Source organism: Kitasatospora sp. NPDC086791, assembly GCF_040685975.1.
Taxonomy (GTDB): Bacteria; Actinomycetota; Actinomycetes; order Streptomycetales; family Streptomycetaceae; genus Kitasatospora.
On record NZ_JBFBOC010000011.1, the window covers coordinates 1 to 225,182 of the forward strand.

203 protein-coding genes and 10 pseudogenes (1 of these 213 running past the window's edge) are annotated in these 225,182 nt (G+C 74.5%); 114 read left to right on the plus strand and 99 right to left on the minus strand.

Features of this window, described 5'->3' with window-relative positions; translation table 11 throughout:
* Both AB0Q99_RS17160 and AB0Q99_RS17165 read right to left on the minus strand, forming a co-directional pair.
* Positions 1-105, minus strand: a pseudogene (locus AB0Q99_RS17160) (ABC transporter ATP-binding protein); the annotation flags it as partial.
* Positions 106-319: 214 nt separating this feature from the next.
* Positions 320-2,470 carry a restriction endonuclease gene (locus AB0Q99_RS17165; protein WP_363572509.1) on the minus strand — a complete coding sequence of 717 codons (2,151 nt, stop codon included), beginning with the start codon at positions 2,468-2,470 and terminating at the stop codon, positions 320-322.
* A 326-nt stretch (positions 2,471-2,796) separates the two neighbouring features.
* On the opposite strand from AB0Q99_RS17165, the gene AB0Q99_RS17170 reads away from it, so the two are divergent.
* A complete protein-coding gene (locus tag AB0Q99_RS17170; protein ID WP_363572511.1) occupies positions 2,797-3,735 on the plus strand; it encodes a DUF2797 domain-containing protein in 939 nt (312 codons plus the stop codon).
* Between the two features lie 205 nt (positions 3,736-3,940).
* Here the strand turns inward: AB0Q99_RS17170 and AB0Q99_RS17175 are convergent, their stop codons facing one another.
* From AB0Q99_RS17175 to AB0Q99_RS17190, 4 genes are all read right to left on the minus strand, one after another.
* Positions 3,941-4,246 carry a hypothetical protein gene (locus AB0Q99_RS17175; RefSeq protein ID WP_363572513.1) on the minus strand — a complete coding sequence of 102 codons (306 nt, stop codon included), beginning with the start codon at positions 4,244-4,246 and terminating at the stop codon, positions 3,941-3,943.
* A 354-nt stretch (positions 4,247-4,600) separates the two neighbouring features.
* Positions 4,601-5,338 (minus strand): succinate dehydrogenase/fumarate reductase iron-sulfur subunit, encoded by a 738-nt coding sequence (locus AB0Q99_RS17180; RefSeq protein WP_363572515.1) that lies wholly within the window; start codon positions 5,336-5,338, stop codon positions 4,601-4,603.
* Entirely contained in the window at positions 5,335-7,278 is a 1,944-nt protein-coding gene (locus AB0Q99_RS17185; protein WP_363572517.1) for a fumarate reductase/succinate dehydrogenase flavoprotein subunit, read from the minus strand. Before AB0Q99_RS17185 ends, AB0Q99_RS17180 begins: the two co-directional genes overlap by 4 nt.
* Complete coding sequence (locus AB0Q99_RS17190) at positions 7,275-7,979, minus strand: succinate dehydrogenase cytochrome b subunit (protein WP_363572519.1); 705 nt, start codon at positions 7,977-7,979, stop codon at positions 7,275-7,277. Before AB0Q99_RS17190 ends, AB0Q99_RS17185 begins: the two co-directional genes overlap by 4 nt.
* Before the next feature lie 96 nt (positions 7,980-8,075).
* Between AB0Q99_RS17190 and AB0Q99_RS17195 the strand changes: the two genes are divergently transcribed.
* Positions 8,076-8,999, plus strand: a complete 924-nt coding sequence (locus AB0Q99_RS17195) for a LysR substrate-binding domain-containing protein (RefSeq protein ID WP_363572520.1) — start codon at positions 8,076-8,078, stop codon at positions 8,997-8,999.
* A gap of 43 nt (positions 9,000-9,042) precedes the next feature.
* On the opposite strand, the gene AB0Q99_RS17200 is transcribed toward AB0Q99_RS17195, so the two are convergent.
* Complete coding sequence (locus AB0Q99_RS17200) at positions 9,043-9,531, minus strand: glutathione peroxidase (protein ID WP_363572522.1); 489 nt, start codon at positions 9,529-9,531, stop codon at positions 9,043-9,045.
* A gap of 824 nt (positions 9,532-10,355) precedes the next feature.
* Here AB0Q99_RS17200 and AB0Q99_RS17205 point away from each other — a divergent pair.
* Both AB0Q99_RS17205 and AB0Q99_RS17210 read left to right on the plus strand, forming a co-directional pair.
* Complete coding sequence (locus AB0Q99_RS17205) at positions 10,356-11,846, plus strand: SulP family inorganic anion transporter (protein ID WP_363572890.1); 1,491 nt, start codon at positions 10,356-10,358, stop codon at positions 11,844-11,846.
* Between the two features lie 82 nt (positions 11,847-11,928).
* Positions 11,929-12,225: an MTH1187 family thiamine-binding protein gene (locus tag AB0Q99_RS17210; RefSeq protein ID WP_363572524.1), complete on the plus strand. Its 297-nt coding sequence runs from the start codon at positions 11,929-11,931 to the stop codon at positions 12,223-12,225.
* 67 nt (positions 12,226-12,292) lie between these two features.
* Here AB0Q99_RS17210 and AB0Q99_RS17215 read toward each other — a convergent pair whose 3' ends face one another.
* Positions 12,293-12,766: a DoxX family protein gene (locus tag AB0Q99_RS17215; RefSeq protein ID WP_363572526.1), complete on the minus strand. Its 474-nt coding sequence runs from the start codon at positions 12,764-12,766 to the stop codon at positions 12,293-12,295.
* A 151-nt stretch (positions 12,767-12,917) separates the two neighbouring features.
* Here AB0Q99_RS17215 and AB0Q99_RS17220 point away from each other — a divergent pair, with 151 nt between their 5' ends.
* Positions 12,918-13,505 (plus strand): helix-turn-helix domain-containing protein, encoded by a 588-nt coding sequence (locus AB0Q99_RS17220; protein WP_363572528.1) that lies wholly within the window; start codon positions 12,918-12,920, stop codon positions 13,503-13,505.
* Between the two features lie 183 nt (positions 13,506-13,688).
* Positions 13,689-14,450 carry a glucose 1-dehydrogenase gene (locus tag AB0Q99_RS17225; protein WP_363572530.1) on the plus strand — a complete coding sequence of 254 codons (762 nt, stop codon included), beginning with the start codon at positions 13,689-13,691 and terminating at the stop codon, positions 14,448-14,450.
* Between the two features lie 123 nt (positions 14,451-14,573).
* Here AB0Q99_RS17225 and AB0Q99_RS17230 read toward each other — a convergent pair whose 3' ends face one another.
* Positions 14,574-15,275 carry an SMI1/KNR4 family protein gene (locus AB0Q99_RS17230; protein WP_363572532.1) on the minus strand — a complete coding sequence of 234 codons (702 nt, stop codon included), beginning with the start codon at positions 15,273-15,275 and terminating at the stop codon, positions 14,574-14,576.
* A gap of 205 nt (positions 15,276-15,480) precedes the next feature.
* On the opposite strand from AB0Q99_RS17230, the gene AB0Q99_RS17235 reads away from it, so the two are divergent.
* The 3 genes from AB0Q99_RS17235 (at position 15,481) to AB0Q99_RS17245 (ending at position 18,810) form a co-directional block, all read left to right on the plus strand.
* Positions 15,481-16,401 (plus strand): sugar ABC transporter permease, encoded by a 921-nt coding sequence (locus tag AB0Q99_RS17235; RefSeq protein WP_363572534.1) that lies wholly within the window; start codon positions 15,481-15,483, stop codon positions 16,399-16,401.
* Positions 16,398-17,324 carry a carbohydrate ABC transporter permease gene (locus AB0Q99_RS17240; protein ID WP_363572536.1) on the plus strand — a complete coding sequence of 309 codons (927 nt, stop codon included), beginning with the start codon at positions 16,398-16,400 and terminating at the stop codon, positions 17,322-17,324. Before AB0Q99_RS17235 ends, AB0Q99_RS17240 begins: the two co-directional genes overlap by 4 nt.
* An 85-nt stretch (positions 17,325-17,409) precedes the next feature.
* Positions 17,410-18,810, plus strand: a complete 1,401-nt coding sequence (locus tag AB0Q99_RS17245; protein WP_363572538.1) for an ABC transporter substrate-binding protein — start codon at positions 17,410-17,412, stop codon at positions 18,808-18,810.
* A 60-nt stretch (positions 18,811-18,870) separates the two neighbouring features.
* Here the strand turns inward: AB0Q99_RS17245 and AB0Q99_RS17250 are convergent, their stop codons facing one another.
* Both AB0Q99_RS17250 and AB0Q99_RS17255 read right to left on the minus strand, forming a co-directional pair.
* A complete protein-coding gene (locus AB0Q99_RS17250) occupies positions 18,871-19,158 on the minus strand; it encodes a helix-turn-helix transcriptional regulator (RefSeq protein WP_363572540.1) in 288 nt (95 codons plus the stop codon).
* Positions 19,159-19,200: 42 nt separating this feature from the next.
* Positions 19,201-19,707, minus strand: a complete 507-nt coding sequence (locus AB0Q99_RS17255) for a hypothetical protein (protein WP_363572542.1) — start codon at positions 19,705-19,707, stop codon at positions 19,201-19,203.
* Between the two features lie 214 nt (positions 19,708-19,921).
* Between AB0Q99_RS17255 and map the strand changes: the two genes are divergently transcribed.
* From map to AB0Q99_RS17275, 4 genes are all read left to right on the plus strand, one after another.
* The gene (map, locus tag AB0Q99_RS17260; RefSeq protein WP_363572544.1) at positions 19,922-20,689 is read left to right on the plus strand and encodes a type I methionyl aminopeptidase; all 768 of its coding nucleotides are present in this window, start codon (positions 19,922-19,924) and stop codon (positions 20,687-20,689) included.
* 94 nt (positions 20,690-20,783) lie between these two features.
* Positions 20,784-21,476 (plus strand): HAD-IA family hydrolase, encoded by a 693-nt coding sequence (locus AB0Q99_RS17265; protein ID WP_363572546.1) that lies wholly within the window; start codon positions 20,784-20,786, stop codon positions 21,474-21,476.
* Between the two features lie 62 nt (positions 21,477-21,538).
* Complete coding sequence (locus tag AB0Q99_RS17270) at positions 21,539-21,964, plus strand: acyl-CoA thioesterase (RefSeq protein WP_363572548.1); 426 nt, start codon at positions 21,539-21,541, stop codon at positions 21,962-21,964.
* A 335-nt stretch (positions 21,965-22,299) separates the two neighbouring features.
* Positions 22,300-24,627 (plus strand): transglycosylase domain-containing protein, encoded by a 2,328-nt coding sequence (locus tag AB0Q99_RS17275; RefSeq protein WP_363572550.1) that lies wholly within the window; start codon positions 22,300-22,302, stop codon positions 24,625-24,627.
* 109 nt (positions 24,628-24,736) lie between these two features.
* On the opposite strand, the gene AB0Q99_RS17280 is transcribed toward AB0Q99_RS17275, so the two are convergent.
* Both AB0Q99_RS17280 and AB0Q99_RS17285 read right to left on the minus strand, forming a co-directional pair.
* Positions 24,737-25,336 carry a hypothetical protein gene (locus AB0Q99_RS17280; RefSeq protein ID WP_363572552.1) on the minus strand — a complete coding sequence of 200 codons (600 nt, stop codon included), beginning with the start codon at positions 25,334-25,336 and terminating at the stop codon, positions 24,737-24,739.
* Positions 25,337-25,355: 19 nt separating this feature from the next.
* The gene (locus AB0Q99_RS17285) at positions 25,356-25,904 is read right to left on the minus strand and encodes an alpha/beta fold hydrolase (RefSeq protein ID WP_363572554.1); all 549 of its coding nucleotides are present in this window, start codon (positions 25,902-25,904) and stop codon (positions 25,356-25,358) included.
* Positions 25,905-26,171: 267 nt separating this feature from the next.
* Here AB0Q99_RS17285 and AB0Q99_RS17290 point away from each other — a divergent pair, with 267 nt between their 5' ends.
* Both AB0Q99_RS17290 and AB0Q99_RS17295 read left to right on the plus strand, forming a co-directional pair.
* Complete coding sequence (locus AB0Q99_RS17290) at positions 26,172-26,738, plus strand: DJ-1/PfpI family protein (protein ID WP_363572556.1); 567 nt, start codon at positions 26,172-26,174, stop codon at positions 26,736-26,738.
* A 207-nt stretch (positions 26,739-26,945) separates the two neighbouring features.
* Positions 26,946-27,473, plus strand: coding sequence for a gamma carbonic anhydrase family protein (locus tag AB0Q99_RS17295; protein ID WP_363572558.1), 528 nt, complete (start codon positions 26,946-26,948; stop codon positions 27,471-27,473).
* Positions 27,474-27,479: 6 nt separating this feature from the next.
* Here AB0Q99_RS17295 and AB0Q99_RS17300 read toward each other — a convergent pair whose 3' ends face one another.
* Complete coding sequence (locus AB0Q99_RS17300; protein ID WP_363572560.1) at positions 27,480-28,676, minus strand: MFS transporter; 1,197 nt, start codon at positions 28,674-28,676, stop codon at positions 27,480-27,482.
* 152 nt (positions 28,677-28,828) lie between these two features.
* Here AB0Q99_RS17300 and AB0Q99_RS17305 point away from each other — a divergent pair, with 152 nt between their 5' ends.
* The 4 genes and pseudogenes from AB0Q99_RS17305 to AB0Q99_RS17320 all read left to right on the plus strand — a co-directional run bounded on the left by AB0Q99_RS17305 (position 28,829) and on the right by AB0Q99_RS17320 (position 30,711).
* Positions 28,829-29,068, plus strand: coding sequence for a DUF2277 domain-containing protein (locus tag AB0Q99_RS17305; protein ID WP_363572562.1), 240 nt, complete (start codon positions 28,829-28,831; stop codon positions 29,066-29,068).
* Positions 29,069-29,155: 87 nt separating this feature from the next.
* Complete coding sequence (locus AB0Q99_RS17310; protein WP_363572563.1) at positions 29,156-29,392, plus strand: DUF6296 family protein; 237 nt, start codon at positions 29,156-29,158, stop codon at positions 29,390-29,392.
* A gap of 94 nt (positions 29,393-29,486) precedes the next feature.
* Positions 29,487-29,678 (plus strand): annotated as a pseudogene (locus AB0Q99_RS17315) (DUF427 domain-containing protein); the annotation flags it as partial.
* A 121-nt stretch (positions 29,679-29,799) separates the two neighbouring features.
* Positions 29,800-30,711: a hypothetical protein gene (locus AB0Q99_RS17320; RefSeq protein ID WP_363572565.1), complete on the plus strand. Its 912-nt coding sequence runs from the start codon at positions 29,800-29,802 to the stop codon at positions 30,709-30,711.
* Between the two features lie 132 nt (positions 30,712-30,843).
* On the opposite strand, the gene AB0Q99_RS17325 is transcribed toward AB0Q99_RS17320, so the two are convergent.
* The 5 genes and pseudogenes from AB0Q99_RS17325 to AB0Q99_RS17345 all read right to left on the minus strand — a co-directional run bounded on the left by AB0Q99_RS17325 (position 30,844) and on the right by AB0Q99_RS17345 (position 34,840).
* Positions 30,844-31,182: a hypothetical protein gene (locus AB0Q99_RS17325; protein ID WP_363572567.1), complete on the minus strand. Its 339-nt coding sequence runs from the start codon at positions 31,180-31,182 to the stop codon at positions 30,844-30,846.
* 103 nt (positions 31,183-31,285) lie between these two features.
* Positions 31,286-31,450 (minus strand): hypothetical protein, encoded by a 165-nt coding sequence (locus tag AB0Q99_RS17330; protein ID WP_360491410.1) that lies wholly within the window; start codon positions 31,448-31,450, stop codon positions 31,286-31,288.
* 137 nt (positions 31,451-31,587) lie between these two features.
* Positions 31,588-32,789, minus strand: a pseudogene (locus AB0Q99_RS17335) (cytochrome P450).
* Positions 32,790-32,830: 41 nt separating this feature from the next.
* Positions 32,831-33,049, minus strand: coding sequence for a ferredoxin (locus AB0Q99_RS17340; RefSeq protein ID WP_363572568.1), 219 nt, complete (start codon positions 33,047-33,049; stop codon positions 32,831-32,833).
* Between the two features lie 240 nt (positions 33,050-33,289).
* Complete coding sequence (locus AB0Q99_RS17345; protein WP_363572570.1) at positions 33,290-34,840, minus strand: ATP-dependent DNA ligase; 1,551 nt, start codon at positions 34,838-34,840, stop codon at positions 33,290-33,292.
* Between the two features lie 391 nt (positions 34,841-35,231).
* Between AB0Q99_RS17345 and AB0Q99_RS17350 the strand changes: the two genes are divergently transcribed.
* The 3 genes from AB0Q99_RS17350 to AB0Q99_RS17360 all read left to right on the plus strand — a co-directional run bounded on the left by AB0Q99_RS17350 (position 35,232) and on the right by AB0Q99_RS17360 (position 38,674).
* Complete coding sequence (locus AB0Q99_RS17350; protein WP_363572572.1) at positions 35,232-35,711, plus strand: GNAT family N-acetyltransferase; 480 nt, start codon at positions 35,232-35,234, stop codon at positions 35,709-35,711.
* Between the two features lie 115 nt (positions 35,712-35,826).
* Entirely contained in the window at positions 35,827-36,813 is a 987-nt protein-coding gene (locus tag AB0Q99_RS17355; protein WP_363572574.1) for a CAP domain-containing protein, read from the plus strand.
* Positions 36,814-37,105: 292 nt separating this feature from the next.
* Positions 37,106-38,674 carry a sigma-70 family RNA polymerase sigma factor gene (locus AB0Q99_RS17360; protein ID WP_363572576.1) on the plus strand — a complete coding sequence of 523 codons (1,569 nt, stop codon included), beginning with the start codon at positions 37,106-37,108 and terminating at the stop codon, positions 38,672-38,674.
* A gap of 42 nt (positions 38,675-38,716) precedes the next feature.
* Here AB0Q99_RS17360 and AB0Q99_RS17365 read toward each other — a convergent pair whose 3' ends face one another.
* Entirely contained in the window at positions 38,717-38,956 is a 240-nt protein-coding gene (locus tag AB0Q99_RS17365; RefSeq protein ID WP_363572578.1) for a hypothetical protein, read from the minus strand.
* Between the two features lie 250 nt (positions 38,957-39,206).
* Complete coding sequence (locus AB0Q99_RS17370; RefSeq protein WP_363572892.1) at positions 39,207-40,727, minus strand: M1 family metallopeptidase; 1,521 nt, start codon at positions 40,725-40,727, stop codon at positions 39,207-39,209.
* Positions 40,728-41,098: 371 nt separating this feature from the next.
* On the opposite strand from AB0Q99_RS17370, the gene AB0Q99_RS17375 reads away from it, so the two are divergent.
* On the plus strand, positions 41,099-42,109 hold the full coding sequence (locus AB0Q99_RS17375) for a carbohydrate kinase (protein ID WP_363572580.1): 1,011 nt from the start codon (positions 41,099-41,101) through the stop codon (positions 42,107-42,109).
* Between the two features lie 24 nt (positions 42,110-42,133).
* Here the strand turns inward: AB0Q99_RS17375 and AB0Q99_RS17380 are convergent, their stop codons facing one another.
* A complete protein-coding gene (locus tag AB0Q99_RS17380; RefSeq protein ID WP_363572582.1) occupies positions 42,134-42,673 on the minus strand; it encodes a GNAT family N-acetyltransferase in 540 nt (179 codons plus the stop codon).
* 247 nt (positions 42,674-42,920) lie between these two features.
* On the opposite strand from AB0Q99_RS17380, the gene AB0Q99_RS17385 reads away from it, so the two are divergent.
* On the plus strand, positions 42,921-43,988 hold the full coding sequence (locus AB0Q99_RS17385) for a polysaccharide deacetylase family protein (RefSeq protein ID WP_363572584.1): 1,068 nt from the start codon (positions 42,921-42,923) through the stop codon (positions 43,986-43,988).
* Between the two features lie 15 nt (positions 43,989-44,003).
* Here AB0Q99_RS17385 and AB0Q99_RS17390 read toward each other — a convergent pair whose 3' ends face one another.
* The 3 genes from AB0Q99_RS17390 to AB0Q99_RS17400 form a co-directional block, all read right to left on the minus strand.
* Positions 44,004-44,435 carry a YchJ family metal-binding protein gene (locus AB0Q99_RS17390; protein ID WP_363572586.1) on the minus strand — a complete coding sequence of 144 codons (432 nt, stop codon included), beginning with the start codon at positions 44,433-44,435 and terminating at the stop codon, positions 44,004-44,006.
* Positions 44,436-44,533: 98 nt separating this feature from the next.
* A complete protein-coding gene (locus tag AB0Q99_RS17395) occupies positions 44,534-45,190 on the minus strand; it encodes an NAD(P)-binding domain-containing protein (RefSeq protein ID WP_363572588.1) in 657 nt (218 codons plus the stop codon).
* 72 nt (positions 45,191-45,262) lie between these two features.
* Positions 45,263-45,580, minus strand: a complete 318-nt coding sequence (locus tag AB0Q99_RS17400) for a hypothetical protein (RefSeq protein ID WP_363572590.1) — start codon at positions 45,578-45,580, stop codon at positions 45,263-45,265.
* Positions 45,581-45,671: 91 nt separating this feature from the next.
* Between AB0Q99_RS17400 and AB0Q99_RS17405 the strand changes: the two genes are divergently transcribed.
* Complete coding sequence (locus AB0Q99_RS17405; RefSeq protein WP_363572592.1) at positions 45,672-46,073, plus strand: cytochrome C oxidase subunit I; 402 nt, start codon at positions 45,672-45,674, stop codon at positions 46,071-46,073.
* 89 nt (positions 46,074-46,162) lie between these two features.
* Here AB0Q99_RS17405 and AB0Q99_RS17410 read toward each other — a convergent pair whose 3' ends face one another.
* Complete coding sequence (locus AB0Q99_RS17410; protein ID WP_363572894.1) at positions 46,163-47,785, minus strand: ubiquinol-cytochrome c reductase cytochrome b subunit; 1,623 nt, start codon at positions 47,783-47,785, stop codon at positions 46,163-46,165.
* Between the two features lie 409 nt (positions 47,786-48,194).
* Between AB0Q99_RS17410 and AB0Q99_RS17415 the strand changes: the two genes are divergently transcribed.
* The 3 genes from AB0Q99_RS17415 to efeB all read left to right on the plus strand — a co-directional run bounded on the left by AB0Q99_RS17415 (position 48,195) and on the right by efeB (position 52,211).
* Positions 48,195-48,515 carry a hypothetical protein gene (locus AB0Q99_RS17415; RefSeq protein WP_363572594.1) on the plus strand — a complete coding sequence of 107 codons (321 nt, stop codon included), beginning with the start codon at positions 48,195-48,197 and terminating at the stop codon, positions 48,513-48,515.
* Between the two features lie 262 nt (positions 48,516-48,777).
* On the plus strand, positions 48,778-50,859 hold the full coding sequence (gene efeU / locus AB0Q99_RS17420; RefSeq protein WP_363572596.1) for an iron uptake transporter permease EfeU: 2,082 nt from the start codon (positions 48,778-48,780) through the stop codon (positions 50,857-50,859).
* Positions 50,859-52,211 (plus strand): iron uptake transporter deferrochelatase/peroxidase subunit, encoded by a 1,353-nt coding sequence (efeB, locus tag AB0Q99_RS17425; protein WP_363572598.1) that lies wholly within the window; start codon positions 50,859-50,861, stop codon positions 52,209-52,211. Before efeU ends, efeB begins: the two co-directional genes overlap by 1 nt.
* Positions 52,212-52,248: 37 nt before the next feature.
* Here efeB and AB0Q99_RS17430 read toward each other — a convergent pair whose 3' ends face one another.
* Together AB0Q99_RS17430 and AB0Q99_RS17435 are read right to left on the minus strand one after the other, a co-directional pair.
* Entirely contained in the window at positions 52,249-53,634 is a 1,386-nt protein-coding gene (locus AB0Q99_RS17430; protein WP_363572600.1) for an ATP-binding protein, read from the minus strand.
* Complete coding sequence (locus tag AB0Q99_RS17435; RefSeq protein ID WP_363572601.1) at positions 53,631-54,329, minus strand: response regulator transcription factor; 699 nt, start codon at positions 54,327-54,329, stop codon at positions 53,631-53,633. The genes AB0Q99_RS17430 and AB0Q99_RS17435 overlap by 4 nt, the downstream gene beginning before the upstream one ends.
* Positions 54,330-54,506: 177 nt before the next feature.
* Here AB0Q99_RS17435 and AB0Q99_RS17440 point away from each other — a divergent pair, with 177 nt between their 5' ends.
* Positions 54,507-55,988 carry a glutamate synthase subunit beta gene (locus tag AB0Q99_RS17440; protein ID WP_363572603.1) on the plus strand — a complete coding sequence of 494 codons (1,482 nt, stop codon included), beginning with the start codon at positions 54,507-54,509 and terminating at the stop codon, positions 55,986-55,988.
* 146 nt (positions 55,989-56,134) lie between these two features.
* On the opposite strand, the gene AB0Q99_RS17445 is transcribed toward AB0Q99_RS17440, so the two are convergent.
* Together AB0Q99_RS17445 and AB0Q99_RS17450 are read right to left on the minus strand one after the other, a co-directional pair.
* A complete protein-coding gene (locus AB0Q99_RS17445; RefSeq protein WP_363572605.1) occupies positions 56,135-57,664 on the minus strand; it encodes a hypothetical protein in 1,530 nt (509 codons plus the stop codon).
* Between the two features lie 309 nt (positions 57,665-57,973).
* Positions 57,974-58,711: an MFS transporter gene (locus AB0Q99_RS17450; protein ID WP_363572607.1), complete on the minus strand. Its 738-nt coding sequence runs from the start codon at positions 58,709-58,711 to the stop codon at positions 57,974-57,976.
* A gap of 155 nt (positions 58,712-58,866) precedes the next feature.
* On the opposite strand from AB0Q99_RS17450, the gene AB0Q99_RS17455 reads away from it, so the two are divergent.
* Positions 58,867-59,589, plus strand: coding sequence for a hypothetical protein (locus AB0Q99_RS17455; RefSeq protein ID WP_363572609.1), 723 nt, complete (start codon positions 58,867-58,869; stop codon positions 59,587-59,589).
* Positions 59,590-59,641: 52 nt separating this feature from the next.
* Here the strand turns inward: AB0Q99_RS17455 and murQ are convergent, their stop codons facing one another.
* Positions 59,642-60,637 carry an N-acetylmuramic acid 6-phosphate etherase gene (murQ, locus tag AB0Q99_RS17460; protein WP_363572611.1) on the minus strand — a complete coding sequence of 332 codons (996 nt, stop codon included), beginning with the start codon at positions 60,635-60,637 and terminating at the stop codon, positions 59,642-59,644.
* 66 nt (positions 60,638-60,703) lie between these two features.
* Here murQ and AB0Q99_RS17465 point away from each other — a divergent pair, with 66 nt between their 5' ends.
* Complete coding sequence (locus AB0Q99_RS17465; protein WP_363572613.1) at positions 60,704-61,321, plus strand: endonuclease; 618 nt, start codon at positions 60,704-60,706, stop codon at positions 61,319-61,321.
* Between the two features lie 58 nt (positions 61,322-61,379).
* On the opposite strand, the gene AB0Q99_RS17470 is transcribed toward AB0Q99_RS17465, so the two are convergent.
* Positions 61,380-62,060, minus strand: coding sequence for a DUF6445 family protein (locus AB0Q99_RS17470; protein ID WP_363572615.1), 681 nt, complete (start codon positions 62,058-62,060; stop codon positions 61,380-61,382).
* Between the two features lie 99 nt (positions 62,061-62,159).
* Positions 62,160-62,813, minus strand: coding sequence for a TetR/AcrR family transcriptional regulator (locus AB0Q99_RS17475; protein WP_363572617.1), 654 nt, complete (start codon positions 62,811-62,813; stop codon positions 62,160-62,162).
* A 164-nt stretch (positions 62,814-62,977) separates the two neighbouring features.
* Here AB0Q99_RS17475 and AB0Q99_RS17480 point away from each other — a divergent pair, with 164 nt between their 5' ends.
* The 3 genes from AB0Q99_RS17480 to AB0Q99_RS17490 all read left to right on the plus strand — a co-directional run bounded on the left by AB0Q99_RS17480 (position 62,978) and on the right by AB0Q99_RS17490 (position 66,103).
* Complete coding sequence (locus tag AB0Q99_RS17480) at positions 62,978-64,432, plus strand: MDR family MFS transporter (RefSeq protein WP_363572619.1); 1,455 nt, start codon at positions 62,978-62,980, stop codon at positions 64,430-64,432.
* A gap of 63 nt (positions 64,433-64,495) precedes the next feature.
* Entirely contained in the window at positions 64,496-65,437 is a 942-nt protein-coding gene (mca, locus tag AB0Q99_RS17485) for a mycothiol conjugate amidase Mca (protein WP_363572621.1), read from the plus strand.
* 117 nt (positions 65,438-65,554) lie between these two features.
* Positions 65,555-66,103: a PaaI family thioesterase gene (locus AB0Q99_RS17490; RefSeq protein ID WP_363572623.1), complete on the plus strand. Its 549-nt coding sequence runs from the start codon at positions 65,555-65,557 to the stop codon at positions 66,101-66,103.
* A gap of 98 nt (positions 66,104-66,201) precedes the next feature.
* Here the strand turns inward: AB0Q99_RS17490 and AB0Q99_RS17495 are convergent, their stop codons facing one another.
* The 3 genes from AB0Q99_RS17495 to AB0Q99_RS17505 all read right to left on the minus strand — a co-directional run bounded on the left by AB0Q99_RS17495 (position 66,202) and on the right by AB0Q99_RS17505 (position 69,137).
* Entirely contained in the window at positions 66,202-67,200 is a 999-nt protein-coding gene (locus AB0Q99_RS17495; RefSeq protein WP_363572625.1) for a YdcF family protein, read from the minus strand.
* A 114-nt stretch (positions 67,201-67,314) separates the two neighbouring features.
* Positions 67,315-68,268 carry a prolyl aminopeptidase gene (gene pip / locus AB0Q99_RS17500; protein ID WP_363572627.1) on the minus strand — a complete coding sequence of 318 codons (954 nt, stop codon included), beginning with the start codon at positions 68,266-68,268 and terminating at the stop codon, positions 67,315-67,317.
* Positions 68,269-68,351: 83 nt separating this feature from the next.
* A complete protein-coding gene (locus AB0Q99_RS17505) occupies positions 68,352-69,137 on the minus strand; it encodes a TetR/AcrR family transcriptional regulator C-terminal domain-containing protein (protein WP_363572629.1) in 786 nt (261 codons plus the stop codon).
* Between the two features lie 123 nt (positions 69,138-69,260).
* Here AB0Q99_RS17505 and AB0Q99_RS17510 point away from each other — a divergent pair, with 123 nt between their 5' ends.
* On the plus strand, positions 69,261-70,841 hold the full coding sequence (locus AB0Q99_RS17510) for an MFS transporter (protein ID WP_363572631.1): 1,581 nt from the start codon (positions 69,261-69,263) through the stop codon (positions 70,839-70,841).
* A 133-nt stretch (positions 70,842-70,974) separates the two neighbouring features.
* Here the strand turns inward: AB0Q99_RS17510 and AB0Q99_RS17515 are convergent, their stop codons facing one another.
* From AB0Q99_RS17515 to AB0Q99_RS17550, 8 genes are all read right to left on the minus strand, one after another.
* On the minus strand, positions 70,975-71,796 hold the full coding sequence (locus AB0Q99_RS17515) for a lysophospholipid acyltransferase family protein (RefSeq protein WP_363572632.1): 822 nt from the start codon (positions 71,794-71,796) through the stop codon (positions 70,975-70,977).
* A complete protein-coding gene (locus tag AB0Q99_RS17520; RefSeq protein WP_363572634.1) occupies positions 71,793-72,662 on the minus strand; it encodes a GNAT family N-acyltransferase in 870 nt (289 codons plus the stop codon). The genes AB0Q99_RS17515 and AB0Q99_RS17520 overlap by 4 nt, the downstream gene beginning before the upstream one ends.
* 357 nt (positions 72,663-73,019) lie before the next feature.
* Complete coding sequence (locus AB0Q99_RS17525) at positions 73,020-74,396, minus strand: serine hydrolase domain-containing protein (protein ID WP_363572896.1); 1,377 nt, start codon at positions 74,394-74,396, stop codon at positions 73,020-73,022.
* Positions 74,397-74,497: 101 nt separating this feature from the next.
* Positions 74,498-75,823 carry a M1 family metallopeptidase gene (locus tag AB0Q99_RS17530; protein ID WP_363572898.1) on the minus strand — a complete coding sequence of 442 codons (1,326 nt, stop codon included), beginning with the start codon at positions 75,821-75,823 and terminating at the stop codon, positions 74,498-74,500.
* A gap of 47 nt (positions 75,824-75,870) precedes the next feature.
* Positions 75,871-79,800, minus strand: coding sequence for a Pls/PosA family non-ribosomal peptide synthetase (locus AB0Q99_RS17535; protein ID WP_363572636.1), 3,930 nt, complete (start codon positions 79,798-79,800; stop codon positions 75,871-75,873).
* 412 nt (positions 79,801-80,212) lie between these two features.
* Positions 80,213-81,079: an NmrA family NAD(P)-binding protein gene (locus AB0Q99_RS17540; RefSeq protein WP_363572638.1), complete on the minus strand. Its 867-nt coding sequence runs from the start codon at positions 81,077-81,079 to the stop codon at positions 80,213-80,215.
* Positions 81,076-81,564, minus strand: a complete 489-nt coding sequence (locus AB0Q99_RS17545; protein ID WP_363572640.1) for a hypothetical protein — start codon at positions 81,562-81,564, stop codon at positions 81,076-81,078. Before AB0Q99_RS17545 ends, AB0Q99_RS17540 begins: the two co-directional genes overlap by 4 nt.
* A 149-nt stretch (positions 81,565-81,713) precedes the next feature.
* Entirely contained in the window at positions 81,714-82,268 is a 555-nt protein-coding gene (locus AB0Q99_RS17550; RefSeq protein WP_363572642.1) for a MarR family transcriptional regulator, read from the minus strand.
* A gap of 395 nt (positions 82,269-82,663) precedes the next feature.
* Here AB0Q99_RS17550 and AB0Q99_RS17555 point away from each other — a divergent pair, with 395 nt between their 5' ends.
* Positions 82,664-84,280 (plus strand): alpha/beta hydrolase, encoded by a 1,617-nt coding sequence (locus AB0Q99_RS17555; protein ID WP_363572644.1) that lies wholly within the window; start codon positions 82,664-82,666, stop codon positions 84,278-84,280.
* A gap of 339 nt (positions 84,281-84,619) precedes the next feature.
* On the opposite strand, the gene AB0Q99_RS17560 is transcribed toward AB0Q99_RS17555, so the two are convergent.
* Positions 84,620-85,363 carry an ABC transporter ATP-binding protein gene (locus tag AB0Q99_RS17560; RefSeq protein ID WP_363572646.1) on the minus strand — a complete coding sequence of 248 codons (744 nt, stop codon included), beginning with the start codon at positions 85,361-85,363 and terminating at the stop codon, positions 84,620-84,622.
* Positions 85,364-85,769: 406 nt separating this feature from the next.
* Between AB0Q99_RS17560 and AB0Q99_RS17565 the strand changes: the two genes are divergently transcribed.
* The 3 genes from AB0Q99_RS17565 (at position 85,770) to AB0Q99_RS17575 (ending at position 92,993) form a co-directional block, all read left to right on the plus strand.
* Complete coding sequence (locus tag AB0Q99_RS17565) at positions 85,770-89,090, plus strand: FtsX-like permease family protein (protein WP_363572648.1); 3,321 nt, start codon at positions 85,770-85,772, stop codon at positions 89,088-89,090.
* The gene (locus AB0Q99_RS17570) at positions 89,087-91,897 is read left to right on the plus strand and encodes an ABC transporter permease (RefSeq protein ID WP_363572650.1); all 2,811 of its coding nucleotides are present in this window, start codon (positions 89,087-89,089) and stop codon (positions 91,895-91,897) included. Before AB0Q99_RS17565 ends, AB0Q99_RS17570 begins: the two co-directional genes overlap by 4 nt.
* Positions 91,898-92,000: 103 nt before the next feature.
* On the plus strand, positions 92,001-92,993 hold the full coding sequence (locus AB0Q99_RS17575; RefSeq protein WP_363572652.1) for an ABC transporter ATP-binding protein: 993 nt from the start codon (positions 92,001-92,003) through the stop codon (positions 92,991-92,993).
* A gap of 101 nt (positions 92,994-93,094) precedes the next feature.
* Here AB0Q99_RS17575 and AB0Q99_RS17580 read toward each other — a convergent pair whose 3' ends face one another.
* Together AB0Q99_RS17580 and AB0Q99_RS17585 are read right to left on the minus strand one after the other, a co-directional pair.
* A complete protein-coding gene (locus AB0Q99_RS17580; protein ID WP_363572654.1) occupies positions 93,095-93,277 on the minus strand; it encodes a hypothetical protein in 183 nt (60 codons plus the stop codon).
* Positions 93,278-93,429: 152 nt separating this feature from the next.
* Positions 93,430-95,061, minus strand: coding sequence for an AMP-binding protein (locus AB0Q99_RS17585; RefSeq protein WP_363572656.1), 1,632 nt, complete (start codon positions 95,059-95,061; stop codon positions 93,430-93,432).
* 288 nt (positions 95,062-95,349) lie between these two features.
* Between AB0Q99_RS17585 and AB0Q99_RS17590 the strand changes: the two genes are divergently transcribed.
* The 8 genes from AB0Q99_RS17590 (at position 95,350) to AB0Q99_RS17625 (ending at position 103,282) form a co-directional block, all read left to right on the plus strand.
* Positions 95,350-95,976, plus strand: a complete 627-nt coding sequence (locus AB0Q99_RS17590; RefSeq protein WP_363572658.1) for an AAA family ATPase — start codon at positions 95,350-95,352, stop codon at positions 95,974-95,976.
* Positions 95,977-96,129: 153 nt separating this feature from the next.
* The gene (locus tag AB0Q99_RS17595) at positions 96,130-96,882 is read left to right on the plus strand and encodes an alpha/beta fold hydrolase (protein ID WP_363572660.1); all 753 of its coding nucleotides are present in this window, start codon (positions 96,130-96,132) and stop codon (positions 96,880-96,882) included.
* 110 nt (positions 96,883-96,992) lie between these two features.
* Complete coding sequence (locus tag AB0Q99_RS17600; RefSeq protein WP_363572662.1) at positions 96,993-98,237, plus strand: styrene monooxygenase/indole monooxygenase family protein; 1,245 nt, start codon at positions 96,993-96,995, stop codon at positions 98,235-98,237.
* Positions 98,238-98,361: 124 nt separating this feature from the next.
* Positions 98,362-98,817, plus strand: a complete 456-nt coding sequence (locus AB0Q99_RS17605; RefSeq protein WP_363572664.1) for an archease — start codon at positions 98,362-98,364, stop codon at positions 98,815-98,817.
* A 114-nt stretch (positions 98,818-98,931) separates the two neighbouring features.
* Positions 98,932-100,359 carry an RtcB family protein gene (locus AB0Q99_RS17610; RefSeq protein ID WP_363572666.1) on the plus strand — a complete coding sequence of 476 codons (1,428 nt, stop codon included), beginning with the start codon at positions 98,932-98,934 and terminating at the stop codon, positions 100,357-100,359.
* Positions 100,360-100,548: 189 nt separating this feature from the next.
* On the plus strand, positions 100,549-101,583 hold the full coding sequence (locus AB0Q99_RS17615; protein ID WP_363572668.1) for an ABC transporter ATP-binding protein: 1,035 nt from the start codon (positions 100,549-100,551) through the stop codon (positions 101,581-101,583).
* On the plus strand, positions 101,580-102,416 hold the full coding sequence (locus AB0Q99_RS17620; protein WP_363572670.1) for an ABC transporter permease subunit: 837 nt from the start codon (positions 101,580-101,582) through the stop codon (positions 102,414-102,416). Before AB0Q99_RS17615 ends, AB0Q99_RS17620 begins: the two co-directional genes overlap by 4 nt.
* Before the next feature lie 269 nt (positions 102,417-102,685).
* Positions 102,686-103,282 (plus strand): hypothetical protein, encoded by a 597-nt coding sequence (locus AB0Q99_RS17625; protein WP_363572672.1) that lies wholly within the window; start codon positions 102,686-102,688, stop codon positions 103,280-103,282.
* On the opposite strand, the gene AB0Q99_RS17630 is transcribed toward AB0Q99_RS17625, so the two are convergent.
* Positions 103,195-104,115: a LysR family transcriptional regulator gene (locus AB0Q99_RS17630; RefSeq protein WP_363572674.1), complete on the minus strand. Its 921-nt coding sequence runs from the start codon at positions 104,113-104,115 to the stop codon at positions 103,195-103,197. The genes AB0Q99_RS17625 and AB0Q99_RS17630 overlap by 88 nt on opposite strands.
* 176 nt (positions 104,116-104,291) lie before the next feature.
* Between AB0Q99_RS17630 and AB0Q99_RS17635 the strand changes: the two genes are divergently transcribed.
* From AB0Q99_RS17635 to AB0Q99_RS17660, 6 genes are all read left to right on the plus strand, one after another.
* Positions 104,292-104,963, plus strand: coding sequence for a type 1 glutamine amidotransferase domain-containing protein (locus AB0Q99_RS17635; RefSeq protein WP_363572675.1), 672 nt, complete (start codon positions 104,292-104,294; stop codon positions 104,961-104,963).
* 202 nt (positions 104,964-105,165) lie between these two features.
* Positions 105,166-106,212: a TIGR03617 family F420-dependent LLM class oxidoreductase gene (locus AB0Q99_RS17640; RefSeq protein WP_363572677.1), complete on the plus strand. Its 1,047-nt coding sequence runs from the start codon at positions 105,166-105,168 to the stop codon at positions 106,210-106,212.
* 306 nt (positions 106,213-106,518) lie between these two features.
* Positions 106,519-106,920: a hypothetical protein gene (locus tag AB0Q99_RS17645; RefSeq protein WP_363572679.1), complete on the plus strand. Its 402-nt coding sequence runs from the start codon at positions 106,519-106,521 to the stop codon at positions 106,918-106,920.
* A complete protein-coding gene (locus AB0Q99_RS17650; protein ID WP_363572681.1) occupies positions 106,917-108,833 on the plus strand; it encodes a GMC family oxidoreductase in 1,917 nt (638 codons plus the stop codon). Before AB0Q99_RS17645 ends, AB0Q99_RS17650 begins: the two co-directional genes overlap by 4 nt.
* Entirely contained in the window at positions 108,830-109,672 is an 843-nt protein-coding gene (locus AB0Q99_RS17655) for a hypothetical protein (RefSeq protein ID WP_363572683.1), read from the plus strand. Before AB0Q99_RS17650 ends, AB0Q99_RS17655 begins: the two co-directional genes overlap by 4 nt.
* The gene (locus AB0Q99_RS17660; RefSeq protein ID WP_363572912.1) at positions 109,669-110,391 is read left to right on the plus strand and encodes a hypothetical protein; all 723 of its coding nucleotides are present in this window, start codon (positions 109,669-109,671) and stop codon (positions 110,389-110,391) included. The genes AB0Q99_RS17655 and AB0Q99_RS17660 overlap by 4 nt, the downstream gene beginning before the upstream one ends.
* 39 nt (positions 110,392-110,430) lie before the next feature.
* On the opposite strand, the pseudogene AB0Q99_RS17665 reads toward AB0Q99_RS17660, so the two are convergent.
* From AB0Q99_RS17665 to AB0Q99_RS17675, 3 genes and pseudogenes are all read right to left on the minus strand, one after another.
* A pseudogene (locus AB0Q99_RS17665) lies at positions 110,431-110,728 on the minus strand (bile acid:sodium symporter); the annotation flags it as partial.
* Positions 110,729-111,153: 425 nt separating this feature from the next.
* The gene (locus tag AB0Q99_RS17670) at positions 111,154-112,023 is read right to left on the minus strand and encodes a class I SAM-dependent methyltransferase (RefSeq protein WP_363572685.1); all 870 of its coding nucleotides are present in this window, start codon (positions 112,021-112,023) and stop codon (positions 111,154-111,156) included.
* Positions 112,024-112,193: 170 nt separating this feature from the next.
* Entirely contained in the window at positions 112,194-112,736 is a 543-nt protein-coding gene (locus AB0Q99_RS17675; RefSeq protein ID WP_363572900.1) for a PadR family transcriptional regulator, read from the minus strand.
* Between the two features lie 153 nt (positions 112,737-112,889).
* Here AB0Q99_RS17675 and AB0Q99_RS17680 point away from each other — a divergent pair, with 153 nt between their 5' ends.
* Positions 112,890-114,287 carry an MATE family efflux transporter gene (locus AB0Q99_RS17680; RefSeq protein WP_363572686.1) on the plus strand — a complete coding sequence of 466 codons (1,398 nt, stop codon included), beginning with the start codon at positions 112,890-112,892 and terminating at the stop codon, positions 114,285-114,287.
* 23 nt (positions 114,288-114,310) lie between these two features.
* Here the strand turns inward: AB0Q99_RS17680 and AB0Q99_RS17685 are convergent, their stop codons facing one another.
* Both AB0Q99_RS17685 and AB0Q99_RS17690 read right to left on the minus strand, forming a co-directional pair.
* On the minus strand, positions 114,311-114,697 hold the full coding sequence (locus AB0Q99_RS17685) for an MFS transporter (protein WP_363572902.1): 387 nt from the start codon (positions 114,695-114,697) through the stop codon (positions 114,311-114,313).
* 40 nt (positions 114,698-114,737) lie between these two features.
* Positions 114,738-115,328: a TetR/AcrR family transcriptional regulator gene (locus AB0Q99_RS17690; protein WP_363572688.1), complete on the minus strand. Its 591-nt coding sequence runs from the start codon at positions 115,326-115,328 to the stop codon at positions 114,738-114,740.
* 73 nt (positions 115,329-115,401) lie between these two features.
* On the opposite strand from AB0Q99_RS17690, the gene AB0Q99_RS17695 reads away from it, so the two are divergent.
* Entirely contained in the window at positions 115,402-115,560 is a 159-nt protein-coding gene (locus tag AB0Q99_RS17695) for a hypothetical protein (protein WP_363572690.1), read from the plus strand.
* Between the two features lie 94 nt (positions 115,561-115,654).
* On the opposite strand, the gene AB0Q99_RS17700 is transcribed toward AB0Q99_RS17695, so the two are convergent.
* Positions 115,655-115,834, minus strand: coding sequence for an antitoxin (locus AB0Q99_RS17700; protein WP_363572692.1), 180 nt, complete (start codon positions 115,832-115,834; stop codon positions 115,655-115,657).
* A gap of 151 nt (positions 115,835-115,985) precedes the next feature.
* Here AB0Q99_RS17700 and AB0Q99_RS17705 point away from each other — a divergent pair, with 151 nt between their 5' ends.
* Positions 115,986-117,662 (plus strand): M28 family metallopeptidase, encoded by a 1,677-nt coding sequence (locus AB0Q99_RS17705; RefSeq protein WP_363572694.1) that lies wholly within the window; start codon positions 115,986-115,988, stop codon positions 117,660-117,662.
* Between the two features lie 295 nt (positions 117,663-117,957).
* Positions 117,958-119,364 carry a dihydrolipoyl dehydrogenase gene (gene lpdA, locus AB0Q99_RS17710; RefSeq protein WP_363572696.1) on the plus strand — a complete coding sequence of 469 codons (1,407 nt, stop codon included), beginning with the start codon at positions 117,958-117,960 and terminating at the stop codon, positions 119,362-119,364.
* Between the two features lie 118 nt (positions 119,365-119,482).
* On the opposite strand, the gene AB0Q99_RS17715 is transcribed toward lpdA, so the two are convergent.
* The 4 genes from AB0Q99_RS17715 to AB0Q99_RS17730 all read right to left on the minus strand — a co-directional run bounded on the left by AB0Q99_RS17715 (position 119,483) and on the right by AB0Q99_RS17730 (position 122,695).
* Positions 119,483-120,343, minus strand: a complete 861-nt coding sequence (locus AB0Q99_RS17715) for a sigma 54 modulation/S30EA ribosomal C-terminal domain-containing protein (protein ID WP_363572698.1) — start codon at positions 120,341-120,343, stop codon at positions 119,483-119,485.
* A gap of 122 nt (positions 120,344-120,465) precedes the next feature.
* Complete coding sequence (locus tag AB0Q99_RS17720; RefSeq protein ID WP_363572700.1) at positions 120,466-120,801, minus strand: GNAT family N-acetyltransferase; 336 nt, start codon at positions 120,799-120,801, stop codon at positions 120,466-120,468.
* A 168-nt stretch (positions 120,802-120,969) separates the two neighbouring features.
* On the minus strand, positions 120,970-122,061 hold the full coding sequence (locus AB0Q99_RS17725) for an AI-2E family transporter (RefSeq protein ID WP_363572702.1): 1,092 nt from the start codon (positions 122,059-122,061) through the stop codon (positions 120,970-120,972).
* A 409-nt stretch (positions 122,062-122,470) separates the two neighbouring features.
* Positions 122,471-122,695, minus strand: coding sequence for a hypothetical protein (locus AB0Q99_RS17730; RefSeq protein WP_363572704.1), 225 nt, complete (start codon positions 122,693-122,695; stop codon positions 122,471-122,473).
* 394 nt (positions 122,696-123,089) lie between these two features.
* Here AB0Q99_RS17730 and AB0Q99_RS17735 point away from each other — a divergent pair, with 394 nt between their 5' ends.
* Positions 123,090-125,120, plus strand: coding sequence for a LamG-like jellyroll fold domain-containing protein (locus tag AB0Q99_RS17735; RefSeq protein WP_363572706.1), 2,031 nt, complete (start codon positions 123,090-123,092; stop codon positions 125,118-125,120).
* A gap of 146 nt (positions 125,121-125,266) precedes the next feature.
* Here AB0Q99_RS17735 and AB0Q99_RS17740 read toward each other — a convergent pair whose 3' ends face one another.
* Positions 125,267-127,120 (minus strand): alkaline phosphatase family protein, encoded by a 1,854-nt coding sequence (locus AB0Q99_RS17740; RefSeq protein ID WP_363572708.1) that lies wholly within the window; start codon positions 127,118-127,120, stop codon positions 125,267-125,269.
* 238 nt (positions 127,121-127,358) lie between these two features.
* Complete coding sequence (locus AB0Q99_RS17745) at positions 127,359-128,024, minus strand: TetR/AcrR family transcriptional regulator C-terminal domain-containing protein (protein ID WP_363572710.1); 666 nt, start codon at positions 128,022-128,024, stop codon at positions 127,359-127,361.
* Between the two features lie 70 nt (positions 128,025-128,094).
* Between AB0Q99_RS17745 and AB0Q99_RS17750 the strand changes: the two genes are divergently transcribed.
* Positions 128,095-129,513 carry an FAD-dependent monooxygenase gene (locus AB0Q99_RS17750; RefSeq protein ID WP_363572711.1) on the plus strand — a complete coding sequence of 473 codons (1,419 nt, stop codon included), beginning with the start codon at positions 128,095-128,097 and terminating at the stop codon, positions 129,511-129,513.
* Positions 129,514-129,606: 93 nt separating this feature from the next.
* Here the strand turns inward: AB0Q99_RS17750 and AB0Q99_RS17755 are convergent.
* A pseudogene (locus tag AB0Q99_RS17755) lies at positions 129,607-130,104 on the minus strand (polyketide cyclase /reductase); the annotation flags it as partial.
* Positions 130,105-130,116: 12 nt separating this feature from the next.
* Between AB0Q99_RS17755 and AB0Q99_RS17760 the strand changes: the two are divergent.
* Complete coding sequence (locus AB0Q99_RS17760; RefSeq protein WP_363572713.1) at positions 130,117-130,248, plus strand: hypothetical protein; 132 nt, start codon at positions 130,117-130,119, stop codon at positions 130,246-130,248.
* A gap of 221 nt (positions 130,249-130,469) precedes the next feature.
* Complete coding sequence (locus tag AB0Q99_RS17765; RefSeq protein WP_363572715.1) at positions 130,470-132,050, plus strand: threonine/serine exporter family protein; 1,581 nt, start codon at positions 130,470-130,472, stop codon at positions 132,048-132,050.
* Positions 132,051-132,149: 99 nt separating this feature from the next.
* On the opposite strand, the gene AB0Q99_RS17770 is transcribed toward AB0Q99_RS17765, so the two are convergent.
* A complete protein-coding gene (locus tag AB0Q99_RS17770) occupies positions 132,150-132,491 on the minus strand; it encodes a hypothetical protein (protein ID WP_363572717.1) in 342 nt (113 codons plus the stop codon).
* Positions 132,492-132,729: 238 nt separating this feature from the next.
* On the opposite strand from AB0Q99_RS17770, the gene AB0Q99_RS17775 reads away from it, so the two are divergent.
* Entirely contained in the window at positions 132,730-133,371 is a 642-nt protein-coding gene (locus tag AB0Q99_RS17775) for an L-threonylcarbamoyladenylate synthase (protein ID WP_363572719.1), read from the plus strand.
* A 46-nt stretch (positions 133,372-133,417) separates the two neighbouring features.
* On the opposite strand, the gene AB0Q99_RS17780 is transcribed toward AB0Q99_RS17775, so the two are convergent.
* Positions 133,418-133,921 carry an N-acetyltransferase gene (locus AB0Q99_RS17780; RefSeq protein WP_363572721.1) on the minus strand — a complete coding sequence of 168 codons (504 nt, stop codon included), beginning with the start codon at positions 133,919-133,921 and terminating at the stop codon, positions 133,418-133,420.
* A gap of 492 nt (positions 133,922-134,413) precedes the next feature.
* On the opposite strand from AB0Q99_RS17780, the gene AB0Q99_RS17785 reads away from it, so the two are divergent.
* The 14 genes from AB0Q99_RS17785 to hypE all read left to right on the plus strand — a co-directional run bounded on the left by AB0Q99_RS17785 (position 134,414) and on the right by hypE (position 149,243).
* On the plus strand, positions 134,414-136,108 hold the full coding sequence (locus AB0Q99_RS17785; RefSeq protein ID WP_363572723.1) for an enoyl-CoA hydratase-related protein: 1,695 nt from the start codon (positions 134,414-134,416) through the stop codon (positions 136,106-136,108).
* Positions 136,109-136,240: 132 nt separating this feature from the next.
* Positions 136,241-137,287: a hydrogenase expression protein HypE gene (locus AB0Q99_RS17790; protein WP_363572725.1), complete on the plus strand. Its 1,047-nt coding sequence runs from the start codon at positions 136,241-136,243 to the stop codon at positions 137,285-137,287.
* A gap of 86 nt (positions 137,288-137,373) precedes the next feature.
* On the plus strand, positions 137,374-139,161 hold the full coding sequence (locus AB0Q99_RS17795) for a nickel-dependent hydrogenase large subunit (protein WP_363572727.1): 1,788 nt from the start codon (positions 137,374-137,376) through the stop codon (positions 139,159-139,161).
* A complete protein-coding gene (locus AB0Q99_RS17800; RefSeq protein ID WP_363572729.1) occupies positions 139,158-139,625 on the plus strand; it encodes a thioredoxin in 468 nt (155 codons plus the stop codon). The genes AB0Q99_RS17795 and AB0Q99_RS17800 overlap by 4 nt, the downstream gene beginning before the upstream one ends.
* Positions 139,622-140,269: a DUF5947 family protein gene (locus tag AB0Q99_RS17805; RefSeq protein WP_363572731.1), complete on the plus strand. Its 648-nt coding sequence runs from the start codon at positions 139,622-139,624 to the stop codon at positions 140,267-140,269. Before AB0Q99_RS17800 ends, AB0Q99_RS17805 begins: the two co-directional genes overlap by 4 nt.
* Positions 140,266-140,910, plus strand: a complete 645-nt coding sequence (locus AB0Q99_RS17810; protein WP_363572733.1) for a DUF6084 family protein — start codon at positions 140,266-140,268, stop codon at positions 140,908-140,910. The genes AB0Q99_RS17805 and AB0Q99_RS17810 overlap by 4 nt, the downstream gene beginning before the upstream one ends.
* Positions 140,907-142,349 carry a hypothetical protein gene (locus tag AB0Q99_RS17815; protein ID WP_363572735.1) on the plus strand — a complete coding sequence of 481 codons (1,443 nt, stop codon included), beginning with the start codon at positions 140,907-140,909 and terminating at the stop codon, positions 142,347-142,349. Before AB0Q99_RS17810 ends, AB0Q99_RS17815 begins: the two co-directional genes overlap by 4 nt.
* Positions 142,346-142,852, plus strand: a complete 507-nt coding sequence (locus tag AB0Q99_RS17820) for a hydrogenase maturation protease (RefSeq protein WP_363572737.1) — start codon at positions 142,346-142,348, stop codon at positions 142,850-142,852. Before AB0Q99_RS17815 ends, AB0Q99_RS17820 begins: the two co-directional genes overlap by 4 nt.
* A gap of 231 nt (positions 142,853-143,083) precedes the next feature.
* Entirely contained in the window at positions 143,084-143,461 is a 378-nt protein-coding gene (gene hypA / locus AB0Q99_RS17825; protein WP_363572739.1) for a hydrogenase maturation nickel metallochaperone HypA, read from the plus strand.
* A 5-nt stretch (positions 143,462-143,466) separates the two neighbouring features.
* Positions 143,467-144,291, plus strand: coding sequence for a hydrogenase nickel incorporation protein HypB (gene hypB / locus AB0Q99_RS17830; protein ID WP_363572741.1), 825 nt, complete (start codon positions 143,467-143,469; stop codon positions 144,289-144,291).
* On the plus strand, positions 144,288-146,630 hold the full coding sequence (gene hypF / locus AB0Q99_RS17835; RefSeq protein WP_363572743.1) for a carbamoyltransferase HypF: 2,343 nt from the start codon (positions 144,288-144,290) through the stop codon (positions 146,628-146,630). The genes hypB and hypF overlap by 4 nt, the downstream gene beginning before the upstream one ends.
* 6 nt (positions 146,631-146,636) lie before the next feature.
* Positions 146,637-147,023 carry a HypC/HybG/HupF family hydrogenase formation chaperone gene (locus AB0Q99_RS17840; protein ID WP_363572745.1) on the plus strand — a complete coding sequence of 129 codons (387 nt, stop codon included), beginning with the start codon at positions 146,637-146,639 and terminating at the stop codon, positions 147,021-147,023.
* Complete coding sequence (hypD, locus tag AB0Q99_RS17845; RefSeq protein ID WP_363572747.1) at positions 147,020-148,153, plus strand: hydrogenase formation protein HypD; 1,134 nt, start codon at positions 147,020-147,022, stop codon at positions 148,151-148,153. Before AB0Q99_RS17840 ends, hypD begins: the two co-directional genes overlap by 4 nt.
* Before the next feature lie 100 nt (positions 148,154-148,253).
* A complete protein-coding gene (gene hypE / locus AB0Q99_RS17850) occupies positions 148,254-149,243 on the plus strand; it encodes a hydrogenase expression/formation protein HypE (RefSeq protein ID WP_363572904.1) in 990 nt (329 codons plus the stop codon).
* Between the two features lie 94 nt (positions 149,244-149,337).
* Here the strand turns inward: hypE and AB0Q99_RS17855 are convergent, their stop codons facing one another.
* A complete protein-coding gene (locus tag AB0Q99_RS17855; protein WP_363572749.1) occupies positions 149,338-149,505 on the minus strand; it encodes a hypothetical protein in 168 nt (55 codons plus the stop codon).
* Positions 149,506-149,843: 338 nt separating this feature from the next.
* Between AB0Q99_RS17855 and AB0Q99_RS17860 the strand changes: the two genes are divergently transcribed.
* The gene (locus AB0Q99_RS17860) at positions 149,844-150,572 is read left to right on the plus strand and encodes a hypothetical protein (protein ID WP_363572751.1); all 729 of its coding nucleotides are present in this window, start codon (positions 149,844-149,846) and stop codon (positions 150,570-150,572) included.
* Between the two features lie 34 nt (positions 150,573-150,606).
* Here the strand turns inward: AB0Q99_RS17860 and AB0Q99_RS17865 are convergent, their stop codons facing one another.
* Entirely contained in the window at positions 150,607-151,428 is an 822-nt protein-coding gene (locus AB0Q99_RS17865; RefSeq protein WP_363572753.1) for a hypothetical protein, read from the minus strand.
* Positions 151,429-151,535: 107 nt separating this feature from the next.
* Positions 151,536-151,838, minus strand: coding sequence for a hypothetical protein (locus AB0Q99_RS17870; RefSeq protein ID WP_363572755.1), 303 nt, complete (start codon positions 151,836-151,838; stop codon positions 151,536-151,538).
* Between the two features lie 239 nt (positions 151,839-152,077).
* Here AB0Q99_RS17870 and AB0Q99_RS17875 point away from each other — a divergent pair, with 239 nt between their 5' ends.
* Positions 152,078-152,569, plus strand: coding sequence for a signal peptide protein (locus tag AB0Q99_RS17875; protein WP_363572757.1), 492 nt, complete (start codon positions 152,078-152,080; stop codon positions 152,567-152,569).
* Between the two features lie 21 nt (positions 152,570-152,590).
* On the opposite strand, the gene AB0Q99_RS17880 is transcribed toward AB0Q99_RS17875, so the two are convergent.
* The 7 genes from AB0Q99_RS17880 to AB0Q99_RS17910 form a co-directional block, all read right to left on the minus strand.
* Positions 152,591-153,682, minus strand: a complete 1,092-nt coding sequence (locus AB0Q99_RS17880; protein ID WP_363572759.1) for an LLM class flavin-dependent oxidoreductase — start codon at positions 153,680-153,682, stop codon at positions 152,591-152,593.
* A 91-nt stretch (positions 153,683-153,773) separates the two neighbouring features.
* A complete protein-coding gene (locus AB0Q99_RS17885; RefSeq protein ID WP_363572761.1) occupies positions 153,774-154,799 on the minus strand; it encodes an LLM class F420-dependent oxidoreductase in 1,026 nt (341 codons plus the stop codon).
* A 122-nt stretch (positions 154,800-154,921) separates the two neighbouring features.
* Complete coding sequence (locus tag AB0Q99_RS17890; protein ID WP_363572763.1) at positions 154,922-156,538, minus strand: ABC transporter substrate-binding protein; 1,617 nt, start codon at positions 156,536-156,538, stop codon at positions 154,922-154,924.
* A 65-nt stretch (positions 156,539-156,603) separates the two neighbouring features.
* Positions 156,604-157,467, minus strand: coding sequence for an ABC transporter ATP-binding protein (locus AB0Q99_RS17895; RefSeq protein ID WP_363572765.1), 864 nt, complete (start codon positions 157,465-157,467; stop codon positions 156,604-156,606).
* The gene (locus AB0Q99_RS17900) at positions 157,464-158,294 is read right to left on the minus strand and encodes an ABC transporter ATP-binding protein (protein ID WP_363572767.1); all 831 of its coding nucleotides are present in this window, start codon (positions 158,292-158,294) and stop codon (positions 157,464-157,466) included. Before AB0Q99_RS17900 ends, AB0Q99_RS17895 begins: the two co-directional genes overlap by 4 nt.
* Positions 158,291-159,175, minus strand: a complete 885-nt coding sequence (locus AB0Q99_RS17905) for an ABC transporter permease (protein WP_363572769.1) — start codon at positions 159,173-159,175, stop codon at positions 158,291-158,293. The genes AB0Q99_RS17900 and AB0Q99_RS17905 overlap by 4 nt, the downstream gene beginning before the upstream one ends.
* Before the next feature lies 1 nt (position 159,176).
* Entirely contained in the window at positions 159,177-160,121 is a 945-nt protein-coding gene (locus AB0Q99_RS17910; RefSeq protein WP_363572771.1) for an ABC transporter permease, read from the minus strand.
* 640 nt (positions 160,122-160,761) lie between these two features.
* Here AB0Q99_RS17910 and AB0Q99_RS17915 point away from each other — a divergent pair.
* From AB0Q99_RS17915 to AB0Q99_RS17945, 7 genes are all read left to right on the plus strand, one after another.
* Positions 160,762-161,697, plus strand: coding sequence for a response regulator transcription factor (locus AB0Q99_RS17915; protein WP_363572773.1), 936 nt, complete (start codon positions 160,762-160,764; stop codon positions 161,695-161,697).
* Between the two features lie 292 nt (positions 161,698-161,989).
* A complete protein-coding gene (locus tag AB0Q99_RS17920) occupies positions 161,990-162,853 on the plus strand; it encodes a hypothetical protein (protein WP_363572775.1) in 864 nt (287 codons plus the stop codon).
* A 1-nt stretch (position 162,854) separates the two neighbouring features.
* Positions 162,855-164,690: an asparagine synthase (glutamine-hydrolyzing) gene (gene asnB / locus AB0Q99_RS17925; RefSeq protein WP_363572777.1), complete on the plus strand. Its 1,836-nt coding sequence runs from the start codon at positions 162,855-162,857 to the stop codon at positions 164,688-164,690.
* Positions 164,687-165,250 (plus strand): flavin reductase family protein, encoded by a 564-nt coding sequence (locus tag AB0Q99_RS17930; RefSeq protein WP_363572779.1) that lies wholly within the window; start codon positions 164,687-164,689, stop codon positions 165,248-165,250. The genes asnB and AB0Q99_RS17930 overlap by 4 nt, the downstream gene beginning before the upstream one ends.
* On the plus strand, positions 165,247-166,746 hold the full coding sequence (locus AB0Q99_RS17935) for a 4-hydroxyphenylacetate 3-hydroxylase N-terminal domain-containing protein (protein WP_363572781.1): 1,500 nt from the start codon (positions 165,247-165,249) through the stop codon (positions 166,744-166,746). Before AB0Q99_RS17930 ends, AB0Q99_RS17935 begins: the two co-directional genes overlap by 4 nt.
* On the plus strand, positions 166,743-167,585 hold the full coding sequence (locus tag AB0Q99_RS17940; RefSeq protein ID WP_363572783.1) for a class I SAM-dependent methyltransferase: 843 nt from the start codon (positions 166,743-166,745) through the stop codon (positions 167,583-167,585). The genes AB0Q99_RS17935 and AB0Q99_RS17940 overlap by 4 nt, the downstream gene beginning before the upstream one ends.
* 172 nt (positions 167,586-167,757) lie before the next feature.
* On the plus strand, positions 167,758-168,633 hold the full coding sequence (locus tag AB0Q99_RS17945) for a helix-turn-helix transcriptional regulator (protein ID WP_363572785.1): 876 nt from the start codon (positions 167,758-167,760) through the stop codon (positions 168,631-168,633).
* Positions 168,634-168,640: 7 nt separating this feature from the next.
* Here the strand turns inward: AB0Q99_RS17945 and AB0Q99_RS17950 are convergent, their stop codons facing one another.
* The 3 genes from AB0Q99_RS17950 to AB0Q99_RS17960 form a co-directional block, all read right to left on the minus strand.
* On the minus strand, positions 168,641-169,927 hold the full coding sequence (locus AB0Q99_RS17950) for an MFS transporter (protein ID WP_363572787.1): 1,287 nt from the start codon (positions 169,925-169,927) through the stop codon (positions 168,641-168,643).
* A gap of 253 nt (positions 169,928-170,180) precedes the next feature.
* Positions 170,181-171,125, minus strand: coding sequence for a hypothetical protein (locus AB0Q99_RS17955; protein ID WP_363572789.1), 945 nt, complete (start codon positions 171,123-171,125; stop codon positions 170,181-170,183).
* A 328-nt stretch (positions 171,126-171,453) separates the two neighbouring features.
* The gene (locus tag AB0Q99_RS17960) at positions 171,454-172,911 is read right to left on the minus strand and encodes a beta-glucosidase (RefSeq protein WP_363572791.1); all 1,458 of its coding nucleotides are present in this window, start codon (positions 172,909-172,911) and stop codon (positions 171,454-171,456) included.
* Positions 172,912-173,358: 447 nt separating this feature from the next.
* Between AB0Q99_RS17960 and AB0Q99_RS17965 the strand changes: the two genes are divergently transcribed.
* A complete protein-coding gene (locus tag AB0Q99_RS17965; RefSeq protein ID WP_363572792.1) occupies positions 173,359-174,000 on the plus strand; it encodes a DUF4360 domain-containing protein in 642 nt (213 codons plus the stop codon).
* Between the two features lie 66 nt (positions 174,001-174,066).
* On the opposite strand, the gene dacB is transcribed toward AB0Q99_RS17965, so the two are convergent.
* Positions 174,067-175,680, minus strand: a complete 1,614-nt coding sequence (gene dacB, locus AB0Q99_RS17970; protein WP_363572794.1) for a D-alanyl-D-alanine carboxypeptidase/D-alanyl-D-alanine-endopeptidase — start codon at positions 175,678-175,680, stop codon at positions 174,067-174,069.
* Between the two features lie 404 nt (positions 175,681-176,084).
* Between dacB and AB0Q99_RS17975 the strand changes: the two genes are divergently transcribed.
* From AB0Q99_RS17975 to AB0Q99_RS17995, 5 genes are all read left to right on the plus strand, one after another.
* Positions 176,085-177,326, plus strand: coding sequence for an NAD(P)/FAD-dependent oxidoreductase (locus AB0Q99_RS17975; protein ID WP_363572796.1), 1,242 nt, complete (start codon positions 176,085-176,087; stop codon positions 177,324-177,326).
* Between the two features lie 299 nt (positions 177,327-177,625).
* The gene (locus tag AB0Q99_RS17980; RefSeq protein ID WP_363572798.1) at positions 177,626-179,005 is read left to right on the plus strand and encodes an FAD-dependent oxidoreductase; all 1,380 of its coding nucleotides are present in this window, start codon (positions 177,626-177,628) and stop codon (positions 179,003-179,005) included.
* A 5-nt stretch (positions 179,006-179,010) separates the two neighbouring features.
* The gene (locus tag AB0Q99_RS17985; RefSeq protein ID WP_363572906.1) at positions 179,011-179,841 is read left to right on the plus strand and encodes a DUF1365 domain-containing protein; all 831 of its coding nucleotides are present in this window, start codon (positions 179,011-179,013) and stop codon (positions 179,839-179,841) included.
* Entirely contained in the window at positions 179,838-181,127 is a 1,290-nt protein-coding gene (locus AB0Q99_RS17990) for a class I SAM-dependent methyltransferase (protein WP_363572800.1), read from the plus strand. The genes AB0Q99_RS17985 and AB0Q99_RS17990 overlap by 4 nt, the downstream gene beginning before the upstream one ends.
* Before the next feature lie 76 nt (positions 181,128-181,203).
* Entirely contained in the window at positions 181,204-182,043 is an 840-nt protein-coding gene (locus AB0Q99_RS17995) for a DUF1295 domain-containing protein (RefSeq protein WP_363572802.1), read from the plus strand.
* Between the two features lie 95 nt (positions 182,044-182,138).
* On the opposite strand, the gene AB0Q99_RS18000 is transcribed toward AB0Q99_RS17995, so the two are convergent.
* The 3 genes from AB0Q99_RS18000 to AB0Q99_RS18010 form a co-directional block, all read right to left on the minus strand.
* Positions 182,139-184,937 carry a SpaA isopeptide-forming pilin-related protein gene (locus AB0Q99_RS18000; RefSeq protein ID WP_363572804.1) on the minus strand — a complete coding sequence of 933 codons (2,799 nt, stop codon included), beginning with the start codon at positions 184,935-184,937 and terminating at the stop codon, positions 182,139-182,141.
* 246 nt (positions 184,938-185,183) lie between these two features.
* A complete protein-coding gene (locus AB0Q99_RS18005; RefSeq protein ID WP_363572806.1) occupies positions 185,184-186,095 on the minus strand; it encodes a TIR domain-containing protein in 912 nt (303 codons plus the stop codon).
* A 7-nt stretch (positions 186,096-186,102) separates the two neighbouring features.
* Positions 186,103-187,617, minus strand: a complete 1,515-nt coding sequence (locus AB0Q99_RS18010) for a DUF4157 domain-containing protein (protein ID WP_363572908.1) — start codon at positions 187,615-187,617, stop codon at positions 186,103-186,105.
* A gap of 343 nt (positions 187,618-187,960) precedes the next feature.
* Here AB0Q99_RS18010 and AB0Q99_RS18015 point away from each other — a divergent pair, with 343 nt between their 5' ends.
* A complete protein-coding gene (locus AB0Q99_RS18015; RefSeq protein ID WP_363572808.1) occupies positions 187,961-188,206 on the plus strand; it encodes a hypothetical protein in 246 nt (81 codons plus the stop codon).
* A 381-nt stretch (positions 188,207-188,587) separates the two neighbouring features.
* Here the strand turns inward: AB0Q99_RS18015 and AB0Q99_RS18020 are convergent, their stop codons facing one another.
* Complete coding sequence (locus AB0Q99_RS18020; RefSeq protein WP_363572810.1) at positions 188,588-189,127, minus strand: TetR/AcrR family transcriptional regulator; 540 nt, start codon at positions 189,125-189,127, stop codon at positions 188,588-188,590.
* Positions 189,128-189,436: 309 nt separating this feature from the next.
* On the opposite strand from AB0Q99_RS18020, the gene AB0Q99_RS18025 reads away from it, so the two are divergent.
* Both AB0Q99_RS18025 and AB0Q99_RS18030 read left to right on the plus strand, forming a co-directional pair.
* Positions 189,437-190,861, plus strand: a complete 1,425-nt coding sequence (locus tag AB0Q99_RS18025) for an NAD(P)/FAD-dependent oxidoreductase (protein WP_363572812.1) — start codon at positions 189,437-189,439, stop codon at positions 190,859-190,861.
* A gap of 329 nt (positions 190,862-191,190) precedes the next feature.
* Positions 191,191-192,843, plus strand: a complete 1,653-nt coding sequence (locus AB0Q99_RS18030) for a serine/threonine-protein kinase (protein WP_363572814.1) — start codon at positions 191,191-191,193, stop codon at positions 192,841-192,843.
* 482 nt (positions 192,844-193,325) lie between these two features.
* On the opposite strand, the gene AB0Q99_RS18035 is transcribed toward AB0Q99_RS18030, so the two are convergent.
* The 4 genes and pseudogenes from AB0Q99_RS18035 to AB0Q99_RS18050 form a co-directional block, all read right to left on the minus strand.
* On the minus strand, positions 193,326-193,943 hold the full coding sequence (locus tag AB0Q99_RS18035; RefSeq protein ID WP_363572816.1) for an aldo/keto reductase: 618 nt from the start codon (positions 193,941-193,943) through the stop codon (positions 193,326-193,328).
* Positions 193,944-193,971: 28 nt separating this feature from the next.
* Positions 193,972-194,790: pseudogene (locus AB0Q99_RS18040) on the minus strand (FAD-dependent oxidoreductase); the annotation flags it as partial.
* A complete protein-coding gene (locus AB0Q99_RS18045) occupies positions 194,787-195,713 on the minus strand; it encodes an adenosine kinase (RefSeq protein WP_363572818.1) in 927 nt (308 codons plus the stop codon). The pseudogene AB0Q99_RS18040 and the gene AB0Q99_RS18045, both read right to left, overlap by 4 nt.
* Positions 195,714-195,849: 136 nt before the next feature.
* Positions 195,850-196,395: pseudogene (locus AB0Q99_RS18050) on the minus strand (4-alpha-glucanotransferase); the annotation flags it as partial.
* Positions 196,396-196,616: 221 nt separating this feature from the next.
* On the opposite strand from AB0Q99_RS18050, the pseudogene AB0Q99_RS18055 reads away from it, so the two are divergent.
* Together AB0Q99_RS18055 and AB0Q99_RS18060 are read left to right on the plus strand one after the other, a co-directional pair.
* A pseudogene (locus AB0Q99_RS18055) lies at positions 196,617-196,865 on the plus strand (Tn3 family transposase); the annotation flags it as partial.
* Positions 196,866-196,890: 25 nt separating this feature from the next.
* Positions 196,891-197,388, plus strand: a pseudogene (locus AB0Q99_RS18060) (Tn3 family transposase); the annotation flags it as partial.
* Between the two features lie 215 nt (positions 197,389-197,603).
* Here the strand turns inward: AB0Q99_RS18060 and AB0Q99_RS18065 are convergent.
* Complete coding sequence (locus AB0Q99_RS18065; protein WP_363572820.1) at positions 197,604-198,605, minus strand: ABC transporter permease subunit; 1,002 nt, start codon at positions 198,603-198,605, stop codon at positions 197,604-197,606.
* Complete coding sequence (locus AB0Q99_RS18070) at positions 198,602-199,498, minus strand: ABC transporter ATP-binding protein (protein ID WP_363572822.1); 897 nt, start codon at positions 199,496-199,498, stop codon at positions 198,602-198,604. Before AB0Q99_RS18070 ends, AB0Q99_RS18065 begins: the two co-directional genes overlap by 4 nt.
* Positions 199,499-199,855: 357 nt before the next feature.
* Between AB0Q99_RS18070 and AB0Q99_RS18075 the strand changes: the two genes are divergently transcribed.
* Positions 199,856-201,361 carry a hypothetical protein gene (locus tag AB0Q99_RS18075; RefSeq protein WP_363572824.1) on the plus strand — a complete coding sequence of 502 codons (1,506 nt, stop codon included), beginning with the start codon at positions 199,856-199,858 and terminating at the stop codon, positions 201,359-201,361.
* Positions 201,362-201,660: 299 nt separating this feature from the next.
* Here AB0Q99_RS18075 and AB0Q99_RS18080 read toward each other — a convergent pair whose 3' ends face one another.
* Positions 201,661-202,134 carry an IclR family transcriptional regulator C-terminal domain-containing protein gene (locus AB0Q99_RS18080; protein WP_363572826.1) on the minus strand — a complete coding sequence of 158 codons (474 nt, stop codon included), beginning with the start codon at positions 202,132-202,134 and terminating at the stop codon, positions 201,661-201,663.
* Between AB0Q99_RS18080 and AB0Q99_RS18085 the strand changes: the two genes are divergently transcribed.
* Positions 202,135-202,578, plus strand: coding sequence for a hypothetical protein (locus tag AB0Q99_RS18085; RefSeq protein WP_363572828.1), 444 nt, complete (start codon positions 202,135-202,137; stop codon positions 202,576-202,578).
* A gap of 221 nt (positions 202,579-202,799) precedes the next feature.
* Positions 202,800-203,069, plus strand: a complete 270-nt coding sequence (locus tag AB0Q99_RS18090) for a hypothetical protein (RefSeq protein ID WP_363572830.1) — start codon at positions 202,800-202,802, stop codon at positions 203,067-203,069.
* An 83-nt stretch (positions 203,070-203,152) separates the two neighbouring features.
* On the opposite strand, the gene AB0Q99_RS18095 is transcribed toward AB0Q99_RS18090, so the two are convergent.
* The gene (locus AB0Q99_RS18095) at positions 203,153-203,560 is read right to left on the minus strand and encodes a MarR family transcriptional regulator (RefSeq protein WP_363572832.1); all 408 of its coding nucleotides are present in this window, start codon (positions 203,558-203,560) and stop codon (positions 203,153-203,155) included.
* A gap of 100 nt (positions 203,561-203,660) precedes the next feature.
* Here AB0Q99_RS18095 and AB0Q99_RS18100 point away from each other — a divergent pair, with 100 nt between their 5' ends.
* Positions 203,661-204,449 carry an alpha/beta hydrolase gene (locus AB0Q99_RS18100; protein WP_363572834.1) on the plus strand — a complete coding sequence of 263 codons (789 nt, stop codon included), beginning with the start codon at positions 203,661-203,663 and terminating at the stop codon, positions 204,447-204,449.
* A 310-nt stretch (positions 204,450-204,759) separates the two neighbouring features.
* Here AB0Q99_RS18100 and AB0Q99_RS18105 read toward each other — a convergent pair whose 3' ends face one another.
* Positions 204,760-204,981, minus strand: a complete 222-nt coding sequence (locus AB0Q99_RS18105; RefSeq protein ID WP_363572836.1) for a hypothetical protein — start codon at positions 204,979-204,981, stop codon at positions 204,760-204,762.
* Positions 204,982-205,160: 179 nt separating this feature from the next.
* The gene (locus AB0Q99_RS18110) at positions 205,161-206,063 is read right to left on the minus strand and encodes a pirin family protein (RefSeq protein WP_363572910.1); all 903 of its coding nucleotides are present in this window, start codon (positions 206,061-206,063) and stop codon (positions 205,161-205,163) included.
* 194 nt (positions 206,064-206,257) lie between these two features.
* Here AB0Q99_RS18110 and AB0Q99_RS18115 point away from each other — a divergent pair, with 194 nt between their 5' ends.
* From AB0Q99_RS18115 to AB0Q99_RS18135, 5 genes are all read left to right on the plus strand, one after another.
* Positions 206,258-206,752, plus strand: a complete 495-nt coding sequence (locus tag AB0Q99_RS18115) for a carboxymuconolactone decarboxylase family protein (RefSeq protein WP_363572838.1) — start codon at positions 206,258-206,260, stop codon at positions 206,750-206,752.
* Positions 206,753-207,014: 262 nt separating this feature from the next.
* Positions 207,015-208,256, plus strand: a complete 1,242-nt coding sequence (locus AB0Q99_RS18120) for a serine hydrolase domain-containing protein (RefSeq protein WP_363572840.1) — start codon at positions 207,015-207,017, stop codon at positions 208,254-208,256.
* 278 nt (positions 208,257-208,534) lie between these two features.
* Entirely contained in the window at positions 208,535-209,266 is a 732-nt protein-coding gene (locus AB0Q99_RS18125; protein WP_363572842.1) for a leucine-rich repeat domain-containing protein, read from the plus strand.
* 214 nt (positions 209,267-209,480) lie between these two features.
* A complete protein-coding gene (thrS, locus tag AB0Q99_RS18130) occupies positions 209,481-210,740 on the plus strand; it encodes a threonine--tRNA ligase (RefSeq protein WP_363572844.1) in 1,260 nt (419 codons plus the stop codon).
* A 162-nt stretch (positions 210,741-210,902) separates the two neighbouring features.
* Positions 210,903-211,181 carry a hypothetical protein gene (locus AB0Q99_RS18135; protein ID WP_363572846.1) on the plus strand — a complete coding sequence of 93 codons (279 nt, stop codon included), beginning with the start codon at positions 210,903-210,905 and terminating at the stop codon, positions 211,179-211,181.
* 139 nt (positions 211,182-211,320) lie between these two features.
* Here AB0Q99_RS18135 and AB0Q99_RS18140 read toward each other — a convergent pair whose 3' ends face one another.
* Both AB0Q99_RS18140 and AB0Q99_RS18145 read right to left on the minus strand, forming a co-directional pair.
* Positions 211,321-211,908 carry a hypothetical protein gene (locus AB0Q99_RS18140; RefSeq protein ID WP_363572848.1) on the minus strand — a complete coding sequence of 196 codons (588 nt, stop codon included), beginning with the start codon at positions 211,906-211,908 and terminating at the stop codon, positions 211,321-211,323.
* A gap of 200 nt (positions 211,909-212,108) precedes the next feature.
* On the minus strand, positions 212,109-212,519 hold the full coding sequence (locus AB0Q99_RS18145; protein ID WP_363572850.1) for a VOC family protein: 411 nt from the start codon (positions 212,517-212,519) through the stop codon (positions 212,109-212,111).
* Positions 212,520-212,620: 101 nt separating this feature from the next.
* Between AB0Q99_RS18145 and AB0Q99_RS18150 the strand changes: the two genes are divergently transcribed.
* Entirely contained in the window at positions 212,621-213,100 is a 480-nt protein-coding gene (locus AB0Q99_RS18150; protein ID WP_363572852.1) for a MarR family winged helix-turn-helix transcriptional regulator, read from the plus strand.
* A 61-nt stretch (positions 213,101-213,161) separates the two neighbouring features.
* Here the strand turns inward: AB0Q99_RS18150 and AB0Q99_RS18155 are convergent, their stop codons facing one another.
* Positions 213,162-213,848 carry a C40 family peptidase gene (locus AB0Q99_RS18155; protein WP_363572854.1) on the minus strand — a complete coding sequence of 229 codons (687 nt, stop codon included), beginning with the start codon at positions 213,846-213,848 and terminating at the stop codon, positions 213,162-213,164.
* A gap of 216 nt (positions 213,849-214,064) precedes the next feature.
* Between AB0Q99_RS18155 and AB0Q99_RS18160 the strand changes: the two genes are divergently transcribed.
* A complete protein-coding gene (locus AB0Q99_RS18160) occupies positions 214,065-214,469 on the plus strand; it encodes a RidA family protein (RefSeq protein ID WP_363572856.1) in 405 nt (134 codons plus the stop codon).
* Positions 214,470-214,589: 120 nt separating this feature from the next.
* Here AB0Q99_RS18160 and AB0Q99_RS18165 read toward each other — a convergent pair whose 3' ends face one another.
* Positions 214,590-214,961, minus strand: coding sequence for a hypothetical protein (locus tag AB0Q99_RS18165; RefSeq protein ID WP_363572914.1), 372 nt, complete (start codon positions 214,959-214,961; stop codon positions 214,590-214,592).
* A gap of 12 nt (positions 214,962-214,973) precedes the next feature.
* On the opposite strand from AB0Q99_RS18165, the pseudogene AB0Q99_RS18170 reads away from it, so the two are divergent.
* The 5 genes and pseudogenes from AB0Q99_RS18170 to AB0Q99_RS18190 form a co-directional block, all read left to right on the plus strand.
* Positions 214,974-215,425: pseudogene (locus AB0Q99_RS18170) on the plus strand (EamA family transporter); the annotation flags it as partial.
* The gene (locus tag AB0Q99_RS18175) at positions 215,422-216,462 is read left to right on the plus strand and encodes a ScbR family autoregulator-binding transcription factor (protein ID WP_363572858.1); all 1,041 of its coding nucleotides are present in this window, start codon (positions 215,422-215,424) and stop codon (positions 216,460-216,462) included. The pseudogene AB0Q99_RS18170 and the gene AB0Q99_RS18175, both read left to right, overlap by 4 nt.
* Before the next feature lie 300 nt (positions 216,463-216,762).
* Positions 216,763-217,662, plus strand: a complete 900-nt coding sequence (locus AB0Q99_RS18180) for an AfsR/SARP family transcriptional regulator (RefSeq protein ID WP_363572860.1) — start codon at positions 216,763-216,765, stop codon at positions 217,660-217,662.
* 89 nt (positions 217,663-217,751) lie between these two features.
* The gene (locus AB0Q99_RS18185) at positions 217,752-218,537 is read left to right on the plus strand and encodes a TetR/AcrR family transcriptional regulator (protein WP_363572862.1); all 786 of its coding nucleotides are present in this window, start codon (positions 217,752-217,754) and stop codon (positions 218,535-218,537) included.
* A gap of 350 nt (positions 218,538-218,887) precedes the next feature.
* A complete protein-coding gene (locus tag AB0Q99_RS18190) occupies positions 218,888-219,691 on the plus strand; it encodes a putative protein N(5)-glutamine methyltransferase (RefSeq protein ID WP_363572864.1) in 804 nt (267 codons plus the stop codon).
* A 59-nt stretch (positions 219,692-219,750) separates the two neighbouring features.
* Here AB0Q99_RS18190 and AB0Q99_RS18195 read toward each other — a convergent pair whose 3' ends face one another.
* Positions 219,751-220,179, minus strand: a complete 429-nt coding sequence (locus AB0Q99_RS18195) for a PPOX class F420-dependent oxidoreductase (RefSeq protein ID WP_363572866.1) — start codon at positions 220,177-220,179, stop codon at positions 219,751-219,753.
* Between the two features lie 143 nt (positions 220,180-220,322).
* Here AB0Q99_RS18195 and AB0Q99_RS18200 point away from each other — a divergent pair, with 143 nt between their 5' ends.
* Positions 220,323-220,826, plus strand: a complete 504-nt coding sequence (locus tag AB0Q99_RS18200) for a DinB family protein (RefSeq protein ID WP_363572868.1) — start codon at positions 220,323-220,325, stop codon at positions 220,824-220,826.
* A gap of 99 nt (positions 220,827-220,925) precedes the next feature.
* Here the strand turns inward: AB0Q99_RS18200 and AB0Q99_RS18205 are convergent, their stop codons facing one another.
* Positions 220,926-222,413 (minus strand): pyridoxal-dependent decarboxylase, encoded by a 1,488-nt coding sequence (locus AB0Q99_RS18205; RefSeq protein WP_363572870.1) that lies wholly within the window; start codon positions 222,411-222,413, stop codon positions 220,926-220,928.
* Positions 222,414-222,658: 245 nt separating this feature from the next.
* Here AB0Q99_RS18205 and AB0Q99_RS18210 point away from each other — a divergent pair, with 245 nt between their 5' ends.
* Positions 222,659-223,003, plus strand: a complete 345-nt coding sequence (locus AB0Q99_RS18210) for a hypothetical protein (RefSeq protein WP_363572872.1) — start codon at positions 222,659-222,661, stop codon at positions 223,001-223,003.
* Between the two features lie 309 nt (positions 223,004-223,312).
* Here AB0Q99_RS18210 and AB0Q99_RS18215 read toward each other — a convergent pair whose 3' ends face one another.
* Positions 223,313-224,266 carry a transglutaminase-like domain-containing protein gene (locus tag AB0Q99_RS18215; RefSeq protein ID WP_363572874.1) on the minus strand — a complete coding sequence of 318 codons (954 nt, stop codon included), beginning with the start codon at positions 224,264-224,266 and terminating at the stop codon, positions 223,313-223,315.
* 111 nt (positions 224,267-224,377) lie between these two features.
* Positions 224,378-225,182: the end of an RNA repair domain-containing protein gene (locus AB0Q99_RS18220; protein WP_363572876.1), read on the minus strand. 2,129 nt of this gene lie beyond the right edge of the window; 805 of the gene's 2,934 nt are visible here — the last part of the coding sequence; the start codon falls outside the window, past its right edge; the stop codon is at positions 224,378-224,380.

A 225,182-nucleotide genomic window follows, 5' to 3' on the forward strand; every position in this document is an offset into this window, starting at 1 on the left:
GTCGAGGGCGACGACGCGGGTCTCCCCCTCCCCGTAGACCTTGTTCAGGCCGGTGGCGCGGGCGGCCGCCCGGCCGGTGCGGACGGCGGTTGCGGGGAACGTCACGTGGACTCACTCCTGGGGGACGGAAAAACGGAAAATCTGACTCCAGTCCATCCTGTCAAGAGGTTCTTGTGCGACGTGTATGCCGAGGGGACGGTCGGCCCCCGCCGACCCGGCGGGGCGGCGGGGGAGTTCTCCTCCTCAGGTATGACGGGGACCCCTGCGGGGCGAGGTCCCGTCAGGGCCGGGACCGGGCGCTCCGTCCCGGCGCGGCCCGCTACTCGACCGCGACCCCGAACGCCGTCGCCAGCCCGGCCAGACCGTTGGTCACCGACCGGCCGGACGGACTGAACTCCCAGCCGCCGTCGGCCCGTCGGAAGGCGCCGACCAGCATCGCGCTGTCCGGCACCCCGCCGGTGGGGCCCGCCCAGTCCGCCGGACCGGCCGCGCCCGGCCCGTACGCGGCGGCGACGGCCAGCCCGTGCACGTACCCGAGCGGCAGGGCCGGGTGCTCCTCCTCCTCGGTGGAGACCGCGACCACCACCTCCTCGACCACGGCGGGCAGCCGGTGCAGGTCCAGGGTCAGCCGGGCCGCCCGGGTCGGCTCGCCCGGCACCGAGCGGGTCGGGTGCAGGCGGACCGCGCCGTCCGGGTCCTGCGGGCTGTTGAAGAACACGAAGTGCTCGTCGCTCAGCACCCGGCCACCGGCGCACAGGAAGGCGGTCACGTCCAGCTCCACCGCGTCCCCGCCGGCCGTCCGGCTCTGCCAGCTCACCGTGAGGGCGCTCTCCCGCCCGGCCGGCCCGGCCTCCTCCGGCCCGGCGTCCGGGGCGTCCGCCGTGCCCGCGGCGTCCGCGCCGGCCCGGGCGCCGCCGCCGAGCCGGCCGCGCAGGCCCTGCTCGGCCAGCAGGGCGACCAGCTCCGGGCCGCTCACCAGGGTCAGCGGCTTGCCCTCGATGTAGCTGTACGAGCCGCGGCCGAAGCCCGCGGTGGTGACCAGGATGCCCTTGATCGCGCCGTGGTGGCGGACGGTGGACTCCAGGTCGCGCACCGCCGTCGGCGGGACGGTCTTCCTGTAGCGCTTCGCCTGGATCACGATCGTGCCGCCGGTCACCGGGTCCAGGTCCTCGGCGACCACGTCCACCCCGACGTCGCCGCTGCGGGCCGTGGTCATCACCCGGAAACCGCGCAGCCGGAACAGCTCGGCGATCAGGTCCTCGAACTCCAGCGGATCCATCTCGAACAGGTCCGGCTCGTCCTCGCCGCCGTGCCCGGCCAGGCTCCCGCCGACCGTCTGCGGCCGCCGGTCCGGCCGCACCTCGTCCAGCCGCTCCGGGCGCGCCGACAGCCGGCCGCCCAGGCCCTGGAAGCACTCCACCGCGTCCACCCGGTCCAGCGCCAGCCCGGCGAACCCGGCCCGGGGCGCGGTCAGCGTCGACACGAAGCGCTCCGCCTCCCGGCCCGTCGCCGGATCGATGCCGAGGACGAAACCGTTCAGCACCACCGAGTCCAGCAGCCCGTCCCGGTCGGCCCGGAACAGCTCCGCCACCACCCGCAGCGCCGACTGCGCCAGTACCTGCCGGTACAGCGCCTTGCGCTCCGTCGCCGGGCGGGCCACCTCGGCCTCGCGGTCGTCCGACTTCACGTACCGCACCCGGGCCGCCGCCGGCACCACGTCCGGCCCCGGCAGCTCCCAGTCCACCACCAGCTGCCGGCCCGCCGCGTCGAAGGCCGCCGCCAGCCGGTGCGGGAAGCCCTCCGGCCAGGCCGCCGAGGCGTACAGGCCCGCCGTGAAGTACTCCTGCACCGCCTCCGGCTCACCCGCCCGCAACCGCCGCAGCAGTTCCTCGGTCCGGGCGCCGCGCTCCTCGTCCTGCAGCCGGAACCGCTCCGCCCACGCCAGGTACTCCCGGTGGTGCGCGGCCAGCCGCTGCTGCCGGTCCGCCTCCCGGGCCTGCGCGGCGTACCAGTCCTGCTCGAACCGGGCCCGGGCCTGCGCGAGGTACTGCTCGTACTGCCGCCGCACCCCGGGATTGCGGGCCTGCACCGGATCCGGCGGCGGCACGAAGTAGCCGGCGGAGGCTTGGTCCGGCATCTCCACCGGCACGCCCAGCGGCCCCGGATCGAACGGCGGCACCGCGCTCGGCGCCAGCAGCGCCTGCGGACCGAACGCCGGCGCGGCCAGCCCGGCGGCCAGCAAGCCCTTCAACTCCGCGACCCGGGCGTCCAGTTCGCCCGTCCGCCGGACCGCCTCCGCCTCCCGCGACTGCTGGTACGCCCGCTGCGCCTCCCGCTCGGTGCGGGCGGTGGCCCGCTGCGCCTCGCGCTGCTCACGCTCCCGCCGACGCTCCTCCGCCGCCTCGGCGCGCCACCGGGCCTCCTCCCGGCGCTGCTGCTGCCGCTGCGCCTCCGCCCAGATCGCCAGCACCCCGCTGCTCCGCCGCCCCGACACCGTCCGTCCACCCCATTCACCTCGTCGCCGACCCCGGCCGGCCCCGCGCCGCCACCCGGCCGCGCCGCCAACCGCGCCCGCCACAATAGAACGTGGACACCCCGCCCGGCCAAGCCCCCGCGACCTGCGGACCTTTCCCGCGCCGGGCCCTGACGCCCCGGCGGACCGACCGCCGCCGGGCCGCCCCGCTGCCGACCGCGGGGCGGATCCTCCGGCGGCCGGGGCCGGCAGGCCGCGGAACCACCGTTGTCGGTGGCGGCGGGTAGCCTCGCCTGGTCGAGTACCCACAGGGAGGGATGCCCGTGACGATCCCCGCACCGCAGCACCAGGACCGCCCCGGCGGCTGGATCTCCACCGGCCTGAGCTGGCAGGACGGTCGCGCCCTGCTCGGGGCCGTGCGGGCCGCCCGGGTGCACGAGCGCGCGGTGGCGCCGGGCGCGGAGGTCGGCTGGCTGCTCGGCGGCCCGCGCCGCTGCACCGGGGCCTGGCTGGCCGGGGCGACGGAGCGCACCCCCTGCCCGCACCACGCGGTGATCGATCCGGACGGCGGCGCGACGCAGTGCCCGGCCTGCCAGAGCGTGGACCGCGGCCTGGCCCTCGCGCGGGACCAGATCCTCGACGACGGCCGCACCTACCTGCTGTACCTGGCCTGGTTCGGCGAGGGCCTGCTGAAGGTCGGCCTGACCGCCGAGCAGCGCGGCGACGCCCGGCTGCTCGAACAGGGCGCGCTGGCCTACGCGTTCACCGCCAGGGGCGGCCTGCCCGCGGTGCGCCGCGCCGAACTCACCGTCGCCGCCTCGGGTCTGGCCCGGGAGCGGTACAAGTCCCGGCTCAAGGCGGACCACTGGTGGTCGCCCGGCGACGCCGCGCACCGCCGGGCGGTGCTCACCGACGCGCGCGCCCGGGCGCACCGGCTGCTGGACGGCCACGCGGTGGAGCTCTTCGCGGACCGCCCGGTGGTGGACCAGGTGGAGCGCTACGGCCTCGCCGACGGTGCCCCGGAGACCTACCGGGAGATCGCCGGACTGGCCGACGGCGCGGTGGTCGCGGGCCGGCTCCGGCCGCCGATCGGCAAGCACCTCTTCCTCGACCAGGCGGACGGCTCCGGCCCGCTGCTGCTGGACACCCGCCGCCTGACGGGCTGGACGCTCACCCCGGTGGCCGGCCGCCCGTCCGAGGGGCTGACCCTGCGGGAGCGGGTCCGGCCGCCGGAGCCGGACACCCAGGAGGCGCTGTTCTGACCCCGGTGGGCGGCCGCAGTGGCCGGCTGCGGGCGACCGGAGCCGTCCCTGACCAGCGTGGTTGCGTATCAAAACCGCAGGGTCTAGTCTCGACGTGCCGGTTCCGACCTGCCACCGGCCGGGGAGCGAGTCCGAGCATGAGCACCGCGCACCAGACCGACGACGGCGCCGTCCGGTACCGGCCGCGGGAGACCGCCCCGGGCGGTCAGCCCAGCTTGCTGCGCACCCCGCCCGGGCCCGAGCGGGCCCGGCGGGACAGCGGCGGCCGGGACGGCCGGACGTCGTGGCGCGCGGCCGGCTCGGCGGCCTCGGCGGCCCGCCGGGCGAGCGCGGCCCGGGCGGCGGCCAGCGCGACACGGGCGAGCAGCGGGTCCTCCCGGACCCCGGCTGCGCGCTTGGCGCTCTGGCAGCCGGTGCACCAGACCGGCGAGGCCGGCCCGTCGGGGTACACCATGCCCTCGGGCGGCAGGTAGTGCCCACCGCACTCGACGCACTCGAAGACCAACCTCATCCGACGATCACCGTCCCGGATCCGTGGCACCGACCGCACGGCGACCAGAATTCGTGGACCCTGGGCACCATGCTCCCTTCCTCGTCCAGTTCGACCGTTGCCTCGGTCTTCTGGGTCCCCCCGGACCCGCCGCAGCCGGAACAGGACTGAACCTCGGGCATATGCCGTCCCTCCGTAGCGGAGCACCACCGTAGCGCGATTTTCCGCGCGGCAGGACCGCTCGCGGCGATCCACCACCCGTACGGGGAGCGTGAACTGCCTTCGCACGCCCCGCCGGACGGACGGCGGCCCCTCGCGCGAGCACCGGCGCGAGGGGCCGACGGTCGGTGGGCCCGACCGGCAGGTGGGCGGCTGTCAGCCGCGGGCGGCGCGCAGGAACTCCCGGTTCATCGCCGCGATGCTGGGCAGCGGGATGCCCTTGGGGCAGGCGGTGGCGCACTCGCCGGTGTTGGTGCAGCCGCCGAAGCCCTCGGCGTCCATGGCCGTGACCATGTTCCGCACCCGGGACGCCCGTTCCGGCGCGCCCTGCGGGAGCACGTTGAGGTGGACGACCTTGGCGGAGGTGAAGAGCATCGCCGAGCCGTTCGGGCAGGCCGCCACGCAGGCGCCGCACCCGATGCACTCGGCGTGCTCGAAGGCGGTGTCGGCGGCGTCCTTGGGGACGGGCGTGGCGTGCGCCTCGGGGGCGCTGCCGGTGGGGGCGGTGATGTAACCGCCGGAGCCGATGATCCGGTCGAAGGCCGAGCGGTCCACCACCAGGTCCTTGACCACGGGGAAGGCCGCCGCCCGCCAGGGCTCGACGTCGATGGTGTCGCCGTCCCGGAAGTGGCGCATGTGCAGCTGGCAGGTGGTGGTCCGCTCGGGGCCGTGCGCCTGGCCGTTGATGACCATGCCGCAGGCGCCGCAGATGCCCTCGCGGCAGTCGTGGTCGAAGGCGACCGGCTGGTCGCCGCGGGTGATCAGTTCCTCGTTGAGGGTGTCGAGCATCTCCAGGAAGGACATGTCCGGGCTGATCCCGCGGACCTGGTAGGTGGTCATCGACCCGGGCGCGTCCGGGCCCGCCTGGCGCCAGATGCGCAGGGTGAGGTTCATGCGTAGCTCCGCTGGGTGGGGTGGACGTGGTCGAAGTCGAGCGCCTCGCGGTGCAGGACGGGCGCCATGCCGGTGCCGGTGAACTCCCAGGCGGCGGCGTAGCCGAACTCCTCGTCGCGCCGGGCGGCCTCGCCGTCCGGGGTCTGGCTCTCGGTGCGGAAGTGGCCGCCGCAGGATTCGGCGCGGTGCAGGGCGTCCAGGCACATCAGTTCGGCCAGCTCGAAGTAGTCGACGAGCCGGTTGGCCTTCTCCAGCGACTGGTTGAGCTCCCGGCCGGTGCCGGGCACCTTGATCCGGCGCCAGAACTCCTCGCGCAGCCGCGGGATCCGCGCCAGCGCCCGCTTCAGCCCGGCCTCGTCGCGGGCCATGCCGCACTCGTCCCAGAGCAGTTCGCCGAGTTCGCGGTGGAAGGAGTCCGGGGTGCGGTCGCCGTCCACCGCGAGGATCAGGTTGAGCCGGTCCTCGACCTCGGCCTCGGTCTCGGTGAGCACCGGGTGGTCGGCGGGCACGGCGGGCAGCGGGTGCCGGGCCAGGTAGTCGTTGAGCGTGGGCGGCAGCACGAAGTAGCCGTCGGCGAGGCCCTGCATCAGGGCGCTGGCGCCGAGCCGGTTGGCGCCGTGGTCGGAGAAGTTGGCCTCCCCGATCGCGAACAGGCCCGGGACGGTGGTCTGCAGGTCGTAGTCGACCCAGAGCCCGCCCATCGTGTAGTGGATCGCCGGGTAGATCCGCATCGGCACCCGGTACGGGTCCTCGGCGGTGATCCGCTCGTACATCTCGAAGAGGTTGCCGTACTTGGCCTCGACGGCGTCCCGGCCCAGCCGGCGGATCGCGTCGGCGAAGTCCAGGTAGACGCCCTGGCCGCCGGGGCCGACGCCGCGGCCCTCGTCGCAGACGTTCTTGGCGGCCCGGGAGGCGATGTCGCGCGGCACCAGGTTGCCGAAGGAGGGGTAGATCCGCTCCAGGTAGTAGTCCCGCTCCTCCTCGGGGATCTCGGCCGGAGGCCGGGTGTCGCCCTCGGCCTTGGGGACCCAGATCCGGCCGTCGTTGCGCAGCGACTCGCTCATCAGGGTGAGCTTGGACTGGTGGTCGCCGGAGCGCGGGATGCAGGTCGGGTGGATCTGGGTGAAGCACGGGTTGGCGAAGTACGCGCCGCGCCGGTGGGCCCGCCAGATCGCGGTGGCGTTGGAGTTCTTGGCGTTGGTGGAGAGGTAGAAGACGTTGCCGTAACCGCCGCTGGCGAGCACGACGGCGTCCGCGGTGTGGGAGCGGATCTCGCCGGTGACCAGGTCGCGGGCGACGATGCCGCGGGCCCGGCCGTCGACGACCAGCAGGTCCAGCATCTCGGTGCGCGGGTGGAGCTCCACGTTCCCGGCGGCGATCTGCCGGGACAGCGCCTGGTAGGCGCCGAGCAGCAGCTGCTGGCCGGTCTGGCCGCGGGCGTAGAAGGTCCGGGAGACCTGGACGCCGCCGAAGGAGCGGGTGTCCAGCAGGCCGCCGTACTCGCGGGCGAAGGGCACGCCCTGGGCCACGCACTGGTCGATGATCTCCACCGACACCTGGGCGAGCCGGTGCACGTTGGACTCGCGGGCCCGGAAGTCGCCGCCCTTGACGGTGTCGTAGAACAGCCGGCGGACCGAGTCGCCGTCGTTGCGGTAGTTCTTGGCCGCGTTGATGCCGCCCTGGGCGGCGATCGAGTGGGCCCGCCGGGGGGAGTCCTGGAAGCAGAACTGGACGACGTGGTAGCCCTGTTCGGCCAGCGTGGCACCGGCCGCGCCACCGGCCAGGCCGGTGCCGACGACGATCACGGTGTGCTTGCGCCGGTTGGCCGGGTTGACCAGCTTGGCGTCGAACCGCCGCTGGTCCCAGCGCTGTTCGATCGGCCCGGCCGGGGCCTTGGTGTCGGCGACGGGCTCGCCGAGGGTGTAGTCCAGGTAGGTCACTTCACGACTCCGGTCATCACGGCCACGGGGACGGACAGGAAGCCGGCCGTCAGCACGAGCGCCAGGCCGTCGGCGGTCAGCTTGAGCGCGCGGTCCCGGCGGGCGTTGTTGGCGCCGAGGGTCTGCGCGGCGCTCCAGAAGCCGTGCCGGACGTGCAGGCCGACGGCCAGCATCGCGACCACGTAGACCAGGCAGGAGTACCAGTTCCCGAAGGAGGCCACGATGTTCTGGTACGGGTGCCCCTCCTCGGCGGCCGGGTTCACGGTCAGCGTGGTCAGGTCGAGGATGTGCCAGACGATGAACAGCGCCAGGATCACCCCGCCCCAGCGCATGGTGCGGGTCGCGTAGCTCGCCCGGCGGCGCTTGTGGGCGTACGTGCTCGGCCGGGCGGCGAGGTCGCGGCGGCTGAGCTGGTAGGCGGAGACGCCGTGCAGCACGACGGAGGCCAGCAGTGCGAGCCGGGCGATCCAGAGGAACCACGCGTGGCCGAGGAACGGCTGCCCGATGGTGCGCAGCCAGGCCGCGTAGCCGTTGATGTCCTCGGGGCCGAAGAACACCTTGAGGTTGCCCAGCATGTGCGCGACCAGGTACAGCAGCATGACCAGTCCGGTGACGGCCATGACCGCCTTCTTGCCGATGGTCGACCGCCACAGTGTCGCCAGGGTGGACGGATGCCGGCCCGTCCGAGTCGCGGTTGTCATGGCTGCAACGGTAGGGAGGGCGGCCGGGGTGCGTCCAAGACAGGCTGCGGCTCACGACGATAGGCAGCGGCTATCGATGCGGCCTATCCTGGCCGGGTGCAGCTCCAGCAACTCCGCTACTTCCTGGCCGTGGCCGACACCCGCCACTTCACCCGGGCGGCCGAGGCCGCACACGTCGCACAGCCGTCCCTCTCGCAACAGATCCGCGCGCTGGAAAGGGAGTTGGGTGCCGAGCTGTTCCACCGCACCCGGGGCAACATCGCCCTGACCGACGCCGGGGACGCCCTGCTGCCGCTGGCCCGGCGCATCCTCGCGGACACCGAGAGCGCCCGGCTGGCCGTCCAGGAGACGGTGCAGCTGCGCCGCGGCCGGGTCCGGCTGGGCGCGCCGCCGAGCCTGTGCACCAGCCTGGTGCCGGACGTGCTGCGGGTCTTCCGGGACCGCTACCCGGGCGTGGCCCTGGTGGTCCGCGAGGGCGGCTCGCGGGACCTGGTCCGCTGGCTGGCGGCGGGGGAGCTGGACCTCGCGCTGATCATCACCCCGCCGAGCGGGGAGCAGGCGCCCGCCCTGGCCGTCACCGAGCTGCTGCACGAGGAGCTGGTGCTGGTCTCCGCCGGGCGGCGGGCCCGGCGCAGGGTGCGGGTGGCGGAGCTGCGGGAGCGGCCGCTGGTGATGTTCCGGGAGGGCTACGACGTGCGGGAGGCGACCCTGGCGGCCTGCCGGGCGGCCGGGTTCGAGCCGGAGTTCGCGGTGGAGGGCGGCGAGATGGACGCGGTGCTGGGCTTCGTCCGGGCCGGCCTCGGGCCCGCCGTCGTCCCCGGCATGGTGGCGGCCCGCTCGGGCCTGGTGGTGACTCCGTTCGCCGGGCCGGGCCTGGGCCGCACCATCGCCGTCGCGCACGGCCACGAGGTGCCGCCGACCCGGGCGGCGGAGGCGCTGCGCACGACCCTGCTGGCGCATCTGCGCGACGCCGAGCGGGCGGGCGAACTCCCGCCCGGCACCCGGTTGTTGTTGCCGTGAGGAGGGGGCCGCCGACGACGGTGGCGGCCCCCTCCGGGCGGTGTCAGGCCGGCAGCACGGCCTCGATCGCGGCGATCAGCTCGTCCGCCTCCGGCTCGACGCGCGGCCGGATCCGGGCGGCGACGGTGCCGTCCGGCGAGATCAGGAACTTCTCGAAGTTCCAGGTGACGTCCCCGGCCTCGCCCTCGGCGTCGGCCGCCTGGGTCAGCTGCCGGTAGAGCGGGTGGCGGTCGTCGCCGTTGACGTCGATCTTCTCGAACAGCGGGAAGGTCACGCCGTAGGTGGTGGAGCAGAACGTCCGGATGTCCTCGGCGCTGCCCGGCTCCTGCCCGGCGAACTGGTTGCACGGGAAGCCCAGCACGGTGAACCCGCGCCCGGCGTAACGCTCCTGGAGGCGCTCCAGTCCGGCGTACTGCGGGGTCAGGCCGCACTTGGAGGCGACGTTGACGATCAGCAGCGCCTTGCCCTTGTGGTCGGCGAGCGAGGCGGGCTCACCGGCGAGGGTGCGCAGTGGGATGTCGTACAGGCTCACGGTGGTGGTCCTTTCGGCGGGTCGGCGGCGGGGTTCCGCCCGGGCACACGGTAGCGGCCCCGGACGGCTCAACCGTGCCGGCGCCGCCGGTGTTCCGGGTACGGGGGGTGTACGGAGCGGCTCGTGCGCCCCCGCGCGGCCGCTCAGCCGGAGAGCGGCCTGATCGCGGGGTGCGGGGTGCGGGGTGTGCGGGGTGGTTGGTCGGGATCCGTGGGCCCGGAATCCGCGTGACCGGGATTCGCACGCCCGGTCGGCGACCGCGCTGGTGTGCGCGGGGAAGCGGACGTTCCGTGCCGGGAAGCGCACCCGGTGTGCAGTGCCCGTGAAGGGACGGTGTCCGAGGTGGGCCCGGCGCGCCGTCCTGGGTACCGTCGGTGGCACGCCGGGCCCGTGACGTCCAACTGAGGCCGCGGCAGGGGGATTCGGGAGCGCCGGGGAGCGGGGGAACTCCGTCGGCGGCCCCCGTCCAGGACCAGCGTGCCCGGTCCGCCGCACCCGAGCGAGGGACGCACCCCCTGACCGCGCCGACCCGACACCCGCCGCCGCCCTCCGGTCCGTCCGGCGCCGCGGTCGCACCACCACCGTCGCCGCCGTCCCGTGCTTCCCCGCCCCTCCTGCCCTCGCCCCATGAGCTCCCGCACCGCCTTGTCCCGCACCGCAACGGCGTGCCCGCAGCGGCGGGCGCGCGGAAGGAGCGCCCCCATGCGCTGCTGTACCCCTGCCCGCACCCCGGTGGTGACCGGGTGAACCGGCCGCCCCACCGCAGCGAGAGCCCGCCGGGCCGCCCCCGGAAGGACTCCCCGCCGGGCCGGACCAGGGCCCCGATCGCCGCGCTGCGCGCCGTGCCCTGGCGCCGCGACCTGCCCGCCTCGCTGGTGGTCTTCCTGGTCGCCCTCCCGCTCTGCGTCGGCGTGGCCGTCGCCTCCGGCGTACCGGCCGAACTCGGCCTGGTCACCGGCATCGTCGGCGGCCTGGTGGTCGGCGCCCTGCCCGGCAGCAGCCTCCAGGTCAGCGGCCCCGCCGCCGGGCTCACCGTCCTGGTCGCCGACGCCGTCCGCGAGTTCGGCGTCGGCGCGCTCGGCCTGCTGGTGCTCGGCACCGGCCTGCTCCAGCTCGCGATGGGCGCCCTGCGGCTCGGACGCTGGTTCCGGGCGATGTCCGCCTCGGTGGTGCACGGCATGCTGGCCGGCATCGGGCTGACCCTGGTGTTCGGCCAGCTCTACGCGCTCGCCGACCGCCGCGCCCCCGCCACCGGGCCGGAGAAGATCGCCGGACTGCCCGCCCTGCTGAAGGACGTCCTCACCACCGCGGCCGACCCCGGCGCGGTCGCGCTCGGCCTCGGCACCCTGTTCGTCCTGGTCGGCTGGAAGTACCTGCCGGAGCGGGCCGCCCGCGCCGTCCCCGCGCCGCTGGCCGCCGTCGGCCTGGCCGCCGCCGTCACCGCCGCGGCCGACCTCCCCGTCGCCCGGGTCCGGGTGGCCGGCCTGCTCGACGTCGTCCAGCTGCCCGACCGCGCCTCGCTCGGCGCCCTGGCCGGCACCGCCGGGATCGGCACGCTCGTCGCCTTCACCCTGATCGCCTCCGCCGAGACGCTGTTCAGCGCCGCCGCCGTGGACCGGATGCACCACGGCCCGCGCACCGACTACGACCGCGAGCTCACCGCCCAGGGCGTCGGCAACACCGTCTGCGGGCTGCTCGGCGCGCTGCCGATGACCGCGGTGATCGTCCGCAGCGCCACCAACGTCCAGGCCGGCGCGAAGACCAAGGCCTCCCGCTTCCTGCACGGGTTCTGGCTGCTGCTGTTCACCGCGCTGCTGCCCGGTGTGCTCGGGCTCGTCCCGCTCACCGCGCTGGCCGCCGTGCTGGTGCACGCCGGTGCCAAGCTCGTGCCGCTGCGCCGGATCGCCGCGCTCTGCCGCGGGCACCAGGGCGAGGCGCTGGTGCTCGTGGTGACGGCGGCCGCGATCATCGCCACCGACCTGTTCGAGGGAGTGCTGATCGGCGTCGGGCTGGCGGTCGCCAAGTCCGCGTGGCAGACCTCGCACCTGCAGATCGCGACGGAGGAGGCGGTGCTCCCGTCCGGGGAGCCGCTGCACCGGGTCCGGCTGAGCGGCAACGCCACCTTCCTGCGGCTGCCCCGGCTGCTGGACACCCTGGAACGGCTGCCGGACGACCGGCCGGTCGAGCTGGACTGGTCCGGCCTGCGCCACCTGGACCACGCCTGCACGGTCGCCCTCGCTTCCTGGGCGGCCCAGCACCGGGCGCGGTCCACCGCGCCGCTGGCCGTCGAACCGCCGCTGCCTTCGGTGGCCTGACGAGGTGTCCGGTTAGCCTGGTCGCCGGTCCGGGACGACCCGGACCGGCGACCAGTGCCGTCGACCCGAGGAGCGCAGAGCCGTGATCGCAGCCTTTTCCGTGACCCCGCTGGGGATCGGCGAAGACGTGGGCGAGGCGGTGGCCGCCGCCGTCCGGGTGGTCCGCGCGAGCGGGCTCCCGAACCGTACGGACGCGATGTTCACCAGCATCGAGGGGGAGTGGGACGAGGTGATGCCGGTGATCCGGGACGCGATCGAGGCGGTGAAGGCCCACAGCAACCGGGTGAGCACGGTCATCAAGATCGACGACCGGGCCGGGGTCACCGACGGCCTCACCGCCAAGATCGCCTCGGTGGAACGGCACCTCGCGGAGGGCTGAGCCCGTCCGGTCCGGCCGGTCGAGCTCAGCCCGTCGCGCTCAGTGCCTCGGGCTCAGTGCCTCGGGCTCAGCCCGTCGAGCTGGGCGCGGCGGCCGGCTCGGCCGCCGCGCCCACCGGCCGGCGGGCGATCAGCCGGTCCAGGGCGTACGGACCGGCGCCGAGCACGGCGATGGTCAGGAACGACCAGCAGAACATGACCGAGGCCTCGCCGCCGTTCTGCAGGGGCAGCAGCGCGTGCTCCTGGTGGACGGTGAAGTAGGCGTAGGCCATCGAGCCGGAGCAGAGCAGGGCGGCCGGCCTGGTGCCGGCGCCGAGCAGCACCAGGATGCCGCCGACCAGCTGGATCAGCGCGGCCCACCAGCCGGGCCACTGGCCGATCGGGAGGGTGCCGCCGCCCTTGGCGCCGCCCAGGACGCCGAAGAGCGAGGCGAGGCCGTGGCAGGCGAAGAGCAGGCCGACGACGATCCGAAACGCCGTCAGGACCAGCGGCCGGGCGGCCTCGGCCGCCTGGCGGGGGGTGGTGGGGACATGTGCGGACATGCGGAGACGCCTCCTGTGGGGGAAGGAGGGATGGGGCGGTAAGGGTAGCTGTGGTCTAGTCCAATTGGCAATGCTCCGTCAGATGGTTCGATCCGGGTCGATGGTCGACATTTCTTGACCGATCGTTCTGGAAAGGGCTACCGTGTGGGGCATGGCGCGAACGAAGGAATTCGACCCGGACGCGGCGCTGCAGGCGGCCCTGGAGCTGTTCTGGCAGCGCGGCTACGAGGCCACCTCGATGGCCGACCTGGTCGAGCGGCTCGGCATCGCCCGGGCCAGCGTCTACGCCACCTTCGGCAGCAAGCACGAGCTGTACCTGCGCGCGCTGGAGCGGTACGCCGAGCAGACCGACCCGGTGCTGCTGGCGGAGCTGTCCCAGCCCGGCCCGGTGCTGCCGGCCGTGCGGGCGGTGGTGCGCCGGTACGCGGCGGAGTCGGCCGGGCGCGGGCGGGAGCGCGGCTGCTTCGTCACCAACACCGCCGTCGAACTCGCCCCGCACGACTCCTCGGCGGCCCGCCGGGTGAGTGCCAGCCTCGCCCACCTGGAGGCGGTGCTGACCGCCGCCCTGGTACGGGCCGGGGCGCAGGGCGAACTGCCCGCCGGGCGGGAGCCGCGGGTGCTCGCCCGGATGCTGATGGTGCTGATGCAGGGCATGCGGGTGATGGGCAAGACCGCCGACGGCGCGGCCCGGGTGGGGGACGCCGCCGAGCAGGCGCTGACGCTGCTGGACCGGGACTGACCTCGCCGGACCGGGGTCGGCGCCGTGACCTCGCGGGTCGGTGTCGTTTGCTGTCGTTATTTTGGACCGAACGGTCTGTATAGGGGAGGGCTCATGGGGGGCACAAGGGGGCGCATGGACGCCGCCGCGCCGCTTCCGCACCACCGCCGGATCAGGACGCACCACTCGGATTGAGGAGTTCACATGACCACGCGTTTCGCCGACAAGTCCGTCCTGGTCACCGGTGCCGGCAGCGGCATCGGCCGGGCCATCGCCCTCGCGTTCGCCCGGGAAGGGGCCAGGGTCGCGGTCGCCGGCCGGAGTGCCGCCCCGCTGGCCGAGACCGTCGAGCTGATCGAGCGGGCCGGCGGCAAGGCGGTCGCGCTGACCGGCGACGTGACGAACGGCGAGGACGCCGCCCGGCTGGTCCGCGAGACCGTCGAGCAGTTCGGCGGGCTGGACGTCGCCGTCAACAACGCCGGGGTGCTCGGCGCGATCGGCCCGGTCGCCGACATCGACGAGGCCGAGTGGCGGCGGGTGATCGACGTCAACCTCACCGGCACCATGCTCGCGATGAAGCACCAGATCGGTCACCTGCGGGCCCACGGCGGTGGCGCGATCGTCAACGTCTCGTCCAACCTCGGCGCCCACCGGCGGATCCCGAACCTCGCGGCGTACGCGGCCGGCAAGGCCGCCGTCACCGCGCTGACCCGCACCGCCGCCCTGGACCACATCGCCGACGGCGTGCGGATCAACTCGGTGAGCCCGGGCGCGGTGGACACCCCCATGTCGGGCCGGCCCGGTGAGAGCGCCGCCGCGAAGGCCGCGCGGATGAAGGCGGAGATCCCGGTCGGCCGGGCCGGCGCGGTCGAGGAGGTGGCCGCCGCGGTGCTGTACCTGGCCTCGGGGGAGGCCGGCTACACCGTCGGCAGCGACCTGGTGCTCGACGGCGGCTCCAGCGCCTGACCGCGACGTGCCTGACCGTCGACGCGCGTTTGACCGTCGGCGCTCCTGACCGGCGAGGTCAGCCCCGCCCGGGGACGTCAGTCCCGCCCGGCCGTGAACGGGGGTCACGGCCGGGCGGGGCGCTCACTCGCCCAGCCAGTCCCCGGGCACCGCCGCGTACAGCGCCTCCAGCGCCTCCGGGGTGCGCGCCCGGGCCGTCATCCACGCCTCCTCGACCACCGAGACCAGCACGTCCGGCCCCTGGTACCAGCGGCAGCCCCGGCCGAGCGCGGGCAACTCCCGGAAACCGTCCGGCAGTTCGTTCTCCGACTCGATGACGTCGGTCAGCTCGTGGTCCTCCAGCAGCTTCTCCGTCATCGCCATCACCGCGGCGGCCGTCGAGAAGCGGTCCTCCCATGGCTCCCACCGCTCCTGCGACGGGTCCGCCAGGTCCAGCCGCATCACCGTCGGCGGGTCCTCGCGGTCGACGCCGTCCCGCGCGAGGTCGGCCGTCAGCACCCCCCAGTGCGCGCAGCCCTGGTTCTCCGTCCGGTAGACCAGCGCGCCGTCCAGCACGAACAGCTCGTCCGGCGTCAGCAGCACGTCGTGGTTGCTGGTGAGGTCCGCCCGGCGGCCGAACAACCGGTACGCCTCGCGCAGCGCCACCGGCAGCCGCAGGCCGAGCCGCCCCTCGGCGGCGTCGAGTTCGGCGTCCGGGAAGCCGTCGTCCGGCCCGAGCGGCTCGCCCCAGTACGCGGCGAAGCCGCTGACGAGTGCCCAGGAGCCCGCGCGGCCGCGCAGACTTTCGGCCATTGCGGCCCGCATGTCGAGTTCCGTTTCGTCCACCCGCGCACCGTACGGCACCCCTCCGACACCGCGGTGAACCGCTCGGCAGCGGTGCGGTAGCCCGTCCGGGCACGACCGGCCGAAACCTGACGCGAACGCGTAATCCCGGTGACATCCCCTGATCACCACGGGGTTTCCGCCGCGTCGTGTGGGCAGGACACGGTTTCGGCCGGAACCGACATCACGAAAGGCGGACGCGCACCGCATGCCGACCGCACCGCACACCGCGCCCCGACCGGGCCGCCGAAGCCGCTGGGGCGAACACGGGCTCGCCTGGGCCTTCCTGCTGCCCTCCCTGGTGGTCTTCGTCCTCTTCATCGGCTACCCGCTGGGGCGGACGGTCTACCTGAGCGGGCACGCCAACGACCTCTTCGGCGCGCCCTCCCGCTTCGTCGGGACCAAGCACTACACCGACCTGCTGACCTCGGCGGACTTCCGCCGCACCCTCGTCACCACCGGGCTGTTCACGCTGCTCACCGTGGTGCCCGGGGTGCTCGGCGCGCTGGTGCTGGTGCTGCTCCTGGAGAACCGGATCCGCGGCGTGCGGCTGCTGCGCTCCGCCTTCGCGCTGCCCTTCGCCTTCTCGGTGGCGAGCGCGTCGGTGGTCTTCGCGGTGTTCTTCAACCCGGCCAGCGGGGTGCTCAACGGCCTGCTCTCGCAGGTCGGCCTCGGGCCGGTCGGCTGGCTGACCGACTCCCGGTACGCGCTGGTCTCGGTGGCCGTCACCACGGTCTGGATGAACCTCGGCTACAACGTGCTGGTGCTCTCCGCCGGGATCGGCTCGATCCCGCAGGAGGTCGTGGAGGCGGCCCGGATCGACGGCGCGGCCGGGCTGCGGCTGGCCCGCTCGATCACCGTCCCGATGCTCGGCCCGAACCTGTTCTTCCTGACCGTGGTCTCCACCGTCCACGCGCTGCAGAGCTTCGGCCAGATCCACATCCTCACCAAGGGCGGGCCGGACGGCTCCACCCGGACCCTCGTCTACTCCGTCTACGAGAAGGCCTTCGCCTACGGCTCCAGCGACTTCGGCACCGCGAGCGCCCAGGCCGTGGTGCTGCTCGTGGTCGTCCTCGCCTGCACGGCCGTCCAGTTCGGCGTCCTGGAGCGGAAGGTGCACTACGCATGACCTCGATCGCCACCACCGACGCCGGGACGCCCGAGACGCCCGGAACCCCCGAGGCGCCCCGCCCGCGCACCCGCGCCGGCGCCCGAGCCCTCGCCGGGCGCTCCCCGCGCGACCTGCTCGGCCGCGCCGCCGTCCACCTGCTGCTCGCCGTCGCCCTCGTCACCGTGGCCTTCCCGGTGTACTACGCGATTGCCGGCGCCTTCATGGGCCCGTCCGAACTCTCCTCCTACCCGCCCGCGTTGGTGCCGCACTCGGTCACCGGCCGGAACTTCGCCGGCGCCGTGGACGCGATCCCGCTGGCCCGCCAGTACGCCAACTCGGCGGTCACGGCCACCGCGATCACCCTCGCCCAGCTGTTCACCTCGATCCTGGCCGCGTACGCCTTCGTCTTCCTGCCGCTGAAGGCCCGGGCCGAGGTGTTCGGGGTGTTCCTGGCGACGCTGATGGTCCCGTGGGAGGCCATCATCATCCCCAACTACCTGACGCTGTCGGGCTGGGGGCTCGGCAACACCTACTTCGGCCTGGTGCTGCCCTTCCTGGCCTCCGGTTTCGGCACGTTCATGCTGCGCCAGGCCTTCCGCCAGCTGCCCGGCGAACTGCGCGACGCCGCCCGGATCGACGGCGCCGGCCACTGGCGCTTCCTGTGGCGGATCGTCGTCCCGCTCAACAAGCCCGCGCTCGCGGCGCTGTCGATCTACGTCTTCCTGTCCGCCTGGAACCAGTACTTCTGGCCGCTGATCATCACCCGCACGGCGGAGATGCAGACCCTGCAGATCGGTCTCACCTCGCTGCGCGACTCCGAGATGGCCGACCCCGGACTGATCCTGGCCGGCGTCGTGCTCTCGCTGCTGCCCACGCTCGCCCTGGTGGTCTTCGGCCAGCGCTTCATCGTCCGCGGCCTCACCGCGGGCGCGGTGCGCTGACCCGCTCCCCGCCCGTCCCTCGTCAGCCCCCGCCCGTTCCCGTCCGTCCCTCGCCAGTCCATCGCGTTCGAGAGAGAGAACCCTCGTGAAGAAGAGTGCACGCGCGCTCGCGGCCCTGCTGGTGGCCGGCCTGTCCCTGACCGCCTGCAGCTCCTCCGGTGACTCCGGCTCCGGCTCCGGCGCCTCCAACGACGCCGCCGCCGCGCCCGGCGCCCAGGCGCTCGACCAGGCCTCCGGCGTCACCAACGTCGAGTTCTGGCACTCGATGACCGGCAAGAACGCCGAGGTGCTCACCGGGCTGGTCGACCAGTTCAACGCCGCGCACCAGGGCAAGATCGCGGTCAAGCCGCAGTTCCAGGGCAAGTACGACGAGCTGGTCACCAAGTACAAGGCCGCGGTGCAGCAGAAGGGCACCCCCGCCCTGGTGCAGGTCTACGACATCGGCACCCGGTTCATGATCGACTCCAAGCAGACCGTCCCCGCCCAGGCCTTCGCGGACAAGGACGGCTACGCGCTGGGCGACCTGGACGCCAACATCCGCAACTACTACTCGGTCGGCGGCAAGCTCCAGTCGATGCCGTTCAACTCCTCGATGCCGCTGCTCTACCTGAACACCGACGCCTTCAAGGAGGCCGGCCTCGACCCGGCGCAGGCGCCCAAGGACCTCAACGAGCTGGGCGAGCTGGCGAAGAAGCTGACCAAGAAGGACGCCGACGGCAAGACCGTCCGGTACGGCTTCGGCGCGGCCATCTACGGCTGGTTCGTGGAGCAGCTGCTGGCCGAGTCCGGTGCCATGTACTGCGACAACGACAACGGTCGCGGCAACAAGGCCGGCAAGGTCGTGTTCGACTCGGCCCAGGGCGCGCAGATCGTCCAGTGGTGGGCCGACCTGGTCAAGGGCGGCTACGCGGCCAACACCGGCCGTACCACCGACGACGCCCAGGCCGCCTTCAAGGCCGGTACGGTCGCGATGCACCTGGAGTCCACCGGCGTGCTGCGCGGCTACACCGAGGCGGCGAAGTTCGGGGTCGGCACCGCGGCCTTCCCGAAGGTCACCGCCGCCGACCAGGGTGGCCCGGTGATCGGCGGCGCCTCGCTGTGGATCAGCGGCCCCGGCCACTCGGACGCCGAGAAGCGCGCCGCCTGGGAGTTCGAGAAGTTCGTCACGGCCCCCGAGCAGCAGGCCGTCTGGCACACCGGCACCGGCTACTTCCCGGTCAACACGAAGTCCCTGGACGACCCCAAGGACAAGGAGTGGGTGGCCAAGTACCCGCAGTTCCAGACCGCGATCGACCAGCTGAAGGGCACCAAGCCCACCCCGGCCACGGCCGGCTGTCTGCTCGGCGTGATGCCGCAGGCCCGCAAGGGCGTGGAGACCGCGATCGAGCAGACCATCGCGGGCAGCAAGCCGGCCCAGCAGGCGCTGGCCGACGCCGCCAAGGAGTTGCAGCCGGCGATCGAGAGCTACAACAGCTCGGTCGGCTGAGCCCCGGTCATGCCGACGGCCCGCACCGCGCACCTCGCGCAGGAGCGGGCCGTCGGTCGTTCACGCCGAGAGCGCGGCGCCCTGCTCACCGTGCTCGCCGTCCCCGGGCGGCGCGCAGGCGGCGGCGAGCTCGTCCAGGGACAGGTCGAGCGCGAAGGCCAGCGCCACGACGGTGAAGAAGGACGGCGTCGGGGCTCGTCCGGTCTCGATCTTGCGCAGCGTCTCCGCCGAGACGCCGGCCACCGCCGCCACCTCGACCATGCTGCGCTCGCCACGCGCCTCGCGCAGCAGCGCCCCGAAGCGCTCCCCGCGCTCGCGCTCCCACGGGGTCAGCGGAGTCCTCACCATGGCGTCGAGTCTAGTGCCGCGCGGGCCCGTCCTCCCGCGCGCCTACTGCGCGGGCCAGCTGGGCAGGTCGGCCGGGCCGCCCGGCCGCTCGGGGTTCAGGGCGAGGCAGAGGATGACGATGCTGCTCCGGCGCTCCTCGCTGTAGGAGCCGAAGACGTCCTCCGGCTCCGTGTCGCAGGCGTGCTTGGCCTCGCCGTCGTGGACGACCTTGGTGACCTTGTAGTCCGCGGTGGGCTTGCTGCAGCCCACGAGCTCCATCTTCGGCTTGCCGCCGCCGCCGAGGTCGTGCACGCAGCTGCCGACCTGCGCGGCCTCGGGCTCGGACTTGCCGGCCTGGCCGGCGATGACCAGACCGCCGGTGATCAGCGCGACCAGCAGCAGCGGTCCGCCGACGCGGCGGCCGAGCCGGCGCAGCCGCGAGGGCTCGGCCGGGGCGGGGTGTCCGTTTCCCCAGGGCTGATGGGCGGTCGGCTCGGCGGGCTCGGCGGGCTCGGCGGGCTGGGCGGGCTGGGGGGTCTCGTCGACGGGGGCGGTCGGCGGGGTCGTCACGTGGGTTCCTCATGTTCAGATCATCGGATTGCGCCGCCGAACACTAGCGGATCATCGGCCGCCCGCGTGCCACATATTCCCTGGCAGGAGGCCTGCGGCCACCTGGGCGCACCCTGTCGCGGGCTCCCCGCAGCACTGCCGGGTGACGGTCAACCACTCTCGACCGTGATACAAATACCGGTATAAGAATTGGATCCAGAGGAGTGATGTCACCATGGTCGAACTCAAGTCGGACGCCGCCCTCGACGCGATGCGCGAGGCCGGGCGGGTGGTGGCGGACGCGCTCGCCGCCGTGCGGGAGGCGGCGGCGGTCGGCGTCAGCCTGGCGGAGCTGGACGAGGTGGCACGGGGCGTGCTGAACGCGGCCGGGGCGAGCTCGCCGTTCCTCGGCTACCGCCCGTCCTTCGCGCCGGTCCCGTTTCCCGCCGTCATCTGCGCCTCCGTCAACGACGCCGTCGTGCACGGCATCCCGGACGACTACCGGCTGCGCGACGGCGACCTGCTGAGCATCGACTGCGGTGCGGTGCTGGACGGTTGGGCCGGTGACGCCGCCGTGAGCTTCACCGTCGGCGCCGCCCGGCCCGAGGACACGGCGCTGATCGAGGCCAACCGGCGGGCCCTGGAGGCCGGCATCGCCGCCGCCGTGGTCGGCAACCGGATCGGCGACATCTCCCACGCCATCGGCCGGGTCGTCCGCGCCGGGCGGTACGGGACGCCGGAGGGCTTCGGGGGGCATGGCATCGGGCGCCGGATGCACGAGGACCCGCACCTGCCCAACCTCGGCCGCCCGGGCCGGGGTTACCCGCTGCGGCCGGGCCTGGTGCTGGCCATCGAACCGATGCTGATGGCCGGCGGTCGGGACGACTACCGCACCGATCCGGACGGCTGGACGCTGCGCACCACCGACGGCTCGCGCGCCAGCCACATCGAGCACACCGTCGCCGTCACCGAGGACGGTCCGCGTATCCTCACCCTCCGCTGAACCCGCTGAGCCCGCTGAGCCCGCTGAGCCCCGGCGTCGGGCGCCTCCGCCGGGCCGAACGCGTCCGGCCGAGCGCGCGGTTAGGCTCGACGCCATGACCAAAGGCGTGATGTTCGATTTCTCCGGCACCCTCTTCCGGGTCGTCTCCACCGCCGAGTGGCTGGCGGCCTTCACCGCCGCCGGCCTCGGCCTGCCCGCCCACGAGCAGGCCGAACTGGTGCACCGGCTGGAGGAGTTCGGCGCGCTGCCCGGTGGCGTGCCGCCGCGCCGGATCCCGCCCGATATCCAGCAGGCCTGGGACACCCGGGACTTGACCCCAGAGCTGCACCGCGGCGCGTACACCGCGCTCACCCGCGCCGCCGCGCCGCCCGCCGGCCTCGACGTGGACGCCCTGTACGAGAGCCACAGGGCGCCCGCGAGTTGGCGCCCCTACCCGGACACCGCCCCCGTGCTGCGCGAGCTGCGCCGCCGGGGCGTTCCGGTCGCCGTGGTGAGCAACATCGGCTGGGACCTGCGCCCGGTGTTCCGCGCCCACGGACTGGACGAACTGGTCGACAGCTACGTCCTGTCCTACGAGGTCGGCGCCCAGAAGCCCGACCCGGTGATCTTCGAGACCGCCTGCGCCGGGCTCGGCCTCGCCCCGGCCGACGTGCTGATGGTCGGCGACGACCGGACCTGCGACGGCGGCGCGACCGCGCTCGGCTGCGGCTTCCACCCGGTCGAGCACCTGCCGGTCGACCGGCGCCCGGACGCCCTGCTGCCGCTGCTGGCCGGGCTGCCCGGCTGACCAGCGGAGGGGTGACGGAGGACACGCGGTCGCGCCGCGCCGCCGGGAGTAGCGTGCGGGGCATGACCGATCAGGACTTCACCACCCGCATCACCGTCCGCGGGTACGAGACCGACACCCAGGGCCACCTCAACCAGGCGGTGTACCTCCAGTACGCCGAGCACGCCCGCTGGGAGTACCTGCAGGCGGCCGGGATCCGCCAGGCCGACCTGGTCGCCAAGGGCGTCGGCCCGGTCGTCCTGGAAACCACCATCAAGTACCTGCGGGAGTTGCGCGCGGGCGACTCGGTGGACGTGAGCTGCTCGTTCGCCTGGCGGGACGGCAAGACCTTCCAGGTGGTGCAGCGGCTGGTCCGCGAGGACGGCGTGCTGGCCGCCGAGATCACCGGCGTCGGCGGCATCCTCGACCTGGCCGAGCGCAAGCTGGTCGCCGATCCGCGCGAGCCGCTGCGCGCCCTGGCCTCCGACCCGGCCCTGCTCGGCCTCTGACGCCCTCTCCCGGGCACCCGACACCACTGCGCCCACCCCGCCCGCCGGGGACCGCGCCCGGCCGCGGTCCCCGGCGGGCGGGCGCGGTGAGCGCGGTGAGCACGGTCCGGTCGAACACCCCCGCACCGGAAGCCGGGTGCACGTTGGGAGTTGCCGGGCGGATGCCGAGAGGCCCGGAGCGGCGCCGGGATCAACGGGCCGTGGGCGAACGGCCCTTGTCCCTGCGTGTACGTCCGTTCGGTCCTCGGCCATGAGTCGAATCTGTCGCGATTTTGTGACAATCCTTCGCCGACACCCCGCCCACGAGGCGTGTTCACGGCCTTAATGTTCGAACTATGTCACCGAAGAGCCCTCGTCGCATACCTGCCCCGGACCCGGGCGACACCTGGGTGCCGCGCCCGAGCCGTCGTGAGACCCCGCTCGGAATCCTGGGCCACGCGGCCAAGTTCCTCGGTGCCAGTGTCCTCGGCGGTGTGCTGCTGGCCGGCCTGATCCTCCCGGCGGCCGGTGCGGTGGGGCTCGGGGCGAAGAGCGGTGCCGAGGGGTTCCAGAACATCCCCGACGACTTCAAGACCCCGCCGCTCACCCAGGCCACCCAGATCTTCGACGCCAACGGCGGTCTGATCGCCAAGGTCTACGAGCGCGACCGCACCGTCATCACCGCCGACCAGATGTCCCCGCTGATCCGCCAGGCGCAGGTGGACATCGAGGACTCCCGCTTCTACGAGCACGGCGCGGTGGACCTCAAGGGCATCCTGCGGGCCGTCACCAAGAACGCCGAGAGCGGCGCCACCGTGCAGGGCGCCTCCACACTGACCCAGCAGTACGTGAAGAACGTCAACGTGGAGAAGGCCGGGGACGATCCGGAGGCGGTGCGCGAGGCGCAGCGCAAGACGCTCGGCCGCAAGATCCAGGAACTCCGGTACGCCATCAAGCTGGAGGAGGACCTGAGCAAGGAGCAGATCCTCACCAACTACCTGAACATCACCTTCTACGGCCATCAGGCGTACGGCATCCAGGCCGCCGCGCAGCGTTACTTCAGCAAGGACGCCAAGGACCTGAGCCTGCCCGAGGCGGCGATGCTCGCCGGGCTGGTGCAGAACCCGTCCCAGTACGACCCGAAGCTGCACCCGGTGGCCGCGCAGCGGCGCCGTGACACCGTCATCGACAAGATGGTGGAGAACAAGCACATCACCGCGGAGCAGGCCAAGGAGGCGAAGGCCGCGCCGCTCGGCCTCGCCTACAAGGACCCGCAGAACGGCTGCATCACCGCGCAGGCCGGGATGGGCTTCTTCTGCGACTACGTGCGCCACGTGGTCAAGCAGGACCCGGCGTTCGGCAAGAGCGCGGCCGAGCGCAAGAACCTGTGGGACACCGGCGGTCTGAACATCTACACCACGCTGGACCCGCAGAAGCAGGCCGCCGCCCAGAACGCCGTCTCCACCAAGGTGTTCGTCACCGACCCGGTCTCGGCCGCGATGACGATGGTCGAGCCCGGTACCGGCAAGATCCTGGCGATGGCGCAGACCCGTCCGTACGGCCTGGCCAAGGAGAAGAACGAGACCGTCGTCAACTACAACGTGGACGCGGCGATGGGCGGGGGCATCGGCTTCCAGCCCGGCTCCAACTTCAAGCCGATCGTGGCCGCCGCCGCCCTGGAGGCCGGCCTGTCGCCGACCCAGCGGTACGACTCCCCGAACCGGATGGACTGGCCGACGATGAAGACCTGCGACGGCACCTGGAAGAACCTCAGCAAGGGCAAGAAGGAGGGGACGATCCCCAACGAGTCCGAGTCCGAGAAGGGCCCGTACGAGCTCAAGCAGGCCATGGCGCTCTCGGTGAACACCTACTTCGTGCAGATGGAGCAGGAGATCGGCCTCTGCGCGGTCAAGCAGATGGCCGACAAGCTGGGCGTGGCGGGCAAGGCGGACGGGTCGCCGCTGCAGGAGGTGCCCGCGCTCGGCCTCGGCACCCAGGAGGTCAGCCCGCTGACCATGGCCAACGTCTACGCGACCTTCGCCGCCCGGGGCGACTACTGCGCGCCGATGGCGATCAACCGGATCACCACGGTGGACGGCAAGGACGTGCCGGTGCCGGCCGCCCGGTGCAGCCGGGCGATGTCCGAGGACACCGCCGACGTGATCAACAGCGTGCTGCTCGGGGTGACCGAGAAGGGCGGCACCGCGCGGGACCTCGGCCTGGACGACGGCCGCCAGATCGCGGGCAAGACCGGCACCACGGACGAGAAGAAGTCGGCCTGGTTCACCGGCTACACGGGCAACCTGGCGGGCTCGGTCTGGCTGGGCAGCCCGGGCACCAAGGTGCCGATGCGCAACATCCGGATCGGCGGCAAGTACCAGGCCGAGGTGTTCGGCGCGACCGGCCCGGGGCCGATCTGGCAGAAGGCGATGAGCGACGCGGTCCGGAGCATGCCGGAGAAGGAGTTCACCACCGTCTACATCCCGGACCCGGTCAGGCGCGACCCGAGCTGCTCCACCTCCAGCGGCTCGCCGAGCTCGGTCACCTGCACCGGCGCCCCCGCCCCGGGCGGCCCGGGGAACTACGGCAACAACGGGAACAACGGGAACCAGGGCAAGCCGCGCGGCACCAACCCGACCGGCCGCTCCACGCCGTCCACCCCGGTGGACCCCGAGGACCAGTAACCGAGCCCGATCCCGAGCCCTACGCGGCCCCGCCCGAGTACCCGTACGTGGGCGGGGCCGCCCCGGCCGCCCTGTCTGCCCTCGCCGCGCGCTGTCCGTCCTCGCCGTGCTACCTCGCCTCGACCGGCTCGCCGCTGTCCTGGTCGAGGTTGAACACCCGTCGGTAGGAGTCCGTCACCACGGTGATCTGTTCCCGCCCGGTCCAACTCGCCTCCACCAGCCGGGCGTCGTCCGGGCCTCCACCGATGTCGGCCAGCGCCCAGCGCCGCGCCTGCCACCCGTCGCCGGACTCCAGGAGCACCTGCCAGCGCTCGCCCGCCGCCGACCCGGTGGCGTACGAGCGGTGCACCACCACCAGCGCCCGCTCCGCCCCCGCCGGGGCGGCCTCCCTGCTGCGGGTCTCGGCCGCCGACACCTTGTGCGCGGCCAGCACGCCGAGCAGGAACACCACCCCGGCGGTGACCGTGACCGTCCGGGTGGCCGTCCGCAGGGCGGCGGCCCGCAGGTCGCCGAGCCAGGCCGCCGCGATCAGCGCGGCCAGTGCCGAACCGAGCAGCAGCTCGGGCCGGTTGAGCAGGTCGGCGACCAGCATCCGGCCGCCCGAGCGGCTCTCCCACTGCCCCTCGGTGTACAGCAGTACGGCGACCAGCCCGCCGGTCGCCAGCAGCCGGACCAGGACGCGCCTGGTCCGGGACGTCCGCTTGTCCATCGTCCCCCCGTTCACGGTGTCAGAGCTCGGCGAGCAGCTCGCGGCCCTCCGGCCAGTCGCCCAGTCCGGAGTCGGCGTTGAGGTGCCCGAACGCGCCCGGCTCGACGTACCGGGCGCCCCAGGCCGCGGCGAAGGCCCGGGCCCGCTCGGGGGAGACCCACGGGTCGTCGGTCGAGGAGACCACCACGGCCGGGAACGGGAACGGCTCCAGCGCCACCGGCCGGAAGCCCACCAGCTCCGGCACCTCCGCGGTGTCGATGTCGGCCGGGGCGACCAGCAGTGCGCCCCGGACGGCCGCGGTCCGCCCGGCGGGCGCGGTGGCCACCCAGCGGGCCGCCGTGACGCAGCCGAGGCTGTGGGCGACCAGCACCACCGGGCCCGCGGCGGCGGCGACCGCGACCGCCGCGTCCACCCGGGCCACCCAGTCCGCCCGCTCCGGGTGGTCCCAGTCCGCCTGCTCGACCCGGTGGAAGGACTCCGGTTCGGCGGCCTCCCAGCGGCTCTGCCAGTGCTCGGGGCCCGAGTTCCCGTAGCCGGGGAGGACGAGGTAGGTGGTGCGGTCCGGCATGGGTTCCTCCGGAGAAGGACGGTCATGGGCAGGTCGTGGGCAGCAGGATTCTAGGGCGCGGGGCGTCGGGCGCCGCAGCCGGGCGGGTGACCCGGCGCGCACTCCCCGCAACCGGCGCGCGCACCTCCGTATGCGCCGCCGTACGCCCGGTGCGCCCCGTTGCCAACGACGTGAGGGGTGCGGAAGTTTTGGACCGGGCCCGACCGGCCGTCACGGCCGGTCACCCGTACCGAAGCTGAGGCTCGACCACGTGGAGGGATGTCGGCGATGACATCGAAGATCCTGCTCGTCACCGGGGACGCCGCCGAATCGCTGGAGGTGTTCTACCCGTACCAGCGGCTGCGCGAGGAGGGCTACCAGGTCGACATCGCGGCCCCGACCAAGAAGCGCCTGCAGTTCGTGGTGCACGACTTCGTCGAGGGCTACGACACCTACACCGAGAAGCCCGGCTACACCTGGCCCGCCGACCTCGCGCTCGCCGACGTCGACCCGGCCGACTACGTGGCCCTGGTCATCCCCGGCGGCCGGGCCCCCGAGTACCTGCGCAACGACCCGGACGTGCAGCGGATCGCCCGGCACTTCTTCACCGGGGACAAGCCCGTCGCACAGATCTGCCACGGCCCGCTGATCACCGCCGCCGCCGGGGTCCTGGACGGCCGCCGCACCTCCGCCTACCCGGCACTCGCCCCGGACATCAGGGCGGCGGGCGCCGAGTTCGTCGAGGGCGAGGCGGTGGTGGACGGCGTGGTCGTCTCGGCCCGGGCCTGGCCGGACCACCCGGCGTGGCTGCGGGCCTTCATCGAGGTCCTGCGCAAGCACGCCCCGCTCGCCTGACCGGCCGGCCGGCCCGGCTCGCTCGCCTGACCGGCCTGCCCGGCTGACCGCCCCGCTGCTCACCCCGGAGCCGTACCCCGACCCGCCGCGGGGTACGGCTCCGGCCCGTTCCCGGCCCGCCGTCGCCCCTCGCCCGCACGGCGCCGCGACCGACCCCCTACGCTGACCGGCGACAACCACGGCCCACCGTCACCAGGAGGACGAGACATGGCAGAGCCGCTGATCGCCGCGGTCGGGGGCCGGGCGCCCGCCGTCGACCCGAGCGCCTTCGTCGCGCCGAACGCCGTCGTGGTCGGGGACGTGACGGTCGGCCCGGGCGCGAGCGTCTGGTACGGCGCGGTGCTGCGCGGCGACGCCGAGTCGATCAGCGTCGGCGCCGGCAGCAACATCCAGGACAACTGCACCCTGCACGCCGACCCCGGCTTCCCGCTGGTGGTCGGTGAGCGGATCTCGGTCGGCCACAACGCGGTGCTGCACGGCTGCACGGTCGAGGACGACGTCCTGGTGGGTATGAACGCCACGGTGCTGAACGGCGCCCGGATCGGCACCGGCTCGCTGGTCGCGGCCGGCGCGGTCGTCCCCCAGGGCATGGTGGTCCCGCCCGGCTCGCTGGTCGCGGGCGTCCCGGCGAAGGTCCGCCGGGAGCTGAGCGAGGAGGAGCGGACGGGCATCGAGGCCAACGGCGAGGGCTACCGGCTGCTCGCCGGGGCCCACCGGGACATCGAGGTCCGGTAGGCCCCGCTAGACCCCGGTCGCCACGGCCGGGGCGGCGGTCGGCTCGGGCGCCACGGGGGCGGGCCGCCGGTCGGCCGTCCAGGCGAGCACCGCGACCAGCGCGCCCGAGGCGGCCAGGCCCGCGCCCACCAGGGTCGGCGAGGTCCAGCCGAGTCCGGCGTCCAGCGCCAGCCCGCCGAAGTAGGCGCCCTGGGCGTTGGCCAGGTTGAAGGCGCCCTGCACCGTCGCCGAGGCCAGCGTCGGCGCGCTGCGCGCCTTCTGCATCACCAGGGTCTGCACCGCCGGCACGATCGCGAAGCCGAACAGTCCGATCAGCACCACCGTCACGGCCGCCGACCACCGGGCGTGCGCGGTCACCGCGAACAGCGCCAGGGCGGCGGAGAGCAGCACGAAGGCCGCGCAGACGGTCGGCCGCAGCGCCCGGTCGGCGGCGAACCCGCCGAGCACGTTGCCGATCGTCATCCCGACCCCGAACAGCGCCAGCACCAGGGTCACCGAGCCGGTGGCGTACCCGGAGACCTCGGTGAGCAGCGGCGCGATGTAGCTGTAGCAGGCGAAGAAGCCGCCGCAGCCGAACACCACGGTGGCCAGTGCCAGCCACAGTTGCCCGCTGCGGAAGGCACGCAGCTCGTGCCGGAGCCCGGACTGCGCGGGGGAGGGCAGCGCGGGCACCAGCCTGGCGATGGCGAGCGTCCCGGCAGCGGCGATCAGCACCACCACCAGCATGGTCGCCCGCCAGCCCAGGTGCTGCCCGAGCAGGGTCGCCGCCGGGACGCCGACGATGTTGGCGACGGTCAGCCCGGAGAACATCACGGCCACCGCCCGGGCCCGCCGGTCGGGCGCCACCAACTCGGCCGCGGCGACCGCGCCCGCTCCGAAGAAGGCCCCGTGCGGCAGCCCGGTGACCAGCCGCGCGGCGGCCAGCGTCCAGAAGTCCGGCGCCAGCGCGCACAGCAGGTTGCCGGTCGCGAACAGCCCGGCCAGTGCCACCAGCACCGCCTTGCGCGGCCGTCCGGCGGCCAGCGCGGTGAGCAGCGGCGCGCCGACCACGACGCCCAGCGCGTACGCCGAGATCAGCCAGCCCGCCTGCGGAATGGAGACGTGGAGGCTGTCGGCGACCTGGGGGAGCAGCCCCATGGCGGCGAATTCGGTGGTGCCGATGGCGAACGCGGTGACGGCCAGCGCGAGCAGCGCGAGAGGCAAGGGGTGACTCCGGGGTGACGCCGACGACCGGGGGAGCGCGCGGCGGACGAATTCGTTCGTCCGGCATCCTAATCCGGCCGGATGACGCCCTCGTGAGCCGTGCGTGACGAACGGGAGTCGCCAGTACGGCCCGCGCGCGCGAGACTGGGGTCATGTGCCGGAACATCAAGACGCTGCGACCGCCCGTGACGCCCGACGCCGACGAGGACGACTTCCGGGCCGCCGCGCTGCAGTACGTCCGCAAGGTCTCCGGCTTCCGTGCCCCGGCGGCGCACAACCGGGAGGCCTTCGACCGGGCCGTGGACGCGGTGGCGGAGGCCACCGCCCGGCTGCTCGGTGAGCTGGAGGTCCGCGGCTCGCACGCCCGGGCCGCCGAGGCCGTCGCCGGGTGACGGGTGACGGGTGACGGGACAGACGCTGAGAGCAGCGGACGCCGACGGCGCTCCGCGACATCCGCCGACAGGGAGCAGGAGCCGGTGATGAACCCCGCCAAGCGTTACGCCCTCACCTTTCCCGGCACCCCCGGCACCCAGGCCCCGCAGGACGTCGTCGTGGTCACCCGCACCAGCGCGACCGGACCGGGCGGCCATCCGGTGTACGAGGACGAGAGCGGCATCGTCCGGGCCGAGATCAGCGACGCCGGAGAGGTCCGGATGCTCGCCAGCGGCGGCCACCAGACCCCGCACCTGCCGGTCCACGCCCACCCGCTGTCCTGAACCGTCCGCCGCGCTGACCACCGGGCTCGCCGGAACGCCGTCCGGTTCGCCGGAAGGCCGCCCGGGATGATCGTCCGTGGGGCACGACCGCCGCATGACCACGGCGAGTTGGCAGGGCGTCGTGATCGCCGAGAGCGCGGACACCGTCGTCGTCGAGGGCAACCACTACTTCCCGGTCGAATCGGTCCGCACCGAGTACCTGCGGCCCTCCGGGACCACCACGGTGTGCGGCGGGAAGGGCACCGCCGGCTACTTCACCCTGGAGGTGGACGGGCGGTCCAACCCCGACGCCGCCTGGTTCTCCACCGATCCGAAGCCCGAGGCCGAGCAGGTACGCGGCCGGATGGGTTCTGGCGCGGGGTCGAGGTCACCGCGTAGCGCCCGGGCCGCGCGGGTACGTGATCTCCATGGCAGTTTTCCGCAGGCCGAGGCGCCCGGCGCCGACCCCCGAGCCGATCCCCGAGCCGACCCTCGGCGAGGAACTCACGGAACTGGTCGAGGAGGCCGAGCAGCCGGTCGGCAAGGGGCCGGTCGCCGCCTACGCGGCCCGGCAGCGCGGTCGCGGCCGGGCCGTGGTCGCGCACACCGCCAGGCTGCTCGGCAGCGGCGGGCTGGCCGCCAAGGGTGCGGCCCGGGGCGCCGCGTACGGCGGCAAGGCCCTCACCGAGCAGCTGGTGCGGGCCGCGCCGCGGATCCCGGTGCGCGATCTGGCCACCCTGCGGGCGCAGCACCCGGGCGCGGCCTTCCCGGAGCAGTTGGCCGACCTGCTGGTCACCGGCGCCGTCCGGGCCTCGGGGGCGCTCGGCGCGGGGGTCGGCGCGGCGGCGATGATGCCGGTGCCGCCCGCGATGGCGGTGGAGATCGCGGCCGAGACGCTCGCGGTGGCGGCCGTGGAGATCAAGCTGATCGCCGAGCTGCACGAGGTCTACGGCGTCCCGGCCCGGGGCACCGTCACCCAGCGGGCCGGTGCCTACCTGGGCGCCTGGGCCAACCGCCGCGGGATCGACGCGACGCTGCTGGTCCGGCCCGCCGGCTTCGCCGCGCTGGCGATCGGCGCGGAGGTGCGCCAGCAGGTGCGCCGCCGGCTGACCCGCAGCTCGCTGCGCCATCTGCCCTCGGTGACCCCGCTGCTGGTCGGCGCGGGCATCGGCGCGACCATGAACCGCCGGGAGACCCGCCGGCTCGCCGACGAGGTGCGGGTGGACCTGCGCGAGCGCCGGCCGGAGGACCGGGCCTACTGGACCGCGGCCGGGCCGGTGCTGCGGGGCGGGACGGTGCCGACGGGCGGAGCGGTGCCGGAGGGTGAGCAGGCCCCGTAGGGCCGGCAACCCCCGGCACCTCCTGATCGGGCGGTCGGACGATCGGACGGTCGGGTCGTCGGGCTCGGATTCGGGCTGAGGTCCGGGCTGGGGCTCGGCCTCAGGTTCGGGTGCGGACTCGGGTCGGCTCGGTCAGGACGCCATCGGCGGCGGGGCACCCGCGCCCCGGCCCGCCTTCACGCCGTTCACCATCGCCTGGTGTATCGCCCGCGCGGTGATCTCGTCGGCCGCCGGCACCGGACTGCCGGACACCGTGTACCAGTCCAGCGCACCGGTGTACTGGACGGTCAGCCGCGCCTCGCCGTCCACCCAGGTGGTGTGCACGGTGAGGTCACCGGAGATCGGGCCGACCTCGGCGGTGGTGACCCCGCCGGGGCCGCTGATGATCGATTGAGTGGTCCAGGTCGCCCACGACGCGCGCGGGTCCGCGGGCGGCCTGGCCGGCCGATGGCCTTGGTCGTGTTCGGTCATGCGCCTATCCTCCCCCGCCGGTGAGTCGCCACCCGGGCAGCGACACCTGCGGTCGCGGCGACCGCCCGGTCCCACCGGGCGGTCGAGTCGGTACGGCGGACGGTCAGTCGAGCCGGCCGGATTCGTCCAGCATCGCGTCGCCCTCCGCCTGCGAGGTGTCCTGCGCGTGCAGGTTCTGCATCGAGGTGATGCCCTCCTCGGGGTCGGCGGCGCGGACGTCCTCGTCGCGGTCGGTGCTCACCTCGGACCGTTCGCTCATGTCGGTCATCGCGGGCTCCGTCTCCTCGGCCGGTCCGGCGGGCCGGGTGTCTGTTTCGCCCTTCCAGCCTGCCCCCGCCCCGGCGCCAGGGCCAGCCGGGTGAACGGAATGCCGTGCTCCGGCGCCCGGTTCCCGACCGGGCGGGGTCACCAGGTCACGGGCAGTGACCGCATGCCGTAGACGAACGAGTCGGTACGGAAAGCGGGTCCGCCCCGCGACACCGCCGGCCGCAGCCCGGGCAGCCGCCGGAACAGGGTGGCCAGGGCGATCTGCAGCTCGGCGCGGGCCAGCGGCTGGCCGAGGCACTGGTGCACGCCGAAGCCGAAGGCCAGGTGCCGCCGGGCGTCCCGGTCCAGGTCCAGCTCGTCGGCCGGCTGCCGGCCGTCGCCGTCGAACACCGTCCCGTCCCGGTTGGCGGTGGAGAGCATCGCGATCACGCCCTCCCCGGCCCCGATCGTCCGGCCCCCCAGCTCCACGTCCTCCAGGGCCACCCGGTGTGCACGATGGTGAGGAGACGCAGCAGCTCCTCCACCGCGCCGGGCACCGCGGCCGGGTCGGCCAGCTTGGCGGCCTGCTCGGGCCGGTCCAGGAGCAGGGCGGTGGCGAGCGAGATCATGTTCGCCGTGGTCTCGTGCCCGGCGATCAGCAGCAGGAGGCCGGTGCCGGCGGCGTCGCGCGGGGTGAGGTCGTCCCGGGCGGCGAGCCGGCTGAGGATGTCGTCCGCCGGCTGTTCCCGCTTGCGGGCCGCCAGGCCGCTCAGGTAGTCCAGCAGCTCGTCCTGGGCCGTGGCGAGCTGCTCCGGGGTGCTGGTGTTGGCGAGCAGGGTCCGGCTGACGCTCTGGAAGAACTCGCGGTCCCGGTACGGGACGCCGAGCAGCAGGCAGATCACCAGGGAGGGGACCGGCAGGGCGAAGTCGGCGACCAGATCGGCCTCGGTGCGGCCCTCGGTCATCCGGTCCAGGGCCTCGTCCACGATCCGCTGGACGGCCGGGCGCATCGCCTCGACCCGCTTGACCAGGAAGTCCCCGGTGACCATCCGGCGCAGCCGGGCGTGCTCGGGGTCGTCCAGGCGCAGGAAGCTCGGGCTCTCGGTGATCAGCTCCCGGACGCCGGGGACCAGGAACGGGAAGTTCGGGTGCCGGGCGTCCGCGCTGAACCGGCGGTCGGACAGGACGGTGCGGACCTCGGCGTAGCCGGTGGCCAGCCAGCAGGACCGGCCCCCGGGCAGGTCGGCACGGGTGACGGTCGCGGTGGCGGCGGCCGCGGTGTAGGCGGGCGGCGGGCCGAACGGGCAGCCGGCGTCGTGCGGGGCCGGTACCGGGACGGCGGTGGTGGGTGTGCTCGTCAAGGTGGGATCTCCTTGCCTCGCGGTGTTCTCCGGTGGGGGCGTCAGCGGTCGGTCCCGGCGGGTCCGTCCTCGGTGACGGTGATGGCGCCGCCCGGGCAGAGTTGGGCGGCCAGCCGCAGGTCGTCGAACTGATCCGGTCGGAAGACCGTCTGACGAAGTGTCACCAAACTGTCCTGGTCGTCCTGGTCGAACACCTCGGGCACGTTCATGACGCACATCCCGGAGCTGCAGCAGCGGTCCCGGTCGACGTTCACCCGCATGGTCGGGCACCTCTCGCCAGTGTGCCGCCGACTGCCCGGCGGCCGCCTCTCGTTGTCATTGCCAACCTAACCGCCGCTGCTCCGCCCACGGAGGGTGCGGTGCGGGATCGTCGAGAATGGCCGATTCGGCGCTCGTATCACCATCCTTGTCTCGCAGAAGGTTTGAAGTGCCGTCAGCTCTCCAGGTGCGGTGCGGTGCGGTGCGGTGCAAGTGCGGTGCCGAGCGGAGCGGAGCGAGGATCAGGACGGCAGCCCCTCGGCGGCGGCGATCTCCCGCACGGTCGCGACGGTGTCGGCCTCTGCAGCGCTCTTGTCCGGCCGGTAGCGCACCACCCGGGCGAACCGCAGGGCTAGGCCGGCCGGGTAGCGGGAGCTGCGCTGCAGACCGTCGAAGGCGATCTCGACCACCAGCTCCGGACGGACCCGCACCGTCCAGGCGTCCCGCTCGGTCTCCCGGGCCAGCAGCTCGGTGGTCTGCCAGGCGAGCGTCTCGTCGGTGAGGCCCTTGAAGGTCTTGCCCAGCATCACCCACGGGCCGAGCCCGGGATCGCCCGCCGCCCGGGCGCCCAGATGCAGGTTGCTGAGGAACCCGCGCCGTCGCCCGCTGCCCCACTCGGCGGCCAGCACGACCAGGTCGAGGGTGTGCCGGGGCTTCACCTTCACCCAGCCGCTGCCGCGCCGCCCGGCCGCGTACGGGGCCGCCGGGTCCTTGACCAGGACGCCCTCGTGGCCCAGGGCCAGCGTGTCGCGGAAGAAGGCCAGTGCCCGCTCACGGTCCCCGGTCTCGGTGCGCGCCACCCGCAGCTCCGGTGGCGCCGCCCCGGCCAGCGCTGCCCAGCGCTCCCGGCCCGGACGGTCCACCAGGTCCTCGCCGTCCCGGTGCAGCAGGTCGAAGTAGTAGACGCTGAGCGGGACTTCGGCACGAAGCCGGTCCGGGTCCCGCCGGGCCGCGGTGCGCGCCGCGGTCTCCTGGAACGGGCGCGGCCGTCCGTCCGGGCCGAGCGCGATCGCCTCGCCGTCCAGCACCGCCGAGCGCAGCGGAAGCGAGAGCGCGCCCTGCACCACCTCGGGGACGCGCGCGGTGATGTCGTCCAGGCTCCGGGTGAACACCGCGACCTCGTCGCCGTCCCGGTGCACCTGCACCCGGATCCCGTCCAGCTTCCACTCCAGCGCGGCCGGGCCGGTGCGCTCCAGCGCCGCGGCCACGTCCGGCGCGGAGGCGGCCAGCATCGGGCGCACCGCCCGTCCGACCTCCAGCCGGAACCCCGCCAGGGCGTCCGCCCCGCCGGTCAGTGCCGCCTGCGCCACCGCGCGGGCCGAGCCCCGGAACATCAGTGCCCGCCGCACCGCCGCGGCCGGGACCCCCGCCGCCTGCGCCACGGCGTCCCCGACCACCGCGTCCAGCGCCCCCTGCCGCAGGTCCCCGACCAGCACCGCCCGCAGGAAACCCTGTTCCACCTCGGTCGCCCGGGCGAACAACCCGTGCAGCAACCGGTGCCGCTCCGCCTGCGCCCCGGTGCCGTGCACCCCCGCGATCCGCTCCAGCTCCCGCTCCACCTCCCGCACCCCGAGCGAGGCCTCCCCGGCCGGCCCCGGCAGCCCCCGCAGAGCCGCCGGCCCGACCCCGGTCCGCAGCCGCTGCGACTCCCCGGACAGCAGCGCCACCGCCGCCGGCGCCTCCACCGGCCCCAACTCCCGCAGGCACCCGGCCAACAAGGCCGTCTTCGCCCGCCGCCCGGGCTCCGCCGCTACCGCCCGGGACACCTCCGCCAGCCGCCGCAACCCCGCCACACCGCCACCTCCTCGTCCACCCCAGCATCCGCGCCCCCGGCGGCTCGCGCCTCGGCAGCGCCGCGGGCGCGGCCCTCTGCCGTGCCGACGAACGGCGGAGGGCCGTCCGGACGGAACCCCGGACCGGAGCCGCGACCCCGGGCTATGGCCTCGGACCGCGGCCTCGGACCGGGGTCCGGCCGGGGCCCGAGCGGGGCCGTCCCAGCGCGGGACCGGAGGCTGATCCGCACGGGTGAGGACGTCCCGCGCCGCAGGGCCGACCGCGTCCGGCAGCATCAGGGCCGGAGTGGAGTGCGCGGGCGCCGGTCTTGGCCGGGACGGTGATCGGATCCCGAGCGACGGGGCGTCATGCTGATGGCGACCGACCGATCGTGACCCCGAGGAGACCGAGATGAGCGACACCCCCGCCGCCCGCTGGAGCGTGGGCGCACCCGAGGCCGGCGAGTTCGACGCCTGGCGCGAACTCTTCCGCGGCTACTGCGAGTTCTACCGGGTGCCGTGCCCGGAGGAGAAGGTCGGGCTGGTCTGGTCCTGGCTCACCGACGAGGAGCACGAGCTGGACGGGCTGCTGGTGCGCGACGCCGACGGGCGGCCGGTCGGGCTCGCCCACTACCGGCCGTTCGCCCGGCCGCTGCACGGGGCCGTCGGAGGTTTCCTGGACGACCTCTTCGTCGCGCCGGACGTGCGGGGCGGCGGGGCGGCGGACCAGCTGCTGGCCCGGTTGCGGGAGATCGCCGCCGAGCGCGGCTGGAACACCGTCCGCTGGATTACCTCGGAGACCAACTACCGGGCCCGCGCCAAGTACGACCGGGTCGCCGTCCGGACCCAGTTCCTCACCTACGACATGGCCCCGGACACCCCGGTGCGCTGACGCCGGGACCAGACCGCCGGACATCCGTTCGGACTTTCTGTTATCGGCGCGCCGCCGGGGGGTCTCCCAGGTGTCGGCACCCGACCAGCCGACCCGGAACAGAAAGCGTGACCACGTGAACAGCGACGACAGGACGACCATCCTCCCGGCCACCGGCGGCGACGGCGGCGCGGGTGGCGCCCACGGCCGGTCCGGTGGCCGAGCCGCGCGGCGGGCCGCCCAGCGCCACTCCGGTCAGGGCCGCCGGGGCCGACGGCGCGGTGGGTTCGTGCCGGTCACCGCGGTGGTCGCGGCCGTGGCGGGGACCGGGCTGATCGCCGCGCTGGCCGGCGCCGGGTACGCCGCGTACGGCGGCAAGCAGTCCGACCGGGACATGATGGGCCAGGCGATGGCCGCCGACGCGCTGATCGCCGCGGAGATCGGCACCCACGAGGGCATCCAGGTCCCCGGTACCGGGGGAGCGATCCCGGCTGCTTCGGTCTCGCCGACCGGCCCGTCGGCGACCGACCCGGCGGCCACTCCGAGTGCCACGGCCTCGCCGACCGCCACCGCCCCGGCCACCCCGACGGCTTCGGCCACCACCCCGGCCCCCACCTCCTCCGCCGCCGCCACCGCCGCCAAGGCGACCGCGAGCGAGACCCGCAGCACCCCCGCCGCGCCGACCTCCGCCCGACGGACCGCGACCACGCCCGCGACCCCGGTCGGCGGCGGCGCGGCCCCGTCGGACGCCCAGGCGGTCGTGGACCTGGTCAACGCCGAGCGCGCCAAGGCCGGTTGCGGTCCGGTCACCGCCGAACCCCGGCTGGCCACCGCGGCCCAGTCGCACAGCGACGACATGGCCGACCGCAACTACTTCGACCACGCGAGCCCCGAGGGCTACCACGCCGACCACCGGATCGAGGCCACCGGCTACCGGTGGAGCACCTGGGGCGAGAACATCGCCCGGGGCCAGAAGGACCCGGCCGCCGTGATGGACGCCTGGATGAACAGCCCCGGCCACCGGGCCAACATCCTGAACTGCGCGTTCAAGCAGCTCGGCGTGGGTGTGCGGACCGGGTCCGGCGGCCCGTGGTGGACCCAGGTGTTCGCCGCCCCGGCCTGACCCGAACGGAACTCCGTCCCGAACCGGCCGCCGTCCCGAACCGGCCGCCGTCCCGAACCCAGCGCCGCTCGGAACCCGCTCGGAACCCGCTCGGAACCCGCTCGGAACCCGCTCGGAACCCGACCCGAACCCAGCCCCGAACCCAGCCCCGAACCCCGAGCCCTGGCCCGATCCGGGCCCCGGGGCCGGGCCGATTTTCCGATTCCGCGCACATTGTTGTTATCTGATCACTCCCCACAGGTCTCCGAGGAGGCAGCGGCGGACGGAAACACGGCAAGACGGAGTGCGGACCATGAACGCTGATGTGCAGAACAGGACCGGGAGCACCCTGGTGCTCGCGGCGCAGGCCGGCGACCGGCAGGCCCAGGAGGCGCTGGTCGCCACCTGGCTGCCGCTCGTCTACAACGTGGCCGGCCGTGCCCTCGGCGGCCACGCCGACGTGGACGACGTCGCGCAGGAGACCATGATCCGGGCCCTGGACGGTCTGGACGGGCTCCGCGATCCGGACTCGTTCCGCTCCTGGCTGGTCGCCATCACCATGAACCAGGTCCGTCGCCGGCACGCCGCCGGGCAGCAGCAGGCCATCGGCGGGCTGGACGAGACCTGGGAGGTCGCCGACCCCAGGGCCGACTTCACCGACCTCACCATCCTGCGGCTGGGCCTCTCCGGCCAGCGCCGCGAGGTCGCCGAAGCGACCCGCTGGCTCGACCCCGACGACCGCGAACTGCTCTCCCTGTGGTGGCTGGAGGCCGCGGGCGACCTCACCCGCGCCGAACTCGCCGAGGCCCTCGACCTGAGCACCGCGCACACCGCCGTCCGCGTCCAGCGGATGAAGAAGCAGCTGGAAGCCGGCCGGGTCGTGGTCCGGGCCCTCAGCGCCTACCCCCGCTGCCCCGAACTGACCGAGCTCACCGCCGGTTTCGACGGCACCCCGAACTCGGTCTGGCGCAAGCGCATCGCCCGCCACATCCGCGGCTGCGGGTCCTGCGACGGCCTCGGCCGCGACCTCTTCCCCGCCGAAGGACTGCTGGCCGGCCTGGCCCTGGTGCCGATCCCGCACGGCTCGCCCGTCCTGCTGCACTTCCAGCACACCGCGGCCGCCGCCGCCCAGACCGCCGCCACCGGAGCCGGTTCGGGCGCCGGCCTGGGCACCGGTTCCGGCGCCGGCTCGGGTGCGGGAACCGGCGCGGGAGGGCACGGCGGCTGGGCCGGCACCGCCGCCCGCAAGGCCGTCCTGGCCGGCGGCACGGCCGCGGCGGTGGCCGTCACCACCCTCGCGCTGGTCTGGCCGCAGCAGAGCGAGCCGCCGGTGGCGACCGCCCCGGAGCCGACCGCTCCGGCCGCCGCCCAGGACACCCCGACCGTCGCCGCACCCGTGGCGGTGGTCCCGACCCCCGTGCCGACGCCGACCCCCACCTCGACGCCGACCCCCACGCCGACCCCGACCCGCACGGTCACTGCCGCACCGACGTCGAGCCCGGAACGCCAGCTGGTGGACCTGGTCAACGCCGAACGGGGCAAGGTGGGTTGCGCCCCCCTGCGGATCGACCCCCGGCTGCACTCCGCCGCCCAGAAGCACACGGACGACATGGCCACCCGCGGCTTCTTCGACCACGTCAACCCGGACGGCGTCCGCACCGACACCCGGATCACCGCCGCCGGCTACCGCTGGTCCCAGTGGGGCGAGAACCTCGACCGGGGCCCGACCAGCCCGGCCACGGTCCTCGCCCACTGGATGGACGGTGGCATCCACCAGTCCAACATGCTGGACTGCGGCTTCAAGGACATCGGCGTCGGCTTCGCCACCAGCCAGGCCGGAACCGCCTACTGGACCGAGGACCTCGGCGCGCCGATGTCCTGACCGGACCGGACGGTCCGCGCCGGAGCCGAGGCGACGGGCGGGCTAGGAGGGGACGACCCCGACCAGCCCGTCCGCCGACCCGGTCACGAAGCCCGTGGCGGCGTGCCCGACGACCCCGCCCGCGTCCCCGACCTGGCCGGGCACCACGTCCGGCGCGCTGCTCAGCGGCCCGGGCAGTCCCTCCTGGCCGCCCACGGCGCTGGCGTGCGCACTCGGCGCGGTGAGGGAGGCCACGACGCCCACGGCGAGCGAGGCGACGGCGAGCATGCTGCGCTTCTTCATGGCCGGTCCAACGACGCTGCGCCGGAAGGGTTACGGAGGGCGGAGCGCGGCCGGGGCCCGCGCCGGGACCTCGGACGGCCCGCGCGGGAACCGTTGGACGGCCCGCGCGCCGACCGGGACTCAGGCCGGGCGGCGGGCGGGCCGTGGCAACCACCATGGCCCCACCAGCCCCGGCCGGTCAGGGCGTGTACGCGGCGAGCGGGTGCGAACCGTCGCGCCGGGGCGTGCACCAGCAGCCCCAGCGGCGCCGTCAGAGCGTCCCGGAGCCCCGGGGCACCCCCGCCCCTCCCGTCCCCGCGCTCCCGTCCGGCCGGGTGACCGCCCCCGCCGCGCCCGAGGCCGCGGCACCGTCCGGCGCCGCGCCCACCGGTCCCACCGTCCAGTCCGGATGCCCCGGCATCGGGGGCGTGCGCAGCCCGTACAGCCAGTCGTCCAGGAAGCCGCCCAGGTCCTCCCCGGCGACCTCGGAGGCGGTGCGGACGTAGTCCTCGGTGGTCGCGTTGCCGTACCGGTACCGGCTCAGGAAGGTGCGCTCGATCCGGTCGAAGGCGTCCGCGCCGACCTTCTCGCGCAGCGCGAACAGCACCAGGGCGCCGCCGGTGTACCGCTGGCTGTCGAAGAGGTTCGCGGCGGTGGGGGAGGCGACCGCCCCGGAGTCGTGCCGCCACTGGTCGCCGAGGCCGTAGACGGCGCGCATCCGGTCGGCCAGGGTGGTGTGGCCCGCGGTGTCCGGCCAGCCGCGCTCGTAGCGGTACAGCAGGCCGTAGAAGTCGGCGTGACCCTCGTTCAGCCAGAGGTCGGACCACCTGGCCGGGGAGACGCTGTCGCCGAACCAGGAGTGCACCAGCTCGTGCATCATGTGCGAGCCGATCTCCGGCTCCGGCCGGCGCAGGAAGCCCGGCTTGTAGAGGGTCAGGGTCTGGGTCTCCAGACCGGTGAAGGCGAAGGCGTCGGGGTCGTCGGTGTCGGCGGGCAGGATGCCGTAGGCCTCGAACGGGAAGGGCCCCAGGTGCGCCTCGGCCCAGGTGAGTTGATCGGCGGTGAGGGCCAGCGCGGGTTCCAGCTCGGCGGCCCGGGCGGTCGGGACGACGTCGCGCACGGGCAGGCCGTGCGGGCCGGTGCGCTCGCGGACGGTGTAGTCGCCGACCGAGACCTGGACCAGCTCGGTGGCCATCGGCTCGCGGGAGACGTACCGGCGGGTGGTGCGGCCGTCGCCGTGCCGCTCGGTCTGCGTCAACTCGCCGCCGGCGACGCCCAGGAGAGCGTCCGGCGCGGTGACGGCGATGGTGAACCGGGCCTTGTCGCCCGGGTGGTCGTTGCACGGGAACACGGTGTGCGCGCCGTCCGGCTGTCCGGCCACCGCGAAGCCGTCGGGGGTGGGGACCCAGCCGGTGTGCGGCAGCCGGGCCCGCGGATCGGCGGTGTACTCGACCGTCAACTCGGTGGCGACGTCCGGGCGGAACGGGCTGGTGGGGGTGACGGTCAGCTTCTCGTCGTGCGTGGCGAAGGCCGCCGGCCGCCCGTCCACCCGGACGGCGCGCACCGTCAGCCCGAGCGCGTCCAGCTCCAGGCGGGCGAGCGTGCGGTCGGGCCGGGCGGTGATCACGGCGGTGCCGGCCACGGTGCGGGTGTCGGCCCGGTAGTCGAAGGCCAGGTCGTACGCGAGCGCCCGGTACCCGGTGTTCCCGAGCGAGGGGAAGACCGGATCGCCCAGCCCGGCGACGGCACCGGCCGACGGAACGCTCGCCGACAGCAGCGCCGCGCTGAGCACGAGCGACAGGAGGAGACCGGCACGGGGCCTGGGCAAGGTGATCACCGCACTTCACGAGCGGGAGCGGGCGCGGGAGCCGCCGGGACAGGAAAACCGCGCACGGATGCTAGTGGACCGCCGGGCCCGAGCAGGCGCGATCCGGCGGACCCGACGACACACGGTCGTCCCCCGGACGGCCCTCGGTGATGGCGCGGCCCCCGGCGGCCGTCTAACGTCGGCAGTGCTTCGTCCCCTGACGGACGGGGCCACGGCCGCCGGAGTTCCTGGACCAGGTCCGGCGGCCGTACTTTCACGCCCTGGCGCTCCCCGCGCGACCGCACCCCGTAGGCTGACGGCCGAGACGAGCCCCGCCCCGGACGCCAGGAGCCGCCGTGACCAGCCCAGCTTCGTACGTCCTGGTGATCGGCGAGTGCGTCGCGGACATCGTCCGGACGGATGGTGCCCCGGACCGGGTGCACCCCGGCGGCAGCCCCGCCAACGTCGCGTACGGCCTGGCCCGCCTGGGCCGCCCGGCCACCCTGCTCACCGAGCTCGGGCCGGACGCCGACGGCCGGCTGATCCGGGCCCACCTGGAGTCGGCGGGCGTGCGGGTGCGGGCCGCCGAGGTCGCCCGGACGCCCTCGGCGGTGGTCCGGCTGGACGCCCTGGGCCGGGCGCAGTACACCTTCGACATCGGCTGGACGCTCCCGCTCACCGAGGCGACCGCGCTGACCGGTGCGGCTGAGCCGACCGGTGGGACCGAGCCGACCGGGCCGACCGGCCTCGCCGAGCCGCCCGCCGCGATCCACCTCGGCTCGATCGGCGCGGTCACCGAGCCGGGCGCGGCCGCCGTGCTGGCGCTGGTGGAGCGGTGGCGCGGGCGGACGCGGATCAGCTACGACCCCAATGTCCGCCCCGCGCTGATGGGCGAGCGGGCCGAGGCCGTCCGCCGGGTCGAGCGCTGCGTGGCGCTGAGCGACCTGGTGAAGGCGAGCGACGAGGACCTGGCCTGGCTCTACCCGGGCGAGCGGCCCGACGCGGTCGCCGAGCGCTGGCTGGCCCTCGGCCCCGCCGTGGTCGCGGTGACCCTCGGCGCCGAGGGCGCCTTCGCCCGCACCGCCGAGGGCGTCCGGGCCGAGGCGCCGGCCGTTCCGGTACCGGTCGCGGACACCGTCGGCGCCGGGGACTCCTTCACGGCCGCCTTCCTGCACGCCCGGGCGAGCGGCGCCGACCTGCCGACCTGCCTCACCCACGGGGTGACGGCCGCCGCGCTGACCGTCGCCCGCCCGGGCGCCAACCCGCCCTCGGCGGAGGAGCTGGCGGCCGCCCTGGCGGACGGTCGGCAGTCCCGCTCCGACGCGGGCGCGGTCGCCGGGCGGCGTCCGAACCCGCTGGTCCGGTAGCCGGTAGCCGGTAGCCGGTGGCGCTCAACGCCCCTGCTGCTCGGGGGCGGTGAGCTCCTTGCCGTACCAGACCTCGGCGTACGGGCCGCTCTTGTAGGCCGGGATCTCCTGGTAGCCGTTCCGGAGGTAGAGCGCGCGGGCCTCGACCAGGTCGAGGCGGGTGTCGAGGACGATCCGGTCGGCGCCCAGGGCGCGGGCGGCCTCGTCGACGGCGGCGAGCAGACGGGCGCCGCCGCCGGTGCCGCGCAGGGCGGGGCGGACGTAGACGCGGGTGAGTTCGACGGTGGTGGCGTCGAGGCGCCGCAGCCCGGCGCAGGCGTGGGCGACGCCGTCGTGACGGCCGATCAGGAACACGCCGTCCGGGGCGACGAGGTCGTCGCTGGGGGTGTCGGCCAGCGCGGGCTCCAGCTCCTCGGGCGTGCCCTCCCGGCCGAAGTGCAGGCGGAAGTAGCGGTTGGCCACGTCGTAGAAGTACTCGCGCAGCAGCTCCAGGGACTCGGGGGTGGTCACGTCGGCCGTGGCGACGGACCAGAGGTCGGAGCGGAGGGGCGCGGTGTTCGTCATGCGCGCATGATCCACTTCGCGTTCCCGCCGTCGCAATCGGTTTTCGGGCGGAACCGGGCCCCGCCGGCGCGGCCGGGTCCGCGCGGTGCGGCTCGGTTCGCTCGGTGCGGTCGGCGGACGGCAAAGGAACGGCAAGGCCCACGGCGCGCCGTTGCCCCGCACGGGTGACGAGGGGATTGACGGGGGTGCGCGGCGGGGGAGCAGTGCAGCTATGGATAGACCATCAGATTGTCGGATTAACGCTGGTTTGAGGGGGCGTCAGAGCCGGGGCGGTGTGCGGACCGGGCTGCTGGCCACCGTCTGTCTCTCCGCCGTCCTCGCCGGCTGCGCCGGTCCGGCCGGCCCCGCCGCACCGAAGGCCGCCCCGGCCGCGGCGGACCCGGCGAAGGCGAACGCGGCCAAGGCAGAAGAACCGGCCAAGCCGGACCCGGCCCCCGCCGTCGAGACCGCCGCGGCACCCGGGGGCGCCGCCGGTGCAGCCGCGGTCGCCGACGCCGCCGACCGCGGCGCGGCCCGCCCGCCCGCGGCGCCGCCGATGCTGCCCGGCCTGGCCCGCCTGGAGGAGGAGACCAGCAGTGAGGCGGCCGCCCGCCAGGAAGCGGCCGCCCGGACCGCGCTGCAGACCGCGCGGCGCTGGGGCCTGGACAGCCCGCCGCTGAAGGCCCCGCCGCGCCCGGCGACCAGGGCCCGGCTCGCCCCGGTCCAGGGCGTCAAGCTCGCGGAGGGCCGCCCGCCGGTGGTCTACCGGGTGCCGACCGACGACAAGGTGGTCTTCCTGACCGTCGACGACGGAGCGGAGAAGGACCCCGCGTTCTCCCGGATGGCCGAGGAGCTGGGGATCCCGCTCAGCGCCTTCGTCTCCGACTACCTCGCCCGCGAGAACTACGGCTACTTCCGCGACCTGCACACCCAGGGCGTGGAGATCAACAACCACACGATCAACCACCGCAACCTGAAGGTCCTGGACTACGAGACCCAGCGCCAGGAGATCTGCGACCAGCAGGACCAGCTGGAGCAGCAGATCGGCGCCCGCCCCCGGCTGTTCCGGCCGCCGTACGGCGAGTACAACGACGACACGCTGCGCGCGGCGGCCTCCTGCGGGGTGCAGGCGGTGCCGATGTGGAACGAGGAGGCGTTCCCGGACCACATGGAGTGGCGCTACGACGACCGCGCGCTGCACCCCGGGGACATCATCCTCACCCACTTCCGGGGGCCCGACATCTGGAAGGCCACCATGCCGGACCTGCTGCGCAAGGTCGTCAACGACGTCACCGCGGCCGGCTTCGCGCTGGGGCGCCTGGACGACTACCTGTAGGGCCGGCGGCGCACCTCAGCCGAGCGAGAGGGCGTCGACGTACACCCAGGCGCCCTCGTGCCGCACGAAGCGGCTGTGCTCGGTGAGCACGCCCTCCTCGCCGCCCTCGGTCCAGTGCGCGCGGAACGCGACGGTGCCCTCCGCGTGGAACGCGCCGCCCTCGGTGGCGGAGACCACCTCCAGCCGGGTCCAGCACAGCGCCGGGTCGAAGTCGACCTCGGCGGGCCGGGTGTCCGGGTGCCAGGTCCGCAGCAGGTACGCCTCGTCCTGCGCGGCGAAGGCGCTGAACCGGGAGCGCATCAGCGACTCGGCGGTGGTCGCCGCCGCCCGGCCGCGGTGCAGCCGCCCGCAGCAGTCGCCGTAGGCGGCGGGCAGGCCGCACGGGCAGGGGGAGGAGGGCAGCAGCCGCGGGGCGGCGGTGCGGGGCGCGGAACGGCGTCTGGACATGCGGTCCATTCTCCCCCACCCCGGGTGCCCCCGGCCGCCCGGGACCGGACGGGTGGAGGGCCTGCCGCCCCGGTGCGCCGGGGGGCAGGCCCTCCGCGTCACGCGGGGCGGCGGAACGCGTAGTTGAACTCGGCGCTGCCGAAGTGCCCCATCATCCGGAGCCACAGGGGCATCAGCATCTCCGTCGCCCGGGCGGCCGTGATGTCCCCGAGGTCGATGATCCACTCGGCCGGCCAGCCGAAGCCGCCGAGCAGCGCGACGGTCTCGGCCTTGGCCGCCGCGTCGTCGCCGGCGATGAACAGGTTGTGCTCACCGGCCAGCCGGCCCGGCGCCACCATCACCGCGCAGTTGACGGTGTTGAGCGCCTTCACCACCCGGGCCTCGGGGAACTCGCGCTGGATCTGCTCCCCGACGCTGTCGGTGTTCACCGGGTCGAGCGTCACCTCGCCCCCGGGGCCGAAGACCAGCGGGTTGGAGACGTCGATCAGCAGCTTCCCCGCGAGGTGCTCCGCGCCGGCGGCCCGCAGCGCTGCCAGGGCGACCGTCCCGCCGGTGGCGTTCACCACCACCTCGCCGAAGGCGGCCGCGTCGGCGAAGGTCCCGCTCCGGGCGTCGGGTCCGGCCTGCGCGGCCCAGGCCAGCCCCTTCTCGTTGTCCTTGCTCCGGGAGCCCAGCGTCACCTGGTGGCCGAGCGAGACCAACTCGCTCCCCAGCGTCTGTCCGACCATGCCCGTGCCGATGATTCCGATGCGCACTGTTTCCCCGTCTCATCAGGAAGCGGCCCGTCCCGGTCGGACGTGCCGGCGACGACCATAGTTGACCGGGCGTCAGGACAGCGGGACCGTCCGGATCGCGTTCCGGATCCGCGTTCCGGATCCGCGTTGGGGGTTCGCGTTCGGGGTGCGCGTCCCGGGGCACGCCCCCACCTCGATGGTGAGCATCGCGACCACGGCGACCGCCAGGGCCGCCGCGGGGAGGAGGGTGACCAGCACCCGTCCCCGGCGGACCGGGTAGACGAGGGGCCGCTGGAGGACGATCAGGGCCGGGCTCGTGAGCAGCCCGTAGTCCACCCCGGCCAGGTGGGCGCGGGTGGGGTCGCATTGCGCGGAGGCCCGGCGAGTCGTCGGATGCCCTCCGGTGGTCACTGGTAGTAGTTGCCTGCTTGCGGAGCGATCCGCCGCAGAACCAACTCCCGCGCGGCCGACCAGGCGGGACGACTCGACACGAGGAGCGGTCATGGGTGGCAGACAGCGTCCGCCGGGAGCGCGGAACCCTCGCCGGGGCAGGTCCGCCGGCAGCGGCGGCCGGGCGGACCGCCGGGTGGAGTTCGCCCGGATCGAGGGGTTCCTGGCCTGGGAGGCGGAGGTCGCGGCGGCCGAGCGGGACGCCCGCGCCTTCGCCGGGCAGTTCCCCTGGCTCCCGGCCGCGGAGCGGGAGAACCTCGAACTGGCCTACACCGCCGACCGGTTGCGCTACGCCGAGGAAGTCGTGGACCGCGCCGTCGAGCGCTGCCGCCGGCTGGCCGCCCGTTACCGCGCCGAATGCCGCCGGATCTGCACCCGCTGGGCGGCGCTCTGCGTCTCCGTGACCCTGGCGGCGGCGCTGTTCGCCGTCGTCCCGGCGGCCCTGCGGGGCTGAGCCCGCCGGGGCCGCCCGGCCCGTCCGCACGACGAGGGCCCGCCGCGCCGACAACGGCGCCGCGGGCCCTCGTGCGGTCCGGAGCGGGATCAGTGGTGGCCGTGGCCGCTGGTGACCTCCGCGTGCTCCTCGGCGGTGGGCTTGGCGATCTGACTGCCCTGGCCGTAGAGGCCGCGGGACAGCTTCACCCGGGCGCGGGTGAACAGGCCGGCCTTGCGGACCACCCCGTTCTCGTCCACCTCCGGCGGCAGGACCGACGGCTGCGGCTGGTCGTGCGCCGTGAGGGTGAAGAGCCGGCCCGGCGGCAGTGGGGCGTGGATCTCGACGTACTCGCCGTGCTGGAGGCGCTTGATGACGCCGGTCTCCCGGCCGTGCAGCACCTTCTCCCGGTCCCGCCGCTGCAGGCCCAGGCACCACCGCTTGGTGATCACGAAGACGACCACCGGTACGGCGAAGAAGCCGATCCGCACCGCGTAGGTGATCGTGTTGATCGAGAGGTGGAAGTGGGTGGCCAGCAGGTCGTTGCCGCCGCCGGCCAGCAGGCTCAGGTAGAGGCCCATCCAGGCCGCGCCGAAGGCGGTGCGGACCGGGGCGTTGCGCGGCCGGTCCGCGATGTGGTGCTCGCCGCGGTCCCCGGTGACCCACGCCTCCAGGAACGGCCAGCTCCAGATGGCCAGCAGCACCATCGGGAAGACCACCAACGGGATGAACACCCCGAGGTTCAGCGTGTGGCCGCCCCAGACGCTGACCTCCCAGCCGGGCATCACCCGGACCAGGCCCTCGGAGAAGCCCATGTACCAGTCCGGCTGGGCGTCCGTGGACACCTGGTCGGGCCGGTACGGGCCGTACGCCCAGATCGGGTTGACCGTGGCGATCGCCGACATGAACGAGACCGCGCCGAAGACCAGGAAGAAGAAGCCGCCCGCCTTGGCCGTGTAGACCGGCAGCAGCGGCATGCCGACCACGTTGTCGTTGGTCCGGCCGGGCCCGGCGAACTGGGTGTGCTTGTGGTAGAAGACCAGGATCAGGTGCGCCGCGAGCAGGCCCACCATGATCCCCGGGATCAGCAGGATGTGGACGGTGAACAGCCGCGGGATGATGACGAAGCCGGGGAACTGCCCGCCGAAGATGAAGAACTGCAGGTAGGTGCCGACGATCGGGACGGACAGGATCGCGCCCTCCATGAACCGGATGCCGGTGCCGGAGAGCAGGTCGTCCGGCAGCGAGTAGCCCATGAAGCCGTCGAACATGCCGAGGAACAGCAGCAGCGCGCCGAAGATCCAGTTGATCTCGCGCGGCTTGCGGAACGCGCCGGTGAAGAAGACGCGCATCATGTGCGTCAGCATCGCGGCGACGAAGACGATCGCCGCCCAGTGGTGGATCTGGCGGATCAGCAGGCCGCCGCGGATGTCGAAGCTGATGCCGAGCGTCGAGGCGTAGGCCTCCGACATCTGGACGCCCTTGAGCGGCACGTACGAGCCCTCGTAGATGACCTCGCTCATGCTCGGCTGGAAGAACATGGTCAGCCAGACACCCGTGATGATGATGATCACGAACGTGTAGAGCGCGATCTCGCCCAGCATGAAGGACCAGTGGTCCGGGAAGATCTTGCGCAGGTTGGACTTGGCCAGGGCGTAGATGCCGAGTCGGCCGTCGGTCCAGTCGGCCAGGGCCTCGGCCTTGTTCGCGGGCTTGGCGCGCGTGCTGGTCACCGGTCCCGGCTGCGACTGCTGGTCGGCTCTCACGACGGGCTCCCCGGCGTCCTCGGCGTGCCGTGCTGGAGCCCCGTCGGCGGGAACGCCGGCCGGCGAAGTGTTGTGATCATGGGACCTCTCGATACGGGCCCGCCGGTCGGACCGGCGCGCGGACCGGACCGGCCCGCCGGACTCGTTGCTCAGGGTGATGGATCGCTTACTCTGACATGCTGTCGGCAGGGGGCCGACTGTGCACGTCCATCGGTCCGTCCGGCCGCTCGTGTCGGGCCGGACGGGGGGCCCTGACGCCCGATCGGTCGGCCGCCGGTCGGGCCAACGGGTGTCGATGCTGCGGTCGGGTGCCGTTGGAGCGGTCCGGCGCGCGCCGCGTCCGGGGGTCGCGCGGTCCACGGCCTACGCTGCGCCAATGGTGGATCACCGTGAACTCTTCGAGGACGTCACCGAGGCCCTGGCCCGTGCCGGGTTCGACACCGTGCCGGGTTCCTCGCCGCTGTGGATCGACCGCCGCCCCGAGGGCGTGGCGGTCGGCTGGACACCGGGTGCGGAGCCGGACGGGCCGCCCACCCGGGAGGCGTGCGCGGCACTGAGCGGCGCGGCCGCGCTCGTGCTGCGCGAGTGCGGCTACCTGGTCGCCGAGACGGAGGCGGGCGACCTGCTGGTGCGCTCCGCCGAACCGGTGACGGTCCCGGCCGAGCCGGAGCCGGTGCCCGAGCAGTGGTGGGGGTGACGGCGCGGGCGGGGCGCGCCGTGACGCGCCCGGCCCGTCGACCGCTCCGACGTGCGGATTTGGGGGACGCACGGGTGTACCCATACCGAACCCTTACCTGAAGCGGGGGTGCAGTTGACCGGCGCGGCTCTAAGGTTTGCCTAAGCTAAGTCGAAGCGCCCTGGACCACGACGTCCGGGGCGTTCGGCGTGCCGCTCCACCGCCACCGCGGCGGGGCGAGACAGGTGACGGCCCGGGCTTGCCCGGGGGAGGAGCCCGCGGCATGTGGGATGAGGCGTTTCCCAGCTTCCTGATCGGGTTGCGCGAGGGCCTGGAAGCCGGACTGATCGTGTCGATCCTGATCGCCACGTTGGTCCGGGCGGACCGGAAGCCCCGGCTGCCCCAGGTGTGGACGGGCGTCGCGGCGGCCGTCGCGCTCAGCCTGAGCTTCGGCGCGGTGCTCACCTTCACCGCCGCCAACCTCTCCGGCCACGCCCAGGAGGCCTTCGGCGGGGTGCTCAGCCTGATCGCGGTCGGCTTCGTCACCGCGATGGTGTTCTGGATGCGCCGCTCGGCCCGCACCCTCTCCGCCGAACTGAAGGAGAAGGTCCAGGCCTCGCTGGCGATGGGCGCCGGCGCGCTGGTCCTCACCAGCTTCCTCGCGGTCGCCCGCGAGGGCCTGGAGACCTCGCTCTTCCTCTGGACCAACGTGCGCACCGCCGGGGAGTCCACGGGCCCGCTGCTCGGCGCGGCCGTCGGCCTGGTGCTCTCCACCGGGCTGTGCTGGGGGCTGTACCGGCGGGCGTTGAAGATGAACCTCACCCGGTTCTTCACCGTCACGGGCGCCGGTCTGATCGTCGTCGCGGCGGGTGTGCTCGGCTACGGCCTGCGCGACCTGCAGGAGTCCGGTCTGGTCGGCGGCGGCAGCGCGTACGCCTTCGACCTGAGCGGGCACCTGGACGCCTCGTCCTGGTACGCCACGCTCGTCCAGGGCACGCTCAACCTGACCGTCACCATGACGGTCCTGCAGGTCGTCGGCTACGTCGCCTACCTGGGCGTGGTCATGACGATGTTCGTCGAGGGCGTCCGGGGCGGCGCGGGGGCTCCGGCTGCCGCGAAGCCCGGCGGGGCTGCGGCGTCCGGTGCGTCCGGTGCGTCCGGCGCGTCCGGCGCGACCGTCGGGGAGGAGGCCGGGTCGGGGCGCCCCGGACGTCCGCGCTGGGTGCTGCCGACCGCCCTGGTCGCCGTCCCGGTGGTGGTGGCCGGCGCCGTGATCGCGATCAGCGACGGCAAGCAGGGCGGCTCCGCCACCGTCACCGTCTCCGAGCAGGACTGCGGCAGGGGCTTCGGCACCCCGCAGGCCGGCCAGCAGGTGTTCCAGCTGCACAACGCCGGCGACAAGGTCTCCGAGGTGTACCTGGTCGACCCCGGCACCGGTGCGGTCTACGGCGAGGTCGAGGGCCTGGCCCCCGGCACCACCCGGGCCCTGACCGCCACCATCGGGGCGGGCGACTACGCCTGGCGCTGCGTGCCGACCGGCGGAAAGGCCGTCACCTCCGCCGCCGTGCACCTCGCCGGCGGCGGCGCGGTCAAGGCCGTCAAGCCGGTCTCCGAGGACGACCTCAAGGGCCCGCTCGACAGCTACCAGGCGTACGTCGTCCAGGGCCTCGCGACCCTCATGACGCAGACCCAGCAGCTCCAGGCCGACGTGCACTCCGGCGACCTCGCCACCGCCGAGGCCGACTGGCTCACCGCGCACCTGCAGTACGCCTCGCTCGGCGCCGCCTACGGCACCTTCGCCGACCTCGACGGCAAGATCGACGGGCGCCCGGACGGCCTCGCCGACAAGTACCGGGACCCGGGCTTCACCGGCTTCCTGCGCCTGGAGTACGGCCTCTGGCACGGCCAGTCCGCCGCCGAACTGACGCCCGTCGCGGACGAGCTGGCGCAGAACGTCGCCAAGCTGGCGCACGACTTCCCGGCCCAGGACTTCGACCCGGCCGACCTGCCGCTGCGCGCCCACGAGATCCTGGAGAACACCCTCCAGTTCGAGCTGACCGGCGACACCGACATGGGCAGCGGCAGCAACCTGGCCACCGTCCGGGCCAACCTGGCCGGCACCCAGGAGCTGCTGACCCTGCTGCAGCCGCTGCTCGACGAGCGGGACCCGCAGCTGCTGGTCCGGGTGAACGCCGGGATGAAGCGGGTCGGTGACCTTGTCGCCGCCGCGCACCGGCCCGAGGGCTGGACCCCGGTCGACCGGTTGCCCGCCGACGCCCGCCGTCAGCTCAACGGCGCCACCGGCCAGCTGCTCGAAGACCTCGCCCCCATCCCCGCCCTGCTCGAGATCCGGAAGGCCGCCTGATGACCGACCACACCGCAGCCGCCGGCTCCTGCCCGTTCCCGCACGCCGACACCTCGGCAGCCCTTCCGGCCGTCGCCGACGGGGCCTCGGCGCAGAGCGGCTGTCCGGCCGGCCCGGCCCGGCGCAGCTTCGTCCGGGCCGCGCTCGGCGCGGGGGCCGGCGCGGCCGTGCTCGCGGGCGGCGCCCTCACCCTCGCCGCCGGTCCGGCCGCCGCCGGGGACGGCCGGCCGGCGAAGGGCGGGGCGGTCCCGTTCCACGGCGCCCACCAGGCCGGGATCACCACCCCGGTCCCCGGCTACGCGGCCTTCGTCTCGTGCCAGGTGATCGCCCAGGACCGTACGGGCCTCGAAGGCCTCCTCAGGACCCTGACCGAGCGGATCCGCTTCCTCACCGCCGGCGGCACCCCGCCCGACCTCGGCGTCGGCGCGCCGCCCGCGGACAGCGGCATCCTGGGCCCGACCGTCCCCACCGACAACCTGACCGTCACCGTCGGCGTCGGCGCCTCGCTCTTCGACGACCGCTACGGGCTGGCCGGGGCCAAGCCGCTCAAGCTGACGCCGATGAAGACCTTCCCCAACGACAACCTGCAGGCCGCCGAACTGCACGGCGACCTCTCGCTGCAGATCTGCGCCGACCGTCAGGACACCGTGCTGCACGCGCTGCGCGACATCACCCGGCACACCCGCGGCGCGATGCAGATCCTCTGGCGCATCGACGGCTTCCAGAACCAGTCCCGCCCGGACGGCGCCCAGCGCAACCTGCTCGGCTTCAAGGACGGGATCGTCAACCCGGACACCGGCTCGTCCCGGGAGATGGACCGGCTGATCTGGGTGAACGGCGCGACGGGCGAGCCCGCCTGGGCCGTCGGCGGCAGCTACCAGGTGATCCGGATCATCCGGATGCTGATCGAGTTCTGGGACCGGGTCACCCTCACCGAGCAGGAGAAGATGTTCGGCCGTCGGCGCGACACCGGCGCGCCGCTCGACGGCCACCGGGAGACCGACGCGCCGGACTACGCCAAGGACCCGGACGGCAAGGCGATACCGCTCGACGCGCACATCCGCCTGGCCAACCCGCGCACCGCCGACACCGACGACTCGCGCATCCTGCGCCGCGGGTTCAACTACGACCGGGGCGTCGACGCGGCCGGGAACCTGGACATGGGCCTGGTGTTCTGCTGCTACCAGCAGGACGTGGCGCGGCAGTTCGAGGCCACCCAGACCCGGCTGATCGGCGAGCCGCTGGTGGACTACATCTCGCCGACCGGCGGCGGGTACTTCTTCGTGCTGCCGGGCGTGAAGGACGAAGCCGACTGGCTCGGGCGGGGGTTGCTGACGTCCGTCCCGGCGTGAGGTTCGCCCGTGTCGGTCCTTCGTCAGCCGTCAGCCGTCAGCCGTCGAGGGTGAAGCCGATCACCGCGCCGCCGCCCTCCCGGTTGGCGGCGAAGGCGGCGCCGCCGTGCGAGCGGGCCACCTCGTGCACGATCGCCAGGCCCAGCCCCGAACCGGGCAGGCTGCGGGCGGCGGTGGCGCGGTAGAAGCGGTCGAAGACCCGGTCGAGGTCGGCCTCGTCGATGCCCGGGCCGCGGTCGCGCACCTCCACCCGGCGGCCGCGCACCACCACCTCGATCGGGCCCGCGCCCGCCGGGTCGAACTTGGCGGCGTTGTCGAGCAGGTTGCCCACCGCACGGGCCAGCGCGTCGGGCCGGGCGGTGACCACGGTGTCGTCCGCGTCCACCAGGATCTCCCGGTCGCTGCGCCGCCGGGCCTGGGCGGCGGCCGCGCGGACCACCTCGGCCAGGGCCACCTCGGTCGGCAGCTCGTCCGCCCTGCGGTCCGCGGCGAGCGCCACCAGCTCCTCCACCAGCTGGGTCAACTCCCGTGCCTCCTCGGCCAGATCGGCCATCAGCGCGGCGCGCTCGGCGGGCGGCAGCCGGTCCAGGGCGGGGAGCACGGCGAGGTTGGTGCGCAGGCTGGTCAGCGGGGTGCGCAGTTCGTGTCCGGCGTCCTGGACGAGGCGGCGCTGGTTCTCCTTGACCGTGGCGAGCCGGACCAGCATCCGGTCGAAGGCGCGGCCGAGCCGGCCCACCTCGTCCGTCCCGGAGGCGGGCACCGGGACGTCCAACCGGCCGCTGGTGGCGACCAGTTCGGCCGCGGCGGTGAGCCGGACCAGCCGGCCGGAGATCCCCCGGGCGAGCAGCCAGCCGGCCCCGCCCGCGAGCACCGCGACGACCGCCACCAGGGTGGCGGTGCGGGCCCGCAGCGCGGCCAGCAGGTGCTCGATGGGCCCGACCTGCTGGATGATCTGGACCGCGCCGCGGCGGCCGCCGAGCGAGACCACGCCCACCCGCAGCGCGTCGCCGTGCAGCCGGCGCATCCCGGTCGCGGTGCGGCCCGGCTCCTCGGCCCGGGCGAGTTCGCGGTCGGCCGGGGTCGACGGCAGGTCGAGCCGTGCGGTGCCGGGGAGCACCCGGGCCTCCGGGTCGAGCGCCTGGGAACTGGCCCGGATCGGGCGCAGCAGGTCGGCGCTCAGACCGCTGGGGCCGGCGAAGTCGCCCGGGAACAGGGCCTCCCGACCGACCTGCTGTTCCACGGAGGCGACGGCCGCGTTGAAGTCGGCGCTCTCGTCGTCCCGGATCAGCCGGGCGGCGGCGTGGTAGCCGAGGGCGCCGATCAGCACGGCGACCAGGGCGGCGATCGCGGCGAAGGCGAGCGAGAGGGTGGCGTGCAGGCCCGGGCGCGGCAGGCGCGGGCGGCGGCGCGCCGGGCCGGTCACGGCTCGCGCAGCGTGTAGCCGACGCCGCGGACGGTGTGGATCAACGGGGTCAGGCCGGGTCGGTCGAGCTTGCGGCGCAGGTAGCCGATGAAGACGGCGAGGTTCTTCGAGCCGGGGCCGAAGTCGTAGCCCCAGATCTGCTCGTACAGGGTGGCCTGGTCGAGGACGGCCCCGCTGTGCCGGGCCAGCAGCTCCAGCAGGTCGAACTCGGTGCGGGACAGCTCCAGTTCCTCGCCGGCCCGCCAGGCCCGCCGGGCGGGCGGCTCGATCCGCAGGTCGGCGACGGTCAGGACCTCGGCGACGGCCGTGCTCCCGGAGGCCGGGGCCGGTTCGTTGCGGCGCAGCAGGGCGCGCAGACGGGCGAACAGCTCGTGCACGTCGAAGGGTTTGACCAGGTAGTCGTCGGCCCCGGCGTCGAGCCCGGCGATCCGGTCCGGGACCTCGACCCGGGCGGTGAGCATCAGCACCGGGGTGCGGTCGCCGTCGGCCCGCAGCCGGCGGCAGACCTCCAGGCCGTCCGGCTCGGGCATCATCACGTCGAGCAGCAGGACGTCCGGGCGCTGTTCGGCGAGGACAGCCAGGGTCTGGGTGCCGTTGGCGGCGATCCGCACCCGGTAGCCCTCCAGCATCAGCGCGCGGACGAGCGAGTCGCGGATGGCCCGGTCGTCCTCGGCGATCAGCACGGTGTGGGTCATGGCGAGGATTCTCCCTGGCGTGCTCACGGCGGTTTCGCGCGGGTCGGTGGCGGTGGTCGGGCGGGTGCGTCCGGTCGCGCTTTCGCCCGCTGCTTCGCAGGCGTACGGTGGCCACACGGTGGCGTGCCGCCGGGCGGGCCGCCGGGTCAGTGTCGGCACGCCCTGCCGGAGGCCGCGATGGCAGACCGGATGGCCTTCCTCAACACCGCGCGCGCGGAGCGGGCGCGGCGGGACGCGCGGGAACGGCTGGGGGACTGGCGGGAGGTGTACCGGCCGGGGGCGCTGCTGCCGGTGGTGGGCGGACAGGCGGAGCGGTGCATGGACTGCGGACTGCCGTTCTGCCACAGCGCCTGCCCGCTGGGGAACCTGGTGCCGGACTGGAACCGGCTGGTGGCGGCGGCCGACTGGCGGGCCGCGGCGGCCCGGCTGCTGGCCACGAACAACTTCCCGGAGTTCACCGGGCGGCTCTGCCCGGCGCCCTGCGAGAGCGCCTGCGTGCTGGCGATCGACGGGGCCGCGGTGACGATCAAGAACGTGGAGCTGGCGATCGCCGACCGGGCCTGGGAGGAGGGCTGGGACGGGCCCCGGCCGCCCGGGCGGGACGGCGGGCGGGAGAGCGGGTGGCGGGTCGCGGTGATCGGTTCGGGGCCGGCCGGGCTGGCCGCCGCCCAGCAGCTGACCCGGGCCGGGCACGCCACCACGGTGTACGAGCGGGCCGACCGCCCGGGCGGGCTGCTGCGGTACGGCATCCCGCCGTTCCGGCTGGAGAAGCACCGGCTGGAGCGTCGGCTGGACCAGCTGCGGGCCGAGGGGACCGCGTTCCGCACCGGAGTCTGGGCCGGTCGGGACGTGCCGGGCGAGGAACTGCGGGCCGGGTACGACGCGCTGGTCGTCGCGGTGGGGGCGACCGCCTGCCGGGAGCTGCCGGTGCCCGGCCGCGACCTGCCCGGCGTGCACCAGGCGATGGAGTACCTGACCTGGGCGAACCGGACGGACGAGGGCGACTGCCCGGCCTCGCCGGTCTCCGCCGAGGGCCGCCACGTGGTGATCGTCGGTGGCGGGGACACCGCGGCCGACTGTCTGGGCACGGCGCTGCGCCAGGGCGCCGCCTCGGTCACCCAGTTGGACATCAACGCGCGTCCGCCGGGGCGCCGGGCGGCCGGGCAGCCCTGGCCGGTCCACCCCAAGGTGTACCGGGAGACCACCTCGCACGAGGAGTCCGGGGCCGCCGCGGCCGGGCCCAGGGTGTTCGCGGCGGTCACCGTGGGCTTCGAGCCGGGCGCGGACCAGCGGCTCGGCGCCGTCCGCTTCGCCGAGACCGAGCCCGCCGACCGCAGCCCGCGGGCCGGCACCGAGCGGACCCTTCCGGCGCAGCTCGCGCTGCTCGCCCTGGGTTTCAGCGGGCCCGAGCCGGACCAGCGGCTGTTCGCCCAACTCGGCCTCGCCATCGGACCGGAGGGCGCGTTGACCAGGGACGAGGGTTTCGGCACCGCGGCGGAGGGCGTGTTCGTCGCGGGTGACGCCGGGCGCGGGCAGTCGCTCGTGGTGTGGGCGATCGCCGAGGGGCGGGCGGCCGCCGCGGCGGTGGACCGCTACCTGCGGGGGCGGACCGAACTCCCCTCGCCGATCCGGGCCTCGGAGCGGCCGCTCACGTTGTGAGGGCGCTCCGAGGGGCGTTCTGCCGGTGGTGCGGAGGATCGTTCTGCGGGTCGTTCTGCGCGTCGTTCTGCGCGTCGCTTCGCTGGTTGTGCGGAGGGTCGTTCCGGTCGGGGTCGGGAGTGCGGTCGGAGCCGCCGGGTGGGGTGTCAGAACAGCGGCAGGCGGCGGAGGAAGACGTCCGGGACGTGGTTGGTGTCGCCGGGGACGAGGGCGCCGTCGGGCGAGGTGAACACCACCGCGGTGCCGAAGGCGTCGACGAACGGGCCGTCCGAGCCGGCGCCCTGGGAGCCGTCGTCCGCCAGGTCGACCCGCTCGGTGCGGCCGGTCCACAGGTCGTGGCGGAAGATGTCCGAGGCCTGGTTGGTGTCGCCGGGAACGAGGTTGTCCGCCCAGGAGGAGAAGAAGACCCAGCGGTCGTCCGCCGTCATCCGGGCGGCGAGGGAGTCGGCGGTGGTCTTGGTGCCGGGCAGGCCGGTGCTGATCAGGGTCTCGGTGCCCAGCTTGAGGTCGCGGGCGTAGACCTCGAAGTGGCGGTCGAACTGGCTGTCGCCGTGCAGCACCCAGGAGGAGTAGACGGCGTAGCGGCCGTCCGGGCTCATCGAGGGGTTGACCGCGCCCCGGTAGCCGCCGTTGCCGTCCGGGCTGGCCAGCTGGGTCCGCCCGGCGCGCAGGTCGCGGACGTACAGCGGGTAGGTGCGCGGCTTGAGGATGGCTGCCCGGGCGCCGGCCCGGAGGGAGTCGGTGCGGGGGGAGTCGGTGCGGAGGGAGCTGGTGGGGCGCGGGCCGGGGCGGAGGGAGTCGGTGGTGAACTCCTCGTCGGAGCCGGCGGCGAGGCGGGCGACCGCGTTCGGGGAGAGGGCGTCGGGCCGGTTCGGGGCGATGAGGTTGGTGGCCTTGGAGATGAAGACGACGGTGGTGCCGTCGGCGCTGATCTCGGGGTCGGTGGAGGAGGCGTCCGCCTCCTTGCCGTCGGCGCCGACGCTGACCAGGGTGGTCTCGCCGGTGCGGAGGTCGGAGACGTAGATGTTGCCGCCGAACCAGGTGACCGTGCCGGGGGCGAGGTCGCTGCGGTTGGACTGGTAGACGACGGAGCGGCCGTCCGAGCTGATCGACGGCTGGGCGGACACCTTGTTCGTCTGCGGTGCCCCCGGGGTCCGGGGGGCGGAGACCAGGCTGGTCCGGCCGGTCCAGCGGTCGTGGACGTAGACGTCCGCGGAGCCGAGGACGGCGCCGGGCGCGAGGTTGGTGGCGTAGGAACTGAACGCCACGTAGCGGCCGTTGCCGCTGATGGTGGCCTCGTAGGAATCGCCGTCGGCCTGCACGCCGTCCGGTCCGGTGTCGACCCGCTCGGTGCGGCCGGTCCAGAGGTCGCGGACGAAGACGTCGGACTTGCCGTTGGTGTCACCGGGGACCAGGTTGGTGGCGTCCGAGGTGAAGACGGCGTAGCGGCCGTCGGCGCTCAGGCCGCCGGCCTGCGAGGCGCCGTCGGGCTGGGCGTGGCCGAGGCCGACGGACACCCGCTCGGTCCGGGCGGTCGGCCGGGCGGACTCGGACGGGGTTCCGTGCGACGGGGTTCCGTGCGACGGAGTCGCTTGGGCGGGTGCGGCGACGGCGACGGCCAGTGCGGCGGCCGCGAGGGTGCAGGCTGCGCGCAGTGGGCGGCGGATACGGGTCATCTGGTCCCCTCCCCTGGGATCGGCCGTGCCGCGTCGGCGGTGGCGCCGAACTCCCCTGCGGCCGGCTCGGGGTGAGCCAACCGCCAGGAGGGGCGGATGGTCAACGGTTGTGCACCGGGAGTGGCGCATTCATGCCAGGGCGCCGCAGACGCGGTCGGGTCGAGTACGTACGGACCTTGCGGCGATCCGGCGACGGGGGTGTCAGGAGATGTGCGTACGGTGACCGGACGGGTGGGGGTGCGCGGGGGCGTCGGGCGTAGGGGCGTCGGGGCGTGCTGACGCCGGGGTGTGGTGATGTCCGGGTGTACGTCATGGGGTGGGCTCCACGGAGGGTTCGGCAGCGGGTTCGGTGGTCGGCTCGACCCGGTGCGCGCGCTGGTCGTAGCGCCAGAGCGCGGGGATCGCGGCGGACAGCGCGGCGGCGCTGCCGAAGCAGAGCAGGCCGCCGGTGCGCAGGGCGGCGCGGATGCCCTGCCGGGCGGCGAGGCCACCGGCCCGCAGGTCGCCCAGGGCCGGCCCGGCGGAGCCGATCAGCATCTCCAACCCGGCGGAGCGGCCCCGGAATTCGTCCGGTATGGACCGGTTCCAGATCGCGCTGCGGAAGGTGTCGCCGATCCAGTGCGCGCCGCCGGCGACGACCAGGCAGAGCAGCACGGTCCACAGGCCCGGGGCGAAGGCGGCCGCGGCCGTCGCCGCGCCGACCAGTGCGGTGGAGAGCACGACCGGCCGGCCGTGCCGGTGCACCCGCTCGGTCCAGCCGCCGGTCGCGGCGGCGATCAGGCTGCCCGCGGCACCGGCCGAGTAGGGCAGGCCGAGCGCCCAGGTCGCGTCCAGGCCTTCGGCCAGGAACGGGAACAGCGCGGTGGGCAGGGCGAAGACGGTGGCCGCGAGGTCGGCCAGGTAGCTGCCGATCAGGTCGGGCCGCCGCGCGGCGTACCGGGCGCCCTCGACGAACTCGCCCGGCCGTGGCCTCTCGGCGTCCCGTTCCGAGGGGACGGGCCGGATCCGGGCGAGCAGGGCGATCGCCTGGGCGGCCGTTTCGAACACGTCACCCGGAGGAGTGATTCGGCACGATGCGCCGGACCTCGTCCGGTCGGGCGCCTACACTCGGGAACGCCGGACCCACCCGGCTGGTCGGGAAGGAGTCCTGTGCCGTCCTGCGGCCCCGAACGCGCTCCCGTCGGCGATGCGCGGCTCCGCTGGTGATCGACTCCCGGCTCAGAGCCGTCGACGACGGCAAGGCCCAGCGGGACCCGGAACGGCGGCGGATGGCCGACGAGGTCGCCGCGTCCTTCAGCCCTTCTCCCGTCGACCGCGACCGCGGTGACCATCCCTTCTCCGTGATCGGCGATCCCGTCCTGGCCGTCGCCGACAAGCGCCGCGGCCTGCTCGCGGTGGCCGGTGCGGACGAGTACGACGAGGCGCGGACGATCGGCGTCTTCCACGTCACCGACCGGGCCCGGCTCCGTCGGCTGCTGCGGTCGGAGTTCCCCGTCCACGCGATGGCCTTCCACCCGACGCGCCCCCTGCTCGCGGTGGGAACGGGCGAGTACGACGGCGGCTACTTCTTCGAGGGGGAGCTCCTGCTCGTGGACCTGGAGACCGGCACCACGCGGTCGTTGATCGAGCACGCCCTCGGCCGACTGGTCCTCGGGGTGGACTGGCTGGACGACCGGGACCTGCGCGTCCTGATGGCGCCTCCCGACGACTGGAAGGACCCGAAGGCCCACGCGGAGGGTCACGTCGCGGTGGTGAGCCGCGCTGACTGGACCGCCGTCGGTGCCGGGTCGCTCACCGGCCGGGACCTGGCGGGCCCACGGGTGCCGGCCCCGCGCCCCGACGGTCGTGCGGCCGCCCGGAAGGTGGTCGCCGGGCTGATGGCACCGCAGAGCCGGCGACACCATGCGAAGGGGAAGCGCGGATGAGCTGAGGTGAGCTGAGCTCAGGTGAGGGAGCGGACGGCCTGCCCGGCCCGGATCAGCCGGTGCGGGCGGCCCTCAGGGCCTCGCGCAGTCGGCCGTCCGCGGCGGTGAGGAGTCGGGCGGCGGTGGGGGCGTCCAGGTCGGCGAGCAGGAGCAGGATCGCGTCCTTGGCCCGTCCGCCGGTCGCGGTGAGGGCGTGGCGGACGGCCTCCTCGTCGGCGCCGGTGGCCTCGGCGACGATCCGCCGGGCGCGCTCGCGCAGCTTGGCGTTGGTGACCCGGACGTCGACCATCAGATTTCCGTACGTCCGGCCGAGGCGGACCATGACCGCCGTCGACAGCATGTTCAGCACCAGCTTCTGCGCGGTGCCCGCCTTGAGCCGGGTCGAGCCGGCCAGCACCTCGGGGCCCACCTCCACCTCGACGGCCAACTCGGCGGCGGCCACCAGTGCCGAACCGCGGTTGCAGGCCAGCCCGACGGTCAGCGCGCCGGCGGCCCGGGCGGCGCGTACGGCCGCCACCGCGTACGGCGTGCGGCCGGAGGCGGAGACACCGACCAGGGTGTCGGCGGGGGTGAGGGCGAGTGCGGCCACGTCGGCCCCGGCGAGTTCGGGGCGGTCCTCGGCACCCTCGGCGGCCTCCGTCACGGCCGGCCGACCGCCGGCGATGAGGGCCACCACGAGTGCCGGATCGGTGCCGAAGGTCGGCGGGCACTCGGCGGCGTCCAGCACTCCGAGCCGGCCGGCCGTACCCGCCCCGGCGTAGACCAGCCGTCCGCCGCGCGCCATCCGGCCGGCCACCGCGTCGACCACGGTGGCGATCCGCTCCAACTGCCCGGCGACGGCGGCGGGGACGGTGCGGTCCTCGGTGTTCATCAGGCGGAGCAGGTCGGCGGTGGGCAACTCGTCGATGGCGGCCCAGTCGGGGTGGACGGTCTCGGTGAGCGGTGCGGCCGGGCGGTTCGTGCGGTCGGGGTCCGTGGGGTCGAGGTCCGTTCGGTCGTGGCCCGTGGGGTTCCGGTCCGGGGCGGGGGCCGTGGGGTTCTGGTCCATGCGGCGAGCGTCCCCTGGTGCGGGCGGCGCGAATCCGGGCAAGCGTGGAGTGAGGAGGTGATCGTCGTGGAAGCGACCGTTCCCGAGCTGCTGGACCGGTTCGGCCGCACCTATGCGGAGGAAGCCGGGATCACGCTGCGTGACAAGCCCTCGCCGCTCTACCGGCTGCTCGTGCTGACCGTGCTGTGTTCGGTGCGGATCAGCGCCGGCACCGCCACGGCGGCGGCCCGCGAGCTGTCGGCCGCCGGTCTGCGGACGCCCCGGGCGATGGCCGACGCCCGGCGCGGCACACTCATCGCCGCGCTCGGCCGGGCCCACTACGTGCGCTACGACGAGAGCACGGCCACCGCACTCGGCCGGGGCGCCGAGCTGCTGCTCGACCGCTGGCACGGCGATCTGCGGCGGCTGCGGGAGGAGGCCGGCGGCGAGTCGGAGCGGATCGGCGGGCTGCTGCGGGAGTTTCCCCGGATCGGGCCGGTCGGGGCCGGGATCTTCCGGCGCGAGGTGCAGGCGGTCTGGCCGTCGCTGCGGCCGTACTTCGACGAGCGGGTGTTGGCGGAGGCCCGCACGCTCGGGTTGCCGGGGAGCCCGACGGAGCTGGCGAAGCTGGTCTCGGCGCCGGACCTGGCCCGGCTGGCGGCGGCGCTGACCCGGGCGAGTCTGGCGCACGTCGGGGCTGCCTGAGCGCTATTGCCTGAGCGGGGCGGCGGACCCGCCGCCCGGGCCGGGGCGTCCTGCGGCGTCAGGCCATCCAGAAGAACACCGCCGTCATCCGGCGCTCCGCCAGCTCGTCGCCGTAGTAGGTGGTGGCGCTGTGGATCAGATTGGCGTGGTACAGCAGCAGTTGGTTGTAGCGGTTGGGGACGCGGACGTCCTCGACGAAGTGGTCGGCGGGCACCCGGCGGGTGCCGAGTGCCTCGACCAGGTTGTTGTGCGGGGCGTCGACCAGGTTGCCGCCGAGGCGTCCGCCGGGGAACTGCTGGCGGTAGAAGCTGGTGCCGGCGTCCTTGGGCGCGCCGGGGCTGAGGTAGAGCACGGCGGCGTAGCGGCAGAGCGCGCGGGAGTCGGTGTGCGGGCGGGACTCGGACTCGCCGGCGCCGACGACCTGGACGCAGTTGTGGTTGAGCGTGCCGCCGCCCGGGGTGCTCTGCACCCAGAGCCGGGAGGCGCCGGTGGCCTTGCGGACCAGGGCCTCGACCCGGGACAGCTCCGCGGGCTCCAGACCCGGCATGGTGCGCAGGCCGGGCCAGGTCTCGGGGCGGTGCGGGTAGCCCTCGGTCCACTCGTCGCGGGTCAGGCAGCGCTCGCGGACGGCGTCCGGGTCGGCCAGGACGTCGTTCAGGACCCAGTAGTCCCGGCCCCGGGTGGGCTTGCGGTACGGCAGGACCGGCAGCGTGGTGGGCCTGATGGGCTGTGAGGGCATGGGCCGACGATAGAGGCGGCGATCGCCAACCTTCTGCCGTGAGCAGGTCAACCTTTCGTCAAGGGTGGTCGGGCCCGGGCGGATCGTCCGCCCGCCCGGTCACCGCTGGGCCTCCCGCACGGCGAAGCCGCCCAGTGCGCCCTCCAGGCGACCGTAGGCCCGGACGGCGGAGGGCCGGACCGCGGCGGCGATCGCGGCCTGGTCCTCGCCGGCCAGGGTGCGGCGGAGGACCTCGCCGAACACCGCCCGGTCGACGGCGGCGAGCAGCGCGGCGGCGACCCGGCTCTCGAAGCCGACGGGTCTCTCGTGCACGGCCTCGGCGAGCGCCTCGGCGAGCGCCGTCTCGCTCTGCTCGTGCACCTCGCGCAGCCGGGCGACCAGGGCCGGGCTGTCGAAGACCGTGCGGGCGAAGGACTGGCCGGAGAAGCCGAGCCGGGGGTCGTGCCGGTCGAGCCGGGCCAGGCAGTCGCGGCGCAGCGCGGCGAGGGCGGACTCGCCCGGCGCGCGCTCGGCGACGGCCCGGGCGAGCCGGGCGACGAGCTCCTCGTGCAGGTCGAAGAAGAGGTCCTCCTTCCGCGGGAAGTGGTTGGTGACGGTCATCTTGGCGACGCCCGCGGCGGCCGCGACCTCGGCGATCGTCGTCCGGTCGAAGCCCTGCTCGACGAAGAGCCTGGTGGCGGCCTGCGAGATCGCCTCGCGGGTGCGGCGCTTGTTGAGTTCGCGGAGGTTCGGCGTGGTCCCGGTCTCGGTCATGGCGGGAGCCTAGCGCAGCTCGCTGGGTCGAGCACAGTACTTGGGCTTGACCCAGTGAATGGGTCCGTCCTAAGTTCTTCTCGGGCGGCCGAGGGAGGTCGCCGGGTGGCCGCCGGAGAGCGCGGGGGCGACCCGTTCCGAGGGACGTCTCAGGGGAGGGGCGCATGGCCACATCCGTCACCGCGAAGGGCCGGCAAGGGGGAGTCCGGGGGCAGGGGGAGGAGCCGGCGTCGATTCCGCCGGGTCTGTGGAAGATGGGCGCGGTGCTCGCGCTGGGGCCGGTCCTGGCGCTGCTGGACACGACGATCGTCAACGTCGGCATCGACGCCGTGGGCCGCGATCTGCACAGCTCGATCGCGGCGGTGCAGTGGGTGGCCACGGGGTACCTGTTGGCGATCTCGCTGACCATGCCGCTCTCCGGCTGGGCCGCCGGCCGCTTCGGGGCCCGGCGGGCGTGGCTCGCCTCGGTCGTCCTGTTCGTCCTCGGCTCGGCGCTGTGCGGTCTGGCCTGGTCGACGGGCAGTCTGATCGCCTTCCGGGTGCTGCAGGGCATCGGCGGCGGGATGATTCAACCGCTCGGCCAAACGATCATCATCCAAGCGGCCGGGCCCTCCCGGATCGGGCGGGTGATGGGCACGCTGATGCTCCCGATCAGCCTGGCCCCGGTCCTGGGGCCGATCCTCGGCGGGCTGGTGCTGGAGCACCTCGACTGGCGCTGGATGTTCCTGCTGAACGTGCCGGTCGGGCTGCTGACCCTGCTGCTGGCCGCCCGCTGGCTGCCGTCCGACGAGGCCTCGGAGGCGCCGAAGCCCCGGCTGGACGTGACCGGCCTGCTGCTGCTCTCACCCGGCCTGACCGGTCTGCTCTACGGGCTCGCGACGATCGGTGACGGCGGAACGGCCGGTTGGGCCGCCCTGGTGGCGGGCGCGGTGCTGGTGGCGGCCTACGGCGGGTACGCGCTGCGGGTCGGGCGCGGCGGTGTCCGGACGCCGCTGATCGACCTGCGGCTGTTCGCCCGCCGGGGCTTCAGCGTGGCGACGGCGAACAGCTTCCTGCAGGGAGCCGCGCTCTACAGCTCGATGTTCCTGGTCCCGCTGTACTACCAGCAGGTGCGGCACGCCGGGGCGGTGGAGGCCGGTCTGCTGCTGGCGCCGCAGGCCCTCGGCACGGCGGTCACCGCGATGCTGGCGGCCCGAATAACGGACCGGGTCGCGCCGCGTCCGCTCATCATGATCGGCATCGCCTGCTCGCTGGTCGGCACGCTCGCGTTCACCCGGCTGGGCAGCGGCTCCGAACCGGCCGACTGGCTGATCGCCGGCTCGCTGGCACTGCGCGGCGCGGGTATGGGGATCATCGCGATCCCCGGCCTGGCGGCGGTGTACGGGAGCGTCGAGAAGGCCCAGGTGCCGGCGGCGGCCGGAGCGGTCAACGTCCTGAACCGGGTCGGCGGGGCGCTCGGCACGGCGGTGCTGACCCTGGCCCTCCAGCAGGCGCAGGGCGGTCACCCGGATCGGCCGGGCGCGGCCTTCGGGGAGACCTTCTGGTGGGTGCTGGCGCTGTCGGCGCTGGCGATCGCACCGGCCTGGCTCTACCCGAACACCCGTCAGAACGCGGCCTGACCGGCCATCAGTCCCGCACCCCACCCCTCATCAGCCACGCGATCGACGCCCACGGAGGTACCCATGACCACCGAGCACCCCGGCGGGCTGCGCCTGCTCACCGTGCACGCGCACCCCGACGACGAGTCCAGCAAGGGCGCGGCCACCCTCGCCCGGTACGTCGCCGAGGGGGTGGACGTCCTGGTGGCCACCTGCACCGGCGGTGAGCGCGGCTCGGTGCTCAACCCGGCGCTGGACCGTCCCGAGATCCGGGCCGACCTCGCCCGGATCCGGCGCGAGGAGATGGCGGCCGCCCGGGAGGTCCTCGGGGTGCGTCAACGGTTCCTCGGCTTCGTCGACTCCGGCCTGCCGGGGCCGGGCGAGCCGCTGCCGGAGGACTGCTTCGCCGTCCAGCCGGTCGAGGTTGCGGCGGCACCGCTGGTCGCGCTGATCCGCGAGTTCCGTCCGCATGTGGTCATCACCTACGACGAGACCGGTGGGTACCCGCACCCGGACCACGTGATGACCCACCGGGTCGCCGTGGCGGCCTTCGAAGCCGCCGCCGACCCGGCGCGCCACCCGGGGGCGGGCGAGCCCTGGCAGGCGTCCAAGCTCTACTACCACCTGGCGCTCTCCCGGGCCTGGTTCCAGACTCTGCACGACGCCATGACGGAGCGCGGCGTTTCGTCGGCCATGGGCGAACTGCTCGCCGGGTGGCCCGACGTCCCGCCCGCCCTGACGACCACCACGCGCATAGCCTGCGCCGAGCAGTTCGCCGTGCGGGACGCGGCGATGCTGGCACACGCCACTCAGGTCGCACCGGGAGTCGCGTTCATGTCCCACCCCCGGGACATCGAGCGGGAGGTCTGGCCGACGGAGGACTACCACCTCGCCCGGAGTCTGGTGCCCGCGGTCGGTGGAGCGGTCGACGGTCGTGCGGCCTACGGTCGGTCAGCCGGCGGTGGGGCGGCTTCGGCGGACGGGATCGAGGACGACCTGTTCGCCGGGCTCCGGGCGGGCGCGTAGGCCGGGCCGTCGCACCGGGCCAGCCGGGCCTGGCCACCGCACCGGGCCCGGGGAGGTTGCCCTGCCGTACACCGGAAGGCACTTGAGACGGATCACCGAACCGGGCAGGTTGATCCCATGACGACTTCCGAGATCGACTCCGACGAACAGCAGCGCCCGGTCGGCCAGGAACCGCGCACCCGGACCCACACCTGGACGGCCGGCCCGCCGATCGCCGAGTACTCCCACCTGACCGGAGAGGAGATTCTGCTGGAGTGGATCGCCGGGCGGATCCCGGAGCCCTCGATCTGCAGCACCATGGGCTTCCACCTGACCGAGGTGAAGCCGGGCACCGCGGTGTTCGACGGGCACTTCGGCGACCACCTCCACAACCCGATGAACACCGTGCACGGCGGCTACCTGGCCACCCTGCTGGACTCGGCGCTCGGCTGCGCCGTGCTGAGCAGGCTGCCGGCCGGCCTCGGGTACACGACCACCCAGCTGAACGTGAACATGCTGCGCCCGCTGTTCGCCGATTCGGCGCCGGTGCGCTGCGAGGCCGAGGTGCTGCACCTGGGCCGGACCATGGCGACTGCCGAGGCCAGAGTGGTCGGCGCGGAGAACGGCAAGCTCTACGCGCACGCCACCACCACCTGCGCGATCCTGACGCCCCGCCCGGCGGCCTGACGGGTCCACGGGTCGAGCCGGTGGAACGGCCGGGCCCCGACCGCCTCGGCGGCCGGGGCCCGGTCCGGACGGCCCCGGCGAAGCCTGGAACCGGGGTGTCAGAGCGCCGCGAGCACCCCGCAGAGCGCGAGGAGTCCGCAGATCCCGAAGTTGACGAGCTTGTGGGAGAGGAACACCGCCGCGAACTCGCGGATGGTCGCGCTCGGCCAGTAGTACCGGGCGGTGGGCGAGCCGAGGACGTGCCCGTTCACACCGGTCTTGCGGGCGAGCAGCGCCGCCCGGAAGGCGTGGAAGTTGTTGGTGACCACGACGCAGCGGTAGTCGGGCTTGGCCCGCTCCATGATGGCCTTGCTGAAGAGCAGGTTCTCCTCGGTGGTGCGCGAGCGGTCCTCCCGCTCCAGGTGCTCGGCCGGGAAGCCGCGTCCGGCCAGGTAGTCGGCCATCGCGTGGGACTCCGGCAGCTTCTCGTCCGGCCCCTGGCCGCCCGAGGTGATCAGCACCGGCGGGTTGCCGCGCGCGGCCTGCTTCTCGTACGCCTCGCGGCCCCGCTCCAGCCGGCTGGCCAGCAGCGGCGGTACGCGTTCGCCGCCGATCAGCCCGGAGCCGAGCACGACCACGAAGTCGACGTTCCGGCGCGGCCGGTGGCGGCTGTACAGGAAGGCGTAGCCGACGAAGCAGACGAACAGGAAGGAGACGTAGAGGACCACCAGGACAGCGGTGCCCGCGAGGACGGCCAGGTGTCGGGAGCCGGTGACGAGGGCGGCGAGCAGCAGCGCGATGACGGCGATGATGCCCAGCCCGGCGAGCAGCGACAACAGGTTGGCGGGCCGGGTGCCCTCCTTGCGGATCATGGTGATGCCGTTGGAGAGCAGGAACCAGACCAGGGCCACCGTGCCGACGGCCGGCAGCAGGATGATCGCCGCCGCGACGATCTCCACCACCAGGGTGGGCGCCTTGCGGAGTTCGGCGAGCAGGGCGATGGACAGGAGCGAGACGGCGATGCCGAGGAGGACGGCGTTGCTGAACTGGCGACGGTCGCGCAGTACCCCGAATCCGAACAACACGAAGAACAGGGCGGCTGGGGCATAGGCGATCATGCGTTGTATCGTAGGGGTTCACTGGAATGGACCAATGGTGACGAACGGTCCGGCCGCCCGCGTGGGCCCCGGCCGTGCGTGTGGATTCCCGGCAGCCCGGGTGAGCCCGGCCGCTCAGGCGAAGCGCTCGATCGCCGCCAGGACCGCCTCGGTCATCCGCGGGCTGCCGGTGTGCCCGGATTCGTCGATGACCGTCAGCCGGGCGTCCGGCCAGGCCTTGGCCAGCTTCCAGGGGATGCCGAGGGGTGCGCCGAGGTCCAGGCGGCCGTGGATCAGCTCGGCCGGGATCCCGGCCAATCGCTCGGCGTCGCGCAGCAGTTGGCCGTCCTCCAGGAAGGCCCGGTGCGAGAAGTAGTGCGCGGTGATCCGGGTGAAGGCCATCAGGGCGTCGGAGGGGCGGTCGCTGTAGGCGTCCGGCTTGCCCAGGGCCTCGTGCGAGATGACCGCGTCCTCCCAGGTGGCCCAGGCGTTGGCGGCGGCCCGCCGGACTGTCTCGTCGGGGCTGTTGAGCAGCCGGCTGTAGGCGGCGAGGAGGTCGCCGTCCCGGTCGGCGGCCGGCAGGAAGTCCCGGAAGTCCTCCCACGGCCCGGGGATCAGCCGCCCGACGCCCCGGTAGAGCCAGTCGAGTTCGTCGGCGTCGGTCATGGTGACCCCGCAGATCACGATCCCGGAGACCCGCTCCGGGTGGGCCTGGGCGTACGCGAGGATCAGTGTGGAGCCCCACGAACCGCCGTACAGCAGCCACTTGTCGATGCCGAGGTGCTCGCGCAGCCGCTCCATGTCGGCGATCAGGTGGCCGGTGGTGTTGTGGTCCATCCCGGTCGACGGGTCGGCGGCGTGCGGCAGGCTCCGACCGCAGCCGCGCTGGTCGAACTGGACGACCCGGTAGCGCTCCGGGTCGAAGTACCGCCGGGCGCCCGGGCTGTGGCCGGAGCCGGGCCCGCCGTGCACCACCGCGGCCGGGGTTCCCGCCGGGTTGCCGGAGGTGTTCCAGTGCATCCGCTGGCCGTCACCGACGTCCAACAGGCCTTGCGCGTAAGGCTCGTAGCCGGGGTACGTGGCGGGCATCGGGGACTCCTCCGTGGCCGTTCGGACGGGGGCGGGGTCCGGCGAGCCTACCCCGCGGCCGGGGAGCCGGTCGGGGTCCCGGGTCAGCGTCGCTCCGGGGGCAGCAGCGTGGCGAGCCCGTCGAGGATGCGCTCGACGCAGAACTCGAACCGGACGTCGAGATCGGGTTCGGTGAGGTCGGCGGCCAGGTCGACCAGATTGGGGAAGGTCTCGACGGGCAGGGCGCGGAAGCGATCGCGGACCGCGCTGACGACCTCCAGCCTGCTGGCGCCGTCGGCCTCGGCGGCCGAGAGCGGTGACTGCTCCTGCAGGACGAAGCCCTGGACGAAGGAGCTCAGCAGGTAGGTGGTCAGGGCGGCGTGGGCGTCGGAGAAACCGGCCTCCCGCAGGCGGTCCAGCTGGTCCTCCAGCAGCCCGAACAGGTGGGGCCCCGGGGCCAGACGACCGGCGACGACCTTCGCGGCATCGCGGTTGTCGCGCAGCAGGCTGCGGTGGCGCCAGCAGTAGCCGCGGAGCTGCTCGCGCCAGTCGCCCTCGCGCGGCGGGGGCTCGGCCGACGCCATGATCGCGTCGTTGAGCAGGTCGAGCAGCTCCTCCTTGTTGCGGACGTGCCAGTACAGCGAGGCCGCCTTGACGCCGACCTCGGCGGCGACCTTGCGCATCGACAGCCCGGCCAGGCCGTCCCGTTCCAGGACCCGCAGCGCTGCCTGGGCGAGCGCCTCCCTGGTCAGGGCGGGGGCCGCGGCGGTGCTCCCCGGCGTGTCCGCAGGCCTCTCCGGTCCGGTACTTCCGGTCCCCGGTCCGGTACTCCTGCTCCCCGGCCCGGCAGTCCCGGTCCCCGGCGTGGTCGTCGTGTCGTTCTCCGGCATGGCGGTGCGGACGCCTCCAGCGATGTCGTGGAATTCCACTTGCAATCTAACACCGTTAGGGGCACTCTGTGGCTGTCGAACCAGCCCCTAACGGTGTTAGGGGCTCATCTCGGGAGGGGATCCATGGACGGGTCGAGTGCCCGCCGCCGGCGGCTCGCGCTGCTCGTGCTCTGCGTCACCATGTTCATGTCCATGCTGGACAACGTCATCGTCAACAACGCCCTGCCCCGCATCGGGCAGGACCTGCACGCCGGGATCAGCGGCCTGCAGTGGATCGCCGAGGGCTACAGCCTGGTCTACGCAGCCCTGGTGCTGACCGGCGGAGCGCTCGGCGACCGCTACGGCCGCACCCGGGTGTTCCGTCTCGGCCTCGCCCTGTTCACGGCGGGCTCCGCCCTCGCCGCCCTCGCCGGGACGCTCGGCGTGCTGGTCGGCGCCCGGATGCTGCAGGGCGTCGGCGCCGCCCTGCTCACCCCCGGCAGCCTGGCCCTGCTGCGGCACGTCTTCACCGACGAGCGCGAGCGGGCCGGGGCCATCGCCACCTGGTCCGGAGTCTCCGCGCTCGGCCTCTCGGTCGGCCCCGTGGTCGGTGGCCCGATGGTCGAGCACCTCGGCTGGGCCAGCGTGTTCTGGATCAACGTGCCGATCGGCGCCGCCGGGCTGCTGCTCGCCGCACGCGTCCTGCCGGACATCCCGCCGCGCCCCCGCCGGATCGATCTCGGCGGCCTCGCGCTGTCCGCGACCGGGCTGGCCCTGCTGGTCTACGCGCTGGTCGAGGGCCCGTCCCGGGGTTGGACGGACGCCCGGGTGCTCGGCTGCGGCGCGGCGGCCGTCGTCCTGCTGCTCGCCTTCCTGGCGCTCGAACTGCGCCTCGCGGAGCCGATGCTGGAGCTGCGGCTGTTCCGTGACGGGGCGCTGGGCGGTGCGCTGCTCAGCGGTTTCATGGTCAGCTTCGGGATGTTCGGCGCGCTGTTCTTCCTGCCGCTGATGATGCAGGGCACCCTCGGGTGGTCCCCGGCCGCCGCCGGTTACGCCGGGCTGCCGATGACCGCGATGCTGGTGGTCGCCGCGCCGCTGTCCGGCCGGCTGACCGCCCGTTACGGCCCGCGGCCGCCCTTGGTGCTCGGCCTGGCGCTGTGCGCGGCGGGCCTCGGCGGGCTGGCGCTGTACGGCGACCACGCCCGCTACCCGGAGTACCTGTGGACGCTGTTCACGATGGGCCTCGGCATGGGGCTGACCTTCACCCCGGTGTCGATCGCCGTGATGATGCGGGTCCCCCCGGCGCAGACCGGGATGGCCTCGGCCGCCATCAACACGCTGCGCGAACTCGGCGGCGTCCTCGGGATCGCCGTGCTGGGCGCCGTGCTGACCGACCGGCTGACCGGTTCCCTGACGGCCGCCCTGCACCGGCTCGGCGTCCCGCCGGACGCGGTCGGCCCGATCGCGGACGCGCCCACCGGCGCGCTGCACGGCGGGGGCCCGGGAGCGGCGGCGGCCCTGCCCGGCCCGGTCCGGGACGCGGTGGACGGTGCGTTCATCGACGGCATCCACCTCGCCGTGCTCTGCGGCGCGGCCGCGCTCGCCGTCACCGCCGTCCTGGTCGCCGTCCTGCTCGGACGGGCCCGACCGGTCGGGCCGGGCGACGCCGACGCCGCCGGGCGGCAGCCGCGCCCGGCAGTGCCGGTCGGGGCCCACCAGGCCTGACCGGCTGTCACCGAGCTCGGCCGGGGCCCACCGGGCCCGACCGGCCGCCACCGAGCCCGGCCGGCCGCCGTCGGGCCTGACCGGCCCCCACCGGACCTGACCGGGCCTGACCGGCCGCCGTGGGGGCGGCCGGTCAGTGGATCCCCTCGACCGCCGCCTGCGCCGCGCGGGCCAGTTCGCGCCGGGCGCCCGCCCGGGTGGCCCGCGGGGCGGGCGGCGGGATCGGCGGCAGGAACGTCACGTCGGCGACCAGCCCGCGCGCCGCGACCACCCGGGCGAGCGAGGTGAGCAGCCCGTCGTCCCCGACGAACGCGGGGACGCTGGTCGGCCGCCCGTCCGCCAGCCGGTAGCGGATGGTCACCGGCTGGACGAAGGCGCCGGCCTCGACCGCGGCCTGGAACAGCGCGGGCCGGAACCGGCCGCTCTCCCGGCCGCACCAGGTCGACCCCTCCGGGAAGACGATCACCGGGTGCCCGGAGCGCAGCTCCTCGGCGACCGTCGCGACGGTGTCGGGCAGCGTCCGCAGCCGGTCGCGGTCCAGGAAGACGGTGCCGCCCCAGGCGACCAGCGGCCCGAGCACCGGCCACCGCCGGACCTCGGTCTTGGCCAGCGAGCGGCCCGGCCGTCCGGCGGCGAGCAGCGGGATGTCCAGCCAGGACACGTGGTTGGCCACCACGAGCACCCCGCCGCCCGCACCGCCGGGCCGGACGCCCGGCCCGGCGAGGTGGACGGTCACTCCGAGGGTGCGCAGCACGACGTGCGCCCAGAGCCGGATCAGCCGGTCCCGGCCGCCGTACGGGAGCAGGCGGGCCGGCAGGCCGAGCACGAGGCCCGCCACCACCGCCGCGAGACAGGCCGTCAGCCGCAGCACCCGCCGGGGGTGGGAGACCTCCGGCGCGGGTTCGGCCAGGCAGGTCTCGGGCCGGCAGGTCGCCGTGGGCAGCCAGACGCTCACGACGCGGAGCCCGCGGAGCCCAGCGCGGGCAGCCCGGAGAGGAAGTGCCGCAGGTAGCGCGGGTCGGTGCGCTCCAGCGAGAGCAGCACGTACAGGTCGGCGCAGTCGAAGTCCGGGTCGTACGCGGGCTCGCCGCAGACCCAGGCGCCGAGCCGCAGGTAGCCGCGGAGCAGCGCGGGCAGCGCGCCCCGCTCGGCGCGCGGCACGCCGGTCGCGTCCCAGCGGCGGTGCGGAGCGACCCGGTACTCGGCGGGGGCCAGGTGCTTGGCGCTGACGGTGTCCCAGACCCGGGCCGCGGTGGCGCCGCCGTCCTCCAGGCCGATCGAGCAGCAGCCGCCGACCCAGGTGTTGCCGGTGTCGGCGAGGTAGCGGGCGATGCCTCCCCACATCAGATTGATGACGGCGCCGTTGCCCCGGTGGTCCGGGTGGATGCAGGAGCGCCCGAGTTCGACCAGGCCGGGGCGGACGGGCGCCAGGGCGGACAGGTCGAACTCGCCCTCGGAGTAGAGCCGTCCGGCCCGCCGGGCGGCTTCGGGGCGCAGCAGCCGGTAGGTGCCGACGACGGTGCCGTGCTCGCCCTCGCGGACCAGGAGGTGGTCGCAGTACTCGTCGAACGGGTCGACGTCCAGGCCCGCGACCGGGCTGTGCAGGACGGCGCCGAGTTCGGCGGCGAACACCTGGTGGCGCAGCCGCTGGGCGGCCCGCACGTCGTCCTCGTCGCGGGCGAGGGAGACCGTGTAGGCGGCCGGGGCGGGCGTGGGCACGGCGGCCGCGGCCGGGGCGGACCGGTGGCGGGGGGCGGGGACCGCCGGGGTGTCGTGGGTGGGGGCGACTGCGGACGGAGCGTACGTGGGGACGGTGGTCATGGCGGACCCTCCAGGGCAGCACGATCGGCGGTGCCGTGGATCGCCAGGGCACCGTCCCGGTCCGCACGTGGTTGGGCATGGACGCGAACCGGTCTCGGTATGTCTCTCCGAGTCGGTTGGCATCCACGTTGCGGCCCGGCGGAGCGCAGATGTGCACCTGTTGAATGGGACCACCCGTGGCCTCCCGGTCATCTGCCGGGCACCGGGCGCTCGTTCGCAGGGGGTGGACAACGGGGGCGTACGGCTGCACCGCACGCCCCCGCCCTCGGGCTCACCCCGTCCGGGCCGCGCGACCCGTGCGACGCGCCCGGCTCACCCGCCTCAGCGGGCCCACCGGCCCTGCCCGGCACACCCGCCTCAGCGGGCCCGCCAGCCCTCCGGGTCGACGCCGCCCGGGACGGCGTCGGCCGGTCCGTACGGTTCGCGGGTGTAGATGAAGGAGCCGATGTCCAGGTGGCCGACCGTGCCGTCGGCCGCACGGACCACCCGCAGCGTCTCGCCCGCGTAGTAGTTGTCCAGGCCGGTCCAGGTGCCGTCCGGCTCGGGCCGGAAGCGCGAGCCGCGGCCGGTCGCGCCGAGCTGGGTGAGCTCCAGGACGCGGTCGGCCCGCAGCCGCAGGACGTTCGGCGCGGCGCCCCAGTACCAGGGCCCGGTGAGCTCCAGCAGGTCCTCGTCCAGCTCGGGCAGCGGGCGCCAGGGCTCGGGCAGCCGGGGCTCGTGCTCGGCGGTGACCGCGATCAGCTGGGCGGCCAGCTGCGCGGCACTGGCACCGCTGGTGGCGTTGGAGAGGGCGAACGCGGCCAGGTCGTCGGCCTCGCTGATCCACAGGCCGGCCGTGAAGCCGGGCATCGAGCCGGTGTGCCCGTACAGCAACCGGCCCTCGTGGCGGCGCAGTTGCAGGCCGAGGCCGTACGCGGTGGTCCAGTCGGCGTCCGGGGCGACGGCGGGGCGGCGCATCTCGGCGAGGGAGTCGGCGGACAGCACCTTGTCGTCGCCGGTGGCGAGGAAGGCGGCCCAGCGGGCCAGGTCGGCACCGGTGGACCAGAGTTGACCGGCCGGCCCCATCAGGCCGGTGTCGGTGAGCGGCTCGGGCCGCATGACGTCGGCCCACGGGTGGACGGCGAAACCCCCGGCGTGCGGGTGTTCGGGCAGCAGCGTGGTGCGGTCCATGCCGAGCGGGGCCAGCACCTCGCGGCGCAGCACCTCGCCCCAGTGCGCGCCGCGCACCGTCTCCACCAGCGCGCCGAGCAGCGCGTAGCCGGGGTTGGAGTAGTGGTGGAGACGCCCGGCCGGGTGCTTGAGCGGGCGTTCGGTCTCCAGGAGGTCGTCGAGGCCGGGCCGCAGCGAGCCCTCGGTCCGCTCCCACCACGGGCCGGGGGTCTCGGCGGCGAGCCCCGAGGAGTGCGCGAGCAGTTGGGCGATCGTCGCGTCGTCGGCCGGGGTGCCCGGCAGGTGGCGGGCGAGCGGGTCGGCGAGGTCGAGCAGGCCCTCGTCGCGCAGCCGCAGCACCAGCACGGCGACGAAGGTCTTGGTGAGCGAGCCGATCCGGTACTGGACGTCCGGGGTCGGGGCGTGTCCGTCGACCATGCTGCGGGCGCCGCTCCACACCGGCCGCCCGGCGCGCACCACGCCGGCCACCACGGAGGGCGTGCGCCCCTCGGACTGGGCGACGGCGAGGCGGTGCAGCAGGGCGCGCCGGGTGCCCGGCAGCAGTTCGTCGGGCAGGTCGGTCATGTGGGCTTCGGAACTCATCGACATGTGGACGGACAGTAGCCCAGCCGCGCCCGGCCCGGCCCGGAATTCCGGCCCGCCCCGGCACCGGCCCGGCCGGAGCCTCAGCCCGGCAGCGGCGGCAGTTCCGGCCGCTCCAGCCAGGCCTCGAAGAGCGGGCCGAGCGGCGCGGAGGTGTACCGGGAGGCGTGCGCCCGCAGGTCGGCGGTGTCGACCACGCCGTGCCGGTTGAGGCTCGCCCAGTCCCGCAGCATCGCGAAGAACGTGTCGTCGCCCAGCGCCCGCCGCAGCGCGTGCACGACCAGGCCGCCGCGCTGGTACAGCCGGTCGTCGAACATCAGCTTCCGGCCCGGGTCGCCGAGGACCAGGTCCTGCGGCTGCCCGGCCAGCAGCGTGTGCGCGGCGTGTGCGTGGGTGGCCGCGGCCGGGCCGCCCGCGTGCTCGGACCAGAGCCACTCCGCGTACTTGGCGAAGCCCTCGTTGAGCCAGATGTGCCGCCAGCCCGCGATCGTGACGCTGTTGCCGAACCACTGGTGGGCCAGCTCGTGCGCGATCAGCCGCTCGTGCTCCCAGTCGCCGCCCAGGTGGTTGGTGCCGAAGGTGGCGACGCCCTGCGCCTCCACCGGGACGTCCAGTTCCTCGTCCGCGAGGACGACCGCGTACTCGCCGAACGGGTACGGTCCGAAGACCTGGCCGAAGTAGGCCGCCATCTCCGGCTGCCGGGCGAAGTCCCGGGCGAACCCGGTGGCCAGCCGCTCCGGCACGTACCCGGTCTGCGGCACGGCCGGCCGGGCGGCCAGCGGCACCGGCCGGTAGTGGCCGATCGACACCGTCACCAGGTACGTCGAGGTCGGCGCGCTCTGCTCGTACACCCAGGTGGTGCTGGACGCCCGGGTGGTGCGGGTCAGCAGCCGGCCGATCGCGACCACGGTGAACGGGGACGGCGTGGTGACCGCGATCTGGTAGGTCGCCTTGTCGGCGGGCCGGTCGTTGCACGGGAACCAGGACGGCGCGCCGACCGGCTGGCTGGCCACCAGCGCGCCCTCGGTCAGCTCCTCCCAGCCCAGGCCGCCCCACGGGCTGCGCACCGGGCGCGGGTTGCCGATGTAGTGCACCTCGACGGTGAACGCCGCGCCCGCCGCGAGCGGCTTCGCCGGGCGGACGCGCAGCTTCCCGGCGCGGTGGGTGTAGCGGGCGGCGCGGCCGTCGACCAGGACCCGTCCGATCCGGAACTCGGCCAGGTCCAGCGCGAACTCCGCCAGTACCGCGTCCGCCACCGCGCTCAGCCGGGCCGAGCCGGTCAGCCGGTTGGGGCCGGGCCGGTAGTCCAGCGCCAGCTCGTAGCGGTGCACCCGGTAGCGGTGGTCGCCGCTGTTCGGGAAGTACGGGTCCGGGGCACCGGCGGGCGCGGGGGCGTGCTTGGACTTCACGGGGACGAGCGCTTCCTGCGGGCCGGGACGGATGGTCGACGAGGTGGTCACGACGTGGTCTGCCAGGCCTCGATGGGGTTGCCCAGCCACCGCGTGTCGGCGGGGACGGACTCGGCGCGCATCACCAGCGAGGCCGGGCCCAGCGTGCTGCGCGCGCCCACCGTGCTGCCGGGCAGCACGATGCCGCCCGGGCCCAGGGTGGCGCCCTCGCGGAGGACCACAGTATCCATCCGCATGATCCGGTCGTGGAAGAGGTGGGTCTGCACGACGCAGCCCCGGTTGATGCTGACCCCGTCGCCCAGGGTGACCAGGTCCGCCTCCGGCAGCCAGTAGCTCTCGCACCAGACGCCGTGCCCGACCTTCGCGCCGAGCGCCCGCAGCCACAGGTTCAGCAGCGGCGTGCCCGGCACCGAGCCGACCAGCCAGGGCACCGCCAGCATCTCCACGAAGGTGTCCGCCAGCTCGTTGCGCCACACGAAGCCGCTCCACAGCGGGTGCTCCACCGCCCGGAAGCGCCCGACCAGCAGCCACTTCGCCGCCACCGCGGCCAGGCAGGCCAGCGCACCGGCACCCAGCAGCACCAGGCCCGACAGCAGCGCGGCGGTCAGCGGCGAACCGGCCGCCAGCCGGCACAGCGCCGCCACCGTCAGCAGGCCCAGCGCTCCCGAGGCCAGCACCGGCACCACCCGGGCCAGCTCGACCAGCCCGCGCGCCCAGAGCAGCCGGGCCGGCGGCTCGTAGGTCAGGCTCTGGTCGGACTGGTCCGCCGCGCGCGGCAACCGCACCGGCGGCATGCCCAGGTACGAGCTGCCCTTCTTCGCCTTCGCCGGGGTCGCCGACAGCACGCCTACCAGGCCGCGCTTGGGCACCGACCGGCCCGGCGCGGTCATCCCGGAGTTCCCGAGGAACGCCCGCTCGCCGACCTTCGCCTCGCCGAGCCGCACCCAGCCGCCGCCCAGCTCGTACGGGGCGATCAGGGTGTCGTCGGCCAGGAACGCGCCGTCGCCGACCGTGGTCAGGCTGGGCAGCGCCAGTACCGTCGACACCTCGGCACCCCGGCCGATCCGCATCCCGAGCGCCCGCAGCCACAGCGGGGTGACCAGCCCGGCGTACAGCGGGAACAGCACCTCCCGGGCCCGGTCCATCAGCTGGGTGACCGTCCACGCCTGCCAGCTGACCCGGCCGTGCAGCGGGTGCACCCCGGGCACCAGGCCGATGCTCAGCAGCCGGACCAGCACCAGCAGCTGCGCCGCGTACACCGCGCCGTACGCGAGGGTCGCGGGCAGCAGGCCGAGCAGTGCGCCGCCGAGGGCCGGGCCGAGCGCGTCGCCCTGGTGGACGAAGCCGGAGAGCACGGCGAGCCCGGCGACCGCGGGCAGCGCCGGGAGCAGGCCGAGCACGGCACCGCTCGCCCCGTACAGCGAGGCCCAGCGGGCCCGGCGCACCGGGCGGTCCTTGGGCCAGGTGCGCTCGGCGCGGCCCAGCTTGACGGCGGGCGCGCCGCCCCAGCGCTGGCCGGTCGGCACCTGGCCGGTGACGCTGGAGCCGGCCACCACCTGGGCGCCCTTGCCGACCCGGGCGCCGGGCAGCAGCGTCGAGCGGGTGCCGACCACCGCGCCGGGGCCGACCTTGACCTGGCCGATCAGCAGCCGGTCGCCGTCCAGCCAGTAGCCGCACAGGTCCACCTCGGCCTCGACCGCGCAGCCGCGGCCCAGCTTCAGCATCCCGGTGACCGGCGGCAGCGAGTGCAGGTCGACCTCGGACGCGACCTTGCAACCCAGCGCACGGGCGTAGCGCACCAGCCAGGCGCCGGACAGCGAGGTCGCGCCGCTGAGCTCGGCGAGCCGCTCGGCGGCCCACAGCCGCAGGTGGACGGCGCCGCCGCGGGGGTGGCTGCCGGGACGCAGCCCGCGCAGCAGCAGCCGGGCGCCGCCCGCCGAGACCGCCAGCCGGCCCGCCGGGGTGTACAGCGCGAGCGCGCCCGCGCCGACCCACCACCAGGAGGCGGTGGGCGCCCACGGGTAGTCCCCGAGGTGCGTGAGCAGGTTGCCGGCGGCCAGCAGGGCGACCGTCCAGCGCAGGCCGACCACGGTGAACAGCGGGATCAGCAGGAGCAGCTGCAGCAGCTTGGCCCTGGTCGGCACCAGGGTGACGGTGCGGGCCTCGGTGCTGTCGGCGGCGGTGCGCTCCAGGTGCCGGGCGAGCTTGCGCAGCGTCGGGTGCTGGTAGATGTCCAGGACGGCCGCGCTCGGGTAGCGGGTGCGCAGCAGGGTGGTCAGCCGGGCGGCGGCCAGGCTGCCGCCGCCGATCGCGAAGAAGTCGTCGCGCGGGCCGCCGACGGTGATGCCGAGGATCTCGGACCACTGCTCGGCCAGCCAGGCCTCGGTGCCGTACAGCTGTTCGCTCGGCCCGGCGGACTCCAGCTCGGGCAGCGGCCAGGGCAGGGCGTTGCGGTCGACCTTGCCGGAGGTCCGGGTGGGCAGGGTCTCGACGGTGGCGAGCAGCGGGACCAGGGCGGCGGGCAGCTCGGCGCGCAGCCGCTCGACGGCCTGCTCGCGCTCGAAGCCGTCCTGGACCACCAGGTAACCGACCAGCAGCTGGTTGCCGCCGCGCGCGGTCCGGACGGCGGCGGCCGCGCCCGCCACGCCGGGCAGGGCCTGCAGCGCCGCGTCGACCTCGCCGAGCTCGATCCGGCGGCCGCCCAGCTTGATCTGCTCGTCGGTGCGGCCGAGGAACAGCAGCCCGGCCGGGTCGGCCTGGACCAGGTCGCCGCTGCGGTAGGCGCGCTCCCAGCCCAGCGAGGCCAGCGGCGCGTACTTCTCGGCGTCCTTCTCCGGGTCCAGGTAGCGGGCCAGGCCGACCCCGCCGATCACCAGCTGGCCGGTGCCGCCGGGGGCGACCGGCTCGCCGGTCTCGTCGACCACGGCGAGGTCCCAGCCGTCCAGCGGGAGGCCGATGCGCACCGGGCCCTCGCCGGTCAGCAGCGCGGCGCAGGCCACCACGGTGGCCTCGGTCGGGCCGTAGGTGTTCCACAGTTCGCGGCCCTCAGTGGCCAGGCGCTGCACCAGCTCGGGCGGGCAGGCCTCGCCGCCGAAGATCAGCAGCCGCACCTCGTTCAGCGCCTCGGCCGGCCACAGGGCGGCCAGGGTGGGGACGGTGGAGACCACGGTGATCTCCTGCTCGGCCAGCCAGGGGCCGAGGTCGGCGCCGCTGCGCACCTGGGAGCGGGGGACGGGCACCAGGCAGGCGCCGTTGCGCCAGGCCAGCCACATCTCCTCGCAGGAGGCGTCGAAGGCCACCGACAGTCCGGCCATCACCCGGTCGCCCGGGCCGATCGGCTCGTCCTGGAGGAAGAGCGCGGCCTCGGCGTCCACGAAGGCGGCGGCGTTGCGGTGGGTGACGGCGACGCCCTTGGGCTTGCCGGTGGAGCCGGAGGTGAAGATGATCCAGGCGTCGTCGGCGGGGGTGGGCCGGCGCTCCGGGGCCTGGGCGCGCCCGGCGGTGGCGGCGGTGCTGTGCTCGGCGGTGCGGTGCTCGGCCGTGCCGGTGAGGGTGCGCTCGGCGCCGAGCACGGCGGCGACCGCGGCCTCGCCGAAGACCAGCTCGGCGCGCTCGTCCGGGTCCTCCGCGTCCACCGGGACGTAGGCGGCCCCGGCGGCGAGCACGGCGAGGATCGAGACGTACAGGTCGTTGGTGCCGGAGGGCACCCGCACGCCCACCCGGTCGCCCGGGCGGATTCCGGCGGCGGCCAGTCGGCGGCGCAGCTGCTCGACCTCGGCGGCCAGCGCGCGGTAGCTCAGCACGGTGCTGCCGTCGTCCAGGGCGGGCTCGTCGGGGTGGGAGCGCACGGTGGCGTCCAGCAGGTCCACCAGGGTGCGCGGCGCGGCGGCCGGGCGGCCCGGGAACAGGGCGCGCGGTGGCGCGGCGGGCTGGTGCTGCAGGCTCGGTTCGTTCGGCTGGCTCGGTTCAGCTGTCATGGCAGCCCGTGCGCTCCTCGTCCTCGCCCCGTTCCGATGGATGCCCGGCCCTTGGGGGCGGTGGGAGCACTCGCCGGACCGGGTGACCCCACTCCGGGGCCGGAGCGGACAACCCGACCCATGGTAGCTCGGCATTTCCGGCGGCGGAGGGGCCGCGCTTGCCCCGGCGTGGCCCAACTCGGCAGAGAGTGGCCGAATCTGACGATTCATCAGTCCACAACTGGGGCTGTGGGGAATCGATGTGACGGTCGATCAGTCGAATTGACGGAGTGTCAGATCGGATTCGGGATCGTGATCCACACCACAGCGAATACTGCTCCCTTCGGGTGGCGGGCCCGGGGTTCCGGCCGTTCGCGGGGCTCTTTCGAGCCGGCGACCGGTGCGGTCCGGGCCCGCCACGGGGCGGGTGCGGTCAGCGGAAGAGGTGCAGGTGCTCCTGGAGGAAGGCCTCCAGCGTGCGCGGGCTGCGCCCGGTGGCGTGGGTGAAGGCGCCGTCCGGCGTCTCCCGGCGGGCCACGGCGAGCTGCTGGATCTCCACCACGTGGGCGGCGAGCCAGTCCGGCATTCCGGCCCGTGCGACCAGGTGGGCCCGCAGTTCGGCCGGGTCGAGGTCGACGTAGTGCACCGGACGGCCGAGCAGCTCGCCCAGCAACGCGGTGAGCTCCGGGTAGCTGTACGCCCGACCGCCGGTGAGCGGGTAGGTGGCGCCCGCCAGCTCCGGACGGGTGAGGACCTCGGCGGCGAGGTCGCCGATGTCCCGGACGTCCACGTAGTTGCAGCGGGCCTGCCCGGTCGAGCCGTGCACCACCCCGGCTGCCGCGATGCCGGGCGCCAGGAGCAGCAGCTTCTGCATGAAGGCGTACGGGCGCAGGACGGTGGTGGTGACGCCGGAGGAGCGCAGGCGCTCCTCGATCAGGTGGTGGCCGCGGGAGACGGCGACCGGGGAGTCGGGCTCGGCGGCGGGGGCGGAGACCTTGACGATGTGCTCCACCCCGCTGTCGAGGGCGGCGTCGATCGCGGCCAGCTCGTACCGGACCTGGTCCGGGCTGTTGGCCATGGTGAGGAAGAGCTGGTGGGCGCCGTGGAAGGCCGCACGCAGGGACGCCGGGTCGGCGGCGTCGGCCGCGAAGGGCTCGGTCAGGGCGAGGGTCTGCCCGTCCAGCGAGGCGGCGAGGCGGGCGGGGTCGCGGCTGAGCGCGCGGCTCGGGGCGCCGAGGGCGGCGAGGCTGCGCAGGGTGGCGCCGCCGGTGGCGCCGGCGGCGCCCATGATGACGATCATGATGTCTGCCTTTCGGGTTGGGGTGCGGAGAGGAGTCGGTGCTGCGGTTCACGGGTGCGGCGGCTGCCGCGCCAGTGCCAGGTGGTGATGGTGGAGGCGATGGCCGAGGAGACCGGCAGGTCGATCGGCAGCCGGCGCGGCCACGGGCTGTCGGCGAGGTGCGGGAGGTGCGGGAGCCAGCGCGCGGCGGCGAGGCCGACGGCGAGGGCGAGCGCGGCGGAGACCAGGCCGAGGGCGGCGGCCGCGAGGGCGCGCGGGGTCCGGGCGGGCCGGGAGCGGACCGGACGCCGACGCAGGACGGCGCCGAGCAGGGCGGCCACCAGGGCCGAGGTGCCGCCGATGGTGGTCAGTGCGGCGACCACCAGCTCGTGCTGTCGGGTGACGACTCCGCCGAGGCCGGCCATCACGGCGGGCATGACGTAGGCGAACAGGACCTCGCGCCACAGGACGAACGGCGGCGGAGCGCCGGGGGCCTTCTTGCTCATGGGGTTGTCCTCACGTTCGGGTTCCGCGGTCCGGTGGATTTGATTAGGCGCCTAAGTATTTGTGCTTAGTTACCTAACTATGTGGGTGAAGTGAAGGCGGGCCGCGTTCGGCGGCCCGCCCGGCGGGGCGTGGTCGTGGTCGGGCGTGGTCAGGTCGAGGTCGGGCCGTGCTCGGACCGCGGTCGGTCCGAGGTCAGCGCGTCGACGCCGGCGACCACCCGGGCCAGCAGGTCGAGGAAGGTGGCGCGCTCCTCGACGGAGAGGCCGCCGACCAGTGCCTGCATCCGGGCGAAGTGCTCGGGTGCCAGCTCGCGCAGCCGGTCGGCGCCGCGCGCGGTGAGGATCACCACGTTGCCCCGCCCGTCCTCGGTGGACGGGCGCCGGGCCACCAGGCCCTCCCGCTCCAGGCCGTCGACCAGGCCGGTCACGGTCGCCCGGGAGACGCCGAGGCTCGCCGCGAGCTGGGAGGGCGACTTCTCGCCGCCGTGGTCCTCCAGGTCGGACAGCAGGCGGTAGCGGCCGGTGGAGAGGCCGAAGCGGCCGAAGTGCACCTCGCCGGCCTGGCCGATCCGGGCGCCCGCCGCCATCAGCCGGGCCGCTACCAGGACCGCCTGCGGGTCGGCCGTGAGGCCGTAGCGGGCGATCTGGCGGCGGGCCTGGTCGAGGCTGGGGGAGCCGGGTTCCGGCTCGGAGTGCTGCGTCACGAGAAGTAATATGGCGCCTAACCAGACTGCTCGTCAAGTGCGGCCGACGATCCGTGCCCGGGAGGCATGGTCCGTGCCGGAGAGGGCGTGCGGGCGGGCGGGCGCTGGGCGGGGCAGGCGCCGGGGGCGGGTGGGTGTGGATGGGGCCCGGGGGTGACGGGGATCGACGGGATCGAGGAGTCGGCGGCGGCCGCCCCGTGCGGGACGGGCGACGGTGCGAGAAACGACGTCAGGTGACTCATCGTCAGGTCAAACAACCGTCAACTTGGTTCATTCACAGAATGCTCCGCCGTTTTCGGCATGATGGCCGGACGATTTCCGCCGCTCCGAGGTCTTCACACGGAGATCTCCGGCTGACAGGCTGGGCCAGCCCTTTTCAGTACCGAGGAGGTTCCTTGTCCCGCATATCCACGATGGCCGGAGCAGTCGCCTGCGCCCTCGCCCTTGTCACCGGTTCCGCCGTCGCCGCCTCGGCCGCGCCGGTCGACCGGGCCCCGGGGCCGGCCGAGGCGAAGGTCGACCCCGTCGCCTGGACCCCGTGCAACCCCGACCCGAGCAAGCCGGACCCGGGCATCTACGACTGCGCCGTCTACCCGGTGCCGCTGGACTACGACAACCCGTCGGGCGAGAAGGTCGGCATCGCGATGCTGCGGCGGCGGGCGAGCGACCCGTCGAAGCGGATCGGCTCGCTGTTCCTCAACCCGGGCGGCCCGGGCGGCAGCGGCTACCTGTGGGCGACGACCAGCCGCTTCGGCCCCGAGGTGCAGGCCAAGTTCGACCTGGTCGGCTTCGACCCCCGCGGCGTGGCCCGGAGCAACCCGCTCAAGTGCTTCAAGACCCAGGAGGACGCCGACGCGGTCAACAACCGCATGGTCGGCGTGCCGGTCACCAAGGCCGAGGTCAACGAGACGCTGGACGCGGACCAGGACTACACGGACGCCTGCAGCAAGAACGCGGGCCCGCTGATCGAGCACATGTCGACCATCAACGTGGTGCGCGACCTCGACCGGATGCGCCGCGCCGTCGGCGACGCCCAGCTCACCTTCGCCGGCTTCTCCTACGGCACCCTGATCGGTTCGACGTACGCGAACATGTACCCGAACAAGGTCCGGGCGATCATCATCGACGGCAACGTCGACCCGAACCTGCGCCTGCACAACGGCCTGGAGTACGACCGCCAGCGCGCGGGCGGCTTCGAGCTCGCCCTGGACGAGTTCCTGAAGCGCTGCCAGGTGGCCGGCGCCCCGCGCTGCGCCTTCGGCGATGGTGACACCCGGGCCAAGTTCGACGCGCTCCGGGACCACCTGCGGACCAGCCCGATCACGCTGCCGAGCGGCTCCAAGGTGACGCTGAGCAGCTTCACCAGCGAGGTCGCCAGCGCCCTGTACTCGCAGGCCAAGCTGGCCCCGCTGGCCAAGTCGCTGCAGGCGACCTACCAGGTGCTGCAGAAGCCGAACGCCGCCACCCTGCTGGCGCCGAAGGCGAACGTCGCGGAGGAGGACGCCAACCTCCTGTCGGTGGAGGTGCCGCGGGCGCTGCGGGAGGCCCCCGCGGACTCCGAGTACACCGCCGACGACTCCTACATGGGCGTCAACTGCCAGGACAAGCCGTACCCGTCGAACGATCGGGTGTTCGCGAACGCGGCCAGGACCTGGGAGCAGGAGTCGCCGACCTTCGGCCGCTACCAGGCCTTCGACGCGCCCGCCTGCGCCAGCTGGCCGGCCCCGGCCCGGGACGCCGAGCGCTTCGCCGGCCCGTGGAACAAGAAGACCTCCAACACCGTGATGGTCATCGGCAACCTCTACGACCCGGCGACCCAGTACAAGTTCGCCCAGCGGATGCAGCAGGAGCTGGGCAACGCGGTGCTGGTCAGCGTCGACTCGATCGAGCACTGCGCCGTCGGCCGCAGCAAGGCGCTGAACGGGCTGGTCACCCGCTACCTGGTGGACGGCGCCGCGCCGCAGCCGGGCCAGCTGCTGAAGCCGGACGCGGAGATCTTCCCGGCGGTCTGACCGGGCGGCCCGCGGGCGCCCGAGGGCCGAGGTGACGGTTGTGGTGGCCGGCGGCGCCGGCCACCACAACCGTGCTTTCCGGCCGAGTTCCAGGACCGCCCGGGAAATGCGACAGAAGATCGTCATCGAACCTCCGTGGAAGCGGGGCGCTTCTTCGATTCGTGGGCGACCATAGTCGATGCCACTGACAATGAGGTCCGTCGCGATCGCGGGCGGCAGGGCCGGTACGGATCAGTGAGAATGACGTGCTGTCACATATTCATGTGTCGCATTCCCGGGTCGACCGCTCGGCCGGCCGATCCCGTGCCCGGCCGGCCTCCGCCATTCGGCGGGCCTCCGCTACGCGGCCTGCTCCGCCGCAGCCTCGACGACCCGCCCGTCGCGGAGCTCGATCACGCGGTCGGCGAGCCCCATCAGCGTCGGGTCGTGGGTGGCGACCAGGACGGTGACGCCCTCGCTGCGCACCACCGCGCGCAGCAGCTCCATGACCGAGCGGCCGGTCTCCGAGTCCAGCTGACCGGTGGGCTCGTCGGCGATGATCAGACCGGGCTCGTTGGCCAGCGCGCGGGCGATGGCGACGCGCTGCTGCTGGCCGCCGGAGAGCTCGCCGGGGCGCTGGTTGGCGTGGTCGGCCAGGCCGACCAGGGCGAGCAGGGCGTGCGCACGCTCCTCGCGCTCGGCGGCCGCCACCTTGCGCAGCCGCATCGGCACGCCGACGTTCTCGGCGGCGGTGAGCATCGGGATCAGCCCGAAGGACTGGAAGACGAAGCCGATCCGCTCCCGCCGCAGGGCGAGCCGGCCGTCCTCGTTCAGGCCGGCGAGGTCGATGCCGTCCAGCGAGATGCTGCCGCCGGTCGGGGAGTCCAGGCCGCCGACCAGGTTGAGCAGGGTGGTCTTGCCGGAGCCGGACCGGCCCTTGAGCGCGGTGAGTTCGCCGCGCCCGACGGCGAAGGAGACGCCGCGCAGGGCGTGCACGGTCCGCTCGCCGGTGCCGAAGCTGCGGCGGAGGTCGGTCACGGTCACCATCGGCTCGGCGGTCGTGGCCGTGGCGGCGGTCGCGGTGGCGGCCTGGTCCTGTGTCATGCGGCGTCCCCCTGTGGGCGTGGCGCCCGGTCCTACCCGGTATCCACGGCCGCGGTGGCCCCGCTGGTTCAGGTGCCCGGAAAGAGAAACCGGGAAGGCGGAGTCCCCGGCCGTGGGAACGCGGTGGAGCCGGAGCTGTGAGGTGTCCATGGTGTTTCAGTGGCGCACCCTCGATCAGGGTGCCGCCAATGAAAGGAATTTGCTCATCGCTTACTTGATTCGCGCAAGTCCCTTCCGTTTCCGGATCGAATCTGACAGCATCGTCCGCTATCCGGTGACCGAATGCCGGTGATCACTGCGCCGGTGTGCCCCCGATGTGTCCATCTGTGACCGATGTGTGTCGGGATCGGGTCGATGGGCGGGGCCGGCGGACGCCAACGGGGACGTCATCCGGGGGAGGAACTCGATGCTCGGCTTCGTCGTGCGCAGACTGCGCGGGCGACTGCCGCTGGCTGCTGCCGTCCTGCTGACGGTGCTGGTCACCACGGCGGTGCTCACCGCCCTGGTGACCTTCAACAGCGGCGTCGGCCAGGCCGGCCTGCGGCAGGCGCTCCAAGGCCCCGGTCACGCCCGGACCACGGTGGTGGTGACCGCCGAACACGGGCTGGACCAGCGGACGAAGGACGAGGAGGCGCTCGGCGCCTACCGGCGGAAGCTGTTCGGCGACCTGCCCGTGCGCACCGACAGCATGCTGCGCAGCCGCTCCTACGGCCTCCCGGCCGGCGGCGCGGCAGGGGCGACCGACGCGGCGGGTGCGACGAACACCGCGGGTGCGACGGACACGCCGGGTGCGACGAACGCCGCAGGGGTGACCTCCGGGGCCAAGGCCGATCTGACGGTCCTCGCCGACGTCGACCGCAACCGCGTCCGTCTGGTGGCCGGGGCGTGGCCGGGCGCAGCCGCCGGGCCCGTCCGGTCCGCCGCCCCGGAGGCCGCCGTGCCGCAGAGCATGCTGGTCCGGCTCGGCCTGGCCGAGCAGGCGCTGCCCGCCGAGGTCCGGCTCACCGACCGGTTCGACGGCAAGCCGCTGACCGTCCGGGTCACCGGTGCCTACCGGGCGGTCGACCCGTTCGACTTGTACTGGCGGATCGACCCGGTCGGTGGCCACGAGGTCGAGGTCGGCGGCTTCACCACCTTCGGTCCGATGATGGTCGATCAGAGCGCCTTCACCGCAGGCGGTCTGCTGCAGAGCAGCCGCGGCTGGCTGCTCGACGCCGACTTCGCGGGCGTCGACCAGGACACCGCCCAGGCCGTCGGCGGGCGCGCCCGCACCCTCGCCGACGACCTGCGGAAGACCGCGTCGCTCAGCGTCAAGACCGAACTGCCGGACGTCATGAGCGAGTTGGCGGACAGCATGATGGTGGCCCGGTCCACCCTGCTGATCGGTGCCCTGCAACTCGCCGTCCTCGCCGGGGCGGCCCTGCTGCTGGTCGTCCGTCTGATCTCGTCCCGCCAGGAGCGGGAGAACGAACTGCTCGCGGCCCGTGGTGCCTCGGGTGTCCGGCTCGGCTCGTTCACCGCCCTGGAACTGGTGCTGCTCGCGGCGCCCGCCGCACTGTTCGCGCCGCTGCTCACGCCGTTCCTGGTCCACGTGCTGGCCGGCCTCGGCCGGGCCCACCAGGTCGCCCTGGACACCGGCATCGGCTGGTCGCTCTGGCCGATCGCCGTGCTCTGCGCCGTCGCCTGCATCGTGCTGGCCACCGTGCCCAGCGTGCTGCGCGGCGCGGGTGCCGCGCTGCGCCGCCGCACGGGCGGCCGCCGCCAGGCCGTGGTCTCCGGCATCGCGCGCAACGGCGGCGACCTCGTCCTGCTCGCCCTGGCCGCCCTCGCCTACCAGCAACTCAGCCAGTACGGCGGCGGGTTGTCCACGGACTCCGCGGGCAAGCTCGGCGTCGACCTGCTGCTGGTCGCCACCCCCACCCTGGCGCTGTGCGCGGGCACCCTGGTGGTGCTGCGCCTGCTGCCGCTCGCCGCCCGGCTGGGCGCCCGGGTGGCGGCCGGCGGGCGCGGCCTCGGCCCGGCCATGGTCGGCTGGCAGTTGGCCCGTCAGCCCGCCCGCGCCACCGGCCCGGTGCTGCTGCTCGTGCTGGCCGTGGCCACCGGGGTGCTCGCCCTCGGCCAGCAGGCCACCTGGACCGCCTCCCAGCGGGACCAGGCCGCCTTCAGCACGCTCGGCGGCCTGCGGGTGTCCGCCTCGCACAGCTCGCTGATGGGCCAGGCCGGCCGGTTCGGCGCGCTGCCCGGCGGCGACCGGCTGGTCCCGGTGGTGCGCGAGGAGCAGCAACTGCCCTCCGGTACCGGACAGGTGCTCGCCGTGGACGCCACCGCCTTCGCCGACCGCGTCCCGGTGCGCGGGGACCTGCTCGGCGGGCGCACCCCGGACGAGCTGTTCCGGCCGCTCGCCCGGCCCGCGTCCGCCGGAGCACAGAACGGAGCGGCGAACGGAGCGGCGAACGGAGCGCAGGACGGAGCACAGATCGGGACGCAGGACGGCGTGCCGGTGCCCGGGCGCCCGTTGCGGATCGACGCCGACGTCCTCACCGACCCGAGCGGGTTCCCGGCCGACGACCGGACCCTGAGGGTGACGCTGCTGCTCCGGGACCGGTTCGGCATCGTCTACAAGGCCCCGCTCACCGGCCTCCCGGCCGACGGGGTCCGCCGCGGCTCGGCCCCGTTGAGCGCGCTGGTCGACGCCCCGCTGGGCTCCGTCGCCGCGCCGCTGACCGTGATCGGGGCGACCGCGGCCGCCAATGGCAAGGCGGACCGTCCGGCCGTGGTCCGGCGGCTGGCCGTGTCCGACACCGCCGACGGGCCCGCGACCGCCGTCCCGGTCCCGTCCGGTGTCTCCTGGGCGGTCTCCCCGCCGCCCGGTGCGAACGGCACCGACCCGCAGCCCGGCGGCGCCCAGTCCGGCAGCGCGCCGACCGTGCCGAGCGGCGCGCCCGCGGTCGTGCCGGGGGTCGCCACTCGCGACTACCTGAAAGCCACCGGTTCCTCGGTCGGCGACACCGTGCGGGTGCCGTTCGGCGGGGCCGTCCTCCCGGTCAAGGTCACCGCGGCCGTCACGGCCCTGCCGGTGGTCGGCCGCACCGCCGTCCTGATCGACCTGCCCACCGCCGCGCGCGCCCTGCTGGCCCAGGGCAGCACGGTGTCCGGCGCCGCCGAGTGGTGGCTGCCCGCCACCGGCCCGGACGACCGCACCCCGGCCGAGGCCGCCGCCGTCGTGCGGTCGGGCCCCGGCTCCCAGGAGGTCCGGCTCTACGACGAGGTCGCCGACGGCCTCCTCGACGACCCGGTCGGCGCCGCCCCGCAGAGCGCGCTGACCGCCATCGCGGTCGTCACCGCGCTGCTCGCGGCGATCGGGTTCGGGGCCGCCGTGGCCGGATCCGCCCGTCAGCGCGCCCAGGACTCCGCCCTGCTGCTCGCCCTGGGCGCGCCCCGCCGACTGGTCTCCCGGACCGGCACGGCCGAGCCGGCCCTGCTGGTCGCCCTCGGCGGGGCGGTCGGGCTCGCACTCGGAGCCCTGCTCGTCCACCTGATCGTGCCGTTCGTCGTGCTGACCTCGGCCGCCCGCCGCCCGGTGCCCGAGGCACTGGTCGAGCTGCCGGTGGGCCGGTCGCTCCTGCTCACGGCCGCGATCGCGGTCATCCCGCTGCTGTCGGCCTTCCTCGTCGGACGCCGCCGCAAGAACGTGGCCGCCCGGCTGCGCCTCGTGGAGGAGATGTGACCACCAAGGCCGGCGCCGTCGTGCCCGCCCCCGACACCGCCCACCGCCCCGCGCGCTGGGTCCGCACCAGGCTGACCGCGAGCCCCTCGGCCGCCCTGCTCATGGCGGCCCTCGCGTTCGTGACCGTTTTCCTGGCGGCGGCCTTCCCCCGCGTCGCCGACCGGGGCGCGGACGCCGCGCTGCGGGACTACGTGGGCCACCAGGGCCTCAACCTGACCAGCGTGCAGGTGACCACCAGGACCCGCCCGGCGGACACCGCCGCCGAGCTGGACAGCATCCAGCGGACGATCACCGAGCGGGTGGGCCGGGAGCTGACGCTGTCCCCGGCAGGTGAGGCCTACGGCACCAAGGCCCAGACCGAGGGCAAGATGTTCAACCCGGGCTACGCCCGGCTCTCCGACAACACACCGCCGTCGATGACGGTCCTCTACCTGCACGGCCTCGCCGACCGGGTGACGCTGACCGCCGGCGCCTGGCCCGGTCCCGCCGCCCCCGGCGGCCCGCTGCCGATCGTGGTGAGCGAGAAGGCCGCCGAGACCATCGGGATCAGGCTCGGCGACACCGTCGACAACGACGGCCCCGGCCCGGCCCCGAAGCGGAGCAGCCTGGTGGCCGGCTTCTACCGCGTCAACGATCCGCTGGACCCGTTCTGGGACGACCTCGGCTGCCCGGCCCGCGCCTGCCTGACCCTCGGCGCCATGGGCGGCGGCAAGTGGCAGACCACCGGCTTCGTCGACGGCGGCAGTGTCGCCGCGCTGGCCCGGTGGGGCTCGGGCGGCGACAACTTCTGGCGGCTGCCGGTCGACCCGGCCTCCCTGCGCGCCGACCGGCTCGACCGCACCCGCGCCACCCTCGCCTCCTACCAGACCGGGTCCGGCGCCACCGCCCTGGTCGACGCGACCAAGCGGATCGACCTGCACGCCACCTCGAACCTGGCCGACCTCCTCACCCGGGCGGACGCCCGCTACCGGGCCGCGATGCCGCTGAGCGCGATCGGCCCGGCCGGGGTCGCGGGTGCGGCGGTGGTGGTGCTGGTCCTGGCCGCCGCGTTGAACACGGACCGGCGCAGGGCCGAGATCGGGCTGCTCCGGGCCCGCGGCGGTTCGCGCGGCGGAGTGCTCCTGCGGCTGCTCGGCGAGGGCGCGGCGACCGTCCTGCCCGCCGCCGTGTTCGGGACCGCCCTCGCGCTGGTGCTCCTGCCCACCCCGCGGTGGGGCTACGCGGTCCTGGCAGCCCTCGCCGCGACCCTGCTCGCCCTGCTGGCCTTCCCGGCCCGGGCGGCCCTGCTGTGGTCGCGCCGCCGGGCACCCGGCGGGTGGCGTCGGGTGATCGGCGAACTGGCCGTCCTGGCCGTCACCGTCGCGGCGGTGGCCGAGGTCCGCCGACGCGGTGTCGGCCACTCCGGCGCAGGGGTGGACCCGCTGCTGGTGGCCGCTCCGCTGCTGCTCGCCGTCACCGGGGGGCTGCTGCTGGCGAGGGTCGAGCCGGTGGTGGTCGGCCGGCTGGCCGCCCTCACCGGCCGGGGCCGGGGCCTGATCGGCTTCCTCGGCCTGGCCCGGGCCTCCCGCGACACCTCGGGCCGGCGCCGGCCCTCCGCGCTGCCGCTGCTGGCCCTGCTGATCGCCGTCACCACGGCCGGTTTCGGCGCCACCGTGCTCGACACCGTGGACCACGTCCGGACGCGGGCCGCGCGGATCACCACCGGCGGCGACGTCGGCGTCGCCATCCCGGACTTCGCCACCCTGCCCGAGTCGTTCACCGGGGCCGCCGGACAGCTGCCGGGCGTCCGGGCCTCGACCGGGGTCCGGGTCGAGCCCGACGCCCGCTTCATCGGGGCCGACACGGAGTACACCGCGGCCTCCCTGGTGGTCGTCGAGCCCACGGCCTACGCCGAGATCGCCCGGACCCTGGGGGTCGGCGAGTTCGACCCGGCGAAGCTGGCCGGTGCCTCCGGCGGTCCGGACACCCCGGTGCCCGCCCTGTTCAGCCGCGACCTGGCCAAGCGCCTGGCCGCCGGCGCCCCCGAGGTGCGGCTGCCCGGCGGGAGCAGGCTGCGCACCACCGTCGCCGGGACGCTCACCGCCACGCCCGCGCTGCCGGACCCGGGCAAGCCGTTCGTCGTGGTGCCCGCCGGCCCCGTCGGGGAACGCCTCCCGGAGCTCAAGCGGGCGAACAAGTGGTTCGCGGTCGGCGACCCCGATCCCGAGCAGGTCCGGGCGGTGCTCCGGGACGGCGGCCTGACCCAGCCGACGGGCCTCGCCAAGCTGATCGCGGACGAGGCCGTGGCCGCCGGCAAGGCCACCCACGGGTTGCCCCCCGGGTACACGGTGCACAGCAGCCGGGAGGCCGCCGCGGCACTCGCCGACGACCCGCTGCAGCTCGCCGCCGGACGGCTGTTCCGGTACGCGGCCGCCGCCGGCGCGGGGTTCGCCCTGCTCGCCGTCCTGCTGACGCTGTTCCGGGCCGCGCCCGAACGCACCGCCGTCCTGGCCCGGCTGCGGACCATGGGCCTGCGTCCCCGGCAGGGGCTGGCGCTGATCATCGCCGAAGCGCTGCCGCAGACCCTGGCGGCGGCCGTCGGGGGCGGCCTGGTCGCCGCCGCGGCGGTCGGACTGCTCGGGCCCGCCTTCGACATCTCCACCCTGGTGGGCGCCGCGGTCGGCGACGCCCTGACCCCCGCACTGATGCCGGTGCTGCTGCCCACGGCCGGTCTGGCGCTGCTGGTCTGCTGCGGGGTGGTGCTGGAGACGCTGGTGGCCGGCCGGCGCCAGATCGCCACCGAACTGCGCGCCGGGGAACAACAGTGACCCGGGCGGCTCCGCCGCGGGTGGTAGTGGCCCGGGTCCTGAGAGCGGCCGGGACGGTGGAGACCGGCGCGATGAAGCACAGAGTCGAGACAGGAGACGAGCGGTGAACAGCACCCCCCAGGGGCAGACGGTCGTCGAGGCCGCCCCCAGCCTGCAGGAGCTCCGGCAGCGGGCCCTCGCCGCCGCTTCGCCCAAGGCCCACGGCGAGGGCGCGGCCATCGTCTGCGACCGGCTGGTCCGGATCTTCAGCTCCGAGGGCGTCGAGGTCCAGGCACTCCAGGGCCTGGAGCTGACCATCCGGCAGGGCGACCTGGTCGCGCTGGTCGGCGCCTCCGGCAGCGGCAAGTCCACCCTGCTCACCATCCTCGCCGGGCTGGACGTGCCGACCGCCGGCACCGCCACCGTGGCCGGCTGCGACCTGCTGGAGATGTCCGCCAAGGAGCGGCTGCGCTACCGGCGCGAGGTGGTCGGCTTCATCTGGCAGCAGACCGCGCGCAACCTGCTGCCCTTCCTCACCGCCGCCGAGAACATCGCCCTGCCCATGCAGCTGCGCGGCCGGCGGTCGGGCGCCGGCGGCGCGAAGCGGCAGGCGGCCCGGGTGGCCGAGTTGATGGAGGCGCTGGAGATCGGGGAGCTCGCCCGGCGGCGCCCCGCCGAGCTCTCCGGCGGCCAGCAGCAGCGGGTGGCGATCGCGGTGGCGATGGCCAACAACCCGCCGGTGCTGCTCGCTGACGAGCCCACCGGTGAGCTGGACTCCGAGACCGCCGGGGTGATCTTCGAGTCCTTCCGCACCGTCAACCGCGAACTCGGCGCCACGGTCGTCATCGTCACCCACGACCCGATGGTCGCGGGCGAGGTGCGCCGCACGGTCGCCATCCGGGACGGGCGGACCAGCAGCGAGGTGCTGCGCCGCACCGTGACGGACGAGCACGGTGAGGAGTCGGTCAACGAGCGCGAGTACGTGATGCTGGACCGCACCGGGCGGGTGCAGCTGCCGGTCAAGTTCCTGGAGGCGCTGGGCATGGAGCACCGGGTCGCGGTCGACCTCGCGGCCGACCACATCGAGGTGCGCCCGGACGACATCGCGGGGCACTGACCGGCTTCCGGCCGGCGACGGGCGGTGGGCGACGGGCGGTGGGCGACGAATGGTGGGCGGTGGACGGCCTCCGGCGGGCAGTGGGCGGCGGCCGGGCGGGGTCAGTCGTCGCCGCCCAGCCGCCGGAACAGGCCGCTGTTCTCGGCGTCGGAGCGGAGGTCGGGCGGTGCCTCCTCCGCGGCGCGCTCGCCGCGGGAGGCGGCGGTGCAGAGGGCGAAGACGAGCAGGGCACTGGCCGCCACGGCGAGGATGCCCAGTGCGGTCAGGACGCGTAGCCAGGTCAAGGTAGTGCCTCCTGGGGGACGGTGCGGGAGAACGCTGCCGGGGAGGTATCGGCAGGCCGGCCCGCACGGTCGAGTGCCCACGGACGGTTCTTCCCGCCGGGTGCCGGACGAGAAGTCGCCCGCCCGGGCGCTCGAAGCACCGGCAGGGCGCGTCACGCCCCCTCGCGCGCCCCTGCGGCGGCGGTCCGGCAGCCGCCGTCGGTCGCTCGGCCATCAGTCGGTCCGCCGTCGGTCGGGTCGTGGCCGGTCGGGTCGGGCTCGCGGCCGGTCGGGCCGTGGTCGCCGGTCAGGGCGCGCAGGAGGCCGAGGTCCGGCTTCCCGAGGCCGTTCAACGGGATGGCGGGCAGCAGGAGGACGGTGTCCGGCGCGCACCGCGCGTCGCCGTGCTCACGGCTCCAGCGCCGCAGTTGCCCGGCCGTCGTCCGGGAGCCGTCCGCGAGGGCCACCGCGGCGTGGACGCGCTCCAGCCGGTCCGGGTCGGTGGTCGTGAACATCACCGCCTCCCGGACGTCCGGGTGGGCGCGCAGCGGCTCCTCGACCTCGCGGGGGAACACATTGTGCCCCTCGACGATCGCCATCGGGTCCCGCCGCCCGGCCACCGTGAGGTAGCCGGCCGCGTCCAGGCTGCCCAGGTCGCCGGTGTGCAGCCAGCCGTCCCGGAGCACCCGGGCGGTCAGCTCCGGGTCGCGCCAGTAGCCGACCATCGCCGTCGGGGTACGGACGCAGATCTCCCCGGTCCGGCCCGGTGGCAGCGCGGCGCCCTCCTCGTCCAGGATCCGCACCCCGGTGTCCGGGTACGGGCGGCCGGCGGTGGTGAGCAGCCGCGGGTCCAGGTGCTCGTCCGGGCCCAGCCGGGCGACCGGCCCGCACTCCGTCAGGCTGTAGGTCTGGTGCAGCACCCGGCCCAGCCGCCGGGTCGCCTCCGCCAGCCGCCGGGGCGAGGGCGGGCAGCCGGTGTAGCCGACCCGGCGCAGGCTGCCGGCGTCGGTCGCGGACAGCCGGGGGTGGTCCAGCAGCCGGTAGAGCAGGTGCGGCGGCAGGTACATCCGGGAGACCCGGAACCGCTCGACCGCCGCCAGCACCGCCCCGGCGTCGAACCCCTCCTGCAGCACCACGGTGCCGCCCGCCGCCAGCGCCAGGTCCGCCGTCGTCCCGCCGCCGTGGCAGAGCGGCGTGCACAGCAGGAACGTCGAGCCGGACAGCAGCGGCGGGCGCGGCGGCCGGGCGAAGCGGCGCAGCACGCCCTTCGGCCGGCCGGTGGTGCCGCCGGTGAAACGCACCGCCATCACGTCCTCGGGCTCGTGCCGGGGTGCGAACGGGGCGGCGGAACAGCGGGCGGCCGACTCCAGGAGGTCCTCGCCGAGCCCGCTCGGCGCGGGGCCGAGGGAGAGCAGGGCGGCCCCGGGCACGGCGCGCGCGACCCCGGCGGCCGCGGCCGAGCAGCGCAGGGGGTCGAAGACCAGCGCGGACGTCCCGGCGAACTCCGCCAGCGCCACCTGCTCCGCGACCGGCCCGTCCGGGCGGGGCATCGCCACCCGGCAACCCAGCAGGTTCGCGGCCAGCCGCACCAGCAGCGCCTCCGGCCGGTTGCCGGCCAGCACCGTCACGCCGTCCCCGCGCCCCAGCCCGATCCGTTCCAGCGCCCGGGCGGCGCGGTGGACCGCGTCCAGGCAGTCCTGCCCGGTCAGCGTGCCGTCGACCCCGTACCGGATCGCCACCCGCCCCCGGTCCCGCGCCAGCCCGTCCAGCACCAGCCCGGTGTACGTCGGCGCCGCTTCTGCCATGGCCCGCCTCCTGTCTGACGGTGCGTCAGCCTAGTGGACGGGCGGCCCGGGAGTGCACGGCGGTCGACCGCGGCCACAGGGGCACCGTCGCCCGGGTGCGGGACGTCCGGCTCGGCCGGAGGCCGGGGCGCGGTCGCCGGGAGGGTGGTCCTCGGTGTGCGGGTGACGGTGCGGGCCGGGGGTTGACGCGGGGCCGCCGGGCCGTGGGGCAGGCGGGCGGGTGGGCGGTCCGCGGGTGCGCCGCGCGGGGTTGTTAGGGTTCCCGGTCGGACGTGAACGGGAGAACCGGTGGGCGGCGGGGTGGAAGCGGTCGTGGTGCCGCGCGGGGTGGTGGACCTGCGGGGCGAGGCCGGGGCGGGGTTCGTCGTGGCGTACCCGGCGGATGCCGTGGTGGTGGTGTCCGGGCTGCCGGGCGCGGGGAAGAGCACGCTGCTGCGCCGGTGGTCCGGGGCGGCGGTGCGCGCGGTGGACCCGCGGACCGTGCACGAGGCCTGCGAGGCGGTGATGCCGGCGGGCCTGCCGTACGCGGTGTACCGGCCGTGGGCGCGGCTGGAGCACCTCCGGCTGCTGCGTTCCTCGGTGCGGCGCGGCGGGCCGCTGCTGGTGCACGACTGCGGCAGCCGCGCCTGGATGCGGCGCTGGCTGGCCCGGGAAGCGGGCCGCCGGGGCCGCGAACTGCACCTGGTGCTGCTGGACGTCGGCGCGGCCACGGCGCTGGACGGCCAGCGGGCCCGCGGCCGGCGCGCCTCCGCCCGGGTGTTCGCCCGCCACCACCGGGGCCTGGAACGGCTGTTGGCCGCTTTCACCCGGCACATGCGGTCGGCCGGGCCGGCACCGACGCCGGAGGCCTCGTCGGTGCTGCTGCTGGACGCCGTGTCCCGCTCCCGCGCGGAGGCGGTGCGGTTCGGGGCGTAGCGGTTGGGCTCAGCGGCGGGCGCCCCCACCGGTGTCGACCCGCCGCGCGTGTCGGCGGAGCGGCGCGCGTGATCACCACAACACCCCGTGGCCACCCCGGCGCTGACAGACTGGGACCAGCACCGTCCGTCCCGGAGAGAGGCCACACCCCGCATGCCCAGCAGCGCCGCCGTCGACAACCCGTGGTTCCGCCGGTTCAACCCGTCCGACTCCGCGCCCGTCCGGGTCGTGATCTTCCCGCACGCCGGCGGCTCCGCCAGCTACTACCTGGAGTACGCCAACGCACTGGCGCCGCACGCCGACGTGCTCCTCGTCCAGTACCCGGGCCGGCAGAACCGCTTCCTGGAACCGGCGATCGGCTCCGTGGACGGACTCGCCGACGAGCTGTACCGCGAGCTGCTGGACTGGACGGACCGGCCGTTCGTCTTCTTCGGCCACAGCATGGGCTCGGCCGTCGCCTTCGAGACCGCCCGGCGCTTCGAGCGCCACGGCGTGAAGGGGCCCGAGCGGCTCTTCGTCTCGGCCGGCCGCGCGCCCTCGCTGCCCCGGGACAGCGAGGTGCACAAGCTGCCGGACGACGAACTGTTCGCCGAGATCGTCCGACTCGGCGGCACCGACACGCGGATCCTCGACGTCCCCGCGCTGAAGGAGCTGATCCTGCCCGCCCTGCGGGCCGACTACACCGCCGTCGAGACGTACCGCTGCGACCCGGACGCGACCGTGTCGGTGCCGATCACCGGCCTGGCGGGGGAGGCCGACCCGAACGCGACGGTGGAGCAGGTCGGCCAGTGGGCCCGGCACACCACCGGCGGCTTCGACCTGCGGGTCTTCCCGGGCGGGCACTTCTACCTCGCCGACCGGACCGCCGAGGTCGTGCAGCTGCTCGTCAGCCGGCTGCCCGGTTGAGCCCGCCCGCCCTCCGGCAGTCGCACGGGTGACCGCACCCCGTCCGCTCGGCTACTGTGCCTGCTTGACGGGCCGTCAGCGGACGGTCGGCAGACCACCGGGAGGCCGTGTTGCGCCGGATCGCCGTCGTCGGAGCGGGCCAGGCGGGCCTGCAGTTCGCGCTCGGGCTGGTGGCGGACGGGTACGAGGTGACGCTGGTCGCGGAGCGCACCCCGGAGCAGGTGCGCGGCGGTCGGGTGCTGTCCACCCAGGCGATGTTCGGGCCGGCACTGCGGCTGGAGGCGGCGGCCGGGCTGGACCTCTGGGCGGACCGGGCGCCGGCCGTCTCCTCGGTCGACGCGGTGCTGGTCGCGCCGCCGGCCGTCCGGGCGCTGGAGTTCACCATGACGCTCGACGAGCCGGCCCAGTCGGTGGACCAGCGGCTCAAGCTGGCCGGCTGGCTGGAGCTGCTGGCCGAGCGCGGTGCCCGGGTCGAGTACCGCGCGCTGGACCGGGAAGGGCTGCGCGAACTGGCCCGCCGGCACGAGCTGACCGTGGTCGCGGCCGGGCGCGGCGAACTGGCCGGGATCTTCGACCGCGACGCCGCCCGCTCGCCCTTCGACCGGCCGCAGCGGCACCTGTCCTGCCTGTACGCGCACGGCGTCGGCGCGCCCGATCCGGCCGCCGGGCCCAGGGCCCGGATGCACGCCCTGCCCGGCCTGGGCGAGCTGTACCTGCAGCCGGCGCTCACCCGCTCCGGCCCCTGCGCGATCCTGCTGTGGGAGGCGCTGCCCGGCAGCCCGCTGGACGCGTTCGGCGACAGCCCGGCACCGGACGTCCAACTGGCCCGGATCCGCGCCCTGTTGGGCGAGTACCTGCCGTGGGAGGCGGAGCTCTGGACGGCCGCCGAGCCGACCGACGCCGGGGCCGGACTGTTCGGCGCGGTCACCCCGACGGTCCGGCGCACGGTGGCCGAACTGGGCTCGGGCGTGGACGCCGTCCACGTGCTGGGCCTCGGCGACGCGGTGGTGGTGAACGACCCGATCACCGGCCAGGGCGCCAACAGCGCGGCCCGGGCGGCGGAGGCCTACCGGCGGGCCGTCGTCGAGCACGGCGACGCCCCGTTCACGGCCGACTGGATGTGCCGCACCGCCGAGCGGTTCTGGCAGCGGCACGCCCGCCACACCGTCGCGTTCACCACCGCGATGCTGACCATGCCGGACCACCTGCAGGGCGTGTTCGCGGCCGCCGTCGAGCACGAGGAGGTCGCCCGCCGCCTCGCCAACACCTACGCCGAGCCGAGCGACCACGCCGCCTGGCTGGCCACGCCGGAGCTGACCGCCGGGTACCTCGCCTCGGTGGGGACCGCGTCGTAACGGCCGCCTCAGGTCCCGCAGGCCCCGCAGGGCTGCCGCACTTGCCCCCGGGCCGTGCGCGGGACGACGCTGGAGGGAGGACGGCAACGGGTTCGGGAGGCACTCGGTTCGGGAGGCGTCACCCGTGGACGGAAACGAGCCCGCAGGCCGGTCCGGCAGCGGTCACCGGAGCGTGCCGCACACGGCGGACCTGCAGGTGGAGGCCTGGGCGCCGACGGCCGAGGGCTGCATCGGCGAGCTGGTGCACGCCGTCGTCACCGGCTTCGCCGACCTGAGCGGCGCGCGGATCGTCGGCGAGCGCGGCTGCAGCGTCCTCGCGGCGAGCGACGCGGACCTGCTCGCGGGCGTCCTGGAGGAGGTCATCTACCGGATGGACGCCGACGGCGAACTGCCCGTCGCGCTGGCGGTCGGCCGCATCGAGGGACTGGACGGCGCCCGGACCGTCGCGGTCCGCTTCCGGATGGCCGACACCGCCACCGCCGCGCTGATCGGAGCCGTGCCGAAGGCCGTCTCGCTGCACGACCTGGAGCTGCGCGCCGGGCCGGACGGCTGGACCTGCCGGGTCACCGTGGACGTCTGATCGCGGGCGCGCCGGAATCGCCGGGATCCCGGGGAGCCCGGGGAGCGCCGGATCACGGGAGCGGCGCGGCGGCGGGACGCGGGCGCACCGGAACGCGGGAACGGGGTGAGCGAGGTGGAGATCGCACTGACCGAGGCGGGCCGGTACCGCTGGCGGATCGAGCCGCACCCGCCGATGCGGGTGCCCGGCATCGTGTTCGCCTCCGCGGCGCTGCTGCCGCAGGCCGCCGGGGACAAGGCGCTCGAACAGGTGGCCAACGTGGCCGCCCTGCCCGGGATCGTCCGCGCCTCCTACGCGATGCCCGACGTGCACTGGGGCTACGGCTTCCCGATCGGCGGGGTCGCGGCCACCGACGTCGACGAGGGCGGGGTGGTCTCGCCCGGCGGCGTGGGCTTCGACATCTCCTGCGGGGTCCGGCTGCTGGCGGCCGGTGTCGACCGGGACGAACTGGACCCGGAACGGATCCGCCGCCTGATGGACCTGCTGGACCGCACCGTCCCGCGCGGCCTCGGCCGGGGCGGCCTGTGGCAGCTGTCCGGACCGGAGGACCTGGACGAGCTCCTGCTCGGCGGTGCCCGCTACGCCGTCGAGCACGGCCACGGCGTGCCACGCGACCTGGAGCGCTGCGAGGACCGCGGGGTGCTGGTCGGCGCGGCCCCCGGCGAGGTGAGCACCCGGGCCGTCGAACGGGGGCTGCAGCAGGTCGGCAGCCTCGGCTCGGCCAACCACTTCCTGGAGGTGCAGGCCGTCGACCGGGTGCACGACCCGGACACCGCGGCCGCCTTCGGACTGCGACCCGGCCAGGTCTGCGTCATGATCCACTGCGGCTCGCGCGGCCTCGGCCACCAGATCTGCACCGACCACGTGCGCGCCATGGACCGCGAGATGCACCGCTACCGGATCGACCTGCCGGACCGTCAACTCGCCTGCACCCCGGTCGACTCGCCGCGCGGCCGCGCCTACCTGGGCGCGATGACCGCCGCAGCCAACTACGGCCGGGCCAACCGGCAGCTGCTCTCCGAGGCGGCCCGCCGCGCCTTCGCCACCGCGCTCGGCGTCGGGCTGGAGCTGGTCTACGACGTCTCGCACAACCTCGCCAAGCTGGAGACCCACGAGGTGGACGGCGCGCCCCGGAACCTGTGCGTCCACCGCAAGGGCGCCACCCGCGCGCTGCCGCCCGGCGACCCCGACCTGCCCGCCGACCTCGCCGCCGCCGGACAGCCGGTGCTGGTGCCCGGCACCATGGGCACCGCCTCGTACGTCATGGTCGGCCTGCCCGACAACGAGGCCTTCCACTCCGCCTGCCACGGCGCCGGGCGGGTGCTCAGCCGGCACCAGGCGCTGCGCACGGTGCGCGGCGAGCAGCTCGGCAGCGACCTGGAGGCGCGGGGCATCGCGGTGCGCCCCGCGTCGTGGCGGGCGCTGGCCGAGGAGACGCCGGAGGCGTACAAGGACGTCGACGCGGTGGCCGCCGTCACCGAGGCCACCGGGCTGGCCCGGCAGGTCGCCCGGCTGGTGCCGCTGGGCGTCTGCAAGGGGTGAGCGCGGCCTGCGGCCTGCCGCCTGCCGCCTGCCGCCTGCCGCCTGCTGCCCGCCGCCTGCTGCCCGCAGCAGGCGGCGGGCAGCCCTTCGTCCAGGGCCGAGCGGCACCCGGTTGTCCCGGCCGGGTCTCTCGACAGGCCCTCCCGCGGGCGCTTTGATGGCCGACACACCCGTCACAGGAGGTGGTTCATGCCAGGCAACGGAACCGGGCCGGTGATCGAGCTGACGTCGCTCACCAAGCGGTACGGCAGCACGGTCGGCATCGAGGGACTGGACGTGTCCGTCGCGGCCGGCGAGGTGTTCGGCCTGCTCGGTCCCAACGGCGCCGGGAAGACCACCACGCTGCGCTGCCTGGTCGGTCTGCTCAGCCCGAGCGACGGACAGGTGCGGGTGCTGGGCTTGGACCCGGTGGCCGACCACCGCCGGCTCGCCCCCTCGATCGGCTACCTGCCCGGCGAACTGCGGCTCTACCCCGAGCTCACCGGGCGGCAGACCCTCGACCTGCTCGCCGCCCTCCAGGGCGCCCCGGTGCCGCGCCAGACCGAGCTGTGCGAGCGGCTGAAGCTCTCCCGGACCGACCTGGCGCGCCCGGTGGGGGAGTACTCGCGCGGTATGAAGCAGAAGCTCGGGCTCGTCCAGTCGCTCCAGCACCGGCCCGCCGTCGTGGTGCTGGACGAGCCGAGCGAGGGGCTGGACCCGCTGATCCAGGAGACCTTCTACGAACTGCTCGCCGAGGAGACCGCCGCCGGGCGGACCGTCCTGCTCTCCAGCCACGTGCTGCCCGAGGTGCAGCGCACCTGCGGGCGGGTCGCCATCGTGCGGCGCGGCCGGCTGGTGACCGTCCGGTCGGTGGCCGAACTGCGCGAGGCCCGGGCCCGGAAGGTCCGGCTGCTCTTCGCGGACGGGCTGGGCGCCCGGCCGCTGGGCGCCGCCGAACGGTGGTCCCCGCGCTGGGCCGGCGAGCGGGTCGAGCTGCTGGTGCCGCCGGACCAGGTGGTCCCGGCCGTGCGCGGCCTGCTGGCCGAACTGCCGGTGGCCGACCTGACGGTGGAGGAGGCGGGTCTGGACGAGGCCTTCCTCGACCTCTACCGCTCCGAAGACGGCTCGGACGGCTCCGACCACACGGACGGCTCCGAGCACTCGGACGGTTCCGACCACACGGGTGGCCCGACCGGCGGCCGCCCGACCGACGGCCAGCTGCCGAAAGCGGAGGAGAAGTCGTGAACCCGGGCACCGTCAGCCGCCGTCTCCCCCTGGTCTGGCTCGCCCTGCACCGGCGGCGCCGGATGCTGCTCTCGCTGCTGCTGGGCATGGTCGTCTTCGAGACCCTGATCGTGGTGATCGCCGGGACCATCCAACCGGGCGACCTGTTCGGCGCCGCCCGCGGCAACCCGCCCAGCGCCTTCAAGGCCTTCAGCGGCTCCAACGGCGACATCTCCATCGCCAGCTACCCCGGACTGCTCGGCGCCGGACTCACCCACCCGTTCTGGATCGCCCTCCAGCTCACCGTGATCGGCTCGCTCGGTGCCGCCGCCGTCGCGGCCGACGTCGAGTCCGGCACCATCGAGCTGCTGATGACCCGCCCGGTCTCCCGGCGCCGGCTGCTCGCCGAACGGGCCGGCGCCATGGTCGCGGCCTCGGTGCTGCTCAACGCCGCCGCCACGCTGACCATCGCGCTCGGGGTGGCGTTCTCCCCGAAGCTGCGCGCCGCCGTCCCGGAGGGCGCCGTGTTCACCGCCGGACTGCTCGGCTGCGCCCTCGCGTTCAGCCTGACCGGGCCGGTGCTGGCGGTGTCCGCGCTCAGTCGGCGGCGGGCGTACGTGGTCGGTGCGGCCGTCGTCCTCGGGGCGGTCGGGTTCGCGCTCAACTTCGTCGCGCTGGCCTGGTCCCCGGCCCGGCCGCTGCGCTACCTGAGCCCGTTCCACTACTACGCCCCGGGCGACGTGCTCGGCCACGGCGGTGTGCCGTGGGCGGCGCTGGGCGTGCTGACCGGCATCGGTCTGCTCGGCCTGCTGGCGGCGTTCCGGCTGCTGGAGCGGCGCGACCTGGCGATCTGAGACCGGGGCCGGTCGACCGCGCCCCGGCGCACCGGTCGGGGCGCGGTCGACCTGACGGGGACCCCGGTGGACCGGCCGGGGTCCCCGTCCGTCATCCTGTACCCCCGCCGACCCGGCGGCGATGATCATTCTGCGCGGACGGACAGATGGACAGCAGCGACCACAGACCCGCCCCACTCGGGGAAACGCGACGCCCGACGGCCGGTCCGGCGTCCCGGCCGGAGTCCCGGCCGGTGCCTCGCCCGGCGCCCCGGCGGGCGCTCCTGACCGTGCCGGCGGCCACCCTGGCGGTCGCGGCGCTGGCCGGCTGGGGCGCCGCCACCGCCTCGGACTGGAACGGGCCGTGCGCCCCGCGCTTCCCCGGGGTGCAGGAACTGCGCGACGCCCTCCCGGCCTTCGCCTGCTTCACCGTGGGCGAGCGGACGGTCGGCGGCTACCGGCTCGACGTCCGGTACTCGGGCCGTGAACACGACCCGGAGGAGGCGAGGTCCTTCGCCCGGTGGGAGGCCGAGGTCTTCTGGCAGCGCTTCCCCTACCCGGTGTCGAGCGTGCACATCGACACCACGGCGGCGTTCGGCGAGTCGGCGGTCAAGCAGGTGACGCTGGACGCGGGCGAGTTGAGGTCCCGGTTCGGCCCGCAGCCGGCCGGGGCGGGCGCGCGCTTCCCCGGGCAGCCCGTCGGGCGCACCGAGATCGTGCTGTGGGCGGTCTGCGGCGCGCTGCTCGCCGTGGCGGCAGGGCTGCTGCTCCGTCGGCGACCGGGTCGGCGGCCCGGGGCTCAGCAGGTCCAGGCCGCCGCCAGCAGGCGCTCGCGGACCAGGGAGACGTGCGGGTTGGCCGAGCCGGCCGGGCGGCGGACCAGATAGGCGGTGTTGATCGGCGGGTCGGCCGGTTCGTGCAGCAACCGCAGTGCCCCGGAGGCGAGTTCGGCCCGGCAGAGGTAGCCGGGCAGCACGCTCCAGCCCGCTCCCGCCGTCACCGCGGCCAGCACCGCCCGCAGGTCCGGCACGGTGAGCGCCGCCCGGTCGTCCAGCCGCCGGTCGAAGACGTGCCGCCAGTAGCGGCGGGCGATCGGCAGGTCCTCGGCGTAGCTGAGCAGCGGCAGCTCGGCCAGAGCCTCGGGCAGCTCCTGGCCGGCCGGGTCCCGGCGCGCCAGCCGGTCGGCCCACACGGGTGCGGCGACCAGGACGAACTCCTCGTCGGCCAGCGGTTCGGCGAGCAGTGTGCGGCCGCGCGGGCGCCGGGTGGCGACCACCAGGTCGTGCCGTCCGGCCCGCAGTTCCGCCAGCAGCGGGTCCGTCAGCCCGCTGGTGATCCGGAGCCGGACGCCCTCGGCGACCAGCGGCGCGAGCTTCGTCAGCAGGACGGTGCCGAGGAATTCGGCCGGCCCGGCCAGGTGGACCGGTTCCGGGACGCCGCCGCGCCCGTCGGCGACGCCTGCCAGCTGGTCCAGCGGGACCGCCAGGCGGGCGGCCAGGTCGTCGGCGTACGGCAGCGGACTGACCCCGCGCGCCCGGCGCTCGAACAGTTCCCGGCCGAGCCGCTGCTCCAGCGCGCGGATCTGGGCGGTCACCGTGGACTGGGACAGGCCCAGCAGGTGCGCGGCCGCCGTGAAGGAGCCCGCGCGGTGCACGGCGAGGAAGGTCCGCAGGTGGTTGAGGTCCAGTGGGCCGGAGCCCGGCAGCAGCCGATCGCTCATGGCCCGAGCCTACGGGATCCCGATGGCTGGGCCGCCCGTGCGAGACATCGGGATTCCGATGCCTCGCATCGCGTGGCCCATTGGTTCCCGTGGGCCCGCCGGGTCTAGCGTCGGCGTCGTGAGCGCCGCGACGGGGGTCGTCGCGGCAGGGAAACACACCACTGGAGGCACCCACCATGGCCGACATCCTGTTCGTCCTGACCGGTTCGGACGTCTGGACGCTGAACGACGGCACCAAGCACCCGACCGGCTTCTGGGCGGAGGAGGCCGTCGTCCCCTACCAGGCCCTGACCGCCGCCGGCCACCGGGTCGCCGTCGCCACCCCGGGCGGCGTCGTCCCGGTCGCCGACCGGGCCAGTCTGACCGACCCGGCGGTCGTCGAGGCGCTGGAGGCGATCGAGGAGTTCCGCCGCCCGCTCGTGCTGGCCGAGACCGACCCGGCCGACTACGACGCCGTCTTCTACCCGGGCGGCCACGGCCCGATGGAGGACCTGGCGGTCGACGCCGACTCCGGCCGGCTGCTGACCGCAGCCCTGGCCTCCGGCCGTCCGCTGGGCGTGGTCTGCCACGGCCCGGCCGCGCTGCTCGCCGCCCGTACCGAGGACGGCGGCTCGCCGTTCGCCGGGTACCGGCTGACCGGCTTCACCAACGCCGAGGAGACCCAGGCGGGCCTGGCGGACCGGGCGCCCTGGCTGCTCCAGGACCGGCTGGTCGCACTCGGCGCGGACTTCCAGGAGGGCGAGCCCTGGGCGCCGCACTCGGTGGTCGACCGCAACCTGGTGACCGGCCAGAACCCGGCCTCCTCCGCGCTGGTGGCCGCCGAGCTGCTGAAGCTGCTGCAGGCGTAGCCGTCGCCGTTGCCGTTGCCCGTCGTGGCGGCTGTGGTGGCTGGGGCTGCTGGGGCTGCTGGGGCCGCCGAGCGGCGGGTCGGGGCGGGGGTGGGGGTGGGGAGGGGTGCGGTAGGTGCGGGGCCGGAGCGGGCTCAGGCCCGGGCCGACGGCGTGGCAGGCTACCCGGGTAGCACCGCAGCCCGCGACCAGGAGCACCGCCATGGACCGATCCGCCGCCCTCCGCCTCGACGCCACCGCCTCCGGTCACCCGGCGGGCATCCTGGACGCCGCCGAGCGGGCCGAACGTCGGGGCATGGACCGGCTGGTGGTCGCCGAGACGGCGTACGACCCCTTTCTCCAGCTCGCCCGCGCCGCCGACCGGACCACGTCGATCGAACTGGCCACCGGCATCGCGGTGGCCTTCGCCCGCACCCCGATGACCCTGGCCTACCAGGCCTGGGGGCTGCACGCGGCCTCCGGCGGACGGGCCGTCATCGGGCTGGGGTCCCAGGTCAAGCCGCACATCGAGAAGCGGTTCGGGATGCCCTGGGACCGTCCGGCCGCCCGGATGCGCGAGTACGTGCACGCGGTGCGGGCGATCTGGCAGAGCTGGCAGACCGGTGAACGGCTACGCTTCCGGGGCGAGTTCTACACCCACACGGTGATGACGCCGGTCTTCTCGCCCGACCCGGTCCCGGCCGGGGTGCCTCGGATCCTGCTGGCGGGCGTCGGGCCGCTGATGACCCGCACCGCCGGGGCGGTGGCCGACGGCTTCCTGAGCCACCCGTTCTCCTCCACCGCGTACCTGGCCGAGCAGGTGCTGCCCGGCGTGGCCGAGGAACGGGCGCGGGCCGAGGCGGAGGGCGCCGCGTGGACGGGGCGGCCGTTCGAGATCGTCGGCAACGTGCTCACCGCCGCCGGCCGCACCGAGGAGGAGCTGGCGGCCAACCGCGCCGCGACGCGCGAGCGGCTCGCGTTCTACGCCTCCACGCCGGCCTACCGCCCGGTGCTGGCGCAGCACGGCTGGGAGGGACTGCAGGAGGAACTGCACACCCACTCGGTGCGCGGGCGCTGGGCGGAGATGGCCGCGCTGATCGACGACGCGGTGTTCGACACCTTCGCGGTGTCCGGTTCGGTCGAGGAGGTGGCGCGGGAGGTCCGGCGCCGGTACGCGGGCCTGGTCACCCGGCTCTCCGTCAGCCTGCCGGAGGCCGCCGACCCGGAGCTGGGCCTGGACGTCCTGGAGGCGGTGCGCGCCCTGGGCTGACCCTTGGCGACAGGCGCGTTGACCAGCGCCGACCAGCGCGGACCAGCGTTGACCAGTGCCGATCAGCGCGGACCAGCGCGGACCAGCGCCGAGCCGAAACGGGCGGGCCGCGACCGCAGCAGGTTGCCGATCGGGCAGCAGATGATCAAGTCGGGGCAGATTCGGGCAACGGGTTTCCGGTGGTGAGGGCGGGAGGGAGGATCGCGGTGGCAGGCCGGGCCGTGCGACGAGGCGCGGCCCTGCGGTCCTGTCATGTCTTGGCCATCCGTTTTCCGGCCATCCGCTGCCGATCGTGGGGGTGCCCGCGTGTCCGTGTCCGACGACCGCCCGGCCGACTACGACCCGTCGGAGTGCTGGGACCCCGTCGAGACCGCCGAGGCCGACGAGTTGGCCGACCCGGACGAGTTCCTGCGGGTCTGCGCCGCGCTGACCGGCTTCGACGTACCCGAGCTGCGCGCCACCGGCATGGCGGACGAGCACCACCGCACCGTGCTGGCCCACCGGGTCCGCGACGAGCACGCCCTCGTCCACCTCTGGTACGTCGGCGCCTGGCCCGGCGAGGCGCCCAGCTCCGCCCGCGCCCACGACCAGGGCCTGGTCTGGCGGACCTTCCGGGCCGCCCCGCCCGGCGCCGCCGCTCCCGGGCACGGCAGTTGGGCCGACCCGCCGCGGGGCGCGGCAGCACCCGGAGAGGACGAGGGCCGGTGACCGCGCGCTGGGACGCCGTCGTGGTCGGCGCGGGCTTCGCCGGAAGCCTGGTCGCCCACCGCCTCGGCGCACAGGGCTGGCGGGTGCTCGTCCTGGAGGCCGGACGGTCCGCACCCACCGGCGCCCAAGCCTCCGCCGCCCACCGCGCGGCCGGCGGTGGACCGCCCACCTCGCCCTACCCGCACAACCCCGAGGCGCCGTCACCCGACGTCACCGACCTCACCGGACTGCCCGACGGCGGCTTCACCGCCACCGGATACCTGCGCCAGTACGGTCCGCTGCCGTACGCCAGCGGCTACCTGCGCGCCAACGGCGGCACCGGCCTGCTCTGGACCGGACTCACCCCGCGCATGCACCCCGAGAACTTCCGCACCGGCGACCTCGGCCACGGCCGCAACTGGCCGATCGGCTACCACGACCTGGAGCCGTACTACCGCGCCGCCGAGCACGAACTCGGCGTCGCGGCCGACGCCGAGGAGCAGCGCCGAGCCGTCGGACTGCCCATGCCGGACGACTACGCCTTCCCGATGCGCGCCATCCCCGCCAGCTTCCTGGACCGGCAGCTGGCCGACGCCCTCGACGGCCGGTCCGTCCGCGACCCCGCCGTACCCGGCCCCGCCCGGCTCGCCGTCACCCCGACCCCGCACGCCCGCAACGGGGTGCCGACCGAGGGGACACGGGTCAACGGGACAGGGGCCAACGGGACACCGGCCGAGGGGACACCGACCCGCCGCCCCGGCTCCGCCGACGGGCCGCTCTGCGCGGGCAGCGCCGGCTGCGTCCCGGCCTGCCCGAGCGGCGCCAAGTACACCCCGCTGCGCACCCAGGCCCGCTGGGCGGCCGGGGTCGAGCTGCAAACCGAAGCCGTGGTCAGCCGGGTGCTCGCCGACCCGCGGACCGGGCGGGCCGGGGGAGTCGAGTACCGGTCCGGCGGCGCGATCCACCGGGTGGCGGCGGACCTGGTGGTGCTCGCCGCGCACGCGATCGAGAACGCCAGGCTGCTGCTCCTCTCCGGCCTCGCCGACCGCAGCGGCCAGCTCGGGCGCAACCTGATGGACCACCCGGCCCTGCTCACCTGGGGCCTGATGCCCCGCCCGGTCGGCCCCTACCGGGGCCCCGCCTCCACCAGCGGCCTGGAAGCCTTCCGCTTCGGCCCGGGCCGCGACCGCCGGGCCCCGTTCCGGATCGAGATCGGCAACTGGGGCTGGTCCTGGGCCGGCGGCGCGCCCGAGGCCGAAACCGCCGCGCTGCTCGCCACCGGACTGCGCGGCAAGGAACTGCGGGAACGCCTCGGCGACCGGCTCGGCCGCCAGTTCTCGCTCCAGTTCGAACTGGAACAGCCCGCCGACCCGGCCAACCGGGTCACCCTCGACCCGGACCGGCGCGACCCGCTCGGCCTCCCCACGCCGGCCATCCGCTACGACCTCTCCGACTACGTGCGCGAGGGCATGGCCTCCGCCCGGGCCGTCTCCGACCAGCTGTTCGCCCTGCTGGGCGCCGAGGACCACACCGCCTACCCGGCGGACGGCTGGCCGGGCCGGCTGGAACACCGGGGCGAGGTCCACGGCTACCGGGGCGCGGGCCACGCCGGCGGCACCCACCTCATGGGCGACTCGCCCGCCACCTCGGTGGTCGACCACTGGCAGCGCTGCTGGGACCACCCCAACCTGTACGCCGTCGGCTGCGGCTCGATGCCCTCGCTCGGCACCTCCAACCCCTCGCTCACCATGGCCGCGCTCGCGCTGCGCAGCGCCGAGCGGATGCACCGTGACCTGCTGGAGCTGCACCGGCCGGCGGCCGTCACGGCCCCAGGGCCGGTGACCTCCCCGGCCACCGCGACGGCGACGGTCACCGCGACCCCCTCGGCCAACTCCCTTCCCCCCGAACCCCCTTCCCCCTCGGAGCCCTCATGACCGGCCTGCCGCTGCCGCCCGTACCGGAGCCCTACCACCTGCCCTTCCACTACGGCGCGCTGCACAACATCGGCGTCGACTACCTGGTCGACCACGAGCGGGCGCGCGAACTGCTCGGCAAGCGCCACCCCGGGCTGAACGCCGCCGCCTTCGACGGCGGGGCCTGCGTGTCGCTGAACTACCAGCTCTACTTCGCCCAGTACCCGAACGGCGGCGGCGTCACCCAGGAGCTGGAGATCAACCTGATCGCCCACCCGCTGTTCGCCGAGGACCGGATCCCGGTGGTCAACTACGGCCAGTACGCCCGGGGGTACGACCAGACCAAGCTGCTCGGCATCGCCCGGCTGCACGTGCTCTGCGACAACCCGCTGGCCATCGACGCCGGGCGCCGACTGTACGCCGAGCCCAAGCACCCGGGGTGGTTCGAGAGCACGCTGCCTTCGCTCAACGCGCCCGCCGTGCGCGAACGCTGGTCCGTCTCCTGCCGCCGTGCCACCCTCGGGCCCGACGGGCTGGACCGCCACGACGAGGAACTCCTCGCCCTGGACGTGAACCTGGTCGGCCTCACCCCCGAACCGGTCACCAACACCCCGATCACCGGCTACGGCACCGACGACGAGGGCAAGCTCCTCGCCGGGCCGCTCACCGTGTACCAGCCCTACCGCTACTACGCCCTGGACGACCGCACCGCCGACCGCGTCCGGCTCGACCTGGGCAATCCGGCCGAGGAGTCCGCCCGCGACCTCGCCCACCTGATCGCCGACGCCCCGGCCGCCGGGGTCTGGACCTACCAGTCCCCGCCGGTCGCCGCCCACAACCGGGCCTACTACGTCCGGTGACGGCCGACCGCTTCGCGGCCGGGAGCACCGCCGTCCGCCGGGACATCGCGCACGGCCGGGTCTGGACGGCCATGCCGTACACCGTCCTCGCCGACGACGGTGCCGGCCTGACCATGACCGCCCGCCCCGGCATCGCGAGCCTGGCGCCGTCGAGCTGGACCACCTCGCAGCGGGCCGGTGACGACGCGGCCCGCAAGCGCGGCATCGCCGACCTCGCCGCCGGGCACTGGGCACTGGACCACTGGGTCTGGCGCGACACCGTGGTGCTCAGCAGCTTCGCGGCCGGAGAGCCGTACAGCGTGCACGACGGCGGGGATTACCGGCGGCTGGCCGAGAGGACCTCGAACCCGGACGTGCTGCGCCGACTGGCCCGGGGCGAGTACCCGTTCGTCTGGCACGCGATCGCCGCGAACGCCGCCGCGCCCACCGACCTGCTGGTCGCGCTGTCCGCCCGGCGCAACACCACCTGGAACGAGAACCACCTGCTCCAGCTGATCGCCGTTCACCCCGCCCTCACCGGCGAGGCGTTGGACGGGTTCGTCGAACTCCTGGCCGTACGGCTGCGGGAGGGCGGGCGCCCCTACGCGGCGGTGCTGCAGCTTGCCGGGCGGCCGGAGCCCACGGCCGAGCGGCTGCACTGGCTGGCGCACCTGCCCGGGGCCTCGGCCCGGCTGCGCCGGGGAGTCACCCGGGCGCTGGTGGCGCGCCCGGACCGGTGAGCGCGGCCGACGCCTGCCCGTGGAGCTGCTGCACCGGGGCAGGACTCGTCGGTGACGGGCCAGGAAACCTCCGATCCACGGCCGCAGCAACTGCCCCAGCAGGAAGGGGGCGAGCAGCTGGAGACCGATCCTCAGCAGTCCGTCGGCGGACAGCTCGGTGTGCGAGCCCAGCAGCCAGGCCCCCCAGCAGCGGGGTGAGGAGCAGCCCCGCCAGACCGGAGTAGGTGCCCGCGCAGATCGCGGCCGGGACGTTGCCCCCGGCGGCGCCGGTGAGTGCCACCGAGGACTGCACCGTCGAGGGCACCAGGCAGAGGAACAGCACCCCGGTCTGCACCTGCCCGACCGACGACGCCGGAGCCAGCAGACCGCCCACCAGCGAACCCGCGCCGTCGTGGTCGCTGGCCGCCGAGCCGCTGCCGTTCTGGAGGTTGGCCGTCCGGTCGACCTCCAGCCACGAGTCGGCGTGGGAGTTGTCCACGACCGTGATCAGAGCACCGCCCGCCGCCGCAGGTGCGGTACCGACGGCGAGCAGGGCGCACGCCCCGGCCAGCCCCAGCGCACCGGACCGCAGCGGGCAGCCGCCCGCCGGAGACCTTCAGCCCGGCCAGCGCCTCCTCCATCGCCCGGTGCGCCGCGAACAGGCAGGGCGTGCTGTGGATGGCGACGTCCACCCCCCCAGCTCCGTCAGCTCCGGCAGCTCCGACAGCGACCGGTGGGGGTGGCGGGTGACCGGTGGGCGGTCGGGCGGGCGGGGAAGGGGGGTCAGGCGCTGGCGACCGGGGGTGTCGCGCGCCGCTCGCGCAGGGTCCGGAGCATCCGGCGGGTGGCCTTGGTGGCCACCGGCGGCAGCAGTTCCAGGGCCAGCCGGCGCGGGCCGGAGCGCAGGGCCGGGGCCTTGACCTGGTAGTTGAGGCGCAGCACGCGCGTCCCGGCGATGGTGTCCTCGTCCACCGTGTAGCCCTCGGCCTGCCAGTCCCGCGCCAGCAGGACCTGCCGGGCGGCCGCGGCGTCGCCCCAGGTGCCGTAGAACTTCATCGGGGTGAGCAGGACCGGGCGGAGCCCGCCGGTGAAGACGGCCTCCCAGACGGCGGCCGAGACGCCCGGGGTGTGCTCGGAGCGGTAGTCGTCCAGGGCGACCAGGCCGTTCGGGGCGAGCGCGGCCCGCGCCACGGCGATGTCCCCGGCGACGTGTTCGTACAGGTGGGAGGCGTCGACGTGGACGAACCGGCAGCTGCCCGCCGGGATCCGGCCGTCGGCCAGCACCGAGGTGGGCGCCTGGACGATCTCGGGCAGCTCGCTGTGGAAGGCCAGGTAGTTGGCCTCGAAGGCGCTGCGGGTCAGCGTCTTCCGGTAGGACATGTCCATCTCGGCGGCGTTGTCCTCGTCGCCCGCCTCGGAGTCGAACAGGTCGCAGACCGTCAGTCGCTCGCCCGGCCGCAGGTGGTCGCCGAGCAGGACGGCGCTGCGGCCGAGGTAGCTGCCGAGCTCCAGGATGTCGCCGGTGACGCCGGCCGTGGTCTGGGTGGTCAGCAGGTGGCCGAAGGCGGCCCGATCGAGACTGAAGAACCAGCCGGGAATGTCGTCCCGCTTCAGCGGTGCGGGACGGGCGGCTGCGGGCTCGGCGGTGGGCACGGCGGCCTCCAGGGGGACGGCGGGGCGCGGTGGCGGATCACGCCGCGGAGGGGGACGCCGAGGACGTGAGGCGGATCATCATAGCCACGCCGGGGCCCGCCGGGGCCAGGTCTGGAAGGACCTGATTCCGGCTGTTCGCTACTCCGCCAAAGCTGTCCGGGATCTTCTGGTCACGCGGGTCGTCCGGGTTGCTCCAGCTCCGCGATGGTCTCCGTCAGCCAGGCCCGCTCGGCCGCCGTGGAGGCCCGGGCGACGAGCAGCATGCCGCGCCGGAAGGGGTTGGGCTCCCGCTCGGCGCTGACCGGCCGGCCGTCCCCGTCGTAGAAGAAGCTGCTCGGCGCGTCCAGGAAGGCCAGCCTGCGGCGCAGGACGGCGGCCTGCCGGGCCGGGTCGGCGAGGTGGTGCAGGAAGGTGGCGAGCGTGAAGAACCGGATCTGGTCGGTGATCTCGACCTGCTCGGGGTCGGCCAGCCGCCGCAGCAGCTCGGCCCGGCCCTCCTCGGTCGGTTCCAGGGTCTGGCGCGGCGCGGCGCCGGTGCCGGGCCCGCTGCGGCGGGACAGCAGACCGGCCTTCTCCAGCCTCGCGATGGCCGGGTAGAGCGCGCCGTCGCTGACCGGGCGGACGTGCCCGGTCAGGCCGGTGATCCGGGACTTGAGCTCGTAGCCGTGCAGCGGCTGGTCGTACAGGAAGCCGAGGATCGCGAGGGTCAGCACGGTCGAAGCCCTTCCGTCGGAGTGCGCCGCTGGAGCGATCATCTTACCTCTTGCCGATGTACCTCGATTCGATGTATCTCTATTCGAGGTTGCCGTCCAGGCCCCGGCCGCGAGGCCCGGGCCGGCTCCGGACGGCGGAACAGGGGAGGAATCATGCGCGGGCATCTGTCCCGGCTCACGGCGCTCGCCGTACCCGTCTACGCGGAACTGCTGTCCGGGGTGGTCGCCTCGGTGATCGGCACGCTCTGGGTGGCCGGCCTCGGCGGGGCCGCGGTCGCCGCCGTCACACTGGCCGGAACCGTCGAGAACCTGCTGCTCGGGCTCGTCCTGGTGGTCGGCTCCGGCACCAGCGTCCGGCTGTCCCACGCGCTCGGCGCCGGCGACCGCGCCGAGGCCGCCCGCACCACCCGCGCCGCCTGGTGGCTCTGCGCCGCGGGCAGCCTCGCGCTCAGCGTCCCCGGCTTCCTGCTGCGCGACCGGCTGGCCGGCACCTTCCTGGACGGCGAGGCCGCCGTCCACGCCGCCGAGTACCTCACCGTCGCCTTCCCGGCCTTCGCGCTGTTCTTCGGCCAGCGCGTCGCCGACGAACTGTTCAAAGGCGCGGGCGACACCCGCACCCCGATGCGGATCGCGCTGCTCTCCAACGCCCTGCTGCTCGCCCTCGACCCCCTGTTCATCCTCGGCGCCGGCCCCGTGCCCGCCCTCGGCGTACCGGGCGCGGCGCTGGCCCTGACGGTCTCGCGGGCGATCGCCTTCGCCGTCACGCTGTGGTTGCGCGGGCGGCTGGAGACCCGGCCGGCTGGGGGAGCCGGAGCGGCTGGGGCGGCCGGGGGAGTGCGTGCGGCGGCGGCCCGGATCGTGCGCGCGGGAGCGCCGTTCAGCCTGGACTTCACCGCCCGGATGGCCGTCGGCACGGCCCAACTCGGGCTGGTCGCGGGCTTCGGCGTCGCGGCGGTGGCCGGGTTCGGGGTCGGCTACCGGGTGCTGCTCGTCGTCACCATGGCCTTCTACGCGCTGCGCCAGGCCGCCGCGATCGAGGCCGCCCGCCTCACCGGGGCGGGGGAGACCGGCGCGCTGCGCACCCTGCAGCGCGCCACCGGACGTCTCGCCGCGCTCACCGGCGCGGTGGCGGCGGTGCTGTCCGCGACGCTCGCCGCCCCGCTGACCGCGCTGTTCACCGACGACCGGGCGGTGGCGGCGCAGTCCGTCGGCTTCCTGCGGATGGCGGCGCTCTACCTGTTCCCGTACGCGCTGGTGGTGGCCCTCGGCGGGTTCCACCAGGCGACGGGCGCCGGCCGCCCGCTGGTGCTCTCCGTCCTGCTCGGCCTCGGCGCCCAACTCGCCACCTCGGCGGCGCTGTCGGGGCCGTGGGGGGTGTCGGGCGTCTGGCTCGGACCGGCGGTGGGTGCGGTCCTGCAACTCGCGCTGCTGGTGGCCCTGGTGGGACGCCGGGCGGGTGCCGGTGCGGGTGCGGATTCACCATCGGGTAGGGCGTCGGCCCCGGCCGCGGTGAGGGTCGACGAGGCGCAGGTGCTGCAGTCCGTCGAGTGACCCTGCGGCAGTTCGGGAAACCGTCAACTCGGCCCCGGGGCACGGCCGGACGGGTGGCCGGGTCCGCCCGCCGCGACGGCTGCGCCGACCCGCTCCGCGCGTGCGCCGACGGCGTCACGGGCGGGCGGCGGACTCCCGCAGCCGATCGCGGATGCGAGGCCGATCCCGGCGGAACTCGCGGCGAAACCCGCCACACCCGCCACGCCGAGGGCGAGGGCGAGCCGGTGCCCGTAGTGGTCGCCGAGCCGGCCCGCGAAGACCGGCAGGGCGGCGACCGTGACGAGGTAGCCGGTGGCGGCCCACTGGACGGCGGCGACCGAGGCGTGCAGGTCGTGCTGGAAGGCCGGCCGGACGACGGTCAGCGCCGTGCCGTCGAGGGCGACCAGGCCGGCACCGGTGCTGCTCGCGATGAGGGCAGCCGTCGGTGGAGTCGCCGGTGGAGCCGCGGTGTCACCGGGTGGCCGGGCCCAGGTGCGCGTCCAACGCGGCGCGCAGCAGCGGCTCGACGTCCTCGCCGCCGGTGATGAGCCGCAGGCTGCCCCAGGTGCGCAGCTGGGCCAGGCCGTGCAGGTTGGACCACAGGGCGGCGGTGGCGGCGGCCGGGTCCTCGGAGTCCGGGTGCACCTCGGCGACCAGACCGACGAAGGTGAGGAACAGCGGCACGGTGGTGCGGCGCAGCTCCGCGCCGCTGCCCTCCAGCAGGTCGTGACGGAACATCAGCTCGAACATGCCGGGGTTGGCGGCCGCGAAGCCGAGGTAGGCGCGGGCGAGCGCGTCGAGGCGGCTGCGGGCGTCGGCGCCGGTGCCGGCGGCGAGGGCGTCGGCACCGGCCAGGGCGTCGGTGAGCCGGCCGAAGCCCTGCTGCGCGATGGCGGCGAGCAGCTCCCGGTGGGTGGGGAAGTAGCGGCGGGGCGCTCCGTGCGAGACCCCGGCGTGGCGGGCGATCTCGCGCAGGCCGAGGGCATGGACGCCCCCGGTGGCCACCAGTTCGACGCCGGCGGCCACGAGACGGGCCCGGAGGTCCCGGTCCTGATCAGTCATGGACACTGTCTACCAGCACGGCGTAGACAGTGTCTACCCGTCTTCGCGGAGGTGTCGGGGCAGAATCTGCGGCATGGACGAAGGCGGCGAGTCGGTCTGCTGGCTGGAGCGGGTCTGCCCGGAGTGCGGGCGGCTGCGCGAGCGGCCCGGGCCGCAACCGTGCGAGAACTGCGGCGCTGCCGAGGACGACCCGCCCCGCGCGGCCGGGCGGCCGGATCCCCGCGAGGGCTGAACCCCGAACGGGCCCGCCCGGGCCCACCGAAGCCGGACCCCGGTCCGGCCGAGCGGCCGGACCGGGGTGGTGTGCGCCTGGAGGGCGACCGGGCCTACTGCGGCGGCGGCTCGTCCCGGAACTGGCTCTTCAGCTGCTCCTGGGTGCTGTCCACCTGGCCGCCGTACTTGCCCTGAGTGCGGTCGTCGACGGCGTCACCCGCCTTGTCGACGGTCTTGTCGGCCTGCTCTTCGTGGCCCTTCAGCAGGCTCTTGAGCTTATCCATCATGGACATGTGGTCACACTCCCGGATGAGACGGCCCCACTCCTCCAATATCACCGCGCATCCCCCCGCGCGCATCCCGCAGGCTGCGCGGCGGGCTTGGCAAGGCGTTTCCGGTCCTGTCAAATCGTGAGTTCACGGCCCGTCGGAAGGAGTCGCCCTGATGCTTCGAACCCGTCGCTCGACCTCCCCGCTCGACCGCTCCACCACGAACGACCACGCGACGAACGACCACGCCACCCGGCCGGACAGCGCCACCCCGTTACCGCGCTCGCGCTCGGCCGCCAGCCGGCGCGGCGCGGGTGCCGCACTGACCGTCGCCGCCCTGGTCACCCCGTTGCTGCTGGCCGGTGCGGGGAGCGCCGCCGCCGATCCGGACCCGGCACGCAAGGGCGCCAAGCTGGCCGCCCGGCTGGTCGAGGCCAGCGACGCCGAGACCGCTCGCGACACCCTGGCCGCGCTGCAGCGGATCGCCGACCGCAACGGCGGTACCCGGGTGGCCGGTTCGAAGGGCCACGAGCAGTCCGCCCAGTACGTCTACGACCGGGCGCGCCGGGCCGGTCTCACGGTGTCCAAGCAGGAGTTCGAGTACACCTTCTTCGAGGCCCGCACCCAGCGCCTCGACGTGGTGTCCCCGAAGGCCGAGTCCGTGCCCGTGATCGCCATGACGTACTCGGTGAGCGGCCCGGACGCGGGCCTGACCGCCGAGTTGGCCGTCGCGCCGGTCAGCGCCACCACCGGCTGCGCGGCCACCGACTACCCGGCGGGCGGGTTCACCGGCAGGATCGCCCTGATCCGCCGCGGCGGGTGCAGCTTCGCCCAGAAGCAGGCCGCCGCGGCGGCAGCGGGCGCGTCCGGCGCGCTGATCTACAACAACGCCGACGGCGACCTCAACGGGACCCTCGGGGACCCGACGGCCGGCAAGGTCCCGACCGGCGGGATCACCAAGGCGGCCGGTGAGGCGCTGGCCACCGCCGCGGCCGCCGGGCCCGTCCGGGTGACCCTCGACATCCGCACCCTGATGGAACCGCGCAAGACCTGGAACGTCATCGCCGAGACCCGCGGCGGCGACCCGGCCGACACCGTGATGGTCGGGGCGCACCTCGACTCCGTCCCGGCCGGGCCCGGCATCAACGACAACGGTTCGGGCTCGGCGGGCATCCTGGAGGTCGCGGAGAACCTCAATGTCCACCCGGTGAAGAACAAGGTGAGATTCGCCTGGTGGTCCGCCGAGGAGTTCGGCCTCAAGGGCTCCGAGGCGTACGTGAAGTCGCTCTCCGAGGCGGACCGGAAGAAGATCCGGCTCTACCTCAACTTCGACATGATCGCATCCCCCAACTACGCGCAGTTCGTCTACAACGGCTCCGGCAGCGCCGGCGGCGGCGCGGGCCCCGAGGGCTCGGCCCAGATCGAACGGGACCTCACCGGCTACCTGGACGGCCTCGGCCTGCCGCACGACCCGACCGCCTTCGACGGCCGCTCCGACTACGGCCCGTTCATCGACGCGGGCATCCCGGCCGGCGGCACCGACACCGGCGCCGAGAAGATCAAGTCCCCGGAGCAGGCGGAGCGTTACGGCGGCGCGGCGGGCACCGCCTACGACTCCTGCTACCACAAGGCCTGCGACAACCTCGGCAACATCGACATGGACGCCTTCGACGTCAACATCGACGTGATCGCCCACGCCGTCGGCACCTACGCCTGGGACCTCTCCTCGCTGCAGCGGCCCGCACCGGCGCCGGCCACGGCCGGGAAGTCGGCGGGCAACCCCGTCGGGAAGCCCGCCGGGGCACCGGCCGCCGCCGGCACGAGCGGCTGCGCCGACGACGTGACGGCCTGACGCCCGGGTGGGCCCGCTGCCGTCCTCGGGCGGCGGGCCCACCCGCCCGCCGTACGCACCGCGAACGCCGCACGCGAATCCGCCATCCGCTCCTCCCCTCCGTCATCCCTCCGCCATCGCCCCTGGTGGGCGCCGGTGCGGTCACCGTAGCGGAGGGTACTGACAATCCGGCCCCGGGGCCTGTACGGTGCCGCGCGGAGCGCATCCGCCGTGACCCGGTGGGTGCGCCGAGCCCGGTCCTGCCACCATGGGACCGAGATCACGACACCGTGGCACCCTCGGAGGAGTCAGCAACATGAGCACGCACTACGACGTCGTCGTCCTCGGCGCGGGCCCCGGCGGTTACACCGCCGCCGTCCGCTCGGCCCAGCTGGGTCTGAAGGTCGCGGTCATCGAGGCCAAGTACTGGGGCGGCGTCTGCCTCAACGTCGGCTGCATCCCCTCCAAGGCCCTGCTGCGCAACGCCGAGCTCGCCCACATCTTCACCAAGGAGGCCAAGACCTTCGGCATCAAGGTCGAGGGCCAGGTGACCTTCGACTTCGGCGAGGCCTTCCGCCGCAGCCGCTCGGTGGCCGACGGCCGGGTCAAGGGCGTCCACTACCTGATGAAGAAGAACGGCATCACCGAGTACGACGGCTGGGGCACCTTCGTCGACGACCGCACCATCCAGGTCGCGCTCAGCGGTGGCGGCTTCGACGTGGTCACCTTCGACCACTGCGTCATCGCCGCCGGTGCCACCACCCGCCTGCTGCCCGGCACCAGCCTGAGCGAGCGCGTGGTCACCTACGAGGAGCAGATCCTCACCGAGCAGCTGCCGGAGAGCATCATCATCGCGGGCGCCGGCGCGATCGGCGTCGAGTTCGCGTACGTGCTGCACAACTACGGCGTGAAGGTCACCATCGTCGAGTTCCTCGACCGGGTGGTGCCGCTGGAGGACGTCGAGGTCTCCACCGAACTCGCCAAGCAGTACCGCAAGCTGGGCATCGAGGTGTTGACCTCCACCCGGGTCGAGTCGATCGACGACAGCGACCCGAACGCCAAGGTCCGCGTCACCGTCACCAAGGGCGGCGAGCAGAAGGTGCTCGAGGCCGACAAGGTGCTCCAGGCGATCGGCTTCGCGCCGCGCGTCAACGGCTACGGCCTGGAGAACACCGGGGTCAAGCTCACCGACCGCAACGCCATCGCGGTGGACGGCCGCGGCCGCACCAGCGTCGAGCACATCTTCGCGATCGGCGACGTCACCGCGAAGCTGATGCTCGCGCACGCCGCCGAGGCCATGGCCGTGATCGCCGCCGAGACCATCGGCGGGGCGGAGACCATGGAGGTCGACTTCGCCATGATCCCGCGCGCCACCTACTGCCAGCCGCAGATCGCCTCCTTCGGCTACACCGAGGCGCAGGCCCGCGAGCTGGGCCACGACGTCAAGGTCGCCAAGTTCCCGTTCACCGCCAACGGCAAGGCGCACGGGCTCGGCCACCCGATCGGCTTCGTCAAGGTCATCAGCGACAACCAGCACGGCGAGCTCCTCGGGGCCCACCTGATCGGCCCCGAGGTGACCGAGCTGCTGCCCGAGCTGACGCTGGCCCAGCAGTGGGACCTGACCGTCCACGAGGTCGCCCGCAACGTGCACGCCCACCCGACCCTCGGCGAGGCGGTCAAGGAGGCCATCCACGGCCTCGCCGGTCACATGATCAACATGTGACGCTCCGGTCCTGACGCCCGGCCGCGTCCCGCGCTGCACCCCGTGCCGAGTCCCGCCCCGCGCCCCGTCGAGCAGGTGCCCGACGGGGCCGGGCGAGGCGGGACGCAGGTGCAGCTGCTCAGGCCCGGCCCGCGATCAGACCGAGCCGGCCGTCGAAGCGCCGGTAGAGTACCCGGCCGCGCCCGCTGGCGGGGTGGGCGAAGAACAGGAACGGCAACTCGGCGGCCTCCAGCCGGTCGACGGCCTGCGCCTCGGTCAGCCGGGGCGCGCCGTACGGGCTGAGCGTGATCGGCGCGGTGCGGCGTCCGGGCGGGCCGGCGGCGACGGTACGGGCCAGGCGGTAGCCGGTCGGCCCGACCCGGTAGACCACGGCGTCGGTCTCGGTCGCCGGATCGGTGAACAGGTGGATGTGGTAGTCCATCGCGTCCATCGTCCGGGCGGCCGCCTCCGGCGAGCACCACACCAGCGCGGGCTCCTTGCGCCGGGCGATCCGGGCGCCCGCACCGGCCACGGCGGGCCGGACGGCGGACGGTACGGCGGGCAGGCCGACGAGCGGACCGCCGGTCGGCACGGTGGCGGCGGACGGTCCGGCCGACAGCACGGCGGGCACGGCGGGCGCGGCGGGCGCGGCGATCCGGTGGCCCGGCCACGGGCGGGGCACCCAGGCGCCGGTGACGGCCCCGATCCTGCCGCGCAGCGCGTCGGCGGCCCGGTCGAGGGAGTCGCCCAGCCCGGCCGCGAGCTCCTGGACGCGGATCCGCCGACCGTCCACCTCGGCGTTCACCTGCGCCAGCACGCCGCCGGCCACGGCCGCCAGCCTGACCCGCAGCGCCTCCACCAGCGTCCCCACCCCGGGCGCCACCGCCGCAGCGGCGATCCGGCCCCGGGCCTCGGCCACGACCTCGCCCGTCAGCCTCTCGAACGCCCCCACTGCGACCAACTCGCCCATCACCAGGCCCTTCCATCCCGTCCGGCGCATTCCGCCGACCAGGATCCCGACCCCCTCGGCCCCCGGCCAGGGCCCAACGGCCCCCACCCGCTGGGCCGACCGGGCCCACCCGGCGGGCGGACGGGCCCGGGCGGTGCCGTGCGGCGGTCCGGTCAGGAGAGCCGGGTGCGGAGCCAGCCCTTGACCTCGGGGGTGACCGGGTCGGTGAGGTCGGTGAACTCCTCGTGCTTGGTGAGGAACGTGGCGACGTAGGGGCAGATCGGCACGATCCGCTTGCCCGCCGCGCGCACGTCGGTCAGCGCCTCCTGGACGAGACGGGCGGCGAGGCCCTGGCCCGCGAAGGCGTCGTCGATCTCGGTGTGGAAGAAGACGCGCTGGTCCTCGTGGTCCCGGTACTCGGTGAAACCGGCGAGCTTGCCGTCCACGAGGATCTCGTACCGGTGCCGCTCGTCCGCGCGCTCGACGACGGTGCTGGTGGGAGTGGTCACGGTGGGGCCCTTCGGTCGTGCGGAGTGTCACGGAAGTCGATCACCGGCATCCTGCCAGGCCGCCCCCGAACGGGCCATCCCCGAACGGGCCATCCCCGAACGGGCCATCCCCGAACTGCCGCACACGCGCTCGCGGTGGGGCCGCTGCCGACCGACGCCACCGCACCCTCAACCCTCGTGCCGCTCGCCCTCGGCCCGGTCCGGGCGCCCGCGCGGGCCGGGGTGGGCCCGCAGCTCCCGGAGTTCGCCGATCACCGCCCAGGCGACCGACACCACCGGCACCGCCACCACCGCGCCCAGGACACCGGCCAGGACGGCGCCGCCGATCACCGACAGGGCGATCACCACCGGATGGATCCGGACGGACCAGCCGAGCACCAGCGGGTGCAGCAGGTGGCCCTCGATCTGGCCGATGACCACGATCAGGGCGAGCACCAGCAGGGCGACCACCGGGCCGCGGGCCGCCAGGGCGACCAGGGAGGCGATGGCCAGCGCGATCGGCGAGCCGATCAGCGGGATGAGCGCCGCCACGAACTCGAGCACCGTCAGCGGCAGGACCAGCGGCACCCCCAGGATCGCCAGGGCGATGCCGACCAGCACGGCGTTGGTCGCCGCCACGATCAGCACACCGCGGGTGTAGCCGGCGAAGGTGCGCCAGGCCGCGCGCCCCGCCCGGTCCCAGACCGTCCGGCTGCCGGTCGGCAACTGCCGCTGGGCCCAGGACCACATCCGGTCGCCGGAGTGCAGGAAGAACACCGAGCAGAACACCGAGAGCGCCAGCCCGGTGACCAGTTCGACGGCCCGGCCGGCGCCGCTGAGCGCGGTGCTGACCAGCGTCGAGCGATGGGCGGCGATGAAGTCGCCGATCTTGGCCCGCAGGTCGGTGACGGTTCCGGGCCGCAGGTGGAAGGGGGCGCCGGTCAGCCAGTGGTCGATCCGGCCGAGGCCGCCGCGCAGTTCGTTGCCCAGCCGGTTCCACTCGTCGGCGACGGTCGTCCCGACCAGCGTCAGGACCCCGCCGATCACCGCGAGGGCGCAGAGGAAGGCGATCAGGACGGCGAGCGAGCGGGGCACCGCCCTGGCCGACAGGTCGACCAGCGGGCGCAGGACCGAGGTGATGACGAGTGCCACGAACAGCGCGATGACCGGCAACTGGAGCCGGGCGAGGACGTCGACGACCAGGTAGGCGCCGATGCCGAGCAGCCCCAGCCGCCAGGTGTACCCGGCCGCCGTCCGGAGCCCCTCGGGGATGCGCTCCACGGACCGCGCATCCTTCCCGGGCGCCTTCCCGGGCGTCGCCGGGCCGCCGCGCCGCGCCCCCACCCGGGGGCGCCTGCTGCCGAGCGGCACGACGCGCCGGTCCGGCCGCCCCGGGTCCGGCGGGGACTCTTCGTGCACCTGCCGCCTCCTGAACGCCGTACGCGCGCCGCGTTCCGTCCGCCGAGCCTCGCCAGGGCCTCGCCGGACCACCTACGGCCGACCGGGCCCCCGAGCCCACCGGTCGGGGCTCGCAGCAGCACCCTGCTCCGCCCCGGTGGTAGCCGACCCGGGCGCTGAGCGAGCCGGTGGGGGAGGGTGCCGTGGACGACGGTGACCACGGACAGCCCCTGGTCGAGGCCGCCGCGCTGCCGCCGCCGTGACCGGTGTCGTGACGGGCCGTGACGGGCCGTTACGGGGCGCTGGCCGCCAGGGCCTCGCGCACGGTGAGCAGGCAGGGGTCGCAGTACCGGTCCGGCCCGGCCTCGTCGCCGCCGTCCCCGGCCGGGACGACCCGCTGGGACGGCTCCAGGAACCGCCCGCACAACGACGACGTCGCGTCGTCCTTCGCCACCACGTGCCACACCACGACGGGTGGCGACACCGCCGGGTCGTGCTCGGCCCACATCTCGTACACGGCGCTACCTCCGGATCGCTGGGGCTCGGTCAGTCCATGCAACCCCGGGGGCTCCCGAACGGCCACCGGGCCAGACCCGGTGGGATGGTTGTCGCCCGGGCGGGGCCGGGGGCCGCTTCCGCACGCGGGAGCCCGCCGGTCCCGGGCGGCCGCACGCCGCGCGCAGGCGTACGGCCGTCGGGGCCCAGCTCCACGCGCTCCTCGCGGCCCTTCTCGCCCGTCCCCCGCCCCGCAGAGGCCGGCGAGGCCGCCACGCCGTCCCGGCCGGCACGGGTCCGCCACCCGGGCGCCCACCGTCGGATTCGACCGCTGTTCAGCGGTGCGTGGCTCCGCCGATGATCTCCGACCGCTCCCGGTACGTACCGTCAGGACCCCACCACTTCCGGGAGTGATCATGCACGACATCCACGAGTCCGGGCACGAGTGCGACTGCCCGCGGACCGCCGACCTCGACGGGGACGGACCGGCCGCGGCCGGCCGGCGCCGGTTCCTGCGCGGTGCGGGCCTGCTGGGAGCCGGGGTCGGGACGGCGGGGCTCGGTCTGCTGGGCGCGGCGCCCGCGCGGGCGGCCGGCCCCGAAACGGTCGCCGGGCCCGGCGCCGCGACAGGAACGGCGCCGGGGAAGGCCAAGGGAACGAAGGGCCGGGGTCGCTGGCAGCCCGACCCGGACGCCCGGCGGTTCACCGTGGTCGTCATGCCGGACACCCAGTACCTCTTCGACCAGGACCGGATCCACCCGGCGCCGCTGGAGGCCTCGATCCGCTACGTGCTGGACGGCGGGGTCAACCGCGAGGACGGCACGGACGACAACATCGTCTTCCTGGCCCACCTCGGCGACGTCACCGAGAACGGGCTGGCCGTCGAGTTCGCCGCCGTATCCGAGCTGTTCGGCCTGCTGGACGAGGCCGGCGCGGCCTACGGCGTGCTCGCGGGCAACCACGACGTCCGCTCCTCGACCGACGACCGGCGCGGCAGCACCCCGTACCTGGAGACCTTCGGCACGGAGCGGGCCGCCCGCACCGCCGGGTACCACAGCTCCAGCCCGGACGGTTACAACACCTGCCACGTCTTCAGGGCCGGCGGCCGGGACTGGATGCTGCTCTCGCTGGACTGGCGGCTCTCGGACGCGGGCTTCGCCTGGGCGAACGCGGTGATCGCCGCCAACCCGAGGCTCCCGGTGATCCTGACCACCCACGACCTGGCGTACGCCGACGACAGCGGCCGGGCCGAGCTGTCCGACTACGGCAAGCGGCTCTGGGAGCGGCTGATCGGCGGCAACGACCAGGTCTTCCTCACCGTCAACGGCCACTACTGGCCGCCCGGCCGGACGGTGCTGAAGAACGCGGCGGGCCACGACGTCCACGTCCACGTCACCAACTACCAGGACCGTTACTACGGCGGTGCGGCGATGATCCGTGCGTACCGCTTCGACCTCGACCGGAACACGGTCGACGTGTCGACCTTCTCGCCGTGGATCCAGCAGATCGCGGCCGAGGAGCGCAACGCGCTGGCGGCGCAGGAGGTCGAGCTGACCTCGGACGTGGACCGCTTCTCGCTCGCCGTCGACTTCGACCGGCGCTTCGCCGGCTTCGCGCCCGTCCGGCAGCGCCCGGCGCGCCGGGCGGCCGAGCTGCTGGTCCGGGACACCGTGGCGTACTGGCGTTTCGACGGCGGTGGTAGTGGCGGCGGCGGCGGTGCCCGCCCGGCGGCCGGCAGTGCCGTGTCCCCGCAGCAGGTGGTCGAGGACCTGGCCGGGCAGGGCAACGACCTGTTCTGGCAGGGCGCCCCGGGCACCCCGGACAGCGCGCTCAGCTGGTCGGCCGACCACCACCCGGACCAGCCGGGCCACGGCAGCCTGCTGTTCCGGGGCACCCGTTCGCCCGTCCGCGGCGCCTACCTGCAGACCGCGCCCACCGCGCCGCTGAACCGGGAGACCTTCGAACGCGGCTTCACCGTCGAGGCGTTCTTCAAGCTGCCCGCCGACTGGGACTCCGCGCAGAGCCGTTGGTCGGCGCTGCTCAGCCGGTGGGGGACGGCGGGCGAGGCGGGCCGGAGCGGGCCGGGGACGGACGCGGACGAGCCCGTCGCCACCCTCAGCGTCTCCGAGGCGCCGGCCCTGCAGTGGTGCGTCTACCCGGTCAACCAGACCGGGGCGTCGACCTGTTGGGGGCACCAGCTGCCGCTGGACCGCTGGTGGCACGTCGCGGTCGTCAACGACGGCAGGCTCAGCCGGATGTACGTCGAGGGCTGCGAGGTGGCGCGCAACCCGGCGACGCCGGCCGTCGGGCTGACCACCCTGGGGCGCCCGTGGATGTTGGGCGGCTACTCCTACGCGGGGGTGCTGGACAAGGTGTTCCACGGGTACGTCGGGGACGTCCGGATCGTGAAGCGGGCGCTGCGGACGGGCGAGTTCATGACCGCCTGAGCACGTGACCGCCTGAGCACCTGACCGCACCGAGGGCCCCGACCGCCCGGCCGCCCGCGGAACGCGACACCGCCGGGCCCTCGACGAGGACCCGGCGGTGTCGGTGTCGGCGCGCCGGTACGTGCGCGCGCGTCCCGGACGGAGCGTCAGCCGCGGCGGCCGCGCCTGCGGCGGGTGACGAACACCGCGCCGCCGCCGAGCGCCAGCAGCGCCACGGCCGTGAGCGCGATCGGCAGGGTGGCGGAGTCCGCACCGGTGGTGGCCAGCGCCGGGCCGGAGGCGCCGCTCGTGGGCGCCGCGACGCCGGTCCCGGAGGCGGGCGCCGAAGCCGAAGCCGAGGCCGAGGCCGAAGCCGAGACCGAGGCCGAGCCGCCGCCGGTGGGCTGACCGGTCGGGGTGGCCCCGCCGGCCGGCTGGCCGGTGGCCGGGTCGAGCAGGAGGGTGGCCGACTGCGGGTTCTTGAAGTCGAACATGCCCTCGATGGAGCCGGCGTGCTCGTCGAAGGAGGCGTCGCCGATCCGGCCGGTCTTCCAGTTGTCCTCGACGAAGCGCAGGACGGAGGTCTGGTCGGTCAGCGTGTGGTCCACGAAGTTCGCCTTGGCGTACGGGGACGCGACCATCAGCGGCAGGCGGGGGCCGTAGCCGCAGCGGTCGGCGTAGCCGCCCGAGCCGCCGTCCTTGCCGCACTGGCCGGGGCCGCTCAGGCTGTCGTTGGCGGCGTCCCGCGAGCCGTTGACGGGCTCGGCGAACTTGTGGTCGTACCAGCCGTCCGAGTCGTCGTACGCGATGACGACGGCGGTGGAGGCCCAGTCCTTGGACCGCTGCAGCTTGTTCAGGGTGTCCACGACGAAGTGCTGCTCGTCCAGCGGGTCGGAGTAACCCGCGTGGCCGTCCTGGTAGTTGGCGGCCTTCAGGTAGCTGACGGCGGGCAGGTTGCCGTGCTGCAGGGCGGCGTCGAAGTCGGTCAGGTCGTACTGGTGGTTGGCCTGGCCGTCGTGGCCGACCTCGTCCACGTCCTTGGGCGCCAGGTGCTTCGGGTTCGCCGTGGACTTGTAGTACTGGAACGGCTCGTGGTGCGGGTTGTAGTCGGTCTGCGACGCGCCCACGATGTTGGGGTGGGCGGCTCCGCAGACGGCCTTGCCGTCCTTGTCGCCGGTCGGCTTGAAGCCGCCCTGGAACCAGCCCCAGCTGACGCCCTTGTCGTTCAGCAGGTCGCCGATGGTCCGGCCGGTCATCACCAGCTGGTTGTGCTGGGGGTTGGAGCAGTCGTCGTAGCCCGGGTCCGGGTCGTTGATGACGGTTCCGACGCCGTTCGCGTCCGGGGAGGAGACCACGTAGGCGTCGGTGGTCTTCTGGCCGGTCTTCGGGTCGACGGGGTAGCCGCCGTGGGTCTGGCCGGTGACCAGGTTGAGCGCTCCGGGGGTGGACGGGCCGTAGGTGGTGCCGAAGAAGCTGTCGCTCATCGCGAAGCGCTGGGCGTAGTTCCACAGTGCGGTGACGGTGTTGCCGTCGTAGTAGTCCATCACCAGGCCGGGCTGGGTGAACATCGGGGCCTTGCAGCTCTCGACGTCCGTGTGCTCGACGAACTTGTCCATCTTCCCGCCGTCGAAGGCGAGTTGCTCGTCCTTGTAGGTGTGGTCCTGGTCGCAGGTGACGGCCTGGGACGGGCTCAGCCGCTTCGGGTTGGTCCCGTTCGGGTTGTGGTGGAGCAGGTCGTCGGAGAGGCCGTCGACCTTCGGGGTGCCGGGCTTGGCGGTGAACTTCACCTTGTCGTCGGCGGTGTTGGCCGCGTTCGGGTAGGTGCCGAAGTAGTGGTCGAAGGAGACGTTCTCCTGGAAGATCACCACCAGGTGCTTGATCGGGGTGGCGGTCTGCGGGCCGTCGGCCGCGAAGGCCGCGGGCGCGCCGCCGAAGGTCGCCGCGGAGACCGCCAGGGAGGCCGCGCCGACCAGGCCGGCGCCGGAGCGGAGCCAACGGCTGCGGGTGGGGACTGCGTGCATGGTTGGTACCTCGGACGTCACGTCAGGTCTTTCGGAGTAGGGGCCCCGCCGGGTGGATCTCGGGCGGCGGGGCGCCATGAAGCTGGACGGGCGAGGTGAACGCAGTTTACATGGACATGTGAATGCGGACTGAACGAGGGTGGTCCGAGGGGGAGCCTTCGGGCTGCGAATCGGTTCGGACGCGTCGAAGGTCGACGGACCGTCAGTCGAGAGCCATGAGCGGCCCGGCGACCGTCCGTCAGTCGCGCGCGAGGGCCTCGACCCCGGCCAGGACCAGTGCCAGGCCCTGTTCGAAGCCCTCCTCGAAGTCCTGGAACATCACCCGGCCCGCCTCGGCCGCGAGCGGGTGGGCGGCCAGGCGTTCGGCGCGGGCCTCGACGTCGTAGCCCCCCTGGCCCGCGAAGGGGTTGGGGCCCATCGCCTGTTCCTCGATGACGTAGCCGATGGTGTAGCTGTACGCCGTGTACCAGGCCCGGGTGGCGGTCGCCATGGTGAAGCCGGCGTCCATCAGCACGCGCAGCGAGGCGTCCAGGCCGGCCGCGTACGAGGTGTCGGTGAACCGGGCGCCGCTGTAGACCTTCGCGCCGTCGCGGTGGCGCAGCAGTTCGGCGCGCAGGGTGCGCATCGTCGTGAGGTACACCGTCCGCCAGTCCCCCGGTGGCTCCGACGGGCCGCCGCCCGCCTCGGCCGTACGGGCCGTCATGCGGCGCATGATCTCGGTCGCCATCTCGTCCAGCAGGGCCTGCTTGTCCTTGAAGTGCCAGTACAGCGCGGGTGCCTTGACGTCGAGTTCGGCGGCGATGGCGCGCAGGGTGAGGCCGTCGAGGCCGACCTCGTCGAGCAGGCGCAGCGCGGCGTCGACGACCTGGGCGCGGTCGAGTTTGGGAGTTCTCTGCGGAGTCACGCTTGACAGTTTAACGCCGTTAAGTGCAGGCTTTCGGCATCGGCTACTTAACAACGTTAAGGAGGTCGCCGTGACCATTCGCGGCACGCACACGGACGTCCTGATCATCGGCGCCGGCCCCACCGGCCTCGCCCTCGCGCTCGACCTCGCCCGGCACGGCGTCGCCGCGCTGCCGGTCGAACGCGGCACGGAGCTCTTCCCCGGCTCGCGCGGCAAGGGCCTGCAGCCGCGCACCCTGGAGGTCCTCGACGACTTCGGGGTGCTCGACCGGGTCCGCGAGGTGGCGGGCCAGTACCCGCCCAACCTGTTCTGGAAGGACGGCGAGCCGCAGGGCGAGCGCCGCATGTACGAGCCGACCGAGCCGTCCGAGGCCGAGCCGTACACCGAGACGCTGATGCTGCCGCAGTGGCTCACCCAGCGGGTCCTGTACGGGCGGCTGCGCGAGCTGGGCGGCGAGGTCGCCTTCGGTCGCGAACTGGTCGGCCTCTCCCAGGACGAGGAGGGCGTGACCGCCGAGTTCGCCACCGGCGCCCCGGTCCGGGCCCGCTACCTCGTCGCGGCCGACGGCGGGCGCTCGACCGTCCGGCGGCTGCTCGGCATCGGGATGACCGGGGAGACGGTCGACCCGTCCCCGATGCTCGTCGCGGACGTACGGGTCACCGGGCTCGACCGCGAGCACTGGCACGTGTTCCAGGCCGACGAGGGCGTGCTGGCGATCTGCCCGCTGGGCGGCACCGAGGACTTCCAGCTCGTCGCCGCCTTCCCCGAGGGGGCGGCCGTGGACCTCACCCTGGACGGACTGCGCAAGGTGGTCGCCGCTCGCTCCCACCTGACCGCCGATCAGGTCACCGAGCTGCGCTGGATCTCCGAGTTCCGCCCGCGCGCCGCGCTCGCGGACCGGTTCCGCGAGGGCCGGGTGTTCCTGGCCGGGGACTCCGCGCACGTCCACTCGCCGGCCGGCGGGCAGGGTCTCAACACCAGCGTCCAGGACGCGTACAACCTGGCCTGGAAGCTGGCCGCCGTGCTGGCCGGCCGGGCGGACGCCGCGCTGCTCGACACCTACGAGGAGGAGCGCCGCGCCAACGCGGCGGCGATGCTCGCGCTGTCGACCCGGGTCCACCGCGGCGAGGAGCGCCGGGGCCGGGCGACCCAGCAACTCGGGCTCGGCTACCGGGAGTCCTCGCTCGCCGTGGACACCCGCCCGGACCTCCCGGAGGACGCGCTGCGGGCCGGTGACCGGGCCCCCGACGGCCGCCGGGGCGGCACCCGCCTGTTCGACGCGTTCCGCGGCCCGCACTGGACCCTGCTGACCGTCGGCACCGACGCCCCGCTGCCCGCCCTCGCCGCCCCGGTGGTCCGCATCCCGGCCTACCAGGCGTACGGCACCGGCGTCTTCCTGGTCCGCCCGGACGGCTACCTCGGCTGGGCGGGCCGGACCGCCGACGGCCTCGCGGACTACGCGGCCCGGCAGGGGATCCTCGCCGACTGACCGCGGCCCGCGCGCCGCGCCGCCGCGCGCGGCATGCGGGCCGCCGGCCGGCCCGCTCGCCGGGGTTCGGTCCGCCTGCTGCCGGGCGTCGGCCTGGGCGCGGGCCTCGGGGGTGGCCTTCAGGTCGTGCAGCCAGCCGTCGAGGCCTTGGCGCAGGATCGCGGTGGCGGCGGGCACGTCCGCGTCGACCTGGGGGCCGGTGTGGGTCTCCTCGGTGCGCACCGGCACCCCGCCGGCGACCTCGGTGAAGGTCCACACGTGGACGCCGTCGATGCGCAGCCCCTCGGAGTCGGCGGGGCCGGTCCGGCGGACGCGGGAGCCGGGCCGCAGTTGCCGGACGGTCGAGGTGATGTCCACGTCGGTGGCCGTGGTCGCGGGGTTCCGCGGCAGCGGGGTGGTCCAGTGGAACACCGAACCCCGGTGCAGCGGGCCGTGGTCGAGACGCTCCGCGGTCCGGCCCGGGGGCTGCCAGGACGGCCCGTACGCGACGTCGGTCGGCAGCTGCCAGCCGGTGCGCAGCGGCGCGTGGATCAGCGCCGCGGTCCGGTGGCGGATCCGGGCGCCGGGGTCGATGCCGGCCCCTCGGCAGGTCCGGGGCGTGTCGTGGCGACCACCCCGCCCCCCACCGGCGCGGTCCACCGCTTCCCGGTCCGCTGGACGCGCCCGCACGGCGTGCTGTCCCTGGAACACGCCGGCCACTTCACCGGCATGGGCGTGCTGGCCCCCCGGTTCTGACCGCCCGCCGAAGCCCGCCGGAGCCCGCCGGAGCCCGCCGGAGCCCGCCGAAGCCCGCCGGAGCCCGCCCCTCGGGCCCGACTCCGTCGCGACGGGGCGTGTACGGCCGGTCGCACTCCGATCCGGACGGGTGCGCGGAGCCTCGGGCGTTCACACAACCATCACTCCGGGTAGTTGATCCACAGCATTGAGTGGACAGGGGGTGGGGTCAGGGAGTCGCGATGTCGGATCACGAGCAGTTCGGCGCGCGCGCCGCTTCGGAGGGACGTCCGCCCCGCTCGGAGCGGGTGCCGCCGCAGGCCGCGGCGCCCGGCAGCCCCGCCGAGGCCGCCCGTCCGGTCCCCGAGGCCGTCCGGCCCGCCCCCGGGGACGGCGACACCGCGGCCCCCTGGCACGACCGGATGCTGCCCCTGCTGCGCACCCCGACGGCCGACCGCCGGCTGGCGCCGTACCCCTCCGGTGCGGAACCGCCCGGGACGGCCGAACCGGCCCGGGTGCTGGACCTCGCGCTGCTGGTGGGCGAACTGCTGCTGGCCAGCGGCGAGGCGGCGGAGGACGTCGAGGCCGCGATGCTCGCCGTCGCACGCGCCTACCGCGTCCACCCCTGCGACCCGCAGGTCACCTTCACCCGGGTGGCGATCTCCTACCAGCCGGGCGCCCCCGGGCCGCCGCTGACGGCGGAGTGCTCGGTGCGCCGCCCGGCCGGCGACTACGCGCGGCTGGCCGCGGTCTTCCGGCTGGTCACCGAGATCGCGACCGGCGGGGTCACCGTCGACGACGCCCATGACCGCCTGGTCGCCGTCCTCCGGCCCAGCCGCCGCTACCCGACCCGGCTCGTCCTGCTCTGCTGCGGCCTGCTGGCCGGGGCCGCGACCCTGCTGGTCGGCGGCCGGACCGACGCCCGGGCGTGGCTGGTGTTCGCCAGCGCCGTCGTCGCGGCCCTGGCCGGCGACCGGCTCTCGGCCCTGGTGGCGCGCCACGACCTCCCGGCCTTCTACCAGTTCGTGGTGGCCGCGGCCCCGGCGGCCGTGATCGGCATCCTGCTGTCGTTCAACGGGCTGCACCTGCGCGGATCGGTGGTGATCACCGGCGGGCTGTTCGCCCTGCTGCCGGGCTGGCCCATGGTGGCGGCGGCCCAGGACGGCCTGGCCGGCTTCTACCTGACCGCCGCGGCGCGCTTGCTGGAGGCGCTGTACCTGATGGCCGGCGTGGTGATCGGCGTGATGACGGTCCTCTACGTCGGCGTCAACAACGGTGCCGACCTCGCGGCCCAGGACGCCCCGGCCGGAGCGGTCAACCCACCGCTGCAGCTCGCCGCGGCGGTACTGCTGACCCTGGCGTTCGCGGTGCTGCTGAACACCGAGCCGGCCGCGCTGCCCGCGGTCCTGCTCAACAGCGCGGCCGGGTGGACGACGTACGGGGTGCTGGCCAACGCCGGCGCGGAGCCGATCCTGGCGACCGGCCTCGCCGCCGGGCTGGTCGGACTGTCCGGTCAGCTGATGGCGCGCTACCGGGGCGCCCCGGTGCTGCCGCACGTCACGGCGGCCCTGGGACCGCTGCTGCCCGGGTCGGTGCTGTACTTCGGGATGCTCGCCTTCGTCCGGGGCCGCCCCGAGATCGGGCTGAGCGGCATCGGGCGGGCCGCCGCGATGGCGATGGCCCTGGCGATCGGGGTGAACCTGGGCCGCGAGCTGGCCCGGCTCTTCCTGCCCGCCCCACGCCCGGCTCCCCGTCCGGCCCCGCGCCCCGGCTCACGCCTCGTGCCACCGGCCCGCCGCCAGGGCGGCCGCCACCGCCGGTGACGCGGCACCGGCTGATCCCCGCTCAAGACGGTGCGCCGACCGGTCACGGCCCCCGGCCCCCGGACCCCCGGACCGCCGCAGGCGGGGCCACCCCACCCGTCAGGGGCAGTCCTCGTGCAGCCCGCAGAGCCAGGCCAGCGCCTGGTGGGCGCCGAGGACGTAGGCGTGGTCCGTGCCCTGGGCCAGGGCCCGGCGCAGGCGCACGGCGGCGGCCTGGCACTCCGCCAGCAGCTGCGCCCGGCACGGTTCGGCCGTGCCGACCGCGGCGGTGGCGGTGACGGGCGCGGCGACCTGGGCCCCGGCGGCCCACCGGTAGGCACCCAGCACACCGTGCTCGAACCCGGTCCACGGCCGGGGGCGCCGGTTGGCCGTGTCGATCGCGGCGAACACCTCGTCCAGCGGGCGCACTCCCACGGCCGGGATCGTCTCGTCACTGGTCATGTGCGCAACCTACGTCCGCCCGGGGCCGACCGCCCCCGGTGACGCCGCCCGGCGCCGCGCGGCGGCCGTCCGGTCCACCCGGGCGGCGGCGGGCCGGGCGGCGCCCGGGCCCGACCGGCGCGGGGCCCGGCGGGGGAGCCCCCGTCCGCCCGGTAGTCTGGCCGGATCGAGCCCGGCCGGTGAGGTGGCCGGGCCGGAGGAACGGTGCGGGCCGGCGGCCCGTCGGTGGAGAACCCTGATGACTCGTCGTTTTGACTGCTCGGACGCGTCCGAGCGCGCAGCCGGGCTGCGCGAGGCCGTGGCCGCGGTGCGCCGCGGCGAACTCGTCGTGCTGCCCACGGACACCGTGTACGGGGTGGGCGCGGACGCCTTCGTGCCGGAGGCGGTGGCCCGGCTGCTGGCGGCCAAGGGCCGGGGGCGCAACATGCCCTCGCCGGTGCTGGTCGGCTCCCCGGAGGGCCTGGACGGCCTGGTCGAGGTGACGCCGCGTGCCCGGGACCTGGTGGCCGCGTTCTGGCCGGGCGGGCTGACCGTGGTCGCCCGTCACCTGGCGTCGGTCGAGCTGGACCTCGGCGAGACCGGCGGCACCGTCGCGGTCCGGATGCCAGCGCACCCGGTCGCCATCGAACTCCTCAACGCCACCGGACCGTTGGCGGTCTCCAGCGCCAACCTGACCGGGCACGACTCCCCGCAGGACTGCGACGCCGCCCAGGGCATGCTGGGCGACTCGGTGGCGGTCTACCTCGACGGCGGCCCGACCGCCGCCGCCGTGCCGTCCTCGATCGTGGACGTCACCGGCGAGGTGCCCGTCCTGCTGCGCGCGGGCGCGATCGGCGCCGAGCGGCTGCGCGAGGTCGTCCCCGACCTGCGGGAGCGCTGAGCCGCGCGGCCGGAGGCCGCGGCGGCCGGCGGGGGCGTGCCCCGGCTCAGGCGGTGACGGCCGCGGGCCGGGCCAGCCACTCCGCCCAGGACACCTCGTGACCGATGAGGCAGGGCTCCCGGAAGGGCCACGCCTCGGCGATCCAGCGCGGGACGAGCGCGTCCAGCGCCCGCTCCAGCTCGGTGCCCACCCGGTCGTCCACCACCCACCAGGAGATCTCGGCGTCCGAGCCGGCCTTCTGCGGCGGGTCGATGTAGACGCAGCCGAGCAGGGCCGTCTCCGCCTCGTCGAACAGCGCGTAGTTGAACGACTCGTGGGCGGCGATCTCCCGCTCGTGCCGGACCAGGTCGTCCAGGTCCTGCTGGTGGGTCATGGTGGCGGGCGGCCAGCCCCAGGCCTCGCCGTAGATGGACCAGAGGCGCTCCCGGGAGCCCATCACGGCGGGGTAGTCGAGATCGGTGTCGGTCCCGGCGATCGGGCGCAGGTGGTGGGCGCCACCGGGGAGCGGCACGTGGACGGGGTGGACGAAATCGGCGGGCAACCAGGTCATGGGCCGGCAGGCTAGTCGAGCACGGCTGCGGTCCGCGCGGAATTTCCCGGCGGGGCCCGGGCGGCCGGGCCGGCACCGGTCGCGGGGAACCGCTCGGCGGCTCAACCGGCCTGCGGCTCCCGGCCGTTGCCGCCCGGGTGCCGGTCACCGGTCTTTGCTCGACGCCACCCTGCTCGCTCGCCCGCCCGCTCACCGCCGTCCGGCGGGGCACGGCCGAACTCCCGGACGCCGTCGAGCAGTACGAGCAGCGGATGCCGGAGTACGGCTTCGCCGCCGTGGCCGAGCGCCCGGACCGCCTGCCGGACCTCCCCCGCCCGCCGAGCCCCGTGCCCGCCGAGCCCTGCCCACTGGGCCCAGCGCCGACCGCCGCCCGATCGCTCGGCCGCCGCTCGGGTGAACGGGCGGCGCGGCACGCCGCACCGGCCGGGGGACCCGCCGGACCGGGGGCGATGATCTCCGGGTTCCCGGCCGCCCGCACCCCCGGAGGCAGACATGCGGATCCTGCTCCTCGCCAGCGCGTTCAACAGCCTCAGCCAGCGCCTGCACGCCGAACTGCGGGACCGGCGGCACACCGTGGACGTCCGGCTCGCCGGGGACGACGAGGACCTGCGGGCCTCGATCCGCGGCCTGGAGCCGGACCTGCTGCTGGCGCCGATGCTGCGCACCGCGATCCCCGAGGACGTCTGCGCGGCGCTCACCTGCCTGGTCGTCCACCCCGGACCGCCCGGCGACCGGGGCCCCTCCTCCCTCGACCGGGCGGTCCAGGAGGGCGTCGCCGAGTGGGGCGCGACGGTGCTCCAGGCCGAGGCGGAGCTGGACGCCGGGCCGGTCTGGGCGGGGGAACCCTGCCGGCTGCCCGCGCACGGGAAGAGCGACCTGTACCGCAACGAGGTCGCCGACGCCGCCGTCCGGGCCGCCCTGCTCGCCGTCGAGCGCTTCGCCTCCGGCTCGTACGCGCCGCAGCCGCAGCACGGCCCCTCCTGGCGGGAGCCGGTGCGGGTCCGCCCCCACCTGCGCCAGGCCGAGCGCCGGATCGACTGGGCGGCCGATCCCACCACGACGGTGCTGCGCAAGCTCCGCGCGGCCGACTCCCAGCCCGGGGTGCTCGACACGCTGGTCGACGGCGAGTGGTACCTGCACGGCGGGCACCCGGAGCCGCTGCTGCGCGGCCGCCCGGGCGAGCTGATCGCCACCCGCGCCGGGGCGGTGTGCCGGGCCACCTCGGACGGCGCGGTGTGGATCCCCGAACTCCGCCGCCGGTGCCCGCCCGGCGGGCCCGCGACCTTCAAGCTCCCGGCGGTGACGGCGCTCGGCGCCCTGCTGCCCCCGCTGCCGGAGTCGGCGGTGCCGCTGTCGGCCGACGAGGACGGGCGGCCGTCCGGCTGGACGGACATCGGGTACCGCGAGGAGGGCCCGGTCGGCTTCCTGCGCTTCTCCTTCCCCGGCGGCGCGATGGCCACCGACCACTGCCGCCGGCTGCTGGCGGCGTACCGCTTCGCGCTGGGCCGGCCGACCTCGGTGCTGGTGCTCGGCGGCGGCCGGGACTTCTTCTCCAACGGCATCCACCTCAACGTCATCGAGGCCGCGCCGGACCCGGCCGCGGAGTCCTGGGCCAACCTCACCGCGATGGACGACCTGGTCGCCGAGGTGCTCACCACCACCGACCGCCTGGTGGTCGCCGCCGTCGCCGGGAACGCGGCGGCCGGCGGGGTGATGCTGGCCCTGGCGGCGGACGAGGTCTGGTGCCGACGGGGCTCGGTGCTCAACCCGCACTACCGGCTGATGGGGCTGTACGGGTCGGAGTACTGGACGTACTCGCTGCCGCGCCGGGTGGGGCCGGTCCGGGCCGCGCGGCTGATCGCGCGGGCGCTGCCGGTGTCCGCCGCGTCGGCCGAGCGGATCGGCCTGGTCGACCGGGTGCTCGACTGCGGTCCGGCGGAGTTCGGCCCGGGCGCGGCCCACCTGGCCGGGCTGCTCGCCGCCTCGCCCGCCACCCAGCGGCGGATCGTGGCGAAGAAGGCCGCGCGCGAGGCCGACGAGCTGGTCAAGCCCCTCGACGCCTACCGGGCGGAGGAGCTGGCGGTGATGCACCGGCAGTTCTTCACCCCCGAATCGCCGTACCACGCGCTGCGGGCCGCGTTCGTCCGCAAGCGCCCGGCGCCCGCAGGGCTCCTCGCCGCGACGTGACCCGAACGGCCCCGTCCGGCTCGCGCGCCCCGGCGCCCCCGTCGGCCCTCCGGACCGGCGTCCGCACCGGACTGTTGCTATGACTGTGTTCGAGCCATTTCGTCCGGCTCCCATCCCCGAGGAGGCATCCTCATGGGTGCTGCAACAACCGACACCGACGTGGTGCACATTCTCTGGATCAACGCCGGCCTCAGCTGTGACGGCGACTCCGTCTCGCTGACCGCCGCGATGCAGCCCAGCATCGAGGAGATCGTCACCGGCACGCTGCCCGGCCTGCCCAAGGTCGCCGTGCACTGGCCGCTGATCGACTTCGAGTGCGGCCCGGTCCAGGGCGCGGACAACTTCGTCGAGTGGTTCTTCAAGGCCGACCGCGGCGAGATCGAGCCGTTCGTCCTGGTCGTCGAGGGGTCCATCCCCAACGAGAAGATCAAGGAGGAGGGGTACTGGTGCGGCTTCGGCGACGACCCCGCCACCGGCCAGCCCATCACCACCAGTGAGTGGCTGGACCGGCTCGCCCCCAAGGCGACCGCCGTGGTCGCGATCGGCACCTGCGCCACGTACGGCGGGATCCACGCGATGGCGGGCAACCCGACCGGCGCGATGGGCGTGCCGGACTACCTGGGCTGGAACTGGAAGTCCAAGGCCGGGCTGCCGATCGTCTGCGTGCCGGGCTGTCCGATCCAGCCCGACAACTTCGCCGAGACGCTCACCTACCTGCTGTACCAGCTGGCCGGCTCCGCGCCGATGATCCCGCTGGACGACAAGCTGCGGCCGGCCTGGCTGTTCGGTGCCACCGTGCACGAGGGCTGCGACCGCGGCGGCTACTACGAGCAGGGCCAGTTCGCCACCGACTACGGCACGCCCGAGTGCCTGGTGCGGCTCGGCTGCTGGGGTCCGGTCGTCAAGTGCAACGTCGCCAAGCGCGGCTGGACCAACGGCATCGGCGGCTGCCCCAACGTGGGCGGCATCTGCATCGCCTGCACGATGCCGGGCTTCCCGGACAAGTTCATGCCCTTCATGGACCCGCCGCCCGGCTCGCGCGTCTCCACCAACGCGAGCAGCGCGTACGGCGCGCTGATCCGCCGGCTGCGCGCGATCACGCTGAAGACCGTCGACAAGGAACCGAAGTGGCGCCACAGCGGCCGCCACCTGACCACGGGTTACCGCCCGCCCTGGTGACGGCCGCGGGGCCGCACACCTCCCGGTGTGCGGCCCGTCGGCGCCGCCGCCTCCGCCCCCGTTCAGAGAAGGACACGACAGACACGATGGCAACACCGACGACCAGGGCGGCCGGCGACGGCAGCGGCCTGACCGAGATGTCCTGGGACCCGATCACCCGGATCGTGGGCAGCCTCGGCATCCACACGAAGATCGACTTCAAGCAGAAGCGCGTCGCGGAGTGCTACAGCACCTCCTCGGTGTTCCGCGGCTACAGCGTCTTCATGCGCGGCAAGGACCCGCGCGACGCGCACTTCATCACCAGCCGGATCTGCGGGATCTGCGGCGACAACCACGCCACCTGTTCGGTCTACACCCAGAACATGGCGTACGGGGTGAAGCCCCCGCACCTCGGCGAGTGGATCATCAACCTCGGCGAGGCCGCCGAGTACATGTTCGACCACAACATCTTCCAGGAGAACCTGGTCGGGGTCGACTACTGCGAGAAGATGGTCCGCGAGACCAACCCCGGCGTGCTCGAACTCGCCGAGCGCACCGAGGCGGCGCACGCCGGCGACCACGGGTACAAGACCATCGCCGACATCATGCGCTCGCTCAACCCGATCGAGGGCGAGTTCTACCGCGAGGCGCTGCAGGTCAGCCGGTACACCCGGGAGATGTTCTGCCTGATGGAGGGGCGCCACGTGCACCCGTCCACGCTCTACCCGGGCGGCGTCGGCACCGTCGCGACGGTGCAGCTGTTCACCGACTACCTGACCCGGCTGATGCGCTACGTCGAGTTCATGAAGAAGGTCGTGCCGCTGCACGACGACCTCTTCGACTTCTTCTACCAGGCGCTGCCCGGCTACGAGGAGGTCGGCCGGCGGCGGGTCCTGCTCGGCTGCTGGGGCAGCCTCAACGACCCGGACCACTGCGACTTCACGTACCGCAACATGACGGACTGGGGCCGCCGGATGTTCGTCACCCCCGGCATCGTCGTGGACGGCAAGCTCGTCACCAACGACCTGACGGAGATCAACCTCGGCATCCGGATCCTGCTCGGCAGCTCCTACTACGAGGACTGGCAGGGCAAGGAGCTCTTCGTCACCCACGACCCGCTGGGCAACCCGGTCGACCCCCGGCACCCGTGGAACCAGCACACCATCCCGCAGCCGCAGAAGCGCAACTTCGACGACAAGTACAGCTGGGTGATGTCCCCGCGCTGGTTCGACGGCAAGGACCACCTCGCCCTGGACACCGGCGGCGGTCCGATCGCCCGGCTGTGGTCCACCGCGCTGTCCGGGCTGGTCGACATCGGCTACGTCAAGGCCACCGGGCACAGCGTGCTGATCAACCTGCCCCGCTCGATGACCAAGCCCGAGGTCACCTTCGAGTGGAAGATCCCGCAGTGGAGCAACGCCCTCGAACGCAATCGCGCCCGGACCTACTTCCAGGCCTACGCGGCCGCCGCCGCCCTGCACTTCGCCGAGAAGGCGCTCGACGAGGTCCGGGCCGGGCGCAGCCAGACCTGGGAGCGCTTCGAGGTGCCGGACGAGTCGATCGGCTGCGGCTTCACCGAGGCGGTGCGCGGCGTGCTCTCGCACCACATGGTGATCCGCGACGGCAAGATCGCCAACTACCACCCGTACCCGCCCACCCCGTGGAACGCCAGCGTCCGGGACAGCTACGGCACGCCCGGCCCGTACGAGGACGCGGTGCAGAACACCCCGATCTTCGAGGAGAACTCCCCGGAGAACTTCAAGGGCATCGACATCATGCGCGCGGTGCGCAGCTTCGACCCCTGCCTGCCCTGCGGCGTGCACATGTACGTCGGCGGCGGACGCACCGTGCAGACCATGCACGTGCCCACCGGCCTGAGCGGGCTCACCGCATGACGGCCGAGCAGACCGGGCTGCGGATCCAGGAGGCCCTGGACGCCCTGGCCGGCAGCGGTGCCGAGCAGGCGGGCGAGCACCTGGTCCGGGACCTGATGGACTTCTACGGCCAGGGGCTGGCCAGGATCGTCCCGGCGCTGCCCCCGCCCGCCCTGGGACGGATGCTGGACGACCCGGCGGTGGCCGCCGTGCTGCTCCTGCACGACCTGCACCCCGAGGACGTCACCGCCCGGATCGAGCGGGCGCTCGCGGCCCTGCCCGAGCGGGTCGAGGTGCTCGGCTTCGATCCGGGCACCGGCGTGCTGCGGCTGCGCCGGACCGCCTCCGGCTGCGGCTGCGCGGAAGGGGACGTGGAGGCCGTCCTCGCCTGCCACGCGCCCGAGGTGACGGCCCTGGAGCTGGAGCGCTCCCCGCAGCTGCTGCAGATCGGCACCCGCCCGGCGCAGCCCGCGGAGGCGCGATGAACACCCGCCGGATCTCCCGCGACGGGACCGCCCTGCTGCGCCGGCTGCGCGAGCCCGCGCCACCGCGACCCGAGCAGTGCGGCTTCTGCGGCCGGGACCTGCCGGCCGGCCACCGCCACCTGGTGGACGTCGAGGAGCGCGCGCTGGCCTGCACCTGCACCGCCTGCGGCCTGCTGTTCCAGCAGCCGGGCGCGGCCGGCGGGCGCTTCCGCACCGTACCGGACCGCTACCTCGCCGACCCCGGGGGCGAGTTGGACGAGCGGGCCTGGTCGGTGCTGGGCATCCCGGTCGGCACCGCGTTCCTGTTCCGCAACGCCCTGCTGGACCGGCTGCTCGCGTTCTACCCCGGCCCGGCCGGCGCCACCGAGAGCGAGGTGGACCAGGAGGCCTGGGACCGCGCCCTCGGCGGCAGCCGGCTGGCCGCCGCGCTGGAACCGGACGTGGAGGCGCTGCTGCTGCGCCGCACCGACGGGCGCGTCGCCTGCTTCCTGGTGCCGATCGACGTCTGCTACGAGCTGGTCGGCCGACTGCGGCGGTGCTGGCACGGCTTCGACGGCGGGGCCGAGGCGCGGGCCGAACTCGACGCGTTCTTCGGCCGGTTGGCCGACCGGGCCCGCCCGCTGCCCGCGGCGGTGACGGCGTGACCTCACTCGCCTTCGCCTGTACCGGCGTGCGGTCCGACCCGTACGCGGCCGTTCCGACCCTGGTCTTCCGGCTGCGGATCACCGCGCCGGCCGACACCCGGGTGCACGCCCTCGCCCTGCGCTGCCAACTGCGGATCGAACCGGGCCGCCGGTCGTACGCCGAGCCGGAGGGCGAGCGGCTGGCCGACCTGTTCGGCGAGCGGGAGCGCTGGGCGAACACGCTCAACCCGATCCAGTTCGCCACCGTGCCGCTGCTGGTGCCCGGCTTCACCGGCGGGACCGAGACCGACCTCGCGGTGCCCTGCAGCTACGACCTGGAGGTGGCCGCCGCCCGCTACTTCCGGGCGCTCGACGGCGGGGACGTACCGCTGCTGCTGCTCTTCTCCGGCACCGCCTTCGCCGGCCCCGGCGGCTTCCAGGTCACCCCGGTGCCGTGGGACCGGGAGGCCGCGGTGCGGATGCCGGTGCGGGTCTGGCGGGAGGCGATCGACCGGCACTTCCCCGGCTGCGGCTGGCTGCGCCTGCCCGACGACGTGCTGGACGACCTGCTGGCCTACCGCTCCCGGCGGGCCCTGCCCTCCTGGGAGGCGACGGTGCGGGAACTGCTGACGGCGGCCGCGGTCGAGGAGGTGGCCCGGTGAGCGGCTTCCCGGCCGGGATCGAGCGCGGCTTCGCGGCCGCCCGGCAGATCGCCGACGCGGTGCTGCTGGAGGGCTACGTGCTCTACCCGTACCGCGCCTCGGCGGCCAAGAACCGGCTGCGCTGGCAGTTCGGCGTCCTGGTGCCGCCCGAGTACACCGCGCAGGGCGGCGAGCACTCGCACCAGCGCACCGAGTGCGTCCTGGAGGCGCGCGGCGAGGACCGGCTGGCGGTCGAGCTGCGCTTCCTGCGGGTGCAGCGGCGCACCGTCGAACGGGCCACGGCGGCCGGCGGGTTCGAGCCGGTGGAGCGGCTGGAGCTGGCCGACCGGGTGCTCGTGGAGTGGGACGAGGGCGTCGAGGAGAGGATCGAACTCCTGGTCCCGGTCGAGGAGTTGACCGGAGCCGGGGTGCAGCGGGCGTTCCGGCTGCCGGGCGTCGGCGAGACCGAGCTGCTGCGCGAGCAGGGCACCGCCGTCGGACGGCTGGTGCGGCGCCGCGAACAGGTTGACGGCCTGGTGCGGCTGACCGTCGAGGAACTGCCGGGCCCGTACCGGGCGCAGCGGCTGACGGCGGTGGTGGAGAACGTCTCGGCCTGGGTGCCGCCCCGGCGGGCGAGCCGCGAGGACGCACTGCCGCGCTCGCTGGTCTCCGCCCACCTGCTGCTGGGCCTGGAACACGGCCGGTTCGTGTCGGCCACCGACCCGCCCGAGTGGGCCCGCCCGGCCGTCGAGCGCTGCCGCAGCCGGCACACCTGGCCGGTACTGGCCGGGCCGGAGGGCGAGCGCGGGGTGCTGCTGTCCTCGCCGATCATCCTGGAGGACCACCCGAAGGTCGCCCCGGAGAGCCTCGGCACCCTGTACGACGCCACCGAGATCGACGAGATCCTGGCCCTGCGCACCGCGGCGCTGACCGACGAGGAGAAGCGGGAGGCCCGGGGCACCGACGAGCGGGCCGCGGCCGTGATCGACCTCGCCGACTCCATGCCGCCCGAGGTGCTGGAACGCCTGCACGGTGCCATCCGCGGGCTGCGCGACCTCACCGGTGCCACCGCGGACGCGGAACAGCCCTGGTGGGACCCGGGCAACGACCCGGAGGTCGACCCCGCGCGGGACCGGGTGCTGGTCGGCGGCCACGCCGTCGGTGCCGGCAGCCGGGTCCTGCTGCGGCCCGGGCGGCGGCGCACCGACGCCCAGGACCTCTTCCTGGCCGGGCGCACCGGCGTGGTGGAGGCGGTACTGCACGACGTGGACGGCTCGGTGCACCTCGCCGTCACGGTGGAGGACGACCCGGGCGCGGACCTGTGGCGGGCACAGGGGCGGTTCCGCTACTTCCAGCCGGACGAGGTCACCCCGCTGGGCGAGGCCGTCCCGCTGGGCGAGGCCGTCCCGCCGGGCGGGGCCGTCCCGCCGGCTGCCGACGACCGGGCGGAGGAGTCGTGAACGCCGCATCGGTGCTGGTCGCCGGGGTGGGCAACATCTTCCTCGGGGACGACGGGTTCGGCGTGGAGGCGGTGCGGCGGCTGTCCGCGCACCCGCTGCCGACGGGCGTCGAGGTGGTCGACGTCGGCGTGCGCGGCGTGGACCTGGCGTACCGGCTGCTCGACGGCCACCGGACCGCCGTCCTGCTGGACGCCACCTGCCGCGGCGGGGCGCCCGGCACGGTCTACCTCATCGAGGCGGCCGCCGAGCCGCTGGAGGTGCCGCAGCTGGACGGGCACCGGATGGGGCCGGACGCCGTGCTCGCGCTGCTCGCCACCCTCGCGGCCGGGACCGGCGGCGAGCCGCCCGGGCGGGTGCTGGTGGTCGGCTGCGAGCCGGCGTCACTGGAGGAGGGCATCGGGCTGAGCGCCCCCGTCGCCGCCGCCGTCGAGGAGGCGGTCCACGTGGTCCTGCGGATCCTGGACGAGGCCACGCAACCGGAGAGGGAGACAACACCATGCTGAGGAAACTGTTCTGCGCGGCCCTGCTGGCCGGGATCGGCGCGATGGTCTGGCAGAGCCTGCCGGACCTCAAGCGGTACCTGCGGATCTCGCGGATGTGAGCCGCGAATTGCTGCGAACGGTGCAGCCCCGGGCGCGGTGGCGGCGCGGCTTCGGGCCGTCGCCGCCACCGCGCCTTGTAATGGGGCGCGCCTCGTAATGGCGCCCGCTGCCGACCGCCGTGGGAAGGAACCGATGCACGAGATGTCGATCGCCGCCGCCGTCGTCGAGCAGGTGGACGCGGCCGCGCGCGACCACGGGGCCCCCGGGGTGGCGCGGGTGCGGCTGCAGGTGGGCGAGTTGGCGGGCGTCGTCCCGCAGGCCCTCGACTTCTGCTTCGAACTGGCCTGCGCCGGAACGCTGGTGGCGGGCGCGGTGCTGCACACCGAGACCGTCGCGGCGCGGGCCCGGTGCACGCCCTGCGAGGCCGAGTGGGCCGTCGGCATGCCGCCGGACCTCGGCTGCCCGAGCTGCCCCGGCGGCGGCGTCGAGCTGCTGTCCGGGCGCGAGCTCCAGATCCTCGACGTCGAGTGGGCCGAGCGCCCGGACGTCCCGGCCGAACAGAAAGGCTGATGCCGATGTGCCGCACGGTCGACCTCCGGCAGGCGGTCCTCGCCCGCAACGACGACAGCGCCCGCGAGCTGCGGGCGGCCCTGACCGCCCGGGGGACGGTCGCGGTCAACCTGCTGTCCAGCCCCGGCAGCGGCAAGACCGCCCTGCTGGAGGCCGAGTTGGCGCTGGCCCGGCGGCGTGGTGTGCCGGTCGCCGCGCTGACCGCCGACCTCGCCACCGAGAACGACGCGCTGCGGCTGGCCCGTTCGGGCGCGCCGGTCAAGCAGGTGCTGACCGACGGGCTCTGCCACCTGGAGGCGCGGATGCTCGCCGGGCACCTGGACGGCTGGCTGCCGCAGGACTGCCGGCTGCTCTTCGTGGAGAACGTCGGCAACCTGGTCTGCCCGGCCTCGTACGACCTCGGGGAGTCGCTGCGGGTCGTGCTGGCCTCGGTGACCGAGGGCGAGGACAAGCCGCTCAAGTACCCGACCGCGTTCGGCCTGGCCAACCTGGTGCTGGTGACCAAGACGGACCTCGCCGGGGCGGCCGAGTTCGACGAGGCCGGGTTCACGGCGAACGTGCGGCGGGTCAACCCCGGGGTGGAGGTGGTGCACACCTCGGCCCGCACCGGTGACGGTGTCGGGGCGCTGCTGGAGCGGGCGCTGGCCGTGCTGGACGGCGCCGCGCCGCACCGGCCGGTGATGGCGGCCCCGACCCACGCGCACGGGCATGCGCACGGGCACGGACACGAGCGCGGACACGGGCACGGCCACGCGCACGGGCATGAGCACGGGGACGGTCAGGGGCGCGACCACGGGCGCGACCGCGCGGTGGCCGGGGAGGCCCCGTGACGGTCGGCCGTCCGGAACTCGGCCGCGAGCGGCGCCGGGTCGCCGTCCGCGGCCTCGTCCAGGGCGTCGGCTTCCGGCCCTTCGTCTTCACCCTGGCCGGTGAACTCGGCCTGGCCGGCAGCGTCACCAACACCGGCGAGGGCGTGCTGGCCGAGGTCGAGGGCAGCCGCGAGGCCGTCGAGGCGTTCTGCCGCCGGGTGGCCAGCGACGCGCCGCCGCTCGCCCACGTGGCCTCCGTCGACCACGCGCCGCTCGCCGCCACCGGCGCCACCGGCTTCGCCATCACCGCGTCCCGGACCGACGGACCCCGGGCCACCCTGATCCCGCCCGACGTCGCCGTCTGCGCCGACTGCCTCGCCGAACTCGCCGACCCGGCCGACCGCCGCCACCGGCACCCGTTCATCAGCTGCACCAACTGCGGCCCCCGGCACACCATCGTCACCGGCCTGCCGTACGACCGCGCCAACACCACCATGGCCGGCTTCCCGATGTGCGCGGACTGCGCCCGGGAGTACACCGACCCGCGCGACCGCCGCTTCCACGCCCAGCCGGTCGCCTGCCACGCCTGCGGGCCGCGGCTCGCCCTGACCGTGCCCGGGCGCACCGGCCTCGCGGGGGAGGACGCCCTGACCGGGGCCCGCCGACTGCTGGCCGCCGGGGCGGTCCTCGCCGTCAAGGGCATCGGCGGCTACCACCTGGCCTGCGACGCCCGCGACACCGGCGCCGTCGCCCTGCTGCGCCGCCGCAAGCGGCGCGGCGACAAGCCGTTCGCGCTGATGGCCCGTGACCTCGGCACGGTCGAGGAACTGCTGCCGCTCGACCCGGTCGAGCGAGAACTGCTCACCGGACCGGTCCGGCCGATCGTCCTGCTGCGCCGCACCGGCGCGCCGCGGCCGGAGTTCGCGGCGGTGGCCCCGGGCAGCCCCGACCTCGGGGTGATGCTCCCGTACACGCCGCTGCACCACCTGCTGCTCGCCGCGCCGGGGCCGGACCTGCTGGTGATGACCAGCGCCAACCTCTCCGGCGAGCCGATCGTCACCGACGACCGGCAGGCGCTGGACACGCTCGCCCCGCTGGTCGACGGCTGGCTCACCCACGACCGGCCGATCCACGTGCCGTGCGAGGACTCGGTGGTGCGGGTGGTGGACGGCGAGCAACTGCCGCTGCGCCGCTCGCGCGGGTACGCCCCGCTGCCGCTTCCCCTGCCGGTGCCGGTGCGCCCGGTGCTGGCGGCCGGCGGGGACCTGAAGAACACCTTCGCGCTGGCCCGCGACGGCTACGCCTGGCTGTCCGGACACATCGGGGACATGGACGACCTGGCCACGCTGCGCGCCTTCGACCGCGCGGTCGACCAGCTCGGCACGGTCAGCGGGGTGCGGCCCGAGCTGCTGGTCACGGACCGGCACCCCGGGTACCGCTCGGTCCGGCACGCCGAGCGCGCCGCCGCCGGCCGGCCGGTGCACCGGGTGCAGCACCACCACGCGCACATCGCCGCCGTGATGGCCGAGCACGGCCTGGACGGCGGCCGGCCGGTGCTCGGCCTGGCCTTCGACGGGACCGGCTACGGCGAGGACGGCGCGATCTGGGGCGGCGAGGTGCTGCTGGCGGACTACGACGGGTTCCGCCGCCTCGCCCACCTCTCCTACGTGCCGCTGCCCGGCGGGGACGCGGCGGTCGAGCGCCCGTACCGGACGGCGCTGGCGCACCTGCGCGCCGCCGGCCTGCCCTGGACCGCCGGACTGCCGCCGGTCGCGGCCTGCCCGGCGGAGGAACTGCGGGTGCTGGAGCGCCAGTTGGCGCGCGGACTGAACACCGTGCCGACCTCCAGCATGGGCCGGCTCTTCGACGCGGTCTCCGCGCTCGCCGGGATCTGTCAGCGGGCCGGGTACGAGGCCCAGGCGGCGATCGAACTGGAGGCGGCCGCCGCCGGGTCCGGGGCCGCGGAGGGGTGCCGGTCCGGCGCCGCCGAGGGCTACGCGTTCGGGCTGCCGGCGCGGGCGGACGGCTGGATCGCCGACCCGGCGCCGGTGCTGGCGGCGGTGGTGGCGGACGTGACCGCGGGCGCGCCGGCCGGGCTGGTCGCCGCGCGCTTCCACACCGCGGTGGCCGGGCTGGTCCGGCGGGTCTGCGCGGCCGTCCGGGAGCGGTACGGCACCACCGTGGTGGCGCTGAGCGGCGGCGTCTTCGCCAACGTCCTGCTCTCCTCGGCCTGCGCGCGCGGCCTCGGGGCGGACGGCTTCACCGTGCTGCGGCACCGCCGGGTGCCGCCCAATGACGGAGGACTGGCACTCGGCCAGCTGATGGTGGCCGCCCGTGCGGCGGTCACCCGGGAGGAGTGAGAGCGGATGTGCCTGGCGGTGCCCGGCAGGGTGACGGAGATCGGGGAGCGCGACGGGACCCGGATGGCGGTCATGGATTTCGGCGGGGTGGTCAAGGACGTGTGCCTGGAGTACCTGCCCGACCTGGCGGTGGGCGACTACGCGATCGTCCACGTGGGCTTCGCGCTGCAACGGCTGGACGAGGAGTCGGCCCGGCGCACCCTCGCCCTGTTCGAGGAACTCGGTTTGCTGCAGGAGGAGTTCGGCGACCCGTGGGAAGCGGCGGGGGAGTGGCGGGACCCGCGGGAGGAGTCCCGGGAGCGGGAGCACGCGGAGGAACGGGAGGCGCCGGGGGAGCGGGGGACGTCGGGGGAAGCGGGCGCGGTGCGAGCGGCTGAGGAGGCCGGACGGTGAAGTACCTGGAGGAGTTCCGGAACCCGGAGCTGGCCGAGGGCCTGCTCGCGGACATCAGGGCGACGGTCACCCGGCCGTGGGCGCTGATGGAGGTGTGCGGCGGCCAGACGCACAGCATCATCCGGCATGCCATCGACCAACTCCTGCCGGAGCAGGTCGAGTTGATCCACGGACCGGGGTGCCCGGTGTGCGTCACCCCGCTGGAGATGATCGACCGGGCGCTGGCGATCGCCGCCCGCCCCGGGGTGATCTTCTGCTCCTTCGGCGACATGCTGCGGGTGCCCGGCACCGACCGCGACCTGTTCCGGGTCCGCGGCGAGGGCGGCGACGTCCGGGTGGTCTACTCGCCGCTCGACGCATTGCGGATCGCGCGCGAGAACCCGGACCGCGAGGTCGTCTTCTTCGGCATCGGTTTCGAGACCACCGCGCCGCCGAACGCGATGGCCGTCCACCTGGCCCGCGAGCAGGGCCTGCGGAACTTCAGCATGCTGGTCTCGCACGTCCGGGTGCCCCCGGCGATCGACGCGATCATGGAGTCCCCGGACTGCCGGGTCCAGGGCTTCCTCGCCGCCGGGCACGTGTGCAGCGTGATGGGCACCGAGGAGTACCCGGCGCTCGCCGACCGCCACCGGGTGCCGATCGTGGTCACCGGCTTCGAGCCGCTGGACATCCTGGAGGGGATCCGGCGCACCGTGCGGCAGTTGGAGCGCGGGGAGCACACCGTCGACAACGCCTACCCGCGGGCCGTCCGGCCGGAGGGCAACCCGGCGGCGCGCGCCATGCTGGAGGACGTCTTCGAGGTGGCCGACCGGGCCTGGCGGGGCATCGGCGTGATCCCGCGGAGCGGCTGGCGGCTCTCGCCGCGCTACCGGGACCACGACGCCGAGCACCGCTTCGACGTCGCCGGGATCGCCACCCGGGAACCCGCCGCGTGCCGCAGCGGCGAGGTGCTGCAGGGCCTGCTCAAGCCGCACCAGTGCGAGGCCTTCGGCACCACCTGCACCCCGCGGACCCCGCTCGGCGCCACCATGGTCTCCAGCGAGGGCGCCTGCGCCGCGTACTACCTCTACCGGCGGCTGAGCACGCCGACCGCTTCCGTCCGGGCCCAGGAGACGACCCCCGTTGGCTGACACCGAGATCCTCGCCGAGGCCGCTCCCGAGGCCCCGCCCGTCCCCGACTTCTCCGGCTGGAGCTGCCCGCTGCCGCTGCGCGATCACCCCCGGGTGGTGATGGGGCACGGCGGCGGCGGGGCGATGTCCGCCGAACTGGTGGAGAACCTCTTCGCGCCGGCCTTCGGCGGACCGGCTCTCGCCGGGCTCGGCGACTCCGCCGTGCTGGAACTCGGCGGGGCCCGGCTCGCCTTCTCCACCGACTCCTACGTCGTGCGGCCGCTGTTCTTCCCGGGCGGGAGCATCGGGGACCTCGCCGTCAACGGCACCGTCAACGACCTCGCGATGAGCGGGGCCCGGGCGGCGTACCTGTCCTGCGGGTTCATCCTGGAGGAGGGCGTCGAGATGGCCGTGGTGGACGGGGTGGCCCGGGCGCTCGGTGCCGCCGCCCGGACCGCCGGGGTCGAGGTGGTCACCGGGGACACCAAGGTGGTCGAGGCCGGGCGCGGGGACGGCATCTACCTGAACACCGCGGGCCTCGGGCTCGTCCCCGCCGGGGTCGACATCCGGCCGCAGCGGGCCCGCCCCGGCGACGTGGTGATCGTCAGCGGGCCGATCGGGCTGCACGGGGTCGCGATCATGAGCGTCCGGGAGGGCCTGGAGTTCGGGGTCGAGGTGCGCAGCGACTGCGCGGCGCTCGGCGGCCTGGTCGAGGCGATGCTGGCCGTCACCCGCGACCTGCACGTGCTGCGCGACCCCACCCGGGGCGGGTTGGCGGCGGCGCTCAACGAGATCGCCGTGGCGGCCGGGGTGGGGGTGACGCTGAGCGAGCGGGCCGTCCCCGTTCCCGAGGCGGTGGCCAACGCCTGCGCGCTGCTGGGCCTGGACCCGATGTACGTGGCCAACGAGGGCAAGCTGGTGGCCTTCGTGCCGCGCGGGGAGGCGGACGCGGTGCTCGCCGCGATGCGCGACCACCCACTGGGCGCGGAGGCGGTGGTGATCGGCGAGTGCGTCGAGGAGCACCCCGGCATGGTCGTCGCCCGGACCGGCTTCGGCGGCACCCGGGTGGTGGACCTGCCGATGGGCGAGCAACTGCCGCGGATCTGCTGACGGCGCGGGATCTTGTCGGTACGGCGGGATCCGTCGATGCGGCGCAGCGCGGCCGCCCCGGGAGGTTGGTCCCGGGGCGGCCGCGTTTCCGGCCTCAGCGGCGCCCGAACAGCTTGCCGAGCCAGCCGCCGCCCGTCCGCTCCTTCGGGCCGCAGGTGCACCGGGCGGACGCCGGCACCCCCGCCAGGACCTGCTCCACGTGCATGCCGCACCCGGCGTAGGTCTGCTTCCCACAGCGTCGACAGGCGACTCGTCGGCACATGCCGCTCTCCTTGCTCTCGGTCCTTCGGGGAGGAATGCTGCTGCCAATATACCCCTAGGGGTAATTGAACGCGCCATTCGGGCGAAAGGGGCGGTGCTTCGGCGGGCGGAGGAGTGGCAGCGCGGCGCCCGGTCGACGCGGATACGCTGGGCACGGAGGAGCCCCGGGCCCCGGCCGACGCCTCGGGGGCGACCGTCGCGGCCCCGGTGCGGAGGTACGTGGTGCGGAGGTACGTGGTGCGGAGGTGCGTGGTGCCGGAGGGTGACAGGGTGCGACGGCGCGGCGTCCGGAGTCCCGGAACGCGCGCCGCGCACGGCGACTGACGGAACCGCGCGGCCGTGCGCTCCGCGGTGGTCGAGGTCAAGGTGGACCTCACCGTGCCCAACCACGGCATCGGCCTGTGGATGGTCGGCGCGTTCGTGCTCACCTTCGTGGGCACCCGGGTGATCACCCGGCTGATCCGGGCCGGCCGCGGCCCCTTCCGCGACGTCGAGGTCGGCGGCACCCACGTGCACCACCAGGTGTACGGCATCCTCGCCATGCTGGTGGCCGGCGCGATGGAGTTCGCCTACCGGCCGGACCCGCCCGGGGCGCAGATCCTGGCCGCGTTGTTCGGCGCCGGTGCCGCGCTCACCCTCGACGAGTACGCGCTCTGGCTGCACCTGGAGGACGTCTACTGGTCCGGTGAGGGGCGCAAGTCCGTCGACGCGGCCTTCCTGGCGGTGGCGGTCGGCCTGCTGCTGGTGGCCGGGGTCAACCCGTTCGCCGACACCGGCCAGGGCACCGCCGCCCACCTGGCCTTCGCCGCGGTGCTGCTGGTCGACCTGGTGTTCTCCGTCGGGGCGATCCTCAAGGGCAAGACGGCGCTCGGGGTGATCGGGGTGCTGGTGCCCCTGGTCGCGCTGGTCGCCTGCCTGCGCCTGGCCAAGCCCGACTCGCCGTGGGCCCGCTGGCGCTACCGGCCGGGCTCGCGCCGGGCCGAGCGCGCGCTGCGCCGCTACCCGGCCGGGCGGCGGACCCGGATGGACGCCCTGAAGGACTTCGTCGGGGGCGTCCCCCGGCCGTGAGGCCCCTGCCCTCGTCCCTTCGGCGGGGCGGTGCTCAGCCCAGGAACCGGCGCAGCGAGTCCGCCAGGGCCCGGACGAAGCGCTCCCGGGCCTGCTCGGGGAGCAGGTCGAGGGACAGGTAGGGGTTGAGGTCCTCCAGCTCGACCAGGAGCAGCCGGCCGTCCGGCGCCCGGCAGGCGTCCACCCGCTGGATCCCGTGGTCGAGCGTGTTCCACGCGACGAAGCGCCGTGCGAAGTCGAGGTCGGCCGTGCTCGGCTCGTACGGCTCCAGCACCCAGCGCCGGACCGGGTCGGGCGCGTGGAGGGCGTACTGGAAGGCGTCGTCCACGAAGTAGAACGAGACCTCGTAGGCGAAGTCGATCCGCGGCTGGACCAGCTGCCCGGCCCACTCGATGCCGTCCAGCTCCTCGCGGGTCAGGAAGCGCAGCCCCAGGCTGTCGGCGCCCTCCTGGGGCTTGACCGCGTAGCGGTCGGCGACGGGCAGCAGGGCGAGGTCCTGCGGCCGGTCGACGGTGGGGATGACCGGGAAGCCGGCCGCGGTGAGGTCCAGCAGGTACCGCTTCCCGGCCATGTCGCCCCGCCCGGTCAGCGGGTTGTAGACCCGCACGCCGGCGGCCAGGGCCTCGGCGCGGAAGCGGGCGTACTCCTCCCGGTAGTGCAGCACCGGACCGCTGTTGCGCACCACGACCGCGTCGAAGCGGGACATCAGGGCCCGGGCGTCGAGCGGGTGGCACAGCGCGAGGTCGAACCACTCCCGCAGCCGGGCGGTCAGGAACACGTCCTCGTCGCCGTAGCGCCGACCGGCGGCCGGGTAGGAGAGATCGGTCACGTACAGCAGGCTGGGCCGGTCGGGCACGGCTGCTCCCTCGGTCGGTGGTGGGGAGCGAATCTACCGGCCGGCCGGAATGTTCCGGCCAGCGGCCCGGTCGGTGATGGTCCGGGCCGGTCCGGGGGGGCGGGACCTCAGTCCTGGAAGGTCCGTTCGTCCAGGACATCGAGGTTGCGGAACGACGGCGGACCGTCGCACAGGGCCGCGATCCGGGCCGCGAACTCGGCGGTCTCCGGCCGGCTGGAGTTCTCCATCGCCACCTCGTAGGAGGGGAACTCCACGATGTTCAGGTACACGTTCTCGCCGTCGCGGTCGCGGGTCTGCAGGGCCCGCGTCGCCAGACGGTGGCCCTTGTTCTTCTCGACCCAGCTGTCGAGCAGGGCGTTGAACTCGTCGATGCGACTCGTCCGGTACTCGATGATCTGGATGAACCTCACGGCTCGACCTCCTCGGCCTGACGCGGGGCAGTCGGCTGCCCCCTCCAGCGTCGCCCCGGCTGCCCGGCGCTGCCACCGCGCTCGCGGTCGGTCGCGGTCGGTCGACCTCGGTCGGGGCCGGGCGGGGGCGGCCGGCGCGCGGCGCGGATGCGCGTTGCGCCGTCGGAGTGCAGGGTGGACGGGTACCGTCCGGCCACCGGTGGACTCCGGGGAGCCGAGCACGATCGAAGGAGGCCCCCATGCCGACCAGGAAGCTCCTCGGCCGGGCGCTGGCCCTGACCGCCCTCGCCGCCCTGCCGACCGCCGCGTTCACCCTGCCCTCCTCGGCGGCCGCCACGGTGGCCGCCGCCCCGCCGGCGGTGGCCACCGCCGTGCCGGTCGCCTTCGTCGACCTGCCCTCCAGCCCGCTGCCGACCGACCACGCGGCGCACCGGATCACCGTCACGTACCGCAACCCCACGGCGGCGGACCAGACCGTCGCCCCGCAGATCCTCGTCGAGTCCCCGGACCACGGGCCCTTCCTCGGCCCGGCGGACGTCAAGCTGGAGGTCCTGAGCGGCGGCCACTGGAGGACCGTGCCGCTGGCCAGCCAGACCGGCACCCTGTACACCCCCCTGACCTCGGCGAAGCTGGTCCTCCACGGCCACCACACCCTCGTCCAGCGGTACCGGCTCACCGTCCTGGAGCCGTCCCCGGGGACGGTCCAGCCGCGGGTGGCGCTGTACGACTGAGCCGCGCGCGGCCGCGCCGGTTCACCAGCCGCGGCGGTCGGCCGGGGTGCCGTGGCCGGCCCGGAGACGGCGGACCAGGGCGCGGCGCAGCTCCCGGTCGTGGTCGGTCTCCACGGGGAGGTCGAGCTGGACGATGTCCACGCCCGCCGAGCGGAGGAGCCCGATGCGGGCCGCGACGGTGTCCGGCGAACCGGTGTAGGCGGCGCTGAGGGAGCGGCGGACGTAGGCGGCGACCTGCTCGTCGCCGTGGGCGGGGTCGGAGCGGCCGCGCTCGCGGTCCCGGTCGAGCTGGACGGCCTCCCGCCAGCGCCCGCCGGCGCCGGAGGTGAGGCGCAGGGCGTCCCGGCGCAGTCGGCGGACGCGGTCGCGGGCCTCCTCGTCGGTGTCGGCGAGGACGACGGTGATGTGCCGCCAGATGCGCAGGGACCGGCCGTGGACGGCGGCCGCGGCGTGGGCCTGGGCGATCCGCCGCCGGGTGTCGGGCAGCGGCAGGGGGCTGACGGCGTACACCTGCGCGTAGCGGGCCGCGAGGTCGAGGCCCTGCGGTGAGGAGCCGCCGAAGGAGAGCAGTTCGCCGCCCGGCTCCGGGTGCAGGCCGGGGCGGGCGCCGGCCACGGTGTAGAACTCCCCCTTGTGGTCGATGTCCCGGTCGGCGGTGAGGTAACGGGTGAACAGATCGAGGTACTCCTCGGCCCGGCGGTAGCGCTCCGCCTTGTCGAGGAGATCGCCGTCGCGGGCCATGTCGCGGTCGCTGGAACCGATGATCACGTGCGCCGCCGCCCGCCCGCCGGAGAGGCGGTCCAGGGTCGCCAGGGAGCGGGCGGCGACGGTCGGTGCGGTGGTGCCGACCCGGTGGGCGACGGCGATCCGCAGCCGGGTGGTGGCGGCCAGCGCCCAGGAGGCCACCAGCCAGGGGTCGGGCCACGAACTGGACTGCACCACCAGGGCGCTGTCCAGCCCGTCCTCCTCGTTCTCGCGCGCGGTGCGGGCGACGTACGCCGGGTCGGCGGTGCGGTCGCGGCCGTCGGGGGCCCAGCGCAGGGCCTGGCGCTCCTGCGGGGTGCTGCCGGGGACGGGTGCGGCGCGGACCCCGCCGCGGATCTCCAGGGGCACGGCTTCTCCTCGGGTGTCGATCGGACGGAACGGCGGCGGGGCGGGAACGGCGGCGCGGTGGAGCGGTGGCGAGGTGGCGAGGTGGAACGGGTCAGCGGGCGGCCGGGCCGAGCCGGGCCAGGGTGTCGAGCAGCTTGGCCCGGCTGACGAACACCTCGGGCGGCAGCGACACGTACAGCTGGATGGTGGTGACGCCCGGGCGGTGGTAGGCGAGGATGCGCTCGCGGCACTCCTCGGGGGAGCCGCTGACGAAGAGCCCGTCGACCACCTCGTCCGGCAGGGCCTTCTGGGCGCCCTCCGGGTCCCCGGAGGCCCACAGTCGGTGCGTCTCGGCGAGCAACTCGCCGTGGCCCAGCCACTCGTGGAACTTCCGGTACGGCTCGCGGTTGAGGATCCAGGCCAGGAAGGGCCGGGTGGCGCGGTGGGCGTAGTCGGTGTCCTCGGTCGGGCAGACGAAGACCTTCACCACCAGCTCCTTGCCGGGCCGCTGCGGGCCGACGGTGTCCAGGATCTTCGGCACGTCGTGCGGGAACAGCAGGTTGGTGATGGCGCCGTCCCCCTCGGTGAAGCCGAGCCGGAGCATGTTGGGCCGCAGCGCGCCCAGGATCACCTTGACCGGTTCGGCCGGCGGGTGCGGCAGCCGGTAGCCGGTGATGTCGAAGGTGTCGAACCCGCCCGTGACGTACTCGCCGCGCAGCGCCCGGGTGACGAAGCGCAGCACGTCCCGGGTGCGCTTGAAGGGTTCGTCGAAGGGGATGCCGTTGATGTCGGTGACATGGGCGGGGACGGAGGCGCCGATGCCCAGCAGGACGCGGCCGGGGGCGAGTTGGGCGAGCGTCGCGGCGGTCTGGGCGAGCACCGCCGGGCCGCGGGTGTGCACCGGGACGATGCCGGTGGCGATCCGCAGCGACGGGGACCACGCCGCCGTCGCGGCCAGCGGGGTGAAGGCGTCGGTGCCGCCACCCTCGGCGCTCCACACGTCGGTGTAGCCGAGGTCGGGCAGCCGCTCGACCAGGAAGCGGTGCCGGTCGATGGTCAGGCCCGGCAGGGGCAGGGTGATGCCCCACTTGGGCGGTTCGGCCTCGGGGTGGTGGTGCGGTGGGTGCGGGGTGGTCATCGGACGGCTGTCCTTCCGTGGTGCTCGGGGGTGGTGCGTCGGGGTGCTGTTCCGGGGCGCCGGTTCGACGGGGTGCCGGTCTCGGCGCGGTGCCGGGTCGGCGCGGTGCTTCGGGGAGGGGATCAGCCGACCCACACCGTGGTGAGGTCGAGGAACCAGGACTGCGGCTGCACCAGCCCGTGGACCTTCGGCGACAGGGCCCGCGGGTTGCGGTCGTTGACGACGAACAGCCAGGGCGCGTCCTGGGTGACGAGGGTGAGGGCCTTGCGGTAGCCGGCCTGCCGGGCGGCCTGGTCGGCGTCGGCGGCCGAGGCGGCGAGCAACTCGTCGACCTGCGGGTTCGCGTAGTGGCCGGTCCAGAACGGGCTCTTGGAACCGATGAACAGCGGCAGCAGCGCCTCGGACTGGAACAGCGTGGTGGACTGGGCGACGGCGTCGGAGCCGAGTGCCACCTGGCCCTTGGCCTCGGCGCCGATCAGGGTGGTCCAGTCGGTGGTGCGCAGCTCGACCTTGATGCCGACCGCGGCGAGGTCCCGCTGGATGGCCTCGGCGATCGGCACCGGCAGCAGGTTGCCGCTGCCGCCGGTGGGCACGGTGACGGAGGTGGCGAAGCCGTTCGGGACGCCGGCCTCGGCGAGCAACTGCTTGGCCTTGGCGGGGTCGTAGGAGTAGGCGTCCCCGGCGGGGTCGTACGCGGCGGTGGCGCGCGGCGCGGCCTGGTAGGCGGGGTCGGCGGTGCCGTGCAGCAGCTTCTCGGCGATGGCCTTGCGGTCGATCGCGTAGTTGGCGGCCCTGCGCACCAGCGGGTTGTTCCAGGGCGCCTTGGAGGTGTCCAGGATCCAGTACCAGAGGTGGTCGTAGCTGTTGGTGGCGATCGTGACGCCGTCGGACTTGAGGCTCTCGATGTCGTCCGGGTTCGGGTACTCGATCCAGTTCGCGCCGCCGGAGCGCAGGGCCGCGGTGCGGGCGGCGGCGTCCGGCAGAGCCTTGATCACGAGCCGGTCGAGCTTGGGGGCGCCGCGCCAGTAGTCCTTGTTGGCGGCGAGCTCGATCTGCTGGCCCTCGGTCTGCGAGACGAAGCTGAACGGGCCGGTGCCGACCGGGTGTTGGGAGAAGTTCGCGGAGCCGGTCTTCCGGACGGCGGTGGGGCTGGCGATCAGGACGTGCGCGAGGTCCTCGGGGAAGTGGCCATTGGGCTCCTTGGTGACCAGTTCGACGTGGTCGGCGTCGGTCTTGCGGTAGGAGGCGATGTCGCCCGCGTACTCCGCGGCGGCGGCGCCCAGGGCGTCGGTGTACTCGGGGCTGGTCTTGTCGAGGTAGCGCGCCAGGTTGAAGACCACGGCGTCGGCGTCGAAGGGGGTGCCGTCCTGGAACTTCACGTCCTTGCGGAGGGTGAACGTCCAGGTCTTGCGGTCGGCCGCGACCTGCCAGTCGGTGGCGAGGGCGCCGGTGACCACCGGCGGCTTGTCGGTGCCCTTCAGCAACTCGTAGCGGGTCAGGCCCTCGTAGAGCTGGAAGGAGACCAGCCGCTTGCCCTCGAAGCCCGCGCCGCCGATCACGGTGTCGGTGTTGGGCAGCTTGCCGGTGGCGCCGACGACCAGGGTCCCGCCGCGGCCGGCACCGCCGCCCGCCCCGTCGGAGCCGCCGTCGGAGCCGGCGCAGCCGGCGGCCGCGGCGAGCAGGGCGACGGCGGCCGGCAGGGCGACGGCTCTGGAGCGGATGCGGGCGGTGCGAGTCATGGTGATTCCTCAGTCGGTTCGGTGGTGCGTCGGTGGTTCGTGGTGCGTGAGCAGGGTCAGGGGAGTCAGGACGGGGCGGTGCCGGTGGCGGCTTCCAGCAGGGCCCGGGTGTACGGGTGCGCGGGGGAGTCCCAGAGCCGGTCGGCCGGGCCCTCCTCGACCACCCGGCCGTGCCGCAGCACCAGCACCCGGTGGGCGAGGTGGCGGACCACGGCGAGGTCGTGGGAGATGAACAGGTAGGCCAGGCCGGTGCGTTCGCGCAGCTCGGTGAGCAGGTCGAGCAGCCGGGCCTGCACACTGCGGTCCAGGGCCGAGGTCGGCTCGTCGCAGACCAGCAGCTCGGGCCCGGTGGCCAGCGCCCGGGCGACGGCCACCCGCTGCAGCTGCCCGCCGGACAGCTCGCGCGGGTAGCGGGCGGCGAGCGCGGGCTCCAGACCGACCTGGGCGAAGAGCCTCGCGACGGCGGCGGCGCGCTCGGCGCGCGGGGTGCCGTGCAGCCGCAGTGCGAAGGCGACCGCCTCCCCGGCCCGCAGGCTCGGGTTGAGCGAGCCGCGCGGGTGCTGCGGGACGAACTGCAGCCGGCCCCGCAGCGCGCGGTCGGCGCGACCGCGCAGCCGGTACGGGTCGCGGCCGGCGAAGCGGACGCTGCCGGAGTCGGGGGCGAGCAGGCCGAGCGCGAGGCGGGCCAGGGTGGACTTCCCGGAGCCGGACTCGCCGACCAGGCCGACGGTCTCGCCGGGGGCGACGCGGAGGCTGACGCCCTCCAGTGCCGCCCGGTCGCCGAAGCGCTTGCCGACGGCGTCCAGGGCGAGCAGGGGGGCCTCGGGGGTGGGACCGGGGTCGGGACGGGGGGCGGTGCGCGGGTCGGCCGTGGTGCTCGGGCCGACCGCGCGGCGCGGGTCGGTGGTGGTGCGCGGGTCGGTGGTCATCGGCGGGCTCCCGGTTCGGCGGCCACCAGGGCAGCGGTGAAGGAGTGGTCGGGATCGCCGAGCACCCGCTCGGCCGGGCCGAGTTCGACGACCCGGCCGGCCCGCATGACCGCCACCGTGCCGCCGATCCGCCGGGCCACCGCGAGGTCGTGGGTGACCAGCAGCAGCGCGATGCCGCAGTCGGCGCGCAGGGTGGTGAACAGGTCCAGGATCCGGCCGCGGACCAGCGCGTCCAGCGCGGTGGTCGGCTCGTCGGCGATCAGCAGCTCCGGCCCGCAGCAGATCGCCAGGGCGATCGCGGCGCGCTGGCGCAGGCCGCCGGACAGCTCGTGCGGGTACGCCCGGGCGACCCGCTCCGGATCCGGGACTCCCGCGGTGGCGAGCAGCCCGGGGACGGCGGCGCGGGCGGCCCGTCGGCCGTCGGCGACCCCGTGCCGGCGCAGCACCTCGGCGAGCTGGGGGCCGATCCGGCGCAGCGGGTCGAGCGAGGAGCTCGGGTCCTGCGGCACGTAGCCGATCCGCCGGCCGCGGACGTCGGACAGGGCGCGCTCGTCGAGCGCCCGCAGGTCCGTTCCGGCGAGGCGGACGGCGCCGGTGACGACGGCGCCGCGCCCGGGCAGCCCGAGCACCGTCCGGGCGACGGTGGTCTTGCCGCTGCCGGACTCGCCGAGCAGCACCAGGGCGCCGCCGGCCCGCAGGGCGAGGGAGACCCCGTCGACGGCCCGCACGCCGCCCGGGTACTCGACGCCCAGCGTCTCCACCTCCAGCAGCGCGCCCGGCGGGCCACCGGCCTCGCGGTTCGTCGGGTCCGGTGCTCCGCTGCTCATCGGGTCACCTGCTTCGCGGCTCGTCGGGCCGCGGCCGGGGTGGCGCGCGGCAGGTGGGCGGCGGCGTCGCCGATGCGGGTGCGCAGCGCCTCGCCGAGGGTGTTGAACACGACCGAGACCGCGAGGATGACCAGGGCCGGCAGCACCGCCACCCAGGGGTGGGTGAGCAGGGAGGGCCGCAGCTCGTCCAGCATCGCGCCCCACTCGGCGGTGGGCGGGGCGACGCCGAGCCCGAGGAAGGACAGCCCGGCGGCGTACACGACGGCCAGCCCGACCAGCGAGGAGGCGTACACCAGCACCACCGGCGCCACCACGGGGACGACCTGACGGAGCACCAGCGCGCCCCAGCCGGCGCCGCTGACCCGGGCCGCCTCCAGGTACTCGGAGCTGCGGATCCGCCGGGTCTCGGTGAACGCGACCCGGGCGACCGCGGGGGTGAGCACCACGGACAGCGCGAGCACGGTCGCGCCCAGCCCTGGGGTGAGCAGCGAGGCGACGGCGATCGCCAGCAGCACCCCGGGGAAGGCGTAGAGGACGTCCAGCGTGCGCAGCAGGGCCTGCTCGGTGAGACGGCCGCCGAGGCCCGCCGCGATGCCGAGCAGCGTCCCGGCGACGGTGGCGACCGTGACCGGCACGAGCCCGCCGGTGAGCGAGGCACGCCCGGCCCAGACCAGCCGGCTCAGCAGGTCACGGCCCTGGCCGTCGGTGCCGAGCGGGTGCCCGGGGCTGCCGGGGTCGAGCAGGCGGTCCGCGAGCCGTCCGGCGGCCGGGTCGTACGGGGCGACCAGCGGTGCGGCGAGGGCGAGCAGGACGAGCAGCACGGCGAGGGCGCCGGGGACGACCAGGCCGAGGTTCCGTCCGGTCCATCGGGTCGGCGTCATGTCAGGCCCTCACTCGCGGGTCGATCGCCGCGTGCGCCGCGTCCACCAGGAGGTTGACGCCGACGAACGCGACCGCCACCACCAGCACCCCGCCCTGCACCAGGGGCAAGTCGCGGGCGGTGAGCGCGTCGTACAGCAGCCGGCCGATGCCGGGCCAGGCGAACAGGGTCTCCACGAAGACCACCCCCTCCAGCAGGTAGGCGAGTTGCAGGCCGCCGATGGTCAGCAGCGCGGGCGAGGCGTTGTGCACGCAGTGCCGCAGCACGGCGGCCGGGCGCAGGCCGCGGGCGCGCAGCGAGTCGGCCAGCTCACCGGCCAGGACGGTGCCCAGCGAGGCCCGGAAGACCCGCGCGGTGAGGCCGAGCGGCACCAGGGCGGCCGCGACGGCCGGGAGGACCAGGTGCCGGGCGAGGTCGGCCGGGCCGCCGGAGCCGAACACGTCGTGGGTGCCGCCGGCCGGAAGCCAGCGCAGCCCGACCGCGAAGACGGCGATCAGCAGCAGCGCGACCGAGTACTGCGGGGCGGACACCGCGAGGGTGGACAGCGCCCCGGAGATCCGCCCGCCGGGGCCGCGCGGGCGCAGCGCGCCGAGTGCGCCGAGCGCCACCCCGCCGGCCAGCACCAGCAGGAACGCGGCCGCGGTCAGGGTGAGCGTCTGGCCGAGTGCGGGGAACAGCAGGTCGGCGACCGGGCGCTGGCCGGAGATGGAGGTGCCGAGGTCGCCGGTGAGCGCGTGGCCGAGCCAGTCGGCGTAGCGGACGGGCAACGGCTGGTCCAGGCCGAGCCGTTCGGTGAGCTCCTGACGGGCGCCGGGCGGCGCGCCCGGGCCGAGGAAGGCGGCGACCGGGTCGCCGGGGACGAGCGCGACGGTCGCGAAGACGACGACGGTGACGCCGAGCAGCGTGGGGACGGCCAGCAGGAGCCGGCGCAGCAGGAACCGGGTCACCCGTCGGCCCTCCGGGACGGGGCGCCGGACGGGCCGGCGGCGGGCCGGTGGGGCGGGGCGGGCATGGTCCTGCTGCTCCTTCGGGGTCGGGGGTGCCGGGCCGTCGATCCGGCCTCGGGGCGGGGGCGTCCGGCGCGTGTTCGGGGGCCGCCAGCGGGAGTCGGGACATCGCCGCGACGGCCGCGGTCGCTTGGAGGAGCGTCGCGGACGTGCGGCCCGGACAACCAGTCAGTTCCTGGTGCTGTTACTCCCGATCACAGGATCCGTGGTGGCGGGAGCGCCGGTGCCCGGGCCTCCGGGGCCGGGTCCTGTCCTTGACCTGCACAAGGAACCGGAACTAGGGTTCCAGGCATGGCTATTCGGCGGACCGACTTCACCTTGGTCGGGATCGGCGGCTCGTGGCACCGAAGGTGTTTCGACGAGTTCTGTCGACCGCGCTCCACGCGCTGACCGCCCCGGTCCACATCCGCCGCGGTCCGCGCCCCCTCCTCACCCGGATCCATGCCCGACGCCCGTCCGCGTCGCCGGCGGAGCCCTGTCGCGCCGCACCGCGCCCACGGGGCCGACCAGCCACCAGCTAGGGGGACCGCATCGCCATGCCGCACCACAGACGTCCAGCCTCCGTCCCCGGAGGTGCCCGATGGCAACAGTGAGCACCTTCGCCGCCCCGGCCGGCCCGCGCGGCCGCCGGCTTCCCGCCCGCCGCGCGGCCTGTGGCGGCACCGGCCCGGCGGACGCCCCGGGCGCGGGGGACGCCCTCGGCGCGGGACCGGCCCGGCCGCAGGCCGAGATCGACAACCCGCTCGACCTGATCGCCGGTCACCAGCTGCTGGCCGAACCGGCACCGCCCGCCCCCGGCCGGGCCGACCCCGGCTGTGGCTGCGGCCACCCGATGTGCGTGGACGAGGACCGCGACCGCACCGCGCTCGCCCGGGTGTTCCTGGTCGAGCGGCACTCGGTGGCCAGCGCCGGGCTGCGCAGCGTGCTGGCCACCGCGCCCGGACTGGCGGTGGTCGGTTCCACCGGCGATCCGCTGCGCGCGGTGGCGGCCGTGCACCGCATCGCCCCCGACGTCGTCCTGCTCGGCCGCGGCGCGAACCTGGAGGAGGACCTGGCGGCCGTGGTGGCGCTGCGCGGAGCCGACGGGGCGCCCGACGCCCGGGTCCTGCTGCTGCGCCGGGCCGAGTCGACCGCCGAGGCGAGCCGGATGCTGCTGGCCGGAGCCAGCGGGTGCTTCCCGCTCGACCTGGCCGGGGAGCGGATCATCGGCGCGGTCCAACTCGTCGCGGCCGGCGGGTCGGTGTTCCTGCCGGCGCCGCCGCCCGCCCGGATCCACGCGGCGGCTCCCGCCCGGCACCTCGGCGAACTGCCGCCGCAGCAGGCCGGGCTGACCGAGCGCGAGCGGGAGGTGCTGGTCAAGCTCGGGGACGGCCTGAGCAACGCCGAGATCGGGCGCGAACTCGCCCTGGCCGAGGCCACCGTGAAGAAGCACCTCACCCAGGCCATGCGCAAGATCGGGCAGCCCGACCGGCTGCGCGCCGCGCTCTACGCCCACCGCCACGGGCTCGCCGGGTAGCTCCGGCGGCCACGCACGCACCGCCCGAGGGCGGGTCCCGCCGACACCCGGGGCCCGCCCTTCGTCGTGTCCAAGGTCCGGGATGGGCCAGGCCAGGGGTCCGGCCCCGACCCGGGCGGGATCCGGGCGGGCCGACGGCCGGGGCGACCTTCGGAGCATCCGCACGGCGACGATCGGCGCCCCGACCGGCGCCGTTCGGGGCTACCGGGGCGCTCGGGCCGCTTCGTAGCGTGGCGGGAACGACGACGACACGACGGTCCGAAGGATCGTTCAGCCGAAGGGAGATGGCCCGATGGGGGGTGTGTCCGACGGGACCGGCCGTCCGAACGGCTCCGGTGGCCCGGTGAGCGGCGAGGTCGGACCGCGCACGGCGGTCCTGGCCGCCGCCACGAGCCGGCGACGCCCCGGCACGGAGCAGCAGCGGTCCCCGTACCGCGGGATGCCGGACGCCGAGCGGTCCGCGCTCTGGCGGCAACGGCTGCACGAGGCCGAGGCCGGTCTGACGCGGTACCTGGTGTCCCGCGGGGACGAGCTGCACCTCACCGACTGGTTCGTCCTGCAGTCCGAGCTCTTCGCGGACCTGCCCGAGCAGGACGCCCCGGCCGTCGAGTGGCAGCGGGTGTTCTTCCGTGGCCAGGCGCTGATGGAACGTTTCCTCGTGCTCCGCCACGGCGAGGAGGTGCTCGGCGACTGGGCCCGGTCCAACGCCGAGGTGCACCGCGACGTCGAGCCCGACCACGGCCGGGGCGCCGCCGACCCGATCCACCGGATCGCCCGGCAGGCCGAACTGTACGGCTCGGACTACGAGTTCGACGACGACGGCGAGCCCGGCCCCGAGCACGCGGCGCTCACCATCACGCACTGCGCGATCTGGGACTACCGCGAGAAGGCCCGCCGCTCGGGCGTCCGGCTGACCCTCGCCTCGCCCTGCACCTACTGCACCGAGGCGCTGTCCGCCAACATCCGGGCCAAGGGCTACCGGCCCGCGCACCGGCTGACGCACGGCCCGACCGGCCACGGCTGCCGCTGGGAGTGCGCGGCCGCGAGCGGGCCCGCCGAGACTGCCCAGCCCGCCGCCGCATCCGCTGAGCCCACTGCCGCCGCCACGGCCGTAGCCGCCGAGCCCACCGCCACCGACGAACCCGGGGAGTCCTGACATGTGCGGCATCACCGGTTGGCTCGACTGGGACGCCGACCTGCTCCACCAAGCCCGGACGGTCCGCGAGATGACCGCCACCCTGGCCTGCCGCGGCCCGGACGCGGACGGCGTCTGGCTCTCCCGGCACGCCGCCCTCGGCCACCGCCGGCTGGCCGTGATCGACCCGGACGGCGGCGCCCAGCCGCTCGCCGACCGCCCCGGAGCGGACGCCGCGGCCGTCCTCGCCTACAACGGCGAGCTCTACAACCACCGCGAACTGCGCACCGAACTGGAGGCCCTCGGGCACGTCTTCCGGACCCGCTCGGACACCGAGGTGGTCCTGCGCGCCCACCTCCAGTGGGGCCGGTCCGCGCCGTCCAGGTTCAACGGCATCTTCGGCTACGCCCTGTGGGACGCCCGGCAGGAGGAACTGCTGCTGGTCCGCGACCACCTGGGCATCAAGCCGCTGTACTGGCACGCCCACCGCAGCGGCGTGCTGTTCGGCTCCGAGCCCAAGGCGGTGCTCGCCAACCCGCTGTTCCGCGCCGAGCTGGACACGGACGGCATCGCCGAACTGTTCGCGCTGCCCGCCGCGCCCAGCGCCGGCCACGGCCTCTTCCGCGGCCTCCACGAGGTCCGGCCCGGTCACCTGGTGGCCGTCACCCGCGCCGCCACCCGCGAGGTCCGGTACTGGCGACTGGAGTCCGCCGAGCACCGGGACGACGCCGCGACCACCCGGGGGACCGTCCGCGACCTGCTCGCCGACGCCGTCGAACGGCAGTTGATCAGCGACGTCCCGCTCTGCACCCTGCTCTCCGGCGGCGTCGACTCCAGCGCCGTCACCGCGCTGGCCGCCGCCGCCCGCGAACGGGCCGGCCAGGGCAAGATCACCAGCTTCTCGGTCGACTTCCCCGGCAGCGCCGACCGCACCCCCGACGCCTGGCGGACCACCCGCGACGCCCCCTACGTGGCGGCCGCCGCCGAGCACATCGGCACGCTGCACACCACCGTCCTGGTGCCCGACGACGACCTGCTGGACGCCCGCGACGCCGTCCTGCGCGCCCGCGACCGCCCCGGGTGGGGCGAGATGGACGCCTCCCTGCACCTGCTCTTCCGCGAGGTGCGGCGGCGCTCCACCGTCGCGCTCTCCGGCGAGGCCGCCGACGAGATCTTCGGCGGCTACCCCTACTTCCACGACGCCGCCGCGGTCGCCGCCCCGACCTTCCCGTGGCTGCACGGCAAGGCCACCCCGGCGGACCTGCTGCGCGCGGACGTCCGGGCCGAGGCGCGCCCCGAGGAGTACACCGCCGCCGCGTACCACCGCTCGCTCGGCGAAGTGCCGCGCCTGCCCGGCGAGTCGGCCCACGACGCGCGGATCCGCGAGGTCTTCCACCTCGCGCTGACCCGCTGGCTGCCCCCGCTGCTGGACCGGGTGGACCGGGTGTCGATGTCGGTCGGCCTGGAGGTCCGGGTGCCGTTCTGCGACCACCGCCTGGTGGAGTACCTGTGGAACGTCCCGTGGGCGCTCAAGGCGCCGGACGGCCGGGCCAAGGGCCTGCTGCGCGACGCCGTCCGGGACCTGCTCCCGCCGCAGGTCACCGACCGGCCCAAGAGCGGCTACCCGTCCACCCCCGCCGTCCGCTACACCGAGGTGCTCACGGCCCGGGCGCAGGAGCTGCTGGCCGACCCGAACGCGCCGGTCTTCGAGCTGGTGGACCGCGACCTGGTCCGCCGGCTGCTCGCCGAGGGCCGACCGCTGCCCAGCCCGCGCACCGCGCCGAACCCGGTCGGCGGCCTCGACCACCTGGTCCAGGTCGACGAGTGGCTGCGCGCCTACCGGGTGGGGCTGCGGTGAGCGGCGCCGCGCCGGCCGCGCCCGACCTGCAGGCGGCCGCCGACGACTTCCGGGCCGCCTCCCGCGGCTGGACCAGCGGGGTCGCGGTGGTCACCACCCGCGCCGGTGAGGAGGTCTTCGCCAAGACGGTCTCCTCCTTCAGCACCCTCTCCCTCGACCCGCTGCTGGTGACCGTCGCGGTCAGCCGGCACAGCCCGCTGGTGGCCGCCGTCCTGGCCTCCGAACGGTTCGGCCTCTCGGTCCTGACGGTCCGTCAGATAGCGGTGGCCCGACGGTTCGCCACCCCCGGCGCCGGGCGCGCGCTCGGTGCCTTCACCGCCCTCGGCGCCCTCGACGCCGTACCGATGCGGACGGCCGCCACCGGCGCGCCGCTCGTCGAGGACGCCCTCGCCCGGTTCGACTGCCGGCTGCACGCGGCCCTCCCCGGCGGTGACCACACCATCCTGGTCGGCCGGGTCGCCGCCGCGGCCCGCGGCGACGGCACACCCCTCCTCTACCACGACGGCCAGTACCGCGTACTGGCCCCGAACCCCCTCACCACCAACGGAGTCGGCGCATGACACTGCTGGACACCCGCACCGGTCGCGGCGCGCCCGCCACCGCCCGAGGCCTCCTCACCGGCGACCGCTACCGGGCCGAACTCGACGACGGCCGCGAGCTCTACCTCGACGGCCAGCGGATCGCCAACCCCGCCGAGCACCCCGCGTTCCGCCCGGCCGTGGACGAACTCGCCCGCCTGCTCGACCTCCAGCACGATCCCGACCACCAGGACCTGCTCACCTGGCAGGACCCGGACAGCGGACTGCGGCTGGCCCGCGCCTACCAGCCCCCGCGCACCCTGGAGGACCTCCGACTCCAGCGCCGCAGCGCCGAGTTCTGGCACGCCGAAGCACTCGGACAGCAGGGCCGCTCACCCGCCTTCATGGCCTCCATCGCCGTCGGCGTCCACGACTTCCGGCACCGGCTGGCCGAGGCCGACCCCCGCTTCGGCGCCAACGCCGAGGCCTGGTACCGCTACTGCGCCACCAACGACCTCGTCCTCTCGCACGCCCTCGGCGACCCGCAGATCGACCGTTCCGCCAATCCGTTGGACGACCCGGACCTCGCCCTGCGCGTCATCGAGGAGAACGACCAGGGCATCGTGGTGCGCGGCGCCAAGCAGCTCACCACCCTCGCCCCGCTCGCCCACGAGGTGCTGGTCTACCTCTCGGCCTCCTTCACCGAGGGCCGCGGCGAGCAGTTCGTGACCTGGTTCGCCCTGCCGCTCAACACCCCCGGACTGGTCACGCTCGCCCGCGAACCGCTCGGCAGCGCCCCCTGGGGCCACGCCCACCCGCTCGGCGCGCGGTACGACGAGCAGGACGCGATGCTCTTCTTCGACGACGTCCTGGTGCCCTGGGAGCGCGTCTTCCTGCTGCGCGACGCCGCCCTCGCCCGGCTCGGCCTCGTCCGGATCAACGCCTGGAGCGCCTACGTCGGCCACATCCGCTACCGCGAGCGGCTGCGCACCCTGCTCGCCACCGCGACCCTGGTCGCCGAGTCGATCGGCGTGGACGGCTTCCGCAACATCCAGGAGGACCTCGGACGCCTCGCCGGGTACGCCGAGCTGACCGAGTACTTCCTGGACGCCGCCGAAGCGCGCGGCGGCCTCACCGACAGCGGCCTGTTCGCCCCCGGCGACACCGCCGCCTCCCGGGTCTGGTCGGCCGAGGTGGCCGGCAGCGCGGTCGAGATCGTCCGCCGGATCGGCGCCTCCGGCCTGCTCATCCAGCCCACCGCCGCCGACCTCGCCCACCCCCGGCTGCGCCCGCACCTGGACCGCTACATGCGCGGGCGCGGCATCGACGCCGAGCGCAAGTCCCGGCTGTTCCGGATCGCCTGGGAGCTCACCGGCGACGGCTTCGGCCAGCGCCAGGACCTCTACGAGTACGTGCACCGGGGCGATCTCACCCGCAACCGGATCAACATCTTCAAGCGGTACGACCAGAGCGAGGCCCGTGAGCGCCTGCTGGACCTGGTCGACCGGCCCGCCGACGCCGAGGAGAACCAGAAGTGACCGCGTCCGCCGTCGAGATCCAGGCCAGCACCCTCGCGGGGTACGCCGACGCCAGCCGACTGCGCCAGGTCCAGGACCGGGACTGGGTGCTCGACCAGGTCACCGGCGCCCCCGGGACCCTGATCGACCTCGGCAGCGGGATCGGCCAGCTGCTGCAGGCCGCCCTGGAACGCTTCCCCACCCTGCGGCACGCCGTCGGCCTGGAACGCTCGGAACACCGGATCGCCGAGGCCGCCGAGCGGCTGCGGCCCTACGGCGAGCGGGTCGCCCTGCACCGGGCCGACCTCACCGCGCCCGAGCCGCTGCCGTTCCGGGCGGAGGTGATCACCCAGACCTCGGTGCTGCACTGGCTGTACCCGGACGAGGAGCGGATCTTCGCCTGGGCCGGCGCCCACCTCGCCCCCGGCGGCAGGTTCCTGCTCACCACCTACCACCCCGCCCGGGACGAGCACGGCCTCGGCGGCGAGGACGAGCTGGTCCGCGACGCCCTGGTGGCCCTCGGCACCCCGTACGACGAGGTGCCCGGCACCTTCGCGCGCGGCGGGGTGCTGCCGATCGCGACCCGCACCAGGACCGTCGAGGACCTCGCGGCGCTGATCGGGCCGCACCTCGCGGTGGCCGGAGAGCTGGAGCGCGACGCCGTCGTCACCGTCGACAGCGCCGAACAGTACGAGCACTTCCACGCCGCCACCTTCGGCGACTACTACAGCCGCCTGGTGCCGGAGGACCGGCGGGCCGCGTTCTTCCGCGCGGTCGGCGAGAGCGCCTGGCGCCGCCAGCGCGAGCGCGGCCACGTCAGCCACATGGTCGTCCGGCTCTGGACGCTGACGTCCCGTTAACAGTGTGTGTAGCCCGCCGCTCACCCCTGGGAGGAGCGGCGGGCTACGCCTACGCTGGGGCCGAACCCGGAACACCGGGACCGCCGGAACCCCGTGAGCCGGAACCCGGCAGTCCCCGACCCCCGCCCCCCTCAGAACCCCGCAACACCGGACCTGGCCGAGGAGCCCACCCGTGTCAACTCCCCCCGCCGGACGGGAACTCGGCGCCTTCCTGCGCGCCCACCGCGAACTCCTCAAGCCCGCCGACGTCGGCCTCACCGCCACCTCCCGCCGCCGCACCCCCGGCCTGCGCCGCGAGGAGGTCGCCTCGCTCTCCGGGGTGGGCCTCGCCTGGTACACCTGGGTCGAGCAGGGCAGGGTCGCCGCCTCCCGGCAGGTGCTGGAGGCGATCGCCCGGGTGCTGCGCCTGGACGACGCGGGCCTGCGGCACGCCCTGCGCCTGGCCGGCTACCACGAGCCCGCCCCGGCCGCCGGGCCGGAGGGCACCGACCGGATCGCCGAGACCATCCAGCCCGTCCTCGACTCCTGGCCCACCAGCCCGGCCGTCCTGCTCGACCGCCACTTCGACCTGCGCGGCTGGAACGCCGCCTGGACGGCGCTCTGGGGCTCGCCCGAGTTCGTGCCCGCCGACCGGCGCAACCTGATGTGGGTGATGGCCGCCCACCGGCAGGTGCGCGCGGTGCTGCCCGACTGGGAACCGCTCGCGATGAACGTCTTCCAGCACTTCCGCGCCCAGGCCGGCCCCGCCCTCGGCGACCCCCGGACCCGGGAGGTCTACCGGCACCTGGACGAGGACGCGCCGGAGCTCCGCCACTGGTGGGGATGCCACTCGGTGGCGGAGCTGACGGTACGGACCGTCACCGTGGCGCCGGCCGGCCTGGGCCCGGTCCGGCTGACCCTCTCGTCCTTCCACCCGGTGGACGACCCCTCCGCGACGGTGCTGCTGTTCACCCCGACCGGCGCCGCCGACCGGGCGCGGATGACCGAGCTGGTCGAGCATCCGTTGCGCGCGGTCGGCGGCGTGGAGGACGAGCGCCGGGTCGGCTGAGCCGGTCTCAGGCCTCCGACGCGGTACCGGCGGTGCTGGCACCGGCGGCGGCCCGGCGCAGCCCCAGGCTGACCGCCAGACCGCCGAGCGCGGCCACCAGCGCGCAGCCGGCACCGATCAGCAGCGTGCCCTGCGTGACGTCACCGAACGCCCCCACCGCCCAGGCGCCGACCCCGGTGCCCGCGTACATGGTCGAGGTCAGCCACGCGCTGGAGGTCGCGCGCAGCTCCGGGGCGATGGTGCCCGCCAGCGTCTGCTGGTCCGTCACGAAGCCGCCCGAGGCCAGGAACCAGACCGTCACCCCGGCCAGGGCGAGCACCAGGCCCGGGCCCTCGGCCGCCACCGCGATCCCCACCGCCAGCAGGACGCCCCACAGCGGCAGCAGCGGCAGGTCCGACCGCCCTGCCGTCCTGGCCCGGTCGCCGAGCCGGCCGCCCACCAGCGAACCGGTCATGCTGCCCGCACCGACCAGCACGCCGACCAGGCCGAGCGCCTCCACCGACAGGTCGAAGCGCTGCACCAGCACCGCGCCGAGGAAGGTGTAGGCGCCCAGGTTGGCCGTGTTGAAGACGGTGTTGACCAGCAGGGCGCGGCGCAGGGTGGGGTCGGCCCAGCCCGCCAGGATCGCCCGGACCGCGCCCACCCGCTGCGCGGGCGCGGGCGCCTGCGCCCTCCGGGCCGGGACCTGACGCAGCAGCAGCGGCACCGCGGCGGCGGTGCCGACGGTCAGCGCCCAGAACGCCGAGCGCCAGCCCGCCAGTCCGGCCAGGAAACCGCCGAGCGGCACGCCGATCACCTGGCCGCAGGAGAACAGCGCCATGCCGAGGCCCAGCGCCCGGCCACGCACGGCCTCCGGCGCGGTCTCGGCGATGTGCGCCCAGATCGCCGGCCCGGCCGCGGCCGCGGCCAGCCCGGCCACCGCGCGGGAGAGGACCAGCAGGGTCAGCCCGGTGGACAGGGCCGCCGCCGCGTTGGACAGGACGAACAGCAGGCTGCCCAGGACGAGAGTGCGGCGGCGGCCGAACCGGTCGCTCAGCAGCCCGAGGAAGGGCGCCGCGACGGCGTACACCAGCACGTACGCCGTGACGCTGGAGGCGGCGGCCGCCTCGCTGGTGTGGACGGAGTCCGCGATGGTCGGCAGCAGCGGCGACACCAGGAACGTCTCCGTGCCGAACAGGAACAGCAGGAGGAACACCCCTGCGTAGCGCCACCGGTCGAAGCCCCGCGCCGGCGCGGTCGGCGGCGGGACCTCCTCGGCCCGGTCGGGCAGGGGCGGGTCGGAGATGCTGCTCACGGCGAAGTACCACCTTCTCGTACGGGGGCGCGGCGGGCCCTCGGACGGCGGGCGGAAGCGGCCGCGCGACGGCTGACGGGACGTCCGATGCGGCCATCCTGCGGACCGGACCGGCGCCCAGCCAGACAGGCGGTGATCCTGTGACTCCGGCTCACAGGCTCGGCCCGCGCCGTCGCACGTGGTGGTGCGTGGTGGTGGTGCGTGGTGGTGCCGGCTCCGGGGTACCGTGCGTACTCCCGACCGGCCGGACCGGTCAGGCCGAGGCCCTCGACTGCCAGTAGGTGAACTGCTGGAGCGGGTCGCCGACCAGGACCCACGGCCAGGCGGTGACGGAGTTGTCGATCCGGCGGAAGGCGTCCGCGCTCTCCCTGATGCGGGTCGCCTGGATCAGGGCGAAGGCGAGCACGTTGAGGTCGGCCGCGGCCGCCGCGTGGGTCAGGCCACCGAGCCGGGGCCACTCGCGCAGGGCGGTGTCGAGCGCGGTGACCGCCCGGTTGTGGGTCCACTGGCGACGGACCAGCAGCGCCTCGACGCCGCCGGCGGAGGCCGTCCGGGCGTGCTCGTCCACGAGCGCGGTCAGCTCCACCGCGGCGGTCGGCGCGGTCAGTGGCGCGGAGGCCCGGACGGTGTCCACGAAGTTGAGCTGGGCGCTGCGCGACCCGCACTCCTCCGGTGACAGGTACCGGAGCATCTGCAGGTGGGCCTCGCGGTTCCACGGGTCGCGTTCGGAGACCTCGTGCCAGACGGCGACCACGTCGCGTGATTCGGCGCGCATCAGGCGCAGGATGCCGAGCAGGACGACCCAGGGCGTCGGATCGTCGGGCGCGAGGTCGGCCGCGCGGTAGCAGGTGTCGGCCGCCGCGCGGGCGTCCTCCATCCGTCCGGCGTGCCGGCCGCGGACGAGTTCGACCCAGCCCTCGAACATCAGCGGGTCCGCCTGCTGGGCGCGGCGCAGCCGCCAGTTGTGCGCCAGGGTGGACGGCGCGGCCGCTTCGGCGAGGACGGCGAAGCGGTGCCCGCGGCGGTCCCAGTCGGTGCCGGCCTCCCGGAGCAGCCGTTCGACCTGGTCGACCTGGATGGCGCTCTGGCCGGGCAGACCCGGGGACTTGAGCTGTCGCCGGACGCGGCCGAGGTCGACATCGTCGAGCTCGGGGCGCAGGCTGGGGCCGGAGGCGCGAATTCTTCGGAAGAGCGACACGCGCCGCAGCCTAGGCCCATAGGCGATTTTCGGACAGACCCCGGAATGAAATATTCAGGTTCCGATGGAATTCGGTGAGCCTACCGCTCCGTACGGCGATCGCCGGAGGCGCAGCATTCGGCTGGATTTCCGCACCGAATCCTTCGGGAAAGGCGTCGAAATCCCGCGTTTCCTCGGTCTGATCCCGGTCCGACCCCGTTCCGCAGCCGGTCCGCCCCCCTCCGGACCTCATGATCGAAGGAGGGCGGATCCCCCCCCCGGCCGGTCGGGGCCGGGCGGGCCGGGCGGGCCGGCCGGCACCGATCGTTTCCAGCCGCTTCGCGTGACCCTACGCTTCGTCGGGCGGGTGCAGTTCGCCGGTGCGGGCGACCCGGGCGTACCAGCGGCCGCTGGACTTCGGGGTGCGGGCCTGGGTGGGGTAGTCGACGTGGACCAGGCCGAAGCGCTTCGCGTAGCCGTACGCCCACTCGAAGTTGTCCAGCAGGGACCAGGCGAAGTATCCGCGCAGGTCCGCGCCGTCGGCCGCCGCCCGGTGGACGGCCGCCAGGTGGGCGTGCAGGTAGGCGGTGCGCTCCGGGTCGTCGACGGTGCCGTCCTCGCCGGGCTCGTCGGGGTAGGCCGCGCCGTTCTCGGTGACCATCAGCGGCAGGCCGGGGTACCGGCGGGCGAGGTCGGTCAGCAGCTGGTGCAGGCCGGAGGGGTCGACGGCCCACCCCATCGCGGTCCGCTCGCCCGGCGCCAAGTGGAAGCCGACCAGGTCCGCTCCCGGCCAGGGCGAGCCCTCGCCGCCGCCGTGGCCGTCCTCACGGGCCGGTGCGGCGCCGGTGTCCTCGGCGGCCGCGGAGACGACGGTGGGCGTGTAGTAGTTGACGCCCAGCCAGTCCAGCGGCTGGTGGATCGCCTCCTCGTCGCCGGGGCGGACGAAGGCCCAGTCGGTGAGGTGGGCGGTGTCGGCCAGCAGGTCCTTCGGGTAGGCGCCCTCCAGCATCGGGCCGAGGAAGATCCGGTTGCCGACGGCGTCGATGCGGCGCGCGGCGTCCCGGTCGGCGGCGGACGGGGTGAGCGGGCGCAGCGCGTGCAGGTTGAGCGCGACGGACAGCCGGGCGGTGGCGGGCAGCAGGCCGCGCAGCGCGGTGACGGCCAGGCCGTGGCCGAGGTTGAGGTGGTGGGCGGCCCGCAGGGCGTCCACCGGGTCGGTGCGGCCGGGGGCGTGGACGCCGGAGCCGTAGCCGAGGAAGGCGCTGCACCAGGGCTCGTTGAGGGTGGTCCAGTGGTCGACCCGGTCGCCGAGGGCGCCGCCCACCAGCGCGGCGTACTCGGCGAACCGCTCGGCGGTCGCGCGCTCGGGCCAGCCGCCGGCCGACTCCAGCTCCTGCGGGAGGTCCCAGTGGTAGAGCGTGGCGACGGGGGTGATCCCCGCGGCGAGCAGGTCGTCGACGAGGCGGCGGTAGAAGTCCAGGCCCCGCTGTCCGGCCGGGCCGCGGCCGGTGGGCCGGACGCGCGGCCAGGAGACCGAGAAGCGGTAGGCGGTCAGCCCGAGTTCGGCCATCAGCCGGACGTCCGCGCGGAACCGGTGGTAGTGGTCGGCCGCGACCTCGCCGGTGTGGCCCCGGAAGACCTTGCCCGGGGTGCGGCAGAAGGTGTCCCAGATCGAGGCGGTGCGGCCGTCCTCGGCGGCGGCGCCCTCCACCTGGTAGGCGGAGGTGCCCGTGCCCCAGAGGAAACCGGCCGGGAACCGGGGCAGGGCGGCGGCAGGCGGAAGGGGGCCGACAGGGGGGAGGGGCATGTGCTGCTCCCGACGGTAGCGGGCGGTGGTGGGAGGCGGTGGCCCGGCGCGATCGGCGGGCGCTCCCATGGTGCAGTCGGAAGGTTCCTGCCCCAGCTGATGCGGTGTCAAAAGCATTCAGGCGATGGGTCCGTCGACGACGGCCTCGGTGTGGCTGAAAGTGTCGCGTCGAGGTCGGGCGCGGCCGCCGGTCGGCGAACTCGCTCTTCCGGGAGTGGAGTTCGGTGTCGGGGCGGCTGGGGCCGGACTGCTGCTTCTTTCGGCGCCGACCCCTGGGCAGCGGCCCGCGGATGTGCTGACATAGCCATGCCAAAACGAGGTGGCGCCGGATCGCGTCATGCCGGACCGTACCGCGCCGAACCGGACCGGACCCCGCTGCGCCGAACCGGACCGAACCGTACCGCGCCGCGCTGCCTCCGACTCCGTGCTCGATCGAAGGGGAAGCCCATGCTGCTCCGTGCGCTGGCCGCCGCGGCCGTCGTCGCCGCATCGCTGTCCGGCCCGTCGGCCTTCGGCCTCGACTCGCTCCCGACCCCGCCCGACCGGATCGTCATCGACGTCGCGACGGTCAACGGCTCCGGCTGTCCGGCGGGGACGGCCGCCGTGGCCGTCTCCCCGGACAACACCGCCTTCACCGTCACCTACAGCGAGTACCTCGCGCAGGTGGGGCTGGGGTCGAAGCCGACCGACTTCCGGAAGAACTGCCAGCTCGACCTGCGGGTGCACGTCCCCCAGGGCTTCACCTACGCGATCGCCTCCGCCGACTACCGCGGCTTCGCCCACCTGGAGCGGGGCGCGAACGGGACCGAGCGGGCCAACTACTACTTCCAGGGCCAGCCCCAGACCGCCTACCAGTCGCACCGGTTCGTCGGCCCGCAGGACGACAGCTGGCAGGCGACCGACACCGTCGACGTCGCCGCCCTGGTCTGGGCGCCCTGCGGCGAGGAGCGCAACTTCAACATCAACACCGAACTGCGGGTCGTGGCCGGCACCTCGGACCCGACCCGGACCACCAGCTTCATGACGATGGACTCGACCGACGGCGACATCAACACCGTCTACCACCTCGCCTGGAAGCACTGCCCCTGACCGCCGGAGCCGGCTGCCCGCCCGCCGGCCCGCCCGCACGGGTGAGCGGGCGGGCAGCCGCCGGGGTCAGGAGGCGGTGCCGGGCTCCGGGGCGCGGTGCCCGGCCGAAGCCTGCTCCTGGAGCAGCGCGGCGATCCGGCTGACGTCGTCGAAGATCCGGATGACGTCGTCGATGTCGGTGGCCGAAGCGCCGTTCACGCCGACGAAGAAGAGGTGCAGACAGCCGTCGTCCGTCTCCAGGTAGCCGGCCAGGGTCTGGGCGTTGTAGGCGATCCGCTGGTTGAGGTCGTCCGCGCCGACGATGGTGCCGGGCTTGGCGAAGACCTTGCCCTTGGCCGGGCAGTCGGTGGTGCAGGAGATCGCCAGCGAGCCGTCGACGCCGAGGATCGGCAGGGCGTGCCGGAAGGCGTCCGCGTCGGGGGTGCGCAGCCAGTAGGCGAGGACCTGGTCCAGGCCGATGGGGGTGGCGCGGTCCTGGAAGACACCGCCGCGTCCGTCGGCGAGCTGGAACTGGGTCGGGTCGACGTGCGCCACGTCGGTGAGGAAGGCGTGTTCGACGCCGAAGCCGGCGAAGCAGTCCTTGCTCCCGACGGTGACGGCCATGTTGCACAGGGCCAGGTTGGCGCCGAGGTTGTGGCTGACCTTCAGGATCAGCTTGGCGTATTGGCTGTAGGGCGGGGAGACGTACGCGGCGACCTGCGGGTCGCCGGCGTAGTCGGCCGGCAGCTTGCCGTCCGGGTTCGGGCCGGTCGGGTCGGCGGTGACGGTGACACCGGCCCGGGCGAGCGCCTCGATCAGGGCGGTGCGGCCGAAGGCGTTCGGGTCCTGGACGTTCGAGATGCGCAGGACGGGCTGCGCGTCGGCGGCGATGGTACCGCTCAGGGTGATCCGGGTGCCGTCGGGGGAGGCGGAGACCTGGATGTCGGTCGGGCCGCCGGCCGCCACCGTCCGCACGGTGGAGGTGACCTGGTAGGGCGCGACCTGCGGGCGCCACATGAGCTGGGCGGTCTGGCCCGGGGTGGTGGGGGTGGTCAGCAGGTCGATGACGTTGTCGTTGATGATGAGCGGGGTCGGCTGCGGGTCCAGCGCCGGGGGCGTGAACAGCCGCGGGTCCACGACGACGTCGCCGTCGACCCGCGTGATGCCGGTGTTCCGGACCTGCTGGGCGATCAGGTCCAGTCCGGCGAGCGGGTCCTCGGGGGTGAGGGTGGCGCCGGGCAGGTCGTTGGCGCTGGTGTGGTCGATGGAGGTGTAGTCGACCGTCCCGTCGGGCCTGGTCCGGCCGCCCATCGTGAGGTCGCCCTGGGCGACCATCGCCAGGTTGCCGTCCAGCGTCGAGCCGGTGCGGGTGCCGGTGGCGAAGACGGGGGTCGAGAAGCGGTGGTCGGGGCCGAGCGCGTGCCAGGCGCCCGAGATGGTGACGAGCTTCGCGGTCGAGCCGGGGACGAAGAACTGGTTCGCGAACCGGGAGTGGAACACCCGACCGGTCGCGGGATCGGTCTCCAGCACGCCCCACTGCGCGTGCTCGTAGCCGGGCTTGTGCATGATCGCCTCGATGGCGGGCCCGAGGTCGTCGTCGTGCGCCGCCGCCGGGGGCGCGGCGGTCGTGCCCGCCACGGCGGCCAGTGTCGCGCCGGCGGCGGCCCAGGCCAGCAGGCGGCCGCGGATCGTTCGTCTCATGTGTGCGTCCCGTCGTCTCTGGGGTTCGGCAGACCCGGCGCAGGCTGGTGCGGACCGGCTGCTCATGGGGCGGATCGTAGGAACCCGGGCGGCGTACTTCTCGGTAGCCGTTGACGCGCTGACGGTGTGTGGTGGCAAAGTCCACCGGTCAGCCGATCGGCGGTGGTGCGGCGATCACGGTGGTGGCGGCGGTGGTGCGGCGATCACGGTGGTGGCGGTGGCGGTCGTGGTGATCGCGGTCGTGGCGCCGGCGGCCGGTGCGGACGACGGTCTCGGTGAACGGGATCCAATCCGAACCGTCGCTCGTCTCCGAACTCCTTGTGACCACGGCCGGCCCGAGCGATTCCGGCCGGGCCGCCCGGGCCGGGACCGGACCCGTGCTGAACGAGGAGGCGGAAGCCGCGATGGCACAGCAGTCAGCAGTGGAGGTGATCGTGGTGGGGGCGGGCCCGGCAGGCCTGGCCTGCGCGCTGGACCTCACCGCCGCAGGCCGGGAGGTGCTGGTCCTGGAGGCCGCCGCCGACGTGGGCGGACGGATGCGCACCGACCTGGTGCAGGGCTTCCGCCTCGACCGCGGCTTCCAGGTGTTCAACACCTCCTACCCCCAGGTCGGACGCCGGCTGGATCTCGGTGCGCTGCGGCTGCACCCGTTCACACCCGGTTTCGTGCTCGCCGACGGGCAGCGCTCCCGCCGCCTGGTGGACCCGACCCGCCGTCCGGCCGAGGCGCTGGGCCTGCTGCCCGACGGGCCGCTGCCGCTGCGCGACCTGGCGGCCGTCGGGCTGCTCGGGCTGTGCGACGCGGCGCTGCCCGCCGCCGTGCTCAAGCGGGCGCCGGAGACGACCACCGCACGGGCGCTGCGGCGGGCCGGCGTGTCACGGCGCACCGTCGAGGGCGTGCTGCGCCCGTTCCTGGCCGGGGTGTTCCTGGAGGACCGGCTGGAGACGTCGAGCCGGATGTTCCACCTGGTGTGGCGCAGCATGGTGCGCGGGAGCCTGTGCCTGCCGGAGGAGGGCATCGGGGCCGTGCCGCGGCAGCTGGCCGCCCGGCTGCCGGCGGGGCGGCTGGTGCGCCGCGCGCCGGTGGACCGGCTGACGGCCGAGGGGGTGGCGCTCGCCGACGGTGCGGTGCTGCGCGCGCGGGCGGTGGTGGTGGCCACCGGAATGGCGGCGGCGGCCCGGCTGCTGCCGGGCCTGGAGGTGCCGGCCGCGCGGGCGGTGACGACCTTCTACCACGCGGCGCCGGTCAGCCCGCTGCGCGAGCCGACACTGGTGGTGGACACGCGGCGGCGGGTGCTGAACACGGTGGTGCTGTCGGAGGTCGTCCCGGGCTGTTCGCCGGACGGCCGGGCGCTGGTGTCCACCTCCGTGCTGGGGGTGTCGGCGGACGAGCGGGCGGTCCGGCGACGGGCCGGTGAGCTGTACGGAGTGGACTCCTCGGCCTGGCACCCGCTGGCCGACTACCGGATCGCCGAGGCGCTGCCGGCCGGGCCGGCCCCGCTCCGGCTCAGCCGCGGCACCCGGTTCGCGCCGGGCCGCTACGTGTGCGGGGACCACCGGGCCACCGCCTCCGTACAGGGAGCGCTGGCCTCGGGCGCGCGGGCGGCCCGGGAGGTGTCGGCGGACCTGGCCGGACCGGGGCGCTGACCGCGTGGAGCGGGTGCGCACGGGTGGTGTGCGGTGTGTGGTGGGCGGCCGGAGGACGCGGAGCCGAGCGGAAACGGGGCACGAACGACGCGACCGGGCCAACCGGGCCGATCGTGCCGAACCGCCGAGCGCTGGGCCGAACCGCCGCACGCTGGGCCGGTGACGCCGCGCGGCCGGGCAAGTCGGGCACCGCCGTTCCGACGCGCCGAGAAAACCGGCCAATCCGCGGCCACGATGGTTCCGAAGGTCCGGTGCAACGACAGAGCGGGCCGCGGTGCGGCCCCGTCAGGAGGGCTCCTGTGACGATGTCCGGCACCGTCTCCACCCCGCAGGTCTCCACCTCGCAGGCTTCCACCCGGCAGGCCGCCACCCCGCCGGTCGTCCCGACCGCCGACGGTGGCGCGCGGGTGCGCCGGGTCGCGGTGGTGGGCGCCGGCGTGGCCGGTCTCACCGCGGCCTACGAGCTGTCCCGGGCCGGGGTGGAGGTCGAGCTGTTCGAAGCCGACGCCCGGCTCGGCGGCCACGCCCACACCCAGGAGGCCACCGGGGCGGACGGCCGGGCGCTGGCCCTGGACACCGGGTTCCTGGTCCACAACGAGCGGACCTACCCGCACCTGGTACGGCTGTTCGCGGAACTCGGCGTCCGCACCCAGGACAGCGAGATGAGCCTGTCCGTCCGGTGCGACGGGTGCGGTCTGGAGTACGCGGGCGCGCGCGGACCGGCCGGTCTGTTCGCCCGCCCCGACGCCCTGGCGCGCGGCCGGTACCTGCGGATGCTCGCCGAGGTGCCCCGCTTCCACCGGCTCGCCCGCCGCCTCCTGGCCGACCCCTCGGCGGGCGACCCCAGCCTGCGCGACTTCCTCGCCGCCGAGGGCTTCTCGCCGTACTTCGTGAGCCACTTCATGACCCCGGTGGTCTCCGCCGTGTGGTCCTGCGCCCCCGACCTCGCGGGCGACTACCCGGCGCGCTACCTGTTCGCGTTCCTCGACAACCACGGCATGCTCGCCGTGACCGGCTCGCCGACCTGGCGCACCGTCGTCGGCGGCTCGCGCACGTACGTCGAGAGGATCGCCGAGCGGCTCACCGCCGTCCACCGGTCCGCCCCCGTCCGCCTGGTGCGCCGCCGCCCGGACGGCGTCACCGTGGTCTCCGGGGACGGCCACCGCACCGAGGCCGACGCCGTGGTGATCGCCACCCACGCCGACCAGGCGCTGCAGCTGCTCGCCGACCCGACCGACACCGAACTGGAGGTCCTCGGCGCCTTCACCTACTCGCGCAACCCGACCGTGCTGCACCGCGATCCCACCGTCCTGCCCGTCGCCCGGTGGGCCCGCGGCTCCTGGAACTACCGGATGCCCCACTGCGACGCCCCCTCCGACCGGGTGCGGGTCAGCTACCACCTCAACCGGCTGCTGCGCCTGGACGCCACCGAGGACTACCTGGTCACCCTCAACGAGGACCGGCAGCACCCGGTCCCGGAGGACCTGGTCGTCTCCCGGACCGTCTACGAGCACCCGGTCTACACCGCGCACACCGTCGCCGCGCAGCGCCGGCTGCCCGAACTCGCCACCGAGCGGACGGCGTTCGCCGGCGCCTACCACGGCTGGGGCTTCCACGAGGACGGCTGCCGCTCCGGCATCGAGGCGGCCCGGTCCCTGCTGGGGGTGGGCGCGCCGTGACCACCCTGCCCGGCCCGTGGGGCGCGGTCCTCTACGACACCCGCACCACCCACGTGCGCGCCACACCCCGGCGGCCCGCCTTCCGACACCGCGGCTACCTGTGGCTGGTGGACCTCGACCACCTCCCGCCGGTGCCCCGACCGCTGCGGCCACTGGCCCGGTTCCGGCCGCGCGACCACAGCCTGAACCCTTCCACCGAATATGAGTTGACGATTCGTCAGGAGCTGGAGCGCTACCTCGCCGACCACGACCTCCGGCTCGGCGGCGGACAGGTGCTGATGCTGACCCAGGCCCGCTCGCTCGGGTACGTGTTCAACCCGCTGACCGTCTACTGGTGCCGCGACGACGCCGGCCGCCCGCTGTGCACGGTCGCCGAGGTCCACAACACCTACGGCGGCCGGCACCGCTACCTGCTGCCGCCCGATCCCGACGGGCGCGGCGAGACCCCCAAGGACTTCCCCGTCTCGCCGTTCTTCCCCGTCGACGGCCACTACCGGATGGTGCTGCCCGAGCCGGGCGAACGCCTCCACCTGACCGTCCACCTGGAACGCCACGGCGGCCGTGCCTTCACCGCCACCGTCCACGGCACCGCGCGACCGGCCGGCCCCGCCGCCCTGCTGCGCGCCGCGCTCACCCACCCGTTCGCCACCTGGGCCGTCAGCCTGCACATCCGCTACCGGGGGATCCGCCTCTGGCTCAGCGGCCTGCCCGTCCACCCGCGGCCGTCCGTCCACCCGCGGCCGTCCGACCGCCCTTGCCCGGCCGACCGCCCGCCCCGGCGCGCCGACCGTCCCACTCCCACTCCCACGCCCACGGAAGAGGTGCCCACCCCATGACCACCACGGTCCCCCCGACGGCACGGCCGGTACCCGTCGTCGACCCCGCCCGCTGGCCGGACGTCGCCCGGGTGCCGCACGTACCGCTGCGCGCCGCCGTGGCCGAGCGGCTGCTGCACCGGGTGGCCGCCAGACGCGGCCTGCGCGTCGAACTCCCCGGCGGCCGGACCCTGCGACCGGCCCCGGCCGACGCGCCGGTCCTGCGGCTGCACCGCGCCGAGGACTTCCTGCACCGCGTCGGCGAGAGCGGCCTGATCGGGTTCGGCGAGGCCTACCAGGCCGGTGACTGGGACAGCCCCGACCTGGTCGCGCTGCTCACCCGGCTGGCCGGCGCCCCCGACACGCTGGTGCCGCCCGGCACGCAGTGGCTGCGCCGGCTCTACGTCCAGCGCCCGCCGGCGGCGGAACTGTCCACCGCCGCCAACGCGCGGCGCAACATCCACCGCCACTACGACCTGTCCAACGAGCTGTTCGCCCTGTTCCTCGATCCGACGATGACCTACTCCTCGGCCCTCTTCCCGGCCGCCGCCGGTCCGCGACCCGCCGCGACCTGGGACGAGCTGCCCGCCGCCCAGCACCGCAAGATCGACCGCCTGCTCGACCTGGCCCGGGTCGGCCCCGGCACCCGGCTGCTGGAGATCGGCACCGGCTGGGGCGAACTCGCCGTCCGCGCCGCCGCCCGCGGCGCCCGGGTGGTCAGCCTCACCCTCTCCGAGGAGCAGCTCCGCCTCGCCCGGCGCCGGATCGCCGACGCGGGCCAGGACGGACGGGCAGAGGTCCGGCTGTGCGACTACCGCGCCGCCGAGGGCGCGTACGACGCCGTGGTCAGCGTGGAGATGATCGAGGCCGTGGGTCGGCCCTTCTGGCCGGAGTACTTCGCCACCCTCGACCGCGTGCTGGCCCCGGGCGGCCGCGTCGCCCTGCAGGCGATCACCATGCCCCACGACCGGATGCTCGCCAGCAGCCGCACCTACACCTGGATCCTCAAGTACATCTTCCCCGGCGGCCTCATCCCCTCCCTGCAGGCCGTCACGGAGACCGCCGCCCGGCACACCCGCCTGCGGGTGGCGGGCGTCGACGCGTACGGGCCGCACTACGCCGAGACCCTGCGGCTGTGGCGCGAGCGCTTCACCGAACGGTCGGCGCAGGTCGCGGCCCTCGGCTTCGACGAGGTGTTCCGGCGGATGTGGGAGCTGTACCTCGCCTACTCCGAGGCGGGCTTCCGCACCGGGTACCTGGACGTCCAGCAGGTGCTGCTGACCCGGCGTGGGGAGGCGACGGCATGAGAGCGGCGGCGGCCCCGCCCGCCACGTCCGCCGTCCGAGGCGGGGCCCGGTCCGCCGACGGGTGCGGGGTGCGGCCGTGAACGCCGGTGCCTTCGCCGTCAACCTCGCGGTCACCGCCGCCGTCGCCCTCGCCGTGCTGCTCGCCGCCTTCGCCGTCGGGGTGCGGACCGGGCGCCACCGCGGCGTGGACGTCGCCTGGGGACTGGCGTTCACCGCCGTGGCGCTGAGCGGCTTCGCGCTGTCCGACGGCTACGGGGACCCGGGGCGCCGGCTGCTGGCCACCGTGCTGGTCACGGTCTGGGGCCTGCGGCTGTCCGCGCACATCTGGTGGCGCTCCCGGGGGGCACCCGAGGACCCGCGCTACGCCCGGATGCTCGCCCGCGCTCCCGAAGGCCCGCCCCGGACCCGGTACGCGCTGCGGATCGTCTACCTGCTCCAGGCCGCCCTCGTGTGGTTCGTCTCCCTTCCCGTCCAGGCCGCCCAGTACCTCCCCGGCGCGCCCGGCGCGCTCGCCTGGGCGGGCACCGCGCTGTGGGCGGTCGGACTGTTCTTCGAGGCGGTGGGGGACTGGCAGCTCGCCCGGTTCAAGGCCGACCCGGCCAACCGCGGCCTGGTGATGGACCGCGGCCTGTGGCGCTACACCCGCCACCCGAACTACTTCGGCGACGCCTGCGTCTGGTGGGGGCTGTTCCTGCTCGCCGCCGACGCGCCCATCGGCTGGGCCTTCGTCCTCAGCCCGCTCCTGATGACCTGGCTGCTCGCGTTCGGCAGCGGAAAGCCCATGCTGGAACGGCAGTTGGGCGCGCAGCGACCCGGCTGGGCCGAGTACGCCGCCCGGACCAGCGGCTTCGTGCCGCTGCCACCGCGCCGGGACCGGGGGACCCCGGTCGTACCGCCGCCGGGGCCGCACCCGTGACGCCGTCCGTGCAGCACGAGGCCGGAGGAGCCACGACGGGCTCCTCCGGCCGGGGCCAGGCATTCATCCGGTCATCCGGTCATCCGGTACTCCGGTCAGCTGCCTGAGCCGAGAGACGAGAGGAGGCGGTTCAGAACTCCTCCCTCTTCACCGTGCGGCGTGGGCGGACGGTACCCGTGCGGGTGCGGCTCGTTCTGCCCCGGGTCGCACGGGTCCGGCGGGCAGGGCTCGGGCGGGCACGTCTTGCTGTCCTGGACCGTGACCTCCACGCACGGGCAGTCCTTGGTCAACTCGACCGTGGTCACCGCGTCGTGCGGCAGGTCGTAGCCGTCGGGCGCGCTGACCTCCTGCCAGTAGTAGGTGCCGAGGGGCAGGCCGTCCGCGTTGCAGATGCCGTTGGCGGGGGTGGTGCAGGGGGAGCCGACGGCGGTGTCGGGGTTGGCGCCGGTGGTCTGCAGGCCGGGGACGCCGTTGGTCTCGCGCCAGAGCTGGAAGACCGCGCCGGCGAGCGGCTTGCCGGTGTCGGCATCGACCTTGGTCACGCTGGTGGAGCCGGTCCCCGTGCCGGTCTTGGAGTCCTTGACGGTGACCGGGATGTTCTGCCCGTTGGTGTCGAGGACCACGGTGGTCACCGCGGGCCGCGGCAGGTCGTAGCCGGGGGGAGCCGCGGTCTCCTGCCAGTAGTAGGTGCCGAGGGGCAGGCCGTCCGCGTTGCAGATGCCGTTGGCGGGGGTGGTGCAGGGGGAGCCGACGGCGGTGTCGGGGTTGGCGCCGGTGGTCTGCAGGCCGGGGACGCCGTTGGTCTCGCGCCAGAGCTGGAACACGGCGCCGGCCAGCGGCTGGCCGGTGCCGGAGTCGACCTTGGTGACGCTGGTGGTGCCGGTCGGGGCCGTGGTCGGGGTGTCGGCGACGGTGATCGGCACGGTCTGCCCGTTGGTGTCGAGGACGACGGTCGACACGTTGAGCTCGGGCAGGTCGTAGCCGTCGGGTGCGGAGACCTCCTGCCAGTAGTAGGTGCCGAGCGGGAGGCCGTCCGCGTTGCAGATGCCGTTGGCGGGGGTGGTGCAGGGGGAGCCGACGGCGGTGTCGGGGTTGGCGCCGGTGGTCTGCAGGCCGGGGACGCCGTTGGTCTCGCGCCAGAGCTGGAAGACCGCGCCGGCCAGCGGCTGACCGGTGCCGGAGTCGACCTTGGTGACGCTGGTGGAGCCGGTCGGGGCCGTGGTCGGGGTGTCGGCGACGGTGATCGGCACGGTCTGCCCGTTGGTGTCGAGGACGACGGTCGACACGTTGAGCTCGGGCAGGTCGTAGCCGGGCGGGGCCGCCGTCTCCTGCCAGTAGTAGGTGCCGAGCGGCAGGTCGGACGCGGAGCAGATGCCGTTGGCGGGGGTGGTGCAGGGGGAGCCGACGGCGGTGTCGGGGTTGGCGCCGGTGGTCTGCAGGCCGGGGACGCCGTTGGTCTCGCGCCAGAGCTGGAAGACGGCGCCGGCGAGCGGCTGACCGGTGCCGGAGTCGACCTTGGTCACGCTGGTGGACCCGGTCTCGACCACCGGGGACTTGGTGTCGGCGACGGTGACCGCGACGGTCTGCCCGTTGGTGTCGAGGACCACGGTGGTCACCGCGGGCTGCGGCAGGTCGTAGCCGGGGGGAGCCGCGGTCTCCTGCCAGTAGTAGGTGCCCAGCGGCAGGCCGGACACGGCGCAGACGCCGTTGGCCGGAGTGGTGCAGGGAGCGCCCACCTCGGTGTCCGGGGTGGTCCCGGTGGTCTGCAGGCCGGGGACGCCGTTGGTCTCGCGCCAGAGCTGGAAGACGGCGCCGGCCAGCGGCTGCGCGGTGACGGAGTCGGTCTTCGTCACGCTGGTCGAGGCGGTGGGCGCCGGGGGGTTGCCGCAGTCCGGCAGACTGCCGTTGAAGGGGTAGGCGTGGAACTCGGTGCCGGTCATGCCCGAACCGGAGTTGTGCAGCAGCGAGCCGGTGGTGAAGAACCGTCCGGCCGTGCCGGGCAGGTTCACCGTGCTGGAGCTGGCCGGGTTGCCGACCAGCACGCTGCCCTGGAACTGCCCCGACCCCGTGAGGGTGACGGAGGTCGCGGTCGGGAAGTTCCACAGGAGGCGCTCGCGCAGCTGGTTCCAGGGGTCGGTGTCCTGGAGGCTGCCGCTGTAGGTGTTGATGGTGCGGGCGCCGCCCACCATGTTGACGAGCACCGTCGCGGTCGAGGGGATGCCGGCGAACACGATGCCCTGGGTGGAGCCGCCGTTCCCGGCGATGTCGAAGTCGACGTTGAAGACCTGCAGCGCCGAGGTGCCGTCACCGGTGAACAGGGTCTGGTAGCCCTGGTTGACGGCGGTTCCGGTGGCCGGGCGGGGCGTGCCGACCCCGGCGTAGCACTCACTGGCGGTCTGCAGTTGGCCGCGCAGCGGCGTGTAGGCGGCGACGGCCTGCGCGTCCTGGATCTTCGTGCCGGTGATGGTGCCGGTGGCCGTGCCCGCGTAGCGGACGACGCCCCCGTCCGCCAGGAGCCGCTGCCCCGGTGCGACGGTGACGTTGCCTCCGGCGGTGAGGAAGTCGGCGCCGTCGGGCGGCGGGACGCGGGAGCCGACGCCGGCGATGCCGACGTTGTACGCGGAGCTGGCTCCGGCGGCCTTGTTGAGGTCGAAGTTGCCGAGGGTCACCACGTGGCCCTCGGCCTCGGCGGCCGAACCCCGGACGTTGAAGTCGCCGCCGACGAAGATGTTGATACCGGCGTCGCGGCCCGCGAAGGGACCGTTGTTGACCGGTGGGAACGTCGCCGGGCAGTCCGAGCCCAGGCACGGTCCGAGACCGCCCGGAAGCGTGGCCGCGCTCGCGGCCTGCGGTGCGACGAGCGACAAGCCGAAGGGCACGAGCGTCAGGGCCACGGCGGTACCCACCGCCCGGCCGAGCCGGCGTCTCCAAGTGACCGCGGTCACCGGAATCTGACTGGACTTCACCTTGGTCCTCTCACCAGGTGGACGAATGGGGCCCTTGAAGTCTTCTGGGCCGGAGGACCGAGCGCCTGCGATCGGCAGGCGCCTTCGTCTGAACGGTGCGTCAGTACACCCGATCGGTTGCAGCCCGCCGCGACGGACCGGGCCGGGGGTTCCCCGACCGTCGAGGGGGCCGGGTCAGCGGCCTTGGGTGAGCCGGTAGTGCCGCGGGTCGGCGATGCCGTGCAGGTCCTCGGCGGTGAGGGTGCGGCCGTCGCGGCCCAGGAGCCGGAGGTGCCGCAGCTCGTGCACCGGGCGGAGCCCGAAGGAGGACGCCAGCTCCAGGTCGAGCCGGCCCTCCGCCCGGGCGAACCACCAGCGGCCGGTGACCTTGCCCTGCAGGCCGGCCCGCAGGTGGCTGCCCGTCAGGTGGCCGCCGTCGACGGAGTCGTCGGGCACCGACGCGTCCGCCGAGGCGGTGAGCCGCACGTCCAGGGAGTCTCCGGACGGCTCGTCACTCTCGATCGTCCAGTGGCCGGGCTCCACCGACCCGGCGTCCGCCGGATCCCGCCCGGTGGCGGGCCCCGCGGTGGCGGGCCGGGTGCCGAGCAGCCGGTGGACCGCGGCGTCCGCCGCCCGGGCGTCGCTGCCGGGCGGCAGCTGCTCCACCCGGCCCTCCCCGGGTGGCAGCGGCGTCGCGTCGAGCGGCCAGACCAGGCACGGCTTGTCGAACGAGGCCGCGTACCGGCGCTGTTCCAGGACGTGCGGGTCGTCGGCCGCGGCCCGGGACCAGAGGAGCAGGAACAGGTCGCAGGCGCCCAGTTCCTGCAGCACCGGCTCGGCCGGCAGTCCGTCGGAGAGGTCGCGGGACTCGTCCAGGGCGGTCCGGGCGCCCCCGGCACGCAGCCGGGCGTCCAGGGCGGCGGCCCGGTCGGCGTCCGCCGGTGCGTGGGCGAGGAAGACCCCGGGGCGTGCCGCCCGGTCGGGGCCGCCGGGCCGGTTGCCGCTGGGTTGGCCGTCGTGCCGGTCGTCGTGCCGGTCGCCGTGCTCGCCGCTGGGCTGGTCGTCGTGCCGGTCGTCGTGCTCGCCGCTGGGCTGGTCGTCGTGCATGGGTACCTCAGACCTCCGCGTCGTACGTGTCCTGGTCGCGGCCGTGGTACCAGGGTGCCTGCGGGTTGTAGGAGGCGAGGTAGTAGTCCGCCTCGCAGGTGAACGTCGCGGGGAACAGCTGGTGCGCCCGCAGCTTCAGCAGGTTCATGGCCGCGATCTCGTTGGCCAGGGCCTCCTGGTCCTGCTCGTCCACCGGCTTGGCCTGCTCCTCGTCCACGAGTTCCTGGGCCGCCGCGAGGTTGTCCTTCAGGAACTGGGGCCACTGTGCGGGATCGTTGCTGTACGTGTAGTGCGGTGTCACCCGGTAGTGGACCATCTTGGGCCACCTGGCGTTGGGGTTGTTCAGGGGCGCCGCCGGGTCCAGGACGTGGGTGACGTCCGGGTGCGACTCCGCGTAGGGCGCCAGGGCGGCCGCGGTCGCCTGGGCGCCCTGGACCTGCTGCCCCGGGGCGACGAAGCCGATCTTGCTGTCGCCGAGGTCGACCGGCTGGTTGGCGCCGATCCACTGCTCGTAGCCCGCGGCGAGTCCGTTGGTGCCGCTCTGCATCGCGGCGCGGATGGGCCGTTCGACCTTGTTGTAGTGCTCCTGGGTGTTGGACTTGGCGGAGCCCATGAAGATGTTCCAGGCGGTGTCGTTGGCGCCCGCGACGAAGTCGCCGTTGATCGCGTGCATCGCGGTGGCCGCGTTGTCCTGGCCGTTGGCGCGCACCAGGTTGCGGTCGGCGATCCGCATGGTGGTGATGTCCGCGGGCTCGCCGGGCGACGATCCGCCCCCGGTGTTGCTGAGCATCCGTTCCAGGTGGAGCCAGTTGCCGAGGGTGCCGCCGCCGGGGTAGACCAAGCCGGCCCCGTGCAGCACGTCGGTCTGGATGCCGCCGAGCGGTGCGCTGCTGGGCGTCATGGTGCTGAACGGCTGGAAGGTGACGGCCCGTTGGAGCACGGGCTCGCCGGCCTGCGGGCCCGTGCCGTGGCCGGCGCAGCGCTCGTCCTCGGGTGCGTGCGCCTCGGGCCGTTCCCCGGTGGCCGGGTCCGCGGTGGCCGGTCCGGGTAGGGCGCGGCGCATCACCCGGACGGCGTTGGCCTCGGCTTCGCGCTCGAACCGGTCGGAGGGGTCGGAGACCTTGAGCCCGGAGCCGTCGTCGGCGCCCGCGACGGGGCCGCGGCGCTGCTGGAGGACGTGGGTGAGCTCGTGGGCCAGGGTGTGCGGGTCGCCGCCGCCCGCCCCGATGACGACGTGGTCCCCGGAGGTGTAGGCGCGGGCGCCGACCTCGGCGGCGGAGGCCCGGGCGGCGCTGTCGTCGTGGATGCGGACGGCGGAGAAGTCGGCGCCCATCCGGCCCTCCATCTCGGAGCGGACCGCGGCGTCCAGCGGACGGCCGGGCGTGCTCAGGACGTCATGGACGGTGGAGCGCTGCACCTCCGGCCGGGGCCCGGCCCCGCCGACTGACCCGCCTGGGCCGCGCGACGCCTGACGGAGCATCTGGACGACGGCCCGGTTCCCGGCGGTCGCCTGCAGCGCCATCAGGTCCGGCCGCGCCGTCAGGTCGGGCCGCGCCGCCCGGGTGCCGACCCGCGGCGAGCGGGCCGGCGCACCGGCGCGTCCGGCGGCCTGGGCCCTGGCGTTCTCTCGGGCGTGCAAGGGGGCATGCAAGAGGGGCCTCTTCCCGCGGCGGAACAGCGACCCTTCCTGCTTACGCGCTCGGCGCCCGGGGCGCCAGGGCCCGAAGGGCAGACCCGGGTGCCCCGGCGGGCACCCGGACGGGCACCCCGGGAGCGGACGCCCCGGACGTCCTCGGTCCGAGGGCAGGAGCAGGAGCAGGAGCGCTGGGGCGAGCCATGGGTCGTGCGGAGCCCGGAACGCGCCCTTGACGGTGATCGCCGCATGCGACACCTTGGTCACGCTTTGTGTGCGGGCGGTCGGGTTTGACAGTGGACACCGGCGATACGAACTGATCCGCCGTCTCGACCCCTACGCCAGGAGCGCGGCCACCAGCCGCCCCGACCTCGCCGCCGCCGTACGCTCCGCCCTCGCCGCCCGGCTGCCCGAACTGCAGCCGCACGCCGAGGATGTGACGGCCTTCCTGGCCGAGTACTACGGCATGGAGGACTGAGCCCGGACTGAGCCCGGACGGGGCCGGGCGGCCGCGGCACACCAGCCGCGGCGGCCCGGCCCGGGTGCCGCCCCGGGCTCGCGTCCACCCGCCGACCGGGGAGCAGGTCGGCGACGCGCGCCCCCCGGCGAGGTGCGGGGCCGGCCTCCGCGCTCCCGGGCGTCGGCGAAGTGGTAGGCGGCGGAGAGCCCGTGTGCGGCGGCGGTGCCGGGCCAGGGGGAAGTAGAGGAGGCCGGAGCAGCCCACGGAGACGAGGCAGTAGGTGACCGACCGTGTACCGGTCTCCGTGTACTGCTGGCAGGACGCCCGGGCGCACATGCCCGTCAGGCTCCGGGACCGGTCGGGGCCGGTCCCGCCGCATCGACAACGGGTGGGTCCGGGTCAGGCGGAGGCGCCCTGCAGCAGGATCGACAGCAGGAATTCCGGGGCCTGGCGCGAGCCCATGTGGCCTTCGAGGGTCAGCTCCCACGCGGTCTCGGCGAGGCTGCAGAAGGTCGAGGCCAGCCAGGTGGCCGCCATGTCCTTCCGCAGCAGGTCGGCGTCCTGTGCGCGCTGGACGAAGGCGACGGTCCGTTCGAAGACGGCCTCCGCGCGGATGCTGGCCTCCGGCACGCCCAGCACGTCGGGTTCGACGTAGACCAGGTTCCACAGCTGTGCGAACGGCGGGTACTCGGCGCTCAGTGCGGTCAGCACCTGCCGGATCGGCGCGTCGTCGGCCTCGGCCCGGGACAGGGCGTGGTCGCAGTCGTCGAGGATCTTCTCGGCCATCGCCCGGACCAGGTGCTGCCGGGTGGGGAACAGGCGCACCAGGGTGGCCCGGCTGATGCCGGCCCGGGTGGCGATCACCTGCATGGACGCCCCGCGGTCCTTGGCCAGTACCGGGATCGCCGCGTCCAGTACCTCTGTCGCGTCGGTGCGCAACGTCCATCCACTCCCTGTGCCTCTATTGACACATCAATGCCTCAATGTATCCTCTGCAGTATCAGCCTCATTGTACTGAAGAGAGGGATTCCCGCCGCGCCCGCGGCCGGTCCCGCTCGCCGGAGGTGCGCTCTCTTCGTGTGCGCACTTTCGCGCCCGCGCCTTCCGGGGCGCGCCGGGAGCTGCCGCCGAAGGCCGCGCGGTCCCCCTCGTCCTTGCCCCACGGGCACGTCGTCGAGCGCAACGGAGCGCTCGACGGCCCCCCTCGACCGCCCGTGGCAGATCCAGATCGGTATACAGCCAATGACGATGCACCGCCGACGTTTCCTCACCACCATGGGCCTCGGCCTGACCGCCGCCACGGCCCTCGGCACCCTGGCCGCCTGCGACAATGGCGTGGACGACGGCGACCCGACGGGCTCACCGTCGGCTCCGGCCGGCTCCTCCCCGTCGGACCGCAGCGGCGTGATCGTCGTCGGCGCGGGGGCCAGCGGCCTGGCGGCGGCGCGGTACCTGGCCGACAAGGGCAGGAACGTGCTGGTGCTCGAAGCCCGCGGCCGGATCGGCGGCCGGATCTGGACCAGTGAGCAGTGGACCGGCACCCCGGTGGACATGGGCGCCTCCTGGATCCACGGTGTCGACAAGAATCCGATCACCGACCTGGCCAAGAAGGCCGGAGCCCGGATGGTCACGACCGATCCCGAGAGCGCCACCGACTACCTGGCCAACGGCCACAAGGCGGACGACGCCTCGGAGCAGGCGATGCAGCGCTGGCGCAAGGCCGCCGCGCACGCACTGGAGGCGAACCAGGACCAGAACGACGACCAGAAGGACGTCTCGATGCGCAGCGTGGTCGAGCGTGCGCTGAACTGGTCGTCGCTGTCGAACGGCGACAAGGCGCTGGCTTCCTTCGCGTTGAACGACTACGAGCACGAGTACTCCGGCGGCGTGGGTGACATGTCGGCGCTCTACTTCGACAACGGGGCCTCGATCAGGGGCAAGGACGTGCTGTTCCCGGGCGGCTACCACCAGATCACCGATCTGCTCGCCAAGGACCTGGACGTACGGACCGAGCACGTCGTCCAGCAGATCGACTGGGACGCCGCCGGTGCGACGGTCACCACCGACAGGGGGGTGTTCCACGGCGATCACGTGGTGGTGACGCTGCCGCTGGGTGTGCTGCAGAGCGGCGCGGTCACGTTCGGTCCCGGCCTGCCCGCCGACAAGCGCACCGCGATCGACAAGCTCGGCATGGGTGTGCTCAACAAGTGCTACCTGCGTTTCCCCAAGGTGTTCTGGGCGGACACCGACTGGCTGATGTTCGCACCCAATCTGGACAGGTACGGGCAGTGGGAGCAGTGGATCAACCTCAGCCGTGCCGTTGGGCAGCCGGTGTTGCTCGGCTTCAACGCCGCGGACTTCGGCCGGACGGTCGAGGGCTGGAGCGACGCGCAGATCGTCGGCGGCGCGATGGAGACGCTGAAGACGATGTACGGCGGTGACATCCCCCAGCCGACCGACTTCCAGATCACCCGATGGGCTTCCGACCCGTACGCACGCGGCTCGTACTCCTACTACCGGACCGGCTCCACCCCGGGCATGCGCGACGCGCTCGCGGCCCGGATCGGTGATCGGGTGCACTTCGCCGGTGAGGCCACGCACCGCGAGTCGTCCGCGACCGTCCACGGGGCCTACCTCTCGGGCATCCGCGCGGCCAAGGAGATCGCTGGCTGAGGCGACCGCGCGGGCACCGATGCCCCAGGGCTCCCCCTCCGACGAGGGGGCGGGCGTCCTGCCGTCGGTGCCCGCAGCGGCATGTCCCCGAACCCCGGCGCCGGCCGGCGGCCGTCGGCCGCAGGTCGCCGACGATGCCGCCGTTCGGCCGGAGGGAAGCGTGCGCCCGGCAGGGGACGGCCGAGGTGGACAAGTCCAGTGCGGAGGGTGACCGGGCAGCCGGTTATGATCCGGTGCGATCCGGACGCCGGCACTCGCCCAGGGCGCGTCTCAGCTGCCCGCTTTCCTCCGCGTCCCCATCTCCACCGCACGACCCGCTGGGAGCCAGCATGACCACAGAGCGTTTCGGCGCGCCCACGTCCTCGGCCTTCCAGGCGCTGAGCCCGGGCGACCCCGGCGAGATCGGCGGCTACCGGCTGTGCGCGCGGCTCGGTGCGGGCGGCATGGGGCGGGTCTACCTGGCCTACACCCCCGGCGGGCGTCCGGTCGCGCTCAAGGTGGTCCGGCCCGAACTCGCCGAGGACCCCGAGTTCCGCCACCGCTTCGCGCAGGAAGTGGCCAGTGCGCGGCGCATCCACAGTCTGTACACCGCCCAGGTCGTGGACGCGGGCACCGACGACGTCTGTCCCTGGCTGGCCACCACCTATGTGCCCGGCCCCTCCCTCCAGCAGGTCGTCCGCCGACACGGACCGCTGCCGGAGCGCACCGTTCTGCTCCTGCTCGCCGGCATCGCCGAGGCGCTGCAGGCCATCCACGCCGCGGGCGTCGTCCACCGCGACCTCAAGCCCGGCAACGTCCTCGTCGCCCCCGATGGGCCGCGCGTGATCGACTTCGGCATCGCCCGCGCCGCCGACGCGAGCCCGCTCACCGGAACCGGCCTGCGGATCGGTTCACCCGGCTTCATGGCTCCCGAGCAGGCCCTCGGACAGCCCGCGAGCCCGGCCACCGACGTCTTCGCGCTCGGCGCCCTGATCGCCTTCATCGGCTCCGGCAAGCCTCCCTTCGGCGACGGTCCCGAGCCCATGGCCCTGTACCGGGCGGTGCACGAGGAACCCGACCTCTCGCACCTGACGCACGGACTGCACGACCTGGTCCGGTTCTGCCTGGCCAAGGACCCCGGTGACCGCCCGGGAACCGCCTGGCTGATCGAGGCCGCACGGAACCACCCCGCCACCGGCGGAGAGCTCCGCTTCTCCGACGGCTGGCTGCCTCCGCACGTCAGCGGTGACCTCCGGAGCCACACCGATCTGCCGGCCACGCCCGCCGCCGCCCAGCCGGCGGTGTCGGCCGAAGCCCCGACCGCACGCGTCCCTCACGCCGCGGCACCCACCCGGCTGGAGCCGGCGCCCACCAGCGTGGACTCCGTCGCGACCGGCCGCCGCGCGGTCGCTCCCGCCGGACGAGGACGCAGCGGCGGTCGCACCGCGCTGGCGACCACCGCCGCGCTCCTCGTCGGTGCCGCCGCAGCGTTCCTCCTGCTCGACTACACGGAATACCTCGACGAGTCCGCAGACCAGCCCCAGCCCGCCGCGGCGACGAGCGCTCCGCCCCCACCCGCCGTCTCCAGCCCCGCCGCGCCGTCCGCATCGGGACTGTCGGCCGGGGTTCCGGGCTACACCGCCGCCTACGCGAACCTCGAACTCACCTCGCCCGACCGCGACTACGAATTCGATCTCAAGAGCGGCAAGGTCACCCAGGACGCCACCGCCTGGTACCTCGCCCGTCAGGCCGGAGCGTTCTACATCCCGGAGGACAGCGACGCCTACGTTCCGCCCGCCGGGCCTCTCACCCTGCCCGACTGCCTCAAGGGCATCGAGACCCAGCCCACCGCGAGCCTGCCGTACACCACGCTCCGCGCCGACAGGAGCTTCTGCGTCCGGGCACCCGGAGGCCAGGACATCGCCATCGTCCGAACCCTCAACACCGCCTCGAACGACGGGCCGGTGAAGGTCTCCGTCACCTACTACCGGCGCTCCGCCTGAACGGGTCGAGCGGGCGCGCGGCCGGGGTGGGACGTGCGATGTGACGGGTCTCGTCACTGCGGGAGCAGGCTCTGGCCGGCGATCTCCCCGCCGGAGGTCCAGTCGGTCTGCCGGACGACCTGCCCGGTCCGCACCGAAAGCCCTCCGGCCAGGTGGTCGGTGCCCGTGAGGTGCCGCCCGTGCGGGCCGGGCGCCGTGCGGGCCGGCTCGGCGGGGGAGTGCAGCGGCGACGGCCGGGAGCGCAGCTCGTCGCGGGGCTGCTTCCCATCTGTCGAATGCGCAGGTCAGCGCACGCGACCGCGCGGCTTCAGGGGGATCCCGGGGAGCTCGGAAGCGGGCCGACTGGAGCGAGCCCGGGCCGGACGCGGTGGCTGGTGCGTGGTCGAGGTCACGAGGGTCCCTCCAGCAGCAGTGGGGGCGCTGGGTGGGTCTGCCCAGCCCGGCCCGCCGGTGGGGCGGCGGGCCGGGCGGTCGGTGCGGGATCAGGGCAGCGGGGCGCCGCGCGCGCTGATCCACAGCTCGTACCACTCCTCATGGGTGAGCTCGGGTTCGCGCAGCACGGCGTCACGGCAGGCCGTGATGCGTTCGGGCCGGGTGGACCCGATGACCGGTGCGATGCCGGCCGGGTGGCGCTGGAGCCACCAGAGGAGGATCGTCTCCGGGGTCGTGCCCTTGCTCGCGGCGAGGGAGTGGATGAGTTCGCCGGTCGGCGTCGGCCTGCCGCTGGTGAAACGGCCCCGGGCCAGGGCGCCCCAGGCCTGGAGTCCGATCCCGTTGGCGGAGCAGTACTCGACCGTTCCGTGCGGGAAGCCGGTCTCGGCGGAGGCCGCGGTGTTGACCAGTACGCCGTCCTCGACCCAGTCGCGGTGGCCCAGGCTCATCTCCAACTGGTTGACGACCAGGGGGACGTCGAGCTGCGCCTGGAACCGGGCGATCTGCGCGGCGCTCATGTTGGACACGCCGAACCGCCGCACCATGCCCTGCCGGTGCAGGGAGCCGAGGGCTTCGGCGATCTCCTCGGGACGGGCCAGCGGATCGGGCCGGTGGAGCAGCAGCACGTCGAGCGTGTCGGTGCGCAGCCGGGCGAGGCTCGCCTCCACCCGTCACGAACACGCTGGGCTGGTCGACGAGGTTCGATCCGACTCCGGGCAGGTCGATCTCGGGCCGGACGCCCACCTCCAGCAGGTGGGCCGCGGGGCCGATCCCGCTGCGCATCAGGACGGCGGGCGAGCCGAAGCTGCCGCAGGCCAGGAGGTAGCTGTCGGCGCGCAGCGTCTCGCGCCGGCCGTCCACCTCGATCGACACGCCCCGGACGCGGCCGTCGCGCACGTCCAGCCGGTCCACCGCGGCGTCTCCGACGATGGTGAGGTTGGGCCGGGAGCGCGCCGCGTCCAGATAGGCGAAGGCCGCGTTGTGGCGGACGCCGTCGAAGGCGTTGAGCAGCGGGGTGCCGTATCCGGGCCCGCCGGGGGTGCCCATGTCCACCTCTCGGAAGCCGATCTCGGCGGCGGCCGCCAGGGCGGACCGGCTCCACCGCGAGAACTCGTGCTCCGGCACGCGGCGAAGGCCCATCCGTTCCACCGCCGCGAGGCGGTACGGCTCCATCGCCCAGGCCGTCCAGCGCGGGCCCGCGAGCCGGGCCCACTCGGCGTGGTCGGCCTCGGAGCCCCAGGTGTTCCAGCAGCCGTTGATGCAGGACGAACCGCCGAGCAGGCGGGCACGGATGCGGTGGGCCGGGGCGTGGCGCTCCCACACCTCCTCGCGCGGCAACGCACGGGCGTTCAGCACCCTGGCCGGCCATCCCGACCGCTCCGGGCCGAAGTCCGGTCCGGCCTCCACCACGCACACGCCGCGGTCCGGGTCCTCGCTCAACCGGGCCGCCAGCACACACCCGGCCACACCGCCGCCGAGGACGAGCACGTCGTAGCCGGCGGACGGGCCCGTCACGCGTTTCCCTCCGCCGTCAGCGCGTCCAGTTCGGCGACGCGGGCGAGGAGTTCGTCCCGGGTGATGGAGTCGGTGCCGGTCGCCGGGACGGTGCAGGCGAACGCTCCGGCGATCGCGCCGTAACGGGCGCACCGCGCGACCGGTTCGCCGGCCAGCCAGCCGAACAGGAAGCCCGACGCGAAGGCGTCACCGGCGCCGTTGGAGTCGACCACCGGGGCGGGCGGCGGGATGACGGGGACGTGGGTGATCTCCCCGTCGGACAGCAGGTACGCGCCTTCGGCGCCGGCCGTGGCGACGACCACCCGGGCGCGGCCCCGTTCGACGATCCGCCGCATGGTCCGTTCCGGCTCCGGGAGGGCGGTGGTGGAGAGGAAGACGACGTCGGCCCCGTACGCGAACGGCTCGTGGTAGGCGTTGGTGCCGTCCCAGTTGTGCAGGTCGGTGGAGACGGTCACACCGGCCTCGCGCAGCTGCGGCAGCGCGAACGCGCAGGGGTAGGTGATCGACACGTGGGCGTGGCGGCTCACCGACGCCAGCGCCCGGACGGTCTCCTCGGGCAGCCGGTCCGCCTCGTCCGAGCGGGTGTCGTCGTAGAGCGACAGGCGTCGTCCGTCGGGGCCGACCAGGTTGACGGCGCGCTTGGTGCCGCCGGGCAGCGGGACCTCGGTCAGTGGGACGCCCCGGTCGCGGTGCAGGGCCCGGACCAGGTCGCCGGGGTGGTCCGCGCCGATCATGTCCAGGTGGTGGGTGCGCAGGCCCAGCGCGCTCAGGCCGAGCGCGACGAAGTCGCCGGTCTGACCCGCCCGCATCTCGACCCTCGGCACCATGTAGCTGTCGGCGAAGGGCAGCGGAAGCTCGGGCACGTACACGATCGTGTCGACCCCGGCGCCTCCCAGGACGAGGACGTCTGTCTCAGTGTTCATCGATGTTCCTCTCGGGCCCGGGACCTGGCGGCGGCGACCGCGGCCCCGGCCGGCTCGGCCCACATGTGTGACTTACCGTCAACCGACGGTGATGGAAGGGGAGTCAAGCAGGCTCGGCGAGTCATGGCAAGATATTTCAGAAGCTTTCAGAAAACCTTTGCAGATCCCTGCGGCGCGCTGCCGTCCTGCGGTACCGCGTCGGGGGCCCACCGGTCGGAAAGGTCCCGGTAGAGCTCGGCGACGACACGGGGCCCGGCCGTACCGCCAGCTCCTCCAGGGTCAGCGGACGGCCCTCCGGATCGGCGATCGGCAGCCGCCAGTTGGGGTACTCGTCGACCGTGCCGGGCAGGTTCTGCGGACGGCGGTCCCCGACGGTGTCGGGCAGCCAGACGCCGAGCAGCTTCGCCGGGGTGAGCGCCAGGAACCGGTGCAGACCGAGCGCCGCCCGGTCCGGCACGCCCCCGGTCCGTGCTCCGAGGGCGCCGACCCGCTCCAACTCCTCCAGCCAGCCGTCCCGTTCGGCCTCCGCCGCCGCCGCGACCCGCTCCACCGGTTCGGCGAGCAGGCCGAGCTTCTCGTGCAGGTCCACGTGCTCGCCTTCGAGCCAGGCCGCGGTGCTGGGCAGGTCGTGCGTGGTCAGGGTGGCGAGGCAGTCACTGCGCCACCCCTCGGGCGGAAGAGGTCCCGAGGAGGCCTTTCAGTGGCGGTCTGGTGGTGTCAGGACGGCCACCGGACCGCCCTGACACCACACCCAACTCCCTCGCGGCGTCAGTTCATCCACTGAAAACAGCGCGACTTCCGCGCTCGGCCAGCCAGGCGTCGACGCCCTGGAGAGCAGCTGGCAACGAGACCACGTCCGCAACTCCGTGAAACGCCAAAGGGTGATCAACTTGAACTGTCCACATAAAGAGCTTCCCTGTCTTCAGCCTCGCCCACCTGCTCGGCTTCGAGCTGATGGCCAGGATCCGCAACTGGAAGGACCTGGTGTTCTTCCGCCCAACCAAGCACGCCTCCTACGTCCACATCGACGCACCGTTCGGCCCGGTCGGGCGCAACGTCATCGACTGGGACCTGATCGAGTCGTACTTCAAGGACCTCATGCGCGTGGCACTGTCGGTGCGCGAGGGCAAGATCTCCTCCGTCCTGCTGCTGCGGCGCCTGCGCTCGGGCTCCCACAAGAACGCCCCACTACGCGGCGTTCCGCGAGGTCGGCCGCGTGATCCGCACCATCCAGCTGCTGCGCTACCTGACCGACCCGCAGATGCGCCGACGGGTGACCGCGGCGACCAACAAGGTCGAGGCGTTCAACGGCTTCTCCGAGTGGGTGCGCTTCGGCAACCGGGGCGTCATCGCCGACAACGACCCCGTCGAGCAGGAGAAGGCGGTCAAATTCAACGCCTTGCTCACCAACTGCCTGATCTTCCACAACACCCTGGACATCGCCCAGGCGGTGCGCGAACCGCAGGCCGAGGGATGGAAGGTTGAGCCGGAGGATCCGGCGGAGGTCTCGCCCCACCTGACCGAGAAGATCATGCGGTTCGGCGAGTACTCCACCCACGAGCTCGACCTGGCCCCGGAGGCGTACGAGCCGCACCTGGACGTCGACTTCACCAAGCTCGGCTCCCAGATCACCCGGAGGCGTCACCGGCTGCCTGAACAGGCACGGATTCCGTGACGTCGATCGTGCTTCCCCCTGCTACTGCAGTCCTCGTGTACTTGAGGAGGCCGACCAAGTTCAGCCAGGAGGACGGGCGTGGGTGACACGGAGGTCGGATGCCGTCAGCTTCGGGGCGAGACGGGCTCGTATGGTGGTGGGGGCGGCCGAAGCCAGTTGCGATGGCTTCGGCCGCCCAGGCCGGTGTTCAATTTGTGTCGCTGCCCCGCCCGGGGTCAGGCGAGCTTGCCGCGCAGCCACCAGGCACTGAAGCCCGCCAGGCCGGCGGTGAGTGCGAGGAAGATCGCCGTTTCGTACCACTGGAAGGCCCAGTAGCGGTCAGCGGGCTGGTAGGTGGCCGTCACATGTAGGTCGGCCTTGGCGAGGCAGGCGTCGTGGGTGGCCGCGTCCGAGACGTTCGCACAGGGCTGGGTCGCCATGGTGAGCGCTTGACCGGACGAGGTCCTGACCGGTTCAGCCCCGGAAAGGACCCAGGCGCCGGGCACGTTCAGGTCCGCCACGAACGGGGCAGCCGGATCCGTTCCATTCGCGAACCCGATGAGTGACGCCGACTTCAGCGCCTCGGAGGTGAGTGCCACGTTCCCGTGGACGGGCGACTCCAGGTGCGGCCGGACCGCCAGCGGCATGAGGACCTGGACGGCGGCGAAGACCGCCAGCACGGCCGCCATCGCGGGCACGCTGCGCCGGATGAGCAGGCCGACACACGTCCCGAGGGCCACTGCGAAAGCGGCGTAGCCGAGCGGGACGACGCCTCGTGCGCTGAAGAGCAGCGGGATGAAGCGGTTGTTGTTGATCCGGTCGAGCGGACTGGCGAACCAGGACACCAGCAGGCTGAGGAGTCCGGTGGTGGTCACGGCGGCCAGGACGATGGACAGGAGCTTGACCGCGAGCCAGCGTGTCCGGGTGATGCTCTGGTTCCAGATCAGCCGGTGCGTGCCCGTCTCCAGCTCGCGGGCGATCAGCGGCGCGCCCCAGAAGGCCCCGATCAGGCCCGGTACCAGGAGCACCAGCCCGCTGCCGAGGTAGTACGGGAAGCTGTACTGGGTGGTCAGCTGGGACACCGGCGAGCAGCCGCCGTTCGGGCAGCCGGCCAGGGCGTTGTTGTAGGCGTTGTGCAGCTGGAAGCCGGAGATCAGCAGGTAGACCCCGACAGCGAACAGGGCGGCCACGGCCACCAGCAACTGCACGCGGAATTGACGCCAGGACAGCCAGATCATCGCTGCGTCTCCAGCACGGGTCGGTGGTCGGCGCCGGCGGCACCGGCCTGGGTCATGTAGGAGAGGACGAGGTCCTCCAGGGCGAGCGGCTCCATCACCCAGGAGGAATCGTCGATGGCCGCGTCGGTGCGCACGACGAATGTGCTCTGCCGGTCGGTGTGGTTGGCCTGGATGACCTGCATGCCCGTGGGCAGCGTGTCGGCCTCGCGGCGAGCCGTGGTGAGCCGGAAATGGGTGGCCAGTAGGTCGTCGATCTCGCCGACGGCCTGGACTCGGGAGGCGGCCAGGACGATCAGGTGGTCGCAGACCCGTTCCAGGTCCGAGACAAGGTGCGAGGAGAGCACAACCGTCGCCTCGGTCTCGGCCACGAACTCCATCAGGCTCTGCAGGAACCCACGGCGGGCCAGGGGGTCGAGCGCCGCGACGGGCTCATCGAGCAGCAACAGGTCGGGGCGCTTGGCCACGGCGAGGGTCAGCGCCAGTTGGGCACGCTGGCCGCCGGACAGCCGGCCGGCCCGCTGCGCGGGGTCGAGGCCCAGCTGCTGTATCCGGCGCTCGGCCAGCCCGGCATCCCAGCGGGGGTTGAGCTTGGCGCCCAGGCGCAGGTGGTCGGCGATCGACAGCGCGGCGTAGGTGGGCGTGTCCTGGGCGACGAAGCCGACCCTGGCCATCTGCGCGGTACTGGACGCGGGACGTTCGCCGAGGACTTCGATGCTGCCGGAGGTCGGGGTGAGCATGCCGCAGGCCAGTTGCAGCAGGGTCGACTTGCCCGCGCCGTTCGGGCCGACCAGCCCGACGACCCGCCCGGCCGGCACGCTCAGCGTGCAGTCGGACAGCGCCTGACGTCGGCCGTAGCGTTTGCCAAGCCCTCTTGCTTCGATGATCGCGGTCATTTCTCCTCTTCGGTGGAGCTGTGAAAGGTGTTGAGGAACAGGGCCTCGATGCTCTCCTCGTCCAGTCCGGCGTCACGGGCCTTGGCGAGCCAGCGCTGCAACTCCTGGCGCAACGGCTCGTGCTCGGATCGCGGCGTGTCGCCACCTCGTGCGCACGGTCGGACGGGGTTTACGGAAGATCCAGTACCGACCTCAACTCCCGGCATCCGGGGGCCGCCCGCTCGGACCGGCCTCCCCCCGGGGGGGGGGGCGAGGGTGTCGGGGCGGCGGGCGGCGGGTGTTCCAGGCAGGTGAGGGCCACGGACGCATGCGGCGTGTGGGGTGCTCGCGGGCGTCTGGTTCGCATATAGGTATGACATGGACACTTCCCCCTTGCGGCGCTGCCCCGCTCTCCTCGGCCTGGCCGGAGCCCTGTTGCTCTCCGCACCGGCCGCGATGGCAGCCGCTCCGTCATCCCACGCCAGGGACGCCTCACCCGTCTCGGGCGCCGCCGGCGGTACCGTCCACCAGGTGGACCGGTTCAAGCGCCAGCTGACGAAGGCCGGCTACGTCTCGCAGGAAGGCAGTGAGGCTGTCTTCGACCTGAACAAGAGGTACTGCGAGGGCGCCGTCTTCAGCGGCTTGTGGCCCAACCCGCAGTCGCCCTACATCGTCACCAACATGCCCGAGGTGCCGGGCCAGGCGCCCAACACCAATCCGCCCGTGACGTGGCGCCTGCGGCAGGACGAGGCCGTCGTCCTGATCGGTACGACGCCACCGCCTGAGGAGTACTTCTCCTTCGACCTCACCAACGTGAAGGGCTCCCTGCACACCGGTCCGGTCGTGTGGACCTCCGTCGGCGACCCGATCAACAACAAGACCGTGAAGACGACCGGTGGGTCCCCCTACAACCGGCCATTCGCCGTGGTGATCACCGGCAACGGCCGCACCCGGGACGAAGTGAACCACATGCTGGAAGCCTCCGGCCTCGGCGGCGAGATCAACGACATGACCATCCCCCCGGCCATGTACAAGCTCGGCCTCGACGCGGACGCCGACCAGTTCCTCGTCGGGACGCGCACCATCGTGCCCGAGCACGGTTACGAGAAGGCGCTCGACGACTACCGTGCCAACCCCCCGATCCAGGTCCTGCGGGTGAGACCGCAGAGCACCTCGGGCGACGAGACGAAGCCGGTGTACGGACCCGACCCGCTGCCCGTCCCGGACCTGCGCGTCTCCGGGACCGGCGCCACCGAACTCGACCTCAACCCGGCCCTGCAGACCCTGCGCCAGCGGATCATCGACGCCCACCCGGGCTTCGACGTGCACGACGAGGTCGTCGAGCGCGGCTTCGAGGAGTCGAACCCCGGACTGCAGGACAACCTGCTCACCGATCCCCCGACCACGGGGGTGGACGGTCTCTCCAATGACGCCGACGACCCCCTGACCCGCAACTTCTCGCTGCCGGACGGCTCCTTCGCGGTCGCCTACGGCGCGAACCACGTGGTCACCGGACAGGCGAGCTACTCCAGCGTCACGTTCAACGCCGACGCCCACGCGGCCGTCGCCCTGGCCGCCCAGAACAACATCGACCTCCAGGGCACAGCGAACGACTACATCCCCGACCAGGCGGACGCCGCCAAGCTCTACGCCTGGTCCTTCACCCGCGCCGGGGACAGCGGCCCCTCCGGACCGCACGTCACCACCCTCCCGCCCGTCAGCACCGACTTCTGCGCGCAGTACGGGGCCGAGCGGCCCGTCGACCTGAGCACGATCCGCGTCGTGGCCCGTGCCTACATGCAGCCCGACACCCTCACCCGCCCGGCACTGTCCTCACTGCTCCTGGACCGCGTGCTCGTTTTCACCCCCAAGTGCAAGGACTGACGGAACGTCGTTCCGACGACCGGATGTGAGCCGCCCGGGCCGGCCGGCCCGGGCGGCCGTACCTGCCCTCGCCGCGCCGCCGACCCTCGTCGTTCGTGACGGCGGGGCAGGCGGATGATGCGACTGCAGCGGCTCGGCGGGGCGGCTCGTGCACGCCGAGGTCGGCAACGTGCGGCGGCGACCACAACCAGATCCCCAGCCGACCCGAGCGTCGGCGCGACCAACCGGGACCGCTCAAGGACGCGGCGGGAGTGCGCCCAGCGCAGGGGGATCTCCGCGAGCAACGATTCCGCTATCCGCTACGCAAGGCTCAGCGGCATCGCCCCAGGCCATGCCCTCCCTTGCGCATGTTGGAGAGCGGGCACACCGATGGGCACTCCTCCTCCCGTGCCCATGATGGAGTCGTGCCACAGGACCGGTGCGGCGACGGAGTCCCAGCCGGGCCTGCACTCCTGGCGGCCGACACCGAAGCCGAGCCGGCGGATCTCGTCGAGAGTCGCAGCGAGTGCGTTGTTGTCGCGGATGACACCCGGGCCGGCGGTGGGCGGAACGTCTTCGGCGAGGACGAGGTCCTGGAGGGTCCGGGACGGGTAGGCGAGGATGACGCGCCCGGAGGCCCCGGTGCGCAGAGAACGTGAGACGGAGACGACGTCTTCGGCGGACATGCCGACCTCGGCCGGGTCCAGGTCGCCGATGACATGGTCGGAACAGAGCCGCTTCGCGCCGCCGAAGGGAGCGAGGACGTAGAGCAGGGCGAGGCCGCCGGTTGCCAAGTGGAGGCGCTCCACGCCCAACTCGCGGCCGCAGCGGAGTTCTACGACCTGGCGGGCACCGGCCGGCTGATCGCCCGCGACGCCCGGAACTTCGGGCCGGACGGGCGGCGCCACCAGTACCGGATCGTCGTGCTCGGCGGACAGGTCCTGCGGGCGGTCGAGCACGTCCAGCCGGACCCGGACGCGCCGTGCAACGAGTGCCAGGGCGCCGTCTCGACCCGCCTGGATCCGAACGACCTGCCCACCGGCCTGGCCGAACTCGCGGTGTCGGCGGCCAAGTCGCTCGGCCTGCCGTTCGCCGGCGTGGACCTCGCCGCCGAGAGCGGCGGCGTGGTCTTCGAGGTCAACGTCCACCCCGCGTTCGGCGCGGACCGCGGCCTGGAGACCGTCGCCATCCCCTACGTCGCCGCCCACCTGCCGCCCAGTGCCACCGGGCTGAACTGACCGGTTGCCGACGCCCGGACGGTGACCGGGCGGCCCGACCCGCCGGCGGGCCCCCCTCGGTCGTCAGCGTGCCCTCCTGGCCCCCGGCGCACAGCGCGTGCGCGACCTCGGCCCGTACCTCCGCCGCTCCGGGGCCTCGGGAGAACCCGCAGAATTTCGCGGCGCGATCAGACGAAAGTGTTCCATCGAGCGCTGAAGGGCCGCAGAGTCGGCGTGGCCATGTGGATGGCCACTGGTCAGCGGGCCGGCGGCACGCCTCGCTGCAGACGGAGTCGTCACACCCGCCCACCTCCCCGAGGACACTGCTCGCGCTCGCCGGGCAGGTGGAGATCGGCCACTTCCTGGAGGCCTCCAGCCGCGAACTGCCGCCCCCGTACGACCTCTCGCTCGGGGAGGGCTCCATCGCCGCCCCCGCCGACCTGGAACGCATCAGCCAGGTGCGCGAGCAGTCCCGGTACCTGGTGACCTGTACCTGGTGCCCCAGTACGTGACCAGCGGGCGAAGCTTCGCCCGCTGGTCACGTACTGGGAACGGTCGCGGACGGCAGACCGCAGGGCGCGCGGTTGTTTCGTGGTCAGGTGTCCAGGGCGGTGTCGAGCAGCGCGCCGAGTTGGTCGAGCTGTTCCGGGGTGAGAGCACGGAAGGAGTCCGCAGTGATGGCGTCGGCCGCGGCCTGACCCTCGACCCGCAGTCTGGCGCCCTCGTCCGTGAGCCGGTGGCGCACCGCGCGCCCGGGCCCCGGCATCCGTTCGATCAGGCCGCGCTCGGCCATCCGTACGGCCAGCGATCCGAAGGACTGGTCGGTCTGGAAGGTCAGCACCGCCAGCTCGTGCAGCGAGGCGTCGGGCTTGCGGTCCAGGTGGCGCAGGGTGTCCCACTGGGCCACCGAGAGGCCGAGCGGTGCCAGCGCCTTGCTCAGGGCACGGTGGTGCCGGTGCTGGAGACGCTTGACGGCGAGGCCGACCTCTGACGGTTCACGCATGGTGGAAGTCTACCGCATATCTAAGGTTGCTTATATGCGCACCCTGATCTAAGGTTCATTGCATAAGGAACCTTAGATAGACCCTCCAGGGAGATGAAAGATGCCGAGCACCCCTGTTCCCGCCGGGACCCTCCGGCCCACCCGCACGGTGACGACTCCGGTCGGCCCGGTCGAACTGACCGTCCAGGACCGCGACCGCACCCGCCCGTTCCTGCTGCTGCACGGAGGCGGCGGCGTCCGAACCATGGCCGGGTTCGCCGATCTCCTCGCCGAGCGTGCCCGCGCCCGGGTGCTGTTGCCGACTCACCCCGGATTCGCCGGCACCCACAAGCCCGACGGTCTCGTCGGCGTCATCGGGCTGGCCCGCGCGTACGTCGCACTGCTGGAAGAGCTCGACCTCACCGATGTCACCGTCGTCGGCAACTCCTTCGGCGGCTGGCTCGCCGCCGAGATCGCCCTGCTGGACAGCCCGCGCGTCAGCGGCGCCGTCATCATCGACGGAGTCGGCATCGAGGTGGCCGGCCACCCCATGACCAGCCTCGCCGGGATGACACCGCAGCAGATCAGCGGCTACTCCTTCCACGACCCGAGCAAGGCACCCGTCCCGCCCGCCGGGCAGACCGGGCCGAGCCCCGACCTCCAGGCCCTCATCCGGTACACCGGCCCCACGATGTCGGACCCGACCCTCATCGACCGCCTGGCCGGCGTCCGCCTGCCCGTCCACGTCATCTGGGGCGAGAGCGACGGCGTCGTCACCCCGGAGTACGGTCGCGCCTACGCCGCCGCCGTCCCCGGTGCCGCGTTCACCCTGCTGCCCCGAACCGGCCACCTCCCCCAGCTGGAGACCCCCGAGGAACTCCTCGGCGCCATCCTCGACCTCGGTGCCTGACCGGCTCCCCGGCCACCGGCCCCACCCGAAACAGAAGGCGACACCATGAAGACCCCTTGCCGCGACCCGGGTCCCTCCTGCGCACCCCGCAGTCGCAGGTCCTCACGGCAGGAAGGCGCTTCCCCGTCACCGCCCGTCCGGTGGAGAGGGGAGGGCGCGACGAGATCTGGGCCAAGATCCTCGACCTCACCACCGGATACCAGGCCTACAGCGACCGGAGCGGTCCGCGGCTGCCTATCTTCGACCTCGAACCCGCCCGACCGGAAGCAACTCCGCACCACCGTTGGTGAGCGGTCAGTGTGGGGCTGTGTCAGAACAGCGCGCCCTGGTGCAGAGCGGTGACGGCGCTGGTTCCGGTGATCGAGGCGGACGGCTTGGTGGCCGTCTTCTCCGGCCTGCGCCGCTCTGGTGGTGACCGTCCTTCGACAGCAGGCGAGGGGGCCGTGTCAGGCGTCCGCCGGTTCTCGCGGCGGCACTCGACGATGACCTCCCGGGCTTCGTGAGCGCCCAGTCGGTTCTGGCGGTCTGTCACCAAACGCAGCATTGGGTCAGCAATGGTCCTGTCAGGCGCTGTCGCGGATGGTCGAACGGTGTCACGCGTCGAGTGCGGAGGCGAGTGCCGACGGGGATGCCCAGGGGTGAGTGCAGGGAGGCTCCGGCTCGGGGTGCGGTGGACCCGGCCTCCGCACCCCCGATTGCGAAACCCGCAGGTCAGCGGGTGCGTCCGCGCGGCTTGAGGGGGATTCCCGGGAGTTCCGGGGCGGGGAGGCGGGCGCCCGGGTAGCCCTCGACAGCGCCGAAGCGGTCGGAGTTCTCGGAGCTCATCCACTCCTCGCGGGCTCGGGTAATGTCGTCGTTCGACCGCCCGATGAAGTTCCACCACATGACGATCTCCTCCTCGAAGGGCGTGCCGCCGAGCAGGACGGCCCGGGCGTCGGTGTCGCCGGTGTTGGAGAGGGTGACCGTGGTGGTGCCGGGGGCCAGGTAGCCGAGGTCGGCGGGGTGTAGCGGGGTGCCGGCGAAGCGGACCTCGCCGCGGTCGACCAGGAGGCCGTGTTCGAAGGCGGGGTCGACGGCGAGGGTGACGGCGGCGTGCGGGCGCAGGGTGAGTTCGGCGCCGAGCAGCGGGGTGAAGGTGGGGACGGGGGAGGTGTCGCCGGCCAGGGAGCCGAGGAAGACCCGGGCCTCGCCGCCGCCGTCCAGGGCGACCGGGGCCGGGGCGTGGTGGTGGAAGTCGCGGCCGGTGTGCCGGTGTTCCTCGGGCAGGACGACCCAGAGCTGGACGCCGTGCAGGGTGGTGGTGGCCGGGGTGGAGACCTCGGAGTGGGCGATGCCGTGGCCGGAGGTCATCAGGTTGACCTCGCCCGGTCGGACGTACGCGTGGATGCCGAGGCTGTCCCGGTGCTCGATCTCGCCGGTGAACAGCCAGCTGACGGTCTGCAGCCCGGTGTGCGGGTGCGGGGCGACGTCCATGCCGCCGGTGTCGGCGACGTCGTCGGGGCCGTAGTGGTCCACGAAGCACCAGGCGCCGATCAGGGTGCGGGAGCGCTGCGGCAGCGTCCGGCGCACGGTCATCGCGCGCGGGCCGCCGAGCGGGACGTCCCGCGGGGACAGGACCTCCGCGCGCGGGTCGGCGGCGGGCGGCGCGACGGTGCCGGTCTCGGCGGTGACGGGGTCGGTCTCGGTGGTGCTCACGGTGGGTCCCTCCCGGGTGCGTGCGGACTGCTCTGCGGCCATGATAGTTCTATATTCAACTATCATGGCGTGGCAGAGTGGCGGACGACAGTGATCAAGCCTAAGGAGTCCAGGTGAGTGACGTGACGGTGGTCCCGGCGGACCGGCGGGTGTTCATCGACAAGCAGAGCCCCCAGGCGTACAAGGCGCTGGTCGCGGCCGCCGAGGCGATGCGTGAGGTGGCGGCGGAGGCCGGGCTGGACCGTCGGCTCGTCGAGCTCGTCAACCTCCGGGTGTCGCAGATCAACGGCTGCGCCTACTGCCTGAACGTGCACACCAGGGCCGCGCTGCGCGAGGGCGAGACGACCCAGCGGCTGGGCGTGCTCCCGGCCTGGCGCGACACCGAGGTGTTCGACCGGCGGGAGCGGGCCGCGCTCGCGCTGGCCGAGGCGACCACCCACCCGGCGGACGCGGCCCTGCAGGAGGCCGCGTACGGCGCCGCGCGCGAGGTGCTGAGCGAGGCGGAGATCTCCGCGGTGGTGTGGGTGGCGATCACCATCAACTCCTTCAACCGGGTCTCGATCATGAGCAAGCACCCGGTCCGCCCCGCGCCGGCGCCGGCGCGGTAGCCGCCCGGGCTGGCGGGCCTCCACCTTCCGGCGTAGGCGCTCCTGAGGCGGGTGTACGGCCGGTTCCTCCCGGCGATGGATGACCGACCGTCAGGGCGGCGGCGAGGCTGGGCGTCGAGGGCGAGGGAGTGCTCGCCGCAGGTGAGGGTGGGGACGCATGGTGCAGGGACCGGGACGTACGGCGCGGGGCGCGCGGCGTGGGGCACGGGGTACGGGGCGCGTGGCGCGGGACGGGGGACGTGCGGCGTGGGGTGGTGGGCGGGTGGCGCGGCGAGCGGCTGCCGCGCTGGCGGCGGGGCTCTGCCTGGCGCTGGCCGCGCCGGTCGCCTCGGCGGGTGCCGCCGAGCGGGACGGCGGGCAGGGGGTCGACGGGCAGCCGGACGGCGGGCAGGGGGTCGGCGGGCAGCGGGAGGCCGCCGACCGTCGGGCGGCGGCGCTGCGGGCTGTGACCGGAGCGGGCGCGGTCTCGGCGATCGCCGAGATCAGGGACCGGAACGGGGTCTGGCGCGGCGGAACGGGCGTCTCCGACCTGGCCACCGGTGCGCCGGTGCGGACCGACGGGCGGTTCCGGGCCGGCAGCATCACCAAGGTGTTCACCGCCACCACCGTGCTCCAGCTGGTGGGCGAGGGCCGGATCGGCCTGGACGACCCGGTGGAGCGCTACCTGCCGGGCCTGGTCCCGAACGGCGCGAACATCACCGTGCGCCGGCTGCTCAACCACAGCTCCGGCCTCTGGGACGCGACCAACGAGAAGGGCGGGATCTTCCCCGACCGGACCGACCCGGCGGCCGTCCGGAACTGGCTGGACCAGGGCGGTCTGACCAGGACGATCACCCCGGCGCAGGTGGTCGCGGCCTCGGTCGCGCACGCGCCCGACTTCCCGCCGGGCACCCGGTACAAGTACTCCAACGTCAACTACGTCCTGCTCGGCATGGTCATCGAGCGGGTCACCGGGCACGGCTACGCGCAGGAGGTCACCGCGCGCATCCTGCGCCCGCTCGGACTGAACGGGACGTACTTCCCGGGCACGGCGACCGACATCCGGGGCCCGCACGCGCACGGCTACCTGACGCTCACCGAGGGCCCCGGACCGGAGGACCACAGCGACCGGGACGTCACCGTGCTGAGCGTCTCCTGGGCGAGCGCGGCGGGCGCGCTGATCTCCACCCTGGACGACCTGAACCGCTTCGAGCAGGCCCTGACCGGCGGCCGGCTGCTTCCGCCGCAGCTGATGAAGGAGATGACCACGACCATCCCGGTCGGGGACGGCGGCGACCAGCCCACGGGCCTCGGCTACGGACTGGGGCTGGCCCGGTGGCAGCTGTCCTGCGGAGTGATCTGGGGGCACGACGGCGGGCTGCCCGGCTACAGCTCGCAGCTGTGGAACTCGGGGACCCGGCAGGTCGCGATGTCCGTCACCACGCGCGGTGACGACACGCGGATCGAGGCGCAGCTGGTGGCGGAGGCAGGCTTCCTGGAGCAGGCCTTCTGCGGCACCCGGTGACGTCGCCCGGGCGCGCCGCCGGAATCGGCTCCGGGTCCGGCTCCGACTCCGGCTGTTGCTCCGGGTCCGGCTCCGGTTGCGGCTGTTGCTCCGGTTTCGGCGGGGTACCTCACTGACCCCGTCGGGGTGGCCGCGGGTCGGGCGGGGCCGGCCACGGCCGTGGTCCGACGTCGGTGTGCGGTCCCGGCCCGCTCGTAGACTGGGCGGGGCCGCCACCGAGGTCCGCCCGCACGACACTTCGCCCGCACGACACTTCGCCCGCCCCCGGAGGAACAGGCATGACGGACGTGACACTGAACCTCTGGCGCCGGCCGCTCGGCGTGGTGCCGGTCGAGGTGTGGGAGCGCACCGATCTGACGGTGCTCATCCTCGCCGACACCGGCATCTCCGAACTCCCTCCGGAGATCGGGCGGTTGACCGGACTGCGGACCCTCGACCTCGGACACAACGCGCTCGCCGGGGTGCCCGCCGAACTGGGCGGCCTGACCGGGCTGAGCGACTTCCTCTACCTGCACGACAACGCGCTGACCAGTCTGCCCGACACCCTCGGGCGGCTCACCGCGCTGCGCTACCTCAACGTCGGCGAGAACCGGCTCACCGAACTCCCCGCTGCCATTGGCGAGATGGCCGCCCTGGTCGAGCTCCGCGCGCAGCACAACCGGCTCGACGCGCTGCCCGAGGAGATCGGAAAGCTCGGAGCAATGCGCGAACTCTGGCTGCGCGGAAACGAGTTGACCGGACTTCCGGACTCCGTGGCCGGGCTCACCGAGCTGCGCGAGCTGGACCTCCGGGAGAACGCCCTCACCGCCGTCCCGGCCGCGCTCGCCGGTCTGCCGCTGCTGCGCCGCCTCGACCTGCGCGGCAACCGGATCACCGAACTGCCGCACTGGCTCGCCGAACCGGGCACGCTTCCGGCCCTGGAGAAGCTGGACCTGCGGTGGAACGACGTACGGCCGTCGGCGCGGGTGCTGGACGTGCTCGGTGCGCGCGGCTGCGTCGTCCTGCACTGAGGTGGGCCCGTCGAAGCCCCGCGAAAAGATCTCGCGCTCGTCGGCCGGCCTGCTACGGTTGACCACATGAAGCGCGCCGCACTCGCCACCACGACGCCGGAGAGAGTCCCGGCGCGCTGACTGCTGACCAAGTCCGAAGCCCCGGGGCGAGTGCCCCGGGGCTTCGTCGTCCCCGGCTCCACTCGCCCGCAGCCCCAGAGTGGAGACCACCGCCGTGAACAGCCACCCGCAGTACGACCACCCGCAGTACGACCATCGCAAGCTGGGCCGCGAACTCGGCCTGTTCGACACCGACCCGCTGATGGGCTCCGGCCTGCCCTATTGGCTGCCCGACGGCGCGGCGGTCCGGCACGCCCTGGAGGAGTTCATCCGTGGCCGCGAGCGCCGGGCCGGCTACCGCCACGTCTACTCCCCGGTGCTCGGCAAGCGCGAGCTGTACGAGCTCTCCGGCCACTGGGCGCACTACCGCGAGGACATGTTCCCGCCGATGGAACTCGGCGCGGAGGAAGTGGTGCTGCGGCCCAGCCTCTGTCCGCACCATGCGCTGATCTTCCGCTCCCGCTCCCGCAGCTACCGGGAACTGCCGCTGCGCATGGCCGAGTTGGGCGGCATGTACCGCTCCGAACCGTCCGGGGTACTGGGCGGGCTGACCAGGGTCCGGGCGATCCAGCTGAACGACGCCCATGTGTTCTGCACCCCGGAGCAGGCCGCCGACGAAGCCGTCGCGGCACTGGAGTTGATCCGCGAAGCACACGCGGCGCTCGGTGTCGTACCGGTCCGCCACCGCCTCTCGCTGCCCGGCGCGGGCGGCAAGTACGTGGCGGATCCGGCGCTCTGGGAGCGCGCCACCGCGCTGCTCACCGACGTGCTGGAGCGTTCCGGGGTGCCGTTCGAGGCGGCGGAGGGCGAGGCCGCGTTCTACGGGCCCAAGATCGACGTGCAGATCGCCGACGGCGCCGGGCGCGAGTTCACCCTCTCCACCGTCCAGATCGACTTCCACCAGCCCGAGCGGTTCGACCTGCGCTACATCGGCCCGGACGGCGCCAGGCACCGCCCGGTGATGGTCCACCGCAGCGTGATCGGCAGCGTCGAACGCGTGGTCGCCCACCTGATCGAGCTGTACGGCGGCGCGTTCCCGGCCTGGCTCGCGCCCGTCCAGGTCGTGCTGCTGCCGGTCTCCGGCGCCGAACTGCCGCAGGCCGACAGGTTCCGGCGGCGCTGCCTCGACCTCGGTCTGCGCGCCGAGCTCGCCGGGCCCGAGCGCGGCACCCTCGGTGCCCGGATCCGGGCGGCCCGGCTGGTGCCGTACCAGGCGGTGATCGGCGCCGAGGAGGCCGTGGACGACCGGGTCGCGCTGCGCCTGCGGGACGGCCGGCGGCTGGAGCCGCTGCCGGCCGAGCAGGCGTGGGCGCGGATCGGCGCGTTGGTGGCCGGGTGCGGCGCCGAGCTGTGGGCGGACGGCGCCGAGGGGTGAGCGGGGCGGCGCTGGGCCGGCGACCTTCGGGTCGGTGGCATGCGTACGACTAGTGCGGCGCCCCGGTGTGTCGGCCCGGGTGGGGGCGGTGGTCGCCCGTCGAATGGGCGCGGCGGCCGAGTCCACGGCCGCCGGTGTCCCCACCCGTACCGGAGGTATCCCATGCGCATCCCCAGGTGCAGCCCGCGCGGACTCGTGGCCCCCGTGCTCGCCGGCGGTCTCGCCCTCGCCGGGGCGGTCGCCGCCGCCCCGGCCGACGCGACCCGGTTCCGCCCGTTGCCCGTACCCGACGTCCAGTACTGCGCCGCCGTGCTCGGGCACGTGCCGGGCGCGGGCGGTGTCCCGCCGGTCCTCGGGCGGGCCTGCTCGCCGGACTCCCGCGCCGGCGCGCTCGCCCTGGCCGACGGCCGGGTGCGCGAGCTGCCGGTCCACCATGGCTGACGACCGCTGACGGTGGCTGACGGCCGTCGACGGACGGCCGGGTCCGTCGGCCGTCGGGGTCCGGGCCGGGCTTCGCGTCCGGCCCGGACCCCCGCGCTCCGGGTCATGCGGGCCGGCGAGCGCCCTTCGTCCCCGTGGTCTAACTGGGGAACGGCCAGGTCGGGCACCACGGCGGAATCCACTGGCCGGGGTAGCTGGGCGGACCCCACGGCGGACACGGCGGGAGCTGGGGGGTGGGCGGGGCGGAGGTCCAGAGGACCCTGCCGTTCTGTTCGACCGCGATGGCTCCCTCGTTGTAGATGGTCAGCTCGGCGCCGGGGTGGCCGGCCGTCGAGCTCCACCAGAGCGGGGTGTTGTCGGCGGCGTAGACGACCAGGTTGCCGTCGTCCTGCATGACCAGGACATTGCCGTTGGGCATGGCGCCCGTGGCCACCCAGATCGGGGTGGTGTCGCGGTAGAGGACCACGTTGCCGTCGCCCTGCACGGCCAGCATGATGCGGTGGTCCGGCGAGTACCAGGCCTGGTTCCTGAAGAGCGCGCTGTTCATCGGGATGTGGGTGGGGGCGGACAGCGCGGCGACCGTGGCGGCCGGGGCGGTCTGGGCAGCCTGTGCTGCGGCGGGGGTGGTCCGGGCCGGGGCGGCCTGGGCGGCGCCGGCGCTCAGGGCGGCGAACCCGATCGTGGCGACGGCCGCCAGGGCTGCGGCTCGTAAGCGGAGACTGGACATGGGTGGGCTTCTGGTCCTCTCGAAGGCAACGGGCCTGTGGCGCACACAGGTTCTGACGATGCGTCAGTAGTCGTCCGGTGGGCGCCGAGTGAAGGCTACGGCGGTCGGGTGAGGGCGTGCGGCAGCTTCGGCGGCAGCTTGGCGGAGGCGCGCAGGGCCGCCGTCGGCGGCACGCCGTCTGGTCGGTGGCGCGCCGTCGCTCAGTAGGACTGCAGCTCGATCAGGTGGCCGTCCGGGTCGCGCAGGTGGGCGCTGCGGAGGTTCGCGCCCCACTCCGGGCGGTCGGTCGCCCCGACGGCCGGGGTGCCGCCGTGGCGCAGGCAGAGGTCGAGGGCGGCGTCCACGTCGTCCACCCGGAGGACCAGCATCGCCGCGTCCTGCGCGGGCGCGGCGGGGTGGGCGGGCCGGTCGGCGGTGCCGAGGGTGGCGGCCATCGCGGCGCGGTCGTAGAGGACCAGGACGGCCTGGTCGGCGACGTCCCAGTTGGCGTACGGGCCCTCGGGCGTGCCCTTGACCAGGGTGGCGCCGGTGAGCGGCGGGAGCGTCGCGCGGTAGAACGCGAAGCAGTCGGCGAAGCGGGTGACGAGCAGACGGGGGTACAGGGCGTCCACGGTCGAACTCCTGGGATCCGGGCTCGGGGCGGCGCGGGAACCGGCGGCCCGAGAATTAGTGGGTCATGACCCACTATAGGAACACGCCCTAGAATTCCGCCATGGCCTCCGAGACTCCGATCGACCCGCCGCCCGAACTCCCGCCGACCCTGCTGGACCTGAGCAGCTATCTGCTCTCCCGGGTCGGCAGGGTGGCGCGCGGTCGGCTCGCCGAGCAGCTGGCCGAACGCGGCCTGCGGCTCTGGGACATGGCGGTGCTCGCCTCCCTCGCCGACGTCGGGCCGCAGGCGCAGCGGGACCTCGTGCGGCGGCTGGGCATCGACCCGAGCGACCTGGCCAAGGTCGCCGACCAGCTCGCGGCCGCCGGGTACGTCGAGCGGGCCCGGGACGGCGCCGACCGGCGGCGGGTCTCGGTCTCGATCACCGGCGCCGGGCGGGCGCTGCTCGCCGAACTCGACGCCCAGGCGCGGGCGGTGCAGGACGAGGTGCTCGCGCCGCTGGACGCGGGGGAGCGGCAGCAGCTGCAGTCGCTGCTGCTGCGGATCCACCGGGGGTTGGGGGAGCGGCGCAGCGGTCCGTGAGAGGTCCGTGAGCGGTGTGAGCGGTGCGGGCGTTCGGACGGCCGGGGCCGGGCGGTGGGGTTCAGCCGACGGGCTGCCCGGGGCGGCGGGCACCGGCGAACTCGCCCGCCCAGCGCGGGACGTCGAGCACGTTCTCGACCCGCGCGACCAGGGTCCCGGTGCGCTCGGCGTGGATCATCGCGCCGTTGCCGACGTGGATCCCGACGTGGTGCAGGGGCGCGTCGGGGCGGGAGAAGAACAGCAGGTCGCCCGGGGCGAGCGCGCTCCGCTCCACCGGGGCGCTGCGGTGGAACTGCGCGACGGTGTAGTGGCCCAGTTCGACGTCGCCGTCGCTGGCCCGGTACCAGCAGTAGAGCGACAGGCCGCTGCAGTCGAAGCCGACCGTCTTCTCGCCCAGGCACACGCCGTTGAGGTAGCCGTTCTCGTCGTCGCAGAAGCCGAGGCTCGCGCCGAGGCGGTCGCCGCCGCCCCAGGCGTACGGCACGCCGATCTGGGCGGTGGCCACGGCGGCGACCCGCAGGCCGAGGCCCAGCGCGTCGGTCGGGGCGTCGGTCGGCGTGCCGGTCGGGGTGTCGGCGCGCGAGCCGGTCGCGGTGGCCGACCCGCGCGGTGCGGCGGGTGTCGCGTGCGCCGCCGGGGCGGACGCCGGGGCGAGCGCCGGGACCAGGCCCGCCCCGAGTGCGAGGCCGAGCAGGCGACGCCGGCCGACGCCGGGGTCCTGGTCGCGGTCGGGCGATCGGCGTTCCATGGGGCGGCTCCCGGGCGGGGGTTGCGGTGCTGGTGCTGGTGCGTGTGCGGACCCCAGCATTTCGTGCCGGCGGGGCCGTCCGCCATCACCCGCGCCGGTGAATCGTGGGCGCACCGGCCCAGTGGTGGTGGGGAGTTCGCCGGTAAATGGTTTGACGGTCGGTCAGGCGAGACCAACGATGGGCTCGAACGTTCGGTCGGCCGGTCGGAGGACCTCATGAGCAGCACCGTCAAGCTGATCCGCAGCACGCGGCTGACGCCGGCCGTCGACTACGCCTACGGCGCGGTGGTCGACGCCCCGGCCCGTTCGCTCTGGCTGGCCGGGGCCTGCCCGCTCGACGAGGAGGGCCGGACGGTCGCCGTCGGCGACTGTGAGGGGCAGACCCACCAGGTGATGCGCAACCTGGTGACGGCGCTGGAGGACGCGGGCGCCGGGCTCACCGACATAGCCCGGACGACCGTGTACGTGGCCTCCGGCGACCAGGCGGACCTGGTGAAGGTGTGGAACGTCTACCGCGCGTACATGGGGGAGCACGACGTGCCCAGCACCCTGCTCGGGGTCTCGGTGCTGGGCTACGACGACCAGCTGGTGGAGGTGGAGGCGGTGGCCGTGCTGCCCTGACCGTCGGCCTGTCGGCCTGTCGGCCTGTCCGTTCGGCCCGGAGGGTCAGCCCGAGACTTCGCGGAAGGAGCCGTGGACCATCGCGGGGCTCCTTCGCCCTGCCGGGGTGGGCCGTTGCCGTCATTGTCCTGCCGGCAGGTCCCGGGTCAGCCGGACCAGGGCCGGGACCGCCGGGCGGTCGGGGCGCCGCGGCGCCAGGCCAGGAACAGGGGCACCGGGGGCGTCGGTCAGCGGGCGGTAGGCGATCATGGGGTGCCGGTGCAGGTGGGGTGTCGCCGATGTCGAGACGCCCACGGCCCGGCCCACCGCGATGGCGGTCAGCCATTCGTCCGTGTTGGTGACCTCGACCGTCGTCCCGGGGCGCGGGGCGGCGGGCCAGAGGTCCAGGGTGGTGGCGCCCGCCACCGTGTTCAGGGCGATCGGCCAGGTCGCGAGGTCCGCCGGGGCGAGGGCGGCCCGGTCGCGGAAGGTCCGGCCCGCCGTCGGCCGCATCCGCGAGGCAACCTGGTGCTGGCCAGTGCCCTCTCGGTGCAGTTCGGCTCCGCCGTCGCCGCCCTGCTCCCCCCCCGGGTCGGGGCGCTGGGCCCGGTGATGCTGCGGGTCACGATCACGGCTGCGCGGGCACAGCCGCACGGACTGGGCCATCGCCGGCGGCTTCGGGTTCGCCCTCGGCGGTATGAACATCCTCTTCTACCAGGCGATCGACCGGATCCCGCTCGGCCCGGCGGTGACGCTGGAAGTCCTCGGGGCTGCCCTACGCGCTGGAACTGCTGGCGCTGCGCCGTCTGCCCGCCGCGACCTTCGCGGTCCTGATGAGGCTGGCGCCGGCGATCGGGGCGCCGGCCGGATTCCTGGTCCTCGGGCAGACGCAGTCGGCGCCGCAGTGCCTGGCGATCGTCTTCGTGGTGAGGGCCAGCGCGGGCGCGGCGCGGACGGGCGGAGCGGGGCGGCGATGACCGCGATGACCTTGCTTCTCAAAGAAACCAATCGTTCGGTTTTCCCGAGTGAAATAACCCCGCGAACGGCTTCGCTGACGAAGGCTGTCGAGAGTTCCCGAGGGTTCGGAGGCGGGCGGGGTGGATGGCGACGGACGCTCGGACGAGGCTCGTTGGGGTGTGGGGGAAGGGAGAGTGGTCAGGGGATCAACGGACAGCGTCTTGTCGGTTGCGGGTGGGGCGTCGCTAAGATACGGGGTGTTTGGTTTGGTTTTGTCTTTCCGAGCTCTCAGGGCGGGGTGGTTGCGGTGGTACGGCAGGAGCGGGCGCTCCGGACGCGTCGGCTGATCCTGGAGGCGGCCGCGTCGGTCTTCGACGAGTTCGGGTACGAGGGCGCGACCATCGGCGAGGTGGTTTCCCGGGCCGGTGTGACGCGCGGTGCGGTGTATTTCCATTTCGCGTCGAAGCGGGATCTCGCGCAGGGCGTGGTCGAGGAGCAGTTCTCCCAGGACGGAGTTCCCGAACGGAGCTGCAAGCTCCAGGAGTTCGTGGACACCGGGATGGTGGTGGCGCATCTGATGCCGCGTGACCCGCTGCTGAGCGCGGGTGCCCGGCTGTCGCTCGGGCAGGACGTGTTCGACGACCTCGGCGGGGGCGCCATCCCCGGCTGGATCGGCCGGATGGAGGAGATGCTGCGCGCGGCCGGCGAGCGCGGCGAGCTGCTGCCGCACGTCGTACCGGCGGAGACCGCGTGGCTGGTCGTCGCGGCGTGGACGGGCGTGCAGATCCAGTCCCAGAAGCTCTCCGGGCGGGCTGACCTGGAAGTTCGGGCGTCCGCGCTGTTCCAGCACCTGATGCCGAGCATCGCGGTGCCGGGTGTACTCGGTTCACTGCAGATGGGGCCGAGCCGGGGCGCCCAGGTGGTTGCCGAGATCGCGGCGGCCCGTGCGGTGGAGGGCGGCGCGGAAGAGGAGGGCGGAGAAGGGGCCGGCGGGAGCGAGGCCGGCGCGGCCGACGGAGTGCCGGTCGAGGCGCAGGCGGGGGCCGGCGTGGGCTGACGGGGGCCCGACTCGTCTGCCGCCCAAGAGAGGTGGGGCGGCGGGGGCACACGGGCGGCGACGGGGCCACGGGAGTCCTGCGCCGCCTTTGGTTTGCCCTGCGGTCGATACTGAGGGTAGTCGATCGGATTCGCGCGGTATGCGGGTCGTCCATCTCGAAAACAAACAGCACGTTCGGTTTTGTATTGACAAACCGCGCGTCCTGTTTTTCACTGGTGACAGTTGCCCCCAGGGGTGTCGACCCGGGTGCCGGCCGTGGTGCAAGAGCCTGCGGCGTTCCGTGTGATTGGGGTGGTCATCGTGGAAATTCGGGTGCTCGGGGCGTTGGACGTCCGGGTGTGTGGGATGTCGGTGGTGCCGTCGGCGCCGAAGCCGCGTCAGGTGCTGGGGCTGCTGGCGCTCCGCGCGGACCAGGTGGTCCCGGCGGGGGTGCTGGCCGACGAGCTGTGGTGCGGCCGTCCGCCGCGCAGTGCGCGCACCACCGTGCAGACGTACGTCCTCCAGCTGCGCGACCTGATCGACCGGGCGCTCGCCGGGGTCGGCGCGGAGGCCGGGGTGTCCTGCGCCAAGGACGTCCTGGTCACCTCGCCGGGTGGCTACATGCTGAACAGCGGCGGCGGGCCGACCGACGTCCGGGAGTTCGAGCGGCTGGCCGGCATGGGCTACCGGGCGATCGACGGCGAGGACCATCCGCTGGCCGCCCGGATGCTCGGCGAGGCGCTCGCGCTGTGGCGCGGTCCGGCCTTCGCGGACGTCCCGGTCGGCGGCCAACTCGCCATCGAGGCGAGACGGTTGGAGGAGACCAGACTCTGTGCGCTGGACCAGCGGATCGACGCCGACCTGCGCCTGGGCCGGCACCGCGTCCTGCTCGCCGAACTGACCGTCCTGGTCGACCGCTACCGCACCCACGAGAGCCTGCACGGCCAGTACATGATCGCCCTGCACCGCTCCGGGCGACGTGGTGAGGCCCTGGAGGCCTACCGGCGCCTGCGCAACACCCTGGTAGGGGAGTTGGGCATGGAACCGTCCGCCGCACTGCGCCGCCTGCAGCGCTCCATCCTGCTCGCCGGGCCGGAGCGTCCGGCCGGTCCGGAGCGTGCGGCGGGGCCGGAGCGCGTGGCAGGACCAGAGCGCGAACCCGCCGTGGTGGCCGTTGTGCCGGAGGGCGCGGTGGCGGCGCGGCTCAGCCGGGTCGGCTGAAGGAAGACCGTCGGAAGGTTCGGCGTCCGTCCGGGAGTTGACGGGGGCCGGCCGGAACATGCTTGTCGTCGTGAGGGGTTGTGGGACGGGTGGTCCAGGAGAGGTCGGAACGGACGCGCGGGCGACTGGTGGAGGCGGGGGCGGGGCTGTTCGACCGCCACGGGTACGCCGGCGCCACCCTCGGCGAGATCGCCGCGGCCGCGGGGGTGACGAAGGGGGCGCTCTACTTCCACTTCGCCTCCAAGGAGGAGCTGGCCAGGGCGGTGTTCGAGCAGGCCGAGCGCTCGCTGAGGTCGGCCTGCGGCGACCCGCGCGGCTCCTCCTCGCCGCTCCAGGGGCTGATCGACGCCGGGTACTGGCTGGTCGACGCCCTGGGGGTGGACCCGGTGGTCCGGGCGGCGTTCCGCCTCGGCCGCGAGGACGGCGGCTGGCAGGCGGACCCGCGGTCGGCGAGGTCCGGCCCGGGCGGGGCCGCGTCGGGAGGATCCGCGTCGGGAGGATCCGCGTCCGGCGGGTCCGCCTCGGGTGGGCTCGCGCGGGGCGGACCCGCACCGGGCGTCTCCGGGACGCCGGACCCCCGGCCGGTCTTCGCGGGCGTGCGCGGCTTCCACGGCGTCTGGGCCGGGGTCGTCCGGGACCTGCTGGCCGGGGCCCGTCGCGCGGGCGAGCTGCGCGACCGTTCGGGCACGCTCGGCCCGGAGACCCTGGTGGTGACCGCCGCCTGCGGCCTGGAGGTGATGTTCGTCGAGGGCTGTCCCGCCGACGAGCGGGCCCGCCGGGTCGGCGCCCTGTGGGACTGGCTGCTGCCCTGCCTGGTGCCCCCGGGTACGGCCGGCGACTACCGCACCAGGCCGCCGGCACCGCAGCGCGTCTGACCGGCGGGCGACCCGTGGCGGTCCGTGGCGGTGGTCCGTGGCGGTGGTCCGTGGCCGTCGGGGAGGTCGGTGGCTCTGCAGGCCCCTGCGAGGGGAGTCCGGGGAGGCGTCGGGCGGAGGCATCGCCGCAGGGCGGTGCGGTAGGCTGGCCGGCGCCGAGTATGACCGCGACTCAGGGAGGTGAGACCCATTACCGGAATGTCCGAGCGGGTGCTCCCGGAGCGCGGCCGTGCGGGCGCCGCACGCGTGTAGCGCGTCCGGCGCACCGGTACGGTGTCGGCCCTGGCGGGAGCCCTGACGGAGTTCGTTCCCCTCCGTTCGCCTCCTCCCGTCCTCCCCAAGGGGTTGTCTTGCCGGTTTTCTCCTCCGCCACTCTCCGTTCCTCGGTGGTCTCCCGACTGCGCGCCGCCGGTTGCGTGTTCGCCGAGGACGAGGCGCGGATCCTGCTCACCGCCGCCGCCTCGCCCGCCGAGCTGGCCGCCATGGTCCGCGCCCGCGCCGAGGGGCGGCCGCTCGAACACGTCGTCGGCTGGGCCGAGTTCGCCGGTCTGCGGATCGCCGTCGACCCGGGCGTCTTCGTCCCGCGCCGGCGCAGCGAGTTCCTGGCCGCCGCCGCCACCGCGCTGACCGGCCCGCCCCGGGGCCCGGGTTCGGTGGTGCTCGACCTGTGCTGCGGCAGCGGTGCGCTCGGCGCCGCCGTGGCGGCCGGTTCCGCGCACCCGGTCGAGCTGTACGCGGCGGACATCGCCGCGGACGCGGTCCGCTGTGCCCGCCGCAACCTGGCCGGGACCGGGGCGCGGGTCCACGAGGGCGACCTGTTCGCCGCCCTGCCCGGCGAGTTGCGCGGCCGGGTGGACGTGCTGATCGCCAACGTCCCGTACGTTCCGACCGGCGACCTCGGCCTGCTGCCGCCCGAGGCACGGCTGCACGAGGCGCGGCCGGCCCTCGACGGCGGCCCGGACGGCCTGGACGTGCTGCGCCGGGTGGTCGCGGAGGCGCCGCGCTGGCTGGCGGCGGACGGGGCGCTGCTGTTCGAGACCAGCGAGCGGCAGGTCGCGGCGGCCCTCGCGGTGACGCGGGCGGCCGGGCTGGCGGCGGTGGCGAGCCGGCACGAGGACCTGGACGCCACGGTGGTCACCGCGACCTCGGAGTGACCCCCGGGCGCCCTCGGGTGTCCCGGCCACCCCACCCCCGTGGGGGTGGCCGGGACCGCTCAGAGGTGGCTGCCGTACACGTGGTCGACCGGGATGGTGAGGAGCACCCGGCGGTCGGACACCATCACCCGGCGGTACTCCGCCCAGTCGGGGTGCTCGCCGGCGGCGCGGCGGTAGTAGTCGACCAGCGCCTCGACCTCCGGCCCGTCCGGGTCGGTGCCCGGACCGGTGAGGGTGGCGACGCCCTCGGCCGTGACCCAGGAGCGCCCGTCCGGCGCGGTCACCTCCACGCTGACCCGGGGATCCCGGCGCAGGTTGGCGGTCTTGGCCAGCCCGTCCCGGGTGGAGACCAGGATGGTGTTCGCCTCCCGGTCGTAGGACGGCATGACGGGGGAGAGCTGGGGCCGGCCGTCGGCCTTGATGGTGGCGAGGATGCCGAGGCGGCTCTGCGCGAGGAGCGCGTACGGGTCGAACGGTGTGGCGGTCATGGGAACATCATCGATCCTGACACCCGTGTCAGGGTCAAGGTGTGCCAGGTGTGTCACGCGTGTTGCGGGGTCGGCCGGCCGGCCGCGTTCGGGCTTCGGGCCGGCCGAGGAGCAGTGTCAGTCGCGGCTGCTACGGTCCGCGTATGAGCACGAGCGTGCCCTTCAGGGGTGGGGAGAAGGAAAGCCTTCACGCGGCGCTGGACCGGCACCGCGATGCGGTGCTGTGGAAGGTGGAGGGTCTGGACGACGAGCAGCTGCGCCGTCCGATGACGCCGTCGGGGACGAACCTGCTGGGCCTGGTGAAGCACCTGGGCGGTGCCGAACTGGGCTGGTTCCGGCAGACGTTCGGGCGGGAGACCGGGCCGCTGCCGTTCGACGTCGACGCCGACGACATGTCCGACATGCGGGTGGAGCCGCACGAGTCGACGGCCGACGTCCTGGAGTTCTACGCGCGGGCGCGGGCCGGCGCGGACGAGGTGATCCGGGAGCTCGCGCTGGAGGACCTCGGGACGTCCTGGCGGGGCGACGACGTCACGCTGCGCTGGGTGCTGATCCACATGACGACGGAGACCGCGCGGCACGCCGGACACCTGGACATCCTGCGGGAGTTGATCGACGGCGGGGTCGGGGACCACGACCGGAGCTGAGCCGGGGTTCGGTGCCGGACGTCGGCCGGCCCCGATCGGGGGCCGGCTTCCGATCGGGGCCGGCGTCGGACCGGCAGTCGGCTTCGGACCGGCGGCCGGTCACCGGCCGCCGGTCGGTTTCCGGACGGCCCGGGCCAGCGCCTCCGCCGTCCGCTGGACGTCCGCCTCCGTGGTGCGCCAGTTGCTGAACGCCGCGCGCAGGGCGGGCCGGTCGGCGTAGCGGGTGGGGGTGAGGAAGGCCTCGTCGGCCAGATCGGCGGCGAGGGCGGCGAGGCGTTCCGGGGTGGGATCCGTCGCCAGGGTGAAGCAGACGACGTTCAGCCGGACCGGGGCGAGCAGCTCCAGGCCGTCGATCCGCCCGACCGCTTCGCCGAGCGCCCGGGCGCCCGCGATGTTGCGCTCCACGATCTCCCGGTGACCGGAGCGGCCGTACGCGCGCAGCGTGAACCAGGCCGCGAGGGCGCGCAGCCGGTGCGAGTTCTCCGGGGTGAGGTGGACCAGGTCGGGGTGCTCGCCGACCTGGGCGAGGTAGGCGGCGGAGTTCCGGAAGACCCGGGCCTGCAGGTCGGGGCGGCGGGTGAACTGCACGGCGCTGTCGTACGGCACGTTGAGCCACTTGTGCAGGTCGACGCAGACCGAGTCGGCGAGGTCCAGGCCGGCCACCAGCTCCGCGTGCTCCGGCGACAGCGCGGCGAAGGCGCCGAACGCGGCGTCCACGTGCAGCCAGAACCCGTAGCGCTCGCGGAGGTCCGCGATCGCCCGCAGGTCGTCGAAGTCGACGGTGTTGACCGTGCCCGCGTTGGCCACCACGACGCACGGCCCGTCCGTGTCGGCCAGCGCCCGCTCCAGCGCGGCCGGGTCCACCGCCTCCCGCCCGGGCAGCAGCGGCACGCTCCGCAGCGCCGTCCGGCCCAGGCCGAGCACCGACAGCGCCTTGGAGACGGAGGAGTGCGCGCCGCCCGACAGCACCCGGACCGGACCCAGCGCGCCGACCCCGTCCTCGGCGACGTCCACGCCGAGCCGCTCGCCCAGCCACTCGCGGGCGATCGCCAGGCCGACCGTGTTCGACATGGTCGCGCCGCTGACGAAGGTGCCGTGGTGCGCCTGCGACAGCCCGAACAGCTCGCGCAGCCAGCCGACCGTCTCCCGTTCCAGGTGCTGACCGGCCGGGTCCAGCGAGGAGTTGGAGTTCTGGTCGACGGCGGAGGTCAGCCAGTCGCCCGCCAGTGCCGCCGGGGTCGCGCCGCCGGTCACGAAGCCGAAGTAGCGCGGTCCGGCGCTCGCCGACAGCCGTGGCTCCCACCGCTCGGCGAACTCCGCCAGAGCCGCCGGCAGTCCGCCGCCCGTCTCGGCCAGCCCCGCCGGGCGGGCGGTGCCGGTGCCGGGGTCGGTGCCGGTGTCGGTGTCGGTGCCGGTGTCGGTCGGGTCCGGCTGCGCCTGGGTGCGGGACTGTACCGGCGCGTGCGCCCGGGCCTGGGGGACGACGGGCCGCTCGTCGAGGCCGGCGAGGAAGGCGAGGGCCTGCTGCCGGGTCTCCTCCAGGAGTTCGGGCAACCGCGCCAGGTCGGCGGCGAGTCCGGGGTGCATGGGGTTCTCCGTTGATCGACTGTGCGCCCGAGCGTAGTGCGCGGCGGGTGCGGCGTACCGGGCCAATCCGGAGCGAGTGGCCTGGTCCGGCCGGGGAGTCGTCAGTGCGGCGCGCTGGCGTGCCGGGGTGCGGACACTCGGTAGGCGGCACTGGATCCCGCCTCCGCGGACCGGGCGGTGCGGCTCGCGGAGGTGAGGCTCGCCTGACCCTCCGGCCGCGACCGGCCCGTCATAGGCTCCCGTCCATGCACAGCACTCTGACGGAGCACGCCCGGTGCCTCTACGGCGACGAGTACCGACCCACGCCGCCGTGCGACCGCGCACACGATGAGGCCTCCTTCATCGAGGAGCTGACGTTCGCCGACGCGGAGGCGATCCTCACGATGCTGCGCGAGCACTGCCCGCACCTCGTCGACGGCTACCTGCCGGTCCGGATACGGAATCTGGCGTACCGGCTACTACTCCTTCAGCGGTCGGACGAGCCGGCGCTCATGCGGGAGGCAGCCGACAGCCTGAGGCTGCACGGCCCGGACTGGGACGAGATCGCGGCTGAGCTGATCGAGCGGGCCGAGGCGCTGGAAGCGGGCTGACCGCCGAGGTACGGCCTCTGGCGGACGATCCACGGGCGGTTCCGTCGCCGGTGGCGCCAAGGCGTCCGGCCGCAGATCCGGGCCGGCCCGCAACGGCCGCAGCGGCCAGACGGGATGCGGCCGTCCGGAAGGTGCCGCCGGACGGCCTCGGCGACGATCCTGCGGACCATGGACCGGGCCTGTCCGCGCCGACGCGGCATCCGGTGCACCACTCCGGAGCCGGCCGCCCAGCCTCGAGCGGTGGGCGTCCGCCCGGCTTCGACCGGACGGACCCACCAGGTGCACCTTCGATGCGCTCCGGAACAGGCCTCAGGCGGGCGTGTCGGACGGATGCGGGCGCAGGGTGGACTCGTGCGGGCCGTTGAACGGGGCCATGGTGAGGACGGTCCTCGGCGTTCGGAGCGCGTCGTGTTCGGTGAACAGCCTCCGGGCGGCGGGGAGGTCGATGGCGCCCTCGGTCAGCAGGGCGGCCCGGTCGTACGGGTCGTACGAGTCGAGCGGGTCGAGCGGGTCGAGCGGTGCGTCCGCGGGGTCCGGTCCCCAGGTGTCCCAGAGGAGCGTCTCGACCTTGTTCACGGCGGCGAGGTCGAGGCGGACGTAGTGCGCGACGAACCGCTCGCCGTTGAGCGGGCCTTCCTCCGGCGGGTGGACGCCGAAGGCGGCTGCGTCGGCGTGGCCCGCCCGGATCGCGCGCCACGCCCGCCCGGCGACCAGGAAGCGGTCGCGCGGCACGTCCATCGGGTCGAAGTCCACCCGCCAGGCGGCGGCGATCCTCGGGTCGGCAAGCTGCGGGTCGGCGAGCAGCCAGCCGCGTCCGTCGTCCCAGTACTCGGTGACGACGTGGTCGCAGTGGAAGCCGTCCGGGCCGAGGTAGTCGGCGAAGCCGCAGCGCAGTCGGGCCGGGACGCCGAGGTGGCGCAGCATCGAGCAGTGGAGGAGGGCGAAGTCGCGGCAGATGCCGACGAAACGGTCGGCCGGGGCGCGGGGGTGGGTGAGCGGGGCGGGATCGCGGTCGGTGATGAGGCGGAGGATGCCGTCGAGGTAGCGGGTCTCGGCGTCGTGGTGGAGGCGGTCCTGCGCGATGGGGTGGTCGAACAGCGGGCCTTCCAGGCGGTGGATCATCACGTTGCGGGCCACGGCGGCGAGCCGGGCCGGATCGGTGGGAAGGCCGGCGAAGTGCGTGACGTGGGCGCCGGGGTCGGAGAAGACGCTCTGGCCGAGGTAGCAGGCGACGTGGTCGGCGAAGCGGTCCGTCAAGGGCATGGGGAAACTCCCAGGAGGCGTCGGGCGCATGGGCGGTGGCGCGGCTGCTGCCATTCACCGTGGCAAAATTTGCGCGCGAATGTCCAGGCGTCCGACGCCTCCGGGTGGGGTTCAGCGGGTGAGGGTGGGGACCGCGCCGCCCTCGACGTGCCGGACGTGGACGCCGGTGAGGTGGCGGCACCAGGAGGCGGCGATGGGGGCGAGCCGGTCGGCGGGGAGCGGGGCGGGGCCGAGGCCGATGGCGAGGTGGGTGAGGCCGTCGGAGGTCCGGTAGGGGTGCGGCCAGGCGTGGAGGTGGGTGGCACCGGCCTCCTCCAGGGCGGCCAGCAGGGTGCGGAGGCGGCCGCGGACCGGCCCGGCGGATTCCTCCGGGGTGGTGACCACCGCCCAGGCGGCGTGGCGACGGTGGAGCGGGGGCGGGGCGAGCAGGGCGGGCCAGGGGTCGGTGCTCTCCGTGGTGAGCTCCCAGGCGCGGTAGAGCTCCTCGGTGAGCAGGTCGCGGGTGCCGGCGCTGACCTGAGTGGTGCAGCTGCGGATCGGTGCGGAAAGGGTGAGGACAGCGACCGGGTCGTCGTTCTGATGTTCCGTCAGATCGGTGAAGAGGGAGACGGGTTGGCGCCAGTCCCAGCTCGCCCAGGTCTCGGTGAACTGTCGGAAGAGGTCACTGTCCGCCTCGTCCGTGGCGGTGGCGCCGGCGCCGGCGGTGGCGCCGGCGGTGTCATCGGCGTCCAGGACGACGCGCGCGGCGAGCACCGACCAGGCGAGCGACGGCAGTTGGCCGAACGGAGCGGAGTCCAGGCCGCGCGCCCGGGCCCAGGCCTTGACCCGGCGGGCCAGTCGGACGAAGCGGGCGTGCCGGCCGCCGAGTGCGGCGAGGATCGCCTCGGCGTCCGTGACCGCGCTCAGCGCGACGGCC

What these genes read in the sequence shown, in the direction of transcription:
- AB0Q99_RS17175 (WP_363572513.1), bottom strand. Translation starts at nt 4,246, where the DNA reads ATGAGGTTGGTCTTCGAGTGCGTCGAGTGCGGTGGGCACTACCTGCCG.
- AB0Q99_RS17180 (WP_363572515.1), bottom strand. Translation starts at nt 5,338, where the DNA reads ATGAACCTCACCCTGCGCATCTGGCGCCAGGCGGGCCCGGACGCGCCC.
- AB0Q99_RS17190 (WP_363572519.1), bottom strand. Translation starts at nt 7,979, where the DNA reads ATGACAACCGCGACTCGGACGGGCCGGCATCCGTCCACCCTGGCGACA.
- AB0Q99_RS17215 (WP_363572526.1), bottom strand. Translation starts at nt 12,766, where the DNA reads ATGTCCGCACATGTCCCCACCACCCCCCGCCAGGCGGCCGAGGCCGCC.
- AB0Q99_RS17220 (WP_363572528.1), top strand. Translation starts at nt 12,918, where the DNA reads ATGGCGCGAACGAAGGAATTCGACCCGGACGCGGCGCTGCAGGCGGCC.
- AB0Q99_RS17225 (WP_363572530.1), top strand. Translation starts at nt 13,689, where the DNA reads ATGACCACGCGTTTCGCCGACAAGTCCGTCCTGGTCACCGGTGCCGGC.
- AB0Q99_RS17235 (WP_363572534.1), top strand. Translation starts at nt 15,481, where the DNA reads ATGCCGACCGCACCGCACACCGCGCCCCGACCGGGCCGCCGAAGCCGC.
- AB0Q99_RS17240 (WP_363572536.1), top strand. Translation starts at nt 16,398, where the DNA reads ATGACCTCGATCGCCACCACCGACGCCGGGACGCCCGAGACGCCCGGA.
- AB0Q99_RS17250 (WP_363572540.1), bottom strand. Translation starts at nt 19,158, where the DNA reads ATGGTGAGGACTCCGCTGACCCCGTGGGAGCGCGAGCGCGGGGAGCGC.
- map (WP_363572544.1), top strand. Translation starts at nt 19,922, where the DNA reads ATGGTCGAACTCAAGTCGGACGCCGCCCTCGACGCGATGCGCGAGGCC.
- AB0Q99_RS17265 (WP_363572546.1), top strand. Translation starts at nt 20,784, where the DNA reads ATGACCAAAGGCGTGATGTTCGATTTCTCCGGCACCCTCTTCCGGGTC.
- AB0Q99_RS17270 (WP_363572548.1), top strand. Translation starts at nt 21,539, where the DNA reads ATGACCGATCAGGACTTCACCACCCGCATCACCGTCCGCGGGTACGAG.
- AB0Q99_RS17275 (WP_363572550.1), top strand. Translation starts at nt 22,300, where the DNA reads ATGTCACCGAAGAGCCCTCGTCGCATACCTGCCCCGGACCCGGGCGAC.
- AB0Q99_RS17280 (WP_363572552.1), bottom strand. Translation starts at nt 25,336, where the DNA reads ATGGACAAGCGGACGTCCCGGACCAGGCGCGTCCTGGTCCGGCTGCTG.
- AB0Q99_RS17285 (WP_363572554.1), bottom strand. Translation starts at nt 25,904, where the DNA reads ATGCCGGACCGCACCACCTACCTCGTCCTCCCCGGCTACGGGAACTCG.
- AB0Q99_RS17290 (WP_363572556.1), top strand. Translation starts at nt 26,172, where the DNA reads ATGACATCGAAGATCCTGCTCGTCACCGGGGACGCCGCCGAATCGCTG.
- AB0Q99_RS17295 (WP_363572558.1), top strand. Translation starts at nt 26,946, where the DNA reads ATGGCAGAGCCGCTGATCGCCGCGGTCGGGGGCCGGGCGCCCGCCGTC.
- AB0Q99_RS17305 (WP_363572562.1), top strand. Translation starts at nt 28,829, where the DNA reads ATGTGCCGGAACATCAAGACGCTGCGACCGCCCGTGACGCCCGACGCC.
- AB0Q99_RS17310 (WP_363572563.1), top strand. Translation starts at nt 29,156, where the DNA reads ATGAACCCCGCCAAGCGTTACGCCCTCACCTTTCCCGGCACCCCCGGC.
- AB0Q99_RS17320 (WP_363572565.1), top strand. Translation starts at nt 29,800, where the DNA reads ATGGCAGTTTTCCGCAGGCCGAGGCGCCCGGCGCCGACCCCCGAGCCG.
- AB0Q99_RS17325 (WP_363572567.1), bottom strand. Translation starts at nt 31,182, where the DNA reads ATGACCGAACACGACCAAGGCCATCGGCCGGCCAGGCCGCCCGCGGAC.
- AB0Q99_RS17330 (WP_360491410.1), bottom strand. Translation starts at nt 31,450, where the DNA reads ATGACCGACATGAGCGAACGGTCCGAGGTGAGCACCGACCGCGACGAG.
- AB0Q99_RS17340 (WP_363572568.1), bottom strand. Translation starts at nt 33,049, where the DNA reads ATGCGGGTGAACGTCGACCGGGACCGCTGCTGCAGCTCCGGGATGTGC.
- AB0Q99_RS17350 (WP_363572572.1), top strand. Translation starts at nt 35,232, where the DNA reads ATGAGCGACACCCCCGCCGCCCGCTGGAGCGTGGGCGCACCCGAGGCC.
- AB0Q99_RS17360 (WP_363572576.1), top strand. Translation starts at nt 37,106, where the DNA reads ATGAACGCTGATGTGCAGAACAGGACCGGGAGCACCCTGGTGCTCGCG.
- AB0Q99_RS17365 (WP_363572578.1), bottom strand. Translation starts at nt 38,956, where the DNA reads ATGAAGAAGCGCAGCATGCTCGCCGTCGCCTCGCTCGCCGTGGGCGTC.
- AB0Q99_RS17380 (WP_363572582.1), bottom strand. Translation starts at nt 42,673, where the DNA reads ATGACGAACACCGCGCCCCTCCGCTCCGACCTCTGGTCCGTCGCCACG.
- AB0Q99_RS17390 (WP_363572586.1), bottom strand. Translation starts at nt 44,435, where the DNA reads ATGTCCAGACGCCGTTCCGCGCCCCGCACCGCCGCCCCGCGGCTGCTG.
- AB0Q99_RS17405 (WP_363572592.1), top strand. Translation starts at nt 45,672, where the DNA reads ATGGGTGGCAGACAGCGTCCGCCGGGAGCGCGGAACCCTCGCCGGGGC.
- AB0Q99_RS17415 (WP_363572594.1), top strand. Translation starts at nt 48,195, where the DNA reads ATGGTGGATCACCGTGAACTCTTCGAGGACGTCACCGAGGCCCTGGCC.
- efeU (WP_363572596.1), top strand. Translation starts at nt 48,778, where the DNA reads ATGTGGGATGAGGCGTTTCCCAGCTTCCTGATCGGGTTGCGCGAGGGC.
- efeB (WP_363572598.1), top strand. Translation starts at nt 50,859, where the DNA reads ATGACCGACCACACCGCAGCCGCCGGCTCCTGCCCGTTCCCGCACGCC.
- AB0Q99_RS17435 (WP_363572601.1), bottom strand. Translation starts at nt 54,329, where the DNA reads ATGACCCACACCGTGCTGATCGCCGAGGACGACCGGGCCATCCGCGAC.
- AB0Q99_RS17440 (WP_363572603.1), top strand. Translation starts at nt 54,507, where the DNA reads ATGGCAGACCGGATGGCCTTCCTCAACACCGCGCGCGCGGAGCGGGCG.
- AB0Q99_RS17445 (WP_363572605.1), bottom strand. Translation starts at nt 57,664, where the DNA reads ATGACCCGTATCCGCCGCCCACTGCGCGCAGCCTGCACCCTCGCGGCC.
- murQ (WP_363572611.1), bottom strand. Translation starts at nt 60,637, where the DNA reads ATGGACCAGAACCCCACGGCCCCCGCCCCGGACCGGAACCCCACGGGC.
- AB0Q99_RS17470 (WP_363572615.1), bottom strand. Translation starts at nt 62,060, where the DNA reads ATGCCCTCACAGCCCATCAGGCCCACCACGCTGCCGGTCCTGCCGTAC.
- AB0Q99_RS17475 (WP_363572617.1), bottom strand. Translation starts at nt 62,813, where the DNA reads ATGACCGAGACCGGGACCACGCCGAACCTCCGCGAACTCAACAAGCGC.
- AB0Q99_RS17480 (WP_363572619.1), top strand. Translation starts at nt 62,978, where the DNA reads ATGGCCACATCCGTCACCGCGAAGGGCCGGCAAGGGGGAGTCCGGGGG.
- mca (WP_363572621.1), top strand. Translation starts at nt 64,496, where the DNA reads ATGACCACCGAGCACCCCGGCGGGCTGCGCCTGCTCACCGTGCACGCG.
- AB0Q99_RS17490 (WP_363572623.1), top strand. Translation starts at nt 65,555, where the DNA reads ATGACGACTTCCGAGATCGACTCCGACGAACAGCAGCGCCCGGTCGGC.
- AB0Q99_RS17495 (WP_363572625.1), bottom strand. Translation starts at nt 67,200, where the DNA reads ATGATCGCCTATGCCCCAGCCGCCCTGTTCTTCGTGTTGTTCGGATTC.
- pip (WP_363572627.1), bottom strand. Translation starts at nt 68,268, where the DNA reads ATGCCCGCCACGTACCCCGGCTACGAGCCTTACGCGCAAGGCCTGTTG.
- AB0Q99_RS17505 (WP_363572629.1), bottom strand. Translation starts at nt 69,137, where the DNA reads ATGCCGGAGAACGACACGACGACCACGCCGGGGACCGGGACTGCCGGG.
- AB0Q99_RS17510 (WP_363572631.1), top strand. Translation starts at nt 69,261, where the DNA reads ATGGACGGGTCGAGTGCCCGCCGCCGGCGGCTCGCGCTGCTCGTGCTC.
- AB0Q99_RS17520 (WP_363572634.1), bottom strand. Translation starts at nt 72,662, where the DNA reads ATGACCACCGTCCCCACGTACGCTCCGTCCGCAGTCGCCCCCACCCAC.
- AB0Q99_RS17525 (WP_363572896.1), bottom strand. Translation starts at nt 74,396, where the DNA reads ATGACCGACCTGCCCGACGAACTGCTGCCGGGCACCCGGCGCGCCCTG.
- AB0Q99_RS17535 (WP_363572636.1), bottom strand. Translation starts at nt 79,800, where the DNA reads ATGACAGCTGAACCGAGCCAGCCGAACGAACCGAGCCTGCAGCACCAG.
- AB0Q99_RS17540 (WP_363572638.1), bottom strand. Translation starts at nt 81,079, where the DNA reads ATGATCGTCATCATGGGCGCCGCCGGCGCCACCGGCGGCGCCACCCTG.
- AB0Q99_RS17545 (WP_363572640.1), bottom strand. Translation starts at nt 81,564, where the DNA reads ATGAGCAAGAAGGCCCCCGGCGCTCCGCCGCCGTTCGTCCTGTGGCGC.
- AB0Q99_RS17560 (WP_363572646.1), bottom strand. Translation starts at nt 85,363, where the DNA reads ATGACACAGGACCAGGCCGCCACCGCGACCGCCGCCACGGCCACGACC.
- AB0Q99_RS17565 (WP_363572648.1), top strand. Translation starts at nt 85,770, where the DNA reads ATGCTCGGCTTCGTCGTGCGCAGACTGCGCGGGCGACTGCCGCTGGCT.
- AB0Q99_RS17585 (WP_363572656.1), bottom strand. Translation starts at nt 95,061, where the DNA reads ATGGCAGAAGCGGCGCCGACGTACACCGGGCTGGTGCTGGACGGGCTG.
- AB0Q99_RS17595 (WP_363572660.1), top strand. Translation starts at nt 96,130, where the DNA reads ATGCCCAGCAGCGCCGCCGTCGACAACCCGTGGTTCCGCCGGTTCAAC.
- AB0Q99_RS17615 (WP_363572668.1), top strand. Translation starts at nt 100,549, where the DNA reads ATGCCAGGCAACGGAACCGGGCCGGTGATCGAGCTGACGTCGCTCACC.
- AB0Q99_RS17630 (WP_363572674.1), bottom strand. Translation starts at nt 104,115, where the DNA reads ATGAGCGATCGGCTGCTGCCGGGCTCCGGCCCACTGGACCTCAACCAC.
- AB0Q99_RS17635 (WP_363572675.1), top strand. Translation starts at nt 104,292, where the DNA reads ATGGCCGACATCCTGTTCGTCCTGACCGGTTCGGACGTCTGGACGCTG.
- AB0Q99_RS17640 (WP_363572677.1), top strand. Translation starts at nt 105,166, where the DNA reads ATGGACCGATCCGCCGCCCTCCGCCTCGACGCCACCGCCTCCGGTCAC.
- AB0Q99_RS17655 (WP_363572683.1), top strand. Translation starts at nt 108,830, where the DNA reads ATGACCGGCCTGCCGCTGCCGCCCGTACCGGAGCCCTACCACCTGCCC.
- AB0Q99_RS17680 (WP_363572686.1), top strand. Translation starts at nt 112,890, where the DNA reads ATGCGCGGGCATCTGTCCCGGCTCACGGCGCTCGCCGTACCCGTCTAC.
- AB0Q99_RS17690 (WP_363572688.1), bottom strand. Translation starts at nt 115,328, where the DNA reads ATGACTGATCAGGACCGGGACCTCCGGGCCCGTCTCGTGGCCGCCGGC.
- AB0Q99_RS17695 (WP_363572690.1), top strand. Translation starts at nt 115,402, where the DNA reads ATGGACGAAGGCGGCGAGTCGGTCTGCTGGCTGGAGCGGGTCTGCCCG.
- AB0Q99_RS17700 (WP_363572692.1), bottom strand. Translation starts at nt 115,834, where the DNA reads ATGTCCATGATGGATAAGCTCAAGAGCCTGCTGAAGGGCCACGAAGAG.
- AB0Q99_RS17705 (WP_363572694.1), top strand. Translation starts at nt 115,986, where the DNA reads ATGCTTCGAACCCGTCGCTCGACCTCCCCGCTCGACCGCTCCACCACG.
- lpdA (WP_363572696.1), top strand. Translation starts at nt 117,958, where the DNA reads ATGAGCACGCACTACGACGTCGTCGTCCTCGGCGCGGGCCCCGGCGGT.
- AB0Q99_RS17715 (WP_363572698.1), bottom strand. Translation starts at nt 120,343, where the DNA reads ATGCGCCGGACGGGATGGAAGGGCCTGGTGATGGGCGAGTTGGTCGCA.
- AB0Q99_RS17735 (WP_363572706.1), top strand. Translation starts at nt 123,090, where the DNA reads ATGCACGACATCCACGAGTCCGGGCACGAGTGCGACTGCCCGCGGACC.
- AB0Q99_RS17740 (WP_363572708.1), bottom strand. Translation starts at nt 127,120, where the DNA reads ATGCACGCAGTCCCCACCCGCAGCCGTTGGCTCCGCTCCGGCGCCGGC.
- AB0Q99_RS17765 (WP_363572715.1), top strand. Translation starts at nt 130,470, where the DNA reads ATGTCGGATCACGAGCAGTTCGGCGCGCGCGCCGCTTCGGAGGGACGT.
- AB0Q99_RS17770 (WP_363572717.1), bottom strand. Translation starts at nt 132,491, where the DNA reads ATGACCAGTGACGAGACGATCCCGGCCGTGGGAGTGCGCCCGCTGGAC.
- AB0Q99_RS17775 (WP_363572719.1), top strand. Translation starts at nt 132,730, where the DNA reads ATGACTCGTCGTTTTGACTGCTCGGACGCGTCCGAGCGCGCAGCCGGG.
- AB0Q99_RS17780 (WP_363572721.1), bottom strand. Translation starts at nt 133,921, where the DNA reads ATGACCTGGTTGCCCGCCGATTTCGTCCACCCCGTCCACGTGCCGCTC.
- AB0Q99_RS17785 (WP_363572723.1), top strand. Translation starts at nt 134,414, where the DNA reads ATGCGGATCCTGCTCCTCGCCAGCGCGTTCAACAGCCTCAGCCAGCGC.
- AB0Q99_RS17790 (WP_363572725.1), top strand. Translation starts at nt 136,241, where the DNA reads ATGGGTGCTGCAACAACCGACACCGACGTGGTGCACATTCTCTGGATC.
- AB0Q99_RS17795 (WP_363572727.1), top strand. Translation starts at nt 137,374, where the DNA reads ATGGCAACACCGACGACCAGGGCGGCCGGCGACGGCAGCGGCCTGACC.
- AB0Q99_RS17800 (WP_363572729.1), top strand. Translation starts at nt 139,158, where the DNA reads ATGACGGCCGAGCAGACCGGGCTGCGGATCCAGGAGGCCCTGGACGCC.
- AB0Q99_RS17805 (WP_363572731.1), top strand. Translation starts at nt 139,622, where the DNA reads ATGAACACCCGCCGGATCTCCCGCGACGGGACCGCCCTGCTGCGCCGG.
- hypA (WP_363572739.1), top strand. Translation starts at nt 143,084, where the DNA reads ATGCACGAGATGTCGATCGCCGCCGCCGTCGTCGAGCAGGTGGACGCG.
- hypB (WP_363572741.1), top strand. Translation starts at nt 143,467, where the DNA reads ATGTGCCGCACGGTCGACCTCCGGCAGGCGGTCCTCGCCCGCAACGAC.
- AB0Q99_RS17840 (WP_363572745.1), top strand. Translation starts at nt 146,637, where the DNA reads ATGTGCCTGGCGGTGCCCGGCAGGGTGACGGAGATCGGGGAGCGCGAC.
- hypE (WP_363572904.1), top strand. Translation starts at nt 148,254, where the DNA reads ATGGGGCACGGCGGCGGCGGGGCGATGTCCGCCGAACTGGTGGAGAAC.
- AB0Q99_RS17855 (WP_363572749.1), bottom strand. Translation starts at nt 149,505, where the DNA reads ATGTGCCGACGAGTCGCCTGTCGACGCTGTGGGAAGCAGACCTACGCC.
- AB0Q99_RS17875 (WP_363572757.1), top strand. Translation starts at nt 152,078, where the DNA reads ATGCCGACCAGGAAGCTCCTCGGCCGGGCGCTGGCCCTGACCGCCCTC.
- AB0Q99_RS17885 (WP_363572761.1), bottom strand. Translation starts at nt 154,799, where the DNA reads ATGACCACCCCGCACCCACCGCACCACCACCCCGAGGCCGAACCGCCC.
- AB0Q99_RS17890 (WP_363572763.1), bottom strand. Translation starts at nt 156,538, where the DNA reads ATGACTCGCACCGCCCGCATCCGCTCCAGAGCCGTCGCCCTGCCGGCC.
- AB0Q99_RS17895 (WP_363572765.1), bottom strand. Translation starts at nt 157,467, where the DNA reads ATGACCACCGACCCGCGCACCACCACCGACCCGCGCCGCGCGGTCGGC.
- AB0Q99_RS17900 (WP_363572767.1), bottom strand. Translation starts at nt 158,294, where the DNA reads ATGAGCAGCGGAGCACCGGACCCGACGAACCGCGAGGCCGGTGGCCCG.
- AB0Q99_RS17905 (WP_363572769.1), bottom strand. Translation starts at nt 159,175, where the DNA reads ATGACGCCGACCCGATGGACCGGACGGAACCTCGGCCTGGTCGTCCCC.
- AB0Q99_RS17915 (WP_363572773.1), top strand. Translation starts at nt 160,762, where the DNA reads ATGGCAACAGTGAGCACCTTCGCCGCCCCGGCCGGCCCGCGCGGCCGC.
- AB0Q99_RS17920 (WP_363572775.1), top strand. Translation starts at nt 161,990, where the DNA reads ATGGGGGGTGTGTCCGACGGGACCGGCCGTCCGAACGGCTCCGGTGGC.
- asnB (WP_363572777.1), top strand. Translation starts at nt 162,855, where the DNA reads ATGTGCGGCATCACCGGTTGGCTCGACTGGGACGCCGACCTGCTCCAC.
- AB0Q99_RS17935 (WP_363572781.1), top strand. Translation starts at nt 165,247, where the DNA reads ATGACACTGCTGGACACCCGCACCGGTCGCGGCGCGCCCGCCACCGCC.
- AB0Q99_RS17960 (WP_363572791.1), bottom strand. Translation starts at nt 172,911, where the DNA reads ATGCCCCTCCCCCCTGTCGGCCCCCTTCCGCCTGCCGCCGCCCTGCCC.
- AB0Q99_RS17965 (WP_363572792.1), top strand. Translation starts at nt 173,359, where the DNA reads ATGCTGCTCCGTGCGCTGGCCGCCGCGGCCGTCGTCGCCGCATCGCTG.
- dacB (WP_363572794.1), bottom strand. Translation starts at nt 175,680, where the DNA reads ATGAGACGAACGATCCGCGGCCGCCTGCTGGCCTGGGCCGCCGCCGGC.
- AB0Q99_RS17975 (WP_363572796.1), top strand. Translation starts at nt 176,085, where the DNA reads ATGGCACAGCAGTCAGCAGTGGAGGTGATCGTGGTGGGGGCGGGCCCG.
- AB0Q99_RS17990 (WP_363572800.1), top strand. Translation starts at nt 179,838, where the DNA reads ATGACCACCACGGTCCCCCCGACGGCACGGCCGGTACCCGTCGTCGAC.
- AB0Q99_RS18005 (WP_363572806.1), bottom strand. Translation starts at nt 186,095, where the DNA reads ATGCACGACGACCAGCCCAGCGGCGAGCACGACGACCGGCACGACGAC.
- AB0Q99_RS18010 (WP_363572908.1), bottom strand. Translation starts at nt 187,617, where the DNA reads ATGGCGCTGCAGGCGACCGCCGGGAACCGGGCCGTCGTCCAGATGCTC.
- AB0Q99_RS18025 (WP_363572812.1), top strand. Translation starts at nt 189,437, where the DNA reads ATGCACCGCCGACGTTTCCTCACCACCATGGGCCTCGGCCTGACCGCC.
- AB0Q99_RS18030 (WP_363572814.1), top strand. Translation starts at nt 191,191, where the DNA reads ATGACCACAGAGCGTTTCGGCGCGCCCACGTCCTCGGCCTTCCAGGCG.
- AB0Q99_RS18045 (WP_363572818.1), bottom strand. Translation starts at nt 195,713, where the DNA reads ATGAACACTGAGACAGACGTCCTCGTCCTGGGAGGCGCCGGGGTCGAC.
- AB0Q99_RS18065 (WP_363572820.1), bottom strand. Translation starts at nt 198,605, where the DNA reads ATGATCTGGCTGTCCTGGCGTCAATTCCGCGTGCAGTTGCTGGTGGCC.
- AB0Q99_RS18070 (WP_363572822.1), bottom strand. Translation starts at nt 199,498, where the DNA reads ATGACCGCGATCATCGAAGCAAGAGGGCTTGGCAAACGCTACGGCCGA.
- AB0Q99_RS18075 (WP_363572824.1), top strand. Translation starts at nt 199,856, where the DNA reads ATGGACACTTCCCCCTTGCGGCGCTGCCCCGCTCTCCTCGGCCTGGCC.
- AB0Q99_RS18095 (WP_363572832.1), bottom strand. Translation starts at nt 203,560, where the DNA reads ATGCGTGAACCGTCAGAGGTCGGCCTCGCCGTCAAGCGTCTCCAGCAC.
- AB0Q99_RS18100 (WP_363572834.1), top strand. Translation starts at nt 203,661, where the DNA reads ATGCCGAGCACCCCTGTTCCCGCCGGGACCCTCCGGCCCACCCGCACG.
- AB0Q99_RS18125 (WP_363572842.1), top strand. Translation starts at nt 208,535, where the DNA reads ATGACGGACGTGACACTGAACCTCTGGCGCCGGCCGCTCGGCGTGGTG.
- AB0Q99_RS18135 (WP_363572846.1), top strand. Translation starts at nt 210,903, where the DNA reads ATGCGCATCCCCAGGTGCAGCCCGCGCGGACTCGTGGCCCCCGTGCTC.
- AB0Q99_RS18140 (WP_363572848.1), bottom strand. Translation starts at nt 211,908, where the DNA reads ATGTCCAGTCTCCGCTTACGAGCCGCAGCCCTGGCGGCCGTCGCCACG.
- AB0Q99_RS18150 (WP_363572852.1), top strand. Translation starts at nt 212,621, where the DNA reads ATGGCCTCCGAGACTCCGATCGACCCGCCGCCCGAACTCCCGCCGACC.
- AB0Q99_RS18155 (WP_363572854.1), bottom strand. Translation starts at nt 213,848, where the DNA reads ATGGAACGCCGATCGCCCGACCGCGACCAGGACCCCGGCGTCGGCCGG.
- AB0Q99_RS18160 (WP_363572856.1), top strand. Translation starts at nt 214,065, where the DNA reads ATGAGCAGCACCGTCAAGCTGATCCGCAGCACGCGGCTGACGCCGGCC.
- AB0Q99_RS18165 (WP_363572914.1), bottom strand. Translation starts at nt 214,961, where the DNA reads ATGCGGCCGACGGCGGGCCGGACCTTCCGCGACCGGGCCGCCCTCGCC.
- AB0Q99_RS18175 (WP_363572858.1), top strand. Translation starts at nt 215,422, where the DNA reads ATGACCGCGATGACCTTGCTTCTCAAAGAAACCAATCGTTCGGTTTTC.
- AB0Q99_RS18195 (WP_363572866.1), bottom strand. Translation starts at nt 220,179, where the DNA reads ATGACCGCCACACCGTTCGACCCGTACGCGCTCCTCGCGCAGAGCCGC.
- AB0Q99_RS18200 (WP_363572868.1), top strand. Translation starts at nt 220,323, where the DNA reads ATGAGCACGAGCGTGCCCTTCAGGGGTGGGGAGAAGGAAAGCCTTCAC.
- AB0Q99_RS18205 (WP_363572870.1), bottom strand. Translation starts at nt 222,413, where the DNA reads ATGCACCCCGGACTCGCCGCCGACCTGGCGCGGTTGCCCGAACTCCTG.
- AB0Q99_RS18210 (WP_363572872.1), top strand. Translation starts at nt 222,659, where the DNA reads ATGCACAGCACTCTGACGGAGCACGCCCGGTGCCTCTACGGCGACGAG.
- AB0Q99_RS18215 (WP_363572874.1), bottom strand. Translation starts at nt 224,266, where the DNA reads ATGCCCTTGACGGACCGCTTCGCCGACCACGTCGCCTGCTACCTCGGC.